Raw genomic sequence first — 230,686 nt, 5'->3', positions numbered from 1 at the left:
GTAAAACGACGGTGAACAATGGTGGAATTAAATTTATTTGCGTAGCGCGATTAGTTAATCAAAAAAATCATTTCACATTACTTAAGGCTTTTTCAGTAGTAAATAAAAAAATACCTACTAGTACATTACTTCTGGCAGGTGACGGCGAATTAATGGAAGAGTTGAAGAAAGCAGCTATTAAACTCAATATAAGTAAACATGTAGTTTTTTTGGGCAATGTAGAAGATATACCTATGCTGCTTCAAACATCAGATATCTTTGTACTATCTTCTATTTACGAAGGACTTCCAATGACAATACTTGAAGCAATGGGAGCAAAGCTTCCTGTAATTGCAACACGAGTGGGAGGGCTTCCTGACATTGTTAAAGGGAATGGAATATTAGTTGAACCAAATGATAGTGATGGATTGGCATCTGCTATGATCCAATTAGCCGAAGATAAGCATTTAAGACAAAAAATGGGATGCCTTGGTTTTGAAATGTCGAAAAAGTACGATATTTCAATCATTGCAAATCAATATGAAGCAATATATAAAAAATTTTCATTATGAAAAAACTCGAATGAGGTGATCAATTAATAATGAGTAAGACTAAAATAGCTTTAGTTGTACCTTCTTTAGTTATTGGAGGTGCGGAGAATGTTGTATTCCAACTTTCCAAAGCATTACACAGAGAAACAGATATTGACTTAATAGTCATATGCTTAAGTAGTAGAAAAAACACCATGTTTGAACATGAATTATCAAATCAAGGTATACAAGTAATTTATTTAAATAATAAAGGTAAGCTGAGTATTATCACACTATTTTTACTTTGGAAATATTTAAACAAATTTAAACCAAAGATTGTTCATACCCATTTGCATTCATCATTATATGTATTTCCTTGGATTTTTTTTCACAATTCTCTATTACTTCATACAATCCATAGTACACCAAGATTTGAATTTTCTTCAAGAATTATTCGATTGATGAAAATACTTTACAAAAGACGAGTAGCCATACCGATTGCTATCTCAGAAAAAATCAAGCTTGAAGCAGCTAAATTATATAAACTTCCATTAGATAATATAGAGTATGTGAAAAATCCTGTTAATCTGGAAAAATTCAAAAAGAAAGATATAGCAGTAAGTCATCAACCATTAGTAAAGTTTATTCACGTAGCCAGGCTTGATCCTCAAAAAAATCAAAGATTATTACTTGAAGCTTTTGCTATATTGTGTAAAAACGGTACTCATGCAACGTTAACAATAGTTGGTGATGGTGATTTAAGGGAGCAATTAGAGGCTCTTGCTTCTTCTTTAAAAATACAGGATCGTGTATATTTTATTGGTAGTATAAATGATGTAGAACACTACTTAAATTGTTCAGATATTTTTGTATTATCGTCGATTAATGAAGGATTACCTTTATCCATACTTGAAGCAATGGCAATGGGGTTACCAATTATATCGACGAATGTAGGAGGGATTGGAGATGTTGTACAAGAAAATGGAATATTAGTTGAAAGTGAAAATACAAAAGCGCTAAGTAACGCAATGATGAAACTTGCAAAAGATAAGGATTTAAGATTGAAAATGTCCGAAGCGTCTTTTAGATTGGTAAAACAGTTCGATATCTCAATAATAGCTCATGAATATAAGAAACTTTACCTCAAATATAGTTGAATATAATTAAGCAGTTTTCCAATGAGAGGCAGGTGAAATAGATAGTAATGAATGAGGGATTAACAGTTAATAGTATAAATGAATGCAAAACACACGTGAGAAAATTAGTATTATTTTGTTTACTAATTTGCTTAGGTGTTTTTTTTCGTGATTTGTATGGAATACCAATAAATAAATATATGTTTTTGATGATATCTGTTATTGCTTTCTTGTTATTAAATCAAGGGGCAATAGTTGCTTTTATTGCTTTTATTATTCCTTTTTTACCTGGTTTACCTGCTAATTATATTATAGGTTTAGCCATTCCATTTCTTTTGTTCAAACAAAAACATGTAAGAATAAATATATATATGTTTGCTGCATATGCATTCTTATTATTAGAAATGTTGCATTTATTCTTACCACTATCTTCATTAGGAGATTTTTTCAAATTCAGTAGTTATATTATCTTACTCTCTCTTATCTTATTAAAGAAAAATAATGACTATAATTATACAGTTATACTATTATCCTATTGTTTTGGTGTCATTTCTGCTTTTACCTCTATTCTTATTCATTCGCTACAATATATGCCACTTTATTTAGTATTTGAAAAAGGAATTAGAATAGGAAATATTGCTTCAGTCAATCAACAATTTGATCCAACTATTATTACTTTAACGATGGATCAGAATACATTAGGATATTTTTGCGCGATTGGAATTGCTGTTTTGTTAATTTTACAATATGCAAAAAGGTTAAAATTAACAATTGGTATTCCATTAACAATAATTACGTTTATCTACGGTAGTTTGACCTTATCAAGAACATTTATTTTGATATCATTTTTGGTATTTTTTTATTATTTCTTTATAAACCTTAGATTGAATAATACTTCAATAAAGGCTGTTTTCTCATTATTGTTTGCAGTAATTTTAATGATAGTCACAATTCAAGCTTATTTTCCGAGTACTTTAGAGCTACTCATTACACGTTTTCAAGAGAGTGATCTTACAAATGGACGAGGACAAATTTTTGAACAATATAATCATTTTATATTTTCAAGTTTAAAAAATTTCCTTTTTGGAATAGGAATTCAAAACATGAATATAAAGGCAAATCTTTTTAACGTGCCCCATAACGGATTACAACAAATCTTTGTAGCAGGGGGAGTAGTGGGGTTATTTTTATTGGCTTTATGGTTAATAGGAATGTATCGCCTTAACGCTCCTAATAGTAAAAGACAGCTTCCAGTTTTTTTATTGCCTTTAATTACGATGTTTGCATATATTCAGGGATTACAATTTTTATATCCCTACTTTATTATGTTGCCGTTAATTGTTGTATTTTCTGCATTACGACTTTCTGATTAAGTTACGTCATATTCTTTGCATGAATGAAGGGAGAATCGACTTGAGCATATTAGTGAGTATCCTATGTATGACTTATAACCATGAATTATATATAGAAGATGCCATAGAAGGGTTTTTACAACAACAAACTAACTATGATGTAGAAATCATTATCGGAGAGGATTGTAGTAGCGATAGCACAAGAAAAATAGTAAAAAAATATATGAACGAATATCCAGGGAAAATTAAAATGATAACGTCAGATCATAATGTAGGTATGAATAAAAATGCTCAAAGACTAATAGAAAGCTCTCGAGGAAAATATATTGCTATTTGTGAAGGTGATGATTATTGGACTGATCCTTTTAAATTACAAAAACAGATTGATTATATGGAGGAGCACCCTGACTGTAGTTTATGTTTTCATGCAGCTGAAATTGTTATTAATAAAGAAAAGCGAACAGGAAATTTAGTAAGGCCATTTAATAATAATAAAATTTGCCCGACAGAAGATATTATATTGGGCGGAGGCGGATTTTGTCCAACTGCATCCTTACTTTTTCCGCGAAGAATTATTGAATATTTACCAGCTTTTTTTCAAAAGGCGCATGTAGGCGATTATCCGTTGCAAATGTGGGCTGCATGTCAGGGGTATGCATATTATATGGATGAGATTATGGCAGCTTATAGAATTGGTAATCAAAGTTCATGGACTAATCAATTAATTCGAGAAGGGGATTTAAAGGAAAAGTTAATTAAGGTAAAAATGGGTGATATTCAACTATTAAAAGAGTTTAATCGAACGACAGATAATAAATATAATCCTGTTATTGAAGAAACGATCCTAAAAAGAGAGTTTGAAATATTACTGCTTCAAAATAATTTAAGAAAACTTAAAACTACTAAATATAAGATTTTGTATACTCAATTGACAACAATAGAAAAACTTAAACTCCTTACAAAATTTTATTTTCCAAGGTCATATAGAGCAATGGTTGGGATGAAGAAAATAATGTATAGAAATGATTGAAAAGGAAATGGGTAGATTTTCAATTAAAAATATAATTATAAAAGTAGGAATATACAATGGAAGTAGGAAAATCATTAAAAGAAAAAACAATTACAGGGTTATTTTGGAGCTTCACTGATCAATTTGCTAGTCAAGGAATTCAATTTTTGGTTCTTTTGATTCTTGCAAGATTCGTATCGCCTGAAGGTTTTGGATTAATTGGGATGGTGTCCATATTTATCGCAATCTCTAATACTTTAATTGATTGCGGATTAACTCAGGCACTGATACGGGAAAGAAAAGTTAGCCAAGAAGAATATTCAACTATTTTTTTCTTCAATTTCGTCATGGCTAGTTTATTATTTATAATCCTTTACTTGATTGCACCACTAGTAAGTACATTTTTTCATGATTTTCGCTTAGTTACTATATTACGAGTTTTATCAATAGGATTACTTATAAATTCATTAGGAATTATACAAAGAGTCATACTTATCAGGAATATAAATTTTAGAACACAAACCAAAATAAACTTTAGTGCTGCTCTATGTGCCGGAATAATCGCAATCATTTTTTCATTACTTGGATTTGGTGTATGGAGTATCATTATACAAAGTCTCATTTTTCAGTTGGCGCAAACAATTCTCTTATGGAAATGTAATAAATGGATACCAACATTGACATTTAGCTATCAATCCTTACAAAAATTCTTTTGGTTTGGAAATAAACTGTTGATTTCTAATCTAATTGATACTTTATACAATAATTGTTATTCGATCATTATCGGAAGATTATATCCAGCTGCACAATTAGGATATTATACAAATGCTTCAAAACTTGGAGATGTCATAATTAACTCTACAACTAGCTCTCTCCAACGCGTTACTTATCCTGTATTAAGTACTATTCAAGATGAAGAAAAGCTTTTATCAGAGGGGTTTCAAAAAATAATAAGAATTACTGCATATATCATGTTCCCGCTAATGTGTGGAATGATTGTTATATCAGAATCTTTGATTCCGTTATTATTAGGACCACAGTGGAATGATGCAATTATTTATTTTCAACTTATAGCATTTGCAGGAATGATCTACCCTTTACATGCAGTCAATCTTAATATTCTTCAGGTAAAAGGACGCTCTGACTTATTCCTAAAATTAGAAGTAATTAAGAAGATACTCCTAACAATACTGATTGCAATATCTCTATCGTTTTCACTTGGAATTCTTGGTTTACTTGGAGCTGCAATTTTATGCTCTTATATTTCATTATTTATCAATGCGTACTATTCTGCAAAAGAAATATCCTATTCAATTTGGAAACAACTTAAAGATATACTCCCTTTATTTTTGCTTTCAATATTTATGGGTAGTTTTGTTTTTTTTATCGGAGTAATTTTACCTGGAAATTTGATAATTAAATTGATTTTCCAAGTAATTAGTGGTTGCTTATTGTATGCATCCCTAGGTTGGATGTTTAAAATGAAGGAGTTTATAGTAATTTATAGCTTGCTTTTCCAACTATTCAATAAAGTAAGTCGTCAAAATTTCAAATCAAAAGGAGCTTAATTTCAGTGAGTAATAATGTTAATGTAATAGAAAAATATAAATATGTATTAGATAAAAAAGGAATCGATTTAATTTTACTTGAAAAAAGTGAAAAGGATATAGAAAGATTAGAACAACTATTTATTCAATTAGATTCCATTTTTTTAATACCACAACAACAAAATATGCCATTGAAAATTTATGTAGAAAAGTTAATAAATCAAGCATTTAATTTTGTTTTAGTCGAATCTAATTGTGATATCGGACTAATATCTATCTATGCTAATGACTTTGTTAGTAAAACATCCTTTGTTAATGCGATTGGTATATTGACATCTCATCAAGGAAAGCAATTAGCTTCTATTACTTCGGAATTTATTATTGAATATTCTAAGGGGGTAGGAATGGAATATATGAAGGCTCATATTAATAAAGCTAATTATAAATCTTTATCTTTAGTAAAGAAGTTTGGTTTTAAGGTACTATCAGAAGAAACAGATAAATTTATTGTCATTAAGGATTTAAAAGAAATAGATTTACATTCTTTTGTCCGGAGCGAATCTCATCATGTATGAAGTAATTTCTCATTGTAATAAATCAAAATGGCAAGACAAATTAAATCAATTTATAAAGAAGGATATATATTACAATCACTCTTTTTCTACTTTATACAAAAATATAGAAAATGGCGATCCATATTTATTTTATTTTGAAAATGAACATGGAAAAAAAATTTGTTATGTTTTTTTTAAAAGGAAACTAAATATTTTGCCTTTTAAAAATGATACTTCTACATGTAAGTTATATGATATTACGACTCCACCTTTCGGATATGGTGGTCCTTTATTCGATGGGGAAGATGCAAATTTGGTAAACCAATTTAGGATAGCATTTAATCAATATTGTTTAGATGAGAATATCATTTCTGAATTTATTAAATTTCACCCTTTACTCCAAAACCATCGATATATGGAAAATTTAATGGAAATTTCATATGACAGGGAAACCGTCTTTATTGATTTGACAATGCCTAAAAAGAGGATCTTTGAACAATATCATAAAAATCATAAAAGGAATATAAAAAAAGCAATAAAAAACCAACTTATATTTAAGGTCTTTAAGAATGAAAAAATGTATGACCAGTTACATGAATTTACTAAGTTATATAAAGAAACGATGGATAAGGTGAATGCATCACAAAAATCCTATTATTCTATGGACTATTTTAAGAAATTGATAAGAGGATTTACAAATAAAGCAATAATTGGAGCTGTGTTTCATAAAGAAAAGATGATTTCGGCTGCTATTTGTATGTATGAGGGTACCACATTACATTACCATTTAGGATGTTCGGATAAACAATTCTTAAACCTAGGAAGCAACACATTTCTCTTTCATAATCTTGCTTTATGGGGAAGAAGTAATGGTTTGGACGTATTTTATTTAGGTGGTGGGCATAGTGCATTACATAATGGGGGTACTATCGGAAGAGATTCGTTATTCCAATTCAAGTATCGATTTAATCAACACGGGGTACTCAAATTTTATATTGGGAGAAAAATACATAATCCGATACAATATGAATTATTGGTGAATCAATGGGAGAACTATTATTCTGATGAGCCAAACCCTAATTTTTTTCCATTGTATCGAAATAAATGTAATGTATATAATTCTTCGAATCATACAAAGTTAGGCTAAAGAATATATTTCGATAGAGTTACAAAGTGATCATTGAATCTATTAGTTAAAAGATTTTGAGCTTTAAAATAGGAGGTTTAATAGATGAAAGGGATTATTTTAGCAGGTGGAAGTGGAACTAGATTGTATCCAATTACTGAAGCAGTCTCCAAACAACTTTTACCAATCTATGATAAACCGATGATATATTATCCGTTATCGGTTTTAATGCTTGCGGGTATTCGCGAAATCTTAATCATATCCACTCCTAAAGATGTCCCACTATTTAAAAATCTTCTTGGAGATGGAACTAAATGGGGTATTAATCTAGAATATGAGGTTCAAAAGCATCCACGTGGTTTAGCGGATGCTTTTATTATTGGAGAAAAGTTCATTGGAGATGATCAAGTTTGTCTTGTGTTAGGAGATAATATTTTCTATGGTCAAGGGTTTACACCGTTATTAGAAATTGCTGCAAATTTAAAAGAAGGAGCGATAATTTTTGGATATCAAGTGAGAGATCCAGAAAGATTCGGTGTTGTAGAAATCGATCAATTTAATAACGCTCTATCCATTGAGGAAAAACCAGCGCATCCTAAGTCTAATTATGCAGTAACAGGTTTATATTTCTATGATAATGACGTTATTGAAATTGCTAAGAACGTAATTCCATCTGAAAGAGGTGAACTTGAAATTACAGATATTAATAAAGAGTATCTAAAAAGAAAAAAATTGAAAGTTGGGCTTCTTGGACGTGGGTTTACATGGCTTGATACAGGAACATTTGAAAGCTTAGTAGAAGCAAGTCAATTTGTTGAGACTATAGAAAAGCGACAGGGATTTAAAATTGCCTGTTTAGAGGAAATAAGCTATCGAAAAAAATGGATAACAGCGGATGATGTGTTACATTATGCCCTAAAGTATAAAAATGATTATGGTGCTTACTTAAATAATTTAATAGTTGGGAGGTTAATAGATGATCCCAGTATCACAACCGTTTCTTCCTCCGAAGGATGAGTATTTTAATCTGTTGACAGAGCTGTGGGAGAGTAAATGGTTAACGAATCATGGTAAATACGTTCAACTATTGGAAGAAAAGCTCCTGGAATATTTGAATGTTTCGTCAATACATTTTGTTACGAATGGAACTGTTGCTTTACAGCTCGCAATTAAATCATTAAATATAAAAAATGAAATTATTACAACTCCCTTTTCATTTGTAGCTACAACAACATCTATTTTGTGGGAAAACTGTAAACCAGTTTTTGTTGATATTGACCCGAAAACACTAAATATTAATCCGAATAAAATTGAAAAAGCTATTACTCCTAAAACTGAAGCTATATTAGCAACTCATGTTTATGGAATTCCTTGTGAAATCGAAAAAATAGGTAAAATAGCAAAAAAATATAATTTAAAAGTGATTTATGATGCTGCACACGCTTTTGGTGTCAGAATTAATGAAACTTCCTTGTTAAGTTATGGAGATATATCTACAATCAGTTTTCATGCGACAAAGCTTTTCCATACAGTGGAAGGAGGTGCTGTAATAAATAATTCCGAAAAGAAACTAGATTATCGGATAAAAGCTTTGAGGAATTTTGGCATTATAAACGAGGATTTTGATACAGCAGGAATGAATGGGAAGAATTCTGAGATGCATGCAGCTATGGGATTATGTAACTTAAAGTATATTAATCAAATAATTGAATGTAGAAAAACCATCACAGAAGTCTATGATTCAATTCTTATCAATCGTTTTGAGAGACCCTTTAAATCTAATAATATTGAGTATAATTATGCCTATTATCCAATTATTTTTGAGACAGAAAAAGACCTGTTAAAAGTTAATGAACGATTAAAGAAAAATAACATAGAATCAAGAAGATATTTTCATCCTTCTCTAAACAATTTACCATATCTAAAGCACGGATTTTCCTGTCCAATTTCTGAAAATATTTCAAAAAGGATTTTATGTATACCACTCTATAGTGAGTTACTTCTAAAGGACGTTCAAAAAATATCCAATATAGTGTTGGGAAAAATACAATAGGAACAAATGATCTTTTTTAATTATAAAGGAGAATAACTAATGAATTGGTTAATTACTGGTGGAGCTGGTTTTATCGGCTCTAATTTTGTGACTTATATACTTAAAAAACATGAAGATATTAATATCATTAACTTGGATAAATTGACTTATGCAGGAAATATTAAGCATCTTGAATCTGTTATGAATAATCCCCGACATACTTTTGTGGAGGGAGATATTTGTGATGCTGAGCTTGTTAATCGTTTATTTGATATCTATCAGTTTATAGCAGTCATTCACTTTGCTGCGGAGTCACATGTTGATAATTCGATTAATAATCCACAAACATTTATTCAGACAAATGTACTTGGTACATTTAACCTTCTTGAAGCTGCTCGCAAGAGTTGGATGAAGGGAATTGGTAGCTATAAGGAAGGTTATCAGAGTGCTAGGTTTATTCATATATCTACCGATGAGGTATATGGTTCACTTGGAGAGAAAGGGTTATTTAATGAAAATTCATCCTATGCACCAAATAGCCCATATTCAGCAAGTAAGGCATCAGCTGATTTAATCGTACGAAGTTATTTTCATACATATAAGTTGAACGTAATAACAACGAATTGTTCAAACAATTACGGACCGATGCAACATGAAGAAAAACTTATACCAACTATTATCAGAAAAGCTTTGGCAATAGAACCAATACCTATTTACGGTGATGGTAAAAATATTCGTGATTGGATCTATGTAATTGATCATTGTAGGGCAATTGAAATGGTATTTTTTAAAGGAAGAGTAGGTGAAACATATTTAATTGGTGGACATAATGAGAAAACAAATTTAGAAATTGCTCATGAGATATGTGATATTTTAAATTGTTATATGCCTGTACAAAAAAATGATAAAGAAATAACTAATTATAAGCAATTAATTACTTTTGTCAAAGATCGACCTGGTCATGATTTTAGATATGCAATTGATGATTCCAAGCTACGTACTGAGGTTGGATTTGCCATGAAAAATTCATTTTCAGAAGGATTGAAGAAGACTGTTTTACATTATTTAAAACAAAATAAGTCCTATATTTTGTTAAAGTAAATGAATATAAGGAGCAAATTATGAAAAAGGAATCTACTGAAACTTCACCCTCAACAAGGTTTGGAGCATTTTTTAGAAGTGTATTATTCATGTTTATTCTATTAATAGTGATTTCTATGACCGTATGGATTAGCTTTTTTCAGTTTCGCTTACCACAGGTTCTCCCTTTAAATATCAAATCAGACCAATTTTCAGCAATGAATGCTTTGAAGTATTTGGAAAATTTTGCAATAGCTCCTCATCCTCTTGGTTCAGAAGAACATGATCGTGTGAGGGATTATTTAATTTCGTCATTAACCAATTTAGGTGTTTCTCCACAAATTCAAAAGGTGGATAGCCCTGATTCTGCATGGGGAGTCAAATACAATGGGCAAATTGAAAATATTCTTGCACGAATTCCTGGGAAAGATTCATCAGGGGCAATAATGGTTTCTGCACATTATGATACAGTGGAGGGAAGTGCAGGGGCTGCAGATGACGGATCAAGTGTTGCATCTATTTTGGAGACAGTAAGGATAATAATGCAATCTTCAAAATTAAAAAATGATGTCATTATCTTAATCACTGATGGGGAAGAAAGTGGGCTATTAGGGGCTCAAGCATTTGTTAAATTCCATCCTTGGGCAGATGATGTGCGATTAGCATTAAATTTTGAAGCACGTGGAAGTGGTGGTCCCTCCATCTTATTTGAAACGAATAGTATGAATGGTACTTTAGTCACTGAATTTATAAAGAGTGTACCAAATCCAATTGCACATTCGTTTATTTATGATTTATATAAATTTATGCCTAATGATACCGATTTAACGGTTTTTAAAAACGCCGGTATGTACGGACTTAATTTTGCTTTTTTTGAAGGTCTCAATGCATATCATAATTCGAACGACAATATAGAGGCATTAAGTTTAAATAGTTTACAGCATCACGGTGAAAACATGACTAGTTTAGTACAACATTTTGGCAATATGAATTTAATAGATTCAAAACCTGAAAAGTTAGTATTTTTTAATCTATTGGGCAAAAATGTCATAACATACTCAGAAAAAATTGTTCTACCTATTATGGCAATCATTATCCTAGGTTATATAATAACGTTTTTTCATGGTTATTTCCGTGAAAAACTATCTTTAAGAGGGACTTTTATAGGTTTTTTAATTTTTTTATTTACGATTATTATCGCATACATTTTAGGCAGTATTCTATGGAAGGTATTATTAATTATTAATTCAGAAAATACATTAGCATTTGAAACAGATCTCAAAATAACGAATCCTCTTTTTGTACTTTTTATAGGGGTTATTTTAATAATTATTTCATTACTATATCGAATTTTTTCATTGAAAATTGGTGGAAGTAATTTGGTAATGGGAGCATATTTCAGTTGGCTATTGCTAGTTATTATCACGAGTGTATTTTTTAAAGGATCAAGTTATATATTCGTCTGGCCACTATTTTTCGCCTTAATAGGACTGAATATTCAATTAATAATAAAAGGATTTAATTTACTAATAAACTATATGACTACTATTGGGTTTATTTTTCTTACTATACTATTAACTGCCCCAATCTTGTATTTGATATATGTCTTACTATCTTTAAGTAATATGGGATTATTGCTCGGATTAGTATCTTTACTTAGTGCATTTATTATACCTGCTATAGACATAACTAACTTAAAAGTGACAAGGAAGACTAATCGCAAAAGAGAAATTAGTACTGTTGAATCGACCAGAGTTTAATAAGTTTGCAAAATTGTAGAAGAGGAGAATATTAATTTGAACACTTTAAGAACTGCATTCTTATTACAAGTTCATAAAAATCCAGAACAGGTTAATGCATTTATTGAACAATTAATTTCAGAAAATCATGCAGATGTATATGTCCATATAGATAAAAAAAACAATGACCAACTATGTGGAGAAATAGTACAAAATGATCGTATTCATATTTTACAGAACAATATTTCTTGTGATTGGGGAGACATAAGTCAAATAGACACAACCATTTTATTATTAAAAGAGGCACTTTCAACAAAGCGACCATACGACTTTATTATCTTAAGAAGTGGTCAGGATTTGTTAGTTAAAAATGGATTAAAAGAGTTTTTATCCGAACATAAAGGAACCATTTTTATGACCTTTTATGAAAAAACAAAAAAAAATTTAGCTTCTATGAAGGTGAATTGGCCAAAAATAACCCGTAGAAGATATACTACACCTCATCCATATAGACTTTACAGACGAAGTGTTCGTTTATTATATGAAATGGGGATCAATATGTATCCAAATATGAAACCATGGCCAGAGAAATTTACATTTTATCATGGATCACAATGGTTCTGTATCCCCTTTGAAGTAGCGAAATATATTATCGAGTTCTTGGAAAATAATGAATGGTACTATGAATATTTTAAAAACACACTGGTCCCAGATGAATGGTTTTTTCAAACATTAATAATGAATTCACATTTTAAACATCAGGTTGTCAATGATAATCTGATGTTTTTAAAATGGGGCGAAACATTTCGAACAGGAAATTCACCTTTGAATATAAGCTTCCAAGATATTAAGGAGATTCAGGAGTCTAATAGTTACTTTGCAAGGAAGTTTGATGAAACCTTTGATCAATCGGTCATTGAATATTTTACTAAGTCAGTTCAATTTGGTAGAGAAAACAATAGAGAGTACAAACAGATACAATGAATGTTATCGGTTAGAAATGTTCTATACGTGTTTAATTGTCATCAAAAAAATAGATGAAGGATGTTATACATGATTAAAGTAAATATAAATGATAATTGGAATGAATTAATTAAACGATTTCAATCATTAGACATTTATTATTCACAGGAATATGTAAGTTTATCTGCAGATATTGAAAAAGGGGAACCAGAAGCAATTTTTCTAGAGAATGAATGGGGAAGACTTTTTTACCCTTTTGTTAAACGAAAAATAGATGGAAATAAAAATTATTACGATATAATAACTCCTTATGGCTATGGCGGTCCAATGTATGAAGGTGATAAAAGAATATTAAACCAATTTTATTCAGAATTTAAAAAGTACTGTATCGATCAGGACATCATTACAGAAACGATTAGGTTACATCCATTACTAAATATTACAGATGAAGTAAGAAAGATCATTCCTGTTGGCTTTATTCGAAATACAACTGCAGTGGATTTAAGAGAACCATTAGAAAAAATTAAAAATAATTATTCTTCTAGTAATAAAAGAAATATTAACAAGGCAATAAGAGAAGGGGTACGTGCTGTTGTTTCAAATGATAAAAAAGATATTGAAGTATTTATAGCATTATATTATGAAACGATGGATCGAAACAAAGCTACTCCATTCTACTATTTTAATAAATCATATTTTTATCGCCTAATGGAAGAAACTGCCCTAAGTAAGCCATATCTTCTTTTTGCCGAAAAAGATGGAAAGAAAATTGCAGGTTTAATAGTAATTATGGGTAAAGAATTTGCTCATTACCATTTAGGCGCCTCTAAAACGGAGTTTCTTAATTATAGACCTAATAATCTATTATTTGATAAAATGATTGAATTATCTAAATCGATGAATTTAAAAGCTTTACACTTAGGAGGTGGATATACGGATAATGATAGCTTATTTAAATTTAAAACATCTTTTACGAATAACTTTAACTTTGAATATTATTTAGGAAAACATATTCTAAATAAGTCAGTATATAAGGATCTTTCAAAAGTGGTTAAAAATAGTCTAAAAACTAGCTCAGAAAACAGCTATTTTCCGCAATATCGAATGAATGGTTAACAATAATCTACCTTTATTAAGGGGGGATAATAATATGAGAAGACATTTGAATTTGATCCAATTTTCTAGAGCATTTGTACCTTTTCTTGTTATATTATTGCATGCAAAGGCATTTATGAATTATTATTTTCAATATAATTTTTTAAGTTTAACAAATGTATCGAAATCTGGGGGAGTTTATTATTTTTTTGCACTATCCGGGTTTATGATTTTTTACTTATACAAAGAGCAAATTGGAAATTATAAGATAATAAAACAATATTTATATAATCGATTTATTCGTATCTATCCTATTTATTGGATGATGACCTGTGGTATTTTAATTATCTTTATTATTTTTCCAGTTTTAGAACAGTCTCACACTGTAAATATGGCAAAAATCATTACATCCTTACTTCTTATCCCAAGTAAAACTGAACCAGTATTGGGAGTTGCTTGGTCACTAGTGCATACAGTCTATTTTTATCTAATCTTTACCCTATTTTTCATAAAATATAAACTATTTTCTCGCTACATCCCTTTGTTATGGATTTTCTTGTCAATCATATTCAGTATTCATTTACTACATAGTTCCAATTACATTATTAATTTTCTCTTTAATTTTAATAATTTAATCTTTGTTTTAGGAATTTTATGTGCTTTTCTAGTAACTAGAATAAAAATTAATATTAATGTATCTTGGTTCTTTGTTTCTTTAGGAATAGCCGGTTTTCCCTTATCTTGGATAAATTCTCAATTTACATTTATTCCAATAGATCTTCAGATCACCACTACAATTTCGTCTTTATTATTAATTTTAGGATTTTCTGCGATAGACTTGCAAAAGGAGATAAAGATACCGAAGTTTGCAAATTTCTTAGGAAAGGCTTCTTTTTCTATTTATCTTACTCATTTTTATTGTATGTCAGCAATTAGTGTACTTTTAAGGACTTATCTAAAACTACCTTTACCTAATTTTGTTATTGCTATCTTATTAATTACTTTATCAACTTTATGTGGATGTTTAGTGTATATATTCCTCGAAAAACCCATTTCTCAAAAACTAAAATCCTTTAGAAATAAAAGGTGGACTAACCATAAACCTAGTTCAATCAATGTTTAATTTTAAAAAATTTTTATAATTAAAGTAAGTATTTTTTAAATTACGTCCATACTGATATCAACACAGCAGTAGGGTGGTAGTGGTCACTCCTTTAAAAAGGGGGTGATTACTATTGATCACAGTTTACGAAGCGTTATCGCTCATGATCACTTTTGGATCATTAATCGTAGCCGTGATTACTATTGTTATTTCTCTTGAGAAAAGAAAATAACCCACCCTGGGTGAGTTACGGTTCGTCATGGACCACTGCAGCTCTTGCAGTCGCTGTGTAAAGGAGCATTGGCTCACAGCCAATGCTCCTTCTATATTATATTTACTTAACAGGAATATATACATATGTTAATCGGAATAGGTAGATATCCGCGAAAAATGAAATATATCCGCTAAATTTTACTTTTATCCGCGAAATACGAAATAAATACGCGAAACTAAAGCAACATCCACCCAACTAATCCACTAATTACTCCAATTACCACCACTGACCCCATAACAAAATACATAACCTTCTTCGGAAATGATCGAGCTACCATAATCAGCGATGGCACACTAATAGCTGGTAATGTGATTAGAAGTGCAGCAGCTGGTCCGCCACCAAGTCCAAGTGACATAAATGTTTGAATAATCGGGATTTCTGCTGCTGTTGGGATAACAAAAAGCATTCCTACAACTGCAAAAAGAATAATCGCCATTAAACTATTTGTAGTGGATTCACCAATATGTGGAAATAACCAAATGCGTGCAGCACCGATAACTAAAACAGATAGGACATATGCAGGTACAATATACACAATCATCGTACCGATACTTTTAAACCATCTAATCATAAAATTGCCTTTAGGCTCTTCAGTTGTAACTACTTGATCGAGATCAATCGGTTGTAGATCTTTTGCGAATCGATTGGCAAGATAACTTACCCCAAAAGTGATAATTAATCCAAATACTAATCGGATTAATGTAAATTTCCATGATAATACAAAGGTCATAAAGACAAGAGTTGCCGGATTAATAAGGGGATTACCCATCCAAAAAGCTAGTGCAGCTCCGACTGAAACATTCTTTTTACGTAAGCCTACTGCAATTGGTGCAGCACAGCATGTGCACATCATACCCGGAATAGCTGCAAGTCCAGCAACTGCCGTACTACCAAATGAGGTTTTACCTAATACTTTTAATAACCATTGAGTTGGCAATAATACTTGAAGAAGAGAACCAAGTAAAATCCCTAATACAGCTGCTTTCCAAACCGATTGGAAGTAGACTTTAGCATAATCCAAAGCTGATTGCCAGAAGGGAATTTGGTGATTGGATGAATCCCCCAAGATAGAAGAACCAATGGAATGAGTATCAGCTGCTAAAATAGCTTTATGATAATACGGCCACCATTTGACATATAGTAAACCAGCAACCGTAATCAATAAAAAGGCAACAATGAACCATAGAGTTTTTCTACTGTTCACTTGTTGCTGCTTTATTGAATGATCTAGTTGTGACATAGGGTGAAGCCTCCTGTGAAAAGTAGAATGATAAATTTTAAAGACATAATATTATATCATAATAATAGGGGAGATACCTAAATTAATGAATTTTCCTTGGATACATAGTAAATTTATCAATCCCTTCATTATGCAAGTATTGACATGTTGTTCTATAATATGAATAGATGAATCGTAAAAGAAAGGTTGTTGTCAAAATGACAAATTCAAGTCAAGTAAAACTAACATCATTAACGACGAAGGGAGGCTGTGGCTGTAAAATTGGCCCTGCTGATTTGGCACAAGTGATTCGGACCTTGCCGCAAAGTACGCCAAATCCAGATCTATTAGTTGGCTTAGATACTAGTGATGATGCAGGTGTCTATCGTTTAACAGATGACTTAGCAATCGTACAAACTGTCGACTTTTTCACCCCAATTGTAGATGATCCTTATTCTTTTGGCCAAGTTGCGGCTGCGAATGCGATTAGTGATATTTATGCGATGGGAGGAACACCTTTAACTGCATTAAATATTGTAGCATTTCCTATTCACACATTAGATAAACAAATTTTATCTGATATTTTACGTGGTGCGGGAGATAAATTAAAAGAAGCGGGAGTTACATTAGTGGGAGGGCATTCCATCGATGATCAAGAGCCAAAGTTTGGACTCGCTGTTACTGGAACCATTAATCCAAAGAAAGTACGTACAAATGCAGGAGCAAAATCAGGGGACAAGCTTGTTTTAACGAAACCTATCGGTGTTGGAATTATGACTACTTCTTTAAAAAGAGATTTATTATCTGATGATGAAATTGATCGTGTAACTAATGTGATGAGTACATTAAATAAAACGGCTGCGGAAACGATGCAAGCATATGATGTACATGCTTGTACAGATGTAACCGGTTTTGGTCTGCTTGGACACACAACTGAAATGGCCAAAGGAAGCAATACAGGTATTCGAATTTATAAAAATGATGTACCTACATTACCACGTGTAAGAGAATTAGCAGAAGCAGGTGCCGTACCTGGTGGAACTAAAAATAATTATGATCATGTCAAAGCGGATGTATCTTTCCCTGAAACAATGGATCAAATTGACCAATGGATTTTATGTGACGCTGTTACATCTGGAGGGTTATTGATCTCTCTATCTAGTGATGAAGCTGAACATTTACTATCTGATTTAAAAAATGCTGGAGTGGAAGCAGCAATAATCGGTGAAGTTACTGAAGAACATCCTGGAAAGATTACGGTATTATAATTTTAATTGAAATGTATTGGGGGTTGTTTAAAAAGTAAAAGGGTTCTTGATCCTTAATAGACAACTCCCTTTTTTCTCATAGCTAAACCCTAGAAAGGTGGAAACATTGTGTTCCATGATATAACAGTAAATGAATTATTAAAATTAAAAAAGAATAATGAAGTCACACTAGTTGATGTTCGATCCCCTTCTGAGTATAAGGAAGCAACTATACCAGGAAGTATAAATATACCTTTTTTTAATGATGAAGAAAGAGCAGAGATTGGGACTATTTATAAACAAGTCAGCCCCGAGGCTGCAAAAGAACGAGGACTTGAAATCGTCTCAGCTAAACTACCTAGCTTTGTGAAAGAATTTTCAGAATATGAAGGCAAGAAAGCTGTATTTTGTTGGCGTGGTGGCATGCGAAGCAAAACATCAGCTACAGTTCTGTCTCTAATGGGAATCAAAGTTTTTCGTTTAAGTGGTGGATACCGTGCTTACAGAAATTGGGTAGTAGAAATATTAAATACGCTTGAAATAAAGCCTGAAGCTTACGTACTAAATGGGTATACTGGGTCAGGGAAAACAAAGATTTTACGTCAATTACAAAAAGAAGGTTATCCAGTATTGGATTTAGAAGGAATGGCCAATCATCGCGGGTCCATATTTGGACAAATTGGTCTGCATGCAAATAATCAAAAATCATTTGACTCCCAGTTCATCCAAACCCTACTGCCTTTGCAGGAATCTCCATTTATTCTTTTCGAGGGTGAAAGTAAAAGAATTGGAAAAATTATGCTACCTGATGTATTAATGAAAAAAAAGGAAAATGGATTACAATTATTTATTGAAATGCCAATTGAAGAGAGAGTTCGTCACATTTTAGATGATTATGAGCCATGGATTCATCAAAAAGAATGCTTAGATGCATTTTCAAGGATTAAAAGGCGAATTCACACACCAATCGCTGCGCAAATTGAGTCAGATTTAATAAAAGGGGAGTTTGCTTCAGCAGTAGAATTACTTTTAATTTATTACTATGATCCATTATACAACCATACTGCAAATTTATATCCGGATGATCGAAAGATGACTATTAAAGTGAAGAATGTGGAACAAGCTATACAAGTGATTCGTGAACGATTAAGTGTAAAAATAAAATAACTGATAAAAAGAAAGCCGTTCAAAGCGACAATCGTTGTTTAATGGCTTTCTTTTTAGTTAAGTATAATAGTATTATGTCAAGTAATGATGGCTGTAGACCATTCATCATACATTAAAAAAAAGTGGTAGGTATATTGAATTAATTTTGTAAAAATTTTCAAAAGAGTTAAAAAGCTTGTGCTATAATAACGATAACACAGTATAGCAGGGTGGGCAGTGGTTACTCCTTAATCTTTTGAAAGGAGGGTCACTGATGATCACATTTTACGAGGCCTTATCGCTAATGATGATGTTTGGGTCATTAATCGTTACCGTGATTACAGTTGTTATTTCTCTTACAAAAAAGAAATAACCCACCCTGCCAGGCCATGGAAAGGGTAGGTTAAAAAGAGATTTCCTTAGTACTAAGTGCCACTGCACATCAGGCAGTCATACTGTGTAGGAGAACATTGGTATATTACCAGTGTTCTTTTTTATCTTTCTTTATTATATACAAAGACAACCCTTTCTACAATGGATAAGTCATTGTACGATAGAGGATAATTTTCGCCCCAATGTCTATTTTAATTAATTCAACTCCAGATGTACATCATGACAAAAGTAGGGTTTTCTGTATATGAAAAAAGGCTGTATCTACCACTAATAAACATATTTAATGAATATTTGCTTATACTACAGGATTGGAGGTGTGATAAATGAGTTCAAAGAATTTTGAGGAAATCTACGAGCAATATAAACAACAAGGTGCTGAAAATTCTATACTCGAAAACGAAAATCGATATGAAAACGAAGGAAAAGAAGAAATTATCGCAGTTAGAAAAAATGAAGATGGAGATATTATAGCTATTAAAACAAAGCAAGGTAGGGAATTAGATTATGTGACTGCTTTAGAAGAAGCAAAATCAGGCAAACTGGCTCATGTCGACGTGTTTCATAAATACGGACGAGACATTTTAAGAAGTGAACCTGATGGAATTAAAGAAAATAATTTGGATGAACTCCCACAATTTTAAAGAGGAAAAAGGCAAAGTATATAGCTTTGCCTTTTATTATTGATTGATAGGAGTTGTATCTGACATAATGGATAAATTTTTAAAAACAGTTCAAAAATTCGGATAAATTTGATAAAATTTTACGCATATCGTTATATTTCAGGAATTGAAGGTGACTCATTTGCTAAAAAGTGTTTTCCAAATCTTATTAATAGTAACAATCATTTTTATTATTGCTGCTGTACCATCGATGTTTGGATTAAAGGAATTAAATGGTAAACATTTTATTCAATTACATCCAGAGGCGATCATATATAATATTAAAAGCTTTTTTCATTCAATTAAAGAAGGGACATTAGGTACATATTATATTAATGGAGTTCCACATCCTGTACTAAAAGATATTCAATCATATACAAAAAACTCAAGTTTATTATTATTTTTAAGTATGTTGGTTTCACTTATCTTTTCAATTACATTTGGTGTTTTTTTACACCATTGGAAAATCACATATGTATTCAGATGGATAATCAATGCTTTATCTATCATTCCTGATTTTATTATCATCATTTTATCAATTACTCTAGCTATAAAGTTTTATCAAATAACAAATATTCGTTTAATCACATTATCACCATTGGCTGATACAGTAAATTTGACATTTCCACTTATCATTCTTTGTTTAATGCCTTCCTTTTATTTATTTAAAATGACTAATTCAAAATACGAGGAAATTATAAGTGCTGAATATATCCGAACAGCTGTAGCGAAGGGATTAAGTCGCCCATATATAAATAGTCGCCATGTATTAAAAAATTTAATTCCTTATCTTACTGGGGATATAAAAAAGGCTATTTCTCTCACAATTGGAAATTTGTTTATTATTGAGTATTTATTTAATATTAGAGGTTTGACGATTTTTATTTTTTCTGATTACGAATTTCAAAAAGTAGTTTTTTCACTTCTCATTTTGTTTGCGATTGCTGCAATTTGCTATCTTTCTATTAAAATCTTTTTCATTTTAATTGAGAAGGTGATTATACATGAGTGATAAAAGAAAATGGAATTTCTATCTAATCATTAGTAGCATTATGGTAGTTTTCCTGCTATTAATCGCTATTTTCGGTCCCGCATTGGCTCCACATCGTTTAACTGATTCCATTACTATCTATCAATATGGAAAAAAAGAAATGGCTTTTCCACCTTTACGTCCGTTTACATATAACGAGTTTCCATTAGGTACTGACAAATGGGGGTATGATATACTGACACTTTTATTATATGGAGCGAAATACACAGTGTTTACAGCAATGGGTATCGCTATTCTAAGATTATTGCTTGGTTTGTGTATTGGCTTATGGACTGGAATTTCGAAAAAGAAAATCAATACTTGGCAAGCTGTAGAAAATTCATTATCATATGTACCTTCATTTTTAATCATTTTTTTTATTTTATGGCCAATATCATTTTACTACAACATTAAGCCCCTCCTTTTAATTCTAATTTTTGTCATTGTAGCATCATTGATTGGTTTTCCAACGGTAGCTGGTACCATACGTGAAAAAACAAGACAAGTATATCAGGCTTCTTTTGTAGAATCTGCTATAACCACGGGTTCATCAAAGTGGAAAATAATAAAAAATCATATCATTCCACATATTAAAGAGGATATAGTTATCTTGTTTGTCCTTGAAATTGTTACTGCAATAACAATAATGGGGCAATTAGCTCTGTTTAATGTTTTTATAGGTGGTACACAAGTTGAGTTTGACCCTGTTCTCTATCATTCAATTACGAAAGAATGGGCTGGATTAGTAGGACAAGCAAGAGATTTTATCTGGAGAGATCAGTTTGTCCTGTTTATCCCATTACTCTTTTTATTATATGCCACAGTAAGTTTTCAACTTCTCGCTATCGGATTAAAAAAATTCTTCGATAAGCAGTATAAAAGAAGTAGATGGATCTAATAAGGACAATATCCTTAACTGTTTTTGTATAGTTTATTGCATTTGAAAAAGCCTTACTATCAGCTTTCACCTTAATAAAGGGGGAAGACGTTCTTACGAAGTTTGCAGCTATTTTCTTTAGTAAAATGTGGAGACTTGTCGTTCTTCAAATTATTTTTATTCGTTTTTACATTACCTAAATAGCATGATTGTTTGAGAAAATAGCCATATTATTTGAATAATGATAAATAATATGAAGTAAAAAAGAGGTGGATATACTTGGAAAAAAACAAAGATGAGCATCAAATCATTAAACTTGAACGAGTATCCGATCGACAAATTGTCAATCAATATTTGGATAAGGGATGGACACTTTTAGAAGTGATTATTCAAAATGATAGCGATGAACATTCATCGTACCTACTCGGTTGGGACAAGGCAAATGGGGAAATTAAGGAATATGAAAATGGAATTGATTATTTTTAGGAGGATCTTTCTTGGTTATTATATAATAAGTATTAACGAATATGAATAAAACAACCCTAGGCATTGGTACCTATTGATTTTTCCTCTTCAATATAGTAATATAATGATTACAAGCTGCATTGTTCGTATTGATAATAAAGTTTTAACCTTTAAGCTGTAAAAGGGAGTTTTATATTAGAACTGGAATGACATGCTTCCGCCTATATGGCATGGATGACAAGCAGGAATGTTCTTGCAAACACCCACTTTGAGGAGTGGTGGTTTAAAACTTTCTTACTACTCATACGGCAAAGGCGGCCTTTAATAATGAAACTACTAGATCGGTTCTGATGAGAACTGATTTTTTTATGCTTAAAATCCATAAAAGAAACAAATATCAGGAGTATATTTTCTATTCGATTCATATATTGATACAACTTAGTAGGTTGCCTCCAGTTGATCATAAATTTCATGTTTAAATCATGTGTCAAAATGTATAGCATACTTAACTGTTTATTTTTTTTGAATATTTTATAAGTCAGTTTCAGTGCTTTAGGAACGATTGAAAAAGCAAGAAGCCTTATCTATGAAGGCTTCAAGTTTATAAAATGCAACAATGAGTTTTTACAATTCATGTTTTCCTTTTTCAATTACTGGTGTCTTCCAGTAGAGCCAATTGCTTTATCTGTATTTGATTGATTATTATAGTTTGGATCTGGATTTAATTGTTCTTGGTCTGTTTTTTTTCCTAAATATGTGGTTTTATGTTGTTCCTGTAGTTTGTGGAATTTTTCAAAGTCTTGATTTACCAAGGGAAAAAACCTCCTTTTTTATAGCATCTGATTTAATTACTAAACTATGTAAGAGTTTTGTTACATATTTCTGGTTTAATTAGTCTCTTTTATTCAACATTGGTGCTATTTATGTAAAGTTTTAACGAATATATATTGTTTGTAGGCCGTCAACCGCCTTTAACCACATAAAAAAGAGCTGCAAACTTCATATGCTTTTATAGATGAAAAGTCGGCAGTCAGGCTTTTGCATAAGCAAGAATCAACACGATAAGCAGGATAAATATTTCAATGAAAAAGCGGAAGCATTCGCTCCCACTTAAAAAATAAAATATTAATAAGGCCAATTTAAATGGGCATCCCCCATAAAGAATACATTTTTAAGTAAACCTAGTTAAACATTTAATTTACCGACTAAAGCCATAATTGCTTTTACAATAAGGACGATTGCAAAAAGAATAACAGTGCCTGCTCCTATGAATTCAATTACTGTACCAAATGTTGAAGTGACTACATCTAAAAGACTTAATCCGAGTAAAGCAAAGCCAGCGACAATAGCAGCTAAAAATAATTGAATCATTTTTTACCACCTCCTTGTCAATAATATATGTACAACATAAATTATTGTGAATTTAAGGCTGATACTTAAATAAAAAGGAATAAATAATTTTATATTTTTGATGTGATTTTATGGTAATTAAAAAAATAAGTAAAATATAGAGAAAATTAGTCTATAATAGGACATATATCACGTTAAAGGATACAGTGTGCATAATTACTACGGGGGAAGAAGATGTTTCGATTTATTTATCAAAAACAGGTGAAGATTTGTTTGAAAATTGTATTTTGGTTTATTTTCTTTATTTACTTTTGCTACATGGTAAATATATTGTTCTTGAGTCAGTATCGGATGAATGATCCTCAAGGCACCTACAATATCATTCCTTTTAAAACCATCCACATGTATATTCATTACTATGACCATTTTAATTTTACAATTTGGTTTTCTAATTTATTTGGTAATATCCTTGCTTTTATGCCCCTAGGCTTTTTGGCTCCATTATTGATAAATAAATTGGATGGTTTTTTTAAAGTATTCCTACTTTCCTTCTTTTCAACAGTGGTAGTCGAAACGGTTCAATTGGTCTTTCATGTAGGAGGTTTTGATGTAGACGACATCATTTTAAATACAATTGGAGGCATACTCGGATATATTGTTCTTCTCCTTGTTAGAATTAATTTGAATCATTTAAGTAAAGGAAAAAACAACTTTACTGATATGTAAATGAATAATACGTATTCACTCATCTTAAACTATAGATGAGGTGAAACCAATGAGTAAAAATCATAATGAGACATACATCAAAAAGAAAGATGATACTCAGCGAAGTCGGAAGGCGAAAATGCCAAAAAAACCTTTGCCACAACCAAAGGACTTTGAAGAAATTGAATATTAGTACAAAAAAACTACATCTAATTTTAGAGGATGTAGTTTTTTTATGATTGCATATCCGTTAATAAAGATTGTTAGGAATAAATAAAGAAGGATGAATCAAAATAAGATTAGATTATGTAGGAAGGAAAGATTATCTCATGTCTAACCAAAAATTAATCAATTTTTTAAATCAACAACTATCCAATTTTGCTGTTATGTACATAAAATTACATCGTTATCACTGGTTCATCCAAGGGAAGCATTTTTTTCAATTACATCAAACATTTGAACAGCTGTATAATGAAATGTCCGAGGATTTAGATGTATTAGCAGAACGTATTTTAGCGATTGGCGGAAAACCTTTAGCCACTATGAGTAAATACTTAGAGGAAACAACCTTGTATGAAGCACAGGCAGATGATGAAGAGAATGAACTATATAGGCAATTAATCAAAGATTATGAACAAATGTGTATGGAAATGAATGACACAGGAAAGATGCTAGCAGAAGAACAAGAGGATCAACCGACAATTGACCTATTTAATCATCTATTAGGACGGTTTGAAAAACATATATGGATGTTTAAAGCGAGTGTCGCATTAGAATAAAAAGTAATAGTAAAAAACAAACCCTATCTTTTCTTGGATAGTGTTTGTTTTTTTTTTAGCTCTATCTGAAACATTGTTATATGTAGATTTTGTTTATCAGATAAAAAAGCTGAAAGTAACAACATGTTTTCTCATTTTACTAAAATAAAGAGCTATAAATTTCATAAGAACGCTTTATTTAATGTAAAAGAATGCATCTAGGCTTCTACAACAAGCAACTAACTATACGAAATCAGCCATTTTAAAGATTATATAATTTAATCATTATACCAAAAATGCATTTGTATTATTGTGACGACTTTTTATTCTTTCTTAGAAAACGGAAAAGAAATATCCCAATTACTACATAGATTATAATCATTATACTCAATATAGGTATCCAAATATTATTCAACACGATCACTCCTAAATATATCTAATGTTATTTTAAAGGGTTAGATTGTTTTTGGAAAGGAACAACTTTGTGACACACGATTGTTTCACCCTTTAAACTATATCGATATATTAAAATTTGCTTAATAATGCAACTTTGACAGAAAAGATGGTCAATATTTTTGTACTGTTTTTTCATATATATTAAACTAACGATTAAGGAATATTTTTAATATAGTTTTTCATTGAATGATAAAAGAGTGAGGGAGAGCAAAATGAGTATTTACCAATATGATGTTATAAATATTAAGGGAGTAAAACAATCATTAAGTGAGTATAAAGGAAAAGTTCTATTGATAGTAAATACTGCAAGTAAATGCGGCTTTACACCTCAATTTAAGGAACTACAGGATTTGTATGAAAAATACCGTGATAAGGGATTTGAAATTTTGGGATTCCCATGTAATCAATTTAATCATCAAGATCCCGGTAATGAAAGAGAGATAGAAGAGTTTTGTCAGCTAAATTATGGGGTTACTTTTCCGATGTTTAGTAAAATTGAAGTAAATGGTAAAAATGCGCATCCGTTATATCAATACTTAAAACAAAAATCTGCTGGGTTCCTTGGAACAAAAATGATCAAATGGAATTTTACTAAATTTATTATCAATCAGGAAGGAAAGGTTGTTTCAAGACATGCCCCAACGGTGAAACCCTCTATATTAGAAAATGAAATTACTACATTATTGGGATAATATTTTGTTTACCCTTCCTTGAATTTTTCTACTTTCATGTTATGATTGTAAGATTGAAAGGAAGAGGTTAGATGTTAAATAATCAAAAAATATTATTTATTGGTGCTGGCCCAATGTCAGAGGCCATCATTTCAGGGATAATCCAGTCCTCCGTGATTCCTGCGCAACAAATTTATGTTCAAAACCGATCTAATACTGCTCGCTTAAAAGAATTACAGAAAAAGTATCAGATACATGTATATAATGAGACAGAAGTTCATTTAACTGAATTCAGTATAATCGTCCTTGCAGTACAACCAAAAAATATCGAAGAAATTATTAACCGGTTAAAGAATACTATCCATACAAATCAATTAATTCTTTCCATCGTTACAAGCATGACCATTGAATATTTTGAAGAAAGTCTTATGAAACAACCAATTATTCGCGTTATGCCTAATACTTCAAGTATGGTATGTGAATCTGCTACTGCTATGGCAGTTGGAAAATTTACAAATAATGATCATATTGAAATGAGCAAAATGATCTTTAGAAGTATTGGTGAAGTATATACTATAGCTGAAAAACATATGGATATCTTTACTGGCATCGCCGGAAGTGGACCCGCTTATTTTTACGCTTTAATGGAACAAATGGAGAGCGTAGCCATTGAAGGTGGTCTACCAAAACAACAGGTTCGTTCAATAGTTGCCCAAACAATTTTAGGTGCTGCAAGGATGGTTCTCGGGAATAACGGTTCACCTGAAACCTTACGAAAGAATGTAGCAGCACCGAATGGACCGACCGAAGCGGGTCTAGTTGCTTTAGAATCATTTGGTGGTCTTAAAGCAATTAAGGAAGCAGTAAAAAATACAACGAAAAGATCAATTGAAATAAATAAAGAAATTGAAAAATCCTATATATAATTCCGATTCTTCTAGCTTTTAAAGAAAAACAAGGAGTCTGGCCGAACTTAAGATGCTATATCTCGTGAAAAGTTAACCTATTTGGAAACGAGAATAAGTAATAGGAGGTCAGACTCCTCTTCTTTTTTAGACATCCCCTTTTATCCAACTATTTTACTACACTCGAATAAAAATTCATTTAATATAACAAAAAAAGGTAAACAATTTCTAAAATTTTCCGATGTTAATAGTGTAATGACAAATATTGTATGTCGGAGGTATTCAGATGTTAACAATTGAATCTCTAAGTAATCAATATATTAATGGACAATGGAGAGAGGGGCAAAGTGATCATGTCCTTATTAATGTAAATCCATACAGTGGTGACATACTTTCTGAAGTAAAGATGGCAACTGTAACTGATGTTGATCTAGCATATAAAGCGGCTTTAAAAGCTAAAGACGATTGGGATAAGGTGAATCCATATAAAAAAAGAGATATTCTTGAAAAAGCAGTTCAGTATATTGAGGCACATGAGGAAGAAATTACAAATATTATTATTGAAGAATTAGGTGGGACACGCTTAAAAGCTGCCTTCGAAATTGGATTAGTAAAAAATATGATTAAAGAAGCAGCAACTTTCCCTTTAAGAATGGAAGGAAAAATTCTACCTTCTACTGAGGATGGGAAGGAAAATCGATTATATCGTATTCCCGTTGGAGTTGTAGGTGTTATTAGCCCGTTTAACTTCCCATTTTTCTTATCAATGAAATCAGTCGCCCCAGCATTAGGAGCTGGAAATGGCGTAGTTTTAAAACCTCATGAAGAAACTCCTATTACTGGCGGAACACTAATTGCAAAAATTTTCGAAGAAGCAGGACTACCAAAAGGATTATTAAATGTTGTTGTAACTGATATTAAAGAAATCGGTGATTCATTTGTTGAACACCCAATTCCAAGAATTATTTCATTTACTGGTTCAACAAAAGTAGGGAGTCATATTGGGCAATTAGCAGTCAAAAACTTTAAAAAGCCTCTTCTAGAATTAGGGGGAAATAGTGCGTTTATTATTTTAGAGGATGCAGATATTGATTATGCGGTACAAGCTGCTACATTTAGTCGTTTTACACATCAAGGTCAAATCTGTATGTCTGCAAATCGGATTATTGTTCAAGCATCTATTTATGACGAATTTATAAAAAAATATAAAGAGAAAGTATCTTCATTAAGTGTCGGTGATCCGAAAGATCCACAAACAATTATTGGACCTGTTGTGAATGAGAGACAAGCGAATAATTTACAAGCCATGATAGATAACGGAATTGAGGAAGGGGCTAAAGTAGTACTTCAAGGAAATATATCAGGTAATATGGTTGAACCAACTATATTAAAAGATGTAACTCCTAATATGACCATTGCTCAAGAGGAGCTTTTTGGCCCAGTTGTTTGTGTTATGCCATTTGAAACAGAAGCTGATGCTATTGCCATTGCAAACGATACAAAATTCGGATTAAGTGGTGCTGTCCATACTAGTAATCTTGAAAGAGGAGTGGAATTGGCTAAAAAAATTCATACAGGTATGATTCATGTAAATGATATTACAATTAATGATGAACCTATTGTAGCATTTGGCGGTGAGAAACAATCAGGTTTAGGAAGATTAAATGGTGAATGGAGTTTAGACGAATTTACGACTTTAAAATGGATTTCCGTTAATTACAGTCAAAGAAGCTTCCCATATTAATGAGGACAGGGGTAAAGAAAGATGAATGGCACAATAGAAAATACAGTAACAGAACCAACTATTTTAGATGCCTTTATCACCGTGGCACCTTATCTTAATAAGCTGGTGCATGATGATATAACAATTGGTATTTATAATACTGAGAAATTAATTTTGAATATTCCCGGTAATACCTTTTCACTTAATGTAAAGCCTGGTGATCCTCTTGCAGAGGGGGATATTATTACAGATGCAATTAGAGAAAATCGTGAAAAAACAGCCATCGTTCCTAAAGAGTTATTTGGCTTTCCGCTTCTGGCAAAAGCAATTCCTCTGCATGATAAAAACGGAAGAGTCATTGGTGGAGTAGGTCTTGGCACGAGTTTAGAAAAAGCGAATAAATTATATGAGGTAGCAGAAAGCCTATCTGCTATTGTTGAGGAAACAGCCGCTTCTATTGAGGAAATTACAGGATCTATAACAAATCTAGCCAATCAGGTTACTGATATTTCTGTTCATATGAAAGAAGTTAGTACAGGTGCTGATCAAATTGGACAAATTTCTTCAGTAGTTAAAGGGGTCTCAGATCAAAGTAATTTGTTAGGTTTAAATGCAGCTATAGAAGCAGCAAGAGCAGGAGAATCAGGAAGAGGTTTTTCAGTAGTTGCTGATGAAATAAGAAAACTAGCTACCAATTCAAAGGAAAATGCAACGCAAATCGATGAAATATCAAAAAATATTCAAAATCTCTTGAAAAACTTAAATACATCCTTTTCTGGGATTCACGAATTAACAGATTCTCAGTCCGCTGCTATTCAAGAAATAAGTGCAACAATCCAGGAAATAAGCAAAAATGCTCATCATTTAGCAATGATGGCTCAAACTAGTTTAGAATCCGGAAAATAAAATAGGCTATAAAGAGGAATCAATTATTGTGAAAAAAATATGGTTCCTCTTTTTTTATGTATAAATCTCTGTTTTCAAAAAGGGGAATTTTGCATAAATAAAGAATTACTTATATAAAGAAGATATATGAAGGGGGATTACAAATGAAAACAGCTTTAGTGCTTGGTGGAACAAGATTTTTTGGGGTTAAACTAGTTCATTCACTCATTCGTCAGGGGGTAGAGGTAACCGTAGCAACAAGAGGAAAAACAAATATCCATTTCTCTGATAAGGTGAAGCTTATTACATTTGATCGAAATAATCTCGATTCTTTCCAGACTGCATTTGAGGGTGGACAATGGGATGTCGTGTATGATCAAATTTGCTATTCAGGTGTAGATGCAAGAAATGCGATCGAGATTTTTCAAGATAAAACAAAAAAATATATCTTCACCTCTACATTGTCTGTGTATGATCTCCAAGATAAAGAGTTAGTTGAAACGGATTTTGACCCATATACATACCCAATTGATCTAAAAGAAAAGGATGAAGTGTCCTATCAAGAAGGAAAGCGTCAAGCGGAGGCTGTATTTTTCCAGAAAGCATCGCTACCAGTCACAGCAGTCAGATTTCCGATTGTACTTGGAGGTAATGATTATACTGAGAGAATGACATTTTATATAAATAAGGTTTTAAATGATGAAGTGATTTATTTAAGAAACTTAGATGCATCTATAAGTTTTGTAAATGAAGACGAAGCAGGGGATTTTTTGGCTTGGATTGCCCAGACTAATTTTGAGGGCCCTATCAATTGCTGTACGAATGGATCTGTTACTTTACGAGAATTTATTTCATTTATTGAACTAGCCGCTGGCAAAAAAGCGAAAGTTGAAATTACTCAGAGTGATAATAAACAAACTCCTTATTCAATTCCTAAATCATGGACGATGAGCAATCAAAAAGCAAGAGATTTAGGCTACCACTTTCAAGACATTCATCAATGGCTGCCTGAACTAATTAAAAAATCAATCTAATATCCTTATAAATAGAAATATTGCCAAGTGTAATATTTCTATTTTTTATAAAGGATCTTTACTCAAGCATTGTTGCTGCTTAAGTAAAGTTTTTAACGAATAACTATTGGCTGAAGATCGTTTACTGAGAAAAGAGCTGTAATCTCCATAGGAACCGCTGGATTCCATTATTGGTTGTAAAAGGAGGCATATGCAACAGCAATAAACGATAGGAAAACAGCCATTTAACAAATCCATTGTTAAAAGGGCAATTTATCAAATCACTAAAAGAAGAATGACAGGATAAACTATTGTATAGTTTCTTTTGATTTGGTATCTTACGAATTTAAAAAACTTACAGCCGACTTTTACACCTTATATAGACTTAAGCAGTTTTTATGAATGTTTCAGGTCTATTCTTAGTAAAATCAAGGAAGCTGATCTTCAAACTTTATTTTTAGTCAAAGATTGTAACAATAATATAGGGAAGAACCTTAGATACAGATTGGTTAACAAGATATTAAGGAAAAAATTCAACATAAATATATAGTTTTCTACTTCTAAGAGGAGGATCGACATGTTTGTTTGTTCGAATGAAATACAAGATCGACTTCTAAAGATTTTTCAACAGCTTCATCAAACTCCAGAGATTAGCTGGGAAGAAAGGGAAACAACTAAAATAGTTGCGGATATTGTAGAAAAAGAAGGGTGTAAAGTTTCTAGATTTGAAAATCATACTGGTCTTATTGCAGAAATCGGGAGCGGAAAACCGGTTATTGCTATTCGAGCTGACATGGATGCATTATGGCAGGAGGTAGATGGAATATTTCAAGCAAATCATTCTTGCGGGCATGATGCCCATATGACAATTGTATTAGGGGTATTATTCTTAATGAAAAATACTTCTTTTAAAGGTACTGTAAGATTTATTTTTCAACCTGCAGAGGAAAAAGGGCAAGGGGCATTATGTATGGTTGAAAAACAGATTGTAGATGATGTAGATTACCTTTTTGGAGTTCATTTGCGTCCATATCAAGAAGTTCCAAATGGCTATTGTTCACCAATGATTATCCATGGTGCCTGTCGATTTATTAATGGGAATATTATTGGAGATGATCTCCACGGTGCAAGACCTCATCTAGGAGCAAATGCTATTGAGATAGGTGCCACTCTTGACCAAATGCTTAAAACCATACACATTGATCCCCTTGTACCGTCATCTGTTAAACTAACTAAGTTTCAAGCTGGTGGAGAGAGCTCCAATATTATACCTGGTAATGCTGAATTCAGTATAGATATGCGGACTCAAACGAATGAAGCGATGGATAAAATGCAATCAAAAATTGATTTAATGATTGATGCATTAGAACGTTTTTATGAAGTCAAAATCCCTTATCAGATTAGTTCTAATGTCCCTGCAGCAGTAACCAATGAAGATGCTTCAGACATATTAAAAGAAGCAATTTTTCATGTTTTAGGAAGTGATCGATGTGTACCTCCAATCCAAACAACAGGTGGGGACGATTTCCATTATTATAAAATAAAACGACCGGAATTAAAGGCAACAATGCTTGGATTAGGTTGTGACTTAAAGCCTGGGTTGCATCATCCTAATATGACTTTTGATCAAAAAGCAATATTTACCGGTTCGACTATACTAGCAACTGCCATAAATATTGCATCTAATAAATAATTTATCCTTACTATAAGTAAGTACAAAAAAGGAGACATGTAAGTGTGAATTGTACTGCACCCCAAAAGTTAGATTTTAGGTCTAACTTTTGGGGTGCACATCAAATCTCACATTTATGTCTCCTTTTCAGTTTAATGTATATGATTTTTCAAATCTCTGTTATTAAAAAATGGTTTCGTATAGTAAAAATAAGTTTAGTAATATCACTAGTACTGCCACAACCCATGCAATCATAGTCGTAATTTTATGGTTGGTTAGACCACCCATAATTGTTTTATTGCTTGTGAACATGATCAGTGGTACTAATGCAAAAGCAATTCCGAATGAAAGAATCACTTGACTCATGACTAATGCATCGGTTGGATTAACTCCAGAAATGATAATAGCAAGAGCAGGTAGCATTGTAATCGCTCTTCTTAAATATAAATTTATTCTTACATTGATAAACCCTTGCATAACTACATCTCCAGCCATTGTTCCAACAGATGAGCTAGATAGACCGGCAATTAATAAACCAAGTCCAAAAGAAATTGCCGCAACTGGTCCGACATAGTGACTAAATTCATGAAATGCTACATCTAGGTCCTCTACAACTAAACCATTTTTAAAAAATAAGGCAGCAGAAACGATTAGCATACACATATTGATTGCACCGGCAATGATCATCGCAATAACAATATCAATAAATTCAAATTTAAAGATTCGTTTCTTTTCTGCATCATTTCTACCAACTATTCGATTCTGTGTAAGCGAAGAGTGGAGATAGATCGCATGTGGCATAACTGTTGCCCCTAAAATACCAGCAGCGAGTAAAATACTGTCAACGCCTTCAAATTTTGGTGTAAGCATTCCTCCAAAAACGGCTCCCATATCAGGTTTAGCTAAAAATGTTTGAAAAGCAAAGGCTAGAACCACTATAAGAACCATTGCTGCGATACCTGCTTCCAATGAACGAAATCCGCGTCGCTGTAATTCTAATATTGCAAATGAACCAACAGCAGTTATCAATGCTGCAGGTATCATAGGAATGTCAAATAGTAAATATAATCCTAGTGCTGCACCGATAAATTCAGCTAAATCTGTTGCAATAATGACTAACTCAGATTGAATCCATAAAAAGATAGAAACTCCTTTTGGAAATCGATCTCTAGCTACCTCTGGTAAGTTTTTTCCTGTCGCAATACCTAATTTTGCAGATAATGATTGAATAAGGACAGCCATCAGATTAGAAAAAGCAATCACCCATAATAAAAGATAACCATATTTGGAACCAGCCGTAATGTTTGTTGCAAAATTTCCTGGATCAATATAAGCCACTGCAGCAATAAATGCTGGTCCTAAAAAGGGAAGAATTTTTTTGATTCCTGTAACCTCACCTCTTAAGACTGCATGAGCAGATACACTTGTTTTACTTTTTTTTGTTATATATTTTTTTGTTAAAGTTTTCTCACTCATTGTTTGTTTCCTCCCCACCCAAATGTAAACCTTTAACAAAAAAGTTTGCTTAGGGAAAAATTAGGTTTGTGATTATTTTATTCAATAATTATAAAAATGTAAACAATTTTTATTCGTTATTTTGCCCAATAATCATTTTGTTTTCTCCATATGTTTACAACCTATTTTTGGAAGTGGCGATTTGTGTATTTTTTCAGTTGAATAAAGAAGGACTTTAGTAATTCATTGAGAATTATTGTATTATAGAAAAATTTTAGATGTAAAGTAGAAAGGAACTGATTATATGAATAAAACTGGCCTTACTTTTTCCATCGATTCATTTATTGTAGAGCGTGGAAAAATAAAGGAGTTTGTGCTAGCAATCGGGGATGAAAATCCAATATATAAAGATCTTTCATACGCTAAAGAAATGGGATATAAGGATATACCCATTCCACCTACGTTTCCAACGGTGATTGAAATGTGGGGTGGATTAGATTTCGAAACGATCATTCAGGAGCTCGAGCTAGATCCACTTATGGTTTTGCATGGTGAACAGGAATATGAATATTTAGATGAGATTTATGCTGGAGACACAATTTCCTGTTCTGCTAAAGTAACTGCACATGTTGAAAAACGAAGAATGGATATTATAACAATTGAAGTAGTCTATAAAAGAGATTGTGAAGTCGTGTTAATTAGTCGTTCCAATATTATTGAAAGAAAGGGATGAAAATAATGGATAATCTAGAAACCATACATAAGCCAACAATCACTCATACACAACTTGTAAGATATGCAGGAGCTTCGGGGGATTTTAATCCAATCCACACAGTTGTACCAATCGGTGAGAAGGCAGGATTAGGGGGAGTTATTGCCCATGGAATGCTAATCATGGGACTAGCTGGAGATGCAATAGGTAAATGGTTTCCGAGAAGAAATCTCCGCAAATTTAATGTTCGTTTCTCTGCGATGACGAGGCCAGGTGAAAGCCTGTGTATAGAAGGCTCTATCATTGATGAAATAGAAGTGGACGGCGAGATAAGATATGTAGGGAAAATTACTGTAAAAAATCGGGAGGGTGAAATAAAATTAAAGGGCCAATTTCAAGTAAAAAAAGAAATTTGAAAGGGATTGTCGAATAAGACAATCCCTTTATTTATATAATTAAGTAATCAATATTCATTTTGGTCGATATTTATTTCTACGGTTTCAGTAAATACTTCTAATGTTGCTTTTGTGCCTATCGGAATGGTTGTTATTGGGTCTGTATGTCCAAAATTCACATTAGCTACTATAGGAATGCCTCTTAATTCATATTTGGATTCAATGATTCTTTTCAAGGCTGATTCCGTCATATTCGAGCCTTTTTGAAATCTTCCGATCATTATTCCTCGAACTTTATCAAATTGAGGCAGGTGTAGTAAAGCCTGTAAATTTCGTTCAAAAGAAAGTGGGTGAGATTCTTCATCATCTTCTATAAAAAAGATACTGTCTTCTATAGAAGGTAGAAATTCTGTTCCTTGTAACAGATTGATAGTAGAAAGATTTCCACCAATTAGCTTTCCTTCAGCCGTTCCCTCTTGAATTATCATGTATTTATTAGAATGATATTGTCGCTCTTCTTCGTCTATATACCATTTGTCATCACTCCACATGTGTGAAGGAATAATTTCAAAAGGTGCGTCATTCGTAACTGCCTCTAAAAAGGATTGAAGTGTATATGCTGATGTTTTTTTCATACCAAAGGTGGAAAAATGTGGACCTGAGTATGTAATTAATCCAGTTTTTTTGTAAATGGCTAGTTGAAGTGCTGTAATGTCACCATGACCACATAAGATTTTTGGATTATTTTTAATAAGGTTATAATCAATATTTTTCAAGAGTTGGTTAACATTGTATCCACCAATTGCTGTTAAAATTCCTTTTACATTTGGATCCTGAAAAGCATCATGTAAATCTTTTAATCGATGTTTGATAGATGTTGAGAAAAATTCATCATGTTCATCTACATATTTTCCAAATGATATGTTAAATCCTAATGATTCTAAACACTGTACAGCATTTTCAATTTGTTTTCCTTTTATAACGGCCATACTTGTAGAAGGAGCTAACACTCTTATCTCATCACCTGGTGTTAATCTAGTGGGTAACATATATTCTTGTCCTTTCCTTTTTTCCTATTATAGCATTTGTTGTTTTTTTTCGTTCATTTCATTGTCGCTTGTCTGAACAATCCAATCATAATAAATAATTTTGAAATATTAACATAAAATTGTATAGTTATATTAGAAAATTAATCTAAATTAAATAAGGAGGAAAATTATATGGATGAACGTACTTTTCGAGACGCTATGGGGAAATTTGCAACAGGAATTACTGTGGTTTTAGCTGAAATTGATGGACAAATTCATGGTATGACAGTGAATGCCTTTATGTCCGTTTCAATAGATCCAATGCTTGTTATGGTTTCAATAGATGAAAAAGCTATGATGTATGAAAAAATTATAGATGCAAATCATTTTTCTATTTGTTTCTTTAGAGAAGATCAGCAAGATTATTCCATGATCTTTGCTAATCAAAAACAACCAGATCACCCCATTCAATTTGATCGTTTCGATGGTCAACCAATTTTAAAAAACCCCTTGGCAGCAATTACATGTAGTAAGTATGAATTAAAGCAAGCTGGAGACCACATGCTTGTACTTGGAGAAGTCAAGAATATTCTTATAAACGAAGGAAAGCCGCTTTTATATTATCAAGGGCAATATAAAAAGATTACTGAATAAAATTGGAAACGATTTAATTAGTGAGTAACGTTTTGGAAAAGAGGGATTTTGAGTTTTTTAATAGTACATGGATTGGGGGTCTGATTAATTGATCAAAATACTAATCGCAAATCCTGATGAATTTGAGGCAAAAGGGATTCAATGGCTCATTGAAACATCTATTTCAAACGTAAATGTCATACTAGGAAAAAATTCACTTGAAACTTTAACGATCCTAGAAAATGAGAAACCACATATACTGATTTATGAAATGAATATTGGAATCGATGATTCTTTACTAAAAGTAATTAAAATAACTAAGCCTGCTATCATCTCTCTCACAATGGAAGCGACATTTGAAGCGGCGAAAAAAGCAATTGACATAGGAACGAATTTTTTATTAATTAAACCATTTTCTCCGCAGGAACTTTTACATCATGTTCAAACTCAAATACGAGATGTTATACATAAACATTTAAGCTTAACTACCGAAGCTAAGTTATTAGGTTCCCCAGAGATTGAGTATGAGGATATATTTATTAATGGAACGAAATTAGCTTCACCCTATATATTCATAGCATTTCAGCTTGAAAAATCCGATCTTTTATCAAAATTGAATAGTTTTTTAAAAGAATATTCATTTCCGGTAAAACCTTTAATATTTCCGCTAAGTGATATGACATTATGTGTATTTCACTCCTCCACATCTATTAATTGGAGTGAAATATGTCAACGCTTATTGTTTGATTGGGAACAAAGAGAGAAAGAATCGATTTGTATTATTATTAATCGTGAAGATCATCCTGATTTAACTTTACATGATAAATATATACATACAAAAAAGATGACAGAAGTCACGTTTTTTGTAGGTTATAAGCAGGTGTTAGAATTTAGTAAAGAATTGCAATGGCAATTTATTGATCCATTTCTAACACCTAACGAACAAAAACAATGGATTCGATTTTTAAATGAAGGAAATAAAGAAGGGATATCGGATTTTTTAGTCACTAATTTTTTGGATATTTCAGACTCCTACCCGGATCCAGGTTTATTAAGGATCCGATTGACAAGTATTCTTGCTCAAATCCGAAGACATATGAAATCCGTGAATTTAAATGATCAATTTTTTGAACAGGAATATTTACATATTTTCGATAGTATCTTGTATGAATCTGTTATTTATCGTATTGTTCAAAAACTTCTAATCTTCATTTCGACGATTTTGGATGCGGCTGGGGAAATTAGTAAAAGTCAACATCTCAATATTATTGATCAATGTATCCATTATTTAGAGTTAAATTATTGGAAACCCGAATTGGATTTAGCGGATTTAGCGAATTTTGTAGGAAGAAATGCTTCCTACTTAAGTCATTTATTTGTTGAAAAAACAAAAAAAACATTCCGTGAAAAATTAAATGAATTACGGATAAAAGAAGCAAAAAGATTATTAGTGGAGACCGATATGTCTATTAAGGAAATTGCAATCCTATCAGGCTTTCAAAACCAGCATTACTTCTCTAAAGTATTTAAAAAAATGGTCAATCAAACACCAAAGCAATATCGTTTATTGGAAACGATTGAAAATTATTGAATCGATCTCCATCTGAAGACTGACAGTAAATCAACCGTAAATAGGATCAAAGTTTTAAGAGAAAAGAGTAGGATAAACATAAGGAAGGTATATATGGATATTTCGCAATCTTTCTATAATAAAGAAAGTTCAGGAGGCTACCATGTTAAATAAATTAATCATTGAAGATGTACTTAACGAAGCGTTATCAACAGGAGGAGATTTTTCAGAAATATTTATTGAAGATCGTTTCACCAACAATATGACACTACATAGTGGAAAATTGGAAACTAGTCTTTCTGGAAGAGATTTTGGAATTGGCATCCGAGTATTTAAAGGTTTACAAAGTGCTTATGCGTATACAACAGATTTTAGTCGAGACGGATTAATAAAAACAGCTAAAAATGCAGCACAAGCAATTAAAGGAAATAAAATTATACAATTATCCCCATTTGTACCAAGAACCTTTAATAATCAGCATCCCATTGAAATTATTCCTCAAGATGTTGAAAAAACAAGGAAATTATCAGTGATGAAAAATGCATATGATATAGCCAAAAGCTATCATTCTAGTATTTCGCAAGTAAATGTTCGCTATTTGGATGAGGAGCAAAATGTTTTAATCGCTAATTCTGAAGGAACTTTTGTTGAGGATACACGTATTCGCAGTAGGATGTTGATTCAAGCTATTGCTACACGTGATAACCAAATGGAAATGGGCTATTTTGGACCTGGTGCATTGCAAGGATTTGAATTTATTGAAAATCTAAATTTAGAACATTATGCAAGAGAAGCTGCTCGAATTGCAGTTACCATGTTAGATGCAAGTCCATGTCCTAGTGGGAAGTTTCCGGTAATCATTGATAATGAATTTGGCGGTGTTATTTTTCACGAAGCCTGTGGACATGGATTAGAAGCAACAGCTGTAGCAAAAAAGCATTCTGTATTCGCTGATCGTTTAGGTCAACAGGTTGCACCAGACATTGTTACGTATATTGATGATGGTACGCTAAAAAATGAATGGGGTTCTATCAATATTGACGATGAAGGAGAACTTTCAAGAAAAAATGTTCTTATTGAAAATGGTATTCTCAAAGGCTATTTGATTGATAAATTCAATTCAAGAAGAATGGGTATGGAATCAACTGGATCAGGAAGAAGGGAATCCTTCCGCTTTGCTCCAACCTCCCGAATGACCAATACGTATATTGCACCCGGAAAGTCATCACCAGAGGAAATTATCTCTAATACTGAGAACGGAATATATACTAAATATATGGGCGGAGGACAGGTTAATACTACGACAGGTGATTATAACTTTGCAGTAATGGAAGCCTATGAAGTGAAAAACGGAAAACTAGGTAAGCCTTTAAAAGGAGCTACATTAATTGGAAACGGTCCTAAAACATTACAGAAGGTAGATATGGTTGGGAATAATTTAGGGCATGGTGCAGGAATGTGCGGTTCGCAAAGTGGAAGTATACCTGTAAATGTAGGACAGCCAATGATTCGTGTAAGTGAAATAACAGTAGGGGGAAGTAATGAATGAATATAGGAGAATTTCAATTCCAACTATTTGAAACTGCTTTAAATGAAGGATTTACGGATGTTGAGATGTATTATGAAAAGAAAGAAGTATTTGGCTGCCAAGTATATAAAGGGGAAATAGACCATTATGAAATTGCAGAGGATGGTGGAATATCTTTTCGTGGGTTAATTGAAGGAAAAATGGGCTATGCCTATTCAGAGAAAATTGATGATGATTCCATTCGATTTTTAGTAAAGCATGCAAAGGAAAATGCAGTAATCCTTCAAGAGGACGGATTAGAAGAGATATTTGAGGGCAGTAATTCTTATGAAAAGGGTGACTTCTTTTCTAAATCTTTAAATGAAACGACCATTCCAGAAAAAATACAATTTATCAAAGAAGTAGAGAATAAAGTACTTTCATATGATTCAAGAATAAAAGCTACAGATTATTGTGGAATTCAATCTGAAACTATTACACGAAAGATTTTCAATAACAAAGGACTATCATTAAGTGACCAAATGAATTATTTATATGTTTATGTCAGTGTTGTTGCAAAGGAAGGCAATGAAACAAAAACCGGGGTAGGATTTGAAATAACGAAAGATTTCCATTCATTGCAGGCAGATAAAATAGCAGAAAAAGCTGCAAATGAAGCACTTTCTCAATTAGGAGCTAAAAATATTGAAAGTAAAAGTTATCCTGTATTATTAAAAAATGATGCAGCGGCAAATTTTTTGTCTGTTTTTGTACCAAATTTTTCTGCAGAAAACACACAAGCAGGACTATCCGTTTTAAAAGATAAGCTAGGAATGAAAATTGCAAGTGATAAAGTGTCTATTATTGATGATCCATTTTTGGAAAAGGGGCTAGCATCAAGAACATTTGATAGTGAAGGTGTAGCTTCGAAACCATTAAACTTAGTGGAATCAGGTGTTTTACGTTCATTTTTGCATAATTTAAAAACAGCAAAAAAGGATCAAGGTGTTACGACAGGCCATGCAAAGAAGGACTCATATAAAGGTTCGGTAAAAGTCGGTCCATCAAATCTGTATATTAAACCTTCTACTATCTCTTTCAAAGAATTAGTTAACGATATGAAAGAAGGAGTATTCATTACTGAACTATCTGGATTACACTCTGGTGTGAACACCGTATCAGGTGATTTTTCCGTTGCAGCAAATGGCTTCTATATTAAGGATGGAGCTATTCAATATCCCGTTAACTTAATGACCATTGCCGGCAATTTTTATGAATTATTGAATGATGTTGATGCAGTCGGCGCTGATTTGAATTTTCCTTTAAGCAATATTGGTTCTCCATCACTTTGTATCAAATCATTATCTGTTACTGTAGAATAAATTGATACGAAAGTAATATCCGTTCGTTTATTAGATTTTAAGGCAAAGTAAGAGGGGCACACTGATAAAATCAGCAAGCCCCTTCGTCATTGATTTTTATTCTTTGAAACCCGTATTTGCTTTAACAGCGACTTCTGCAAAGCGTTTAGCATCTTGCTTCTTAGAAACCACTGTTCCAATATACGCCCCGATAAAACCTAATGGAACCGAAATAATCGCTGGATTTGTTAGTGATATTAAAGGCTCCCCGACAAAAATGGCAGCACCTTCAACAGGAGAAAACACATTAGGACTAATAATTACGAGAATTAAAGATGATAACAATCCAGAGAGCATTCCTGTAATCGCACCAGAAGTGTTAAATTTTTTCCAATAGATTGTAAAAATTATTACGGGCAAATTTGCACTTGCTGCCACACAAAAGGCAAGTGAAACTAAAAAAGCAACATTCATTTTTTGTGTAAATAGAGCTAATAGAATTGATAAAATAGCTACGCCTACTGAAGCATATCGTGCTGCAAGCATTTGTTGTTTCTCTGTAATTTTTCCTTTTTTTATTATCTCACCATATATATCATGGGCAAATGCAGAGGCACCGGACAACACTAATCCCGCAACAACAGCCAAAATGGTTGCAAATGCTACAGCTGATACAAATGACATTAGGAAATCACCACCAAGTGCTCCAGCTAGTAAAGGAGCAGCCATATTACCTGCTGCATTTGCTTCAATTATCTTATCAAACCCAACAAAATAAGCGGCACCAAAACCTAGGAATATCGTTAATACATAAAAGATTCCAATAACCCAAGTTGCTGAAATAACCGAACTTCTAGCGGTTTTCGCATCTTTAACAGTAAAGAATCGCATTAAAATATGTGGTAATCCTGCAGTACCTAGAACAAGTGCAAGCATTAATGAAATTGTATCTAGCGGTACCTTATACTTCACTCCAGGTTTTAGATAATCTTCCCCAAGTGGTGTAGCTGTTTTCATTTCAGTAAACATTTCGAAAATATTAAAATGAAATTTGGCTAATACCATAATTGAAATGACAATAGTTCCCACCATTAACAATACAGCCTTTATAATCTGTACCCAACTTGTAGCTGTCATTCCACCAAAAAGGACATATATCGTCATCATAATTCCAACAATTAACACAGCAATCCAATAATCAATGCCAAATAATAATTTAATGAGTGCACCAGCACCAACTAACTGAGCAATCATATAAAAGATAACAATTGTTATTGTGTTTAATGCTGCAACTGCCCGGACTTTCTTCGCATCAAATCGTGAATTAATCATATCTGCTAAAGTATATTTTCCAAGATTTCGCAATGGTTCTGCAACGATAAATAACACAACTAAATAAGCAATAAGAAAGCCAATACTGTAGAAAAATCCATCAAATCCATTAAGAGCAATCATCCCTGCAATACCTAGGAAAGATGCTGCTGATAAATAGTCTCCTGCAATCGCTAAACCATTCTGCCACCCAGTTAAACCACCGCCGGCAGTATAAAATTCACTTGTTGTTTTCGTACGTTTTGCTGCAAAATACGTAACCACTAACGTAATTCCAACAATTAATAAAAATAAGATGATTACAGTAGGACTCATGCACCAATTTCTCCTTTTTTCTTGTTTTCTTCAATCACTTCATCGGCCAGCTTATCAAAATATGATGCCTTTTTGACATAAACGATACAAAGTACCCAAGTCATAATAAACTGAGCGAAAGCAAAAACCCAAGCCCATGAGATGTCTCCAAATGCAATTTTATTGAGAATATTTGAGTAAGAAGTTAAAAATGGTAATGTAAAGTAGAATACTAAGAAGAATATCGTTAATGGAACAATAAATTTTTTCTTAGAGGTCATTAACTGTTGAAATTTATTGCTTGAAGCAATCTTTTCGAAATCAATAGATGTTTGGTCATTATTATCCTTTTTTGGCATAAACACGTTCTCCTTTCGTTATTTTCCCTACATTGTAATCGTAAAGTAAAGGGATTCAGCTTGTCAATATAATATTAAGATAATTCTGAATATAGAAAAATCTATTTTCACCCCCAATAATTTCATAGTTAAATTATGTATTTCAAAGAAAATAAGTATTTTAATAAAATATAAGAAAATCAAGCTTCCAAACTATACTCCTCTAATCCTTCTAATTTAAGTATAAAAATATAAGAAAATTATAAAAAAAATAGCAAACCATTATAACAAAACCAAAATTATCATTGAATAATTATAAAAAAACTAGTCTTTTTTTAAAACTTCGCAGAATATTTAGTCTTTATAATTAGATTATGAAATGAGAAGGAATTTAGGAGGGAACATAAAATGAAAACGCATTCAAAGAGAGAAATTACTAATTATACTGGGTCTGAATTACATGCAAAGGGATGGATACAAGAAGCAGCACTAAGGATGTTAATGAATAATCTCAATAAGGATGTTGCAGAACGTCCTGAAGATTTAGTTGTTTACGGAGGAATAGGAAAAGCAGCAAGGAACTGGGAATGCTACGATGCCATTGTAAAAACATTGCATGAGCTTGAATCCTATGAAACTCTTCTTGTTCAATCAGGAAAACCAGTTGCCGTATTTAAAACACATTCAGATGCTCCAAGAGTATTAATTGCGAATTCTAATCTTGTTCCGGCTTGGGCAAATTGGGATACTTTCCATGAACTTGATAAAAAAGGACTGATGATGTACGGACAAATGACAGCTGGAAGCTGGATATATATTGGTAGTCAAGGGATTGTTCAAGGGACGTATGAAACATTTGCTGAATTAGGAAGGCAACATTTTGGTGGTTCACTTAAACAAACCATAACGGTTACAGCAGGACTAGGTGGCATGGGTGGTGCTCAACCTCTCGCAGTAACTATGGCAGAAGGAGTTTGTATAGCTATCGAAGTAGATGAATCAAGGATCGATCGGCGAATCGAAACTCGTTATTTAGATATAAAAACGACTTCATTAGAAGAGGCTATTCGCCTTGCTAAAGAAGCGAAGGTAGATGGAAAATCATTATCCATCGGATTATTAGGTAATGCAGCAGAACTATTACCCAAAATGATCGAACAAGGATTTATTCCTGATGTTTTAACAGACCAAACTTCTGCGCATGATCCACTAAATGGATACATTCCGATAGGATATACATTGGAGGCTGCTGACCAACTACGCAATACAAATCCAGAGGAATATGTAAGAAAGTCAAAGGCTAGTATGGCTACACATGTTAAGGCGATGCTTCTAATGCAAGAAAAAGGGGCCATTACATTCGATTACGGTAATAATATCCGTCAAGTGGCAAAAGATGAAGGGGTTGAGAATGCATTTAATTTCCCTGGCTTTGTACCTGCCTATATTCGACCACAATTTTGCGAAGGAAAGGGGCCATTTAGATGGGTAGCATTGTCTGGTGATCCTGAGGATATCTATAAAACAGATGAAGTAATACTTCGTGAGTTCAGTGATAATGAGCATTTATGTAAGTGGATTAAGATGGCTCAAGAGAAAATTCAATTTCAAGGTCTTCCTTCACGAATTTGTTGGCTCGGTTATGGGGAGAGAGCAAAATTTGGAAAGATCATTAATAACATGGTAGCAAGTGGAGAATTAAAGGCACCAATCGTAATTGGTCGTGATCATTTAGACTCTGGTTCAGTTGCCTCACCAAATCGTGAAACGGAAGGCATGAGGGATGGAAGTGATGCTGTTGCTGACTGGCCAATCTTGAATGCAATGATTAATGCTGTAGGTGGTGCAAGTTGGGTATCTGTCCATCATGGTGGTGGTGTTGGTATGGGTTATTCATTACATGCTGGCATGGTAATTGTTGCAGATGGTACGAAAGAAGCAGAAAAACGTTTAGAGCGTGTTCTAACATCTGATCCAGGAATGGGTGTTGTACGCCATGTGGATGCAGGCTATGATCTTGCAATAAAAACAGCGAAGGAAAAGGGAATCCATATTCCAATGTTAGGTAAATAATAAATGGATTTGCAATGGAGGGATGAAGCATGACAAATAAACCCATCTTAATTCAGCATGCAAATGAACTAATTACCGTAGCAGGAGGTTCAGAAAAACCTTTGACCAAAGATCAAATGAATGATCTTCATATTATTATAGATGGTGCTCTATGGTTAGAAGATGGAAAAATAGAAGCTGTTGGAAAAACTGAAGAAATTAGAAACAAATTTTCTCACCGTTTACATGAGGCTATTGTGGTTGATGCATCAGAAAAAATCGTTATGCCAGGACTAATTGATCCACATACACACATTGTTTATGCGGGTAGTCGAGAAAATGAATTTAATATGCGCCTAAATGGAGCTACGTATATGGAAATTATGAATAATGGGGGAGGAATTCATGCAACAACATCCAAAACACGAGAAGCGACACATGAAGAACTTTTTTCCGAAAGCAAAAAAAGATTAGATTCCTTCCTAAAACATGGGGTAACTACTATTGAAGCGAAAAGTGGCTACGGTTTAGATTGGCAGACAGAAAAGAAACAATTGGAAGTTGCCAAGCAATTAAATGAGGAACATGTAATTGATGTGATTCGTACATTCATGGGAGCCCATGCAGTACCTGCAATATATAAAGATAATCCAGATGAATTTGTAAAGATTGTAACCGAGGAAATGCTTCCTAATGTTGCAAATGAAAATCTTGCAGAATTTAATGATGTGTTTTGTGAGAGGGGTGTTTTCACCCCAGATCAAAGCCGTAAAATTCTATTAGCTGGAAAACAATTAGGGCTTATCCCGAAAATACATGCAGACGAAATTGAACCATATGAAGGAGCTGAGCTTGCTGCTGAAGTTGGAGCTATTTCAGCAGACCATCTTTTAAAAGCATCAGATAAGGGCATTCAACAAATGGCCGAAAAGGGAGTTATTGGTGTTTTATTACCCGGAACAGCTTTCTTTTTAATGGCTGAATCAGCTAGAGGAAGAAAAATGATCGATGAAGGTGTACCAGTGGCACTTTCTACGGATTGTAATCCTGGATCTTCACCTACTACTTCATTACCATTCATTATGAATTTAGCATGTATGAAAATGGGAATGACGCCTGCTGAGGCAATAACTGCTTGTACTATTAATGCTGCACATGCGATTAATCGAGGAAAAGATATTGGAAGCTTAGAAGTTGGAAAAAAAGCAGATATAGTTATGATGAATGTGCCAAATTATATGCAGCTTCCATATCATTATGGGATGAATCATACAGATATGGTCATAAAAAATGGAAAAATCGTTCTAGAGAATGGTCAATTATGTTGAAAGGAAAGTCAATCACCAAAATGACTGTTGATTGAATTTTCAGGGGATCATTTAGGCGATCTATTAAGGGGAACTTCCCTTTATGGATCGCCTTTCTTTAAACAAGGCTATTTTAGTATAGTTTGTTGCTTATATAAAAGATTCAGCGATTCTAATAAAGTTTGTAGCTCTTTTCTCAGTGAATTGAAAGGTGTAGCGGTCTTCAGCTGAAAGTTATTTGTTACAACTTTACTTTAATAACAACAAATATTAGAAAAGAGCCTTAAACAAAGGGGGAAATAGGGATGGCGAAAACAAATCCAGTAATACACACTCAATTGCAAACTAGACCATCGCATATTAAAGAAATTCTAAAATTTATTATTTTTAGTGCAATCGGCATTTTTATGTTTTTCATACCAATCAGTATTCAAGGAACTTCTTCTATTATGCTTGACCATATAGTAACATTCATCCAAAACAGAGTGCCTAATCTAATACCGTATTATGCTTTATTAGTAATATTACTAGGTGCTATTTATCCTTTTTATACGAAAACCTGGAATAAAGATGGAATATCGATCTTTTTTTCTATTTTTAAAGTAATAGGGTTGGTTGTGGCAGGCTTACTTGTTTTTAAGCTTGAACCTAAATGGTTAGCAGAGCCTGATATGGGACCATTTTTATTTAATAAACTGGTCATCTCTGTTGGATTACTTGTTCCAATAGGCTCTGTTTTTTTAGCTTTACTCGTTGGTTATGGTTTATTAGAATTTATTGGAGTATTAATGCAGCCAGTTATGAGACCTATATGGAAAACACCAGGAAGGTCAGCTGTAGATGCTGTTGCATCTTTCGTTGGTAGTTACTCAATTGGTCTATTAATCACTAATCGTGTATATAAAGAAGGAAAATACACGGCGAAAGAAGCTGCAATTATTGCAACTGGATTTTCTACTGTTTCCGCGACATTTATGATCGTGGTTGCAAAAACACTTGGATTAATGGATAAATGGAATCTATATTTCTGGGTAACATTAGTCATCACTTTTATCGTTACTGCGTTAACAGTAAGAATTTGGCCATTACGTTCAATGAGCGATGAATATTATGAAGGCGTTGGAAAACCAGAGGAGATCGTTAAAGGAAATCGTTTTAAGCATGCATGGAAGGAAGCAATGGATGCTGTCCAACAATCTCCGAGTTTAGGAAAAAATATATGGATGAATTTAAAGGACGGATTCATTATGACGATGTCGATATTGCCATCCATCCTTTCTGTAGGTTTATTAGGTCTCGTTTTGGCTGAATTTACTCCAATCTTTGATATTATCGGTTATATTTTTTATCCTATTACTGCATTATTTCATTTACCTGAACCATTATTAGCTGCAAAGGCAAGTGCAGTTTCTATTGCAGAAATGTTCTTACCGGCTTTATTTGTAACAGGAAGTGCACTCGTTACAAAATTTGTTATTGCCGTTGTTTCAGTTTCAGCCATTATTTTCTTTTCTGCCTTAATTCCATGTATTGTCTCTACAGACATTCCAATTTCATTGCCAAAATTACTTATCATATGGCTAGAACGAGTGATTTTAACACTAATTATTACGATACCTATCGCATACTTAATACTATAATAACTATCATCCCTTTATCTAACTTTATTGATCCGTTCCAGGTCAGTAAAGTTTTTTTAATAAAGGAATTTTCAACAATTTATAGAATACGAATAGTAAAAGGTTTTATTGTACAACAAAGAGGTGTTAAAAGGAATGAATGTTTGGTATGTAAGCTATGGGTCAAATATTAATTTAGAAAGATTTATGTGTTATATAAATGGAACAAAACCTGAAGGATCTAATAAAAAAGAAAAGGGATGTAGGGATAAAACTCCTCCAAAAGCTATTAAGAGCGTTGTCCTCCCTTATCAACTTTATTTTTCTAAGGAAAGAAGTAAATGGGGAGAAGGGGGCGTTGCGTTCATCAATTATATCGAGGATTTTCGATGCAGTACTTTAGGTAGAATGTATTTGATAACGGACCAACAATTTTGTGATGTTGTAGCACAAGAAAATAATACAAAGGAGATGCTGATAGATCTTCAAAAAGTGATTAATCATAAATATTCAATCATTAATGATGGCTGGTATGGAAGAATTTTATTTTTAGGCTATAAGGATGGAGCACCTATGTTTACTTTTACAAATAATCAACTATATAAGAACATCACTATTAATAAACCCCATTCATCCTATTTAAAAACAATTACAAAGGGCTTATTAGAAATTGGTTTAGGTCTAGATGAAATTATTGATTACTTTTTAAAACAGCCCGGAATAAGAGAATATTTCACAAAAGAAAAGCTTTTTAAATATATCACTTAACGTGTACAACTATTGATTGACATACTATTCTGTATCAAAATAAATGAGTCTGACCCCCACGAAATAGAAAAAATATCTCGTGGGGGTTTAATACTTTATTTACTTATTATTATTTTTTACTAAGCTGTTCCTGCGCCATTCGAATCATTTCCTTCACCATATTTCCTCCGATTGGACCACCAACTTTTCCAGCTTGTTCACTTGTTAAATGACCATTGTATCCTTTTTTTAAGGGAATTCCTTGTTCTTTAGCTACTTCGAATTTAACATTATTTGGTTCTCTTTGATCAACTTGATACCCTTTTTCTTTCATTACTTTACCTTTAAAATTATCCAAAGCATTTCTTGCTTCAGGGACTAAAGTTTTTCTCCTATTAGACATTTTTCACCCTCCTTTTATAGGTATTATGCCCAAATAAAATAAAGCGACGATTAACAAAAGTTCAGTTTTTTTAACTTTATATTTTGTTTATTTTAAATATTCATTATATACTCTTGACTATTTAAATTATTTTGACTATTCTAATAAAAGAGTATACTGTATACAGTCTACAAAAAATAGGGGTGATTTCAATCGTTCAAATTATAAAAAAAGGGATCACATTAAAAACGCAAGTCTATGATTACCTTAGAGATCAGATAATTATTGGAGGACTTAAACCGGGTGAAAGATTGATTGAAGAAAAAATTGCTGAGGAATTACAGGTAAGTCGTAGCCCGATAAGAGAAGCTATTAGAATGCTAGAAAAAGATGGATTATTGGTTCATTCCTCTGGTGGAGTGACTATCATTCAGCCTACAATTGAAGATTTTCGTTATTTATATGAGTGCAGAGTTGAGATTGAGCCTCTTGCTGCCTTTTATGCAGCAAAAAGACGTTCAAGCGAACAATTGGAAACGATTAGAGGATACTTACTACAAATGGGGAAAATTTCAGAAAAAAATACTTTAAAATGTGTACATGATGCAAATGTAAATTTTCATGAAGCAATCGTTCAATCGAGTCAAAATCCATTTCTTGTTTCAATGATTACTCAATTACGTGGAGTCAACAGTTTTTACCGAAAAACTTTTCTAGAAGAAAATCACATGTATGCCGAGGAAGCAAGGAGGGACCATCAAAAAATATTTCAAGCAATAGTTGATCAAGATTCAGAAGAAGCGAGGCGTTTAATGAAACATCATATCGAAAGCGATTACAATTCCTTTGTGAGGTTCAGTGATCAATCATTGGAGGGTGACAAATGGTAAAAACAAAACCACTTGAAGGAATCAAAATACTTGAACTAGGAAATATTGTTGCCGCACCATTTGCCGGAAAAATTTTTGCTGAATTCGGAGCAGAAGTAATTAAAGTAGAAGAACCGACAAAAGGTGATCCACTTAGAAATTGGCGAGTGATGTACAAGGATACATCTATTTGGTGGCATGTTCAGTCACGTAATAAAAAATCAATAACTGTGAATTTACGTGATGAACGTGGGCAAAAAATAATTAAAAAACTAGTTCAAAAAGTAGATGTTGTATTAGAAAATTTCAAACCTGGAACATTAGAAAAATGGGGATTAGGGTTAAAAGATTTACAAGCCATTAATCCAAGTATTATTTTGACAAGAATTTCAGGATATGGTCAAACCGGTCCATATCGTCACAAGCCTGGGTTTGGTAGTGTCGCAGAGGCTATTGGTGGATTAAGGTATTTAACAGGATACCCTGAATTACCTCCTGTGAGAGTGGGAATTGCTATAGGTGATCTTGTTGCAGGATTATATGCAGTAATTGGCACACTGATGGCTATACGTGCACGAGAAAAAAGAGTTGATAAAAAGGGACAATTAGTAGATGTAGCTCTTTATGAATCTGTTTTTAGTTTACTAGAAGGAATTCTACCAGAGTATGACTTAGCCGGAATAGTAAGAGAAAGAACCGGAACTACTCTGCCCGGTATTGCACCTTCTAATACCTATGAGTGTTCGGATGGAAATCATGTGGTTATTGGTGGAAATGGTGATAAGATCTTTCAGAGATTAATGAAAGCAATTGGTAGAGAAGATATTGCAAATGATTCAAAATATGCAACGAATCAAGGAAGGGCAGCAAATGTGAAATTTATTGATGATGCTATTGAGAATTGGACAAAGCAATATCCATTAAAAATGGTTCAAAAAATATTAGATGATGCATCTGTGCCAGTAGGTCCGATATACGGAATTAAGGAAATAGTCAATGATGAGCACTATAAAGCAAGAGAAATGATTAAGGAAGTTGAGCTCCATGATGGAAAGAAGCTTCTAGTTCCAGGTATTGTACCAAAGTTATCTGAAACCCCTGGCGAAATAAAATCGAATGGTCCCAAATTAGGTGAACATAATGAAGATGTTTTTAAGGAATATATGAATTTCACATTTGAAGATTTTAAAAATCTAAAAGAACAAGGAGTCATCTAATGGCAGATGTAAAAGTTATCGAAGTTAGTCCTAGGGATGGTTTACAGAATGATCCTAACTTTGTAGCTACTAGTAAAAAGAAGGAATTGGTTAATTTACTTATAAAAGCAGGGCTAAAACAAATTGAGGTAACTTCATTTGTTCATCCTAAAAAAGTACCACAAATGGCGGATGCACCTGAACTTTTAAATGAAGTTATGTCTTTTGATAATTTTGAAGCAATAGCCTTGATTCCTAATTTAAAGGGATATGATAGAGCAAAAGAACATGCACTCAGTGAAATAAACTGGGTCAGCTCTGCTACAGAAACCTTTAATAAAAAAAATATTGGAATGACTATTGATGATAATTTTAAACAATTTGAATCACTCGTAAAAAAAACCGAAAATATAAACATAAAAACATGCTTCTCTATTGCAGTAAGCTTTGGATGTCCATATGAAGGGAAAGTAAATGAAGAAAATGTATTAAAATTAGTCAAGCGTGCAAGAAATGCTGGGGCTGATCGTATAGGTATCGCTGATACAATAGGAATTGCTACACCTGATCAAGTTGAAAGTCTAATGAAAAAGGTATTGGAGGCAGCAGAGAATATACCTGTTGCAATTCATCTCCATGATACTAGAGGTCTAGGATTAGCAAATGCTTACTCAGCCTATCAATCAGGTATTCGTATATTTGAAACGTCTGTATCAGGGATAGGAGGTTGTCCATTTGCACCTGGAGCAGCAGGAAATTTAGCAACTGAAGATTTAGTTTATCTATTTCATAGAATGGGGATTGATACAGGAATTGATTTTGATAAACTGCTGGATGCAGCGGATTATGCAGCGAGTATTTCATCAATGAATCCTCTAGGACGAATAAGACATGTCGCAAGAAACGAAAGTGGGAGGGAATAGGATGAAAAATTTAACGAAGATTGTACCTTTGATGTTAATATGCATACTTATATTAGCTGCCTGTAGTTCAGCAAAACCTAAAACAAGCAGTAGTAGTAATGAGAATGGATATAAGAAAACTACCATTCGTTTGGCATATAATTTACCTCAAGACCATCATATTTCGAAAGGGATTGAACAGTTTGCTAAAGAAGTAACTGAAAAGTCTGGTGGTGCAATTAAAGTACAAGTATATCCTGCTGGTCAATTACTTAGTGATAAAGATATGAATCAATCTATTTTAACTGGTGGAGTCGAGATGGGAGTAAACTCATCTACTCTTTGGGCAAGTACAGTTCCTGCTATGGGAATCTTTGATGTTCCTTATATATTCAAAGATTATGGAGCAGCCGGAGATGCTTTAAGTGGGGAATTTGGTGATAAATTACGTAAGGCGATGGAGGACAAAGGTGCTAAGGTTTTAATGTTTGCAGATTATGGATACGCCCAATTTGCTAATAATAAACGTCCTTTAAAGTCACCTTCCGATTTTAAAGGATTAAAGATTCGTAGTATCGGAGACATTCCCTCAGAAATGATAAAGGCTTATGGTGCTTCACCAGTTTTTATGGGAGCGGGTGAAGTATATATGGGGCTTCAGCGGAATACAGTCGATGGTGCAACCTCTGGAACAACTGCAATGGTCCAACGTAAATATGACGAGGTTACTAAATATTTAACGATTAATAATTATGCATATTTAGAATTTATTTTAGCAGTTAATAAAGAATATTGGGATAATCTCCCTGAAAAGACTCAGCAACTAATAAGTAATACTGCAGCAGAAACCGAAAAATGGATTCGTTCACAAGCTGAAAAGGAAGATGAATCCACTGCAAAAGAATTAGCAGAAAAAGGGATGGAAGTATATATCGTTCCGAAAGAGGATTTACCTAAGTGGAAAGAAGCAGCAAAGCCTGCATGGGATTCTTTTTCAAAAAATGCTGGAAAGTTAGGCGATGAACTTTTAGATCTTGTTGATGAGAATTGAGGTGGAATTCAATTATGAAAGTACTATACAGATTAGCAGATTTGATCATTAAAATAGGGGCATATATAGCTGGATTCCTTATCATTCTAACAACATTTATGATTTTTTATGAAGTAATCTCTCGGTCATTTTTTAACCATCCAACCAGTTGGGCAACAGAGATGTCTATTTATTCAATCATAGGAAGTTGTTTTCTAGGAAGTGCTTATGCCGTAAGGACCTATTCTCATATTACTGTAGATTTACTTATAAACAATGTAAATGACAATATAAAAACGATTCTTGCCTATATTTCAAATGCTTTAGGGTTAATTTTTAGCTTAATTTTCACATTTTATGGATACGAGCATTCCATGAAGTCATTAGAATTAGGAGTTACATCAGCTTCATTATTAAGAATCCCTATGTATCTGCCGGAGATGCTTCTTCCGGTAGGTGGGGTGTTAATGTGCTTAGCCTTTATTTTACAAATTGTAGATGGTGGAGCCCATAAAGGAGGAAACCACTTATGAATCTATTTTTCTTAGGAGGGATGGGTACTCTATTACTAATTGGATTACCTGTGGCGTTTGCTTTAGCATTATTAGCTATAGCAGGAATGTACTTTTTTAATGGTGGGACTTTTGCTTTTATGCAAATTCCTATTATCTCATACAAATCGCTTGATGATTTTACATTAACTGCTCTACCTATGTATGTTTTAATGAGCCAGGTACTTTTAGTAAGTGGTGTTGGTAGGGATCTTTATGAGATGGGGAGTAGATGGTTTAGACATTTTCCTGGAGGACTTGCAATAGCAACGATATTTTGTTGTACTATTTTTTCAGCAATATCAGGCTCAAGTGTTGCGACAGCAGTCACTGTTGGATCAGTTGCGTTACCAGAAATGGTTCAACGAGGTTATAATAAGAGATATGTCCTTGGCTTACTAGCTGCTGGAGGTACTTTAGGAATATTAATACCACCCAGTGTTCCCATGATTATATATGGATCGGTAACAGGAGAGTCTATAGGAAAGTTATTTATTGCAGGTATTGTGCCTGGACTTATTTTAACTATACTATTTATGGTTTTTGCCTCTTATCAAACTAGACATATAAAAGATATACCTGCAACATGGAAAGAGCGAATGGAAGCTACTAAAAAAGCAATCTGGGGACTTCTATTACCTGTCATTGTTATTGGAGGTATTTACAGCGGTTTATTTACTCCTACAGAGGCTGCTGCAGTAGGAGTAGTAGTTAGTTTTGTTATTTCTGCATTTGTTTACCGTAACTTAAATTGGAAAAACTTCAAGAAAATGATAATATCAACAGTTAATACAAACGCTATGATTCTACTTATCATGGTAGGCGCAATGCTCCTAGGATATATTATGACTATACTACAGATTCCACAACTAATTACTAATTATGCAACAGAACAAAATATCTCACCTTGGGTGATATTTATACTTATTAATATTGCTTTATTAATTCTAGGAATGTTTTTAGAAACAATATCAATTATTGTTATTACAGTACCAATTTTATATCCAATAGTAACAACATTGGGATTTGACCCAATTTGGTTCGCTATTATTATGGTTATCAATATGGAATTAGCATTAATATCGCCACCAGTTGGATTAAACCTATTTGTTTTAAAGGGAATTGATAAATCAAATACAATTAGTGAGATCGTAAAAGGAGTAATTCCTTACGCGATAATAATGGTTTTCTTCATTGTATTACTATCATTATTCCCTGAGATTGCAACTTTTTTAATAAATAAGGTGGATTAATAGACTGATAAAATAAACCTAAAAATGGCCATTATCATAATGACAGCCATTTTTAGGTTTAGCCAAAAATTTTACTTATGTTCGTTCAATTTTTTTTACAATTATTTCAAATCTTCTATAGAATCTATATCCATATATTTAGGTACTGTTAAACCGATTTTTACTCCTGTCATACTTGTGCCAATATCTTCATATTTACCGTCAAATTTCTCTGCATATGTTTTATGTGTTAACGGTAACCATGCAGCAAGGGAGGCGTCAGCACTTCCATCGGCAATTGCAGTCCACATTGGACCTGCTTCAACCTGGGTGAGTGTTACTTTAAATCCGAGATCCTCTAAGACTTTTCCCATTACATTTGTGCTTGCAATTTCACTATCCCAAGCAACATATGTAAGTTTGATTTTTTCACCTTTTACTTTATCTACACCTTTTGTCCATTCTGCTACTTTATCTGGGTTATCCTTTACCCATTTGGCTGCCGCATCTTCTGGTTTAGAACCTTCTTGAATATCTAACATTACTTCACCCATATCATCTTCAGACCACTTGAATTGACTTAATACTTTATACGCATTTGGGTGATCTTCCTTTAAACCTTTTCGAGCAATCGTATGGATTTCTTCTGCTTCTCCATAAACACCTTTAGGATCATCCAGATATTTTAAATCATACTTGGCAAACATCCAGTGTGGATTCCAGCCAGTAAAAATGATTGGTTCTTTTTTATCATATGCCTTTTTTAAAGCAGCTGTCATAGCAGCACTTGAACCTGTAACCAATTCCCAATCATCAAGCTTATATTCCTTAAGAGCTTTCTCAGTTGCAGTCATGATTCCTGCTCCTGGATCAATTCCTGTAATTTTATACTTTACACTATCGCCAACTGTTTCATTTTTACTTGAACTTGCTTTATCATTTCCACATGCTGCAAGCCCAATAGATAACGCTGCAACCGCTCCGATTCCAACAATTTTTTTCCACATATTAGTTCCCCCTTTGTTTTTTCTTTCCTGCATTTTGTGTAATACGGTCTAAAACGATTGCTACGATCACAATAGTAAGACCTGCTTCAACACCTACTCCTGTTTTTAATTGCGTAACTGCACGATAGACTTCTTCTCCTAACCCCGGTGCGCCAACCATAGATGCAATGACGACCATTGATAGTGCGAGCATTATACTTTGATTTATTCCAGCCATAATAGTCGGTGTGGCAAGTGGAAGTTGAACTTTTAACAGCCTTTGACTGGTTGTTGAACCAAAGCTTTCTGTCGCTTCAATAATGTCCTCAGGCACCTGTTGGATCCCAAGTATTGTTAAACGTATAGTAGGTGGCATGGCGAATATCACTGATGCAACTACTCCTGGTACAACTCCAATATTAAAGAAGAAAATAGCAGGAAGTAAGTATACAAATGCAGGCATTGTTTGCATAAAATCGAGGATAGGGGTGACAATTTTGCGAACCGTATCCTTTTGTGATGCCCAAATTCCAATTGGTATACCAACTACTACGGAAATAATAACCGATGTTAAGACAAGAGCCAATGTACTGAGCATGGCATCCCAGTAACCTAAATAATCAATAATTAGAAATCCAATTAATGAAAATAAGGCAATGCTTTTTTTGGTTAACCACCATGCAATTCCAGCAATAATTAATGAAAGAAGAATAGGGGGGATAAAGCCGAGTCCAGAGACAATTCCATTTACGAGTCCTTCTAAGCCTGTAGCAACTCCGTCAAATATTCCTCCAAAATTTGATGTTAGCCAATCAACAAATCGATCAATCCAATCTGCTAATGGAATTCTTGGTATCCATTCATTCATTTAATTCACCTCCCTTAAAGAGGCTTCAGTTACTTCAATTGGCGCTGTATGAATATAAGAATCATTTCCTGCAAGAGCACCAATTAAAGCTCCACGGATCACGATTCCTTTCATTCGATCCCGCTCATCAACAACAGCAATCGGTATTTCTGCAGTAGATACGATATCGAATAAATCCATTAATAATGTGTCCTTTTGTACAGTGGTAATATTTTTTTGAATTACCTCATTAAGGGGAAGTCCTTTTTCGAAGGCATCCTTTGCTAATTGAGCTGTAACAGCACCTAAAAGCCGGTTTTGTTTATCGACCACATATATCGAAGAGATACCTAGATTTTTCATAAGTGTTAAGGCGACTCTTGGCCCCTTTTCAATTTGTACCGTTTCTGCACGCTTCATAATATGTCCGGCTGTTAACACTTTGGAAAAATCTACATCTTCAACGAAACGTTCCACATATTCATTGGAAGGATTCATTAAAATTTCCTCTGGAGTACCTATTTGAACGATGTTCCCATCCTTCATTAATGCGATGCGGTCTCCGATACGTAGGGCTTCATCTAAATCATGAGTAATAAATACAATTGTTTTCCCCACAGTATTGTGAAGCTCTAATAATTCATCTTGCATATCTTTTCTAATTAATGGATCCAAAGCACTAAACGCCTCATCCATTAATAAAATATCTGGATCGTTGGTTAGAGCTCTTGCAAGTCCAACACGCTGTTGCATTCCACCGCTTAATTGATCGGGATATTGATCCTCATATCCTTCTAATCCAACCAGCTTTAATGATTCAAGTGCCATTTCTTGTCTTTTTGATTTTTCAATACCTTGAATTTCTAAACCATATTCAGTGTTTTGGAGAATGGTCCGATGGGGAAGGAGTGCAAATTTTTGAAATACCATGCTGATTTTTTTTCTACGAATATTTCTTAATTGTTCCTTGTTCATTTTAGTTACATTCTCGTTATCAATTAATATTTCTCCTAATGTTGGTTCGATCAAACGATTCAACATCCGAACCAAGGTCGATTTTCCACTTCCTGATAAACCCATGATGACAAATATTTCACCATCATTTACATGAAAGTTAGCTTGATTTACACCGACTGTTGCTCCGGTAGACTTTAAGATTTCTTGCTTTGTTTTTCCTTCTGATAGAAGCTGTGACGCTTTTTTCGTATGTTTGCCGAAAATTTTAGTCACGTTTTTTACTTCTATTTTGATTTTTTTCTCGTCACTAGTCATTTTTTTCCCTCATTTCTTTGCACTTTATAAGTGTAACGAAAATGTAATACTTCCCACAAACTCGATATTCCTTTATATTCCGATTGTACAGTTCGTAAAGAAAAAACTGTACGTACTTAATATACTTTATTCTTACATTTCCTCCGTATTCCTCTTGATTCCGTTTTGAAGTCCCTCTTTACTTTATATCTACAAAAGGATAGATTATTTATTGTTAAGAATCTTTTCTGTAATCAATCGATGGATTTAAGTGAATGATGAGATTAAAGTTCAATTGGAAAATTTCAAAATTAAATACCACTAAATGGGGTGTGAAAATAAATTGGAAGGTAAGGATCAACTAGACAGAGCACGAGAAAGGGTAATCGAAGCTATTGCACAAAACATGAACTTATATGGAGTAACACCTTCAATTGGCAGATTATATGGAATGATGTTTTTTCATAATGAGCCGTTAACACTGGATGAAATGAAGGAAGAACTTGGTATGAGTAAAACAAGTATGAGTACTTCCGTAAGAACACTTTTAGATTTAAAAATGGTCGATAAAGTATGGAAAAAAGGGAGTAGAAAAGATTTATATGCAATAGAAGGAGATTGGTATCAAAATTTTATTGACTTATTCACAGTGAAGTGGCGACATGCTATCTCGATGAATAAACATGTAATTGAAAAGTCATTGAAAGAGCTTTCTGACATGTTGAATGATGGGCATGTTGACGAGGAGATAAAAGCTTTAGTCAATAGCGATATCATTAAGTTAAAGGAGACATTGGAATATTATAAATGGTTAAATCGTCTAATTGATACATTTGAAAGCGAAGAAATTTTTAATTTTGTGCCAAAAAACAATAAATAAACTTGTAGAGGATGACAATTTTTGTCGCCTCTTTTTTCTTTTAGTATGATTGTTCATTTCTCTACAAAAATGTACATATGTTATAAAGTCAAAGACTTATGGAAGGCAGGGTGGAAAATGACAAAATCAATGATAAAAGAGAATGGAACACCAAAGAGAAATTCCGAACGAAGCCTTGAATCGGAACAGTTTACTAACGAAACAGAAGACCTATTAAAAATAATTAAGTATTTAAAGGAATCAAATTTACTACCTGTCATTACGGATTTTTTAACAAATAGAACTTCTTCAGAAATGTCACAACTAGATACAATTAAAAAAGGGGTTAGAAAAGGGATAGAATCTGCTATGTCCACACTTGATTCTGGTAAAGAATTAAGTTCCTTTCAAGTAATGAAGCTATTGAAGGACCAAGATATTAATCGAGCCGTCTTATTTTTAATGGGATTTTTAAAAGGGATGGGGAAAAATATATAGATGATAACCTGCACTTCGTTTGCAGGTTTTTTCGTTCTGAAAAATCATATCTAGCCTAGAAAAGGAGGAAAATTTCTCTAAAAATCGAATAACTATTTATTCGGTATGAAAGGAAGTCTAACACAATATGAAAAAAGGGTTCGTATTAATCTGTCAAATTTTTTTGCTTTGGGTGATCAATGAATTAGGTACTTTTATTGTAAATATTTTACACATTCCTGTTCCTGGAAATATTATTGGAATGCTTTTATTATTGATATTTTTACTAACCGGAATCATTCAATTAAAATGGGTTGATATAGGTGCTTCTCTATTAAATAAACATTTATCTTTCTTTTTTATTCCTATATCTGTTGGGCTAATGACGCTGGGTTCTATTTTTATGTCATCAGGTATTCGTTTATTGTTTATCTTAGTATTGAGTGCAATTATTGGAATTATCGGCACTGGATTAACGAGTCAGTTATTAGCAAAAAAACGAGAGGTGTCTTCAAATGAGCAGCATTATCACAGTTTATAGTTTGATGATTACTATCTTTATTTATCTTTTTACTATAGTAATAGCCAAAAAATACCCCTCTCCATTTACGACACCTGTCTTTTTAAGTACAGTTTTAATCATTGGTGTCCTCTATCTTTCTCATATTACGTATTCACAATATTCTATAGCGAAAGAAATCATAACGAAATTATTGGGTCCAGCAACAGTGGCACTGGCTGTACCACTTTATAAGAACCGAAGAATTTTTTTTCAGCACTTAAAGCCAGCTTTACTAGGCATTATCTTGGGTACATCGTCGACTATTGCTTCTGCTGAAATAATTGGAAAAATGATGCATATTTCAAATGAATTTCTTATCTCATTAAGTGTAAAATCGATTACCATACCAGTAGCAAGTGAAGTCTCAACTATCATAGGAGGTAATGAATATTTAGTTGCTGCATTTGTCATGATTACTGGAATGTTTGGAGCAATGTTTGGTCCACTAATCCTAAATTTATGTAAAATTAATCACCCACTTTCAAGAGGACTTGCTATAGGAACGATTTCTCATGGAATTGGTACTGCTGAAGCTGTTAAGGAAGGCGAGATCCAAGGCGCTGTTTCAGGTGTTGCCATGGGAGTAGCTGCTATATTCACATCTATTTGCATCCCCAATATTTTACCCTTGATATTATAGGCAAAATTTTTTGTTGAAATGGATAAGGTTTATTCGTATGATTATTATAAACATAAAATTTATAAATTTGTTTATTAAATGATTAAATATATGGCATAACTAGTATTAAACTAGTTGTGCCTTTGTTTTTATAGAAAAGGGTTGAAGGGAAAACAATAGAATGAAGCAGGCGAAGAAAAAAAAATATCAAAAACATAAGCTTAAAAAGCAATCACCATTACTTATCTTATTGATTCCAATTGTAATAATTACAGCTTATATCATCTTACAAAACAAAGAACAAGTACAAGAGAAACCACCTAAAAAACAAGAACCAAAAGTTCAACTTGTACCGACTCAATACCTTCCAATCTATAAAGCAGCAGAAAAAAAATATGGTGTACCCTGGTATGTACTTGCGGCACACCATCGAGTAGAAACAAGATTTTCTACTATGGATCCAATGATTTCTCCAGTGGGAGCAGAAGGACCGATGCAATTTATGCCTTGTACATTTGTTGGGTGGAGTCATCCGACTTGCACAGGAAAAGGAGTAGGCAATATTCCTGAAAACGAAAAAGAAGATCCTGTGGTCATTCATAAATATGGGGGATATGGTGTTGATGCAAATGGTGATGGAAAAGCAGATATTTGGGATTTAGAGGATGCTGTCTTTAGTGCGGCAAATTATTTATCCCAAAATGGAGCAGCAGAAGGAAACCTTAAGCAAGCGATTTATTCTTATAATCATAGTGAAGATTATGTAAATGAAGTGTTGCATTATGCAAGACTTTACAAAAAAGATGAATAAACTCGAATTGAAAATTGATTCGGGTTTATTTTTTTATCATATATTTCAGCACCAGGAAAAACTAGAGTCATGGTCATTTATTTGATTGGTAAACTTCCCATATACATAAGGGATTAATACGTAGAAATAGGGGAATATAAACTTTGCAGCTAATTAAAGAAGAGTAAGAACAATAAAATTTTACTCAGTTTCATTGAAGCCTAGAAAGGAGAATTTGATGAAAAACATATCGAGTGTCTTTTGGGTTTCTGTCGCTATTTTGTTAATTGCCGTCGTATATGGGGTTGCAGCTCCAAACAATTTTGAAACAATCACCTCAAATATCCAAGCTTTTCTTACGTCCAGGTTTGGTTGGTATTATTTAATTTTGGTATCGTTAATCGTTATCTTTTGTATTTTTCTTATACTTAGTCCGATTGGTGCAATTACATTAGGAAAACCGAATGATAAGCCCGAATATTCTACTGTTTCCTGGTTTGCTATGTTATTTAGTGCTGGAATGGGAATTGGTCTTGTCTTTTGGGGAGCGGCAGAGCCATTGTCCCATTTTGCAACGAATCCACCCCTGTCTGAGCCTGGAAGTGATGATGCATTAAAAGAATCGATGCGCTTTACTTTTTTTCACTGGGGCTTACATGCTTGGGGCATCTATGCATTGATTGCATTAGCTTTAGCCTATTTTAATTTTAGAAAAGGTGAGCCAGGACTGATTAGTTCAACACTTACACCGATTCTTGGAAAATATGCAAGCGGCAAAATAGGAGGACTCATTGATATTCTAGCCGTTTTAGCAACAGTCATAGGGGTCGCAACGACACTTGGATTTGGTGCAGCACAAATTAATGGAGGACTATCATTTCTTTTTGATATCCCTAATAATTTCAAAGTTCAACTTATTATTATTGGTGTAGTCACGGTATTATTTATCATATCGGCATGGTCAGGATTAGGGAAAGGAATCAAATATTTAAGTAATACGAATTTAGTTTTAGCAATAATATTGTTAATTCTAATGTTTATCGCTGGACCCACCTTATTAATTTTAAATCTATTTACAGATACGTTAGGGAAATATTTGCAAAATATTATTCAAATGAGCTTTCGTATTGCCCCATTAAATTCAGAAAATCGTAATTGGATTAATTCGTGGACGATTTTCTACTGGGCCTGGTGGATCTCTTGGTCCCCATTTGTTGGTATTTTTATTGCCCGTGTATCAAAAGGGAGAACGATTCGCCAGTTTCTAATAGGTGTTTTGTTAGCACCATCCATTGTTAGTTTTATTTGGTTTGCTGTTTTTGGCACCGCTTCCATCCGTGTTCAACAACAAGGGAGAATCGATTTAACCGCATTGAAAACAGAGGAAGTATTATTTGGAGTTTTTGAAAATGTCCCGATGACAACCATACTTTCAATCATAGCTCTCATTCTAATTGCTATATTTTTTATTACATCTGCAGATTCAGCAACCTTTGTTCTTGGTATGCAAACAACATATGGTTCGTTACTTCCCCCAAATAGTGTGAAATTAACCTGGGGAATTTTACAGTCTTTAGTTGCAGTGATTTTATTATATAGTGGCGGATTGCAAGGCTTACAAAATGCCCTTATTATTGCAGCTTTTCCATTTTCAATTATTATTATCTTGATGATTATTTCGTTATATAAATCATTGATGAAGGAGCGAAGAGATTTAAGACTTTATGTACGGGCCAAACCAATAAAAAAGAAAACAGAGCCAGAACCAGAATAAAAGGGAGTTGATCATTCTCCCTTTTTTCTAGTTTATTTCGAAGGTTGTTTTAAGTATAGTTTGTTGCTCTTGTATAAGCCTAACTGTCGACATTACAAGATTTCAGCATTTTTGTTGGAAATTCCAGCTCCTTACCCAGTAAAATTTAAAGGTTAGCAATAGTAAGCAGATAGTTATTAGTTAATACTTACTTAAATACCAACTATGTTTGAGAAAAGAGCCATTTCGTGATTATTTGCTACATATCATGGCCTTGATTATGCTTTTGGCGTGTATGATTACGATTTTTTACTTTTTTAGACCCACTTAATGGTTCAGGTTGCCCAGATTGTTTTGGAGCATTTTTTCTCATATCTTTTCCATCATTTTTATTAGACATTTCTACATCCCTCCTTCGCATAGATTGTGCTTATTGAAGGGATTTATACCGTATATTTTGTGTAAATAAGCGCAATCTATTTTTGAAAAGAACTTTGAAAGGGAGAGACATGATGCCATATCATAAAAATAAACAACAAGCTTTTCAAGCTGCACAACAGGGCATGAAGCAATTAGACGACGTTTATAGTCAATTAGTTCGCGATAGTGATGACTATGGTCAGCAGTTAAAACATTTAAAAAATGAAGTCAATGAAACATATCAACAAATAGAAAATGCCATGGAAGTAGCAAGCGAAACCCAAAGACAGCAACTAGAGAAGTTCCGTTCAGATATTGAACAAATTGTAAATGACGTAAATAATGATTAAAAGGTCAAGAGACCGTTAAAACACAGGTTGACGTAATGCTGTGTTTTAACGGTCTCTATTTTAATATATGTGTGAACGATTAAAAGCTATTGGTTTTTCTTTCGCTTTTTATTATTTTGCTTCTGTTTCTCGGTTAGGGGTTCATTGGAAAACTCTTCATTATATCCTGTACCTTTTCCTTGTGCACTGGCTGCATTCATTCCTGGAATGATATGGTTCGCTTTTCTTTTAACCATTTATTTCACCTCCAATACTATTTTGTGCAAGAACGATAGAAATAATCAAATTTAGAAATAACTATCAATTTAGAATTGGCAATTGAATCTTATATTTTTGAAAAAACTTTTAGTTTTTTTATTGTTTCTTTCTTTAATATAATATTCTCTAGTGAAAGATTGTAAATAAAGGGGAGAAGGAATGAACAGAATCATAACTATTATCATCGGTTCCTTATTAGTGAGTGTTGCATATAATTTGTTTCTAATACCTCATGAAATCTTAAGTAGTGGTTTAAGTGGTATTGCAATTATGCTAGGTCTGATTACTCCATTTAATACAGGAATATTAAATTTTTTACTTAATCTTCCTTTACTGATTCTTGGAGTGTTTAAATTAGGTAAACGGTTTATTCTTTATACTATTTTATCCGTTGTGGTAATCTCAGTAGGACTATACATCATACCAATTAAACAGATTTCAACTGAACCGATATTATCCTCTTTATTTGGTGGAGTAATAACTGGATTAGGAATCGGATTAATTTTTCGAGTATCAGGTTCATCCGGTGGTTTCGATATTTTAGCCATGCTACTAAATAAGAAAAAAGATTTCCCATTAGGGACAATTTTATCTGCTATGAATGGAATTGTTGTTCTAATTTCAGGATTTATTTTTAGTTGGGATGCAGCTTTAAACACAATGGTAGCCATTTATGCAACTGGTAAAGTGGTTGATACAATTCATACGAAACATATAAAACTCACCGTGATGATTGTGACCGACAAAGGAAAAGAGATGAAAGAAAAATTACTTTCGAGTGTATATCGCGGAATCACTTTAATAGATGGTGAAGGTGCTTATTCAGGGGAAAATCGAAAAATCTTAATGACTGTTATTACTAGGTATCAATTGACAGATGTTAAATCTTTAATTAGAGATATTGACCCTAGTGCATTTGTTAATATTACCGAAACAACTGAAGTAATGGGTTCGTTTCATCGAAATTAGTAGTTGTCAACCGAAAATTAGCGTAGAAAATCTTTTAATTAATAGAGATTCTGCGCTTTTTTTATACACAAAAATACAGAGATAATCTTTTTATAGCACTTTCTTTTCTCAGTGGATGGTAGAGTTTGTCCTTTCTTAAAATTATTTTAATTCGTTAAAACAGTACCTAAATCAAAGTTTAAGAAAAGAATCTTTAAATGGATATTTTAATTTTAGTTATGTAAAAGCCTTAGTGCCGGCTTTTACGCTTAACAAAAGAGTTCAACGTTCTTACAATGTTTGCAACTCTTTTCTCAGTGGATGGTAGAGTTTGGTCTTTCTTAAAATTATATTAATTCTTTAAAATGTACGTAAATCAAAGTTTAAGAAAAGAATAGACAAAAATCTGCATTTTTTCATAAAAAACGAAATATGTAACTCATTAAATGATAATAAATATAACGAGAAACAAAAACTTGAGCTAATATTTAAAGGTTCCCCGATTATGATAATATTTTCTTATTAAAAACGATAACATTCTTGTTATTTACTTATGTAACTACTTATATTAAGATGGTAATTGTGAAAAGTAATTGAACATAATTCGAGCTTTTCGTGAAACTATCAGTGAATATGACATTTTTTGAAAAAGAGGGGGAATCTTGAGTGGCTAAAAACGACGTTTTTAACGCACGTACTTCTTTTGAACTAGAAGGCAAACGTTATCATTTTTATCGTCTTGCAGCTCTTGAAGAAGCAGGTTTAGCGAAAATCTCTCGCTTACCATACTCAGTAAAAGTATTATTAGAATCTGTACTTCGCCAACTGGATGGCCGTGTAATTACAAAAGAACATGTTGAAAATTTATCAAAATGGGGATCTGAAGAAGTAAAAGATGCAGAGGTACCTTTTAAGCCATCTCGTGTTATTCTCCAAGATTTCACAGGTGTACCTGCCGTTGTAGACCTTGCTTCTTTACGTAAAGCAATGGCTGATTTAGGTGGAGATCCTGATAAAATTAATCCTGAAATTCCTGTCGATCTTGTAATTGACCACTCAGTACAAGTTGACAAATATGGTACTGCAGACGCTTTAAAAGCGAATATGGATTTTGAATTTGAACGTAACGCAGAACGTTATCAATTCTTAAGCTGGGCTACGAAAGCATTTGATAATTATCGTGCCGTTCCACCAGCAACTGGTATTGTTCACCAAGTTAACTTAGAATATCTTGCTAGCGTAGTTCATGCAATTGAAACTGCAGATGGTGAATTTGAAGCATTCCCAGATACTCTAGTAGGTACTGACTCTCATACAACAATGATCAATGGTATCGGTGTTCTTGGATGGGGTGTTGGTGGAATTGAAGCGGAAGCAGGTATGCTTGGTCAACCTTCATACTTCCCAATTCCAGAAGTTATCGGTGTTAAATTAGTAGGGGAACTTCCAAATGGAGCGACTGCGACTGACTTAGCACTAAAAGTTACTCAAGTGTTACGCCAAAAAGGTGTTGTTGGTAAATTTGTTGAATTCTTTGGTCCTGGTGTATCTAAATTACCACTTGCTGACCGTGCAACAATTGCTAACATGGCCCCTGAATATGGCGCTACTTGTGGTTTCTTCCCTGTAGATGCTGAAAGCTTAGGATATCTTCGATTAACTGGTCGTCCGGAGGAGCATATTAAGCTTGTAGAGAAATATTTACAGGAAAACAATATGTTCTTCACTCCAGAAAATGAAGAACCTGTTTACACAGATGTTGTTGAAATTAACTTATCTGATATAGAAGCAAACTTATCAGGTCCAAAACGTCCACAGGACTTAATTCCGCTATCTAAAATGCAAACAGCTTTCCAAGATGCGGTAACTGCTCCTGTAGGTAACCAAGGATTTGGATTAAAAGATACAGAAATTAAGAAAGAAGCGGTAGTTAAATTCGATAATGGCGATGAAGCAACAATGAAAACCGGCGCCGTTGCTATTGCTGCTATTACAAGTTGTACAAACACTTCTAACCCTTATGTTATGTTAGGTGCAGGTTTAGTTGCCAAAAAAGCAGTTGAAAAAGGCTTAACGGTACCTAAATATGTAAAAACATCTTTGGCTCCAGGTTCAAAAGTTGTTACTGGATATTTAAGAGATTCTGGACTTCTAGGATATCTTGATCAATTAGGATTCAATCTTGTTGGTTATGGTTGTACAACATGTATCGGTAACTCTGGTCCACTTAAAGAAGAAATCGAAAAGACGATTGCAGAAAACGATTTACTTGTTACTTCAGTTCTTTCTGGTAACCGTAACTTTGAGGGCCGTATCCATCCGCTTGTAAAAGCAAACTACTTAGCATCACCACCATTAGTTGTTGCTTATGCTTTAGCAGGTACAGTAGACATCGATCTTATCAATGAGCCAATTGGAAAAGATAAAGACGGTAATGATGTTTACATGAAAGATATTTGGCCATCTACTGAAGAGGTAAATGAAGCGGTTAAACAAAGCGTAACACCTGAGTTATTCCGCAAAGAATACGAGCGTGTATTCGACGATAATGAACGTTGGAATGAAATCAAAACAGGTAATGATCCATTATATACTTGGGATGAAAAATCAACATATATTGCGAATCCGCCATTCTTTGAAAATCTTTCTCCAAATCCAGAGGAAGTTAAGCCATTATCTAGTCTTCGTATCGTAGCTAAATTTGGTGATTCTGTAACTACTGACCATATTTCACCAGCTGGTGCAATTGGTAAAGATACTCCTGCAGGTAAATACTTACGTGAAAACGGGGTAGAACCTCGCGAATTTAACTCTTATGGTTCTCGTCGTGGTAACCATGAAGTCATGATGCGTGGTACATTTGCGAATATCCGAATTCGTAACCAAATTGCTCCTGGAACAGAAGGTGGTTTTTCAACTTACTGGCCAACTAATGAAGTAACTTCAATGTATGATGCTTGCATGAAATACAAAGAAGACGGCACTGGATTAGTTGTTCTTGCTGGTAAAGATTACGGTATGGGATCTTCTCGTGACTGGGCAGCAAAAGGTACAAATCTTCTTGGTATTAAAACAGTTATTGCAGAAAGCTTTGAACGTATTCACCGTTCTAATCTTGCATTAATGGGTGTTTTACCACTTCAATTCAAGAAAGGTGAAAACGCTGAAACACTTGGTTTAACTGGAAAAGAAATCATTGATGTTCACATTGATGAAAATGTTAAGCCACGTGATATTTTGAAAGTAACTGCTACAGATGAAGCAGGCAACAAGAAAGAATTTGAAGTACTTGTACGTTTCGATTCTGATGTCGAAATTGATTACTATCGTCATGGTGGTATTCTTCAAATGGTACTTCGCGACAAATTACAAGCATAATCGACTGATCTCACACACTCTGTTTTACAGAGTGTGTTTTTTTATACTAATTTTTTAAAAAGTACATATACTTAAATAGAGTAAATAAATGATCATTCCATAGGAGGAAAAAATGTTTAAAAGAATCCTTCCATTTATGATAATCATGCTGTTAGTTTGTACGATGCTAGTACAAGCACTTGAACATAAAAAAGATAAACAAGTTAAAGCATCTACAGAAACGTCTTCATCAAAAGCCAGTGATGAGGATTTAAATGAGTTATATAATTCTATTATGTCATCTCAAATTGAGGAACCAGAAGAAGAGGAAGAAGAGGTTGCAGAAGGACTAGAAATCGGATCTAAAGCACCTGATTTTGAACTAACCACTCTAACAGGTAAAAAAATGCGACTAGCTGATTTTAAGGGGAAACGCGTAATACTCAATTTCTTTGCCACTTGGTGTTACCCATGTAAAATAGAAATGCCTGTACTCGAGAAATTCTATCAAGAGAATCACGATAATATTGAAATACTAGCGATTAATATTGATACAAAATCTAATGTAGAAGGCTATGTAAAAAAATTAAATTTATCATTTCCGATTCTTTTAGATGAGAAAGATGTAGTCGATACACAATACCAAGTATTAGCGATCCCAAGTACTTATATTGTGGATGAGAAGGGAATTATAATTAATAAACATTACGGAGCATTAAATGATCAGCAATTAGAAAAATTATTCAAATAACTACAGACACTTCTTCTTTTGAAGTGTTTATTTTTTTGAAATACTATTATTATAACAATTTTGTGACAGTTCTAAGATAAAGTTGTTAGAAAATTTTAATTTATGTTAAAATAAATATGTAGAAATAACTAGGTTATTTCAAAAGTATTGGAAAAATAATTATAAATTTTTAATTTTATGACCATACTATTAAAAAATATACAACTTAAGGAGATTATATAGATGAGAAAAACAAATAAGAAATCATTTTCAGATTTAGTGTTGGAAAATAAACAAGCTTTATTAAGAGATCAAGAAGCTATTGAAAGAATTGAAACAAAGCTTGAACAAAAGCATTCAATTAAATTGGCGGAATAAACCTATATTTACTACTCATATCCCCTTTATTTTAGGTGAAACTTAAAATCAAAGGGGGTTTTTTTATGAGTAATCCAAAAAAGAAAAGCAAATACTACGGGCCTACACATTTAGGTACACAGCCTCGTTCTTTTGGTGGGAACAAAGGAAAACAAATGCAAGATAAATCAGGAGAGCACGCCCAGGTAATTCAGACTAAAGGGGAATAACATGTAAGTGCTAAAAAAAACCACGCTTGAATAGATAGTAAAAACAACATACTATCATTGTCCACAAAAATTGTGGTCACTCTTACTGTAAGGAGGACTTTAATATGGCATGGAATAAACCTAAACCAGATGATCGCAGTGATAATGTAGAAAAATTACAAAATATGATTGATAACACACTTGAGAATATTGAAAAAGCGGAAGAAACGGCTAGTCTCTCAAGTAATGAAGAACGTGCCAAAATAGAAGCGAAAAATGAACGCCGCCGTGAAAGTATCGAGAGTATGCGCAGTGAAGTAAAAGATGAGGCACATGCTCAAAATAATCAATATCAATAATGATTAACAGCCGGTTTGATGCCGGCTGTTATTTTTGTTATTCACAACAATCAGTGCTAAAATAAATAATATTATTAATGAAAGGTGCTACTACATAAGAATGATTATTTCAGAAACAGATATTCAAGTTCGTTATGCAGAGACAGACCAAATGGGTGTTGTCTATCATGCAAATTATTTAGTATGGTTAGAACTCGGTAGAACGAAGCTTATAGAGAATTTAGGTTTTAAATATGCTGATATGGAAAATGAAGGAGTTTTATCTCCTGTAGTTGATATTGAAATTTCTTATAAAAAGCCTGTTCGATATGGGGAAGTTGCTAAAGTTAAAACTTGGATTGAAGAGTATGATGGTATACGTGTTGTTTATGGGTATGAGGTATTAACGGAAGGTGGAGAACTCTCTGTTATAGCCAAATCAAAGCATGTATGTGTAAAGAAAGAAACATTCCGTCCTATTTCAATTCGAAAACGATTCCCTGATTGGCATGAAGCATATGAAAAGGCAAAAAAATAAACTTTTTAATTATTAGAGGGGGAGACCTGTGGCTTTCGGAATATCAAAAAGTCAATTAAAAAAATGGAAAAATAAAATTGATTCAGGAGAAATTGCGATTATTACTCATTTCTGGATTGATGAGCGTTTCCCCAATTGTAACTCAGTTACGAAGGTAGGTTGTCGTAATATCGAAAAATTAGTCAACTGGGGTACTATATACGGTTTAAAAGAAGAATGGATTCATCACCGTAGGGATGGATATTCTCATTTTGATTTGTTAGGAGATAAACAGGCGGAAGTATTATTAAAAGAGGGACATATAGAAGAATTAAACAAGTTCTGTCACAAAAGAATACGAGAGTGAACGAAATGAAGCTCACTCTCGTATTCTTTATTTTAGCTATCAAAGACATTTAACACTACGTATATCCCTTTTTCTATTGCCTATCTTATACGAATAATAATGAGTAAACACTTTTAAAAGGCACCTTATTTTTTATACAAATAAATTGGTTCATCTAGTTCTTGATCATAATCAACATGTAAATTATGATTATCAAAATACCAAAGATCCTTTTCTTCTATATAAAAAAGTATTCCATTTTGTTCTTTTTTTACAGCTATATCACTTGGTGCTTCCTTTGACATCCCTAATGAAAATCCTTCTTGAACCGGTGAAGATCCACCATACTTTACGAAAAACCGAATATGATCACCATTTTCTAGAAACATTTCTTCCTTGAACCATTTTGTTGCTTCATCTGATATGTAAATTTCCATGCGGTTAGCTCCTCTCCAAAAAGAGTATTCATCATCTTCATTATAAGCTCTTTCTTATATATTCTACTACTAAATTGATTCGCTATTCTAATTAGACATCATATAATGAATTATTTCGTCGTAGGTATGATTAATTAATCCTTTTTCATAGGCTTCTTGGAGAGGATAAACACGGTATTGTCTTAAGTTTTGATTGGCAACATATGTCGGATGAAATTGAATATCCTCAATTTTTATCTGCTTTTCATTTTTTAAAATATTTTTAGATACTTTAAATTCAATCATTCCTCCAATATCCTTATAATCCCACATTTGCCCCGATAGAAAATTCCCTAATGAATAGATGACATATGCATCTCTGCCATCTTTAGTATGTAACGTTTCAACCGGCTGAAGGACGTGTGGATGGTGTCCTAGAATAATGTCTGCACCTCCATCTGTAAATAATTTAGCCAACATCTTTTGCTCTTCATTTGGCTGCCTATTATATTCTATACCCCAATGTAAGTTTAAAATAACTAAATCTGCCACTTGACGAGCTCTCTGTAATTCGGATAGTATCGTATCTTTATTAATGAGATTAACTAAATAATCTTTTCCGTCAGGGACAGGAATTCCATTCGTCCCGTATGTATAAGCAAGAACTGCAATTTTAATCCCGTTTACTGATTGAACTCTTAGCTTCTGGTGATCATTTACATCTTTAAATGTCCCTACATAGGGTAGCTTCTTATTTTCATAGTAAGAAATTGAACTTAAAATTCCTTTTTCACCTTTATCTAGAGCATGATTATTTGCAGTGGATACAAGATCAACACCTGCATCCATAATCGCGTCAACAATTTCATATGGACTATTAAAAGCAGGGTAGCTACTAATTCCTAATTTCTCTCCACCAGGAATAGATTCCTGATTGGCAATTAATAAATCTGGTTTCTGAAGCATTGCTTTAACTGGTTGAAACATCGGCTTAAAATCATAGCCACTTTGAGTTCTAGCATCATCATATACCCAATCATGGATTAAAATATCTCCAATTGCTCCAATCACAGCACTTGTATGGAAATCTTTCGGAGTAATACTTACTGTACGTGCAGAATGAGTTAAGGAGCTATGTGCTTGCTTAAAAAAGGATTGCTTCCATTGATAGTATTGTATAAAGCATAAAATGAAAATGGAAAGAAGCAAAATCAATATGATCATGCTTAAGTATAAGTTCCGTCGTTTTATCATGTTATAACCAGCCTTTTAATTCAGAATCCATTTTATTTTACAATAAATCATACAAATGTAGTGAAAGAATTTAAGAAAACAAAAAAATAACCCTAAATAGGGTCATTGGTTAAATCCATTTTACTTTTGGCTCTGTTTTATTTTTAATTCTAGATATATTTGTTCGGTGGCGATAAATGACAAAACCTGCTAATGCAAAAACAATCACGACCAATGGCCAATCCTTCGTAATAAAAAAATCTACAACGGAATAAATTATTGCAAAAATACCGGCTATAATGGATGAAAGAGATACATATTTACAGATTTTCAAACTTATTAGAAACACGATAACAAGTAATATAAATAATAGAGGAACATATGCAAGCAATACCCCTCCAGATGTTGCTACAGCCTTACCTCCACGGAAACCTGCAAAAATAGGAAACATATGTCCAATTACAGCAAATAATCCAATGAGTAGTGGGTGAAGTGAATCATCCACACCGAAAAATAGTGGCAATAAAGTGGCTAATGTTCCTTTTAATATATCCGCAGCTGTAACAGCAATTCCTGCTTTTACTCCTAAAGTTCGAAAAGAGTTGGTTCCGCCTAAATTCCCACTCCCATGTTGTCTAATATCAATTCCATAGAAAAGCTTGCCCACAATTAAACCAGATGGAATCGATCCTAATAAATAAGCTAAAATGATAATAAGTGCATACGTCATAACATTACCCCTTTAAATATGAAACTATAAGGCTTTCTTATTGTACCATGTACTTTAAGGAAAGAAAAATTTTATTAAAAATAGATTTTTCTCTTTTCTTGATTGTAGTACTCATGTAGGATGAAGAAGGGAGGAAATTAAATGGCAACATTAGAATTTAGAACCAAAAAGAAAAGAAAAAATAAGTTATTCTACGGGATATTAGTGCTGCTTCTTTTGGCGGCTGCTTGTCTATTATTCTATTTTTATCCTTTTGCATCTTCTGAAAAAGTACAGTATATAAGTAATAAAAATTCTATTTTACTTAACGGAAAAATACAAGGTACAGCTGTACAAGATGGAAACCAACTATATGTCCCAATAAAAATCGTTCAAAAGAATATTGATCAGTCTCTTTTTATTGAGAACAACGCTGTTATTCTAACAACCAATCAAAAGGTTATTCACATGCCTTTGAACAAAGAAGGTTATACAGCCAATCAAGTATCCAAAAAAACCGATTTTCCAATTGTTAAGTCTATAAATAACGATATTTATATCGATTTAAAGACATTAACTAAGATCTATCCTATTCATTTCCATATCACTAAGGAAAATAAAGTCATATGGATTGAAAAAAATAATGAGGCATATGAAAAAGGAAAGATTACTGTAAAGGATACACGAAAAGCCTTTTTAAGATTACGAACAAAACCGGATTTGCATTCTTCTTATGTAGAAGAGATCAAAAAAGGAGAAAACATTCGGATTGAAAAAGCAATCGGAGAATATTATTTCGTACGAACTCTTGAGGGTATTGGTGGGTATATTAAAAAAGAATATGTTACTAAAAACGAAAAGGTACAAATCTCAACTGTCACTAAGGATGAATCAATAACAAGTTTAAAATACAATGCGCCGATTCATTTAACATGGGAGGCCGTTTATACAAAAACTCCAAATCCAGATCAATTACCTAAAATGCCAGGCGTAAATATTGTCTCTCCAACATGGTTTAAATTGAAAAATAATCAAGGTGACGTGACAAATCTTGCTTCTGATTCGTATATGAAATGGGCAAGAAAAAATGGATTTCAAGTTTGGGCTTTATTCTCTAATTCATTCGATCCGACATTGACAAAGGAAGCCTTAACACATTATGAAACAAGAACAAAGATCATTAATCAATTACTAACTTATGTAAAAACCTATAAATTAGATGGATTAAACATCGATATAGAAAATGTTTCACCAGAGGACGGTCCACTAGTTACTCAATTTGTCAGGGAGCTTTCCGTCTATTTACACAATGAAGGCAAATACGTATCTATGGATATAACCTTTATCGCCAAAGGAAGCTGGTCTGAATTCTATGAGCGAGACAAGCTTGCTACTGTTGTCGATTATTTAATCGTAATGGCTTATGATGAGCATTGGGCAAGTTCCCCAACAGCAGGGAGTGTAGCAAGTCTTCCATGGGTGAAAAACAATTTGGAACAATTGCTAAAAGAAGTTCCAAATGAAAAATTAATACTAGGATTACCTTTCTTTACTCGTTTATGGTCGGAAGAAATGAAGGATGGGCAAATGTCTGTATCTTCCAAAGCGTTGTCAATGGATCAGGCAAATGCTTGGATGAAGGAAAGAAATTTAAAAGCCCAAGAAGACCCAGAAACAGGGCAAAATTATATCGAATATAAAGACGCAAAAACAAATATTGTCTATAAGATGTGGTTAGAAGATTCTCTTTCATTGAAAAAAAGGGCACAATTGGCTGCGCAATATGACTTAGCTGGTGTTGCCTCATGGGCACGTTATTTTGCAGATGATTCTGCATGGCTAGCGCTTCAAAGCTCATTATCTGCTTTTAAATAATATCTAAACAGTATCGGAGGATGGAGGTAGATGGTTTAATACCTCCTCCTCCTAACTAACAATATACAGTAAGGAGTTATTTATTTGAAAACAACAGTATCCGCCATCCAATGGATGGCTTTTATGATTGCGGGTTCTATTGCTGCACCTATAGCAATAGCAGACATTTACCATTTAAGTCCTGTTGAGACTTCTGCGTTTGTAGAACGTACGATTTTTGTATTAGGAATTGCCGGATTGCTCCAAGGCATCATTGGTCACCGCTTACCGATTAATGAAGGACCTGCAGGTTTATGGTGGGGAGTATTTACTATTTATGCTGGATTTGTAGGTACATTATATACCTCAAATATCGAAACTCTTAGAGAATTATCCGGCGGAATGCTGTTGAGTGGGGTATTTTTCTTTATTTTTTCAGCATTTGGTTTAATACAAAAACTGGCAAAGTTATTTACACCATCAATTACTTTTATTTATTTATTTTTACTTATTCTCCAATTAAGTGGTTCCTTTATAAAAGGGATGTTTGGTTTAACAAGTGGGGTACATCAAATTCAAATAACGACTGCCATATTATGTACGATTATTATTCTATTAACATTTTATTTAGGACAAGTTCGCATTCAATGGATCAAACAATTTTCTATTATGATAGGAATGATCGTAGGCTGGCTTTTATTTATAATCTTTGGAATTGCACCCGAAGTCCCTAAAAGTCATTCATGGATATCCTTCCCTGAAATCTTTTCCTTTGGCATTCCAAAGTTAGACTCAGGTATTATCGTCACCTCGTTCTTTATTACCATCTTACTCATTACTAATATGATTGCCTCTGTTCGAGTAATGGAAGAGGTAATAAATAAGAAGGAAACTAAAAAAAATACACGTTATAAGCAGGCGGGATTTATTTCAGGAATTAATCAGCTAGCTGGTGGTTTATTTTCTAGCATTGGACCTGTTCCTATTTCAGGAGCAGCAGGTTTTGTTAGTCAAACTGGCATAAAGTCCATCCGACCATTTATCCTTGGTAGTTTAATTGTAACCATTATTTCTTTGCTTCCACCTATTATGAACGTTATGAGTGCATTACCCGCACCAGTTGGTTATGCAGTCACCTTTGTAATTTTCACAAAAATGGTTGGCTTAGCACTTTCAGAAATCGATAAAACGACTGATCGCCAAATCACTTATTTTTCTGCTGGAATTGGCTTTTTAATTGGGGTTGGTGTCATGTTTCTTCCAGCTGAAGCGACAACTGGATTACCAGTCGTTGTTGCATCAATTATTAATAATGGGCTGATTTTAGGAACCTTATTTGCAGTGATCACTGAGCAATATTTACTTTGGAAAAAAAAGAGAGCAAAATGATATTCGTTTGCAGTTCTGCAAGTAATGCAGTACGATAAAGAATATAAGTTAGTAATTAATGGGGTGAACATTAATGACGATTGATAATCCAAGTAGAGAAGAAATTGGTATCATTTTAAAGAAAGCCAAGCGAGTCGCAGTCGTTGGATTGAGCAATAATCCAGAGCGAACTTCCTATATGATATCAGAAGCGATGCAAAAAGCAGGATATGAAATCATTCCTGTAAACCCTTCGGTTGATGAGGTTTTAGGTGTAAAAGCTGTCTCTTCCTTGAAGGATATTGATGGCCATGTAGATATTGTCAATATTTTTAGACGTTCTGAATTTTTGCCTGAGCTTGCTCAGCAATTTGTTGAAATAGATGCCGATGTATTCTGGTCCCAACTTGGTGTTGAGAATGAAGAGGCTTATCAATTTCTTAAAGATAAAGGAAAAACAGTCATAATGAACCGCTGTATTAAAGTAGAGCATGCATTAACCAAATAGTCTCATACTTGAAGCAAGCGTTGGTATTAGCGCTTGCTTTTTTATCTGTATCTTTTTCTTTACACTCTAATCATGTAAAAAAAATATACTTTGTTTTAACTTATATTGTCTTTTAAAAGACTGTTTTCGTTTAGTTTGTTGCTTTTGAAAGATGAATTGGTTTTTAGCCGATAGTTATTAGATAAAACCTTACATACAAGGTTAGAGAAAACAGCCAAATTAACAGATTAGTACTTAAACATTTAATGCTATTTGAAAAAAACCAAATTATAGTTAAAATAGTGAATAGACGTTTGTACGGAAGATGTTATAATTAATAGCGAACAGATGTTTGTTTTTTAAGCGGTGGACAGTTGAGTATAAATATATTCATTGTCTATATAAGGAGTTTGAGAAAGAGAGCAGTGTGTTTGAAAGGGGAATCTTTGTGGTAAAGAAGCAAAACTTAATTGAATACAACGATGACGCAATACAAGTATTAGAAGGTCTAGAAGCAGTAAGAAAACGTCCAGGTATGTACATAGGATCTACGGATGCTAGAGGCCTTCATCATTTAGTATATGAAATCGTTGATAACTCCGTGGATGAGGCATTAGCAGGTAACGGAGATCATATTATCGTTAAAATACATAAAGACAATAGTATAAGTGTTGAGGATAAAGGCCGAGGTATGCCAACAGGAATGCATAAATTAGGCAAGCCAACCACCGAAGTCATTTTTACGGTACTACATGCAGGGGGAAAATTTGGGCAAGGTGGTTATAAAACATCTGGAGGTTTACATGGTGTAGGTGCTTCAGTTGTTAACGCATTATCCGAGTGGCTAATAGTCACAATTAAGCGAGATGGTGCTGTATATCAACAAAAATTTATTAATGGTGGCAAGCCAGAAACCACTTTGGAGAAAATCGGAAAATCAAATCAAACTGGAACTCTCATTCATTTTAAACCAGATCCATCCATATTCAGCACAACCACTTATAATTACGATACCTTGTGCGAACGCTTACGTGAATCTGCCTTTTTATTAAAAGGATTAAAAATCGAAATCATTGATGAAAGATACGACCAAAAGGATGTATTTTTTTACGAAAATGGAATTGAAGCATTTGTCGAATATTTAAACGAAGGAAAAGATGTTCTACACCCAGTTGTTTTTATTGAAGGAGATTCAAGTGGAATCGAAGTTGAATATGCCTTCCAATTTAATGATGGTTTTTCTGAGAACATTCTTTCATTTGTTAATAATGTTCGAACAAAAGACGGCGGAACTCATGAAATCGGAGCAAAAACAGCAATGACACGAGTCATTAATGAATATGCTCGAAAAGTGAACTTATTGAAAGAAAAGGATAAAAACCTGGAAGGTACAGATATTCGTGAAGGGTTATCTGCTATCGTTTCTGTGCGAATTCCAGAAGAACTTCTTCAATTTGAAGGTCAAACTAAAGGTAAATTAGGAACAAGTGAAGCTAGATCTGCTGTAGATTCTGTTGTTTCGGAACATCTAGCCTATTTCTTAGAAGAGAATCCAGAATCAAGTAATCTCTTGATTAAAAAATCGATAAAAGCAGCTCAAGCAAGAGAAGCAGCACGAAAGGCTCGTGAAGAAGCACGAAGTGGAAAAAAGCGAAAAAAATCAGAAAGCTTGTTATCTGGTAAATTAACTCCTGCACAATCTCGCAATCCTGATAAAAACGAACTTTATTTAGTTGAGGGAGATTCCGCTGGTGGTTCTGCGAAGCAAGGACGCGACAGAAGATTTCAGGCTGTTCTTCCTTTACGAGGAAAAGTTATTAACACTGAAAAAGCAAAACTCCAAGATATTTTTAAAAATGAAGAAATTAATACAATCATTCATACAATCGGTGCCGGAGTGGGTCCAGATTTCAATGTAGATGATGCCAATTATGATAAGATCATTATTATGACCGATGCAGATACAGATGGAGCACATATTCAAGTATTATTACTTACATTCTTTTATCGCTATATGAAGCCTCTTATTGAAGCGGGAAAGGTTTATATTGCTCTCCCACCTTTATATAAAGTAAGTAAGGGTTCAGGAAAAAAAGAAATCATCGAATATGCATGGACCGAGGATGAATTAAATAGTGTAACTAAGAAGGTAGGAAAAGGCTATATGCTCCAACGCTATAAAGGACTTGGAGAGATGAACGCTGATCAACTATGGGATACAACAATGAATCCAGATTCAAGAACCTTAATACGTGTTCGAATTGATGATGCAGCAAGAGCCGAACGTAGAGTCACTACCTTGATGGGAGATAAGGTCGAACCAAGACGTAAATGGATTGAAAACAATGTAGCTTTTGGTCTTGAAGAGGACCAAAACATATTAGATAACGAAAATATATCAGTTGATGGAGGGGAAGAAGACTGATGTCAACAATAGAAAAATTTCAAGACCTACCCCTAGAAGAAGTTTTAGGTGATCGATTTGGTAGGTACAGTAAATATATTATTCAAGATCGTGCCCTTCCAGATGCTCGTGATGGATTAAAGCCTGTTCAACGACGAATCTTATATGCGATGCATGTAGAAGGAAACACAGCAGAAAAAGGATTTCGCAAATCCGCCAAAACGGTTGGGAATGTAATCGGTAATTACCACCCTCATGGAGATTCTTCTGTTTATGAGGCTATGGTACGTATGAGTCAAGATTGGAAGGTTAGAAATGTACTAATTGAAATGCACGGAAATAACGGTAGTATTGATGGAGATCCTGCTGCTGCTATGCGTTATACAGAAGCAAGATTATCAGCGATAGCATCTGAACTTTTACAAGACATTGATAAAAACACCGTGGATTTTATTCCAAACTTTGACGATACTTCAAAGGAACCAACCGTTCTCCCCGCAAGATTTCCTAATCTGCTAGTGAACGGGTCAACAGGGATTTCTGCCGGTTATGCAACAGACATCCCTCCTCATCATCTTGGTGAGGTAATTGATGGGACCATTAAAAGAATTGAAAATCCTGATTGTACAGTGGATGAATTAATGTCAATCATTAAAGGTCCTGATTTCCCTACTGGAGGGATTATTCAAGGGATTGAAGGAATTAAAAAAGCCTATGAAACAGGTAAAGGAAAAATGGTGGTTCGTGGAAAGACTGAAATCGAAGAAATTCGCGGAGGGCGTCAACAGATTGTAATAACTGAAATTCCATATGAAGTAAACAAGGCAAATATGGTAAAAAAAATTGATGAGCTTCGGTTAGATAGAAAAGTAGAAGGAATTTCAGAAATACGCGATGAAACCGATCGTACAGGCCTTCGAATTGTCATCGAATTAAAAAAAGAGGCGAACGCAGATGGTGTCTTAAACTTCTTGTTTAAAAATACCGATTTACAAATTTCCTACAATTTTAACATGGTGGCAATTCATAATCGTAGACCAAAGCTAATGGGATTAAAAGATCTATTAGATGCATATATAGAGCACCAAAAAGAAGTTGTTACAAATCGTACAACTTTCGATTTACATAAGGCACGTGAACGTCAGCATATTGTTGAAGGATTAATGAAAGCATTATCCATTCTTGACGAAGTGATTGCGACCATCCGAGCTTCGAAGGATAAACGAAATGCGAAGGATAACTTAATACAAAAATATCAATTCACAGAGGCACAGTCGGAAGCGATCGTTTCTTTACAACTATATCGATTAACAAATACGGATATTACCGCTCTTCAACAAGAGGCTGAAGAACTAAATAAAAAAATTGCAGAATACACGTCTATATTGGAAAGTGAAAAGAAACTTCTAGGAGTCATAAAAAAAGAATTAAAAGAGATTAAAAAGAAATATGTCAATGATCGCAGAACGGTTATCGAGGATGAAATCGAAGAGATTAAAATAAATCTAGAAGTAATGATTCCTAATGAAGAAGTTATGGTTACGGTAACTAAGGATGGATATGTAAAAAGAACGAGTATGCGTTCATTCGCTGCTTCAAATGGAATGGATTTAGCTATTAAAGAAACAGATCGAGTCTTATTCCAAGAGGAGATAAACACAACGAGCGTTGTCCTATTGTTTACGAATAAAGGCAATTACTTATATTGTCCTGTTCACGAGCTCCCTGATATTAGATGGAAAGACCTTGGACAACATATAGCTAATATTATTCCAATTGACCGGGATGAGCATATAATCAAGGTAATGGAAGTAAAAGATTTTCAGGAACCAAGCTACTTGTTATTTATTACGAAAAATGGCATGACGAAAAAATCAGAAATCAATCAATATAATGCCCAACGTTATTCTAAACCACTAGTTGCTATTAATTTAAAAGGCGATGATGAGGTCATCGATGTACACTTAACTGATGGTACATTTGATCTCTTTATTGCCACTCATTTAGGCTATGGGCTATGGTTTAATGAGGAAGAAGTAAATATTGTTGGTGCGCGAGCTGCAGGGGTAAAAGGAATTAACTTAAAAGAAAATGATTATGTTGTATCTGGAAAAATCTTGAGTAATGATTCAAATGAATCCATTTTCATAGCCACGCAACGTGGTGCAATTAAAAAAATGAAATTAAGTGAATTTGAAAAAACCTCACGTGCTAAACGTGGCGTGGTTATGCTACGTGAACTAAAAAACAACCCTCATCGAATCATTGGTTTAGACGTAGTTAAAGAAGAAGATACTATGTTTTTGCAGACAGAAAAAGAAGTAATTGAATCCGTTCAAATTCAAAATTTACGTTATAATGATCGGTATTCGAATGGATCATTCATAATTGATGAAACTGTAAATGGAAGTATAACTGAGATTTGGAAGGAACTTTCATCCAATAGTGAAGAGGATTTAAATAAGAAATAAAATATAGAAAAAAGAAGAAGCCGTATATCGAGCTTCTTCTTTTTTCTTGGTTGAAAATATTACATTACAGTTAAAATGAATCAATCAGTAATACGATGATTGCCAATAAACTAAAACATGTACTTAGTAAAAAGATAAATGCTGTAGATTGTTTTGGATTTAGTCCCTTTGAAATTAATCGATAATGTATTTGACTTCGATCAGCTATGTAAATTGGTTTACCTTGTAAAAACCTTTTAATAATCACATACAAATTATCGAAGATTGGTACACTTAGAACTAATATCGGTATTAAAATAGAAAGAAGAGTGGCTTGTTTAAATGCGCCATTTAAAGAAATGATTGCTAACATATAACCTAAAAAAGTAGCACCTGCATCACCCATATATATTTTCGCAGGCGGCTTATTATACTTTAAATAGCCTAAAGTTGTACCTAATAAAATGATGGATAAGATAGCAGACTCCTGTTGTCCTTTAAATAAGGCTACAATAAATAGCGTGATAGCTGAAATTGTCGTAATGCCTCCTGTAAGTCCGTCTAAACCATCCATAAAATTGATAACAGTAGTCACACCAAAAATCCACAGGACTGTTAAGGCAAATTGTAAAAAGGCAGGAAGAATAATGTATTCCCCACTTATTGGATTTGCAAAACCTGTAAAAACAATTCCCGAATAGTAAATTAAGACAGCAGCTAATAATTGTACTGCGGCTTTTGGCCATGCAGGAAATTCTTTTCCCTTTGTTTTAAACCAATCATCTACTAATCCAATGCCTATTATTAAAAGAGAGCCCATAAAGATTGGGATTGAGTGATCCCTTATTTGATCGTTAAATATCCAAAAGGTAATAAAAAATCCTAAAAAAATCGAAATACTTGCTAATTGTGGTACAGGTATTTTATGAATTTTTCGTTTTGAAGGCTTGTCTACAAAATCAATTTTAAATGCTAATTTTCTAATTGGAGGTATTGTAATTAGTACAATAACTAGTGATATAGTAAATGCTAAAAAATACAAAAATATCTCCCCTTTTTATTTCCACTAAATATAGACTAACATACTTTTCTGAATACTTATTTCATTTTATGACATTTTACAACAAAAATCTATTCTAACAATCAGATCAAGTTGATATTAAGGGAGATCTTCCATCAATTACACAATATCTATACTTTTATATAAATGGTATCTACTCATGAACAATTAGAAACAACTTGTCGAGATGTTGGATTAATTTACATATTCAAATACATACTGGAAATACTAGATTCAAAAGCAGGAAAGGGGTTAGTATACATGAAAAAAGAATATGTTTTTGGCCTTTTAGCCTTTTTCTTTATGTCTTTAAGTACAGTAGCTATAACCTATGCTGTCGAGTCGGAAACGGTTAAGGAAAAGGTGATTCATGAATATAATATGGATGTTACAGGTGATAAAAAAAATGACCATATTGTACTAAAAGGGATTCAAATTGATCCTAGCAGCGCATACATGAAAAAAGTATGGGCAGAAATTACAACATCAGCAAATACGAAGTACAGAATTGACTATGCTCCAGGATATGAACCTAAAATTGAATTTGCCGATCTAAATCATGATGGTGTCGTTGACCTATTTCAATCTAGTGCAACAGGTGGGAGTGGCGGGCTTAATAATTATCATCTTTCTACGCTTAAAGATGGAACAGCCTCCATCCTCCCTTTACCACAATCATTGAATATTCAAGGACATTTTGAAAATAATTTTAAAGCTTCTATTCAAATACCTGAAACTCAGTTTACAAAAACAGTAGATTTGAGCAATCGAAAAAAAGATTATATTCGTTTAGGATTGTATCAAAAGAATGGGGAATTAAATGAACCAACTGAATTAATGATTGATCCGGTAGCAATGTATAAAATCATTAACTTAAATGGGACAAAAGAGGTTGGATTAAAAGCCTATCGACAAATTAGTGGGGCCTATCATGCAGATGTATTAGGAACGGTCACTTCGATTTGGAATTTTGAAAACGGCTCTTGGAAACTTAAGAGTGCAAAATGGAAACAACATTAACCCTTTATAGGCAAGTATCATACTATATAATGAGCATAGATAAAGAGGGGATGCTATATGATTGATCGATTTGACAATTTGTCGGTAAATATACTTCCATTAGCAACAAAATTAACCCCATTACAAGGTAGAAGATATACTCTATCACATTCAGAAGCTACAGGTGAGTGGTTAGTTTCTATTGGATTAAAGGGTAGTAAGCAGATAACCTCCTTTAATTTGCAGAATGTTATTCAGGCAGAATGGACAACAAAAATGGGTGAATACGTTCTTCTAGGAAAAATTAATATTGATTCTGAAGCAAATGATAAAAAATTGGCGCAAATTCGTTATATGATTTATCAAAAAGAACTTCCATTTCTCATAAAGATGATAATCAATAGCGACAGACCCTTTTTTAACTATTACCCATTATTATTAGATGCACCCATTCATATAGAATTTCAATCTACTTCTTCACAACTTTATCAAACGCTATTCATGGGTACACCAAGAAAATATTTAATAGAAGAATCGGTTAATACATAGGGAAAGCACCTATGTATTTTTTTTTTGAAACTTATCCCATTATTACTCGTATATAATATAGAAATATTTGTACGACGGGGGAGTTTAAGGAAATGCGTTATTATTCTAAAAAGGGGCCAATCTTGTCATTAATTGTGTGGGCACTGGTTATTACACTTATTGGTACAATGATCTTTTTATTGTTCCATGGGCTAAATGATTCTGATACATTATTTGAGTTTATTGTTATTGCTATAGCTTGTGTCTTAATTATTTGGCTATGGATGAATACTTATTACGAAATTACAAATAAAGGGCTATTAAAAGTCGTAACCGGCCCATTTCATTATACAAGTATTGAAATAAAAGGGATAAAATCAATTACTAAAACAAGAAATTTTATTTCAAGTCCAGCATTGTCTATGGATCGAATTGAAATTCAGTATAATAAATGGCATAGTATCATCATTTCTCCAAAAGACAAAAATCAATTCATAAATCAATTGATGGAACTAAATCCAGATATAAATGTAGATGATGCTTATGACAAACAAGAAAAGATTAATATCATGTAAATGAAGGTAATAAAAAAATTATAATAACAAAAATATATCCAGCTTTTCTTAAATGGAAAGGCTGGATTAGTTTACGAGCAAAATATTATCTAAAAATTAGAAATTCCATACCCCCAAATGGATTTAAAAAAAATTTATCTTTGAATAAATAATCATTTTTCTTTAAGTAATTTTCTATTCATGATATAGTAAATACTACAAATGTAAAAGTTTTGGTTGATTATAATTTGATATCGTTTATATTAGAAAAGATAGAAGTTCAACTATGCTTTTTTAGGTATTTTTTATCATCAAATACTACATTTGTAGTATTTGATTGGAATGTAAATTCATTCATTATAATTACGGATGGCTAAGAAAATCAAAAGGAAAATGGAGGGTGTAAATTGAAGAAAAAGACATTCGTCTCCTTTCGTATGAATATTTTATTTTTTATTGTATTTTTGTTATTCTCACTGCTTATTTTTAAACTTGGCATTGTGCAGATTATTTACGGAGACGATTATAGGCGAGAAATCGATAGGAAAGAAAATGTAACGATAAATACATCTATGCCACGCGGAAATATAATGGATCGCAATGGGATGCTAATTGTCGGGAATAAGCCTTCAAATGCCATAACATATACGAGACCACAAAATATTAAAGCTGAAGAGGTTTTAAAAATTGCTGAGAAACTTGCAACTATTATTCATAAGGATTCTAAAGAGGATTTAAAGACAATACCCGAGATTGATAAAAAAGATTATTGGATTTTAAAATACCCAGTCGAAGCAGAAGCAAAAATTACTGATACAGATCGAGAAAAACTAAAAAATGATAAAGATTACGATACAAAAATGTATCATTTAACTCTTGATCGTATTACTAGTAAGGAAATTAATTCATTTTCTAAGAAAGAACTAGAGATATTAGCTATTTATCGAGAAATGATTACCGGCTACCCGTTATCACCACAAATCATTAAAAAAAATGTTTCTCCAAAAGAATTTGCGATGGTAAGTGAAAATCTAGATTCCCTTCCTGGTGTAGATACAACAATAGATTGGGATCGGTATAATCTTTATAAAGATAAAGAAGGGAAGGAAATATTAGCTTCTGTAATAGGTAAAGTATCTTCATCTAAAGAGGGATTGCCAAAAGATTCAGTTGATTATTATTTAGCAAGAGGATATAGCAGAAATGATCGTGTCGGAAAAAGCTATATTGAGTATCAATACGAGGAAGTATTACAAGGTCAAAAGGAAAAAGTAAAAAATGTAACAGATAAAAATGGAAAAGTGGTAGAATCACATGTCATCAGAGAGGGAAAAAGAGGCGATGATTTAGTCCTTTCTATTGATATTGATTTACAGCGTAAAGTTGAAACTATTATTAAAGAAAAATTAAGCAAAGCAAGACTAGGTCAGCCCTATTTAGATCGTGCATTTGTCACAGTGATGAATCCATATACTGGAGAAATTTTATCTATGGCAGGAAAACAGTTTGAACAAAATAGTACATCAGGCAAAACGAATGTGAATGATTTTGCTTTAGGTAATCTTACAACATCCTATGAGATGGGGTCTGTAGTCAAAGGAGCTACTGTATTAACTGGCTATCAATCAGGTGCTATCACTCCAGGAGAAATACTAAATGATAGACCAGTAAAATTTTTGGGCACGAAAGTAAAGAAATCATGGAATACAACGGGATTTGGACCGATCAATGATCTCTATGCACTAAAACGATCTTCAAATGTATATATGTTTTTAACGGCAATGAAATTGGGAGGACAGCAAACATATATTCCAAATGGACGATTAAACATTGATAAAGTAGCTGCTATTGAAACATTTAGAAAAAATTTCTCACAGTTTGGGTTAGGCGTAAAAACGGGGATAGATTTACCTGGAGAACAAATAGGATATGGGAGTGGTCAGATCCCACCTGAAGCGGGGAAAGTATTAGACTATGCGATTGGTCAGTATGATACATATACACCCCTACAAATTGTACAATATATCTCAACCATTGCTAATGGTGGCTATCGGATACAGCCGCATATTGCTAAAGAAGTTCGTGAACCTAGTAATCAAGCAAATGAGCTTGGACCTATTATACAGGATATTCAACCTAAAGTGCTTAATAAAATCGAAATGAAGAGTGAATGGCTTAAACGTGTTCAAGAGGGATTTAAACAAGTTGTAAATGATCCGCTTGGAACGGGATATGGAATAAAAAATAAGCAATATAAAATTGCAGGAAAAACAGGTACTGCCCAGGCATTATATAATGGTCCTATATCACATAGTCCTGGTCTAATGCTCTGGAATATTACATTTGGTGGATATGCGCCGTATGATCATCCAGAAATTGCTGTTTCTGTAGTTGTACCATGGCTCACTACAGACCAATCACATGTAAACTTAGAAATTGCTAATGAAGTGTTTGAAGCATACTTTGAATTAAAGGAAAAGCGGGCAAAAGAGAAGCTTACAATATCAACTCCCAAAATAAATAGTACAATATCAGAAAAAAATAAGGATGAGTAAAATGATAAAAACACTATAAATCTATAAGGCTTGTTCGTATAAAATACTACATTTGTAGTTTTTTAAAAAGAAATGAGGGGAAAGAATGAATAGTAGAGTAAAAAGGAAAAAGAAACGATTCAAGCCCTATTTAGTATTATTAATAATCACGATTATAGGGATTAGCGGTTTTAGTTTATTCATAGTAATAAATAGAACGAATACTAGCCAATCACAAAAAGTAGTAGATCATTTTATTCATATAATAGAGGAAAAACAGTATGCTAAATTAGGAGATGTGCTAAATTCAGAATCATATAGTTCATTAGGCTATACTTTAGAAGATGTGATTAATAAATATGATCGTATATTTAATGGAATCAATATTCAAAACATCCATGCTTCTAACATTACGGTAAAAAAATTAAGTAATGATGAACAAGAATTATCCTACCGGTTAAGCTTTACTACTCCTTTTGGGAAATTAAATAATATCAATTATCATACGAAGCTATTAAAAACAGACAATCAATATTTGGTAAAATGGGAGCCATCATTAATTTTCCCAGAGATGGAAGGAAAGGATAAGGTAGCATATCATGAATGGAAAGCGGAACGTGGAGAAATTAAAGACCATCTTGGTAATGGTTTAGCAGTAAATAAAGAATTTAAAGAGGCAGGGATTGTACCTAAAGATTTATCTCAAGGGAAAGAAAAAGAAAAGAAACTTCAAAACATTAGTCAGCAATTAGACATACCAATAAAAGAGATTCATCAAAAATTAAATCAAATCTGGGTAAAAGATGATTTATTTGTTCCACTTAAAATTATTGATTCGAACCAAGCGGCAATTATATCTGGGATTTCCTATCAAAATACACAACTTCGTTATTATCCATTAAAGGAAGCTGCAGCACATTTAATTGGCTATATAGGAAAAGTAACAAAAGAAGATCTTGAGAAAAATTCCAGTTTAAAAGAAGGGGATGTGACAGGCAAAACAGGCTTAGAAAGATCACTTGATAAGGAGCTACGGGGTAAAGATGGAGGAGAAATCGTTATTGTTGATGAGAATGGGAAAGAGAAGCAAATCATTCAAAAGATCGAAAAGAGAGACGGGAAAAATATTCAATTAACCATTGATGCTTATATCCAAATGGAGGCATACAATCATTTGAAAGAAAAACCTGGATCCACCGTTGTCATGAATCCAAAGGAAGGCGGTCTTTATGCAGTAGTTAGTTCCCCTTCATATGATCCGAATAAGTTAGTTCAAGGCATTTCAAAGCAAGATTATGATAAATATGCTAATGATGAAAACAAGCCATTTCTTTCAAGATTTGCTTTAGGCTACGCACCCGGATCTACATTTAAAGCTATAACCTCTAGTATTGGACTTGATGCTAAAGTGACATACCCTGAGAAGCTCAGAAAAATAAATGGTTTAAGTTGGAGAAAAGATGAAACATGGGGAGGGTATTCAGTCACTCGTGTTTCAAATGTTCAAAATGTAGATATGCGAAAAGCGCTAATTTATTCTGATAATATTTATTTTGCCCAAGAGGCATTGGAAATGGGAGAAAAAACATTTAGAAATGGCCTGAATCATTTTATCTTTGGGGAGGAACTTGACCTACCTATAGCAATGAACCCAGCACAAATTTCTAATCAGCCGACTTTTAAATCAGATATTTTATTAGCGGATACTGCATATGGACAAGGAGAATTATTAATATCACCTATCCAACAAGTAGCCATGTATTCAATCTTTCAAAATGAAGGCAAAATTGTATATCCAAGATTAGTATTAAATAAAGGAGATTTCAAAACAAAAACGGCAATTTCTGCTTCGACAGCAGAGGAAATGAAAAAATCACTAGAAGAGGTAGTAAGTGATCCAAAAGGAACAGCCCATATACTATTTAACCCACAATTTCAGTTAGCTGCAAAAACCGGTACAGCAGAATTAAAAATGAAGCAAGGAGAAAAGGGCGAAGAAAATAGTTTCTTACTTGCCTTTGATACAGGTCATGATAGCTTTCTCTTGCTATCATTAGTAGAACATTATACTGCAGGCAATTCTGCAACTCAGTTAAACAAATCTTTTATTAATGAATTATATGGTTATTTTCATTAAGAATCTTTAATTAAAATTGTTGATATTTAGTAAAGTTATGACTAATGACTAGCTGTTAACAATCGAAACTCTATTTCCATTTACAAAAGATTACAATACCTATTCAAGCTTTATGCATTTGACGGAACCTGCTATAATAACTACTACAGATGTAAAAGTAGGAGGGTCATGATGAAGGAATTACCACAAATTTCAGAAGCTGAATATGAAGTGATGAAAGTAATTTGGAAGTATGAGCCAATTTCTACTCCTGAGATAGTGGAGAAGGTTTCGGAAAAAATTGATTGGAAACCGAATACGATTCAAACCATGCTTGTTCGTTTAGTAAAGAAAAAAGCATTACAAACAAGAAAAAAAGGAAGATCATTTATCTACACCTCTCTTGTTCAAGAGAATGAGTATATTGAACAAAAAAGCAAATTATTTTTAAAACAGTTTTTCGGTGGCACAATAAACTCTATGGTATTGAATTTTATCGAAAATGATCAGCTGTCAGAGGAAGATATTACTGAATTAAAAACGATATTATCTGAGAGACAAAAGAAGGATGGGGAAAAATGATGGGCACCAGTATACTCAGATTTTTACTTAGTGTTCTAGTAGTGTCCCTTCTTATTTTAATCATCCTTTTAATAAAAAAGGTATTAAAAAAACACATGTCTCAACAAGTACATTATAAAATTTGGTATTTTCTTTTTATTCCACTGATAACTTTCATTTTTCCATGGAATTTTTTACAGGTTGGAGAAAAACTCGAGTATATTAAGAGTTTATTATCCTTTAACACCAATACAACACCAAAGCATAAACAGTTAAGTGCCGTACAGCCTTCAGAGACAGTGAATAATAATTTAATACATGATTTCACCTTATCTGTAAACAAAAAGACTCCAGATTTCTTCAATCATACATTTATTGTTTGTTGGGTCATTGGAATGATCTTTTTCCTAGGAGTAGCACTATATGCAAACTATCAAATTAGTAAAATGAAAAAAGTAGCTACTACGATACATGATCAAAAAACCAATGAATTATTAGAGGCATGCAAAAAAGTTGTAGGAGTAAAAAGAAATATAATTGTCCAAGAATCTTCACTTATTACTTCTCCTATTACACTTGGAATTTTGCAGCCATATATATTTCTGCCCCATAAAACATTAGAAGAATTCTCGTTAAAAAAATTAAAATATGTTTTTTTACATGAATTAAGTCATCATAAAAGAAAAGATGTATTTATAAATTATGTCATGTGGGCGTTTCAAATTATTTATTGGTTTAACCCATTAGTATGGATTGCCTTAAAAAGGATGCGAATCGATCGTGAGTTAGCCTGTGATGCTTCTGTCTTAAATCTCTTGGATGAAAGTGGATATATCGAATATGGATACACTATTATAGAGTATGCAGATAAAAAACATAACTATGCCTTTGGGCAGTTTTCCTCTGGAATTGGTGGAACAAAACAACAAATTAAACAAAGAATCCAAAACATCGCCAACTATACAGGTGATTCTAAATTAATGAAATGGAAAGACAAGTTAATCTATATTTGTTTGGGGATTATAGTAGTTTTGCCATCATCATTCATCTCAGCTACAGCTAGTTCGGATGATGTATATCATTTTAATGAAAAAAATGCTATATACGAAAATCTAAGTTCTTATTTTGATAACTACCAAGGTAGTTTTGTTCTATTTGACTCCGCTAACAAGCAATATCGTATTTATAATCGGGAAATGAGTAAACAGAGAGTTTCACCTGATAGTACCTATAAAATCTATTCAGCATTATTCGCTTTGGAATCGAATGTCATTTCTCCAAGGAGAAATAAACAAATTTGGGATGGTACTGTTTATCCTATTAAAGAATGGAATACAAATCAAAATTTATCAACTGCATTACAAAATTCAGTTAATTGGTATTTTCAACATCTCGATCAAAAAGTTGGAAAAAAGCAATTACAATCTAATTTCCACAAAATAAATTATGGTAATGAAGACCTTTCAGGAGGTTTAGATAATTATTGGATCGAATCTTCATTAAAAATATCGCCAATCGAACAAGTGCAATTACTATATGCTCTTGGAGAAAATAGGCTTGGCTTTAAAGAGGAGAATATTCACGCAGTAAAAAAAGCACTATTCATTGATAAGAAAAATCAAGGACAACTATATGGAAAAACTGGTACCGGAAAAGTAAACGGGAAGAATATAAACGGATGGTTTATTGGCTTTGTAAAGAAAAACAATCATTCTTATTATTTTGCCATTAATATTCAAAATAAGAATGGTCATGCCACAGGTAAGAAGGCTGCAGAAATTGCAAGACGAATTTTGAAAGATCAACATATTTTCTAAAATTAACTCCCAAAGAGAATATTTCTTTTTGGGGTGTTTTTCACACGAAATACTACAATTGTAATACTTTAAAATTCAACCTTAAATCATTAAATCTTTACTGAACGGAGGTGAACATAAAACACTAGGAAATTACTAAAATATAGGAGGATTAATCATGTTAAAAAGTTTCAAGATGTTAAAGTTAGGAATATGTGCAGGTTTAATAGGAATAAGTCTATTATCAAGTGAAGCAGTACAAGTAGATGCAAAGGAGCAACAGAATAAGACTGTTGATCATTCGACTAATCGAAAGTTTGCCCAACTCGAGAAAAAGTTCGATGCACGGTTAGGTGTCTACGCTATAGATACAGGTACTAACAAGACAATAACATATCGACCTGATGAACGTTTTGCTTACGCCTCCACCTATAAGGCTTTAGCAGTAGGTGCTGTGCTTCAGCAATATTCGATGGGTCAACTAGACGAAGTAATTAACTATAGCAAGGACGATCTTGTTTCCTATTCACCTATCACAGAGCAACATATTGATACAGGAATGTCATTAAAAGAAATCTGCGAGGCTGCTATTCGCTACAGTGATAACACTGCTGGGAATCTTTTATTCGAGAAGTTGGGTGGGCCAAGTGGATTTGAAGAATCATTGCGACAAATTGGTGATCATATTACCATGGCCAATCGTTTCGAAACCGAACTGAACGAAGCCATCCCTGGTGACTTACGTGATACAAGTACGCCAAGAGCACTTGCCACTAGCCTTAAGGCTTTTACATTAAGCGACTTGCTCCCAAGTAATAAGCGTGCTATGCTCACAGATTGGATGAAAGGAAACACTACCGGAGATAAGTTGATTCGAGCAGGAGCTCCAAAAGACTGGGAGGTAGGAGATAAATCTGGTGCAGGTAGCTACGGTACCCGTAATGACATCGCCATTGTATGGCCACCAAATAGGGAACCAATTATCATTGCCGTCCTCTCTAGTAGAGATACAAAAGATGCTACCTATAATGATGAACTTATTGCACGTGCTGCAAAAGTCGTGTTTAAAGCTCTTAAATAGTAACTAGCACACCAGAAATAACTTAAAACAACCGATTTCCACTAATAATTAAAGTGGAAATCGGTTGTTTTTATCTAGTTTATTAGAAACATGGGGGAGATGGAAATTGAAATTTATAAATATCTCCAATTTATTTTCCAAATTATTTGATTTATAGCATATAAAAAGCCTTATAGATGAATTTTTTTAATAAATTATAATTTCCATTTATACCCACATGGAAGAACTAATGAAAATAGAACATAAATTATAAGAAGTAAAAATTTAAATTGATGTAAATTTACACTATAAATTTTAAATGAGTTTATTTTTTGGTCAAACCGTGTTATTTGATAAAAAATCTATTGAGATATAAATAAATGTTAAAGATAATTAACTTTGTTACAAATACATGATAAAAATACATATTAAAAAATTTGTTTCTGTCTCAAAACACAAAGTATTCTTTTGATATGAGACATCATATAGTTTTAAAATTCAACTTCCTATAATATATATTATGGTCGGGGCGTTCTTTTAAATAGCAGGGCTAACCTACTCTATCCGATGTTTATAGCTGCTATTTTTAATTTTACTTATCTCTATAAAGTTAACACTATATTCAATCACATCATTTATAAACAATTGATGTTGTTTAGAAAAATCTTTAACTTTTGCTAATAAATCTTTATCATAGGTGGTTTTATACTGAACACGATCTTTTGGTCTTAAATCTTTATTAAAATGAATGATTCCTTGTGATAATACTGTTTTTAAACCATTTTCAAGTAAATAATTAATATGTGTGTCATATTCAATAGACATTGCTTGTAATTCATCTAATATAGCCTTGCTAATATTTGTTCTGAATTTAACTCTTGAATTATCTGTAACTTGTACTAATCGGCCATTAATATTTTTCCACATAATATCACCTCATAACGAATGTTTTAAATGTATACACATATATTCTTTTTTATATTTAACAAAATTGTCCCTTGAATTTTCGTAAATTATAGTTGCAAGTTTCGGTAAATCTTCTTTGCCTTTTACCCAAACACGATATATTTTATTATTTGTGTCACTTAATGTAATGGTAAGGTCAGTACGAAGTTGCCAAGAATCAAATACAAATAATAATCCCTTTGCAAATGATAAGCTTCCTGTTGTAATATTCATTACGTAACCCGTTGGTTGTACCCATCCATCTCCATCTATAACCCCTCGGATAAATGATGGTAGGAACTGTGTTGGAATTTTTGGAAATGGCAGAGTTAATGACTTATTTGCTGTTATTCCTAAGTTTTCTAGATCCTTTTTAATTTCTTTAGAATAAATGTTTAATATAGATGTTTTTCTTGTATTAGCAGGAGCTAATGGTTTATTCTCTGCTTCCATAAGGTTTGCTATCAAATAAAGAATTCTCTCATCTTTTTGGGAAAAAGATATAGTGTGAGTTCTTCTATGTATATGTCCATCTGTCACAAACAGTCCTAATACCCATGCCATTTCATGTGTCCACACTTTAAAGAAATCTTCATTTACTTTGTGTTTACGAGGCTGACCGGACGATTGTTCACGATTCATTTCAATTCCATGTTTATACATTACATTGCGAATTGCGCGATCTGATAGACCGATAATACTTTGCAGCTCTTTGAATGGCATTCCGCTTTTATACAACTTAATAATTTTATCATCTGTCATACCTGGTTTTCTAAACATTTTTATACCTCCTTTCTTCGAGCTTTATGCTTATATTTATATTTTACCATATTTCTAGAATGTATGTTCGCTTCCAGGGAATTTAATAACAAATTTATTTTTATAAACGAAAAAATATCCCACTTAAACAAAATGGGATTTTTTTCGTTACCAACTACTATTACACTTGTTTAACTTCTACCTTTTTAAATGCTTCACATAGTGCTTGAACATACTGATCCGTTGCTTTCTTTCCAATTTCGGTAAATGGTGCGTATCCGTCAAAACCATGATAGCATCCAGGGTATAAATGAAATTCCGTTGGTACCCCTGCTTTTGTTAAATTGGCAATATACTCAATGGTTTCATCTCTAAATGGATCAAGATCACCCACACAGGTGTATGTCGGAGGTAGATTGGAAAAATCGGTACATCTTGCTGGTGCAGCATAGATGGAGACTTCATCCTGCAAGTGGCCTAAATACATATTCCATGCCTTTCTATTGGATTCTTCATTCCATACTCTAGTATCATGGATCTCTTTGCTTGATGGTGTGACATGTCTGTCATCAATCATAGGGTAAAGTGGCATTTGAAAAATAATTTCTGGACCCTTTCGATCTCTAGCTAGTAAACTAGTAGCTGCAGTTAATCCTCCACCAGCACTCGCTCCAGCGACCGCAATTTGTGAAGGGTTAGCACCTAGCTCTTCAGCATGTTGGGAGAACCATGTTAATGCTGCATAGCAATCATCTAATGGTGCAGGAAACGGATGTTCGGGTGCTAAGCGATAATCAACCGATACAACGGTACAATTTGCCTCTAAAACAAAACGTTCACACAATCCGTCATCCATTTCTGGTGTCCCTAGAACATAGCCTCCCCCATGAATCCAGAGCAATCCTGCACTTGATTGGCTAGGTGCTACTGATCGATATATTCTTACTCTAATTTCTTGTTCTCTGCTTGGACCTGGAATCAGTTTATCTGTTATCGTAACAGCAGGATTGGGTACACGATTATTCATTTCTAACATTTCTTTAAAACTTTGTTGAATAAATGGCATTTGTTCTTTATTAATAATCAATTCCGGCATTTGATCTAAAACGCCCTTCAATTCTGGATTCACTCTTTCTTCCATTTTAACGCTCCCTCCACTTTATTTGTAAACGTTTACAATTTACGACGATCAATCTCAACTTGATAATCCACCATCAACTGGTAATAAGACCCCGTTAATATATGAAGCTTCTTCAGATAATAAATACGTAACGGCATCTGCTATTTCATTAGGAGATGCAGCCCTTTGCATTGGACCATAGCTGGACTTATCGTTTTCATCAAGCATTCCTACAGTCATATTTGTTTTTACGCCACCAGGACAAACAGCATTAACGCGAATACCTTGCGCACCGTATTCACATGCCGCAGTCACAGTAAGACCTGATAATGCATGTTTCGTAGCTGCATATACACCGAGATATGGTTCAGCTCTAATTCCAGCATGTGAAGAAGTATTAACAATAGTCCCTGATTGTTGTCTCACCATTTGCTGTAAAACATATTTTAATCCATAATAGGCGCCTTTCAGGTTTACATTGATGACTCGTTCAAATTCATCATTTTCAATTTCGTGTAGATTAGAAGGCTTTTGTAATACACCTGCATTATTGTGAAAAAAGTCAATTTTACCAAATAACTGTATCGCTTTCTCTACATAGCCCCTTACTTGAGAAACGTCGGCAATATTAGCTTGGAATCCATATAACTCTCTGTTTTTTGGCTTAATCAATTCCACAGTTTCCTGTAAAGCTTCTGCATTATAATCGACTAGTAAAAGCTTAGCTCCTAACTTAGCGAGTTTTTCAGCTGTCGATCTGCCAATTCCACTGCCTGCACCTGTTACAATTCCACATTTTCCTTCAAAGCTCATTTTCTTGTCCCCCTCCTAACTAGTGGATCGTTTTTTCTGACATGTTTAATAAATGAAAACCTTCATAGTCGTTATTAACTACATCATTACAAATTTTTCGGTAAGGTCCTATTCCAGGTAAATAGATAAGAAATCTTCGTGGTTTTCCCTCTATATTTGCACCTGTATACCAGGAATCGGTTTTAGTATATAAAGTAGACTCCGCTATTTCCCTACAATGCTGACTCCATCTATCCTCCGCTTCTCTCTTAGCTTCAATAACATCAAAGCTATTTTCCTCAAGATAATTGATGCAATCTATAATCCAATCAACATGCTGTTCAATACAAAGCGGCATATTACTAAGAACAGAAGGACTTTCAGGACCAGTTATCATAAAGAAGTTTGGAAATCCAGCGGTCATTAAACCTAAATAGGTTCTAGTAGATGCACCTTCGTCCCATTTATCCTTTAATGAAAGTCCATCTCTCCCTCTAATGTCTATTTTAAATAAAGGACCAGTCATACCGTCATACCCCGTTGCAAAAACTAATATATCCAAATCATACTCTTCTTTTATTGTTCGAACGCCTTGATCATAAATTTCTTTTATTGGTGTTTCTTTCAGATTCACTAATTCTACATTTGAGCGATTAAACGTTTCATAAAAATTAGTTCCTAATATAGGACGCTTCGTACCATAATAATAATTAGGCTGTAAAGCATTAGCCAACTCAGGATTATTAATAATCTCTTTTATTTTTCCTCTAAAAAATTGAGCGATTGTTTCATTTGACTTTTCATTGACGAGAAGATCATTATAAGAAGTTGCTAGGTAAAAACCACCTTTTTTCCATGCTTCTTCATAAATCTTTTGCCGTTCTTCATCAGAATCATCTAAAGCTGACTTATTCGGAGCATCATTTGGCATACCAAACATTGTGCTTTTCATTTGTTGCTTTAACAGTTGAAAATTTGTTTTCAATCGATTCATTTCTTCATTTGTATATGGATAATTATTTGCTGGAGCCACATATTGCGGTGTCCGCTGAAACACGAACAATCGTTCTGCCTCTTTCGCAATCTCTGGGATTGATTGTACACCGCTTGAACCAGTACCAATAATACCAACCTTTTTCCCTTTAAAATGAACCTTTTCATGTGGCCAATGGCCCGTATGATACCATTTTCCTTTAAAATCATCTAATCCTTTGATCTTTGGTAGATTTGATGCTGATAAACATCCTACACCCGAGATAAAATACTTAGCTGATATATGCTGTTTATTATCAGTTTGTATATTCCAACGATTCGTCCGTTCATTATAATGAGCGGATTGAATCGTTGTACTAAACTGAATATCCTTTCGCAAATGAAACTTGTTAGCTACATAATTTAAGTAAGCTAAAATTTCTGGTTGCTCTGGATATCGTGACGACCATGTCCACTCCTGAAATAGCTCCTCTGAAAAGGTGTAGTTATAAGAAAAACTTTCTGTATCACAACGTGCTCCTGGATACCGGTTCCAATACCAAACCCCACCAACACCTTCCCCTTTTTCAAACGCTTTGACAGAATATCCCGCTTCTCTTAAGGTTAATAGCATGTATAATCCGGAAAATCCTGCTCCCACAACAACAGCATCAAGCTCTATCTTTTTTGAAATTGATAGATTCATTGATGTCATTTTATCCCCCCTTACTAAATGATAATTTGAATTAATACTATAATCATAAACAATTTAGTATAATTAAAATATTCCTATTTTTTAACGTATTCATTCCCTAAAAAGGAGGATTAATGTTGGTACCATTTAATACTTTATATGAGCAAGTACAAAGAATTGAACAAGCCGAATCCCATGAGGACCAATTATTTCTTATTCTAAAAACGTACATGGAGCTTTATCCAGTGTTAAATGCTACCTTATCAAGATATTCTTCATTGGGTTTTTTAGGAGAAGGAATTATCTCTATTGACATGAAAGCACTTGAGTATATTAGTGAAATGAGAGATGATATACGATCCATCCCTATCGTTTATTCTGCCATTCAAGAGCGAAGATCAAAGATTTGCAAAGGGATAGAGTGCTTGAAAATGACTAGCAGCAAATATCAAATAGCTTCTAATGTACAAGCCATCTCTGTTACGCCAATAAGTTATGGCACTTTTGTATTTGGTTTTATTTGCTCAACTCTATTTGAACCCAAACAGCCATTAAATGATGGACTCCTAGATTCATTCACTCAATTTGGAAAATTAGTTGGGCAGATAATGGCGGGCACCGTATTTATTCATAATGGAATGAAGTTAAGTAAAAGAGAAATAGAAGTAATGCGAAGAGTATCCTGGGGAGAGAGTGCAAAAGAAATGGCAGCTACGATGAAGATTAGTGAGTTTACAATTAATCAGTATGTGAAGTCCTCTTTAAAAAAATTAGGAGCAAATAACCGTGCTCAAGCTGTAGGAATATTACTTCGCGAAGGGATAATAACATAATTTTTTTCTATTTATTACTTATTACTTTTAATCATCTCTATTGACCGAAATAGCTTAGTAAAATGACCAATAGAGATGATAGAAATTTTCTTCGTGCTTTTTTACTTTCCTGTCTTCACATTTTTTTATTACAATTATCTAAAAATTATATTAAAACTTGCATTAGTATCAAGATTATATTCCTATAAGCCTCTTTCTTTGTTAAATTGCGTAACTAACCATTTCTCCTAGTAAACATTCTTTCAATTAGTATAAAACCAATTATCAAATAGATGTAAGATATTCCAATATTTACCCAAAATTCTCCCCCTATCGGTACTGAATCACCCATATTTAAATAATTTAAGACCTGTGTAACTGGTGGAAACAGCCATAGAAGCCATTTTACGAAAGAGACTTTTTCAATAATACCCTCATAGGCTAATGAAATAACAATCACTAAGACAGCGGATAACCACGAGTACTTCTTTAATGAAAAAGAAAACAAAGAACCAATAAATATACCAAACAATGCTAATGTCCAATGACTATAGACTGCTAAACCAATATGTAAAAAGTGGATTGTTCCTCTAAAATTATTCATAATTATTGGGTAAATAATAGCAATGATGATCAAAATGAAAGAGAAAACAAAACAAGTGGCCCACTTCCCCCATAAATAGCGTTTTTTATTACCTAAATGAACAAATAATATATGTTTCTCGCTTTCTTCCTCTATCGAAAATACAGTCATCGTTAACCATGTCACTATTAAATACACAGTAATACTAGTAACTGCATAGCTACTTAATATTGGAACACCCTTATATATGTATAAAACAATTATCCAAACACAAAAGAAAGTTAATGGAGGGATCATTTTTAAGGAGCGGATATAATTCATTAACTGGTAGTGAATAAATCCTTTCAACGGTCATTCACTTCCTTCACTTCACGAATAGAAAAGTTATTTTGCAGCAGTTCTAACAATAATTGATCGCTTTTTTCACCATCCACCGTGAGTATTGTTTCTTGGCCTACAGACCTTATATGAAAAGCTACATCTACTTCTTTTAATCTCTCACTGTGATCACACTCTATTTTTATTTGCATCAGTTTCCTTCGTGACCTATTGAAGGTTATTAATTTTCCGGAATCTACATAAAATATCTGATCCGCTAATCTATAAATCATCATCTCTTCATGTGTTGTAAAAAGGATCGTCCGTTCTTGTTTTAATTTTTCCAATATAAGAATTAGTTCATCCTGTGATGTAGCATCTAGTCCAGTTAATGGTTCGTCTAGCAATAGAATGTCTGGATCATGTAGCAATGCTTGAATAATCCCTACCTTCTGTTTTGTCCCTTTAGAGCATAACTTCAATGATGTTTCAAGATATGATTCAATATTGAATAACTGAAAATACTTAATAAGTTTAGCATCTAACTGTTGTTTATCTATATTATGTATTGAACCTATCAACATTAAATACTCTTTTACTTTGAATCTTAATTTCTCCGGAAAATGTTCTGGTACATAACCTATCTTTCCAGTTCTTCTTATTATTTGTCCATTAGTCGGTTCATAAATACCTGCCAAGAGTTTGAGCAATGTACTTTTTCCTGATCCATTTTTCCCTTGAATGGCGATAATCGTATGCCGCTCACATCGGAGCGATATATTATCTAAAATTAGTTTTCTATTTAACTTTTTAGCAACTTGTATGGCTTCTAAAATTACCTTATTCATTCAACCACTTCCTGTTTTATTTATTCATAACTAAATATAATGGATATTACGTATATTTAAGCTAGTATATTTATTTGCTCTGTTCACCATAGATTTAAAACTAGCGATACACATAGAATAATCAGTTACAATACCGTAGTAAAAACCACTATATAAAATATTCAAGATAAATGGTATTTCTCCTTTATCATTAGAAATTAAAGGAAATATAACATGAAATTTCAAAATTCAGTACTCTTTATTTGAAAGTAGAAATAAATATTGGTATTCTAAATACTGAATTTGAAACTTTATTTTTTCAAAGGAGAATGCCAAATGAATTACGTAACATTAAACAATGGATTAAAAATGCCACAATTAGGTTTCGGAGTATGGCAGGTAGAAGATAATCAAGCTACAGATGCAGTTGCAAAGGCACTTGAAGTCGGCTATACATCAATCGACACAGCGATGATTTATAAAAATGAAAAAGGCGTAGGAAAAGCGCTACAACAATCCTCTGTTCCTCGTGAAGAATTGTTTATTACAACAAAAGTATGGAATACTGATCAAGGTTATGAAAACACTCTTCGTGCTTTTGATGAGAGTTTAGAACGTCTTGGACTTGACTACGTTGATTTATATCTTATTCACTGGCCTACTCCAGAATATGATCAATACGTGGATACATATAAAGCATTAGAAAAGCTCTATAAGGATGGTCGTGTAAAAGCGATTGGAGTTTGTAATTTTGACATAGAACATTTGGAACGTATTCTTAATGAATGTGAAATTAAACCGGTATTAAACCAAGTAGAATGTCATCCTTACCTTATTCAAAGTGAATTAAAAGAATTTTGTGCGAAGCATGATATATTTGTTGAAGCATGGAGTCCTTTACAACAAGGTGGCGAAGTTTTAAACAATGAATCTGTTAAGAAAATTGCTGAAACACATGGTAAAACCCCAGCACAAGTTGTCTTACGCTGGCACTTACAAAATAATACAATTGTGATTCCAAAATCAGTAACCCCATCAAGAATTGAAGAAAACTTTAATGTTTTTGATTTTGAACTTTCTACAAATGAAATGGAAGAAATCAACAAATTAAACCGTAATGAACGTAAAGGTCCGAAACCAAGTGAAATGAACGTTCGTTAATTTATCTTTTTAAGAAGCAGCCAATGTCTGCTTCTTTTTTTTAATTAATTTCATTTAATGAAAAAATGTGTTGGAAACCGTTTGATATACTAAAAATAATTTAATATTTCGACAAATTTCCGCACCGAAAATGAATTTTTTTCGTTATTCTAAAATAAACAATGACGAATGGTGCTGATGGATAATGTTAAAAAAATACTATGGTAGAATCATAGCAACTACATTTTTTATTATCGCATTTTTAGTTTGGGATTTTATTTACTATGGATTAAATGGCTATCATTTTAATTTTTTATTAGATGGTTCATACACAGTTATTTTGGCAATAATAGTTTGGTGGCTTGGTTCTTATTTCGACCGTTCCAAGCTCCTCTATGAAAATTTAAGAAAAAGTGAAGAAAATATAAAAAAATTATTAGATGAAACAGACTATATATTCGACAATCTTGATCAAGTTGTGTTTCAAACGGATAAAACCGGACATATTACAAAATTAAATCAAGCATGGGTCAATCTCACGGGATATAAGGTACGTGAATGTATTGGCAGTCAGCTAACCTTTTTTATCTATCATGAAGATAAATGGATTGGAAATAATATGTATAATGACTTAGCCGTTTCAAAAAAGTCGACAATGAGACAGGAACTTCGTTTACGAAAAAGTGAAGGTGGCTATGTTTTAGTAGAAATGAATTGTAAGGTTACCCATGATTCGTACGGCCAATTATTCTCTACAGTTGGAACATTTACAGATATAACCGAACGGAAACAATCAGAGCAAGAAATACTACAATTAAACGAAAACCTCGCAAAACGCTCTGAAAAATTAAGAGTTGTTTCGCAGTTATCTGCAGCTATTGCACATGAAGTAAGAAATCCATTAACCTCTATTTCAGGATTTATTCAATTATTAAATGAACAAAAACAGATTGATCATGAATATATCGAAATCATTTTTAAAGAAATTGCGAAAATAGAACTGGTCATTGCAGATTTATTGACCTTATCGAAGCCTCAAACCGTCTCTTTTAAAAAATATGATCTCATTCAAATCATTGATTATGTTTTAACATTGATAAAACCGATGGCACAGAAGCATCGAATTGATCTTAAGTTTAATAAAGCAGATACACCTATTTGGGTTTTAGCAGAAGAAAACCAGTTAAAATTAGTGTTTATTAATATCATCAAGAATGCAATCGAAGCCATTAGTTATGAAGGAGTAATTGAAATCGTTCCAAGCTTAGCTTGTCATGATTTTGTTTCGATTTATATTAAAGATAATGGACCTGGAATACCGGAAGAAATTATAAAACATATTGGACAACCCTTCTATTCCACTAAGGATAAAGGGACTGGTCTTGGTTTAACTACCTGTTTTAAAATTATTGAAATACACAAGGGAAAAATCCATATTACTAGTCAGGTAAAAAAAGGGACAACCATCGAGCTCATTCTTCCTCAATATTTACGAGATGAGTAGTTTTAAAACATCATAATCCAAAGGTACTTACTTATATCAAAATCCATTTATTTTATCTTTCACTTAACCTTTATTTTCTTTTTTGATTTCTTTGAGCAAGTGAACAATCGATTCACTTGTTTTATTTAAATTCCTTAACTGAGTCTCAACAGAAAGTAGAGTAACTACTATAATCACACCGATGATAATTCCGATCAAAACCAATCACCCCTTTTTACAAATAATCTAATTTTTATTTTGTTTTAGGATCCTGGAAGGCTAGGCATTACTTTGACAAGTCAAATACAAAAATAATACTAACTCCTATACATTCCCCCACTATAGACATCTTTTCTATAGAACTGTTCTGAAATCCTTTAAATTATCTTTCTACAAAATAATAAGGAGTGTCTGATACTTAAAAGATCAGACAACTCCTATTCATCTTCTTCCAATATTGCTAATTGTCACTTTCCATCCGCTCTGTGTGATTCTGATATTTATGTCGTAACTTACTCCAAATATATAAACCAAAGATAACGATAATCCCAATAAGAATAGTGATTTGGAAATGTTGAATTTGTTGAATAAGCTCTTGGATGTTACCAGGATAAAAATGGCCAATACTCAAATATAGAAAGGTTGTTGGGATGATTCCAATCATTGTTAGTAGTGTATACAACCCAATATTCATTCTAGATATCCCAGCTATAAAAGGAACAAAATTTCCTAACGGAAGTGGACTTGATATAGCGACACTCCAAACACCATACTTACTAAAATATTCTTTCGTTTTTTGATACTTTTCTCTTCTTTTTGAGGTTAATCTGTTTTCAGTAATTTTCCCTACCTTGTAGCCGAAATAATATGGGATATAACTTCCCACTACATATAAGAAACTTCCAAAAATCGAGGTGAAAATCATTTCAAACCATGTTAGATCCATAACAACGCCCATAGTTATGAGAAAGAACGTTCCAATAAAGGGGAAAGAACTTCCTTCAATAAACATTGAGAAAATAATTCCCCATATCCCCCACTCTTCAATAAAAGCATAAATTGAATGAAACATCTGAATCACTCCACATTTAAAAAGCTATTATCTAAAGAATAAATGTCCTTTCACTTTTGTTATAGAGACCATCGAATTAATTTTGCATCAGTCCTTAGATGGATGCAGTTTTATACAATATATAATAAAAAACCTCTCCTGACACATGGAGAGGTTCAATTTTTAATCATTCATTAATTTTAATATATCACCAGGTGTTTCGAAAATATATTGTGCTTCATCAAAACCCTCCGTTGATCTTGCTCCCCACAATGCTAAACCAAAATCAACCCCAGCAGCATGTGCACATCTCATATCATAAATGGAATCTCCTATATAGATGGCATGATTGGGCTCACAGTGAAGTAAACTTAACCCTAAATTTAGAGGGTCCGGGTATGGTTTATGCCTTGTAGTATCACTTGCACAAACAATTACCTCAAATTTTTGATGGATATTTAATAAATTAAAACTACTGTTCATTTCCTCAGCTGTTTTAGATGTAACAATCCCCATCTTTGGTAATTGATCAATGACTTCTATTATCCCCTCAAACAGAGGAACATGTTTTAATAACGGTTTTTCCCTTTCCATCCATGATTCAAGAGTTGTTGGAATGTCTGCAATATTTAATATTTCCAACGTTTTTAACCCTGGTATTCCTAATGAAAAACGTAAAGAATCTAAATCCTTATCAATTCCTTGTTCTTGTAGGGTTGCTTGTAAGGCTGTCAAGCCGATCATTTCCGAATCAATAATTGTCCCATCTAAATCAAATATAAAAGCGGTATACATCCTTCTATCCATCCTCCCTATCATCATTTAAATTAAAGGTAATAGATGAAATGGATTTCATGTCAATAGTGAAATTGAGACTCTTTCTATCAATCTTCATATCGACTGCATTTTTTGGTGTATCATTCATTTCTTGGATTGCCTGTTTAACCGCTGTTCTTTATTCTTCGGAAAGATAGTTCTCTTGATACAGTTGTAATATACTCCTGCTTTCTTTGCGTGTCTTTTAATATTAGTCCTATTCCATCCCCCACAAGCATTTTCAATATCAATTGACTTATATCTATACATTTAACCATCGGCTAATATCATGTATAATAAATGGAAAAGTTGATCTTAAGAAAAAAGGAGATAGGCTAATTTGACAACACCTAAACTTATGAATATCATTCCACCCAAAGGTGATTACATAACATTTACGGATGAATCCCATTACACTGAGAAAATAAAAGAATGGGGATTATCAGCAAAAAAACAATTTTTATATAAAGATGGAAGAAATCAAGAATCAGTTACCATTAAGGGCTATGAAATATATGGAAAAACAGAAGAATATAACACGATTATAATTGAGTTCAATGATGGACAATTAAGCTGTATACACCCAGCATATTTAAAAGAAATGCAGGCTTCTAGCTTTAAAAAGACAAATATCACATCCTATTCAAATACAAATGAATCAGTTACTGACAAACAACAACAAGAGGAAATCCTTGAGGATCAAACCGTGAATACGGAAAAAACAACAGCTCCACAAGTAGAGAAAAAGATAAAACAAGAAAAGAAGCCTAAAATAGATCTTCCAGAAGAAAAGGTACGTTTTTCTGCAAATGTTAAACAGTTTGCTTTAACCTGGAATAACTTTAATGAGGAAAATGATGAGGTAGTCGTTTTAGAAAATGTTGTGATTCATCAGGATACTCCGATTGAAATAGGCCATGCATGGTGCTCTCACTCAAAAACTCTAAAAAAACACGAACTCACTCAAGGTGACACTCTTGAATTTGACGGAAAAATTATCAAAAAGAAGCTTCCTAAAGGAAAAGATGTCGATGATGAATTTATTGTTGATGTTCCCGTTTATTATAAAGTCAATAATCCATCCAAAATCAAAAAAAGTTAAAGGTTCATCTTTTGTTCCTTTAGCTTTTTTTTTCGGTTATTTTCCTCTAATAATCATTAAACTACCTCATCCTAAATAAAATGAGTATAACTAGTACAAATGACTCCCAAAGGAGGGGATCATTCTTTGTGTTTTTGATCAAGCGGAAGAAAAAAATAGAATTAACAAATGCTTTATTAAAAATAAAAAAAGAGTTAAACAAAAATCATAACAATGCTTCACTAGTCCCTCTCCTCCCCAAAGAGGAGAGATTAATCCATGAAATAAAACAGAATACCATCCGTCATAATAAAAATAATCTTACGAGAACAAAGGCATATCTTGATTTTTACCAACGTCACCCTGAAATCCATTGGGCCTTTTTAGGTCATATGGTATCAAGGAATGGTGGTTGGAACATGACCGATTTAAAAGGGGAACTACTTTACAAATTAATAAGTAACAAAGAAGCGATTGCCTTCTTCACCTTTCTTGAGAGAGGGAATTGGCTTATATTCCAGGATGCTTATCCACAATTTTTAGTGTACGAAGAAAGCATGAAGCGTGGCCAAAATTTATTTCATCTTCTTCCTCACCTACATATTTCATCATTTATGTTCACCATTTGGAATCACTTTTGGAAAGATCGAAATCCTTATCTACTAACCATCGCTCTTATCATTAATGAACAAAATTATTTAGAAATAAGAATCATTAACAATCAAACATTTAAGAAGCAAGTCTTCGAAACATTTGAATTCAGAATACAAGAAATCCTTTCAATGAACCATATTATCTTTCCCTATCTAGAAAAAAATCAAATATTATTAGTTGGCCAAACATTAAATCATTTTCAAAGTTTGCATGAACGAATACTATTAGGGAAGCGATTATACAGTATCTTATTTGACCATCCAGATCGATTGAAGAAAACAGTGCAATGGGCAATAACCCAACCTCATACTGGTTCCCGAAAAGACTTCTGGCCGCATCTGTTTAATGATGTGAATGAAGGAGTTCCAGGTGTTGAATGGAAAACAAGGTTAAAGTCTTGTCAGATCGACCCTACCTGTCCTCGTTTCTATAGTCCTAGACTACCTTATGCTTGGAAAAATTCTATTCATGAAAAAGCAGAAAGCAAAGATTGGTACACAAATTGGCAAGTGATCAAATACCTTGTAGACTCAAAAGAAAAAGTAGATGGAGAGATTAAGCATGATTACTGTAAAACGCTTGAAAAGCTTGAACGAGCAGGAATTGCCAAAAAAACGATCACATTCCTCAATTAGAAAATTGATCCCTACCTTGCTTTTCGCTTCGCTTATGCTTCGCTTATTGGCACCTATCTAGATCTATTTTTTACAGGAGTTGGTTTATATACCTTCCCTAAAAGACCATTTCCTGAACTATTTTCGATTAATATTTTCTTTCCACTAGTCGGACTCCCTTGTTTAATTATTCTCTACCTCTATATAATCCGTTATTTATCTAAATGGAAGAAAGCAGGCTTGATCATGCTATTAAGCCTGCTCATGGCTGTTTTTGAAAGATACTCCGAAACGCTTGGCTTTCTGGATCATACGAATTCATGGAAACATATTTATTCAATTTTTGGCTATTCCCTTTATTTTATTGTTATTGATTATTTCTATCGCTGGTCAAACAAGTCCTATGAATGATTTTCTCGATTATTTTTTTCTTTTGTGATTTTATCTAAAGCGTCCATCACACTCATCTGGCCAAGGTTTCCCTCTCCTCGTTTCCTTAAAGATACCGCTCCATTTTCAATTTCTTGATCACCAATTATAAGCATGAACGGTATCTTTTCTGTTTCTGCATCTCTTATTTTTAAGCCCATTTTTTCAATTCTTTCGTCGACTTCAATTCGTATTCCAACTTGTTGAAATTGCTGTTTAATTTGCTCGGCATAAGGAAGGTGCTTATCTGAAATAGGCAAAATCTTCGCTTGTATAGGAGCTAACCATAAAGGGAAATCACCAGCATAATGTTCAATTAATATGGCCATAAAGCGCTCAAGCGATCCGTAAATAGCTCGGTGAATCATGATTGGAATATGATATTTATTATCCTCACCGATATATTGGCAATTAAATTTTTCCGGCATTTGAAAATCAAGTTGTACGGTACCGCATTGCCAGCTTCTACCTAATGAATCTAAAATATGATAATCAATCTTTGGCCCGTAAAACGCTCCATCTCCATGGTTAATTTGATAAGGAAGCTCTTTTTTCTTTAGTACTGATTCTAAAGCCGCCTCTGCTTTGTCCCATATTTCCTCAGAGCCCATATATTTCTCAGGTCGAGTGGAAAGTTCAATTTTATAGCTAAATCCAAATTCTGAATAAAATTCATCCACTAGTTCTAGTACCTTATCAATTTCAGATTCAATTTGATCCTCTCGTACAAAAATATGTGCATCATCCTGTGTAAACGAACGTACTCTTAGCAGACCATTTAAAGATCCAGAAAGTTCATGCCGATGAACTAATCCTAATTCTCCGTATCGGATCGGGAGCTCACGATAGCTTCGACGTTTATTATTAAAAATGAGAACAGCACCCGGACAATTCATTGGCTTAATAGCATAATTTTGATCGTCCACTTTCGAAAAATACATGTTTTCATGATAATGGTCCCAATGACCTGATTGCTCCCATAACTCTTGTTTCATCATGATCGGTGTCTTAATTTCCTGATAACCAGCTAAATGATGCTTTTGTTTCCAAAAATACTCGAGTTCATTTCGTATGACCATTCCTTTTGGTAAGAAGAAAGGCATACCCGGCGCTTCTTCTGATGACATAAATAACTCTAATTGTTGACCTAATTTACGATGATTTCGTTTTTCTGCTTCCATTTCAATTGACATGGTAATTCCTCCTAAAATTGAATATGCTGTTTGTGCTCTAACTATTAATTTTTAAAAGAGTATAAATAAAAAACGCACTCATCCCAAAGACAAGGGACGAGTGCGGTCGTGGTGCCACCCTAATTTCGCAAAGCATGCAGCTGCATTACGCTCAAATAGATAACGGTTTTTTTCCGATTATGGATACTAAGTAAATTCTTTTCCCCATAATAGCTCAAAGGTGGTAAATTTTCCTCTTTCTTCAGGGCTCGCAGCCAATGACCCTGTTCTCTGCAAAGAAAAATTAAAAAAATTCATATCCTTATCATCGCAATATATATATAATTTTCGAAAAAAAGTATACTCTTTAAAAATCAAATAAAAAACGCACCCATCCCAAAGACAAAGGGACGAGTGCGGTCGTGGTGCCACCCTAATTTCGTAAAGCAAAATCTACTTTACGCTCAAAAAGATAACGGTTTTCCCGTTTATGGATACTAAGCAAAACTTTTCCCCATAAAAGCTCAAAGGTGGTAAATCAAACATTTTTCTACAGGGTTTACAGCCAATGACCCTGTTCTCTGGAAGAAAATTAAGTATGATTCATGTCCTTATCAAAGCAATGTTCATTTCTTACAAATTGTAATGAATTGTTTTTTTTGAATTGTAAATGGATAAATTATAAAAGTCAAGAAATATTTTTTGATAAAGTTACTATAGATTATTTACAATGATAGTTATTTTAAACATGACGGAAAATAAAGTCAATAACGAATGTGAGATGTAATACCTACTATTTTTCAATAAATGATCAGCATTTGAAATACCTTAAAATTAATACTTTCAATACTTTCATGCTTTATATTTTCTAATCTCAGGTTTTGCACACCATTATTTGTTGATAAATAGCCTCAAATTTTAGACATCCAAGTGATAATATTAATTTGCTTGTACATTTGATATTGATGAATTTTAGTCAAAGGTGCAACTAATTGTTTACTAACATCTTCTTATAAAAACAATATCCTTTTTCATATGCTCATTATCATAAACTAACCCTTTGATATACTAAGCTTATAGAAATCCTCAATACTCACCAACATTGTAGATGAAATGATTATGTCTGCATTGGAATCGATTCATTATATAGATGTTTGTATATAATAAAAATTGGGATATTAGTAAATTTACCAATCAGAAACCAAATCACGGTCTTAAAACACTAAAATTTTTAGTAAACATTTTATTAATAGCTATACTTAGTAAAGCTTATTTTATAATCGTTAAATAAAAAGAACTATCTGATTTAAGACTGAACTTTAAGATGATTTATTTAACCAGTACCTTTTATTGGTGAATCACCTTTTTCTCCATTCAGTTTGACTCGCCAGCTTTTGGATTCAGCATTTATTATATCTGAGGTTATTGTGCAGATATAATAAAGTTGTTTAATTTACGATAAAGTCATTTAAAAAAATAATATAGTTGTTTAAAAATCCTTATTCAAACGAACGGAGCAGGTTAGTGGAAGCAATAATAATTAAGTTTGGGAAAATTGTCGATGATATAAAAAAGACACCAAAGTGTCTTATGTGTTTCAAATTAAGCATACCGATAAACTGAAATTTAATTACTTAACATTATGCTTATCTTGGAGCGAGGTATTTTATCGGTGAGTGTATACAAACCACGTAATGCTTGCTGTTAATAATGCTGACGAAATCAAAGCTGTAAGAACACTATATGTTTGCCAAATAAGTATCGTTGACCAATCGAAAGCACAGCACAGTATACCCAGGGCAATCGTAGCGATCAGAAAAATAACTGCTACAATTATTCTCTTTTTTGACATTGGCTGCCGCTCATTCGTTTTCCTTCTACGTAATCCTAAGAGAAATAGTAAAACAGCCAATAGGCAAAATATAATTGTGATAGACGACAAAATGATATCCAAAAGCTGTGTGTCGCTTTTTTCATATGACTGAGTTAAATTGCCGTCTAATATATCTTTAACTTTTAGTACCAGGTTTATATTGGTATTTGCGCCGTTGCTCAGCAAGCAGACAGCTGTTCCTTCATTTAGCAGTATGGCTACTTCGGTTCTGAAATTTGGATTGCCCCCAGTGTGTTCTATAATCGTTTGGTCGGCGTTTACCGACCAGCCTGCCGCATAATACATATCGTTGACAGCCGAAACAGACATATCACCCCTATGTGATTTTTCGATAACCGTGTGAAATATTTCGGGTATGTCCTGAACAATGCCCATATGTATGCCCATCCAACGCGCCATATCTATTGTATTAGAAATGATGTAGCCTGCGGGTTTATTCCCAGCATAATCCGGAGCATTAAATGGAGTTGTCATAAAAAAGGAAGAACGGTAGCCCTGTGCCAACTGTCCAGTGGCTTGAGCATCTTCTTTATAAACATACGTCTGGTGAAGACCTAATGGCTGAAATACCTGTTCCCTCATAAAATCTTCATAGCTTTGTCGCGACACAATCTCAATAACCAAACCCAATACGTCATAATTAACGGTTCCATAGTTATACTGTTCACCCGGAGGGAACGCCAATTCAGCATCCACGAGCATTTCCACAGTCTTTTGCAACATATCCGGTGTATTACCTTGTGGAATATTTAGAGGAGTATGCCTAATATTTGTTAGACCACTGGTATGGTGAAGAAAGTTATTTAGTGTAAGGCTTTGCATATCAACAGGTTTCCCTTGATACTTTAACTTAAACCAAGGTAAATATTTTTGGATAGGGTCAGTCATTGAGAGCAGCCCTTGCTCTTCCAACAGCATAATACCCATACCGGTAAAAGCTTTACTAACCGAGGCTAACTCATAGAGTGTATTTTCACTTGCAGACAACCCCTTTTCACGGTCTGCATACCCTGAAGAAAAGTAGAACACTTCATCATCAGCAAGTATTGCGATTGACATTCCCGGCACACCTGATATACGAATGGCATCATCTAGCAACGCTTGTATTGCCGCAGATTTCGAATCTGATAACGCATAACTTTGTGTTGAGAATCCTGAGAATAATATAAATATCATTAATACAAAAACAATAATCTTTTTCATAAACTCTCCTTTTTGAAAAATTATAAGAGAATCATATAAATAATCTACTTTTACAACTAATAAACTAAATATTAATTTATCTTTCAATTCATCTATATAATATCAAGTAATTGTGGAAGAGTTACACTTAAGCGAAAAGATGTGTAAGTTCAATAAGAAGTAAAACAACTTTATTATTCATTTTTTAAGTATTATATAAAACAGATGGAAGTAATTTGAAACTACTTTAAAGAGCCTGGCGACGTAGAATGTAGTAAGGCTCTTAGCTTTTATTAATCAAAATATAAAAACTTTATTATCATTATACAGTTATTATATTTTGCAGGAATTAATTCATATTGATTTATATTTCATCTTTCAATCTAATTTGCAGGAAATATTTAATAATGTATTCACACTAGTAATTATTTACTAATTATTCGATTTGTAATAGAGCAATTTACACTATCTCCATAAAAACATTAACAACTGTTCATAGTAATATCGAGTGTTTTCAGTTTTCACAAGTTGGTTCGTAAGAATTAAGTCTTCATAGGTGATATGTTATTCTGGAATGAATGCGTTTAACTGATTTCCTAATCGTTAAAATTCATCTATAAATAAAAACAATACCTCATTCAAATTTCCATTTATTATCAGTTATTGCCTTAATAAGAATGGTAAAAATAAGTTCAAGACACTTATTCTTATTTGGAGCTGGTAAAATTGGCTAAATATACATTAACTTTCAGTTTCTTTTTCCTCATGTTTAATTATTCACCGTCTATATCAGCTTCTACTATTCATTCGAACCATCAACCGATCAATTTTCAAATTGAATTGCTTCATTGGAAAGATGTAAACCAAATTATTCCAAAGAATTCAGTGTTTACGGTTATTGATGTTGAAACGGGAAAAAGCTTTGACGTACAAAGACGGGCAGGATCACATCATGCAGATGTTCAGCCTCTCACACGAAAAGATACAAAAGTGATGAAGGAGATATATCATGGTCATTGGAGCTGGCGAAGAAGAGCCATATTAATCTTAGCTGAAAACAGACTACTTGCGGCTTCTATGCACGGCATGCCTCATGGTGCAGGTGCATTAGAAAATGGTTTCCCAGGACATTTTTGTATACATTTTGCCGGAAGTACTACACATCGAACAGAAAGATCGGATTTATCCCATCAGCTTATGATCATGAAAGCAGCAGGAAAAATTGATGACTATTTAGCAGGAGCAAATCCTTTTCAAGTTGCAGATGCCCTACTCGTATTTATTAAAAACGGGGATAAAGCGTTAATCAAGAAAGTGGCATTGACTGAAAAGAAGTATTTGAAAAAGCAGATTAATAAAATAGATAAAATTGAAACTCTTCGTTGGAATAGAAAAGATAGTATAGAAGATGGCGCCAATGATTTAACCATCACTATACCAGTTGAACTCCAATTATACATTAAAGAGAGCGGAAGAGTAAACACGAAGATCTCCTTTCAATTGGTTAGAACTTCGCCATTAGCACCTTGGAAAATAAATATTGATGATTTAATTTCGATTATCAACGAAACACAGAAAGAAGAAAAGAAAAAATGATAGCAAGCAAATCGCCTGCTATCATTTTTTTACTCTAGATGTTGCTTGCAATATTCATTAACCAATTCTTCTTCTTCATCTTCTAATGCAAAATCAAGGACTTCATTCGTTGCTCTTTCAATAAATTGATACAGAGCAATTCTTGATCCATGATCTTCTACAGCATAAATGACCTTTAATAAAACTCCATTTTCAGAGTACAGCTCATCATCTTCAGGTACTTCAATATTGAGAAAGAACTCAAAACGATCCCCAACGATAATACCTGTAGGATCGTTTAATTTTTCAACGATATGACCAGTAATTTCCATCAACAACTTCTTCCTTTCAAAACTAACCTAAAATTACATACTTCTTGTATTATACACTCTATTTTTAAGAGCTCAAGAATTCATTTTAAAGCATGCATCATTTTTTCAGCTTCATCCCATGAAACGGAAAATCCTTGACCTTTTGAACAGAAGATAGAGGATGAACTATATTCAGGATCAGCATTTTTATTATATCCAATTTTTTCAATAACCTCTGCTTCATTATGACAATGCTCATAACCACCGAACACCAAAGAAATAGAGCCTTTTCCTTGTGTAAAGGATGCTAGGATTGTACTATAATCCATAAAAGTAGCTACCGGTGCTCTCCCCAATATCACTGCTTTGTTTCCATTCATTTCTGGAGGTTGAAAATGTCCATATGCCGCTTGAATATCGGATAAGACCCGTCCCATTTGTTCTATATCTACTTTAATTTTAAAATGATAAACCGGCTCTAATAAAATATTCTTAGCTTTTTCAAGCCCTTGTCTAAGGGCACGGAGTGTGGCTTCGCGGAAATCACCGCCACTAGTATGTTTATTATGTGCTCTTCCTGTAAGTAAAGTGATTTTTACATCTGTTAAAGCTGTTCCTGTTAGTATGCCACGATGCTCCTTTTCTAATAAATAATGCTTCACTAAATTTTGATAGCTAACCATTAAATCATCTGGATGACAATCGTTATCAAAAATAATGCCACTTCCCCTATGTCCCGGTTCCAATAATAAGTGTATTTCTGCATAATGTTTTAGCGGTTCAAAATGACCGTATCCGTTCACAATCGTCTGAATCGTTTCTTTATATAAAATTTCCGGCTTGCCAAAGCTAACCGAAAGATTAAAACGATCCTTTACAATTTGCTCGAGTACTTCAAGCTGAATTTTCCCCATAACATGAAGGTGGATCTCCTGTAAACCTTTATCCCAGATTACTTTTAACGATGGATCCTCATCATTTAGCATTCGAAAATATGATAATACTTCCTTATGATTTAAGGAGGAGTCATAGATGACCTTAGATTTTAATGTCGCTACGGTTTCATAAGTAGCCTTTGCTTGAATCTCTCCAAGTCCATCACCTACAGCCGCATTCGTTAATCCTGTTACTGCAAATAAATCACCTGCATTCATTTGATCAACGATTTCATAAGTTGCTCCATTATATAGCCTTATTTGTGTAATCTTCTCCCTTAATTTCTCCTCTTGATCCCCATATTCCAGCACATCACGTACATGAAGGGAACCACTTAATGATTTAATAAAAGTAACCCGAGCACCCGTGCTATCATGACGGATTTTATAAACTCTTCCTGAAAACGAATCGGTGGAGTTATAATCGGAAAAAGTTAATTCGTCCAGTTTTTCCAAAAATGAAAGGATTCCAATATCCTGCAGGGCAGAACCAGAAGCTATAGGATAGATGTTGTTATCTTTAATCATCCGTTTCATTTCCTGCTGCCAACGACCCTCGTCATATTCTCCATCTATATACAGATTCAATAATGTTTCATCTCTTTCTGCAATAAACTCGATTAACTCTTCACACATGGCACCTTTTTTATATGTCTCCGTTATGTCAATACCATCCTCTGTTAGCTGATTTCGAATATCTTTTTTTACTTTTTCAACATCTGCACCAACTCGATCAGTTTTATTAATAAAGAAAAAAGTAGGGATTTGATGCTTCCTTAATAATTGCCAAACGGTTTCCGTATGACCTTCTACACCTTCCACTGCGCTTAAAATAATGATGGCGTAATCCATTACTTGAATGGAACGCTCCATTTCTGGAGAAAAATCTACGTGTCCCGGAGTATCGATCAGATAATAGGTGGAATTCTTATATTCCATAATTGCTTGATCAGCAAATACTGTAATTCCTCTCGCTTTTTCAATTGCATGATTATCTAAAAATGCATCTTGATGATCGACTCTTCCTCTATGATGGATACTTTTCGTATGAAATAAAAGTTGTTCAGCAAAAGTTGTTTTACCCGCATCGACATGGGCTAATATTCCGATCGTTATTTGTTGCATAATTCGCCTCTTTGTTTGATTTAAAATTTTCTTGGTACCGAATAGAAAATGTGTTTTACCGATACCGCACCTTACTACTATTAAATAGCAATTTTCACATTTGATTACAACCATATTTATCATATCATTCCATGCCTGATGAGTATATATATGTACTTTATCTTTGAGGTCACCTATACGGAACAACCTTTATTCCAATTCAACTTTTGATGCCAAATTTATATTTCGTAACAGATTGGAATACCTCTCCTTTTTTTAAGATACTTGATGGGAAATGTGGGTTATGTATGGAATCTGGTAATCCCTGAGTTTCTAAACATAATCCAAGATAATTTCGTGAAGGAACACCTCTGATGGAATAGCTTTCTTCAGCCTCAAGTTGATTACCTGTATAAAGTACAACCGCAGGTTCATCTGTTTCTATGATGAGTTCCCGACCACTTTCTTCATCCAATAAAATAATTTCCTTATTTTGTTGTTCTGTTAATAAAAAGGGATGGTCATACCCATTTCCTGCAATCCAATTTTGCACATGTCCAGATTTCATTCCATCTTTAATTTTTCTGCCATTTTGAAAATCAAATGGAGTATTTTCAACTGATAATATCTTACCGGTTGGAATAAGTCTTTCATCTAATTCAACGAATTTTCGACTTTTAATCGTTAACTGATGGTTCAAAATATCTCGCTTTAAATTACCACTTAAATTAAAATAGGTGTGATTTGTGACATTCAGTAGAGTAGATTCATCCGATTCTCCCTTATAAGAAATGATAAGTTCATTCTTATTGTTTAGCGTATATGTAACCTTCATAAGCAGATTTCCAGGATAACCTTCTTCTCCTGATTTACTTAAATACGTAAATTCCAGTTTGGTTGAATCCGCCTCTAAAGCTGTTTTTGTCTCCCAAAAAACCTTATCAAACCCTTGGAGACCACCGTGAAGATGATTATCATTATTGTTCTTTGCCAATTGATAGGTTTTACCATTCAGATTGAATTCTGCATTTTTGATCCGTCCAGCAAACCTTCCAATGATTGCACCAAAATAAGGGGAATATTTTTGATATTCCTCTATGGAATCAAACCCAAGCACAATGTTTTCGAAATGCCCATTCCTATCAGATGCTACTATTTTTGTAATAATACAACCATAATCAAGGCATGTTATTTCCATGCCTTGATCATTCACCATCGTAAAAGCTGTAATTGTTCGACCATCGATTTCCCCATAATACTCCTGCAATATTACCAATGATACCACCTCCTATTTTTTAAAGCTCTTTTCACAAGCACAACTGCTATACCTATATTAGGTGGAAAAGCTGGCTGTATGGCTTTTTTTAAAGCAACAAAACTACGAATAATTTTTTTAAAGTGAGGAAATAAATTTTTGGAACGCCTTCTGCCCTTCTGTCCGTTTAAAAACACTCGCATCCTCAAGTACTCTTAAAAACTTGTATCCAACCTCCTGAATGATTATTTCCTTTACCGTAGTGGGAGTTATTTTATTTTGATATCGAATCTTTATATCATCTGCCCAAATACGATGATATGGTTGAATTTGATTTGGTTGATCCAACAAATATTTTTCTACCTCTAACAGTTCCGTCTTTAAACGAGCAGGCAAAACTGCCAGCCCCATCACTTCAATCAGCCCGATATTTTCCTTTTTAATATGATGTACATCAGCATGTGGGTGGAAAATTCCAAGTGGATGCTCCTTATTGGTTCGATTGTTTCGTAATACTAAGTCCATTTCAAACTCACCATTTCGCATTCTTGCAATTGGTGTTATCGTATTATGTCTTGTTTTACCAGTATATGCGACAATGTCTGCAGCAGGATCCGAATAATTTTTCCACTTTTCAAGAATATAATTGCAAGCATCAACCATTTGTTTCACGTCACTGCTTCTCAATCGGATAACGAACATTGGCCATTTGATTTTTGAAGTATGGATCCTTGGAAAGCTATCAAGGGTAAATGTCAATTCATCTTTTGCTTTTGCCATGGCAAACTCATAATTTCCACCTTGGTAATGATCATGTGAAAGAATAGATCCCCCTACAATTGGCAGATCAGCATTAGAGCCAATGAAATAATGAGGAAACTTCGCAACAAATTCAAAAAGCCTTTGAAATGTTGCTTGATTAATCACCATATTCCGATGTTCATGGGATAATATAATACAGTGCTCCTTATAATAAACATATGGTGAATATTGAAAATACCATCGCTCTTTATTCAGTTCCAATCGAATCATTCGATGATTTGATCGTGCCGGATGACCAATTCTTCCAGAATATCCTTCATTTTCTACGCAAAGCAAGCAAGTCGGATAATTAGATGCTATTTTTCTTTCATTTTCCCTTGCGATCTCCTCAGGATCCTTCTCAGGCTTTGCGAGATTAATAGTAATATCTAATTCACCATATTCTGTTGTAATTTTGTAATGACTATTTTCGGCGATTCTTTTTGTTTGAATATAGTTACTATTTTGGCTTAGTTCATAAAAGTAGGAAGTAGCTTTTTCTGGACTTTGCTCCCATTTTCGATGGAAGTTTTGATTAATTTCTGATGGCCGTTGCAAAAAAACATTCATAATATGACTACTCAAAGTTTCCTTTGCATCAAATAGGTCTTCTATTAAACCTTTTTGTACAGCGAACAATACCAATTCATCCAGAAGCTCAGGAACATCGAGGTTTCGCATTTCTTTCTGTTCATTTTCATTTGAGAAATCAGTCAATCCGAGAAGCGCCATAATCTGATTTCGTGCATAAATCTCATCTTCAGGCTGAATCATCCTTAATGAAATCGCTTTGGAGACAAGTTCGTTAATGGACAAATATGCATTCATAATAATCACTCCTTGCTATATCCATCTGGATGAGTACGATGCCAGTTCCAAGCATCCTGAATAATATTTTGAATTGATGTTCGTTTTGGATTCCATTCCAGAACTCGTTTTGCTTTTTCAGAAGAAGCAATTAATGTGCCTGGATCACCTGCTCTTCGTTCGACTATTTTTGTTGGAATCGGATGCCCCGTTATCTCTCTTGCGGCTTCCACAATTTCTTTTACGGAATAGCCTTTACTGCTGCCCAGGTTGAGCACAATGCTCTCGCCACCATTTTGCAAGTATTGTAAAGCTAAAATATGCGCATCAATTAAATCTTCCACATGAACATAATCACGGATACATGTCCCGTCATAAGTTTCATAGTCATCACCAAATATAGAAATAAACTCTCTTTGTCCTAAGGCAACCTGGAGAATTACCGGGATAAGATGTGTTTCAGGGTTATGGTCCTCGCCAATCTCTCCTGTTGCTCTTGCACCAGCAACATTAAAATAACGTAAAGAAACAAATTTAATTCCATATGCCACATCGCACCACTTCATCAACTTTTCCATTATTAGTTTTGTTTCACCATAGGTATTGGTTGGGTTGGTTAGCGCATCTTCTGTAATTGGCATGATCTTCTGTTCACCATAAGTGGCAGCTGTTGAAGAAAAAACAATTTGGTTGACACCATAGTCTCTCATTACATCTAAAAGGACTTGTGTTCCATAAACATTATTATCAAAATACTTAATAGGGTTAGACATTGATTCCCATACTAATGAACTAGCGGCAAAGTGAATCACACTTTCAATTTGTTCTTTTTCAAAAACTTGTTGTAAAAAGACCTTATCTTTAATATTCCCCTGATAAAACTTTGCTTTTGGATGGATAGCCTGCTGATGTCCAGTTAGTAAATTATCTACAACCACTACATCTACATTTTTATCGATTAACTGGTAAACGGCATGTGAACCTATATAACCTGCTCCACCGAGAACTAAGATACTCAAATTCATTTCCCTCCATATCGTAAACTTCAATATTCCTATTCTATCGCTTTTGTTCCATTGCCAATACTTGCTACATAAAATGTTGCTTGATAACCAATTTTTGCTTGATATTCCTTTCCTACTTCAAAAATAAATTTTTCCACCATCTCTTCTTTTACGATCGCAATGGCACAACCACCAAATCCTGCCCCAGTCATTCGAGCCCCAACTACACCTTCCTGTTTCCAAGCAGCTTCAACTAAAGAATCTAATTCAATCCCAGTAACCTCATAATCATCCCTTAAGGAAACATGGGAAGCATTCATCAATCGACCAAAATTTTTTAAATCATCATTTTTTAACGCCTGCAAAGCTTTTAATGTTCTTTGATTTTCATAGATTGCATGCCTTGCTCGTTTTTGTAGAACATCGTTATCTATCAAATATTTATATACCTCAAATTCTTCTTCTTTAATTTCTCCCAAAGACTGAACTTTTAATTCTTGCTGTATAAGCTTTAAAGCCTTTTCACATTCACTTCTTCTTGTATTATATTTTGAATCAGACAGAACCCTTCTTTTATTCGTGTTCATAATAATAATTTTATATTCAGATAATGGTAATGGGGCATATTCATAGTTTAATGTATTACAATTAAGAAGAATTCCACAATTGACCTTCCCCATCCCAATAGCGAATTGATCCATAATTCCACTTTTGACACCAATAAATTCATTTTCGACCCTTTTACCAGCTTTAACTAATTCCAGCATCTCGAGTTGAAAACCATACAGTTCATTCACCATTACACCTGTTAACATTTCAAGCGATGCGGAAGAAGAAAGTCCCGCCCCATTCGGTATATTTCCATAAATCAGCACCTCTAGACCACATGGCAATTCCTTACCCAGTTCTTGAATAAAACGGATCATTCCTTTAGAGTAATTGACCCAATGGTGATGCGTTTTATAGTTTAAGTCATCTAGTGTAAATTCGATGATACCTTTCTCTTCGAAGTTCATAGAAAACATTCTTACTAAACGATCCGATCTTTTTCTTGCAAGTCCGTATGTTCCATAAGTGATAGCAGCAGGAAAAACATGCCCCCCATTATAATCCGTATGTTCACCAATTAAGTTAATTCTTCCCGGAGAAAAGAATGCTTTTGGATCATCACCTTCTTTTTGCGGATAAATTTCTCGAAATGTATCAAATAAAAAATGTAAATTCATCTATTCTTTCACCCCCATAGTTTAGTGAGGGAAAATTCAGTCATATGAACACAAATTAAATTGTGCCTAAATTCTCCTTAAGAATATTTTATTTGAAAAGTAAAAACATTTCAATATTTTTACTAAAAATTTTACTAATAATTTCACTTGATTATTCTTCACATACTTTGCTGTTAATTACCTTTCTACAAGGACTAAGTTGGACTCCATCTCCCACACGAGTTGTGACTCTGCTGAGTCAACAAAATTAAATAAAAAAACCCTGATTTTCATCAACGTACGAGGAAATCAAGGTGTCATATTTATATCTTAATTATTTCTTCATTAAAATCATCCTACATACTGCTTCCACGAATAACGAGTTGAGTCGAGAGACTCACCTTTTTTGCGACTTGACGTTCAGTTATTCTTTCAATTAACAAATCCACAGCCGTTTCCCCCATCAATTCGGTATAAACTCTAACAGTACTTAATGGCGGAAATACATATTTCGTTACACTAATGTCGTTCACCCCGATAATACTAACCCTTTGAGGAACGGAAATACCTTCTTCAAGTAATGCTCTTAAACATCCAATAGCCATAGAATCATTACCGACAAAAAATGCAGACGGAAGATGATCATGATGCTCAGATATTGCTTGTTTCATAAGCCTGTAGCCATCATTTACAGAAAACGAACCAATATATATAAAATCTTCATTATAAAGATTTCTTTTTTTAGTAAAGTTTATGAATGTCTCTTGTCTATAATCAATTATCTCCGAAGTATCATCCTTATAAGTTTCTCGCCCCCCAATATAGCCGATTTTTTCATGCCCCTGCTGCACAAAATAATTGAGAACATCAATGGTTGCCTTTTCAAAATTACATACTACTGAATCAAAGCGGTCTTCATCAGGCGAACTATCAATGAAAACAATATTTTCAGTAATGTTCTGAATTTTCTCCGCTTGCTTTTTATTAAATTTTCCAATAGCGATAATGCCATGAAATTCCTGATTCTGAACGGAATCCAAATGATCAAGGGAAAGTTTTGTCATTTGAATATGAAGTGCTTCACACCGCTTCTCAACACCTAACCGAATAGATAAATAATATAAATCATTCAACTCTTCTTCTTCTGTATACCAATTTACAATGGCAATCCGAAAAGAAGCCATACGTTGTTCTATCTTTTTTTTACGATAAGATAAATCCTCCGCAGTTTGGAATATTTTCCTTTTGGTTTCATCGCTTACAGAAAGGGTGGGATCATAATTCAACACCCTTGATACCGTTGAAATTGATACACCCACTTTTTCCGCAATATCCTTGATCGTAGCCATATGTTACTCCTTTAAAAATATTTGCACTTTCCCTAAATCATAATATCATTGAAAATTCGAGTCAATATTTTACTAATTTTTTGCAAAAATTTTACCTATAGAGTGATTGATAGTTGTGATTCCCTATTTAACCTATATTTCTCCTGAAGGTTTGTCCATCGGAGTGTAAGCTGGCAGCGGCGTTCCAAAGTTAGGTGTACCATCCGGATTCCAAGTAAATTTTTGTACTCTTGGATTCCGAAGCCTTCCCAATCTATGATCCCCTTCAGTCTCAGAAAATGAAAATGCATGGTAGAGGATCCAATCCTCTGTCCCATCAGGGGATTGAGTAAAACTATTATGCCCAGGGGAAAATACTCGGTTTTTTACATTTTTCAAAAACACTGGTTCTGGATGCTTCAACCAAGAATCAGGATTGAGAAGATTAGCTGTTTCTAACGCCGTAAGCATCCCTAAACAATAATCATCTGACCATGTAGCACTAGCAGAAAAAACCAAGAAAATTTTCCCATTCCTTTTTAGAGTTATTGGTCCTTCATTAATTGCCATTCCACCTTGTTTCTCCCATTCATTCGTTGGAGGCGATATTAATACATTTTCTCCTTTTAAAGTCCATGGATTTTCCATTTTAGCAATATAAAGCGCTGATCCATAATCAGGAAAACACCCATATCCTGAATATATAAAGAATAATTGATTTTGATGCTGAAGAACAGTTCCATCTAATCCTGGTAGGTCGGTATTAACAGCACTCTTAAAATTCCATTCACCAAGCATTGGGTTAGCTGAAGAATTCTCAAGAACATAAATACGTCGAGTCTCATCTCCACCACCATCATTTGCAGTAAAGTAAATAAACCATTTCCCTTGAAGAAAATGTAATTCTGGTGCCCAAATATTGTGGCTATAAGGCCCTTCTTCCGGAGGTGTCCAAATAATTTTTTTCTCTGCTCTGGATAGTCCTGTTATTGACGAACTTTTCCAAATCGCAATATGATCAGCTAAAGTCGTTGTATAATAGTAAGTACCATCAATATGTTTATAAATATAAGGATCGGGACCACTTTCAAGTAGGGGATTCATAAATTTCTTATCTTTTCGACTTGTATCTCTTTTATCAGTTTGTTTTTCCATTATTACTACCTCCTAATATTGATAGTATATTCAGCTCATACAAACTACTAAGTTAAAAAGGTAGATATTAATTATCTACCTTTTTAACAATTTCCTTTACCATTTTTCTATGCTACTTTATTCTTCTTTCATTTATTTTTCGAATTTCCGCTAAATCTACTTTTGCCTTTCTATCAATGGTTAGCAAACCATTAATTTCTTGTTGAACATCAGTAACCTGTGTATAACAGAATCCACACACATACTCGAGATCCTGAATCGCTTGATGAATACTATCAAAGCGTTTAATAAATGCCACTTCATCTTTCACTTGATTGCCATATCCCCAACCACTTTCCGATGCAAACGCGATCCCACCGAATTCAGAAATTATAATAGGTTGCCCTTGATAGCCATAGCCTTTAGCAAAAGGATAACGATGCTTATTATGCTGAATTTGATTGGAAAGAAGTAATTCATCATTTTCATAACGTTTCTTAAATACTTCGCTATATTCTTCATAGTCATGCAGGGTAATGATATCGGAAATGGTATGCTCCCATCCGTCATTCGTTACAACCGGACGTATAGAATCATAGGTTTTAGTTAAATAATAAATCGCTTCAGTAAACTTCTGCTGTGCATCATTGACATAAACATCCTGTATTCCCCAAGATTCATTAAAGGGAACCCATGTAATAATACTAGGGTGATTGTAATTTTGTTTGACAATTTCTAACCACTCATTAGTAAAATTAGAAATAGCCTGATCATTGAATGCATAGGTTGCACCTACCTCTGACCACACAAGTAAACCTTTCTTATCACAAAGATACAAGAAACGATTATCCTCTATCTTTTGATGTTTTCGAACACCGTTGTACCCCATTTCAAGCACCTTTTCGATATCTGTTTCAAGTGCTTCAACTGAAGGTGGAGTTAAATCACTGTCTTCCCAATACCCTTGATCTAATATGAGCCTTTGATATAGTTCTTCATTATTCAGAAGGATTTTTCTTCCCTCAATAGATATTTTGCGCATTCCAAAATAAGAGTTAACTAGATCGATAGACTGTTTTTTATCAAATAATTCAAATTTAATATCATATAAATTCGGAGTATTTGGGCTCCATCTTTTCATGCTCCAAGGGTCTCCGTTTTCAATTACGCTAGGAGAAAACTTTGCAACCCCATCAATCACATTTACAGTTACTTTATTAATTATTTTTCCTTCAAATGAGATTTCAGCACTAGCCATAAAACCAGCACCTAACTGCCGTTTATTTGTGTACAGTTCAACTGAAATTTCTCCTTTATCAAATATCGGAGTCATTTTTACATAATCTATATGTACTGGTGAAACATATTCTAGCCAGACTGTTTTCCATATACCGGTTGTTTGTACATACCAACAACCAAAATTATCCTTCAACCATCGTTGCTTACCACGCGGTTGAGAACAATCGATCGAATCTTCTATTTTAACAATGATTTGATTTTCACCGTTATGTACATAGTTGGTAATATCAAACGCAAAAGCAGTATATGCCCCTTGATGATTCCCTACCTTTAATCCATTCACCCATAAAGTTGTATAATAATCAGCACCTTCAAAATGAAGCAGTACATTTTTGTCTTTCGTCACATTAATTGTACGTTCATACCAAACCACTGGATGGTGCGACCGATCCCCTATCCCGCTCAATTTTGTTTCATAGGTGAATGGCACTTGAATGGTTTGCCCCTTCGGAATTCCCTTTGTCCATTCATTCACTTCCCCATTGTTGTGATCATCAAAGGCAAATCGCCATTCTCCATCCAGTGATTCCCAATCATTGCGAATAAACTGTGGTCTTGGATGTAATTTGTTCATATTATTTCCTCCTTAGTTAGATAAATCATTAGATTTTACATACATTTTTAACGAACGATTTTTTGCTAAAATAATAATTCCTGCTCCCATGTAAAGTACTAAACTGATGATATCCATTGTAAAATATGAAATGATCCCACATAGAAGAAACCAAAAGGGTACTTTCTTAGGCACGATGTCATTTTTCATATAGGTTTTTGTCAAATAAATAGTAACTAGCCCTAATAAAATGAGTAATATCCCATAGATTGAAACAAAGCTATAGATACTCCCAAAGATCGATTCCAATCCCTTTTTTTCCTCAAAAGATAAGCCATTTATATTTGCTCCCTTATTTCTTATATATGGTCCATAAATAAAGATGGTTATGAATCCATCTAATATCTGCCAGCTAGCTGCAGTATAAACAATGATTCTTTCCATTTTATTCGACATCACAACAACCCCTTTTTACCTTCTACTTTTTCTAAAACACTAGGAGGAAATTTCCTCATTATAGCTTTTTAAAACAGAGTTAAAATCGGCAGATGGATTTAACGGTTATTACCATTTATATTGTGAGTATGTTGATGAAGAAAAAGAATCGGTAAGAAATTAATTGCATACCACCTTAACCTTTTATACCAGCTGAAAGTGACATTGACTGTAAAAAGTATTTTTGTGCGAATAAATAAATAATAAACGTTGGAACAATTGCCACTAACGCTCCTGCCATTAGTAAGGTTGGCTGTGCTATGTACATTCCTTGTAATAACTGAAGGCCGGATGTGATTGGCATTTTTTCGATATCATTGAAGATAATGGACGGCCATAGAAAATCATTCCACGAGCCTGTAAAACTAAATAATGCAACCACCATAAGAATGGGTCTTAATAGAGGGAGAACAACTCTCCAGTATATTTGAAAATCTCCTGCTCCATCTATTCTTGCAGCTTCATCAAATTCAATTGGAATATTCACCATAAATTGTCTTACAAGAAAAATGTTAAAAACTCCTGCAGCCCCTGGAACAATGGCTGCCCAATAACTATTAACCCATCCGAGGGTGTCAACAATTTTATATAAAGGTACTAAATTAACTACTCCCGGAAACATCATTGTTGCCATCAAAAACATGAAAATGATATTCCGCCCTTTAAAACGTAAACGACCATAAGCAAACCCTGCAAAAGAAACGACAATAAGAACCAATAAAGTATGTGCAACTGCTATAAATAAGGAATTAAAGAACCAATGTAATAGTGGTGTACTATAATTATCCACTAAGAGTGAAGTGTAATTTGTAGTTACCCATTCAACTGGTAGAAATTTAAAACCCATTGTTTGAAATTCCATTTCATCTTTAAAGGAAGTAACTATTCCCCAAATTAAAGGTAATACCCATATGATCGCCATCAATAATAGAAAGAAAAAAGCCACTAATTTTGGAAGAGATAGTAGTTTAGTCTTCACCTTTCCTCACCTCTCATCTAGTCCTTATTACGTAAAAAAAGAAATTGAATAAGCGATACTACCATAATACATAGACCAAGAATGAATGCCATAGCTGAGGCGATCCCAGCAATGGATTGACCTGACCCAAAAGCATTTTGTTGTATATCCATTAACAGAACCCGCGTAGATTCAGTTGGACCACCCCCTGTTAACATGAGTGGTTGACCGTAAACATTAAATTGAGCAATAGTTGTAATAACTACTGTATACAGCAATTGTCCACGAATACTTGGAAGTGTAATTTTAAAAAACTTTTGAATAGAGTTTGCACCATCAATATCTGAAGCTTCATAAAAATCTTTAGATATCCCATTCAAAGCCGCTTGGTAAATAATCATATTACCGCCAATACACCACCACACTGTGACAACTACTAACGCTATCCAAGCATATGGCTGAGTTCCCGTCCAAACGATTGATTCACCAAGGAGCTTGTTAATAGGTCCTTGATTCACGTTAAACATTAAGGTCCAAATAATCACGACAGCAGAAATAGAAAATAAGGATGGCATATAAAAAATAGATTGAAATAACTTATGGAATCTTGGTTTAGCATGTAAAGCACTTGCCAATAATAGCGGAACGATCACGCAAAACGGAACAGATAAAATAACAAAAATAAATGTATTTTTGAGGCCATTATGGAATTGCGTATAAAATGATGAATCCTTTTGAAATAAAATTTCCTTATAATTTGCTAATCCTACAAAATCAGCTTTTCCGACCAAATCCCAATTAGTAAAAGAAATATAGATTCCATAAAGAATCGGCACTAGAAAAAATAGACTAAAGATCACTAAATGTGGTGTAATAAAAAACCATGGAGTCCAATTTACCGATTTCCCTTTGGAGCGTTTTATTCTTTTCTTCAACTCCAAGGATTTCACAGGTACTTCCATACTTACCCCTCCAACATTATTAATCTATGAAAGCTGCAACTATATTTATAGAAACAGCTTCCATTTATTCGAGATGATTCATTCTTATTACTTAGAAGTATCCTTAGCTATTTTATCCTCAAGAGTTTTTTGGATATTAGCGAGTCCCTTTTCAATAGGAGTTTTACCTAATATCATTTCAAGGGCTTTAGCATCCAACTCTTCTGAAACATAACCATTATATTTGTAGTCGAAAATTTTTAGTGAGGCTTGTTCCTCAGGATCTTTCAGTAAAAACGATTGAGCCATTTTTTGATATTCTGGATCATCTAGAATTTTAAGCGAAGCCGGGTTTTGTCCTGCTTTTGCCCATTCTAAAGAATTGTCACGTAGCCAATCGATGAAAGCAATCGCTCCCTTTGCTTTGTCATCCGACCGCTCTTTACTGTTAAACATGACAAATTGATGCGATGAAGACCAGTTGACCATTTTACTCTTATCATTAGAAAGTTGTGGTGCATTAGTTAATCCATACTCAAATTTTGCCCCTTTTAAATTATTGTTCATCCAGATTCCTTCAGGATAAAAGATTAATTTCCCTTGAAGGAACATTTGTGCTGGGTCTTCCCCGTCTTTGTTTGTAATATGTTGCTTAAACATATCATTCCATAATTGGAAGGCATCCTTCGCTTGATCATTGTCTATAGTGGGATCTATACCATTTTCTGTTAAATTCCCGCCATTTTGGGCGTACAATGAAAGGAAATTCGGTTTTGTCCATGTAATACCAAGGGCGGTAATTTTATCTTGCTGCGATTTTTCACCAGCAGCTTTAATTTCATCAAATGTGACAATATTATCATCAAGTGCACCTGGGGCATATTTTTCCACCAGATCTTTGTTGTAATACATCACGAATGAATGGATATCAAGTGGAACACTGTATCTGGAACCATCTAAATCACCAATGTTCCAAGCTTCTTGCATATAATTTTCTCCCTTAATTTCTGGGTAGTCACTTAGGTACTGATCATAATTAATTAACATTTTATTATCTTTATACAACTTAATACGTTCCGCATGAACAATCATTAAGTCTGGTACATTTTTCCCTGAATTCACAACCGTTTGAATCTTTTTATACATATCCGTTTCTTTTAGAGAGATATTTTTTATCTTATACGCTGGATTAGTTTTGTTATATTCATCGACCATCTTTTTCATGTTTGTACCGTCTGGACCAGTGAATGGATTCCAAAAGACGATCTCTTTGCTTGAGCTAGTGCTTGAAGATTTACTACTACAAGCAGTTAAAGCAAATACAAGCATTATTGTCATAAATAATAGACCTAGTTTTCTCATGATTTCCTTCCCCCTAAAAATATTTTTTCAGTTTTCAAAAAACTTTCTGTAAAAAAATATCCCTCCCTTAACCTGTCAAAAATAATCTTTTAATTCTACTACACCTTAGTTAACTAAATAGTAACTTAAAAAATATATTGAATTTATAGAATATAATATACACATCAAATAAAGCGCTGTCAATATTAATAAATAGCCATTTTAGTTTAATTAACCTTTTGGTTAATCATGTAACATGATATAATAAAAATAATCTAAAAATTGTACATTTAAGTTAATAGAATGGAGGTTATTAAATTGCAATTAGATATTTCGAAAGACTCATTACATGTCTATGACGCTCTAAATAGTGAAGTAAGATTAAAAATACTTCAGCTATTATCTGAAAAAAGAATGAATATAAAAGAGCTTGCCCAAAAATTAGGTTTGAGTAGTGCAATTACCACAAGGCATATTCAGAAATTAGAGAAAGCACAATTGATAAAGACGGAAAAAATTCCGGGTAAATCAGGTATTCAAAAACTTTCTTATTTAGCTGTAGATACCATTGAAATTCAGTTCCCCCAGAAAATCTACCATTCATATAAATTACACACAACTCAGCTAAGCGTAGGCCATTATACAGACTTTTATGTAAAACCTACATGCGGAATCGCATCAACTGAGGATTTTATTGGCCAAGTGGATGACCCTAAGTTTTTTATGGATTCTGAGCGCATGAACGCTTCATTAGTATGGTTTTCAGAAGGGTATGTTGAATATAAGATTCCGAATTTACTAACAGCCAGAGATACTCCAGAACTTTTAGAAATTAGTTTGGAGCTTGCTTCTGAATTTCCAAATTCTAATAATGTTTGGCCGAGCGATATAACTTTCTATCTTAATGGAATTAATTTAGGGACATGGACGTGTCCGGGGAACTTTTCAGATACACGTGGAAGATATACACCATCGTGGTGGGAAGATAAAAATAGTCAATATGGGTTGCTCAAGCATATACGAATCAGTCAATATGATACTTGTATCGATGGGAAATTCCTTTCTGATGTTGTGTTAGCTGATCTAGGAATAGAAGAGAAAACATTACTAACTTTTAAAATTTGTGTTGAAAGTGATGCTCAAAATGTCGGGGGAGTAACGATTTTCGGCAAAGGCTTTGGTAACCATGATCAAGATATCCTTTTTAACTTTTATTATCTTTAATGAGGTAGAGGGAGAATATTCCTTATTCTATGCAAAATGAAAAGTAGGGACACGGGGTCAGACCCCCTGTCCCTTTTAAACTGGGACAATGGACCGGACCCTGTGTCCCACCGTGTCCCTTTACTTGATTTGAATGAATATTTCTTCCTCACCAAGAGAAATTTTTTCCATATCTTTTGTTTCCTTATAGTGTATTGTTTGTAAAACAATGCTATTGTGTAATAATGAGTCAAATTCTTTTAACCAGTTGGTTATTGTTTTTGATCCGTGGATAAATAATTCAATTCTTTTTTCGACCGGTAAATCACGTTTTTTCCGCATTTCTTGGACGATTCGTATAAAGTCTCTTACGATTCCTTCACGTTTCAATTCATCTGTTAAATTTGTATCTAAAAGAACGGTGAAATTTCGATTTGACGCTTCGGTAAATCCTTCGATATTTGTAATTTTCGTTACAATGACATCCTCTTGTTCTAAAAGCAAAGTTTCACGATTTTTCATGCACAGAGGTAATGTACCTAGGTTTAGAAAATGTTTTATGTCTTCTTTTGAAGCGTTCATTAACTGTTGCTGAACCTCATTTACCAACTTTCCTAATTTCGGTCCCGCGGATTTAAAATTCAATTTCAATCGATGTTCAATGAACTTATCCGAAGAATCTACCCATTCCACAAGTTTTACATTTAGCTCTTCTTTAATGATATTTTCAAAAGAAGAGAGTGTTTTTACATTGCCATTATGAGCGACCACAATCATTTTTGCTAAAGGTTGTTTCGTTTTTAATTGTTTGCTATGCCTAATACTTCTGCCTAACTCCACCAATTCAATTACAGCAATCATCTCATTTTCAAGCGTTTTATCTATACTGATGTTTTGGACGGTTGGGTAATCAGTTAAATGAACACTATCCCCATTAAGCGTGTAAAAAATTTCTTCAGCTATAAACGGTACAAACGGCGCTATAAGTTTCGAAAGTTCATTCAACACTTGATATAAGGTTTGAAATGCCGCAATTTTGTCGGGTGACATACCTTTACTCCAGAAACGTTCTCTGTTTCGACGAATATACCAATTACTCATTTCATCAATGAAGTTTCCTGCCAGTCTAGCTGCATTTGTCAGTTGATAGTTTTCCATCTCCTTTTTCATAGACGAGATGGTGGTGGCTAATCTTGATAATATCCACTTATCCATGATTGTAGCTTCTTCAGTGTGATGAATTTTAGGATCAAATGAGTCGATTTTTGCATACAACTGATAAAAATGAAATAGGCTTGCAAGTGTATCAATAATTTTTGATTTTGCCTCTTGCACATTGCGTTTGGAAAAGTTTTTTTGATTCCAAGGTGCGCTGTCAGCTATTAAAGACCAGCGAAGTGGATCCGCACCAAATTCTTTAATTAAATCCCTAGGATCTAAAGCATTCCCTTTACTCTTTGACATTTTTTGTCCATGTTCATCCAGAATATGACCTGTTACTAAGACATTTTTATATGGAGCTACCCCTTTAAAGAGTACAGATACTGCAAGCAATGAATAAAACCAGCCTCTCGTTTGATCGATTGCCTCAACTACCACATCCGCTGGAAACTGAGAATGAAATACATCTGTGTTTTCAAACGGATAATGGTACTGAGCGAATGGCATTGAACCACTATCAAACCACACGTCTATTACCTCTTCTGTTCGCTTCATTGTCCCATGGCAATTAGGACACTCAAAGGAAATTTGGTCAACATATGGTTTATGAAGCTCAATCGTTGATACGGATTCCTTTGCATGTTTTTTTAAATCTTCAATACTTTTCGGGGCAATTTCATGTTTACATGTATGACAAACCCAAACGTTTAAAGGAGTTCCCCAGTATCTTTTTCTGCTGATATTCCAATCCACTAATCCTTCTAAGAAATTGCCAAATCTCCCGTTTTTTATATGATCAGGGAACCAATTGACTTGTTGATTATTTGAAATCAATGCATTTTTAAGGGCAGTTGTTTTGATAAACCAGCTCTCTGTCGCATAATACAATAATGGAGTATCACACCTCCAGCAATGAGGATAAGAATGTTCATACTTTTCTTTATGATATAAAAGCCCCTTTTGATGTAATAGTTTTACGATATCCACATCACTTTCTTTTACTTTTTGACCAGCTAGTGGCGTAAAAATATCATTATATCTTCCTTGTTCATCAACTAAATTGATAAAAGATAATTGATTTTCTTGTACTAAACGATAATCATCTTCTCCATATGCAGGTGCGATATGAACAATTCCTGTTCCACTATCCTCAGTAACAAATGAAGCTTCAACAATACAATGTCCTTTTTCTAGCTCAACAAAATTAAATGGGGCTTCATAGGTTAATCCAACGAGATCTGTCCCCTTGACGACTTCAATTAGTGTATAAGGCTGATTGATAACTTGTTCTAACCTAGCAACAGCAATAATTACTATCTGATCCTCTATTTCTACTCTTGCATAATCAAGATCGCCATTTACTGCAAGTGCGACATTGGCAGGCAATGTCCATGGTGTAGTCGTCCATCCTAGTACATATTCGTTTTCCCTGTCCTTAAGTTTAAACTTTACCGTCGCACTTAAATCTTTTACATTTTTATATCCTTGTGCAACCTCATGTGAACTTAAAGAAGTCTGACAGCTAGGGCAATAGGGCGAGACGCGATGTCCTTTATATAGCAATCCTTTTTCATGAATCGTTCCGAGAATATGCCATACAGATTCAATGTATTCATTAGTCATAGTCATATATGGATGATCCATATCAACCCAATAACCTAAATCTGTTGTAAAATCCCTCCATTGCTTTTCATAAAAGAATACACTTTCCTTACATTTTTCGATAAATGGTTCAATACCGTAATGTTCAATTTCTTGTTTTCCTGATATTCCCAGCTGCTTTTCTACTCCTAATTCAACTGGTAAACCATGTGTATCCCATCCTGCTTTTCTAATTACTTGTTTACCATTCATCGTTTGATAACGGGCAATAATATCCTTAATTGTCCTCCCTAAAGCATGGCCAACATGTGGAAGTCCATTTGCAGTAGGTGGTCCCTCATAAAAAATGTAGCGATCTTTTCCGGTTCTATTATCTATTGAACGTTGAAAAATATTTTCCTTATCCCAATACTCCTGCCAACGCTTCTCACGTTCAAAACTTCTATGATTCTGACTATCCATTTTAGCATCCTCCTTAATTAATTTTGAAAAATAAAAAACACTCGTCCCTAAAAATAGGGACGAGTGTATTAACCCGCGTTACCACCCAAAATTCTGCTTATTACAAACAGCACTTGTCAACGTACTATCATACGCGTTCCTTGTAACGGCGGACTCCCGTCAAGACTTACTTAAAAATTTCAGCCTTGCATCTCAGAGATGATTTTTCCGTTCGGCTTCCTCACTGGCTTTCACCATACCCAGCTCGCTTCAAGAGTTCAATCCTTACGTACTTTTTCTCTTCATCGATTTATACATCAAATATTTCGATTATCATACCACTCACAATAATGAATATCAAGATATTTTTATTTATTGCGATCTCATTTTTATCTCTTTTCTAACATTCTCGATATTTAGATAATTCTCCAAGTGATAACATCAAGATGACACTTCCCTATATTCCACTGAGAAAAAGACCTGTGAACTCGAAACCTTTATTATTTGTAAAGACCGGCAGTTAGTTTTTTACACAAGCAACACTCTATACGAAAAAGGTCTTAAAAAAGTAACAAATTAATCAAAACAGCTTTTACTTTTTTTCATTACCTCTTTTGAAGTTTCCTGTAACCTTAGCTAAGAGTAGTTGGATTTCTTTTTCATTTACAGCTTGTGTAATTTTAGAAAGGAGCTTTTCTGCTTCTTTTCCTTTTAAAATCTTAACTTGTTTGCCATACCAATCAATAAATATCGTATTATTCTTTGAAATCCGATAAGTGAAAACCTCATCTTCTAATCGATTGCGTTTATCAATATTCCCCATCCAGTACCATTCCCCACCTCTGTTTATGAAAAAAAGCTCCTTTATTGGAGCTTAAATAATGGAGTGTCGCGTCTTTTTATGATTCGAAAACGCTTCTTTTAAGATGCGATTATTTTCATCGAATCGTTTTGCTTTTTCTTGAATATATTTTTTACTTCCATTCGCTTTACCGGAGGCGACATGAATAATACTATCGTTTTTTGTCCGTTTAGGTTCTGCAGCCACTATCGAATCCCTCCTAACAATTGAATAGCGAAATCACGATACAATGCTGATTCTGATTCCATTATATCACGCATCACATCATCCTTAAAGCCTTGAACCTTCTCAATAGACCAATATGACTCAACTGGATAATGAAAACTTATGACATAATTTCCTGTACGAATTGATAAATAAAATTGCTGCTTCTCTTCACTAAAAAATAACTCCTGGCCAGACTGACTATGAAAAGCTTGAACAGAATACGAACTCCTATCCACTAAAGGATATGTTTTATTTTCATCACTTGCCATACCAGATACACTTACAAGTGTTAATAAATCACCCTTTTTTTTGTATAAAGTTGTTCCTGAACAGGATTCATATGCACCAAGCTCTGTTTCGAACATGGTATGGGGCTGACTATAAATGATCCCATTTTTTAAAAAACGTTGAAGATATTCTAAAAACAATCGTGGATTGATTAATTCACCATTTTTAATATAACTTATGATTTTAGAGGTAAAATCAGCATGTTTTTTATAAATAGGACCTTCTTGAAGTTGTTCTTCGATGGTTCCTTCAAATGCGAGATATTTACTTCCTCTTCTAAACAAATCACTAAAATATCGTTTTATAGTAAGGCTAGGATCCATTCCGAAGGATATTTTCTCCAAATAATGACCTTTGATATAAATGTCATACATAAATCCCCAAATATACGATTCAATATTTTCATATTCTTTTTTCTTTGGATGCTTTTCCCATGCTTCTTTTGCGATTTCAAAGTAATTATCAGGATTAGTGCCAAAAGTTTCTTTATAGCTTTTTAACATTTCGCCAATAATTAAACGAATTTCATACCAAAAAAGATCATAAATATAATCTTCCACAAAAACAATAATATATTTATTACATTGATAAGCCTTCTGAAACTCACAATGAGTGATTGTCGCCTTATAATATTGGCTATAATTACCAGCTTTATCAGATATGAAAAGAAGAAAAATATCACTCATTTCCACATACTTTAAACAATTCTCTACAAGCTGTTCTGGCGGCCAAGGTCCAAAATCCTTTTCATACATTAAAGGTCTATGCTCCATCTCCATTAATAATCGATGGAGATTTCCCCTTAAGGGTCTAAGTCGATCTTGGGCAGCTGAACTAATAAATATTTTTGTAGGTTCGGGCAAAATACATCACTCCTTACTTAGTAAAAAATTCGATGTATTTGCCCTAAAATCCTTTAATTTATTTTATCTGTAATCCTCAAGATTAAGTACGTTTGTGCACCATTCTTCATAAAATTCAGGTTCATGAGATACAATCAGTAATGTTCCTTCATATTGCTTTAGTGCTAACGCCAATGCTTCTTTTGCTTGAACATCTAAGTGATTCGTTGGCTCGTCAAGAATAAGCCAGTTACTTTTTTCTAACATCAATTGACATAATCTTACTTTCGTCTGTTCACCCCCACTTAAAGTATGAAGTGGTTGTAATATATGTTCTTTATTGATACCAGCACGTGCAAGAGCTTGGCGAATTTCTTTTTGATTCATTTGTTCATGCATAGACCAAATATAATCCATCGGTGTTTGTTCAACTGGCGTATGCCATTCTTGTTCGAAATAAGATGGCCTTACATTATCACCTATTGAAATTGTTCCGCTTAAAGGATTAATTTCACCCATCATTGTTTTTAGTAAGGTAGATTTTCCAATCCCATTATGTCCAATAATAGCAACTTTTTCACCTCTTTTTAAAGTAAAGTTTAAAGACGGGAGTAAAGGATAGGTATACCCAACAATAATATCTTTCGTTTCAATGATCGTACTAACGGGTCGTTCAGAAACGTGAAATGAATATCTTGGATGTAGGTTTCCCACCGGCTTTTCAATTCGTTCAATTTTTGCTAATTTCTTTTCTCTTGATTTTGCTTGTTTAGAAGTGGAAGAACGGACTTTATTTTTTTGAATATAGGTTTCAAGCTTGTGAATTTCCTGTTGCTGCTTACTATACGCAATATGAATTTGGTGTTTTCTTAATTCATAAGCTTCTAAGAATGCTTGATAATTCCCTACATACCTAGTTAAATGTTTATGCTCTAAATGAAAAATAACATTTACGACCTCGTTCAAAAAATGCGTATCATGTGATATAAGAATAAATGATTTCTTATAATTAATTAAATAGTCTTTCAACCAAACTATATGTTCGTAATCAAGATAATTCGTTGGTTCATCCAATAATAATATATCCGGCTCGGTTAATAGAAGTTTTGCCAACAATAATTTTGTACGTTGTCCACCACTTAATTGTGCAACATCCCGATCTAAACCTAGTGCTAGGATACCTAATCCAGATGAGACATCTTCAATTTTTGAATCAATAAGGTAAAAATCTTGAGCTTCTAATATATCCTGAATTAACGAATATCGTTTCAAGAGCCCTTGTAACTCACCCTCATTACATATCGCCATTTTATTTGTAATTCCTAACATTTCTTCTTCTATAACATATAAATGTTGAAATGCGCTTTTTAAAAAATCTAAAATACTTGTTCCTTTTTTCAATTCGATGTGCTGTTCTAAATAGCCAATTTGCTTATTAGGAAGCCAAGAAATGCTTCCATAATCAGGTAACAGTTGACCTGATAAAATTTTTAAAAGTGTTGATTTACCCGCTCCATTTGGGCCCACTAAACCAACCTTTTCTTTGTTCAATAAACGAAATTCAATATCTTTAAAAACTAATTGATCACCATAGAAATGAGTTAAATTTTCAACATGTACGATACTCATATTTTTTCCCTCCAAAAGTTCTGTTTGTAAGAACCAATCGTAAAACATGGAGGTTATAAACGATTAATATTTAATTTGAATGGACAATTCATTAGAAATATCTTAATTAGTCTCATTTATACAAATAAAAAAGGCAGGGAAATAGACCCTGCCCTATTCGTGTTTACGATTACCTGTTATACACGAATATTAAATAAGAATAAAGGTCTAATTATCCGATGTTTTACGATTGGCTTTGCTAAAAATGGGCATACTTATCCCGTCTTAAGCTAAAACCATTTGAAAAACAACGGACATACTCATTTGACCTTCATCTCTCCTTTAAAATAAATTTAGATTCTTCATAATCTTACCAAAAACGAAATAGGCAGTAAAGGGATAAATTCATTAATAATTCTCACTTCCCAATAATTTTCATTTTTAAAATGGCTAAATACTCCCTTAAATATAGTTTTGTTTTGACAATTTTAGGGGTTTTACCTGCAAGTGGATAAGCTTCGATCCCTAGTGATTTTGCCAATTGAAGTGATCGATAAAGATGAAAATCATTGCTAACGATTACTGCCTTCTTTATTTCTAAAAATTCCTTGGCATTTTGAAGATTCTCGAACGTATTTACGGACTTATCCTCAATAATAATTCGCTCATTCGGGATACCATGTTCTAATAAATAGGAGCGAAGAGCTTCAGCCTCAGGTATTTCCTCATCAGGTCCTTGCCCACCGGTAACAATCACTTTTGTCCCCTTATTCTCCTTTAAATAATGCAAACCTGTGATTGCTCGTTCATATAAAGCTTTTGACATAACCTGCCCATTCACCTTTGCTCCTAAAATAATTAGATATGGAACGTTTTTAGGAGGTTTTTCTTTTGCCACATTTTTTATTTGTTTATAAGTGAAAAGCACCCAAGCCAAACTGAAAAACAAAAATATTGAGATACAAGAAATAAATAACTTTTTTTTCATACATTCTCCCTCATACCCATTTTCAATCTATCAACATGTAAGACGTCATTTAATGGGTAGAGGTTTCAGTTTTAATCTACATTCAATTTAGTAATTTCGTTAAAATTGACAATGAGGGCAATAAAAGGTTTTTCGAGATGATATCATTTTTTTGATAATTTCTGAGCCACATCTCTCACATAATTCACCTTCACGATCATACACTTTACATTTATTATCAAAACCTCCTGTAAGCCGATCATCACGATAAAATGCATGGTTCATATATCCACCATATTGTATAGCTTTCCTTAAGATTAATTGAATGGATTCATACAATTGTTTCTTATCAATATCAGTTAAATCTTCTAAAGTTCTTGTAGGTAATAGCTGTGCGTGATAACAAATTTCATCAGAATAACAATTACCAATCCCAGATAAAAATTTTTGATCAATTAATTTGTTCTTTAGACGCCCACGCTTTTTATGTAAGTAGTTGATAAAAAATGGTAGAGTAAAATTAATATCCAATGGTTCTGGTCCTAAATTAGGCAATGCTTCATCTACTTCATTTATTGGATAAAGGTGTAAATAGCCTAAACGAAGACCAATAAAGTATAAATTCTCTACTCCGAAAGAAAGCTGAATTTGAATCGTTCGGTTAGGCTTCTCCTCCTCTGTACCATAATACATCCATCCTCCAAGCATAAGATGAAGAATGAGGACTCGACCATTTACCAAATAGAAAAGTAAATGCTTGCCTCTTCGATCAATACGAATAACTTTTTGGAGTAATATATCTTTAATAAACATATCCGGCCGACAATTTATTGATTTTTCACGATTGATTATAATATTCGTAATCGTCTTCCCTACAATTTTTTCATACAGCAATTTTTTATATGTTTCCATTTCAGGTAGTTCGGGCATCCGTTTTCCCCCTTTTTCGTGGAGTTATATATCAATTCCTTTTGTAGTCATTACATTCTCTTTATTCTTATCATGACAAATCAGAGAAAAAGTATTAAAAAAAAGAGGCTGGGACAAAACCCACTTCTGAGATGAAAAAGCCGGTGAAATTTTACGACAAGTAAAATTTCACCGGCTTTGATTATTTTTTGAATAAAAATAAGGACCACTTCTGATAAAATTAAGTCACCACAACAAAATTATACAGAAAGAAGGATCCTTATGTTTAAAAATTATACCATGAATCAATTAGTTTTGCCTTTAGATTTAGAAGTAAAATTACAAAAAAATGATATTGCCTTTCATATCCATCATCTAGTTGAAAGTATTCCTCATGAAGTTTTCGAACCATTTCTGCGAAATGAGGGCTGTACTGCTTATCATCCACGCATGATGCTTAAAATTATTTTATGTGCCTACACCCAATCTGTTTTTTCAGGGCGAAAAATTGAAGCCTTATTAAAAGACAGTATCCGGATGATGTGGCTAGCTCAAGGGTATGAACCAAGCTACCGTACAATCAATCGATTCCGTGTTCATTCAGATGTGAAAGAATTAATTCGCCAATGTTTCGTCCAATTTCGTTGCCAATTAATCGAAGAAAAACTAATCGATCAAGAAGCAATTTTTATTGATGGTACAAAGATTGAAGCAAATGCGAATAAATTTACGTTTGTCTGGAAGAAATCGATTGAGAAATATCATCACAGTTTAATTGAAAGGTCAAACCAGCTATATAACGAGCTACTTGAGAACGAAATTATACCTGAAATTGAACGGGAAGGTGATGAACAATTATCATTGAAAGAGCTCGCTCAATTGGTAGGAAAAGTGGACAATGTCGTAGCTGAGTATGATAAACAAATTGAGGAATCATCAGACGTTCCAGAACGAAAAGCTTTAAGAAGTGAACGCAAATACCCGAAACAAGTGCGTAAACAGTTGATTGATTTTGTCTTACGAAAACAAAAATATCAACGAGACTTTGAAATCTTAGGCACACGTAATAGCTATTCCAAAACAGATCTGGACGCGACATTTATGCGAATGAAAGATGATTATATGCAAAACGGACAATTGAAAGCTGGTTACAATGTACAAATCGCAACAGAAGGGCAATACACGCTTGCCTATAGTTTATTTTCAAACCCAACAGATACACGTACGTTAATTCCATTTCTTGATGAAATCGAGAACCATTATTTCGTGTTACCGAAACATATTGTCGCAGATGCAGGTTATGGTAGTGAACAAAACTATAATGATATCCTTTCGAACAGAAAACGAGAAGCACTGATTACGTATAATCTGTATTTGAAGGAGCAAAAGAAAAAGTACAAACAAAACCCATTGAATCCCGACAACTGGCAGTATTGTGAAGAAACAGATACATATATATGCCCTAACCAGAAACGTCTTGAATTTCAATATCATTCTGTCCGTACTGATCGTACGGGATTCCAACGAAGGTTCAAGATCTACGAGTGTGAGGACTGTTCGGGATGTCCATTCCGTTCATCATGTACAAAAGCGAAAGAAGGCAACAATCGAAAACTAATGGTGAATGAACAATGGGAACAACAAAAGGAATATGTGAGAGCGAAGCTTTCAGAAGAGAAAACGAGCTCCATCTATCGAAAACGCAAAATCGATGTGGAACCAGTTTTTGGATTCTTGAAGGCTAATTTGCGTTTCACTCGATTTTCTGTACGAGGAAAATCGAAGGTAGAAAATGAAATGGGACTCGCATTAATGGCCGTGAATTTAAGAAAATTCACGGCCAAACAACTACGGTAATAGAAGAATTAACACACAAAAATAGGAAAAGTTGAATTTGAGTTCGCTCAAATTCAACTTTTTCACTATTTGAAGCTAGTTATGTCCCAGCCTCTAGTAATGAACGAATATTTTTATTTACATTTTCATTTCAAGCATAACAGGACAATGATCACTTCCTAAAATTTCAGAGTGGATTTGTGAGTCCTGCAATGAGTCTACTAATCTATTAGATACAATAAAATAATCAATTCTCCAGCCAATATTTCTTTCTCTTACCTTATTCATATATGACCACCAAGTATAGGAGTCCGTTTTATCTGGGTAAAAATAACGAAAGGAATCAGTAAATCCCGTGTTCAATAAAGTACTCATCTTTTCTCTTTCTTCATCAGTAAAACCAGAGTTCCCTTTATTCGATTTTGGGTTTTTTAAATCAATTTCTTGATGGGCAACATTTAAATCACCACAATAAACAACTGGCTTTTCCTGATCCAATGAGATCAAATGTTCTTTAATTCTTTCTTCCCATTCTAAACGAAATGGTAATCTGGCAAGATCCCTCTGAGAATTTGGAGTGTACACATTCACTAAATAAAATTGATCAAATTCTAGAGTTAATATTCTACCTTCAGATTCATCTGTTTCATCACCCACGCCATATTTTACTGATAATGGCTTTTGTTTTGTAAAAACCGCTGTTCCGGAATATCCCTTTTTCTCAGCATAATTCCAATATTGATAGTAATTATCTAATTCAAGAGTTACTTGTCCATCCTGACATTTTGTTTCTTGAATACAAAAAATATCTGCATCAACTTCATTAAAATATGATAAAAATCCTTTATTTATACATGCTCTTATACCATTTACATTCCAAGATACGAATTTCATTTATAGAAAGCTCCTTGCTTTTTATTTTTAATAATCATTATTTCTAAATATTTATTATAACATTTTACATGAGTCATCAAAAGAATTTACCGCTATTAGATTTGTTTATTTCAATGAATTTTTTATCATTTACAGTACAAAATATTACTGATACTCATTTCTTGAGTATTTTACGTTTCTAAGTATAGATCCTTCCAAAGAGGTGATATTCGATGAGTTACAGAAACTTTTTAGATCCACAATCTGAACGATTTCACTATAGTACCACAAGAAGAAAACATACGAAATCACAAGTAAATGGACAAACACAAGTTTCTCAAAATATCATAATTCTTAGAAGCAATGCGAAAGCACATTTTTGGTAAGGTGAATACAAAGAAATGGACAAGAAGGACGCCCTGTGCGTCTTTTTTGTTTATTCCTTTGTCTGACGTCAGTGAATAAAGAACTATAAAAAAATGATTTCAATTGAATAAACCATTTCTCTTTCCCTTTATCTACCGGCAACCCATTTTAAAATAGGCTTTTTCGCTTATGTCTTTTATCACCAACTGTGTGATATAAATAATAAGATGTGGGAAATTTTGTATTTAAGTACAGTAATCAGGGGGATAGGAGGAATAAAATGGATGTAAAAAAATTACTAACAATTGCTGCATTATCATTAGTTTTAACTTCTGCGTGCAGTAATGGAAGTAAAACCCAGATGTCTGATAAGAAGGAAACAATCCAAGTAAGCACTGAAAACACAGAGTTAGCTAAATATGATAAATTAGTCAAAGAGAAAAATAATGAGCTTAAATTAGAGCCTCTAGAGCTCACTAATTATAAAGATAAAATCGGTGCAACATTAACCAATCCAAAATATAAAAAATTCGCCGTAAACAAAGAACTCACCATCTCTGGAGTTATTGAAAAAGAAGCTCAATTAAAAGAAAGATATGCATGGGTTAAAGTAAGTTCACTTGATATCATCGATTCAAATTCAGTTCAAGATTATTATATTCCTATAGAAAATGGAACATTTAAAGAGGATATTCATTTTTATAATGGAAAAGGAAACTACTCTATTAGAGTCATGCTCCCTGCTACAGATCGCAATAATTATTATTATGATCTTGCTACCTTCGAAGTCATTAATGTTCATCCAGAGAAACAAAGAGATGTAACCTATACTCCCTATGCACAAGATGCAAGTCTCGTTTTAAAGAATGTAGATTCAGGGTTGATTGAAGCATCCGAACATTTAAATTTGCAAGGGAAAGTAAAAAACTTAGAAAAAACAACGACTATTATGATTGAAGTAAAAAAAGATATGGAAAATTGGAAACACGAAATTCCTGTAAAAAATGGTCAATTTTCTTACGATGTTCCCCTTTTCTATGGGAAAGGACTTCATCAAATCAATGTCCTCGTACCTGATAAAATGAAAGATAATCGTTATCAATATGGCACTACACTTTTTGTCAATAATCGTTCAAATAAAAAGATGACACCAATAGAATTTTATCGAACATATGACGAAAGAGGGATTCAATTAGAAACACCTAGATTTGGTAATGACGAAACAAAACTCACTTATCAAATAAAAGGGAAAATCGACCCTCATGCTAACTTAGCCAAAGAAACCACACATATTTATATAAAAACAAAAAAAGATCAAGATGAAGCCCTTGATATCATCCCAGTAAAGGATTTTACATTTGACGGCTCCATTTATTTACGGTTCGGACCAGGTGAATATGAGGTATCAGTAAATGTACCTGAAATCAGGGAAAAGAACACAAATTATTTTCGTTATTTTTCAGTTGCCTCTTTCTCAGTAACTAATCTTGATACAAATGATCAAAGAGATCTATTACCATCAAGAGGGATACCATCGAAGCACTCAAAAATTATTAAACTTGCAAAAGAAATTACTAAAGACAGTAAAAATGATCGAGAAAAAGCGAAAGCAATTTATGATTTCACTTCGAAAAATATTTCCTATGATGTTCAGAAATTTAAAAACAATGAATTTGAATGGGATGATAATGCATTAAAAACTCTGCGCTTAAAAACCGGTGTCTGTCAGGATTATGCTTATCTAGCGGGAGCTCTGTTACGTGCAAGTAATATTGAAGCAAGAGTAATTTCGGGGAAGGCGGGTACAGGTATATTGAAAAATAATCATGCATGGATTGAAGCAAAAGTTAATGGAAAATGGTTAACTATGGATCCTACATGGGGCGCGGGATATGTTCAAAACGATCAATTTGTAGCAAAATATAATGAACAATATTTTGATCCTAATGAACAGGAGTTTAGGAAAACTCATATTAGAGAAAATATCGAGTACTAAGTAGCTTTAAGGGGGTGTCTGAAATATCAGACACCCCCTTTTTAATTTGTTTATTTTAAAGCATCAGTTAATTGAGGTACAATTTGTTTCTTGCGTGAAACAACACCTTTTAATACAGCTGTATTGTTTTCTAAGCTTACATTAAATGCCTTCTCTACGGCACTTGCTGCATTTCCTAAAGCAATGGCAACCGAATCACTATTTAATATGTCTGTCACAACAAATAGGAACAAGTCTAAATTCTTTTCAGAAATTTTGTTCGTTAATGCTACTTCTAATTCTTCCTTACGAGCCAACACATCATTTGTATCTACTGCATTCACTTGTGCAACTTCTACCTTATGTGTACCCATTTGGAATTCCTTCGCATCCAAACTGATTAGTTGTTCAATAGATTTATCACTTAAATCAGCCCCAGCTTTTAACATAGCCAAACCATATGTATCTACATCAACTCCAGCAATTTCCGCTAATTCTTTAGCTGCAGCAATATCTTGATCCGTACAAGTTGGAGATTTAAATAATAGTGAATCGGAAATAATTGCAGAAAGCATTAAACCAGCTGTTTCTTTATCGATAGCTACCCCATTCTCCTTGTACATTTTGTTTAAAATAGTAGCTGTACAACCTACGGGCTCTGCACGATAATACAAAGGATCACTTGTTTCAAAATTAGCAATACGATGGTGATCAATTACCTCAAAAACTTTTACTTGATCAATATCATCCGCGCTTTGTTGACGTTCATTATGATCAACTAAAATTACACCATTACTTTCATTTGCAACTGTCTGAACGAAACGAGGAGCATCTACTTTAAAGTAATCTAACGCATACTTTGTTTCACCATTTATTTCTCCTAACCGTACTGGCTCTGCTTCTACACCTAATTTCTTCTTTAATTCTGCATAAGCAATTGCCGAACAAATTGTGTCTGTGTCAGGATTTTTATGTCCAAAAACTAGTATCTTTTCCATCTTTATTCTCCTTATTTCTCAAGTTAAATAGGCTTTCTATATACCAATATTATTTTAGCACAAACACCTTTAAATAAAAAAGCAGTTTTCATTATTAGAACGATCCTATCCAAATTTTCATAAGAAAAACGTCAATCCAATGAATTGACGTTTTTACGATTATTTAGTGAGTCATATTATTAGTGTTTGGCATTTGCCCTCCTGTAGGGGCATACGCATGGAGCATTTGCTGCATATCTTGTTGAGCAAATTGTGGCACCTGATAATAATGATGTTTATTTTGATAAATTGACAGTTCATAGGCCATTTCAATACAGTTTGGTATGGAATCTGCTAACACTCTACGTACTACAGGGTTAGTCGTTTCACATGCAGCCACTGTCTTCATAGAAGCAGAAGATTTTACACCACCAAGCATTAAACCAGAAATGCATTCATCAGTCAATTCTGACACAGATTGTAAAGGTTTTTTCGGTTGTGACGGCTGCAATCCATAGACAAAATTATTATCTTGCTGCATTTTATAGCTTTGAGTAGGAACCGCTGGATCCTTACCCGATTGAAAGCAATCCACCAATGTATTATATTCCTGTTGCATAAATTGGTATTGTCGGTCTAAAATGTTTAATAGCTCCTGGTCTTGAACATGACCTCTTAATAATGTATATTGATCCATTAAGCCAATAGATCCTGATAATACTTCCCCTACATCCAATACTTCATGACCACCATGATTCATTTGTTGTGGAATATTGCCTGTATGCATATTTTGATGCATTTGGTTTGAGTTTTGCTGGTTTTGCATGAATCCTACCTCCTAATTAATTCATTTTACCTTTGTTAGTATGAATTAATTTAAAGGAGTTATTCACGAAACACCAATTACAAACTTGCTAAGTGTTAAAATGTGTTATATACATTTTGACATGTTTCAGCTGTTGGTTCATAAAAGCAATGATTTTTATATCTTGCAACTAATGGCTGATTGTACCAAGTTGCTGGACAATCACCTGGTGGTTTAAAATACCAAAGACTATACTTTGCCGGCCAAAAACTTTCACCATTAATTGATCGACGAGCCAAGCGCTTCTCTTTTTCCCTTGCCCTCTGATAAAAATAACCATGTATAGTAGCTTCAAAGGCATGAGGTTGAAAAACCATTTGCGGTACAGTGCGGAGCCCCTTGAAATCGGAGCAATTCGCTCTTATCCGATTAATGCCGACATTCCCTACAAGAAGCATACCTTGTATACCTTCCCCCTCTGCCTCAGCTCTTAGCAGCCTTGCTAAAAGTGCAATATCTGAATCAGTAGCCTTGACAACTGCCATTACTTCACCTCCATCTGCTTTTCACCTCTATCATATTCTTTATGGCTAGATTGATGACCATTGTGACATAAAAAAAGGAGGGAATAATTTCCCTCCTAATCAAATCATTCACCAAACTTAATGGCTTCTGCTTTAAATAATTGATGATATTCCTCATATTTATCCCAAAGTTTTAAATGTTTAGCAAAAAATTGGGCATTATAAAATTTATGATATGAATTGATTTCTCTTTCGATTTTTTCAAAAGCTCGTTCAATATTCGAGTATTTTTTTAGCCACGGCAAGCCCGTTTTCAAAAACGAATATTTAATATTATTGATAACATCCTCGATATTTTTTCCATTCGACCAAAACCACCAGATCGTTTCCTTCTCTCGATCAGGTTTATTTCCATTATTTTCTCCTTCATTTACACAACACAATTCCATCTGTACTTGACAATCATAATGATTGGGAAATTTATTAAATTCAATGATGGGGGGAATAAAATCAAAATAAATACCGATAGTAACATTTAAGGATTGGGCAGGCCAACCTGATAATTCGGAATAATATTTGCCAATATGATTAATGCTTATGACCCATGTACAGTTATCATGAACAGCATAATATCTTCTATTATTGATACTTTCAAACCCATATTCTTTTAAAACAGGATATAGGATTCGTTTTAATTTCTTATCAATTTTATTCCGAACAATCAAATTGATCCCCCCTCTATTTATTATTTTTAGGCTCTATTATATAAGACGTTTGAACACGGGAAAAAGTTTCAGATAATTATCAAAAACAGGAAATTACTAACATAAATGTTTCTAATCAACCTTTTATTACCTATTAACTTGGATTTCATTAAAATGAATGAAGTCCTTCTTATCATTTCCTTTTTTATTGATTTTGCCCTCGTAAAGTGATTTACCTGTACTGATCTCGTTAACAAATAAATAACTTTCATTATTCGTGTTTATATATGAACCTAATAGAAAAACTTTATTTTGGTCAAAGCTAAGTGTCATTCCCTCGTTCCAATCTTGACCATTTGAAGGTAATTGTAAAGTACACTCATTTTCAATCTTTTTGTTTTCTAGATTGTACGTATATAATTTCACGCCTTTTTTATCTCTAATGGTTAAATAAATTACTTGATCTATATACGCTTCAATGTTTGCATTTTTTAATTTTTCAGGAAGCTCAATGACTTCCTTTTTATTTTTTTCTAAATTGTATGCAATTAACTGACTTTGCAAAAGTTGTTCATCGGTGGATCCATCACTTTGTTCAACCATCGTAAATTGATCATTTTTAAATAAGAAATATTTATTTGGAATGGTACGATCAGAATAAGAATAACTGTTATATTGATTGTAGGTATCTCCAACCGGATCTGAGGTTAGAACATCATCACTCAGTAGCTTTTGCTTCTCAAGGTCAATCGTATATACATGTATTTCATTATTTGGAGTATTTGAATAAAGGTTTTGCGTATTGTTTGCGATAAGCTTTAATTGATTATTTTTTACTAACTGAACATCCTGAACATAGAAACTACCATATTGCTTTTCATTAGGGATAGATATTGTAAACGATGTTTTCTTATTGTCCTTCTTTTTTAACACGGAGGTTTTAATTTTAATATCATCCTCGATGTTAGAATAATTTTCATTGAAAATATTCGAATAAATTAAGAAATTCTTATCTTCATAAAACGAAGCTTCATTCAATTTACCACGCATAAAATTCCTATACTTTTTTCTTAATTGGTTAATTTTATGAGACTGTTGAAAATTATCTTCTAAAAAAGGATTATTCTTTTTAAAATCTGCTCCATTAACGGTTAACTTAAATTGATTAGAATCAGTATTCCCGACGTAATCCCCAGTAATGATCATTGACTTGATTTCTTTTTCATCACCACTAATTTTTTGAATATTTATCGTTGGTAAAGAATCCGCTGATACATTTGAATAGACGTAATACGTTCCGATACATATAACAACTAAAGCTACGACAATTGATGAATATATATAGCGTTTCATTCCAAATACCTCCTTAAACCGTTACCTTATTTTTTATTAAATAGACACTCATACTAATCGATCCAATAAGGACAACGATTCCCATAATTAATTCGATAAAGAATCTTTCAATTGGATAGAGGAAGTTTGGCATAAAAAATGTCTCAATAAGTAGTGGTGCAAAAAAGACGATAACTGAAAGAATACAGTATAACCCACCTAAGATGATACCCTTCAAGCGAAAGCTTCTTTCGAATAGAATGCCTGTAAAAAGGATTGTTACTGCTAAGAATCCTAATCCATAAAAAACGAGAAATGTTAAAAATGAACCAGGAATCAAAATGCTGAAATAGTCGGATAATTGAATAGCATCAACTAACTTCAATTCTATTCTGAATTCATTTGGAATAATGGCCTTAAAGATGAAGTTTTCAATCGGAAATAGTATAAGTTGAATGGCAATTAATCCTAAAACTAATAAGAAAATCGTTAATGCTTTTGATAGAAAAATATTCACTCTTGAAGTAGGCAGCATCAATAATCGGTAAATAAACGTATTTTTTCCAAACCATTCACGATACCAAATGAAAAATAAATAGATTACTAACGCTGCTGCACAAAGTGCAACTGAAAAGAAGAACCATGATGTATTCAGCATTATTTTAAAGTCAATGGTTCCATTTTGGCTAACATATTCTGATGCATTTATGGAAGTTTCTCGTATCGTTTCATTCACATTATTCATATAATTTAAGGTTTTATAGATTACTCCAGTTATTTGAATGACGACTGTTAGTAAAATTAACACGATGTAGATTTTTTTAAATCGATTCAATTCAAAATTCAACAATTTTAAAAACTTATTCACCCTCTGTACACCTCTCTCATCACATCAACAACCGATTTCCCCTCTGTCAAACGAATTTCTTCTGTATTAAATTCTTTTAATACATTTCCGTTATCTATGAGAACAACCTTATCAATTAAGTGTTCAATATCATTTATTTCATGGGTTGTAATAATGACACCTCTGTCTTCGACTAGGTGACTCGTGAACACTTCTGCTATTTGCTCTCTGCTAAAAATATCAATACCTGAGAATGGTTCATCCATTAAAACATAGTCAACATCAATACAAAGTCCTAATAATAAATTTACTTTCGCCACATTTCCCTTAGAAAGCTCAGAAATTCGTGTTCCTTTATCTAGTTTAAAAAATGTAAGCAAGTCGTCCGCACGCTGTTGGTTCCAATTTTCATAAAAGTCATCCATAAATACCATTGATTGGTGGATTGTCATGTGGGGAAGCATGGTAATCGCATCTGGTATAAACGTGATTTTTTCATAGCTAGATTTAGTTAATTTTGCACCATCGATAAGTATTTTTCCGCTATTAATGGGAGTTAGACCTACGATGGCTTTCAATGTTGTTGTTTTCCCTACTCCATTGATCCCAATTAAACAGGTTATTTCTCCTTTATTAGCAGTAAATGAAACACCGTTTAGTACTTTTTTACGACCATACCTTTTCGTAATATTTTGGACCTCGATCATTCCAGTTCCTTCCTTTCGTTTTCTGATGAATTATATTTTTCCTTTATTAATTCAAGTAACTCGTCAACTGGGACATTAATAGACCGAATGGATTGAACAAAGGAATCCACTGCTTCAACAATTAACTCTGTTCTTACCTTACTTAAAACAACCTCGTCATTTGTAATTCTACTTGGGTAATTTTTTTCAGTGTGTATCAACCCTTGTTCCTCCATTTCCTTATAGGCTCTTTGTGCAGTATTCGGATTAATTTTCAGCATTGAGGCAAGCTCTCTTCGCGAAGGAATTTCTTGGCCCTTTTCTAACATACCTATTGCAATTTGTTCCTTGAAGTACCGTACAACCTGTACATAGACAGGATCACGATTATTAAAATTAATTTTCATTGAAACATCTCCTATGTGATGTGTGTATTAAGTGATTCATACATAGATGACAAAATTATATGTATTATGGCATTCATACACCTCTTGTGTGTATTATATGGTTCATACACATAGTGTGTCAAGTAAATTTTTCTAAGCTACACAAATAAGAATTGGTTATTTAAAACTATCAAATATCATTGATTACAAAACAAAATCGCAAAGTCTCGATATATGGTTATGAGACAATGGGAATGTTCACAAGGGAAAAACATCAATCCTTCTAAAAAATGTTATTTTCGAATAAATACCCAAACTCATTATTAATAATTTTAAACAATTGATTAATATTATTAATTTTATTTAACGAAATGTTTAAATATTATTATTTATATTTTCAATTTTATGTTGTATAATTGAATCAACTAATAGGAAGGGATTTTATTATGGCTTATAAAGTAATCACAAATTGTCCTGTCTGCAGTAAAACATTGAAAATTACAAAGTTGCAGTGCTCTCATTGTCATACTACGATTGAAAATGAGTTTGAATTATCAAAGCTGGCATCCTTATCTAAGGATCAGCTTCATTTTGTGGAAGTATTTTTAACTTGCAGAGGGAATATCAAAGAAGTTGAAAAGGAACTGGGGATTTCATATCCAACGGTTCGAGGTAAGCTAACAGATATCATTTCATCCCTTGGATATGTGCAGAAGAAGAAAAATGAAGTAGACGAGAAAAAAGTTGTCACTATGTTGGAAAATGGCGAGATCACACCAGAAGAAGCCATTAAGCTCTTAAAAGAGGAATAGGGAGGAATTTATCATGAAAGAGGAAATTACAAGAGTGTTAACAATGGTTCAAGAAGGTAAGATTGATGCAGATAAGGGATCAGAACTGATTCAAGTATTAAAAGAGAAAGAAGAAACAGGTAATAAGCCTTTTGATAAACCAAGTAAATATTTAGATAAAACATTGAAAATTCGTGTAGTATCAACCGAAAATGATAATGTCACTGTCAACTTACCTATCAAACTTGTCAAGGTAGTATTAATGGCAGGACATAGTATTGCTGCGAGTATTCCACAAGCGGAAAAATATGTGAAAGATATAGACATAGACCTTATTATTGATGCAATCGAAAACGAATTAGATGGACAAATTGTTGATATTCAATCGGCAAACGGGGATACCGTTTCGGTTATCATTGATTAGTGATTGCTTATGATGCATGTAAAAGTAAAAGCAAAAGACGTGCGGTTTACCATCCCTATCCCATACTCTATTTTAAACATTGTTATTTCAATTTTTTCTTCAAAAATTTTCCATCAAAATATAAACAGATGGACAAAAGAGCATTTCGAAAGAAAAAAATTGGACTTTACCTTACCACTAATAGAGAAAAATACATTAAAGCCTATCGTAAAGGAATTGAAAAAATATAAGGGAATCGTGCTAGTAGATGTCAAAGCTAAGGACGGTACTGAGGTTAAGGTTAGACTATAATGTATTCTAGAATACACCATCCACTGAACTGCTTTTCGATGAATGCTCTATTACAAATATTGTTACTAATTTAGTAATGTTTTAACCAAAAAAAAGTTAAGTCTAAATAGCCCCATCATCTCAATGAATAAAAGCTGCAACCTTTATAAGAACGCTAATTCCAATTTTTTTATGTGAAAGCCAGCAGAAAGTTTTGCTTATATAAGAGCAAAACAGCCTTTTAAATAATGTCTAATTACCCGCTACCAATACCGAGAAAATGATTAAATGCTTAAATGAGAATAACCCCGTTCTATATTTAGGACGGGGTAAAAATATAGATTTCATTTTTTGATGAAAGGTGCTTCACTATATTTAAAAATAAAATGCAGTTTAAAATCTATTCAATCGTTTTGATTTTTTTAATAAAATAATAATGTTTATATAGAGCCAAAACTACTAATACTATTTTTAGCAAAAGGAAATCGACGTATATGACAGAAATTAAAATAAAGATATCAGCTATTAAATTGATACGGATTTTCTCTTTTCGTGTCATTCCTTTTTTCTGAAGAAATGCTAAAACGTATTTTTTATAAATAGTCGTGCCTTTGAACCACTTTTCAAATCGTTTTGAACTTTTCGTAAAACAAAAAGTTGCAAATAAATAAAACGGACCGCCAGGCAAGCCTGGTAGTACAGTCCCAACAATACCAATCCCTAAAGAGATGAAACCTAAAAGCATAAACAGGAAACTTTTTATTTTTTTTACTGTCATCACCTTTTTATACATCCTTCGATACAATAAGATTCAATCATGTACGTTCCTTTTTCTTAACTTAATATGATCGTAACATAAATTGAATCGGAGTCAATAAACAAACAGATCTATCGTCATAAAAAAGCAAATATGGTTTTCAATAAGATTAAAAATACATATGAGTACTACAAAAAGACTTTTTTGCGTTTACAACTAATATATAACAATAATGTTTGACATGTCCCTACTAGTTTGATAGATTCACCTTTATTATTATTGATCTATTTTGGATAACAAAAGATCCAAAATTAAGTCCAAAACATAACATAAATAGTACTGGTAATTATTTATCCACAAAAGAACAGCACCTTCGCCATGAGGTGCTGCTGTATAGTTATATTTGTTTTATTCCTTACATTTATAGAAAAAACAATTGGCATCAACTATATATTTTGTTTACATAATAATATTATAGATAACTTTGTTTTTGTTCTAACTTCTTCTTAAACTCTTCATAATGAAGGTTAAAATTAATATGAGAACAATTGCTCCAATTAAAGCTGGAATAATATAGAATCCACCAGTTTCAGGTCCCCATTCCCCTAATATTAATGAACCTACCCAAGCTCCAATAAATCCTGCAATGATATTGCCGATAATCCCTCCTGGTACATCTCGACCTATGATCAAACCTGCTAGCCATCCTATAATTCCTCCGACAATTAAAGCCCAAATAATTCCCATAACTTTTTCACTCCTCATTTTTAATTAGTATTGTTTAATAATTAAAATACCCATTTTTACATTTCATAAACAAAAAACTAGATTCAAGCTAATAGAATTAACTGTTTTCAACTTCATCCCTATACCAATTTAAAATCCCATAGTTTTGTAGGTATCAAATATAATCAGCACGAAGGATCCTTTCACTATTTTGTAAATATGAAAATCTACGATAATTAATCTTCTGAAATTGGTGTGTGAGCTTGATTTTTCATTTTATCTTCCATTATATTAAGATCATTTTTAAATTTCTCTCTAATTACCTCTTTGCTACCGAATAGTAATATTTGATCACCTTCGTGGATTTTCGTCTGATAGATATTTTTTCTGATTTTCAATTCTCCTCTTTTAATAAACAATACAACCATATCTAACTGGTCGTATTGTTTGAGTACGTCCTTAATGGTGTTATGAAATAAATAAGATTCTTTATATATGTGAAGATTTACTAGATCATCTTTTTTATCGGTTAAAAATATATCTCGCATAGGTAAATCACCTAGTTCAATATTTTTCTTCATATTTTTATTAAATAATTGGGACAATCCCCTTTGGATGGAAGTCAATTTTAATACTCCTAGTACCATTAATAGCCCTGTTGCAACATATAGAGTTTCCTTTATTCCTAAATCATCTGAAAGAAAATTACTTATAGATGAAATAATTATTGCAAGTGAAAATGCTCCAAATAATATAAGAAATATCGCTAGCTTTCTACGAACTGGATGTCCTAATATAAGTTCTGATTCTCCAGTTGTAAACCCTGTACCTGTCATCATCGAGATGACTTGAAAACGCGAAACTTCCAATTTCAGACCAGTTAATCGAAATAGTATGACATGAATTTCTATGACAGCCGTGATGACAATAAAATAAATGAGTAAAAATAGTAAATTCATTTTATTCACCCCACAATAAAATTTGAGAAATAATGATACGTTTTTAGACAATGCTGCTTCGTAATATCGTATTTCATAAGCCGATATTTCGTTTCTCCTGAAATAATAGAATGGTGTCTATCTTTAATATTTTTTAATCTGTTATTCCCTCCTTCCTTTCACAAAAAAACATAGTTATCAGAGGTTTTATTTTTTCAGCAATCGGGAATGGGTAGGAAAACACTTTAAAAATAGGGGTGATAATATGACAACTAGTTGGAAATGGTATCAATTTAAGAAAAATGAAATAGATCAAATAAAACAAATTATTGAAGAAGATAGCTACTCCTTGAATAAGGAATGGCTCAATCAAGTGAAGGAAAATAGGAAAAATATATTAAGAATTGAAATACACGATGATAATAAAAGAATTGTGAAGGGATCACTTATTTACAAACAAAATTTCAAGGATGAACAGGATTACAAAATCTTTCATTTTTATTTAACTCATGATCAGTTCATTGCCGTAGATCTTGATTTATCAGTTCTTAAACGAAATAATAAATCCTTCCTTCTAGCACAAATTGATCGGGCAGACAATGCAATTGATGGATTTTTAATCATTATTGGTGAACTAATGAATGAGATGTTATATGGAATTGATCGATTTGAAGATGAACTAAAAAAAATGACTTGGCATTTTCATAAAAAAAATGAAACGAGCATTCTCGATAAAATTTATAAGCGTCGCCATGAGCTATTAGTTTGGAAAAGTCTTTTAATTCCAGTAAAAGAATTGAAAATCGGAATTGAGGAAGCCTTCCTTGAGGATGTAAATAAAGGAGAAATATTTAAACGTACATGTAAAAGAATTGAACGAGCTATCGAGCTAATCAACGAATACGAGCATGAAATTGATTCTATTATTAATCTAGAAGAAGTGATTTCCTCCCATCGGGGAAATGAAATAATGAAAACTTTAACTGTAATAACGACTATTTTCACTCCATTAATGGCTTTAGGGGCGTTATGGGGAATGAACTTCAAATCTATGCCGGAACTTGAATGGAAATATGGCTACTTACTATCATTATTACTTATCGTTGTCTCAACCATTGGATTTTATGGTTATTTAAAAATGAAAGGCTGGACTGGAGACCTTTTGAAAAGTAATAAAAAAGGGTCATTTTTTAAATAAAATACTTAGTAGATCTAGTAGTATATATGAAGACCAACGCATTTGCAGCGTTGGTCTCCTCTTTCTGTATTGCAAACTCCAGTACTTCCCTTTATTTAAATACAAGGAATAACTCATTCAGAATGAATCGGCAATTGTTTTAAAAAATATTCAAAGAATGATGGAGCATCAAGTCTTGCAGTAATATATGGTGGTTTGAGCCTTTTCATCCCTTCTAGTGGAAGTCCCAACCATATGATTTGTTCATCAATAGAAACAAATGGAAACGGTAAGGAATGATCTATTTTTTTATATTTATTAATAGATTTGATGTCCTTTGTTGCGATTATCGCTAGTTTTATTTTATTCGATCGATTATTTAATACTTCTACCCACTGTTTAGAAAGGACTGTGTGATCTGGTAAGGAAATTACAATAGATCGTGAAGCATGCTGAATATCCTTAAAAACTGGTTCTAACTTACGAGCATGAATCCATCGTAATCGTGGATGCTGATGTTTTATCCATTGGCCAATTTCACAAGGGGAAACACTTTGCTTATGTTTCTCTTGATAGTCAACAAGCTGCCTAATTGTTTTATTAGGATAAATCTGTTTACGAATAAACTCTTTATCGGTCACATTAATAAATTTACCTTTCGCTCTTGTCATAGCCACATTAATGAGCCTTTCACTTTCACGACCTGCTAACAGCATACTTGCGCGATTTTGTGGGTAGCCATCGACTGTATCAAAAATAATCATCTCACGTTCACTACCTTGAAAACGATGGACAGTAGCTGAAATAATATCCGCTTCCCCACATTCCTTTTCATATAGATCAGCCAATAAATGTTCCATTAAAACGGCTTGTGCCCGAAATGGAGTAACATATCCAATGGATGTCATTCCATCCATATATGCCTCATGGATTAATTGGAAAGACAGGAATAAATGTAATGGATTCATTCTTGAATGAGATGCCTGTTCATTAATGCAAAATTCTCCTGTAAAACTGGTGTCTAATAATACCGATGCACGTTTTGAAAATGGTTTTTTTAAAGCGATGGAACGTCTTTGTTCACCTACTTTTTCATGATCACCTACAAGAGATTGGTAAATATGTTGATTTGTAAACCCTGAAATTTCCGGATGCATCCTTCTTTGTTTTTTTAATAAAAAAAGATGTGGGTGAAATTCAGCTGTGTCAATTCCTTTAACAACGTTAGCCTTATGGAAAATGTCTTCCTTTAACCACTCATTGACTATAGAATCTCTTGCTGAAGCAATAGGTGGTAATTGTTTAAAATCACCACACACGATTACACGTTTAGCTAATGATGAGGCAAAAGCAATTTGTGGAACATATGCCATACTTGCTTCATCAATGATGACAATATCAAACTCCTGTTCGAAAATTGCGGCATCACCTGCCGCTTTCGCTAATGTTGTTCCTATAATCTTTGCTTCCTTCACAAATTCAATTTCTTTTCGACGAATTCGCTCAAGTACTCTTGCTAACTTTTCTTCAATCTCTAATAATTGATCTGTATCTCTATGGCTAAATGATTGACTTAAATCATTCTTTAATCCTCGTTTTAGTTCGGAAAATTGAAGTCTTTTATCCAAAAGACCGGGTTCACGTTTTTCAACTAATTGCATCGTTGTTAAAAAATCATTCGTCACAGAAGCTCCACTCATTCCGTAGCGTAATATTTCTCCTTCAACTTGTTTGTCCATTTTTTGTACAAAATGATTAATTTCACCCATTAATACATCTACGGCTTGATTACTATGGGATAAAACAAGAACTCGTTTCTCTTTAAAATACTTATTAGCGGCAACTCGTGCGAGAGTATAAGTTTTCCCAGTACCTGGTGGTCCCCACACATAAGTTACTGGATTATACTTTGATCGCAGGACTAGCTCATGGATATTACTTTTAATATGATTAGTTGGGTGTTTCGCTAGTAGGCTTGGAGTGATTACTTGAAGCATGCGATTTCTTTTTTTCTTACTTTTTTTAGCATCATCGAGACGTTGAATAAGCTGTTCGAGAAGTTCCCATGGATCATGAAATAATATGGCATTAGAAATTAAATCTCCGAAGCTTTTTTCAAAACTAATAATGATACTTTTCCCTTCCGATGAAAGGACTCTACCTGTCTGTTTCCATTCTTCCCATTCCAGTCGGATGGTTGAACCTACAGGTATTCGCAAAGATGTAGCTGTTTCAAAGTAATAGGTATATGATTGGTCACTTGATAGTAAATGACCATTAGAAACATGATATTTAGTACTACCGTATTTTTTCACATATGCTATTTCATGTTGAAGGGCTACCTGCCATTCTTTAATATATTGTTTTATGGTCGTCATAATTAGTATCCTTTTACTATATTAACTTGAAAAAGGTTATCTAATATGAGGCCTGACCTCTTATTAGACAACCCTATCTATTCTATATTACTATACTAAAAAAAGAAATGGATATCTTTTAATCCTCCTGTTTATCATTCACTTCAATCGTTAATCCATCGACATGTTTTCGCTCCATTAGATGTGCCTTCTTTCGATTTTCTTTTGATTCAAAGATAATATTAAAATCATAATCTTCTGGATACAATTCATTAGCGGCAATATATAGTTTTAACCTTTTATAATTAAACGTTTTTTTCTCGTTTTTCACTTGGACAAGATAGTTTCCAAATGAATCTGGCCCTTTATAAATAATGCCGTATTCACCTGTTGCCAGTATGTGAACATTATCCCCTTGTTGGAACATGACGACCGGCTGGTTTGAAACAGGTTTCTTTTGTTGCTTTGTTTTTATATAGCGATTCACAGCAATTTGTTTATCCATTTCTCTTTTTTCATAAGAATTATCACATTCCATTTCATATACCTTCTCTTCTTTATATGTGATTTGATAGGCATCAGATATAATCGTTGGATGCATCCCTAATCGCAGTGCAATAGCGAATGCTTGACTTTCACCGCCAGTACCAATATTTAAACGATAGGTTGGTTGTAGTGTATGGATATCAAATTCCATTGATCCATTCATAAATCCATCCGTCTTATCCGCGAAATCTTTAATTTCACTATAATGAGTTGTTGCTAATATCGTGGCACCCTTTTGATGGAATTGCTTTAATATCGCAGTCGCTAACCCCATTCCCTCTCCAGGATCTGTACCTGACCCAAGCTCATCTAATAAAACTAAACTATACTCATTTGCCTCCTTAAGAAGCTCGATAATATTTTTTATATGTGAACTAAAAGTACTCAAATTTTGCTCGATACTCTGAGCATCCCCGATATCTAGAAGGACTTTTTTAAAGATACTAATCTCACTCCCCTCATCAACAGGAATATGCAAACCAGATTGAACCATTATTGTTAATAATCCAACGGTTTTAATCGTTACTGTTTTTCCACCTGTGTTCGGTCCCGTTATAATTAAAGCATTGTATCGTTCGCCTAAATCAATGGTCAGTGGTACAGCTTGTTTTTCTAATAACGGATGGCGGGCACCCTTAAGACGGATATTAAAAGTTTCATTTACTTCAACACTTCGTCCATCAATGAGCCGACTATATTTTGCTTTTGCAAATAAAACATCATAGTGAATCATCGTTTCCATTGCCAACCTTATTTCATGCAAATGCTCATCGACTAAAACAGTTAATTCAGCTAAAATTTTATCTACTTCTGTTTCTTCATAGGCTTTCAGTATCGAAATTTGTTCTCGAAGGAATGCAGCTTCCTCAGGTTCAATATACAAAGTTGCTCCCGAAGCAGAAGTATCTAACACTACCCCTTTTATTTTTCCTTTGTACTCTTTCTTAATTGGAATTACATAATGACCATTTCGTTCACTTACAATAAATTCTTGAAGATAGGATTTGTATTTGGATGATTTAATGATTTGATTTAGTTTATCCTTAAGCCTATCCTCTTGAATGGACATTTGCTTTCGAATTTTCACAAGCTCTTTGCTTGCATAATCATCCACTCGTCCATTACGAATACATCTTTCAATTTCTTCAAGTAAACGAGAAAGATCTTCAATGCCATATACATACGAGGTTACACGTGGTGCAAGAAATTCTTTATCCTTCATATATTGCTTAAGTCTTTTACAGCTAATCAAAAATTCTGCGAGTTCTTTAAAATGAGCAGGCTTTAATGTCAGACCTTTGTCTAATTGACTAATGATTAGCTCCATGCCATTCAATGAAGAGATAGGAACACTAGCGCTTTTTTCCAAAATATTGACTGCCTCTGTTACTTCATCTAACCAAGCTCGAATTTGTTTTACATTTGTAGATGGAGCTAAATTTACGATCTTTACCTTTCCTGCTTCAGACATTGTAAATTGCGCAATCAGTTCTTTCACGTGATCAAATTCAAGGATTTTAAACGTATGGGAATTCACAATAATAGCCTCCTTATAATAAAAAAAACGTAATGAACAATTGTTCATTACGCTTAGAAGTGTTTTAACAAAATAAATTCTTTGTTATTGTTTCTACCTAGTTATATCCTCCCAAATTTCATGAGAGCATAAAAATGCTATGTCAATAGACATAGCTTTCGTAGAATGATCTTCTATCTGCCATGATTATCGTTCTTAACATTCACACTTTTTTATCATACTTAAATAAACGTTTGTTGTGGTAAATTTTTTCACAAGCAACGTCAATGAAAAGTGTGACCGTATGAAATTACGGATTAGTTAAGAACGACACCAAACATAAAATTATCTCCTTTATTAAGGGAATCAATAACTAGGCTAATATTGGTAAATTTATTACCATTATGCTTATTAAATTACTTGAAAATTATGTGATTGTCAATATGTGCATGTTGAAATTTAATTCATTGCTTTATTATGCAGAAAAATGATATTATCCGATTATACTGATTTTTACTACGGGGGAAAAAGAATGGATAAGCAATTAGAAAAAGCAACTTTTGCAGGTGGTTGTTTTTGGTGTATGGTCAAGCCTTTTGACCAATGGGATGGAATTGATCGTGTAATTTCGGGGTACTCTGGTGGTCATATTGAGAACCCAACATATAAAGATGTAAAGTCGGGTACTTCAGGACATTATGAAGTCGTTCAAATTACATTTGATCCTAGTATATTTTCGTATGAAAAATTACTTGAAATTTACTGGCAGCAAATTGATCCGACCGATGACGGTGGTCAATTTCATGATCGTGGAGATTCCTATAGGACGGCGATATTTTATCATTCCGAAGAGCAGAAGAAACTAGCAGAAACCTCTAAGAAAAACTTAAGTGACAGTGGAAAATTTAAAAAACCAATTGTCACAAAAATACTTCCTGCTGCTACATTCTATCCTGCTGAAGATTACCATCAGGATTTTTATAAAAAAAGTAAAGAAGAGTACATGGAAGATCGAAAAAAATCAGGTCGTGATGAATTTATTGCTTCACACTGGAATGATGAAAACTAAAATCAGAGGTGCTTACCTCTGATTTTGCTATTTTTATATAGTACAATAATTTATAGGTTAAAAAGTATTAGATGATTCATAAATAGAATTACCAATAGATCTCTTATCCGTTAACGTCATTCATGAAGAAAGAAAGGATGAACATAAAACATTAGATAAGCATGAAGATGAACCTAGTGACACAAAAACCACAAAAATTGTAATATAAATCAAGATAGTAATTAACAGGAGTGCATAAACACCCTGTTTATACCGTTTCTTATTTGATTATTGATTTCCGATTGGACTCCTGCAAATTCCGATAGGTATTCCCTTTTTATTAATACTTTCTTTAATATTTATTAAGGGTGAACCTTGATAAACCTTTAGTAAAATGTCTTCTATCCTTACCCGCTCTTGTTTAGTAATTTCTTGCCTAGAAACTAATTTTTTAAACCATTCGCTGATTTCAATTGGATATAAATTTCCAGCAATCGAGGAAAGACGATCAAACCCAAGAATCACTTTCTCATCCAATTCAGATTCTCCACCAGCATAATAATAGAAGTCATTTCTTTTCATTTCTTTTTTTAAAAGTTGAACTCTTTCTTTTCTTCCTGCTTCTTTTATTCCAACTACTAATTCCATATTACTTAACTGAATAATACTTTCTAGTGATAAATCAAATCCGGTTCGATTTGGATTATTATATAAAATAGTTGGCTTTTTACAATGATTAATAATGGTTTTTGTATATATTAATGCTTCTGCTTGTGTCGGTAGTATATAAGGCGGGTATCCAAGTAAAATACCTGATATATTTGTATCACGAATGTTTTTAGCTAATTCCTCTGCTTCTTTCTGCTTAATGGAAGAAACACCAAAGATAATTTCCATATTATTAATGAGTTCTTTTTCTGCTACTATCCGATCAAGTATTTCGATTTTTTCATTAATATTTAAGCTATGTTGTTCTCCAGTTGTACCGCAGACTAGAACAGATTTTACTCCTTTTTTATATAAATACCTTATATGATCTATAGTTCCTTGAATATTAATAGATTCATCTTCAAAAAATGCCGTTGGTACTGCAATGTGAAATGTTTCATTTAGCATACTTTTATCTCCTTTATAGGTTTTTCTCATTATTATACTTCCTAGATGTTCACCCAAGATAGGGAGCATCCCATTTTTATTAGATAATGGTTGTAATTCTTCAAATATCATAAATGATTTCTTTATCATATTACTTATCTTTTAACAATCTATTTTCCATTACATCTGCTACTTGTAGAGACATTGGATTTCCTTCTTTCTTTAGATGTTTTATTATACTTAAATAATCCTCCTCATTACGATTTTGACTAAGTTTATCAGCAGCCTGAATTTCATTTATCTTAATCTTAAATCCTACGATACCTTTGATCTCTTTTTCTAACAGCTGGGATGATAGATTATCCCATAATATTGGTGCTTTTCTATGTTTTTCATATTTCTTCAATAGCTGTGCCAAATCATCTTTTAATTCGTCTTCCTCTAATATGGTTGCCTTACCATATATATGGACAGCTTGATAATTCCAAGTTGGAACATTTTCATGACCATACCAAGAAGAAGAAATATATGCGTGGGATCCTTGGTAAATCACGAGAACCTCCTCGCATGTTTCAAAGGTTCTCCATTGACGGTTACCATATGAAACGTGACCAGTGATATAATATTCTTCCCCATTTTTGTTTAATTGTAATGGAATATGAGTAGCAATTGGTTTCGCTTTTTCTGTTGTTACAACTGTCCCAAATGAGTTCGCATTAATAAATTCTTTAATTTTTTCAAAATCTGTCACTTTATAATATTTAGGTATAAACATGTCCAAGTCCTCCTTTATTTTCTGATAACTCTCAGTGATATTGTATAATGTAATCTAACATCTAAATAGGTACAATTATAAGCAAATATACATGTCAATGGTGGTGAAAAAATGAAGAATAAAATATTTGCATTTAGAGAGGACTCCCCTAAATACATACAAATTTATGAGCAGTTTAGATTGGCATTACGACAAATAAACGGTAAAATACAAATTCTAAATTTACATAAAAAGGTAGAAAGGAGAATTGGAAAATGAAAAGAAATAGGGCATCTCGAAAAAAGCTACGTATTTTTACAATTCTACTTTTAATGTTAGCCTTAATTATTGGAGCTTATTATGTAATCAAAGATCATGATAGCGGACAGGCACCAGTTAAAGAAAGCCCAACTATAACTAAACCTTCCAGTAACAATATGGTGGGTTCAAAGAATGATCAAAATAAAAATCTTAAGAAATTAGTAGAAGAAATATTAGCCTTATCTAAGGATGGAAAGGTTCCGAACATTCCCTTTGTTTCCGGTAAAACAAAATGGAAGGAAGTAAACAGAGAATGGGGTAAATCAGACCATATTTCAGAATCTGCTAAAGGCAGATATGAGGAATACAAAAGTCATAATTCTACAATCGGCTTTGCCGATCAGATTGTAAATGATATACGGTCCTATGATTCTGAAATACAAAAAATTTCTTTAAATGAAATTAAGAAAACTGGTGGAGAACCCGATACCATTCGATACTATAAAGATTCAACGCATGATCAAATGATACTTGTATATCATGCAACCACCTCTACTGATTTATTATGGGTATTACCTGTAAAAACAAAACAGGAGCCAAATCCTAAAGTTGACCATATTTCACTCTATACACAGCTTGAAAAAAAGCCGAATCAACAAGAAAACAAAACCATTTCAGAAGTGATTTCTAAAATGAACTTAGAAGATAAGATAGGTCAGATGATACTTGCTGGGATTTCCGGTACCACAATGGATACAAACGCAAAAAAATTAATAAACCAATACCATGTCGGAGGAATTATTTTTTACAAAAATAATTTTGAAACCCCTGAACAAACCGTTCGACTTGTGAATCAACTGAAAGCTGAAAATAGTTCGTATCTACCGCTTCTTTTAAGCATTGACCAAGAAGGAGGTAGAGTAACAAGATTGCCGGGGGGGCTTGTTAACTTTCCTCCAAATAATCAGATTGGAAAGGTAAATGATCCTGAGTTTTCTTATAAAGTCGGAACACTTTTAGGTCACGAATTAAAAGAATTTGGTTTAAATCTCAATTTTGCACCTGTTCTTGATATTAACAGCAATCCAAATAACCCTGTTATCGGGGATCGATCATTTGGGAACAATTCAGAAATAGTAAGTGAACTTGGAATTCAAACAATGAAAGGGATTCAGTCGCAAAACGTCATCTCTACAATTAAGCATTTTCCTGGACATGGAGATACATCGGTTGATTCCCATCTGGAGCTCCCAATTGTAAATAAAAGCCTTAAGGAACTTAAAGAGCTAGAGTTAATTCCTTTTGAACGTGCGATCGATTCTGGAGCAGATGTGGTGATGGTTGCACATATCTTATTGCCTGAATTGGATAATACTAATCCAGCCTCCATGTCAAAAGCTGTCATGACGAATCTTCTTAGAAAACAACTTAGTTTTACGGGAGTAATCATAACAGACGATATGACTATGGGAGCAATTACAGAACATTTTGATATTGGTAAAGCAGCAGTAGAATCAGTAAAAGCAGGAAGCGATATTATATTAGTAGGACATGACTATAATAATGTTGTAAAGATCACCTCCTCTTTAAAAACAGCGGTTGAAAATGGGGAAATTTCCGAACAAAGATTAAATGAAAGTATTGAAAGAATTATTCAACTAAAAAGGAAATATAGCATTAACGATACGAAAATAGAAAATCCTAACATAACTGAAATAAATCACTCAATCAATAGTCTTATGAATAATTATATACATTAATTATTCATTCATATAGGATTGTGAGTACATGGATTACTTCTTTCCGGTATTATCAATACAAAGAGTGATTTGGTTATAAAGTTAACAGAGTAGGCTCTTGAAAATGTTTCAAATATAATTGCTATGATTAGATATAAATAAAAAAGTAGTTGTTCTGAAAATCGTTTTTTTAAACATTTTTTATAGACACCCTCTTTTTTAATAGGATACATTCAACTATTTTCTTATTGAACTATACACCATTTTACGCCAACAAATAATGAATATAGAATGCAAGCTTAGGCTGTCGAGAAAATATCGACAGCCTTAATCAAGAATAAATGCGAAGTAAAAAAATATGGGCCATTAATAGAATAGCTTGTTTTCCAGCTAATTAATTACCATTCATTTGTCAACACAACTTTACCAATGGCCATATTAGATTCCAGTAAGGTATGTGCTTCCATGACTTGATCAAAATTAAAAAGCCTTTCATCGATTAGAGGTTGTAGTTTTCCTTCTTCCACAAGTTTTGTTACTTCTCGTAATATCTCCCCATATTCCTGCCTTTTTTCCTTATCAATTATTTTTAAAAGCATAAAAGTGACATGTAAAGATAATGCCTTGGCATGGAGAGGAGACAAATCATGTGTCGAGCGAGCTCCGATTGCTAATACAGTTCCGTATGTGGCAGAAGCCTGGAACGACCGATCGAGGTTTTCACCGCCGACTGTATCAAACACAATGTCAAATCCTTTTCCATCTGTATGTTCCTTTACGTACTCCTCCACAGATTGTTCGCGATAATTAATGGACACATCTGCCCCTAAGCATTTTCCAATATTTAACTTTATCTCAGATGAAGCGGTTGTATATACTTTTGCGCCTGCGAGCTTGGCCAGTTGTATTCCCACATGACCTACTCCACCTGTGGCTGCGTGGATAAGTACCGTTTGTCCGCTTTGAACATTTGCCCGCTTATAAAGAGACTCCCACGCAGTAATTGTTACTAAAGGAAGTGCCGCTGCTTGTGCCATCGTTATATTTTTTGGTTTATGAGCTAGAAGTTGTACATCCGCTAGCATATATTCTGCAAGGGCACCACTTGTTCCTTTTACACCACCTGCGCAACCATAGACTTCGTCACCAGCCTTAAACTCTGTTACATCTTCTCCGACATCTACAACAACTCCTGCTACATCACTATGTAACACAGCGGGAAATTCTGGAGCAACTGCAGGTACGGCTCCACTGCGAATCTTTGTATCGATTGGATTTACACTCGTTGCCTTTACATGAATGACAACATGCCCAGGAATTGGGTCAGGTTTAGGAACCTCAGCAAGCTCAAAAACAGCTGGGTCTCCAAATCTTTTAATCACTTGTGCTTTCATTTGTATCACACTCCTTTAATATAATTTTACAGTAAGTTGGTAGATATCAAAATAATAAGAATATTTTAATTGCATTTTTCAATTAAATACTAATTTATATCGTTTATTTCCAAAGACAAATCCTTTTTATATAATAAAAACCTTTTTTCCGACAATGTACTTGTAACTGATGCTTGGAGAGCCTACAAAACTTATGTCAAAGAAAAAAAAAGGATTGGATCATTACCGAAATCAAGACAGATGATGGGAAGTACGTTTTAAAGGCTTATATTATATATAAAATGTGAACAACTTTCATTCTCGAATGACAAAATGGCTTGACCGTTTTAAAGGTCTTCTTGTTTATACATAGTCGTTGTAACGAAAACACAAAGCAACACATTAAAGTATTTCTGCTAACATCATTTGTATTTGAAAGGACAGTGATTAATGATAGTTTACGGGAGTCCAAATTTTGGGTCAGTTGAACCAATAAATAGTAACTATGAGGTGTTAAAATGCAGTTTAATGAGTTTATGCACAAAAATTACCCCAATTTAGAGCTTAGACCACCTTTATTTTATAGTTGGGATATTGGGATTCGTTTTGAACTTGGTGTAGAGTGGAAAAGGGATTATGATTATCCAAACAACCCCTATATATTGAGGTGTTATAATAGGGCGATTACTTTATTTGAATCCGTACATTCTCCAACAGAAGATATTTTTGTAGTGATGGATGTCAATGATTTTGATAAAGGGAAAAACCTAAAGCATCAGTTAAAGAATTTCTCCCCCTATGTTAACAAATCATTGTAATTAAATTTTATATAGGTAAACGCCTTAAATAAGAGTCTCCTATTTTCATAATTTAACAGAACCATTCGAATAACAGAAAGGCATCCCTGATTATATTTATCATGTTAAATAGTTTAATAATCCATCTAAAGAATGGACGAATGATCTGCTGATAGATTACTTGGCAAAATCTAGTTAACAATCGAAAAAACTATGAATCACATCCCAACTAATATGTAATCCATAGTTCATTCATTAAAGCAGTTTGGCTTCGTCATTTACTCTTATACTGTCAATTATTTGGGCTATATTTTCCTTCCGCGAAAGAGAACACCCCACTGTCTTCTACAGCATGACTGGCAAACCACACGTCGGGGTAATGATTCATCAGTTGATTATTGATCTAGCTCAACAAAATAGTGCAGTTTACCCTAACTGGCGTTTAAATTGCTTGCTAGCGAAGAAGTAGGCGATAACCATGATGCCAACGCACCAAGTAAGCGCGATCCAGATATCATTGCCAACATCCCCTTTATATAAGAGAGCTCGAATCGCATTCACGATTGAAGTCACTGGCTGATTCTCAGCGAATGCACGGACAATTTTAGGCATAGTTTCGGTAGGGACAAAGGCCGAACTGATAAACGGCAGAAAAATTAGCGGGTACGAATAGGCTGTCGCTCCTTCCATAGACTTCGCTTTCAATCCGGGAATGACAGCCAGCCAAGTTAGAGCTAGTGTAAATAGCCCAAGTATTCCAGCTACCGCGAGCCAATGCAGAATATCAGCGTTGGAACGGAAGCCCATCAAGAGTGCGACGAGGATAACCACCACGACTGTAAGTGCATTGGAAACAAGCGAAGTTAACACGTGACCCCATAATACCGACGAGCGCTTAATTGGCATAGTAATGAAACGTGCCATCAGCCCGCTCTTTACATCCGTAAACAACCGTAGGGACGTATATGCGACGCCGGAAGCGATAGCCATCAACAAAATTCCTGGCAATAGATAATTGACGTAGTTGTCCGTGCCTGACTTTATGGCGCCACCAAATACGTAGACAAACAGCAGCATCATCATAATCGGTGTAATCGCCACCGTGATAATTGTATCCGGGCTCCGCATGATATTGCGCATTAAACGTCCTAGTAATACCCCTGTTTTGCTTTTCATTTACATTTCCTCCTTTTTGCCGATGATTGCAAGGAAAATTTCCTCCAATGTCGGCTGCTTTTCAATGAACTCTACTTTAGCTGGCGGGAACATTTCTTTGAGTTCGGTAAGGGTACCGGTCGTGATAATTTTTCCATCATGCAGAATTGCGATACGATCCGCCAATTGTTCCGCTTCCTCCAGATACTGGGTCGTCAGCAAGATGGTTGTGCCTCCGTTGGCAAGTTTCTTGACTGTATCCCAGACTTCAATCCGTGCTTCGGGATCAAGCCCTGTCGTCGGTTCGTCGAGAAAAATGACTGCTGGCTTTCCGATCAGGCTCATGGCAATGTCAATACGACGCTTCATCCCACCGGAATATTGGTCCACCCTTCGATTGGCCGCATCCGTCATGCTGAATCTTTCGAGAAGATTGTCTGCAACTTGTGCGGCGTTGGCAACTCCTCGCAATTGGGCGATCATCATCAGGTTTTCCCGACCGGTAAGCATGCCATCTAAAGCTGCGAACTGCCCTGTTAAACTAATGCTCTGGCGAACCTGATCCGGTTGACGCTGAACGTTAAAGCCGCAAATACTTACTTCACCACAATCAGGCTTCAACAGTGTCGAGAGGATGTTGACCGTCGTCGTCTTGCCCGCTCCATTTGAGCCAAGCAGAGCGAAAATTTCGCCAGGCCGCACCTCAAAATCCACCCCCTTTAAAACTTCTTTATCTTTAAAGGATTTTTTTAACGCTTTTACAGAAATCGCTACATGACCCATACTTTTCTCCTCCTTTTAAAAAGATCCTTTTAAACGTAGATTACTTTAATCCCCTACTTAGTCTCACTAATATTCTGTAATACTTAGTACTAAATGAAAAATATAACTGAATAACGAAGGTGGCAATTTACATTTATAACCAGCTATTCAGTCGGTATTATTTATGAGTTTATTTTTTTCCCAAGTGCTTCAAGATACTTTCATTCAAATCTTCACGATACTTGGCAAAGTAGGTTTTTGCGTTTGCCACTAGCTCGTCAGCAAAGGACGCCACGTCATCTCCCGTGATTTCAAGCACTTGTCTGCCTTCTGCTGCACCTGCTTCGAACAAATCGATTAATTCATACTGTATGTGTAACATATCCATCCCGTTGCCCGCTGTGAATTTCCACATATAGTTTTGAATTTTCTTAAATACATACTGATAGTCCTCTGGCATGGCTTCAACACGTGCCATCATCATCTTGTATTCTTTTTTATCACCAATCATTTTTTTGAACATTTCCATCATGTTATTTTCCTCCTTTTTTATAAAGCTAAACAAGACACACCAAAAATATCGGATGGAATATCTTATGAAGCTAGGTCGACTTCAAGACATTAATTTTTGATGATACAAAATCCCATTTTTCCCAAAACAATTCAAGTTCCTTGCGTCCAGCCTCATTAAGCGTGTAAAACTTGCGGGGCGGCCCCATATCTGACGGTTTCTTTTCAATGTTTACAAGTTTTTTCTTTTCTAATCGTACGAGGATGGTGTAGACCGTCCCTTCCACGACTTCTGTAAACCCAAGATCGTTCAGGCGGCGGGTAATCTCGTAGCCATAGGTTTCATGGCGGCTTATGATTTCCAAGACGCAGCCTTCAAGCGAACCCTTCAGCATTTCAGTTAAATTTTCCATGCTCTATGCCACCTCTATTTAGTCTGACTTATATTCAGTATCACATAGTACTGAAGCAAAATTTTTTCTGAATAGCTTTGTAAAATTCCACTATTCAGTACTACTAATTACAAGTACATCGTATCACCGAGTAGAAAGGATGTCAACAATATTTCTTAAAAATAGTTTGATACCCATATTGATGGCTATGCAACACCTTTACAAATCAATATTGTATCTATGCAAATAATTCGTACAAAGGTTTTGAAAAACATTTATATAGCTTAAAATCACCTTTATTCCTTCGTCCAGTAATGGAATAATTTTCGAATTGGCGCTTTATCCTTTGCGGTTGAACCATGTCATCAAACAATGAAGATTCTTTCAATAGGCTTTAACCTGCCCAGTTTGGCCGATAAAAAAAGGAGGTGTTGCAACTTCGTCTGTTGTTACATATGTCCCCCCTCTAATTGAACAAGATAATGATTTATTTTTTTGATATGTGCAATAGAATTCAAGATTATTGCTGAATTTCTCGGATTGAACCTAATACGATATTGTATCCATCAGGGTCTTTTATACAGGTATTTTTATCCTCCCACGAGCCGTGTACACATATAAATGGCTCGACTGCAATCTCCCCCCCTTTTCCTCGAACTTCATCAACTAGAGAGTCCAAGTCATCCCAACTAACGTGAATATACGTGTCCCATCCAAATTCAGGACCTTCCCAATCCGTAGGATAATCTAAACGCTTTTTGGCTACAGCGTTTGGTCGTACATCTTCTGGGGAGATTGACTGTTGAAGAATGATAATCATTCCGTCTCGTTCTGCATGCCCCCAACCATCAATTTTACATCCTAATACATCACGGTAGTATTCCTGAGATTTTTTTAAATCAGAGACTAGTCGTACTTGAATGGTTTGCCCAAATTTCCCTTTCCTTTGTTGTTTATATTCCACCTTTCCTCACTCCTATCAATTTATCTTTTGACTATTCAGCTAATTAATAAATGATTCTATAAACTTCAATAACTTCCTCCTTTGCTTTTGAAATAATTATTCGAAAATCACTAGTCAATTTAAACTTAACCAACAATTAGTTAAGAAAAGCTGATAATCCTCTGTGGATCTAAACTCTTGCTAATGAGGTTAATAACAACTTTTATAAAAGTTATTAAAATTTATAGATGTTTCAGCAAACTTATTTGTTCTAGAATTCGCTTACTTCTAATAGGAACTGTAAATTTCTTAAATACAAATGGATGCTATTTAACTACTCCATTTTCCAGAAAAATAATAGACCGTATATTGAACACAACTTACACTTATTGTTAATACACATAAAAGCTATTAAGTATAGAATATAATGGTTTGTGTTCTCTATTCTGCCAAACTAGCAGTTACTTCAACGAGAAAAAAACTCCTTAGTAATAATCATAAGGCTATTTCCATACAGTAAATATTTATTTTAAATAAGAACTAAGACATTAACATTGAAAAAATCTTATATTTAGTCGAAAAAAAGGAGGTGTTGCAGCTTCGTCTGTTGTTACATATGTCCCCCCCCCTCTAATTGAACAAGATAATGATTTATTTTTTTGATATGTGCAATAGAATTCAAGATTATTGCTGAATTTCTCGCATTGAACCTAATACGATATTGTATCCATCGGGGTCTTTTATACAGGCATTTTTAAACTCCCAATTGCCGTGTGCACCTATAAATGGCTCGACTGCAATCTCTCCCCCTTTTCCTCGAACTTCTTCAACTAGAGTGTCCTGGTCATCCCAACTAACATGAATATACGTGTCCCATCCAAAATCAGGACCTTCCCAATCCGTAGGATAATCTAAACGCTTTTTGGCTACAGCGTTTGGTCGTACATCTTCTGGGGAGATTGACTGTTGAAGAATGATAATCATTCCGTCTCGTTCTGCGTGCCCCCAACCATCAATTTTACATCCTAATACATCACGGTAGTATTCCTGAGATTTTTTTAAATCGGAGACTAATCGTACTTGAATGGTTTTCCCTAATTTCCCTTTAATTTGTTGTTTATGTTCCACCTTTTCTCACCCCTATTATTTTTTTGACTATTTCGCCAATTAATCAATAATTTCTATATACTTCAATAATTTCCTCCTAGGTTTTGTAATTGTTATTCGACATTCACTAGCCAAAATTAGTTGAACTGCCATTTAATTCAATTAAAATCTGAAGAACCTCTGTGAATCTATAACTCTTCTTAGAAAGTAGAATTTATCTAGGGCATTACTATTAAGCAGTTTAATAAACACCTAATATTGATATTCATACCTACAAATAACATAGTTTGTGTTCTCTACTCTGCTAAACTACTTGTTACATCGTTGAGATAAAACTCCTCCGTAGTAGAAATAATAGACTAGATACAAGTAAAAACAAAGAAATTAAATATTCAAAAAATATAATTTTCAGTTACAATAAAACATAGATGATTGTAATTAGTTTGGAATAGAGGTGAATCATTATGTATTGGACTCCATTATTCGAAAATGATGTACCAGTAGTCTTCTTCTTCTCTTAATGGAGGGAAAATGACTACATCTCTCCGTTAAGGGTTTTTTTGACCTAAATAAATAACGGAGGGTATAAAAAATGAAAAACACCTTACTAGGTTCACTATATTTAATTTTAGCGTCCAGTATTTGGGGCGGTATGTACGTGGTTGTGAAGGTTGTAGTATCAGTGATACCACCACTTGAACTTGTGTGGCTACGGTATATAGTGGCTATTTTTGCATTAATCCTTATCGGTTTGATTACTAGACAAAAATGGAGGATAGAAAAACGTTATTTCTTACTAATTATAGCTATTGGGGTAATAGGGAATACAATATCAATTGTTGCTCAGGAAACTGGTACGATGCTTTCTACAGCACAAATGGGAGCTATAATAACTTCTTCTACACCAGCATTTATGGTGATTTTTGCTCGCTTGATCTTAAAAGAACGTTTGACTATTAAAAAGGGAATCTCTGTTTGCTTAGCTACAGTAGGAGTTATCCTCATAGTTGGAATTGGGGATATGAATATGTCCAGTACACTAGGTGGTGTTTCCCTTGTTATTGCAGCTTTAACATGGGCACTTATGTCTGTTTTAGTAAAACGTATTCCAAGTGATTATTCGCAAATAGTTGTAACAACTTATTCCATTTTAGTAGCATTAATTATCTTAACACCTTTTGTTTTACCAAGATTGCATCAAATAAATCCATCTCAATTGACCCACACAACTATTTGGGGAGGACTCATATATTTGGGAGTTATTTCAACAGCAGGGGGTTTTCTACTTTGGAATCGTGGATTACAAATGCTTAATGCCTCCAGTGGAGGAATTTACTTTTTCTTCCAACCAATGGTTGGAGCATTATTAGGATGGTTAATACTCGGTGAGACAATTAATATAACTTTTTGGATAGGTTCGTTTTTTATCCTCTTAGGGGTCTTAATAGTAATTAAAGATAGACCACAGTGATTCAAACTCACAACTTTAGGGGGAACCTTACCATGATGTTAGATTTGCCTTACTCTTACAAGTTTAGTGAGACTAACAGCAAGCTATTTTGCATTTTCTAATTGATATATAATAGTGTGAGGAAATTTTATACTAGCGGAGGGTAATGAAATGAAGATCTTGTTTGATGAAACATACACTTCAAATGACGGAAAATATACAAGCAGGAATATTTGGTATGGATATGCTGATATATCTGTTGATGGTCAGCATGGAAAAACCATTAAGCTTAATGAAGATTTTATGGTCCAATTATGCGAATTAATAAAAAATGACTTATCTAAAAATGCAGAAAATGTGCCTACTCAAACTAACTGGTATTTCTATGGAAGTACTGTAACTAAGGACGCTATTGGAGACAATATCCGCCCAACAATTATGGTTCGTGAGAAGTCTGGCGAGTTTATAACTAATTTTAATATCAGTGACCACGATTTTGCTGTAAATATTGATGCTATTCTGTTGTTTAAGGCGGATTTTGAAAAACGTTTAGCAAGTCATTGATGAATAATATCAGTATAAGCATATTCAAACTATTATAAGGAATGATTTCATAATGAAATCATTCTTCTTTTTCATGCGGTGGTAGTCTTTTTGTGTGGAGGAGAAGGTAATTTAATAATAAAGATTGTGAATACTAGCACTTAAATTAACCTACCCCTTTTGTCGAATAAGAAAAAAGAGCTGTGATCTAGTTTAAATACATTTCTTTACAATCTACTTCGTTAAAAATATCGATGCTATATTAAGCATCGCACTAATCAAGTACGGGTTTACTGAATACGTATTTACCTACTGTTACTTGAGTACAATAACTCAAGGTCTACAATTTATTTCAAAAAAAATTATTTCTTTAAAAACGTTTTAACCCCTTCATTGACAATTTCATGCTGTTCGATGGATAAGCCATGTCCCGCATTTGGTATCATTTGAGTCTTTAGATTTGGCATAAGTCTTTTAGCTCTTTCAAGCATTTTTGGTTGGGTTATAGATAGTTTCGTGTTCTGCAACTAGTAAGAATGTCTCGACGGTTAGATTTTGAAGTTCTTCATCTGCAAACACAGTAGGAACAATACGTATACATGGTACACATTTCATACCAGATACGATAAATTGGCGGAACAGAGTCTCCGCTCGTTCGTCCGGTTGAAAAAACGGACTGACAAACCATTCTATTTCTCTCATAATACGAGTTTCTGTTAAATTCAATATAGATTTAGTAATCCTATCCGCTATTACTGTATTACCTATGTGATCAATTCGTTTTTTCTGAATGGGTTTTAAAAATATTTCTTTTCTATCACCTAAATTACCTTCTTCAGCTAACCTAACCCTTTTGTGAAAGAACAACTAATTGCCATACAATGAAAATAACTTCATTATAAAGGAAGCATCGAGTTTGAAGTTGAGAAAGAAAACTAAGGCCCGACCATTATTAGGAGGTAGAGAATGTACAACGATTGTAAATGATTATCTCCCCTAAAAATAATAGATAGCCTAGAATCAACCTTCTCTTATGTTAAGCATAAAAATTTTTGTATTTTCTTTAATTTATGTCACAAATCCTAAAGCCCAGTTGTCTTATTATAGAGATCATATTTTTGTATTCAATATATTTAGGAGGTTTATTTATGAAGATATTGCTTGCTGGATCTACAGGTGTAATTGGAAAAATGGTAATTCCTTTTTTAATACAAGAAGGGCATGATATATTTGGGATGATTCGATCAGAAAAGCATGTTAAATCAATGGAAGAGTTAGGAGTTAAACCAGTAATTGCAGATGCATTTGATCGAGATAGTGTTTATGCAGCATTAATTGAAACCCAGCCTGATGTTGTTATGCATCAACTCACCGCACTAAATAGTGGCGATATAGACGATAATTCAAAAATAAGGAAAGAGGGAACACGAAACCTCGTAGATGCAGCTAATCACGTTGGAGTGAAAAAAATGGTGGCCCAAAGTATTTCATGGGCATATGAACCTGGAAATACACTAGCTACAGAAGAAACACCATTAGATATTAATGCCCCATTACCTCGTAAAAAAACGATTGATGGTGTCATTGCTTTAGAAGAAAAAGTAAAAGAAATGCCTGAGTTCATTATACTTCGCTATGGTACATTCTATGGTCCTGGAACGTGGTATTCAAGAAACGGTAAAATTGCTAAACAATTGCATAAACAGGAGTTATACGCAACAAATGGGATCACATCCTTTATCCACGTAAAAGACGCAGCGAAAGCAGCTGTATTAGCTTTAAATTGGCCATCAGGAACTGTCAACATTGTAGATGATGAACCTGTAAAAGGCACGATATGGCTTCCCTATTTTGCTAGAATGATTGGGGCTCCCCTTCCTTATATAAAAGACATACATAATTCCTGGGAACGTGGAGCATCAAATTGTAAAGCAAAAAAACAATATGGCTGGGAGCCTATGTATGCTTCATGGACTAAAGGATTCGACATGTTACATTAATATTGTATATAGAAAGTAAATAATACGTTGAACATAATAAGAAGGCAATATTAATAATAATAAATAAAAAATATGATTTTTATTTTTATATTCTAACCTGACTTTTTACTTCTTGTTTTATATCGTTTATTCTTGTTCTATTAACATAGGATATAACCGTACGTTTTTTTAATAAATTACTAAAAATGTAGGTGAAGCATTTCTTTGAGCTTTACCTTATGCTTACATTTTCCAAAGATGACCTACCGCTCATGCTAATCATTAATTTTGTAGAAAAATGAAAGAAAAAAATTCAAAACATATAAGATGTATATAGAAAATGACAATACCACGGTTATAACGTTTCAGATGGAAGGGATAGTCATGTTAATCAGTCAATTCAATATAGAAGAATTATATAAAGAATATAAAGATTATTGTCTTACGATAGCGTACTGTTTACTTGGTTCAATAACAGATGCTGAAGATATTGTTCAAGATACTTTTTTAAAAATTAAAGAACATGAAAACAAAGATAAAAAAATTACTAATATGAAGGCTTATATAAACAAAATGATTGTTAATCGCTGCAAAAACGAACTGAAATCAAGTAGAAAAAAGAAAGAAGCATATATCGGAACTTGGTTACCTGAGCCTTTACTACAAGAATTCAATGGTGAACCCGTAGAGAATCTAATTCAGTCGGATCAACTAAGCTATTCATATATGGTTCTTATGGAGAACCTTTCACCTCGAGAAAGGATAGCCTACGTACTACGAAATGCCCTAGGGCTTAGACATGGCGAAATTGCCGAAATTCTAAAAACTTCTACAGTTAATAGCCGTAAAATATTAAGTAGAGCGCAAATTAAAATAGGAATAAAAAGTGAAAAAGACTTGACTATCAATCTACAGAAATATTTTATAGATCAATTTATATTGGCATTAAATAAAGGGGATATTCAAAAATTAACCAATTTGTTATCTAATGATGTACTTTTCACTGCTGATGGAGGTGGAAAGGTAAGGACAGCAATCAATGTTATCAAAGGTAAAAAACGAGTATTAGCACTTATTACAGGGATTTCAAAGAAATTTTTCTCCGGAAAAAATGCTAATGTAGCTATAATAAATAATCAATTGGGTATCGTAGTCACTGAAAATAGAAAAATTATTGGCGCCTTTTGTTTTGACTGGGATTCACCAACCCAATCGATAAATAAAATATTCTACATAGTAAATCCAGATAAGTTAAAACGTAATCCTGTTTAAGTATGAGGTGATGTTACCCGACTATTCTTTTCAAAGAGTTGTCTGTATATATGGTATTAAACTGCATCTTTACTAGAATAAGAAAAAAAGCAACCCTTATTAAAGGAAAGCCCCTTTTGTTTAGATACATTTTTTTTCACTTACTTTTTTTATATGGAAAAAGCGTGTGCAGATTACACACGCTTTTCAAGGATTCAACATTTTAATAAAGCAAAAATACTTATGTGAGGAAGAATATTAAATATCAAGTTTACGAGTACGGATCCATTTCACTTTCTCAGTATCCTATAATAAAAGATCAAGCTTTCTTTCGTAACTAAGGTACCGATTTTCACAAAATATCTTCTTGGCTTAAATCAAAGTCAACAATATTTAAGTTCTAAATTTTAATTAAGGCTGTCTTCGTATAGTTTGTTGCATTTGTAATAGCCCAACTGCCAACTTTTAAGCGATAAGTTTGTAGCTCTTTTCTTAGTGAAATAAAAGGTGTAACAGTCTTCAGCCGAGAGTTATTTATTAAAAATTTACTTAAATAGCAACAATGTTTGAGAAAGGAACCTTATTTGAAAAGCCAACTAATTTTAAATACCTTATTTTTTCGGCCAAAAATGAGGAGGTACATAATGGACCATTGTATTACATATTATTGCCCAATGTTCTTCATTAAGACTTTTTACGGTGTTCTCTGGCGCAACTTTAATTGCAGCCCTAACTTTTTTCGCTTGCGGTGCTGTAAAAATACTTCTTAAGAAATCATTAACAGGCACAGTTGAATATTTTAATCCGTACGCTAATAGCGAGTGCAACGTTTTCACATATTTATAAGAAATTAACGATTCCTTCTTTCTCACAATCGAAACCATTGCTGTATCAACTCTTGGTGGTGGAGAAAAATGATCTTTAGAAATTCCCCTTTCGATTCTTATGTCAAACCACATTCTCCATGCCATCACATACCAATCTTTAACGGATTTAGATGTAAATCGTTTGGCTGCTCCTTTTTCCATAATAATTACCGCGCTTTGAATACTATTCTTAGGATCATTTAGAAGCATTTTCATAATATCAGTTGTAATGGCAAATGGAATATTAGAAACAACTACAAACGGCTCACGAGGTAACTTTATTTTCAATATGTCCTTTTGAATCACTATTGTATTTTGCAACCCTAATGATTCTAATTTTTTTATAAACCTTGAATCATACTCGATTGCCCATACTTTTCTGGCTTTCTCATTCAAAACAGTCGTTAATGCTCCTTTCCCTGCCCCTAGCTCTAAAACAAGATGTTTATTGGATATTTTAGCTGTCTTAACAATATCAGTTAATAATTTTTTATTGTGTATGAGATGTTGCCCATTAAAATTAGGCGGCTCCCCATTGTTGAAATTTCTATATTTATGTTTATTGGATTTTTTTGTCATTAAAAATCGTTCCCTTCACTTGTTAATAACGATCTTAATTACCAAAAAAAGACACAGACGTGGCGTCTGTGTCTAAAAAAGTAAACGGTAGGTACCCAAAAGATGAACCCTTTTTAAATTGAAGAGAATGTGTGAATGCTGAAATAAACCTTCCTATTAATATAAAAAGAAGGCAGACTAAGTCTGCCTAACTTCTGGAAAGATATATTCTAATCCGATGAAGGTTATAAAAATGGGCAGACTACTCCCGTTTACTCTGTATTTGGTAACAGAGCCTTTGAACATATTAAATTACTTGTTCAAAGCACGGAAACGTAGTCTTATTGAAGCTGGCATTTTTATAACCCTCCTTATATAGTAATTTAAATATAAAGTATTGCACTTAAAAAATCAATAATAATAAAATTCTGTTTAATTGCATTTTTTCACAACACCATCAGTCTAAAAAATTCAACTTAAAAAGCGTTAATCTTTCTGAACTCCACCCTAAATAGTAGAACGAATCTAACATTTTGGGGGGAGTCATCTCGATTAACGCAACCGTTTGTTTAAGTACAAAATTCACAAACTTATTTCTAAATAAGATATCGAAACAGTTTAATCTTATTTGATTTAAACAAGCGTTGTTATAGAACTCATCCTGTCTAACAATACCAACAACTCATTATAAGCAGATAAAGTTTCCTTATCCTCAACTTCATATCCAGATTTAAAAAATTTAATATCTCCTGTACCATCATTCATTTGATTGTTTGCCTCAAGAACTCGTTTTAAGTTCTTTGCAGTTCCAATACTTCCAGAAATAATGTCCACATCTTTAGGAAATATTTTCTTTATACTATTTTCAAAATATGGGAAATGGGTACAACCAAGAACAACCGTTCCAAATTGCTTTAAATCAAACGAGGATAGTTGTTCTTTTAAATATGGTACAACTTTTTCTTCCTTAAATTCAAAATTCTCAGCGAATTCTACAAGACCAGGAAGAGGTAGACTTTCAACAATATCATGATGGTCAATCCTTTTCACAAGGTTATGAAACTTTTCCTCTCTGAGAGTCAAACTAGTTGCCAACACTAGTACCTTTTTTCGTTTTCCCTCACAGTTTTCAACAGCTGGTTTTACAGCTGGTTCTATACCCAAAATTGGAAAATCATACTTTTGACGAAGGTCATCCACTGCAATACTAGTTGCAGTATTACAAGCAATGACTAATGCTTTGATACCTTGATTAGCCATAAAGTCAACGGCATTAAAAATATATTCTCTTACTTCTTCTTTTGGTTTTTCACCATATGGAACGTGTAAGGTATCTGCATAAAATATATAATCTTCATTCGGTAAAAACCTCAATGCTTGATGAAGGACAGTAATTCCACCTATTCCAGAATCAAAAAAACCTATTCTCACTATTTTCACTCTTCTCTTAATTAATGCTATAAATCACTTATTTATCATACCATTATATTGTTAGACATACCTTGATTCTTATGAACTAAATTTCATTCTGCCACTTACTATATAAGTTTTAACTCTTGAAGTAAAATTGGAATTATATTCGTTTTATTCATCATCTTGTCGTTTTGTTCGCAGATTATAGATATAAACTATTAGAATAAGACCGCAAATAAATAGTATTACACCCATAATTACACCATTGATTAAAGTAAAGCCATCAGTGAGTGAAACGAAGAATCTAATAGCAATTGAAATTAAAATAAGTACAACCAATGAAAAACGCAGACTTTTTTGTGGGCTAATTTTATTACTTTCATGATCTGCACTAATACTCATTGATAAATATGCGGAAATAACTGTGGTTATCAAAAAAACAAGCCATAAGGGATTCTCTCTCATTCCTTCTACGCCTTTTGTCACTAAGTCATTTCCTAAAATCCCAAGAATACCAATAGTTTGTATGAAATATGCAATACGGATGTTTTTTAGATTTTGTAATATTAAACGTTCATCTGTAATTTTTTCCATTTTTATTCCTCCTCCTTATCTACCCAAAATACTTCATCTATTGGATTTACAACGATAAGAGCGCACTCATTTTTAAAGCCAGATTTCTCTAAAAATATAAGGAAATCTGGCATTTTGGGCTATCACAACTATAAAAGAGTGAATTGTTCAATCCTCTCTTTTATATGGTGTTACCATAGATTAATAGTTTATTTTCGTTCCAAAATACAACGAATCATTGTTCATAGCCTCTGTTAAGTTTTCTCTCAAACTTACTAACCATTCTGGCTCATTGTTCCATTTTTCTTCTACTGATCTTAATACACGTACATACCCATATAAATTAGCAAACCGCCTACATGCTGGTATTATTAACATCATATCCTCTGAAATCTCAAATTCTGTCCGATAGCCGTTCAAAAAGCATTGTTTTTTCTGCTGAATCATCTCTGGTGGGATACAATCTTGCAAACTATCAAGTGATTGCTCGATATCCATCACAAACCAGTGATACATAGCATCGTCAAAATCAATAATATTACAAGATTTCGACTTTTCATTATAAAACACATTATCATACTCAAAATCATAATGAATCAGTCCAAAATTGTTATTTGTCATAGGAATTGAGTCAAAATAATCTTGTAATAACATAGTTTCCTGTATAGCCAATTTTTCATCTGGAAAATCAACTAGAATCGTATGAATCCAATTTAACACGTCTTTATATGACCACCGCTTGTTACTAGAGGGTTTATACACACTAGATAACTGATGGAGTTTTCCTAATGCTTTTCCATAACTGAAAATAACTTTATCACTTAAATCAGTTTTGTTGATCTGCACACCTGCAACACGTTTAAATACGGTAGCAAAGTAATCGCCCCATGGAGTTTGTATTTCGACAAGCTCCTCACCATTTTTTGATTCAACCGTTTCTAAAACTCCATATTGCTTGGAACGAAGGTAAGAAATAAAATCCAGTTCTGCTAAAATATTTTCTTCGTATTTTTCTGTTTTTGGAGCGAATCTTAAAAGTTGTGTCTTACCTTTGGCTTGAAATGGATAAATAGCATTTGAAGATATTCTGTAATATTTAAACATATCAAGAGACTGTTTATCATATTCCCAATTTCTCAACAACATTTCTGCTAAATCCACATTGTTAAAAAGATATTTTAATTTCAACATTAGCATACAACTCCTATTGTTCTTTTTATTGTATAGCATCATTTTTTGTTTAATTTTTTCTTGAAATCTCTTCTCCTAGTATTTAATCTTTGCAATTCTGCTAACTGTTTTTTATAACTATTTAATCTGCTTTGACTTAACCTTTTATCATTTATTGCTTTTTGTATGGCACAGCCCGGTTCTTCCCGGTGTTGACAATTGTTAAATTTACAATCGTAACTCAATTGTTTGATTTCCTCAAAACTTTGTTCAAGAACCTCTTCATCTCCCCAAAGTTGCAATTCTCTTACCCCGGGAGTATCAATAATTATGCCGCCTGTTTGAAGGAAAATAAGTTCACTATTAATTGTTGTATGTTTTCCTTTCCCCGTAGACTTACTAATGGACTGTGTTTTTCGTTTTCCATCACCTACTAAAAAGTTAGTTATTGTTGATTTTCCAACTCCTGAAGATCCAAGAAAAATAACTGTCTTTCCACATGTTAAGTATTTAAAGAAAACATCCATATTTACATTTTTTTCAGCACTTACAGAATAAACGGGAACCTTATCTGCTACTTCTTTAATTTGGTTTATATATTCTTCAACATTTGAACATAAGTCTACTTTGTTTAGTATAATTACTGGTTCTATTCCACTGTTATATACCAAAGTCAAAAATCTTTCTACTCGACGAATTTCAAAATTATTATCTAATCCAATAACAATAAATGCTGTATTAATGTTTGAAGCGATTACTTGTTCCTCTGTTTTTCCCCCTTCAATCATACCCTTTTTAAATTTTCTCCCTCCAGAGATAGGAAGCTTCCTTACATAAGCATTCTCTCTTGGCAAAATAGCATGAATGAGAGCTTGATTATCATTTTCTTTCATTTCATACACGACCCAATCTCCAACTGCCGGGAAATCTTTATTGAATTGAGCCTTAAACCTAAATTTACCTGTTATGTTAGCTGTAAGTGTATTCCCTTCAACTATAATTAAAAAATTGTCCTTGTTTTTGGATATAATCCTACCTGATTTAAGACCTTTTTGTTTAAAAGATTTAAAGCATTCCTCAAAAGTAGCATTCCAACCTTGTGAATGTAGTTCCATTAAAAATTGCCTCCAGTTATAAATTTTGCGAAAATAACTGGAAATTATATTTAAAGATCCTTTATTTACATACGAAAATAGATAATAAAAAAAGCCACAGGGTATATAAAATAACCCTGTGGCTGTATATTCCGTTCTTTTACAAAGCCAATTATTTCTACTATCATGCTCTTTTTAACAATCGTTCATAAACTCAATTTATTTAATCCGCATGAGTGAGAGGCAATAAATATAATTTCCAAGGTTATCTTCATTAAATTAGTCATTGCTTCATCTCACTCCCTTCAGTAATTGTAAGAAAATTTTACCATTTTATAATTGGTAAATCAATAGGTTTATATGTCCAATAGCAAATATTTTTAAAAGAAAGAAAACTTCATAATGTAAATTTTCATTTCGTTGACCATAATTAAAAATTTTTCTGTTCTGTTGACTTCCTATAGAATGCAGCTCTTAATAGAAGTTTCTCTATTATTACAGAATATTTTATGTACTATCTACTTGTATCCTCGTTTATAACAATACTATAAGAAATATTAAGATTATCCCATACCCAAGCATGCAAAATTTCATCTATACCTTTTTGCAATGCTTTATCGTCCATACCCTCATTAATACCTAATTTTTCAAAGGTGAATGTCTCTGTCGCCTCTGTACCTTCATACTTAGTACTATTAAATGAAAAAGTAACTGTTTTACCCATTTATTAATCTTCTCCTCTTTTAAGAACTTCCAATAATTGAAAGTATTGTTTTTCTTCTTTAAATGGATTGAATTGTATAGGTTATTCAGTTGATAAATATAAAAGTATTATAAATTTATTTTCTCCACCAGCAACAAATTGTAAGTCTATATAGTTACTAAATTCATCCTTAAAACCTAAATTATGTATTTGAGAAGAGATTTCTTTGTTTAGCTTTTTCTCTTCTCTATATGTTTTTAATCCTTGATTATAGGTATCTGTAATCTTATTTGAAGTATAATCTATATCCACAGTAAAGGTTAACTTTTTATTGTTCTTTGGCAAAACTGTGAACCTGTCATATCCAAGTTCGATTACTTACAGGCATTATCATATAAACAACCATTGAGATTAAGCTATTTTTACTCTTTTTGATCGGACATGATTTTGGAGGTATTCACTTATATCTTTCGAGCCATAATCAGTATGTTATGTAAGTCTTTCTGTATTTTTTTATAAAACTCGATTCTGATGAAACCAATGGTTAACCAAAATACATGAATATTGATAAATGTGAAAGAGCTGCAATTATTGATTCTCAGTTATTGCAGCTCTTTTGTTAAATAGTTTAAGAATCACTATACTTTCATAATATTAATGTAAATTTCTAAGCTGCAAACATATACTTACAACCTAAAATCCCTTGAATATTCATAAAGGTTAAAATATTGGATATTCGCGATATCCGCTTTGTACCCCTATCCATTTTACTGTTGTGAATTTCTCCATCGCCCATTCTCCGTTAAAACGACCTATTCCAGAATCTTTTTCTCCACCAAATGGAACGTGAGCTTCATCGTTTACAGATTGATCATTTATATGGATCATACCTGTTTCAATTTTCATAGCTAACTCAGCCCCGTGATGACGGTCTTCTGTGAAAATAGAACCACTTAAGCCGTATTGCGAATCATTGGCAAATTCTACGGCCTCCTTTTCATTTTCTGCTTTTATAATCGCAGCGACTGGACCAAAGATTTCATTTTGAGCAATTGGCATATCATTCGTTACATTTTTTAAAACAGTCGGTTGCATCAAGCATCCTTCGACTTTTCCTCCGTATATGAGCTCTGCACCTTGTTCTATGCTTTCATTCAAGTCTTTTTGAATTCTTAAGATTTGTTCTTTATTGATAACCGGACCTACAAATGTTGACTGATCAGACGGATCGCCATATTTTAATTGACTGACCAATTTTGTAAATTCGTTAACAAAGTCATCATGAATCTCCTGATCCACAATAATTCGATTTAATGCCATACAAATTTGACCTTGATGAAGAAACTTACCAAAGACAGCTGCTTTTGCGGCCCGTTCTATATTGGCATCCTTTAAAACAATCATCACGTTATTTCCGCCCAGTTCAAGTGCAACGTCTTTTAAATTCTTACCTGCATTTTCGCCAATACGTCTACCTACTTCTGTTGAACCAGTGAAAGAAATGAGTTTTGGAATTGGATGAATAACAAATTCATCTCCAATTTCACTCCCTTTTCCAACTACAACATTCACAAGACCTTTCGGGAAACCTGCCTTTTCAAATAGCATTCCAAAAATGAGTCCGGATGTTACAGGTGTATCTGAAGCTGGTTTAATCACAACACTGTTTCCTGTGGCTAATGCTGGTGCAACCGAACGCATCGTTAAATGGAAAGGAAAATTCCAAGGACCGATAACCCCGATAACCCCTTTAGGAATACGATATACTCGATTTTCTTTATTCGGGAAAATGGAAGGAAGGATGCTACCGGCCATTCTAGTTGGGAAAGACATTGATTCCTTCACAACCCCTAATGCGGAATCAAATTCAATTGTGGCCTTTAAGTGAGTACTTCCTGATTCTTTTATCAGCCAATCGACAATCCCATCTTTCTCTTCCATCATTACATCGACAAGTTTTTGAAAATGTCCTTGCTTTTCAGCTACTGTCATATCAGCCCATTTAGGTTGTGCTACTTTAGCTGCTTGAAAGGCTTCATCTAGGTCTTTTTTATTCGCTGATTGTATCGTTACAATTTTTTGTCCTGTGTAAGGATTGATGTTTTCAATGTTTTTTTCGCTTGAACCTAGTTTCCAATTGCCATTAATATATTGTTTTGTGAAATGGTCCATCGTTCGTTTCCTCCTAATGCTAATGGATTTTTAGATCATGTTTGTAATTCATTTTTTATTTTTTCCCCAAATCAGATACTTGATAGATTAACTAATTTTTACAATAAGAGTCCTGTTTCTATTTTGAATTTAACAAACAGCCAAGGCTCTTTTGAAAAAGCCTTGGCTGCTTAGGTATTTCTAGATTTGTTAAAATAAAAGTCTATTCGACTAATTTATGGAGGTCACTTCGAATCAGTTGACCTTTTTCGTTCTATACGGATTAATCTAGAAATGCTTGTTGCAATGCTTCCAGGCCATCTTTGTAGATTCCATGGAACAGATTAATGGCTTCTTCATCACTCACTCCTACAGGAGTGAAACTGCCAGACCACTCTACCAACGAAGATTTTCCGTCAGTATCTTCTTTAACGTGGATGGTAGATAAATAATCAGTTACCGGAAATGGTGCTTGCATTATTGAATAAGTGTAATTACGTTCCTTATGATTGAATACTTCCAAGCGCTCAATAATCGTATCCCCATCTGGGTTTGCCAATTGACGTACGCGTCCACCTTCGCTTACTTTACTGCTTGGGATATAGGGTAACCAGTCTGGAAGTGAGTCAAAGCCCCCGATTAATTGCCATACTTGTTCAGGTGAAGCAGAAATTTTTATCGATGTTGTTGTGTGTGCCATGTTTATTACTCTCCTTATCATTTATTTAACGTCGATTGGTAGTGGTGCATGAGGTGCTACTAGTTTTTGTTCGCGCATTTCTTCCCAGAATGCTGCTGGAATCTCTGTGTTTAATGCAGCTTTGTCTTCTACAATTCTCTCAGGTCGACTAGCACCAGGAATGACAGCAGCAACCGCCGGATTAGCCAATGAAAATTGTAAAGCCGCAGCCTTGATACTGATGTTGTGACGATCAGCAATACTTTTGATTTTTTGAACTTTTGCCATAATTTCTGGTGACGCTTTTTGATATTCGAAGTGAGTACCTCCTGCAAGAACACCTGAGCTATATGGACCACCAACGACAATATCCATACCCTGTTTTACTGCCGAAGGCATTACTCGTTGTAACGCACGCATATCAAGATAATCATAAAATAAGGCTGTTTTCGTATAGTTTGTTGCTATTGTAAAAGCCCAACTGCCGGCAATAAAGAATTTTAGCTGTTCTTATGGAGATTGCAGCTCTTTCTCAGTAAAATGATACGTGTAGCAATCCTTAGTCGAGATTTAATAGTTATAATTTACTTAAATGGCAACAGTCTTTGAGAAAAGAGCCTAAAATAAAAAGCACCTAGATGGTATTAGGTACTTTTAAGTACAGAATGTTCCCTTAGTGTTTTAGAGATTATGTGAAATAAACAATATTATTTGATATAAAAAACAGGATAGACCTTTTTAGGCTATCCAGCATATTTTCACACTAAATAATATTATAAAAAAACACTGTTATAATGGTATCCTACCTCTTAACTTAAGCTCTAAACTTGTGTTAATGCGATATTCAACTTCCCTTGATTTAATAGAATTCTTTCAAAACCAATTCAAGTGCAGACAAAATTAAAACCATACGATTGATTTTAGTTAAAAAATACTGAAAGAGATTATATTTAATGTAATCATTAAATTACTCCATCAACTAACTGTTTCATCGATTTTAATTTTGAAGAAAGCTCCATAAACCATTCTTCATCCCCTGTTAATAATGCTAATTCGATAAGATAAAGGACTTGTTCTTTGTTTATTATCTTTGAATCAGGGAGTTTTTTAACGTGTTTACTTAAAAGAGAAATTGTTTTACCTATAGTGTCTTTGTTATCAGATTTAACAACAACTACTTCAACTACTCTTTCAATTGCTTCAATGTAACCTAGTATTAATTCACCCTCTATTGATTTTCCTCGAACCCAATCTCCTACTTTTAAATGGGGATTACTATTTGACATCATACTTCTTCACCTTCTTAAAAATGATTTTTTTGTACTTAAACGCGTTAAATTATATGAATAAACATTTGAATAATTTCTCATTCCTTAATTACAGCGAACAAGATTTACTGAGTTGAATATACTGTAATATTTTTTATTACATTTAAGTGTTTAAGAACTTGACGGCTATATACAATCAAACCGCTTATCGTTCTTGATTGATAAGATCCACAACTTCCTTCATTGTGTAGTTCTTTAAATATTCACCCAGATGTTCTTCAGCACCTAAGAAAATCGTAAAAAGGACTTTTTGCATATTGGAACCTACAATACACTGATTATTTGATTCAGGACACTTAGGTTGTAAAGCGCCTTCTGAGGTTATCTTATAAATGTGCCATAAATTAACTTCACTTAATTCCAAAGGAAAAATAAACCCGCCACCAGTGCCCTCTTTTGATCGAATAAACCTGTGTTTTTTTAACAAACTTAACACTTTGCGAATGCGTACCGGGTGGACACCTGCACTTTCTGAAATAGCATTACTGGTTGACATCCGGTCTGGCTGTAAAGCTAGAAAAGTTAAACTATGAATGGCAAGTGTAAAATCACTGTTCATTTTTTTCCTCCTAAGATATAAATGGCTAATCATTTTTTACATTGAAAAATAATTTTTTATCACCACGAATATACTGTAATGATAAATATTACAGATTAGTTTGTCAAACGTTTTGATATATGAATAATTTTTAACGCTGAAGAAATAAGCTCCTTTATTTTCATTCAAAGTTTTAAAGATTCCATTGTTTCTTAACTTGTTCTTCTGCCAACTGTCTAATTTTTTCCCATATCGTATCTTTACTTACAATGACATTTGTTTGATAATTTCTATTTTTATAATTAACAGTTACACACACTTCAATCATCTGCTGCCTCCTCCTTTCAAAAAAATTACTTATAAATCAGCTAATTTTTGTAACTCTAAGTTTAAAAATGTTCGAATCGTACGTGGCAAGAATTTGCGAATTTCTTCCTCATTATAGCCAACCTGTAATCTTTTTTCGTCTAAAATAATGGGCCTACGTAACATTTGAGGGTGCTTGATTATTTGATTGTAAAGTTCATTAAGCGATAGCTCATCTATATTTATATTTAATTCCTGAAAAGTTTTGGATTTAGTTGAAATAATTTCAGTAACTCCATCTTCAGTTAAACGAAGGATTGATTTAAGCTCATCAACTGTAATGGACCTTGATATTATATTTCTTTCAATATAATCAATATGATGTTCCTCGAGCCACGCTTTTGCTTTCCGGCATGAACCACAGCTTGGTGTAGTATATAGCATCACCATATTTTTACACACTCCTTTAATATTTTTGTCGAATGTATGCCAGACAGAATCAAATTGGGATGTTGAAATGTATCAAAAAAAATTACAGTTTAAAAACAAAAACACATAATGTTATCTAATCGGCAATGTTTATTTAATCTTAGCTGACCTATTCATTTTTTATTAATATTACTGTATCTACATGATCAGATAAGTTTTATCTCTCACAATTTATTTCCATCGACCTACTGTAACTTTAAACTTTACAGTTAAATTAGTCAACTGTTAAATACTGTTTTCAATCTACCACCTAACCCAACTTCTTATCTTTTATGTGATTTATCCATAAAGTCACTGCCTAATTACTTTTATTTTTGTTTTTCATTTCAAAAAATATCGATTTGAATTTTTCATTCTAATGCGTGCGTTCTTAAAATGCACGACTTTTTGAAAGGGAGTCTTTATCGCCCTGTTTCCCGGAATCATTTCACGAATATAGTTAGGACTTTAACCAAAGGTGGATGAGTATAATTAGATGTTAATTTTCTAATCTAGTTTACCAACTTATCTTTGTATCTAGAGCAAATGTATTCCATATTTTAATCTTGATGATAGTCATAAATGGAAACTATCATTTCAGCAAATAATAAATTTTGAAAGAAAGTATAGTATGAATCGGCGGGCAAATGTTATTATGGGATATATCAATCCTAAAGAAAAGTACGCACTATAAAGTTATTTAGAAACTTAAGAGTAATATAGATGCTTTTTAGTACCTATAAGGAGGAAACAAACATGCAAAAAAAGAAATACAATATTTCTGTTGAAGCGACATTAGAAGTCATCGGTGGAAAGTGGAAATGTGTGATTCTCTGCCATCTAACTCATGGAAAAAAACGAACAAGTGAATTAAAGCGCCTCATGCCAAATATCACTCAAAAAATGCTTACCCAACAGCTACGTGAACTTGAAGAAGATGGAGTCATCAATCGAATTGTGTACAATCAAGTTCCACCCAAAGTAGAATACGAGCTTAGTGAGTATGGACGAAGCTTAGAAGGTATCCTGAATTCACTATGCACATGGGGTGAAAATCATTTAACGAAAGTTTATGGAGATAAATTTTCTGTTTTAGAAGATAGCGTGTTGAATGAACATCTTTAGTGAATGGATTCGGACCTTATGTCCTCTGAGGATTAATTAGTTTGATTAGTGACTCTTTTTATTTAGAGATAACGATTAAGTATGATTGGTTACCCCATTCATCCAGATAATTTTTTACAGGGGGAAATATCCAGATATTGATTGTAAGACAAATAAAGCAGCTGATTCCTTAACAATAGAGGAATCGGCTGTTTTATTTTATTTTCTAATTTCCATAACGTACAATGCAACCCGAAAATTGGAAGTGCATAAACACCAAAAAGTCTGGTAGAAAATGTCCGCAAGATGTATGATAAGGAGTGTGTTCCACTGTAGCAGGTACTTACTTTAAAGTTATATAGGAACTAAAAAGTAATATAGGTACTTTTTAGTTCCTATAAATATTAATTAGGAGGTAAAGTATGTCTACGAAAAAGTATAATATTTCAGTTGAAGCTACACTTGAGGTTATAGGTGGGAAATGGAAGTGTGTAATCCTTTGTCATTTAAAACATGGGAAGAAACGAACATGCGAATTAAAACGTCTTATGCCTGCTATCACACAGAAAATGTTAACTCAACAATTACGTGAATTAGAACAGGATGGAATTATTAACCGGATCATTTATAATGAAGTTCCCCCAAAAGTGGAATATGAGCTTAGTGAATATGGCAAGAGCTTAAATGATATTTTAGACTCTTTATGTTCTTGGGGAGAAACTCATATTGTCAAAAATTATGGTGATCCATCTTCTGTTTTGGAAGATAACATATTAACAACCAAACATTAAAATGGAACAGTCATCTACTTGCTTATCAACTACCTAAAAATAGGACTACAGAATTATCTTTTTTTCCCCATGTAAATCAGCCCTGATTTTTTCACATATCGTGAAAAGATTACTGTTTTAAATATTAAAGAATAGAATAAAATTATCGGTAATTTGTTATTGTGGACTGGTAAATCTTAAAAGGTTGTTTTCATATAGTTTGTTGCTTTGTAAATTTTGTCTAACTATGCAAAATCAAAGAGGTCAGAGCAAATACCATCAAGAATATCAGCATATATGCTGACACGTTGGGAAATTGACGAGTATCCGAACGAACAAGCTATAGATGGTTTTGAACGTCAATTTAATAAAGACACAGGATTTTGGGCATTTCAGTGTTGTTAAAAAAACAATGACAATGTAGTTAAACACTTTTTAACCGATGTAATTGCGAATATTATTGAGGCGTCAAAACATATCAAAACTAAACATGAGGAAGAAGATGAATGCAAACTGTTTGAATATGTAAATGAGGAAATCGTTAGAGTTGATTTTAAATGACTTTAATATTTTTAAACATCTTTATTATTCGGGCACATTTAGAGTATTTCCTTCATCCTTCGAAGTAATATGATAATATTTCCAAAATAAAGTTTTATTATTTTAAAAACAAGATATTAAGTTTTACCTCATTCGTTCTTGTTTAACTCCTGTATTAATAACCCCTATTACTCGATTGATTAAAACAAATAACTATGATCTTTAAATCTTTCTATGCATAAATACTCTTCTTAGAAAGATTATAGATTAGTTCTTTTTCTGCCCTTTCTTTGGAAAAAACATGTATATTCCAAATACAGATACTATTAATATAGGAACTATTGTACCTATTCCAACAAAATTATTCTGGATTCTTACAATTATCTGCCAAATAGAATAGCAAACCCCTGCTAACATAACTAGAAGTATAAATCCCCTTAATATCTTTTTTTTATATTCACCACAACTTTTCTTTTATTTACCACTTGTAATATCTTCCAGGTATTTTTATTTATTGCTGTTACAGCTGTATCATAATTATACATATATTTTACAAGTGCAATTGGTAGACCCTTTCCAAACCTTCTTAATTACATTTTTGGAATATTGCTAAAAAAACTTTTCCCATTTTAATAGCTGCTTCAATTAATCCTAAACCTATAACATCTCTTAAATTATTATTTTTCTATACTTTTCATATTGTCTACACTGTCAGTAAAATCATCAAAATACTTATTGTACTTGGATACTTTTTTTATTTGTTGAATGTCTTGCCTTGCCTCCACCAATGCTATATTTAAATTATCCCATACTTGCTTTGGCATTGACCCATTTATTCATAACCATTGGAGTTGGTTCAAGATCATTAAGATCTTACTTCATTTCATTAAGATTAATAGTTTGGACATTTTCAGTATTAGTAAGAAAATCCTTTTCTGATATTGTAAGAGTTTCATCTTGTATACTCATTTCTGTTTGGTAGTGCTCTATTAATTTTTTTCTGAACTTACCAAAAGATACTTTGCAGTTGTCACAACATCGCTTTTAGTTTGTTCTTCATATAAGAATAATTGACTATCATTACATTTAAAAGGTGTAATTTAAGGATCGTTAATGAGGGAGTTCTTCGATTAATCAACTCATATGAATGTCATTGCTATACTGAATCAATTGTAGTTTCCTAGCCAAGGTTTGAGAAGCGAAATTGTCCCAAGAAGTGCTATATAGAGCGGATCTTCCTTGTTTTTGTACCTCTGAAGCCCATGCATTTGTAACATCTAAACCATATGCTCTTCCTCGGTAATTTTCATGTGTAAATACACTTGCTTCAGCTGCTTTTGAGGTCTGCCTTGCACTACAACAAATTGAAACAGGTATGTTATTTTCGATTATTACAAAACAAGGTTGTTTATTCTCAAAATCCTCAAATGTATATGGGAAATGAGGCTTTAAAATTTCTTTGTTTTTATTAGTTACCTTAATCGCTTTTGTACAAGTCATGAACCTAACATCTGGAAACACATACGCTGGGCCAATCCATATATTATTTACTATACGGTCTATGCTTAAAATCTGTATTACTTCTCCTAGAAGTGTACTAGGACTTGATCCTATAACCTGTTCTAACTTATTTACAAGGCTAACATCCAACGACTTTGAAAACCTTACTAATTTTCCCAATCTGGTGGCACCAATAAAAATTCGTGGGGCAACATCGTATGGTAGTTCATTAACTACAGTCATTCTATTTTCAATATCGTGTCTAAATAGTACATTTACATGTTGTACCATCAATTCTAAATCAGATAACATTTACATTCCCCCAATACCTGCATCAATCCAATATTCAAGAAGTTACTTTTGTTTTCCTGCTTAATCCTATAGTTAAAGAAGAGCAATACTTCGCTATAAATACCAATTTAAATGGTATGATTACTGAAATAAACCAAATACCCAAACTAGTTATACATTGGAATAGCGACAATTATCATCTCTACAAGTAAATAGCTAATCGACCTTATAATATATTTAAAAATATCAAATATAGCACCCGCCATATCATCAACAAATCTCAATTATTAAAGTCCCTACCCAATTTGTCATTTAGTATTTCCATCTCAACAAAATTTCCTTTTTCGGGAACAAAATCCCGGATCCAATATTATCAGTTGGAGTGCCAAATCTTGTCCAAAATACGGCTACAGCATGATTGAACAATTGTTAGCTGCACCAAACATTGGATTAAATTTTTCGACAGTTTCTTTGATTTTTTCTAATTTTTTCTTTAACATCACAAGGACATGATATTAATAAATCAAACTGTGTTACATTCCTGGGCATTTTAGGGCACCTTCTTATTTCACTAAGGCGGTTTTCTTATGATCACAAACCAACATTAAAATTTAACATATCCTAAGGAAAAAGGCATCTATTTTAAATAGGTGCCTTGCTTATCTGAACAATAATCATCAAATTATATAAAAAAATTTGCATTCGGAATAAGACCGATACCCATATCTGCTTTACCAAGCACATAGTTTGATCAATATTTTTAATGATATATGTACTCAATCTAATTCCAAGCGATCTGGTATAATCAATTCTACTTCGGTTCCCACCCCTTCTTTACTTTTAATATTGATTTCACCTTTGTGCAACTTCATAATCCTTTTGGCAATATGCAGTCCTAAACCAGAACCTCCTGTTTCCCGACTCCTTGCTTTGTCCACTCGGTAAAATCGTTCAAAGATTTTCTTAATTTCTTCCTGCGGAATACCAATACCAACGTCTTTCACACGAACAATGACGTTTTCATCATTTTTTTCTAAAAAAACCTCAATTTTATTACTACTATATTTAATGGCATTATCAAGTAAAATAATGATGACTTGTTTGACCTTTAATTCATCCGCCGTAATAAGGATTGGTGATTCCTCAAAATGCAGTGTAATCTCTCTTTTATATGCATATTTAATTTCTTTAAAAATAGTTTGGCACAACGAAACAAGATTAACTACACTCATTTCTAATTCAATTTCTTTTTCTAATGAAGCTACATCTAGAAAGGTTTCCGTCATTTTTTGAATTCTTGTTGCCTCTAAGTGAATGGCTTGAATTGCTTCCTCTACCATTTTTTTATCTTTCAACCCATGCCGTCTTAACAAATTGGCATAACTCTTAATAACGGTCAAGGGAGTCTTCAACTCATGGGATGCATCTGAAACAAACTGGGATTGCTTTTCAAAATTTTCCTCCAATCTGTCAATCATCCGGTTAAACGTATTGGCTAAAGTTTGAAGTTCATCCTTTGTACCGTTGTGAATAACAATCTTTTTCGGAACACCGCTTCGTTCAATATCTTCCATCGTATTAATCATATTGGAAATTGGCCTCATAATAATATTCGATAACCATCTGCCGCTAAGTAATGATAAAATAACCGCTAATACCGTGCTGACCCCAAGAATCCACAGAAGGATATCTTTCCTTGATTCCAAGCCAACTAGTTCTTCACCAATCTCCAGACTTCCTATTATATGATGTCCTTCTTTCATTGGGACACGGACGATTAAAACCTGCTTCTCCTTTTTCTTTATCCTGATTAACCGTCTTTCAGATTTCTGTTTACTCACATATTTCCCTTTTATTTTTTTGACTAGTGGTTCTTCATTAGTTACTTCATATAGGATTCGATCCCTTGGCTGCAGAATTCGAATATATGAATGTTCGGTTAAATGATCCTTTAATTCATTCTCGATACGATCAGATGTAATGTCTGACTGGATATACTTTATAATGTCCGCTGCTTTTTGGAACATCATATCTTTTTCCATATTGACGGTCGATCTCATAAATAAAACAAACACGACAATATTTATCAACATAAGGATCAGGAGCATCCAAACAGTGGTTAAAAGATTAATTTTTAATGTGATCCTCATCTGAGTTCTCCTTTATGGTATAGCCAATGCCTCTAACAGTGGTGATGAAAGGAGTAGTGAAACCATCTTCTATTTTTTTCCTCAAGTGACGAATGTACACATCAATCACATTCGTTTCTCCCTCATAGTCGTAGCCCCATACATTGAGAAGAATGTTTTCTCTGGTAACCACTTTATTTTTGTTTGAAATTAAATATATCAGCAAGTCATATTCTTTTGGGGTTAAGATGATGGAAGTACCTGCCCTTGTCACTTCTCTTGTATCAGTGTCAATCACTAAATCCCCTACAGAAAGTATGGAGTCATCACCTTTGAGTCCATTTTTCGAATAATGACGAAGGCTGGAACGAATTCTTGCTAATAATTCTTCAATCTCAAATGGTTTTGTCACATAATCATTAGCTCCTTGATCCAGCCCGGCTACCTTATCAAAAGTAGTATTGCGGGCAGTTAGAAGAATAACAGGAATATCTTTGTTTTCTTTTCTTAATCTCCTTAACACCTCGATTCCACTTAATTTAGGTAGCATTATATCCAATAAGATTAAGTCCACTTCAGTATGTAAGGCCGTTTCCAGTCCACTCTTCCCGTTATGTTCGACCGTCACTATATATCCTTCATACTCAAGTTCCATTTTTAAAACACGAGCAATTTGAACTTCATCCTCTACTACTAAAATATGTGTTTTCACAAACTATTCCCCCTGTATTTACTGCTTTTATTTTAATGTAACATTACACACGGTTAATTTTTGCTTTTTAATCATTTATTAATGTTTTTTTCATAGCCTGTTCAGGTTTCTTTTATATAGTTAAGATACCCACTTAGGGCAAAAGTACTTTTAAAGGATCATCAACCTAAACAAGAAAGCAGGTGTGGGATTAGATTAGAATAAAATATTTGCTACATTGTTTGTAACTTAATAATAAATATAGCAAAGCATAAGGAGCCTGAAATGAATTACAATATATTTAAATCGATTAATCAATTTGCTGGTTATCATCCCTTTTTAGATGGATTGATGGCTGGAGTGTCTAAATATGCATTAATGGTCTATGCTATTGTTTTACTTCTCATTTGGTTTTTTGGAAAGGATCATTATAAAAAAACCGTTGTTTACGCAACGATTACTGGTGTACTTGGATTAATGATTAATTTTATAATTGGTCACATATACTCTGAGCCACGTCCGTTTGTCACACATAAAGTTCATTTATTATTAGACCATGCAGCCGACTCTTCATTTCCAAGTGACCATGCAACCGGCGCATTTTCATTAGCACTAGCGGTTCTTTTTGTTCATCGCAAAATTGGTGTTAGTATGCTCTTGTTTGCTATTTTAACAGGATTTTCGCGTATTTATGTGGGGCATCATTATCCATTTGATATCTTAGGGAGTTTCATCGTTTCGTTAGCTATTAGTTTAATTGTTTTTAAACTGAAACCATTTTTAGAACCCATTGCAAATGCCATTATTCACATTTATAACCAAATCCTCCTTCTTCCTAAAACTAGTGAAAATGAAAGTAGCACCAAATCTTTAAATAAGTAATCTTAGTAAACACACCGGTTATTCAATAAAGACGTATTTCTCTTTGGTTAAAAAAGGGTGCATAGGAATTTGTGGATATTTCGAGACAAAATACAGTCCTAAATATTTTTTTATTAAGACAGTCTGTAGGGCTGTCTTTTCATTTACAACCATTCATTAAAGAGATAAATATATATCACTTTAATGAAGTGTTTCTAATGAGGAAAACATTGACTAACAGGAGTTGGCTTATCGGGCTGTTAGGTCCTTCTAGATTTTCCAGAGCTAACAGTCCTCCACGCTATGTATCTTTTCTTTGCCTTTTTTAGAGGCTTACAATATTATCCACAGATTCCAACTTTACTTGTCCATATCCATTTTCGATCAAACCACTGATATATTCTGAGAAAGTTGAAGCTCAACTAAAACGAAATTCTACATTCTACTGCTCACTATTTGCATCTAAAGGTTGACATTGTAAACTGGCCATGCGCAAATCGCTGATACCATCTTGGATCGTATCGTGTATGATTCTTATCAAATCTAATTAGATGGTAACGCTTCAATGTAAGAACAACACGGATTAGCTAATCGAATATAGTAAAATGGACACTTCGATTTTGAAGTGTCCATTTTTATGTTGGCAAATTGCCCATACTTAGTAGTAACAAACTATGCAAAAATAGTTTTAAATGTACGCAGTATCCAATTAACGGTCAAACCAAACCCTTTCTGTTGGAGCAGATCAGTGTTGTAAAAAGCTTCTAAAGTTTTTTTGCCACCACTTTATTTTTAATAAATGCACATGCAACAGGGAATAGGGAAACCACTAAGATTCCAATAATCATTATTCTAAAGTTGTCTTTGAACACATGAATATTACTAAAGAAATATCCGTCAAACAGGGCTATAATAACCCAAAGAATCCCGCCTATTGCATTGAATGAAATAAACTTCGAGTACGACATCTTGCCCACTCCAGCCACGAAAGGCACAAAAGGCAGAATAATTGGTATAAACCTAGCAAAAATGATAGTGGCTGAACCATGCTTAGCAAAAAATTCACTGGTTTGATTCAAATATTTTTTTTAATAAAACGAATATTTTCACGTGCAACAATCTTATCACTTAAAAACTGCCCAATGGAGTAATTCAATATGTCACCAGCTATGGCCGCAATTCAAAAGATGGTTTAAATGTTTATCAAGATGCAAAAAATATCAATCAGACTACCCACATAAATATCTCCTTACATCAAATAATATATTAATGTCTCTATTATTACACACTTTGGATAATGTAAATCTTTATGTCAAGCTATATAGGTGAATTTTCCAAGAAGTATCTTTTGACGTTAATAAACACCGGTCATAAAGCCGGTGTTTTTGATGGCCTACATTTCTGGCAATTTAAAACCCTTCACACATTGGACCTTTCCATCATCTCATCAATTAAGGTCTATGACCGGTATTTACTGCCATCAACTACCAACTGGATTTTACTTTCCATTTATACAAGTAAATCGATTAACTCGTTTATATAGCCGATAATTGTTTCAAAGTTTCTATTAAACTCCTTCATAGTATTAACAAGGAAAGACGATTGTTATGACAGGTCCATACATTAAAATAACCTACCTAATTATTTCAATTTGAATATGATTACCATCCAATAATAATTTCACTTCTGGTTTCAAGAATAATAATTACCCTAATAATTCATCTAAACGAACACAAATCAATTCCTTTGCCCGCAATTGTATTAATATGTCCTTTAATGCATTAATTGTATTCATTGGTGCATCTAACTCTGCTCCTAGCGTATCCCCACTATCATGAAGCAGAATGACATCTCCCCCTTTTATGTTTGCAAGTAGATGCTTAATCTTTTCACTTCCTCCAGAAGTCCGCCAATCTTTCGCCATCACTGACCAAAGAATGATCTTGTATTTACCTAATTGGAAAAGATCAAAAAGATTGAGCATTCCCCATGGAGGACGATAATAGACAGGTCTTACTCCGGTAATATTTTCGATAATTTTGGCTGTATCCTCCAGCCCCTTGCGAACCTTCCAAGGAGACATGAACCAGTTTGAATGGTGAATATAGTTATGGATCCCAATTAAATGGCCTTCTTGATGCATACGACCGATCAACTCAGGATGTTTTTCAGCTTTTGAGCCAACCACAAAAAAGGTGGCTCTTACCTCATTTTTCTTTAATAAATCAAGAAGGATTGGAGTATATATTGGGCCTGGCCCGTCATCGAACGTAAATGCAATTTTGTTTGACTTTTTCCCTCTTTTAAATACCTTCATCCCTAATCCACTTGTTAGAAAATATGGGATAACAGTATATAATAAAATGAAAAAAAAGATAACAAAAATAATGAACCTCATACTAAAAACGCACCTCAATTTACTCACGATTTTAAATGAATTGGTTATCCAATTTTTTGTGTTTGCTCACGATTAGCAGCCTTGACAATCACACGGAGGGCATCTGATGTGGATGTTTTGGTCCGATGCTTTTTAATCCTTTGTTTCATCAATTTTAACGGTGTTGAATCTTGGACAAGATTTTCTATTTGTCCACCCAAATCCTTCTCCGACTTCGCAAGGAATGCTAATCCTGAACGATATAAATATTTCGCATTATCTTCTTCCTGACCCGGCAACGAATGATAGATTAATAATGGCAATTCCATTGCCATTGCCTCAGAGGTTGTGACTCCCCCAGGCTTACTAATCATTAAGTCTGATATGGCCATTAATTCATGAACGTTTTCGCAGTAACCCATTATTCTCAAATCATGCTTAGAGTCTCTTAATTCATACTCTAATTGTTTTTTTAACTTCTTATTTTTACCGCATACGATAAAAAGTTGTATCGGTGTGGACATGGATTCCAACGCACGGAAGGTCGAAAATCCTTTTCCAAAGAAACCGTCTCCCCCTCCCATAATGAGGATGGTAAATCTATTTGGTTTGATCCGATATTTATTTATGAGAAGTTCCCTTGGGTGGACCTCCATAAATCTTTTTCGTATGGGGATTCCGGTGTGCTTTATTTTATATTCCTCTACCCCTAAAGAAATTAAACGGTTGCATACCTGAGTAGAACCCACCACATATTGGTCAGTATAAGGATAAATCCAATAGGAGTGATCCGTATAATCCGTTATGATGGTTACTGTCGGAATGTCGATCAAGCCTTGTTCTTTAAATTTCGATATAATCCCCGCAGCAAATGGGTAAGTACTAACCACTACTTTTGGCTTTATTTCTTGTATGATTTTAAGCATAGACTGCATTCCCAATAAAAATAGTGAATTCAACTTGACGGAAAAGTGACTTCTTACCCGAGTTTTCCTGTAGAAAAAGCTATACACTTGCGGAAACTTATTAATTCCTTTATTGTACAGGTAATGACTAATCGGATAAAGATAGGGATGAATCCACTCCATTACATCTATAGTGATAGGCTCAGCATCAGCAAGCATATACTCCACTGTCTCGCTTATCGCATTTGCAACTTGTTTATGTCCCTCACCAAAAGTGGCTGAAAGTATAAGGTATTTATCCTTTTTACAATTATTCACGCCTTTTCCCCCTCATCATCTATGCCCTTGCCAAATTGTAAACCTTCAATTGTTTCACTATGCTTGAGGAGAAGGTGCTCGATTTCTGTTTAAGGATCTCGTTCATGATTTCCACCATGCTTCTTGTACCCTCAATCTCAATACCATTTTGATAAGCATGAATTGAACTCTCCCATTGATTGATTTTACTAGGGTCCTTCAAAATGCTCAGTAATTCTTGTTCAAAGTTATTCTTCTGTTTAATCCTAAAAACCAGTCCTTTTTTTGTTAAATACTGCAGATTGAGTTCTTCCTGACCAGGAAGAACTGATTGGACAAAAACGGGTAACCCTTTTTGTAGTACCTCACTAATCGTAACGCCCCCAGGTTTTGTGACAATCGCATCCATTTCCTCATACAATTTGTTCATTTCCACCCTTGATGAAATATATGGCAACGGTTTTATATGTTTTACATTCCATGAAAGGAGTTCATCATACATTTTTTTATTATTTCCACAAAGCACAAAGAAATCAGATTGTGAGGATTCCTTTGAATTGTCCAATAGTTTTACAATCCCGCCCAAGCCATTATTTCCTCCAGAAATTAATATTTTAGGTCTATTTCCTTGTTTTTGTTGTTTTATATATTTGGTCATTTCCTCATGTACAGGAATACCGGTGACGATCAACCTTTGTTCCGATATATGATACTTTTTATGGAGCTCTGTTTTGACGTCTTTGCTGGGAAGAAAATGATAATCAATTTCTTTTTTTCCCCAAAAATTATTAATAAAGAAATCAGTATATACATTTATAACCGGCACCTGGAATTTTCTCTTCCTTTTTAGCTGACTCAAAAGATAAGATGGGAAGCCATGAGTACAAACAATTAAATCTGGATTTTCTTCCATTAACAGCTGCTCCATTTTTTTCAAAAAGAAATAATAATACCATTTAAATGAATGTTCATTTGGAGTCGCAGTGTAGAAAAATTTCTTATAAACAAGATCATAAGTTTCTGGTGCATAACGTATCCATTTTAAATAGCCACTCGTAATCATTTTCTCTAAAGGTTGATTAATATAGCTTAACAGGTCAATTTTCTTCACAATCGTATCATTTGTTTGTTTTTCAGCTAAATCCATCAATACCTCGGCAACCTGATGATGCCCTGACCGCATTTGTAAAAAGGGTAAAAACAAAATCTTTTTCATATCTGTGCATCTCCTGTTCAGTACGAATCATTCATAAATCTTTGACTCCATCAATGTATCATCAATTTTTTTAAATTCTTTTATTTTCATTGATTTTTAATGAAAATATAAGGAGATTTTTAGTTTGCATTGGATGATTTTATCGGTAAGCTGAACATACTTATAGAAGATACCCAAATTTTTACTTTGGCATGAATGTGATTTATTTGATAAAACACAATAAAGAATTTTCAAATGCGATGGAGTGCGCCAAAAATGCCGAAAGGTTAATGACTCCTACCAGATACCCTCTTGCTAGGAGATACTGGAAAGACGAAGATTATTATATGGCGGTTGAAACTCCATTGGCATGGCACAAGCTGATTGAGTTATTCAAAATTAAATAATAACCATTAAATCTTTACGAACCTATCATTAAAATAGAAAAAGCAATGGAACGAATTCCATTGCACTTTCTATTGCTAAATTATTGTTCAAAACTAGTGTAAACATGCTTACTAATTCGCGGTTGTAAATTGATGTTTCCTACCTCTCAACCGAACCTGATACTAATTTTGAGTCACTCTTTGTAACTTTTCCATTCAACAAACGAAGGTATGTGGAGGAGACCTTTTTTGGTCAGGTTCCTATAATTCACCTTTGCTTTAAGATCAAAATGTTTCTTCCATTAAACTGCCCTTTTAGCCGAATAAAAAAAAGCCCCCAAATTGGCAGCTGGATCTTATGCTCTTGCACTACTTTGTTAAAGTACAATATTTCACACTCTGTTTCGTTTATTAAAACTCCAAAAAACGATACCTATTAAAGCATCGTGCTCCGTTAGTTGAATCATAATAAAAAATAATTATGAAATATGAGCTATTGCATCAATTTGTACCATGAATCCCATATTGGCAGGTGCTATCGTTCTTGCGGGGTATGGATATGAAAAATATTCTTTATATATTTCATTGAAGGGGTCGAACTCTGCACCTTCACCCAGAAATACTGTTACTTTGACAACATCTGATAACTTTGCACCAGATGCCTCTAAAATAGCTTTAAGATTATCAAGTGCCCTTCTTGCTTGCATCTCAAGAGTAAGTCCAACACTCATTCCTGTTTCTGGTTCGAATGGACCTTGCCCTGCGACATAAACTATATCTCCAACTTTTATCGCTTGAGAATAAGGCATTTCTCCTGGCTTTTGAGCACCACTTGTGATTATTACTTCTTTCATGATATCCCACCTATAATTTTATTTACCCTCTATATTCAACAAAATGAGTATATTTCCTCTTTTATTAATCCAAGCTGCCCCTTTACCTCTATAAGCATTAACAATTTTTCCCCTAAGTTAAAAAATGAGCACAATCCTTGTTGCGGAAATGCGCCCTATAACGTAATAAACACTATACTTTTAGATTTCATGAATTGAGGGTAAGAATAAACTCTTCCTTTGTCGTTTACTTTACATGAACAAACATGCGTTTATATTATGGTGAATTTCCGGTATATTAAATCTATTTTACGAACAAAAATATTCTCTGATTAAACCGCTTTGTTTTACCACTAATAATACTTTTCCTTAATCCGTTAAATGACCCGATTGTTGAAAAAAGCTAATGACAATTGTTCAAATAAACTGCTACTTTAATAAAATCATTCGCAATCTTTCTTTTTATTTAAAGGAGCTGCACATAAATCTATTTCAACATTTATTACCTCATAAAATATATAAGCAGTCTAACAGCTTATCATTACCCTAAATTACCCTTCTCAGTGAAAATTAAATAATTCATTCTAATGCTTCCTGTATATACTTGTATAATTCGGCATTCATCCCATACTGCAAACTAGTATATACATTGGAACAGCAACTATTATCATCCCTCCAAGTAAATAGCTAATCGACCTTATAATAAATTTAAGAATATCAAATATAGCACCCGCTAAAACATCAATAATCTCAATTATTAAAGTCCCTCCCAATTGGTTAATTTAATTATTCAATCTTAACGAAATTTCCCTTTTCAGGAACTAAATACACAAAGCATAATCAACGATTTTCTTACTCAACTATTCTGCCTCTCTAGTCGAATAAAAAAAGAGCTGTTGATCTTCACTGGATCTTCAACTCTTGCCCCGGTTTGTTTATAATAATTAGTAAATGTTAATCTAAAATTCAAATGGGAACTTCAATTATAGCCCCTTTATGTTCGGCTGTTTAGACATTGCCTAGATAGCTTCGCGTTATGTTTTGGAGAACAATTTTTCCATTCTTACTGTACTTTTCAAATAGCTCTGATAGGAGAAAAACAAAACTTTTATACTCTTCGTCATTTTTTTTCGGAGCATAGGATGCTGATAAATTCCTGCCCAAAAACTTTCATAATCAAAAAGTAAATCATTTTGATATTTTTTAAACTCATATTTTCCATCCTTAAAAAAACTATTAATTACTTCTGGAGTTTCCTCTATTCCACCGCTAAATCCTTTGAAATTTGAACAGGTCTTTTGGCAAATTTCTGCATTCTCTTTAATAATTGGACTAGTTAAATCTCTGCTATTCCAAACAAGAGCAACATTTGCCTTTTGTTTCAAAAGCCGTTGACATTCCATTTTGAATGCTTTTTTATCAAACCAATGAAATGCCTGAGCTACAGTTATTAAATCCACACTATTCCCTTTTAAAGTGGTATTTTCAGCAGTTGCTTTTATTGATTTAAAACGAGAGTATTGTTTTAACGATTGCTCAGCCATCCTTCTCATGTCATCATTTGGCTCAACTCCAATAACATTTAACCCTCTTTCAAGCAGTTGGCTGCTAAATATCCCCGTTCCTGAACCAATATCGGCCACAATCTGATTATCTTTCAGTTGGTTAGCTGAAATCAAATAATCAATATATTCATCAGGGTAACTAGGGCGATATTTCGCATATATATCAGCCTTGTCGGTAAAATTTCCTGTTGTTTTCACAGTACTACCTTCTTTCATACGATATATGTATAGAAATAGAACCAAATAATAAATCCTGCTACAAGCTTTTTGTCTACAACTTAAGAGTTCAGCCATATGGATCTGCCTCTGCCCAATATGATTTCCCATTAAGATACCGCAAATTTTTTTGCTAACTGACCAGTTTCTCAATATTAAGATAAAGAAATTGGGCTTTTTTCGGTACACTACTAACGCACCATTTAGCTGAAAAGTCTTAAATTAAGGATTTTATTTACTACGCCTAACTCACATTAACTTTTCATACATTAAAGCACATTTTTTCGTATAGCTTAAAGCTTTGTCCCAACAAAGGAACTTAGACAGACTTCTTGGATTAATACTCACTAAAAGCTTGAGGGTAACCCTTCACAATCTTTCACAGTCCCCCTTCTTATTAAAAAAACTCTCTTTCTGGAATAAATTAAATACCCATGTGAGTGTAAAGTTTCTTTATTAAATTAATTAAAGAATTTATTAGATTCAATTCTATATGAAACTACTTGATTTCAAATTTTTACGTCGATATACACTTAACACGATACCCATTAAAAACGCATTAAACAGAGTTGGCATCAGCCCATAGCTAATAAAAGGCAAGGATATAGATGTGATCGGTAATAAGCCTAAGATCATTCCAACATTATAAATGAACTGAACTACAAAAAGAGTCATTCCACCAACAAGAAGCAATTTACCATAATGACCATTTATTTTATAAGTTATGGCGATCATCCTTGCTACAAAAAGGGAAAGAATGAAGACAAGGATAAGTGCAAGCAAATACCCATAATAGTAAGTCAAACTCGCAAACACAAAATCAGTATGTGCAGCCTGAATAAACTCTTTATTTCCAGATGTACCAAACCACCTTGCTGACGACATTAACTCTTTTAAACGTAAATACATATAACCCGAACCATTTGCGTAACTTTCTGGGTTTAAAAACCCTAAAATTCTAGCTATCTGGTATTCCTTTGCTGAAGACCAGAAAAATAACCCACCGATGATAAATAAACAAATTGGTACAACCGTAATTATCAGTGTCTTTTTCTTACCTAACAAACTCCACCAAAGCATAACGAATACCATAATTATATAGATAAAGGTTGTTGAGACATTTGGTATAGATAAGAATAGATACAAAGAAAATAGGTATATTATCCCAAGATGCCAAATCTTTAATCTACTATTATTAAAGAAGGAAGCCCAAGCTAGAAAAAAGAATGGTACAGCCATTAAGCTTTCAATTTTAATGGAACCAATTTTAATATAAGGAACCCCATTTATTGCAGTGGTTGAAAAATAGCTTAACATTATCAGGATGAGTACTCCTATTGTGTAAAACAACCATCCAAGTCTCTCTAATTTCCGATAATCAATCATCATCATCCCAAAAGCTGCCGCTACACCGAGAATAACAAATATCACCTTATTGATTAGAAAATGATTCGTATATCCAAGTGCTACTATTGGCAAGAAACCTATTCCCATAGCAGTCACTAACAATATAATAATCAACCAATCAACCTTTGGCTTATGTAGTTTGTTAAGTTCTTGACCAAGTTTGATTGGATTTCCCATTTCTTCAACTGCCTTGTCCTCAGCAACTGCCTCGCATAAGCCTTTCTCTATCCACATTTTCTTAGCCTTCTTCAAGTGAAATTCTAATTCAGTTGCCACAAGATTCCTTGCTTCCTTTGATTTAATATGTTTAGTGACTTCTTTTAAAAAGTGATCCCCTTTTTTATTCAATTTTGTCTCACCCCTGTATCAATTCTTTTAAAATCAATCGTTTCTTTGTAGAAGTTTTTTCTGCCTTCCGTAATGTCTTTCTTCCCTTGTCATTTAATTGATAATATTTCGCTCCTGAATTATCCCAACTTGACTGTAAAAGATGATTCTGTTCTAGACGATGTAATATGGTGTATAAAAAGCCTTCATTTCCTTCGAATTTTCGAATCCCTCTCCCACGTAATAGCTTAGCTAATTCGTATCCTGTTTTTTCAGAAATGAGAAGTTGTAAAACGGCTAAAAAAACATCTTCTTCATTTTCGTATGTTTTATTGATTTTTTCATAAACCTTCTTACGTTGTTGCTCAGAAAAATTCAAATGTTTAAAAGTTGTTTGCTCCATTGATTTTCGTAGCCCTATTAATCGATTTTCCATTTGATTATTCCTCCAATCCTTTCTTCAAGAGTTCCTTGGCTCTTTTAAGTCTTGTTTTAATAGTGTTTTCCTTCACTTCTATTACCATTGCAATATCTTTGATTGGCATTTCTTCAAAATAATAAAGATAAATCACTTCTCGATATTTTATTGGTAAGTTCATTACTGCTGAAGCCAGCATTTGATCCTCATCATTTTTAATAAATGTCTGTTCAGCACTTTCTTTTTGAACACCCATATACGTAGATTCATTATCTGTAAGAATTACCTTTTTGCGATACCAACTTTTTATATAGTCCTTACAATGATTAATAGCAATTCTCCACAACCATGTTCTTAACTTCGATTTTCCCTTATATGTATGAAGAGATTTGTAACATTTAACAAATATATCTTGGGCTAAGTCCTCGGCGACCTCTTTACTATTTACATATGAATAAACGAGCTGTAGGATCTCCTGTCCATACTTATTCATTATCTCGTCTATTAGGGCTTCCATATCTTCTATTTCAAACACCTCTACTGTTAATTCATCCATATCCGTTCCTCCTTCCAATTTATTAGACGACGCCCTCCATTGAAAAGTTTTTTAAATTCCTAAAAAAATTAGGTGGTAATGTCCATACCGTAATAATCCTCTACTTTAATGTCTCTATTGCTTTAAAGACTAATCTCTTATATTACAGGAATGCGGTCCCTTTTATGAAAGAACAACTAATGACCATAGAATGAAAATAACTTAATTATAAAAAAAACATTGAGTCACTTATAAACTAAGTACTTCATAATAATGGATGAATGCATACGCCGTTCCAAATTTCTATGTAGTACATATTTTACAATTAGGTGTTCTGTACATGAGATCGTGTTTGTGAATATAAGATAGATAAAAGGAGTAAAGTACATGATTAGTGTTTTATTTGTATGCTTGGGGAATATATGCCGTTCACCGATGGCAGAAGCTTTGTTTCGTGACATGGTCAATAAAGAAAATTTAAATGAGAAATTTTTAGTTGATTCGGCTGCTACAAGTTCATGGCAAATCGGATTACCTCCTCATAAGGGAACTCTTGATATACTAAAGAAATATAATATTTCTTCAAAAGGGCTAATTGGACGCTCATTAATAAAAGAAGACTTTTGGAAGTTCGACTATATTATAGGTATGGACAAGAGTAACATAAAAAATATTTATAGTATTACCGGCAAACCTAATCATCCAAAGATAATAAGGTTGTTAGACCTCACCAAAGACAGAAAAGATATACCCGATCCATTTTTCACAGGCAATTTTGAAGAAACCTATAGTCTTGTTTCATCTGGCTGTCGGGCATTACTCAAAAAAATATGTAGGAATGAAAACATATAGCATTGAATTAATCTACCTCTCCAGCATAAAAAGCTGATTAACTCGAGTTAGTCAGCTCTAGACTGTATAAGAAAATATTTATTTTACTACTTTCCAATCTTGGTATATCTCAGCATCTATCCCTAAATCCTTTGTTCTTAACCACTCAAATGCTTTTAAAACTAATGGTGAAGCATTATCCAAGGAAACATCTTTTTCAGTTACCCAAACGGCTCCCAATGAGTCTTGTCCTTCAAATTGTTCAGGTGTTTGTATGTTCCCACCAATAATACGAACAGAATAATAGACCGCAATATGATGAACATCCGTAAACTCTTTCCATAACCATGGCAGTTTAAAATCCACAACCCCAATGTTTTCCTGGATTTCAATTTCAAGTCCCGTTTCTTCAAGGAATTCTCTTTTCATTGCTTCCGATAAAGTTTCATCTTCTTTTAAACTTCCTCCAGGTAAGTCAAAACGATTCGTATATGGACCACCATTTTTATTTATAACTAAGAGTTCTCCTTCTTCTACATAAATGCCGTAAACTCCAAATGCTCTGTGATATTTATTCCTAAACATATTCAGTTTTCCCCCTAATGACGTTTACCTTGTTTCATTGAACTCCCTACAAAAAAAAAACCTTTAATCCTTTTTGAACTATATCCCGTTAATAGCATATGAAAAAGCCTTCTAAATAACAGATCTGTTCTTCTGTTCATGCACTTTTTAGCTCGATTAATAATCAATGGTCTTATCTTTTAGTTTGGTAATCATTAAGGATGACTTTTATTCTTTCAAATGATTCATCTAAAATGATGGAATAAGCAATTTATCTATAATCTTGAATTCCACTTTCAAAAGCTTGTCTATCACCATTTTCAATTCCGTGTAGTGCTTCTTGTAAAGCAAATGTACTTTTATAAAATTTTACTCGTTCCGATATTTCATCACCGTTAGGATACAGGTTCATACACATATCAAAAAATTCTCTTCCGTAGCTGGAGAGTATTCCAGCAAAATCATATGCTGGGTCTCCTAAACCTGAACCACCAAAATCTATAATCCCAGAAATCCTACTATGTTTCAGGATTCCACAAGATGTTAGATGCACCGAAATCTCCATGTATAAGGGTTATATCTAAATTAGAGAACGATTTCCCTTCTAGGAAAGTTTCAAAAGATTGTGATACCTCTTTTTGAGCATCCTCTCTAATATAAGGAAATAATTTAGTTTGAATCTTGTCATACAGGTTATACATTTCTTCACGGGGATTACGAACTTTTAGGTTCAAATCATGACGTACTTTTTCTCCTGAAATTGAGTGGAGTTCTACAAGAAAAGAAACAAGTTGTTCTGCCAATCCTTTCATCATTTCAACACTCTTAATACCTATTAAACTTTCCTTCCATAATGGAACACCATCTATTAATTTATAGCCAGTGAAAGCCTTACCTGGTTCTAACTCTCCAAAGGACTCATAAATTGGATTTGGAATAGGAGTTGAGACGATATCTTTAATGTATTTCAAAATTTCCGTTTCTCTTTTTAATTTTATGATTCCATTTTTATATTTCGGAAATCTAAAAACCAGTGAATGGTTTACAATTAGCACGTCATTATTCTGTCCAATCTCATTCGTATAAAAGTCTTCAATGGATAGGTCAGAATAAACCAATTGAATATTTTTAATTAAGTTATTATTCATATAGTAATACTCCCCCTTTTTTTGTCTTTTTCTATTGTTTATTTTAATGATCTCACCTGTTAGTAGTAGAATGAATACTAAAATATAGTGCGAATATCTTTCCAACCATACACAAGTTCGGATAGTATTTTTCCTCCAATTTCAACTTCAACACGATCTATATTTTGACCACCTAATGCTTCGTAGAAGTGACGTGAAGTATTATCTTTCAATACAAGAACAAGCATAGTGTTCAATCCCATGCCTTTAATTTCATCTATAACTGGCTTAATAAGTGCTGAGCCAATTCCTTGACCTTGATATTCTTTTAAAATATAAATGGCATATAGTTCTCCTTCGTACCCTTTATATTTACCACTTCTTTCTTTTCCGCCCTTGGAAAAACCAACTATTTTTCCTTCATTGTTTTCTGCTACAAATACACCTCCATAAGGAATGGCATCAGTCCACATTTGTTCTCGACTTTCATATGAAAGATTATCTAAATATTCATCTGGTACAATATTGGCATAAGTTGTTTTCCAACTGTCAACGTGTACTTTAGCTATTCCTTCTGCATCAGTTAAAACAGCTTTTCTAATCGTTATAAATTCATTAATCATTCCATTGCCACCTCTTCTTTTTATAACCATACTATTTACTTCATCATTCTTCATGAAATAACCTGCCTTTTATTCGAATAAAAAAGCTGCTGAACTCTTAGATCTTCAACTCCTTCCCTCTTAATTCACAATCCTATTTTTCTACTTCCAATAATATCAACTTTGAGGTATCAATAGATCATATAGTAATTCAAAGCTTTCAATATATTTACTTTTCCAATATCAATAGGATTCTTTTTCATTATTTTATTGCATATGCAAGAGCATGGTAATACACCCTTGATCCCTCTGTTATCATCATTCTTCATTACGCCTTTGATAGTGACCGACTTCATATTTGAGTCATTTGCAACTTTTTTATTCTCTCAACCATCTGTTGTATAGATTCTTCTATTATTAGGAAAAAACTAACCTTGAAATATTCAAAAACATAAGAAGATGATTCTTCTAAGAGTAATTAGGGTAAATTAACAAATAATAATAATTATCTATTCCACAGAAAAAATGGAGCTGGATCAAATGGAAAAAATTAAAAAGATACCCAAAGAAGATGGATTAGACCATAGCTTAAGTATGCTTAGAGAAGGTTATATGTTTATACCAAATAGATGTCAAAGCTTTCAGTCCAATATTTTCGAGACACGATTGCTTGGTAAAAAAGCAATCTGTATGACGGGGAATGAAGCGGCAGAAGTTTTTTATGATACGGATAAGTTTGCAAGGAAAGACGCAGCGCCTAACCGTTTAATTCAAACCTTATTTGGAAAAAATGGGGTTCAAGGATTAGATGGTGAAAAACATAAACATCGTAAGGAAATGTTTATGTCCCAAATGTCTCCCTATGAACTAAATAAACTTAAAGTTATAGCTGAAAAACAGTGGAAAAATGCGTTAGATAAATGGGGAAATATGAAAAAAGTGATATTATTTGATGAGGTGAAAGAAATTTTATGTAAATCCGCCTGCCAATGGGTAGGTATTTCTGTTCAAGATGAGGAAACGACAAATCTAACAAAAGATCTAGCAGCAATGTTTGAATCACCTGCTAAAATCGGTCCAACTCATTGGCGTGGGAGGAAAGCAAGAAATCAAGTAGAAACCAACATGAGTGAGCTGATTAGCAACATTCGGGATGGAAAGCTTAAAATCTCAGAAAATACACTATTGCATCAATTTACCTGGCATAAGGATCTTAACGGGGAGCTTCTTAATACTGAAACTGTTGCTGTAGAAGTCATTAATATATTGCGTCCCATTGTGGCAATTTCAATTTATATTAATTTTCTTGTGGTTGCACTACATCATTATCCTCATGAAAGGGATAAACTAGTGAAAAATGATGAAGATTATTCTTGGATGTTTGTACAAGAGGTACGGCGCTTTTATCCATTTTTCCCAATGGTAGCAGCATTAGTTAAAAAGGATTTTATCTGGAACGGCTATTTATTCAAAAAAGGAACATTAACCCTATTAGATCTTTACGGAACGAATCATGACCCAAAAATATGGGATCAACCTGATGAGTTTAATCCAAATCGATTTGCTCAATGGGAGGAAAATCGATTCAATTTTATACCCCAAGGTGGTGGTGATTATCTTCTTGGACACCGTTGTGCAGGAGAATGGGTCACTATAGAAATCATGAAGATAAGTCTAAATTTCCTTGTGAATCATATGGAATACGATATACAAGACCAAGATCTTAGCTATAGCATGGTGAATATTCCAAGCATTCCTCACAGTAAAATTATTCTAAGTAATGTTCAATCAAAATAGGCTAATTAACTTTCAAAGACTCTGTTGTGTGAAATAGAGAATTTGAGTACAGTCTTTCCCTTTTAAAATCATCTTTATGTCATTTTTTAGAGAAACACAAAAAAATAGTTTCGAAATGAAAAAATCACCAAGGGAATTCCTTATCATTCAGAAGTGAACATCAACAGTAACGAATATTCAATTCATAGAAAGGCAGATTGTCTTGCCTTTCTTTTTTTATTGTATATAGCCCTCATATGTAAAAACAAAGAAGTATTATGTATTGTTTACTAACTGATCCCATTATCCCTACCCAAATAATAATCGGGATTTTTCCCTTTCCTTCGAATCACATACAGATTATCTGTGATTTTATAAAAAAGAAGATATGAGCAAAAAAATTTTCATTTTAAAATTATTTACTCACTAAATAACAAGAAAGATTAAATGAAGTTTGAAGGTTTGAAGGAATTTGACGATGACTATCGAAGTAAAGAAGGAGAGTTCATTTTAATACTCTTAATAACTCTAATTTACACTTATTAAAAGCTGTTTTCGTATAGTTTGTGAGTAATAAAAATTAGAAGGGTATATCAAGTAATACGCTGTATTCTTGCAATCTATATAATGCAAAGGAGTGATTTTTATATGCAATATGGACCCGATCCTAATGCCATCTACCCAAATAAAGCAATTAAAAGTATATGCTTTATTAAAAACGTTATAACACGTCCAAATATTATTGTCAGTGACTACACATATTATGATGATATGAATGGTGCTGAAAAATTTGAAGAGCATGTCACACATCACTATGAATTTATTGGTGATAAACTGTTTATCGGAAAATTTTGCGCTATTGCAAAGGGTATTGAATTTATAATGAATGGTGCAAATCATCGAATGTGCAGTGTCACTACCTATCCATTTAACATTATGGGCAATGGCTGGGAGAAATCAACTCCTTCACTATCAGACTTACCACTAAAAGGTGACACTGTAATCGGAAATGATGTGTGGATTGGTCAAAATGTCACCGTAATGCCCGGTGTGCATATTGGTGATGGAGCAATTATTGCTGCCAATTCTGTCGTTTCAAAAGATATTCCCCCTTACCATATTGCAGGCGGGAATCCCTGCATATTTATAAAAAAAAGATTTGATGATGAGCTCATCGATTATCTTCTTACTATTAAATGGTGGGATTGGCCAGCCTGTAAAATTTTTGATAATCTTGATACACTATGCAGTGGGGATTTGTCTAAAATTAAGAAAATTTAATGCTCACTTGGAGCAATAAGGGGGAAGTCGAGAATACAGGTTCTTTGCTTCCCGCTTTGCTAGTTTAATGACTGTTCCAGCCACTACTCATTTCATGATCCAATTCACTGCATCTCGCAAATCTTCTGCTATATAATTAGGTGAAACTTCTGCCCATCTTCCAAAAAACTCAGCATTTTTATATTTTTGATATTCGTTCATTCCTGCACCAGTTTTTACGAGGATTTTCATACATCCAGCCAAATCCGCAGCAAGCATATCTGTCCATCGATCTCCGATAACCATACATTTTCTTAAATCCAAGTCATTTTCTTTGGCAGCAGCCATTAACATACCTGGTGAAGGCTTTCTACATCTACACCCTTCAAGTTGTTCATGAGGACAAAGATAGATTTTATCAAAACCGAACTTTTTTAATTCTATTTCGAAATCCTCTTTATTAACTTCTCCCCTACTAACCCCTGGCTGATTAGTTAATGCATAAATCTTTAAACCACTGCTTCGTAATTGTTCAAGTGCTTTTTCTACATATGGATACATTTCGAATTCTCCAGGAAAAATCGCTTGATCGTTCCCTCCAATGGTTCCATCACGATCAATAAATACAGCTTGAATTGAGTTCATCATCATTTATTTACTCCCTCCGCTCTATTAACCATCTATTTACCTAAACCATCTGTATGTATCACTTGATTACTAGTTAATTTTTTATACAAAAATATGCTACACCATGCGAGCATTAATAAGAGTAAAACAATGGAACTTCCCCAATATAAATAATAATATCCGTTTACTTTTTCAATAAAATAATAACCAGTGAATGGACCGATTGCGGCTCCTAAATCTTGGACAATCGAGTAAATCGTCAAAAAGGAAATAGCATTCGTTGCCCTCGCTACATCACTCGCAATAGCGTCTGTTAAAGTAGTTATAGCTGTAGAAGCAGCCATTACGAGCAGGATGATGAATAACCATACTAAAATGGGTAGGTGTAAGGAAAGCATGCCGAATAATATCGACGAAAGAGCTAAGAAACCGATATAAAGTGGAATCCTTCCTCTTTTTCCATCAGACCATATGCCAACCTTCGTACCTAGAAATGGTTCCCATACCCACCGTGCTGATTGAATGATACCAGATAAAGCCGTTACACTAATCACAATTCCTAATAAAGAAGGTTTTTCACCGAAATGGTACTCGATTAAGCTACTTAATGTAGCTGTTAAAATCCCCTGTATTAGCATGGCAATAAAAAAACCGCTAAACATAATGGTTATAGTGGATCCGATGTCATTTTTAAAGAAACCTTTATTTGTAGATTTTTTAGGCACAGTTTCAGATGAAATCGGTTGTTCTTTTAATCTAAAAAGTATGATAGGTAAACCTACAACTGATACAATGCCAAATAAAATGGAAATAATATTAAAGCCAAATAATGGAACAAGAATTCCGCCTAATAACATACCAAATAAACTACCTAAGCGATGAAGCCCATTATATAATCCCATCGCCTTGCCCCTACTATTATCTTCAGCAAACAAAACAACTGCTGATAAACCACCAATTCGAAAGAATGACCATGCGATCCCCCATAACCCTCGTAAAATAACCCATCCGATAAAGCCTTCTACTACTCCATATCCAACGGTCGTTATAGATCCAATAATAACAGCAATTAAAAGACCGGTTCTTAAGGTGATTTTTTTATAAATCCATCCTATGATCGGATTCGCAGGTAATCGTACAAAGCGATTAATTGATAACAAAAAACCTACTTGCCATATAGATGTTAATCCTGCGTCTTTCCAATAAATTGGCAACGTGATATACAGCATTGAATCGCCGATTAAGCAAAGCGCTGTAGCAATAGAAATAATAATTATATGATTATTTTCCAACTTTTTCATTTTCCTATTACTAACCACTTCACTCACCCCTTTATCCTACTACTATACAATAACGCTTAAATTTATCAAACATTAAAATTATTCAAATACTTATTAAATCCGTTTTTAACTCCCTCGCATAATTTGAATAGATAGATGGTAACACTATGCAAAAAGGAGATATTTTGATAAATGAAAAACGTAAAATTATCCCACTTCTTTTTATTCATTATTATCATCATTTTTCTTCTATGGTCTGTCATTCAGGCTAATGACTATTTTACATGGATGCTTGAAGTTTCACCTGCGATCATCGGTCTATTGGTTCTCCTTTTTACCTATACCCGATTCCGATTAACAACGCTTTCCTATTTAATTATCACTATTTTAGTTGTTCTTATGTTTATTGGTGGGCATTACACATATGCCGATGTACCACTATTCAGTTGGTTAAAAGAGGAATTTCATTTACAGCGAAATAATTATGATCGTTTTGGCCACTTTGCAAAAGGAAGTTTTATTATTGTGATCCGCGAGCTTCTTCTTAGGAGTACATGTATAAAGCCTTCAAAATGGCTGATTTGTATTACTTTATCCATCATTCTTGCTATTTCAGCGATGTATGAAATAATAGAATGGCTTGTTGCTAAGATAGTTGGAAGATCGGCAAAAAGTTTCCTTGCAACTCAAGGGGATGTTTGGGATTCACAGTGGGATATGTCATTAACTTTTATTGGTGCGATCCTTTCTCTATTATTACTCTCAAAATTACATAACCGTATTATGAACAAGGAGCTTAAATAGATATTTGTATGCCTTTATTAGCTGATTTTTTTAAAGAATGATATTCGACAACCGAGAACATATATCTTAACCATTCTTTAATGACGAATGGTTGGAGTACGTTTAAATTGTAATTTCAGTTTTACATACTTTAAATAATTAGAAAAAAGCTGATTTAAGTTAACATAATATGTTTATTTTTATACATCATTCTTCCATTTATCTGCAATAAGCATTAAAATGTTTTTATTAATAGCTCTTAATTACATATTGTAAATAAGTATTAGGCAGTAAAAGGATGATTGATTATGGTGAAAAATTCTAAGTATTTAGCGAGAACATCGCTTGCAGTTATGGGAATTGGTTTTATAGCCACCCTCCCCTTTGAGCATTCCAACCCATTTTTAGGATTGCTACAAGGTGGTTTTGAAGCTGGAATCGTCGGTGGTTTAGCAGACTGGTTTGCGGTCACAGCTCTTTTTAGGCATCCATTAGGAATACCTATACCACATACCTCTTTATTATCAAAAAACCGAAAACGTATAACGAAAGCTCTCGTTTCTACAATTGAAAATGACTGGCTTTCGAAAGAAAGTATAGTAAATAAACTTAAAAACATACAGTTGACAGTAAAGCTATTAGCCGTAGCAAAAAAAGAGATGTATTCTGAAAGATTTAAAAAAGGAATTCTCTCTTTAATTGAAAAAATAATTAAACATATAGATCTAACAAAATTTATTCCAGTCATTATTGAACAGATAAAAAATTATATTCATTCCTATAAGGTAAAAACCTTGCTTCCAAACATAGTTAAACTAATTGAAGATCGACAATATGATCATAAAGCATTGGACTACCTATTGGAGCAAGCAGAAAGCTGGGTAGCAAAAGAAGAGAGTAAAATCCAACTTGGGAGTGCAGCAATCAAAGCTCTGAATAAAATTGAGTTGGATGGATTTTTACAATTTGCTTTAAAGTCTTTCCAAAGCTTAGTAAATGAAGAAAAACTCGGGAAAATTATTCAAACCCTGTTGAAGAATATTATGAATGACCTAAAACATCAGGATAGTGAAAACCGTGAAAAACTTCTACAATCCATTCACTCCGGGTTAGATAATCTAAAAAATAACGAGCAATTGATTAATGAAATAGAGGGATTAAAGGATGCTATTCTTTCTAAATGGAACCCACATGACCAATTAGAAGGAATGATCGAAAGTTTTAGACATAGAGCAATTGCTTATATTCATGAAGATAAGTTTTGGGATGAATCCCTCTTTCCCTTGTTATATGGAATATTGGATAATTATAGTAATGATGAACGAAAAATTGCATCTATCGAAACCTGGTTACATACACAAATTACAAACTTAATTGAAGTCAACCATTCAAAAATAGGGAAGCTTGTCCAGGAAAACCTGGATAAACTGGATGATGAAATGTTAATTAACATGATTGAGAATAATGTGGGCAAAGATCTTCAATGGATTAGGGTGAATGGAGCTATTTGTGGTTTTATTATTGGTCTCTGTATTACTGCAATCAAGCTTATTCTCTAATTTTAGAAAGGATGATTATTTTTGTGGCTAGTCCCTCAATAATCATCCTTTTTTAACAAGACTCTTTTACCAAATCTTGTTGCTATTTAAGTAGGGATTAAAAGAATAAAAATCATAAGAACACAGAACCTGTTTATATGAGCAAAAGCCGGAAGCTAGGCTTTTACAAATGCTACAAACTATACGAAAACAGCCTGTAAATAAAAATATTACTGCAAACAATTAATATTATTTATATAAATCGTGATTGATACAATATTCATAACATTTTCCTGGTAATAAATATCTTGGTTCTCCACCTAATTTAAATTCCTCTCTAATATAAGTTGAACTAATTTCCATGGCCAATCCCTTATCAATTAAATGAAATGTATTTTCATCATCATTATTTCGTAGAATGGGAGATTTGCTAATTGCCTTTACCATATCAATGCCATCACGTGCCATTACAATAAATTTATTTTCTTTCACAAGTAATTCAGAATTTCCCCAACGGCCGTCTCCTATATCAATAAGAAGATCGGCCCCCATTATAAAATATATTTCATCATTTTTATATTTTTGTTTAAAGTATTTTAATGTTTCATACGTTGAGATTTTCCAAGCCTCTTGTAGCATTTCATAATTATCTGCAATAAATCGTTCATTATCTTTAATAGCTAATTGAACCATGTTCCAGCGGTGTTCATCCTCTGTATTCATTTGTTTGTCCTTCCGCTTATTTGAGCATGGCAGAAAAATTACCTTATCTAATTTACATCGGTGTGCAACAGTACTTGCTGTCCATAAATGAACATTTGTGATTGGATCAAATGAAGATCCATATATTCCAATTTTCCCCACAATTATTCCCCCTGAATATTTAAACGTTTATTCATTTCTTCTTTCACTTCATGAATTTTATTCATTTTATGATTCCAGCATTCTTGACTTAAGTCCACTGGGTATTCCTCTGGATTTAATGGACGCTTATATTCATCCCATAATAGTTTTAAATTTTCTTTAACCATTTTCTGAACTTGTTGAAGTGAAGGTGCTTCATAAACCAATTGTCCATCTTGAATAATCAAATGATGAAGTTCTCTTGCCTCGAAATTTGTTACGAACTTACTAATAAATGTGTGAACAGGATGAAACATTTTAAGTCTCTTTTCTTCCTGTGGATTCTCATGATCTAATGCAATATAGTCACCTTCGGATTTCCTATTTGTTTTATTGATAATTCTATAAACCCTCTTAAGCCCAGGTGTAGAGACTTTCTCTGGATTTCCACTAATTTTAATCGTATCAACCATATTTTTATGCTCATCCTCTATGGAGACTAGTTTATATACAGCGCCTAATGCAGGCTGATCATAGGCGGTAATAAGCTTCGTTCCAATTCCCCAAATATCAATTTTTGCTCCTTGTGCCTTTAGATTCATAATGGTATTCTCATCAAGGTCATTGGAGGCAATAATTTTCGCTTGCTTAAATCCAGCTTGATCTAACATTTCTCTCGCTTTTTTAGATAGAAATGCTAAATCTCCACTGTCTAAGCGAATCCCTTTAAAATTGATTTTATCACCTAGTTCTTTAGCTACTCTAATTGCATTTGGAACTCCTGATTTTAACGTATCGTATGTGTCTACTAAAAATACACAATCTTTATGCGTCATTGCGTATTTATGAAACGCCACATATTCATCTTGGTATGCTTGAATCATAGAATGGGCATGGGTTCCTGAAATAGGAATATCAAATAATTTACCTGCTCGTACATTTGAGGTTGCCTCAAATCCTCCGATATAAGCTGCTCGTGTTCCCCAAATAGCAGCATCCATTTCCTGCGCCCTTCTTGTACCAAATTCCATTGCTACTTGTTCACCAATTACTTGTTTGATTCTTGAGGCTTTAGTTGCTATAAGCGTTTGATAGTTCACAATATTTAAAATGACCGTTTCTATTAATTGAGCTTCGATAAGCGGTGCCTCGATACGAATTAATGGTTCATTTGCAAATATAATCTCTCCTTCAGTCATTGCTCGCATCGTTCCAGTGAATCGCAAGGTTTTTAAATAACTGAGAAAATCTTCCTGATAACCTTCTTCTCTTAAATATTGAATATCTGTTTCTGAAAAATGGAAGTGATTCAAGTAATCAATGACCTTCTCCAAGCCAGCAAATACAGCATAGCCATTTCCAAAAGGCATTTTACGAAAATATACCTCAAAGACAGACTTTTTCAAATGGATTCCATCTCTCCAATATGTTTCTGCCATATTAATTTGATACAAATCAGTGTGTAATGCATAGCTATCATCCTTATATTTATACATATTTATTCCTCCTATTAAATCACATTAGCTCCTAATGTATGTTTGAAATGTTCTAACGCCCAATGATGACCTAATTGGTTGAAGCTGGCCACACAATCCTCATGGACGGTAAGTTGAAAGCCTTTATTATAAGCATCGATAGCAGTGTGAAGGACACATATATCTGTACATACTCCTACTAAATGTAGATCTGTTATACATCGTTCCCTTAATTTTATTTCTAAATCAGTACCTGCAAATGCCGAATACCTTGTTTTGTTCATCCAGTATACATGGTTCTTTTGTTTATTATGTTGATAAATTTCATTTACTTTCCCATATAATTCTCTTCCCTTTGTACCTTTAAGATTATGAAGTGGAAAAAGCTTATTCTCTGGATGATATTTATCATTTCTCTCATGAATATCAATTGCAAAGACCACAAAATCATTATTTGCAATAAATGTACTCGTTATGTCAGCAACTGCCTGTTCTATTAATTGACCTGGTCGACCACAGGTTAATGCCCCATCCTCAGAAACAAAATCGTTTGTATAATCAATTTGAATTAACGCTTTTTTCATGATAAAAGCCTCCTTTTATTTAACAAGTTGTTAATTATAAATATTAAAAAAAATCAATATGTGGGTTAAGCTGTATTAACCCACCTGTAAAAATTAATATCTTGCTGTATAAATAGGTTTGACTATATCCATCTCAATAAATTCATATAATTGAGTAGGGATTTTTGACGTTCTTTGTGTTTTCTGACCTACAACTGGCTTTATAAACGGAAGGGATTTTATTTTTCTTGCAAAGCTTTGATCACTTGCAATTGCAGGATCGTCCGTTACTGTTAATAATAAAGCTTGAAGCTCAGAATAAGTAAAATACTTCGGTAAAAAATTTTTGGCAACTGTTGTTTGAAGTAAATCGCCTGTTATTTGTTTTATGGCATCCTGAATTATTTGTTTATGATCGAAAGCTAATTCAATTCGAAATATTTCTTCTAAGGAGAATAGTTCTACTTCTGCTGCATCATCATTTGCTTGACGTGTAGATAAGTATTGCTCAGGGACAATTGCATAATGAGCATTCGAAATAATCCAGCCCCGCGGGTCTCTTCCAGGTTGATCGTACACGCCAAAATGCTTTATGTGAATACCTTTTACCCCTGTTTCTTCCTCCAGTTCACGCGCCGCTGCCTCCAATGCAGATTCATTCTCTTGTACAAACCCACCCGGTAAAGCCCATTTCTCAGCTTCAATATTTAATTGTCCTTCCGCATTAAGCTTTGATCGTTTTATTAGCATAAGCTTTAATTGCATAAGGGGTGGTTTGTATTCAGCTACTTGTTTGGAAACAATTGTAAATACAGCGATATCTGAAGTATAACCATCAGGTGTGCGAAATTTTTTGATATCATATTGTCTTAATGCTTCTTCATTTGACATTTGGTAACCCTTCTCTTTAATTAACGATTTGTTAATTAAAATTATATCCATAAAAAAGGAATTGTCAATAGTAAATCAAATTTTTTTAATTACATTACTCAGGCTGACAACACAATTCGCCTTCACCTTTTTCGATAGCTGCCTTTAAACTATTGAGTACCTGTACCCAAGCCATTTGATGCCATTGAAATGCCTCTGACCATTCATTTGTATCTTTGAAACCATCATGAATAACCTTAACAGAAGTTTTATCTTCCTCAATCGTTTGAAAGCTTACTTTAACAACAGTCAATTCATTATTATTCATCACTTCATTAAATTGGTCAGGACCCTTCCAGGAAAAATGCAATTCCTTCTGATGAGCAAGATGAAGAACTTTACATCCCTTTGTATTCATACCCTCTTTATTACCAGGCACGAAATATAACTCATATGCACCACCAATTTCAGGTTCAATCACAGTCTCAGGGGCAAACCATTCTGAAACTCTACTCGAAATTGTCCATGCATGCCACACTAGATCCAGAGGCGCATCAATAGATACTTCATGTGTTAATTGTCTATCTTTCGTAATATTGTTCACTTACAACTTCCCCTTTCTGAATAATTTAATATTCTATTAATTCACTCTATTATACTTTTAAAAATCTCCATTCACAAACTATTTCTATATGACAAGTTTGTGGACATGAATAATTCTAACTAATTGTTTAATGTTGTTTAATAAATAACCGTAATGAACATCTATTAAAATAAAAAAACTGACTCAGGAATTTTTCCTCGAATCAACTTTCATAAACCTTATGCTTTTGAAATATCAATAAATCCTTCACCAAATACATCTCGGACATCATGAATTGCTATAAACGCATTTAAATCCACTTTTTTTACGATTCTTTTTAGCTTCACTACCTCTTGCTTACTAATGACAATATAAAGTATATCTTTTTGATTTTTCGTATAATACCCATGTCCTGAAAATACTGTCACACCTCTGTCCATAAGAGTAATTACTTGCTGGGCAATTAAATCAGGTTGGTTTGAAATGATGGTAACCGCCTTTTTCGGGTTTACACCTTCAATGACAAATTCCATCACTTTTGTACCAATATATAGCATGATAATTGTCAACATCAGTTTTTCAACACCAATGATAAAATAGGAAGAGAAAGCAACAATTAAATCAAAAAAGAGCAAGCCATAACTAATGCTCCACCCAAGATATTTATGTGTAATTCGAGCTAAAATAGTTGATCCAGCTGTCGTTCCACCTACTCGGATAATCATTCCAATACCAACTCCAGCAAATATCCCTCCGAAAATGGCATTAACAAATAGTTCATTGGAATCAATTCTCCAATGTTCAGTTAAGTGAAGGAATAAGGAGTTAAATACAACCGCAATAATTGTATAAATCGTTGTCGTTTTGTTCAAAAACTTATATCCAACAAGCAATAATAATAAATTAAGAACAAAGTTTATCAGTCCTGGACTCCATTGAAAAAGATAATAAAGTATAATCGTTGTCCCTGTAACTCCACCTTCACCTAAATCATTGGGAATTACAAAAAGATTGACAGCTAATGCAAATATAAATGCACCAACAATTAGAAACAAAATATCTATTAACCTTTTTTTCATACGTACCACCTTAGTCTATCCTTGATGAATCATTTCATTATACGTTTTAATAGATTTAGTTTCAATACTTATTAAAAAACGGGTTTATTTCCTTTACTTTAAGGGAAATTTACAACAAAATTGTTTGGATTTTTTCCTATGATTAATTATTAAAAACGTATTTAAAATGCCATTCAATGATTCTTAATCAAAGAAGATCCCACTGGAAGTAATTTCTAGTGGGATGATAGAATCAAAATTTAATTGTTACTTCATATCATTTTAAACATACGTTACATGCATTATTTTATACCAATCTTCCTCGATCTTTTCTATACAGTTAAACTACCATCTACTGATACGATAGAGCCTGACATAAAGCTAGCTTTATCAGAAGCTAGGAATAAAACAGCTTCTGCTACCTCCTCAGGTTCACCATGACGTCCCATGCGCATAGGCGACATTTCTTCGGGAACATATCCTGTTTTTTCTAATGTTTCTCCTACGCTTTTAAATAATGGAGTTACGATCCCACCTGGACATACTGCATTAATTCGAATTCCCTTATTTGCATATTCAATTGCTGCTCCCTTTGTTAATCCAATAACCGCATGCTTACTTGCAGAATAAACTGCAATACTGTGCTCTGGACGAATTCCAGCAGATGATGCCGTATTAATAATTGAGCCTCTCCCTTGTTCAAGCATTATAGGGATCACATATTTCATACCAAGAAATACACCCTTTACATTAATATCCATAATCCGCTCATATTCCTCTAATTCAACCGTTGTAAACGGTGCAAATTTTTGAATGATACCAGCATTATTGAAAAATACATCAATACGTCCATATATATCAACAGTTTTTTTAACATAGGCTTGTACATCATCTTGATTTGAAACATCCGCTTTGACGAAAATACACTCTCCTCCTTCATTACGAATTAGGTTAAGTGTTTCTTCTCCCGTCACTTGATTAAAATCTACAAGAACAACTTTATACCCATTTACTGCTAATTTAATGCTTGTAGCTCTACCAATACCACTACCTGCTCCTGTAACGACGGCAACTTGATTATCCTTTGACATATTCAGATTCCTCTTTCCTGTAATTAAATAAATTGTTTGGATTATTATTCACTAAACATTTTCTATTTGCTAATCTCACATTAATCATAGTCAAATAGATTCCTAATGATATAGAATCACTGGAGGACCTCTCCAATCCACTTGAATTCTCTCCATCTTACTTTCTATTTGATTAATCGATTGATTCGACTTTTTTAGAATGAGATTTACTTCGTATATAATCATCATAATTACCATTGTAATTAGTGACTCCTGTTGGATGAAGTTCTAAGATTCTAGTTGCTAGCTTATTAATAAAATATCGATCATGTGAAATAAAAAATATGGTACCCTCATAATTCAATAATGCTGTTTCCAATATCTCTTTAGTAAACAAATCTAAATGATTCGTCGGTTCATCTAGTAATAGTACATTTGCCTTTTCCAGCATTAGTTTAGTAAGTGCAACCCGAGCTTTCTCACCACCACTTAGCGCGGAAATTTTCTTAAAAACATCTTCGCCGTTAAATAAGAAATTCCCAAGTATTGTACGAATTTTCGCTTCTTCTTCGTGAGGAAAGTTAGTCCAAACCTCTTGAAGTATGCTCTCCCTGGAGTTCAAAGTAGCTTGTTCTTGATCATAATAGCCAATCTTAACTTCATTCCCCCATTTAATTTCCTCACTTGTGTGTGTATCATTGACTAATTTTTTAATCAATGTTGATTTTCCAATACCATTGGGTCCAATTAATGCAACTTTATCCCCGCTTTGCATTTGAAAAGTAATATTCTTTATTAAAGAATAGCTATTTTCTTTATCAGCAAAAAGAGATAGGTCCTTTACATCTATTACTTCTTTATGTGACTTTTTTTCGATTGGAAAAGATAGTTTTGTTTTCTTTAAATCTCCAAGAGGTTTATCTACTCGTTTAATTCTTTCAAGCTGCTTCCGTTTATTTTTTGCACTTTTGGATGATGTGGCCCGAACGATGTTTCGTTGAATATAATTTTCCATTTTTTCTATATCTTCCTGTTGTTTAACATATTTCTTCGATAGAATTTCTTGATCCTTCTCTTTACTTTCAACATATTTTGAATAATTACCCACATATCTGCGAGCTTCTGTGCGCTCAATTTCATAGATTGAGGTTACAAGGGAATCTAAAAAGTATCGATCATGAGAAACGATCAGGATCGTTCCTACATATGAATGTAAATAATTCTCTAACCATGTTAAGGTTTGTAAATCTAGATGGTTGGTTGGCTCATCTAATATAAGTAAGTCAGGCTGTTGAAGTAATATTTTGGCTAATGCTAATCTTGTTTTTTGCCCTCCACTTAACGTATTTATTTGTGTACTAGTTGAAATATCACTAAAACCCATTCCGTTTAAGATTCTATGAATTTTTGCTTCTTTTTCATACCCATCATTCTGCATAAACCAATCTGATTTGTTGGCATAACGATTCATCGTTTTTTCGTACTCGTTTGAATCTGTCATAATTGCTGGATTTGCCATCATGCCCTCAAGCTCACGAAGTTCTTTTTCAACTTGAAGTAAATGATCAAAAACGCTCATCATTTCATTCCAAATGGTCAGCTTATCTCGCAGACCGCTATCTTGACGAAGATAGCCGATTTTTGTTTCCTTTTTTATGTGGATTTCTCCTTTATCATAAGGAATTTCTCCAGCGATGATTTTTAATAAGGTTGATTTTCCTGCACCATTGACTCCAACTAACCCTATCTTTTCTCCAGCTTCAATTTTCATCGATATATTAGAAAGTATCTGCTCCCCTGAGTAATACTTATCAATCCCATTTAGTTGTAGTAACATTTTTTCACACTCATTCTTGTAATATTGTTCTTCCAAAGAGCTTTATCCAAAAACATTAAAGACTCTTTAAATAAGCCCATAAAAAAAAGACGCCGAATATATCGGCGTCTATCACATAATTTAATAAGCTTTGTATCCAGAAAGAAATAATCGTCAAAAACACAAAAGGACGCCTAAACAGCTGGCGTCCAAAATATTATGATCATGTCAACTCATTAAATCTATTGATATTTTCAATTAAGGAGCAAAAAGCATCCGACAGCTGTTTTCGATATGAAGTTTGCTTAAAAAAGGGCAGACTAATCCCTTTACTAGCAAATCCCCTAACAATCTTGGTGCTTTTACCATTTCTCCAAATTGTGACATAACGAAAACAGAATCCATTGCTTATTGCCTCCTTTCTCATTTTAGTAGTTAATGATGATTATAGCTTCTTTACGCACCCATTTTACTCTATTGTTACAAGGAAAACAAGCATAAGAATCTAACATGACCAACAAATCTTCATAGTCATAAATATTTACTATCCAGTCTGCCCTTCTTTACAAAGGGAACTGGGCATTATACAGGCAATCAAACTATATGAAAATTGCCGTTCATATAATAGTGACTTATTAAAAATGATCTCTTTTTTGTCTCGCTTGATTTAACCAATAATCAGATTTTTCCTTATTCATTTCCACACCTGCGCCCAATTCATATTTTTTGCCAACATTGAACATAGCACTCGGATCACCTTTTTTTGCTGCCAATAAGTTCCACTCAAAAGCCTTTTTGTGATCTTTTTTGACACCAATTCCATTGCCATACATATAACCTAAATTAACCATCGCTGTTGTATTGCCATTATTCGCACTTTTTATGTTCCACTTCAGGCTTTCATTTATGTTCTTCTTCACTTTAATCCCCTGTTCAAAATAAGCTCCTAATAGTGCTTGAGCCTCTGCATCCTCTTTTTGTGCTAATTTCATTAATTCATCGACTGAAAGCTTACTATAATCTAGATCTTGATTCACAAATGAATAGAAGGTGTATAAACCAATCGAAACGACTATTGTTAATAATAAAAATATTCCTCTTTTTTTCATCAGATTTATCCTTTCATACATACTTTCTAATTTTTAGAATTCAGCAGTTAATGGCATCATAAAAGATTCACCATGCAAAAGGAGCTGACCTCTAATCATTAAATGATTTTCAGTATTGTATTCGATTTCCTCTACATGCGGAAGCATGAATACATCAGGAGAAAAGTAGAATTCAATCGTGTGAAACGGAAATGGTATGAAAGCACATAATTCTTCTATTGCAGGAATCGTTTCACTTACTATATCGAATACTCGACATACCCCGTTGCTTACTTCAAATACGATGATTGTATTTAATTCCTTAATATAATAAAATTTTTGATTTAAATTTGGACTGTAAAAGTTAAAATAAAGTGCATGTTCATATGTAAGAGGAGCAAATTTCTTTGATAGAGCCTCTTTATGTGGAAAGATATTCATTAAAATATTTACATCCTCCTGATTGAAAAGATTCAAATTTTTCATTTTAGGTGGAGGATTAAAAGGTACATGATTATACTCTATTTTAAAATAATATTGCTTGACAACATGGAAACCAAATGGAGTATAAAGTGATGGGCTTTCGGTGAACAAAAGAGCAAATTCATACTGTTTATCAATATCTACTAATATTTTCTTGAATAGATCTTTCATCAGCCCTCTTCCTCGATAAACTGGGTCCGTCATAACCGATTGAATACCCACACATTTTTTACGTACTCCATTTATTTGCATATCCAGTGGGAATATAGAAGCATTCGCGACCGCTTGCTCACCATCGAAGTATGTATAGGGTACATATTGATCATTCCATAAACCTCTATTGTAAAAATCTTCAAGCAAGCTTGTTTTAATGCCAAATATCTTCTCAAAAAGTGGATATAATTTTTCCCGTTTATTTGGATCATTTGTGAAATTAGTATGAAAGTTTAGTTGATCATTCATTCATTAACCTCATTAATAGTATTTTAGTTTCATAATCTCGTCGAATACTAAAGTTGTTTTCTTATAGTTTGTTCATTTTGAAATACCTACTTCGGCTTTTCAATTTAACCACTTATTTTTACTAATTCTCTATTAAAAACCATTTCCCCACATTGCATTTATAAACACCATATAAAAAGTAAAGATTCCTGTGATGAAGATGAAAATGATAGGTACCATTCTCATTTTATTACTTTTTATCAATGTAATCACATAAACAATAAACGAAATGATTGCAGCAAGATAGTAAACAATAATCATTGCAAAGTTTGAGAGTGGCCCTAAAAATAATGCGAACACCGCAAATTGAATTAAAAAAACGAATATGGAAATAGCCACCCATATTAAGCTATTTCTGATCATTAGAACATTTTTAATAGAATACAACATTAATGTGATGACAAAAACTGTAAGCATCCATTCATATACAAAAAATAAATTTTCTTTCTCGACAGCAAAATAATATCCCACGATAGAGATCGGTATAATTAGAAGCAGTAAATATGCATTTAATTTAAGATTAAACGTTTCATTCATCATTCTACTCCTTTATTTAATGGAATAACTAATCACCTAAACCTTACATTCTACAATCCTTCTTAATTTCCCTTTTATACAAGGCTTTTTTTTTCGTATAATTTATTGCAATTGTAAAAGTGAAAATTATTATTTATTTTCTTCCATTTTCGATCGATAAAAATCGCTACACAAAAAATTGCAACAATGAAAAAGAGTAACCCAGTCAAAATAAACACCAGCCCTTAATTGTTTTATAAACTGTAACACTCGGTCAGCATAATAAAATTTCTAAAGTTAATTAATTTTAATTTTTATCATAATTATTAAATAATATGCATTGATTAACCATAGAGGTCATGATAACCTTTTATTTTTGACGCGAATATTTAAATTTATGGAGGTTGATGATTATGTCAAATGTATTATTAAGTTCTGCAGTAACAATACGTCATTCGCTCATTCAACAGGTGCAATCGATTCCTGAAGAACTTTTCGATATTATACCGGAACCTTTCACCAATTCGATAAGATGGAATATTGGACATATTATCTTATCTCATAATTATTTTCTCTCTTTGGGCCAACTGAACATATCTAGCCTTCCAGAAAACTATACACAACTTTTCAAACCAGGCAGTAAGCCATCTGATTGGACTGAGATCCCGCCAACAAAAGATGAACTAGTCAATTACCTATCAAACCAACTCTCTAATCTTTCAGATATAGCTTCTAGCACATTCGCTAAACATTTGGATACACCGGTAGAAATCGGACCATTAAAATTAAATACATTTGATGAGGTTTTCAATTTTTCAACAATACATGAAACGAGTCACCTCACAACTATTTCATGTCTATTAAAAATTCTTCAGTATCAAAAGTCTAAATAAGGCTACATATACAGATAAATTAGTATTCGCAAACCGTATCCTAAAGAAGCCTACATTGAAGGACTATCAATGCAGGCTTTTGGCACGTTCCAATTTATTCATATTACTTATAACTAAATAACGATCATTCATCATTTTTCACAGGACTATCTTTTAACCCTATGATAAACGCGCTAATAATTGAGAGAGCAACGATGATAAATGGCGCATAGAAAATTAATATTTTTTCCATTTAGACTCCTCCCCTATACATGACCATTTTCTTTTCCTCTTATATAATCCTTATCAAATAGAAATAATTTAAGAACTAGATATAATGAAGGAATTAACAAACAAAAACCTGCAATAAAAGCAATGACCAGTGCAATCGCCATCGCCTTGTTCGTAAACGAATCATACAAGGTTAAGTGTGGGTAAAGCAAAAAAGGGTAATGGGATACGCCATAAGCGAAAAAAGCAAATGCAAATTGCCCCACTAATAACGTTAATGCCATCCCATAATTTTTACGTTGCCAAATGAGCCATACTGTAATGACAAACATAATTGCAGATATTACGAATAAGTACCATACTTCAACCATTCGTGCATAGT

225 protein-coding genes, 1 other RNA gene, 3 pseudogenes, 1 riboswitch and 3 other annotated features (2 of these 233 only partly in view) are annotated in these 230,686 nt (G+C 33.3%); of the genes and pseudogenes, 109 read left to right on the top strand and 120 right to left on the bottom strand.

Annotated features, from left to right (window positions below; genetic code table 11):
- From NST63_RS13060 to NST63_RS12990, 15 genes are all read left to right on the top strand, one after another.
- Window positions 1-551, top strand: partial view of a glycosyltransferase gene (locus NST63_RS13060; RefSeq protein ID WP_341042429.1) — the 3' portion only. Its footprint begins 532 nt before the window's first position; only the last 551 of its 1,083 coding nucleotides appear in the window; the start codon falls outside the window, past its left edge; it ends in the stop codon at window positions 549-551.
- A gap of 29 nt (window positions 552-580) precedes the next feature.
- Window positions 581-1,666, top strand: a complete 1,086-nt coding sequence (locus NST63_RS13055) for a glycosyltransferase (protein WP_341042427.1) — start codon at window positions 581-583, stop codon at window positions 1,664-1,666.
- A gap of 47 nt (window positions 1,667-1,713) precedes the next feature.
- Window positions 1,714-3,018: an O-antigen ligase family protein gene (locus tag NST63_RS13050; RefSeq protein ID WP_341042425.1), complete on the top strand. Its 1,305-nt coding sequence runs from the start codon at window positions 1,714-1,716 to the stop codon at window positions 3,016-3,018.
- A 40-nt stretch (window positions 3,019-3,058) separates the two neighbouring features.
- Window positions 3,059-4,027 carry a glycosyltransferase family 2 protein gene (locus tag NST63_RS13045; RefSeq protein WP_341042422.1) on the top strand — a complete coding sequence of 323 codons (969 nt, stop codon included), beginning with the start codon at window positions 3,059-3,061 and terminating at the stop codon, window positions 4,025-4,027.
- Window positions 4,028-4,083: 56 nt separating this feature from the next.
- Window positions 4,084-5,574 carry a lipopolysaccharide biosynthesis protein gene (locus tag NST63_RS13040; RefSeq protein ID WP_341042420.1) on the top strand — a complete coding sequence of 497 codons (1,491 nt, stop codon included), beginning with the start codon at window positions 4,084-4,086 and terminating at the stop codon, window positions 5,572-5,574.
- A gap of 5 nt (window positions 5,575-5,579) precedes the next feature.
- Window positions 5,580-6,128 (top strand): GNAT family N-acetyltransferase, encoded by a 549-nt coding sequence (locus NST63_RS13035; RefSeq protein ID WP_341042419.1) that lies wholly within the window; start codon window positions 5,580-5,582, stop codon window positions 6,126-6,128.
- Window positions 6,121-7,254 (top strand): GNAT family N-acetyltransferase, encoded by a 1,134-nt coding sequence (locus tag NST63_RS13030; protein ID WP_212945659.1) that lies wholly within the window; start codon window positions 6,121-6,123, stop codon window positions 7,252-7,254. The genes NST63_RS13035 and NST63_RS13030 overlap by 8 nt, the downstream gene beginning before the upstream one ends.
- Window positions 7,255-7,338: 84 nt before the next feature.
- Complete coding sequence (rfbA, locus tag NST63_RS13025) at window positions 7,339-8,250, top strand: glucose-1-phosphate thymidylyltransferase RfbA (RefSeq protein ID WP_212945658.1); 912 nt, start codon at window positions 7,339-7,341, stop codon at window positions 8,248-8,250.
- The gene (locus tag NST63_RS13020; protein WP_341042417.1) at window positions 8,210-9,286 is read left to right on the top strand and encodes a DegT/DnrJ/EryC1/StrS family aminotransferase; all 1,077 of its coding nucleotides are present in this window, start codon (window positions 8,210-8,212) and stop codon (window positions 9,284-9,286) included. The genes rfbA and NST63_RS13020 overlap by 41 nt, the downstream gene beginning before the upstream one ends.
- 39 nt (window positions 9,287-9,325) lie before the next feature.
- Window positions 9,326-10,366, top strand: a complete 1,041-nt coding sequence (rfbB, locus tag NST63_RS13015) for a dTDP-glucose 4,6-dehydratase (protein WP_341042415.1) — start codon at window positions 9,326-9,328, stop codon at window positions 10,364-10,366.
- A gap of 20 nt (window positions 10,367-10,386) precedes the next feature.
- Window positions 10,387-12,105, top strand: coding sequence for a M28 family peptidase (locus NST63_RS13010; protein ID WP_341042413.1), 1,719 nt, complete (start codon window positions 10,387-10,389; stop codon window positions 12,103-12,105).
- A gap of 36 nt (window positions 12,106-12,141) precedes the next feature.
- Entirely contained in the window at window positions 12,142-13,068 is a 927-nt protein-coding gene (locus NST63_RS13005; RefSeq protein WP_212945654.1) for a beta-1,6-N-acetylglucosaminyltransferase, read from the top strand.
- A gap of 69 nt (window positions 13,069-13,137) precedes the next feature.
- Entirely contained in the window at window positions 13,138-14,163 is a 1,026-nt protein-coding gene (locus NST63_RS13000; RefSeq protein WP_341042411.1) for a lipid II:glycine glycyltransferase FemX, read from the top strand.
- 34 nt (window positions 14,164-14,197) lie between these two features.
- On the top strand, window positions 14,198-15,265 hold the full coding sequence (locus tag NST63_RS12995) for an acyltransferase family protein (protein ID WP_341042409.1): 1,068 nt from the start codon (window positions 14,198-14,200) through the stop codon (window positions 15,263-15,265).
- 112 nt (window positions 15,266-15,377) lie between these two features.
- Window positions 15,378-15,476: a putative holin-like toxin gene (locus tag NST63_RS12990; protein ID WP_139254858.1), complete on the top strand. Its 99-nt coding sequence runs from the start codon at window positions 15,378-15,380 to the stop codon at window positions 15,474-15,476.
- A gap of 217 nt (window positions 15,477-15,693) precedes the next feature.
- Here NST63_RS12990 and NST63_RS12985 read toward each other — a convergent pair whose 3' ends face one another.
- Window positions 15,694-16,758 carry a permease gene (locus NST63_RS12985; RefSeq protein ID WP_212945651.1) on the bottom strand — a complete coding sequence of 355 codons (1,065 nt, stop codon included), beginning with the start codon at window positions 16,756-16,758 and terminating at the stop codon, window positions 15,694-15,696.
- A 197-nt stretch (window positions 16,759-16,955) separates the two neighbouring features.
- On the opposite strand from NST63_RS12985, the gene selD reads away from it, so the two are divergent.
- From selD to ssrS, 8 genes are all read left to right on the top strand, one after another.
- On the top strand, window positions 16,956-18,005 hold the full coding sequence (gene selD, locus NST63_RS12980) for a selenide, water dikinase SelD (protein WP_212945762.1): 1,050 nt from the start codon (window positions 16,956-16,958) through the stop codon (window positions 18,003-18,005).
- A 108-nt stretch (window positions 18,006-18,113) separates the two neighbouring features.
- The gene (gene mnmH / locus NST63_RS12975; protein WP_212945650.1) at window positions 18,114-19,151 is read left to right on the top strand and encodes a tRNA 2-selenouridine(34) synthase MnmH; all 1,038 of its coding nucleotides are present in this window, start codon (window positions 18,114-18,116) and stop codon (window positions 19,149-19,151) included.
- A 253-nt stretch (window positions 19,152-19,404) separates the two neighbouring features.
- Window positions 19,405-19,503, top strand: coding sequence for a putative holin-like toxin (locus tag NST63_RS12970; RefSeq protein ID WP_235813293.1), 99 nt, complete (start codon window positions 19,405-19,407; stop codon window positions 19,501-19,503).
- A gap of 343 nt (window positions 19,504-19,846) precedes the next feature.
- Complete coding sequence (locus NST63_RS12965) at window positions 19,847-20,164, top strand: DUF3892 domain-containing protein (RefSeq protein WP_212945649.1); 318 nt, start codon at window positions 19,847-19,849, stop codon at window positions 20,162-20,164.
- Window positions 20,165-20,324: 160 nt separating this feature from the next.
- Window positions 20,325-21,194 carry an ABC transporter permease subunit gene (locus tag NST63_RS12960; protein WP_212945648.1) on the top strand — a complete coding sequence of 290 codons (870 nt, stop codon included), beginning with the start codon at window positions 20,325-20,327 and terminating at the stop codon, window positions 21,192-21,194.
- Complete coding sequence (locus tag NST63_RS12955) at window positions 21,187-22,110, top strand: ABC transporter permease (RefSeq protein WP_212945647.1); 924 nt, start codon at window positions 21,187-21,189, stop codon at window positions 22,108-22,110. The genes NST63_RS12960 and NST63_RS12955 overlap by 8 nt, the downstream gene beginning before the upstream one ends.
- 258 nt (window positions 22,111-22,368) lie before the next feature.
- Window positions 22,369-22,575 carry a hypothetical protein gene (locus NST63_RS12950; RefSeq protein ID WP_212945646.1) on the top strand — a complete coding sequence of 69 codons (207 nt, stop codon included), beginning with the start codon at window positions 22,369-22,371 and terminating at the stop codon, window positions 22,573-22,575.
- A 108-nt stretch (window positions 22,576-22,683) separates the two neighbouring features.
- Window positions 22,684-22,879: non-coding RNA, 6S RNA (gene ssrS / locus NST63_RS12945), on the top strand.
- A gap of 325 nt (window positions 22,880-23,204) precedes the next feature.
- Here the strand turns inward: ssrS and NST63_RS12940 are convergent.
- The gene (locus NST63_RS12940) at window positions 23,205-23,366 is read right to left on the bottom strand and encodes a hypothetical protein (protein ID WP_341042402.1); all 162 of its coding nucleotides are present in this window, start codon (window positions 23,364-23,366) and stop codon (window positions 23,205-23,207) included.
- Between the two features lie 373 nt (window positions 23,367-23,739).
- On the bottom strand, window positions 23,740-23,925 hold the full coding sequence (locus NST63_RS12935) for a hypothetical protein (protein WP_212945645.1): 186 nt from the start codon (window positions 23,923-23,925) through the stop codon (window positions 23,740-23,742).
- A 213-nt stretch (window positions 23,926-24,138) separates the two neighbouring features.
- Here NST63_RS12935 and NST63_RS12930 point away from each other — a divergent pair, with 213 nt between their 5' ends.
- The 9 genes from NST63_RS12930 (at window position 24,139) to NST63_RS12890 (ending at window position 32,713) form a co-directional block, all read left to right on the top strand.
- Window positions 24,139-24,630, top strand: coding sequence for a VanZ family protein (locus NST63_RS12930; protein WP_212945644.1), 492 nt, complete (start codon window positions 24,139-24,141; stop codon window positions 24,628-24,630).
- A 49-nt stretch (window positions 24,631-24,679) separates the two neighbouring features.
- Window positions 24,680-24,802, top strand: a complete 123-nt coding sequence (locus NST63_RS12925) for a hypothetical protein (protein WP_276514001.1) — start codon at window positions 24,680-24,682, stop codon at window positions 24,800-24,802.
- 136 nt (window positions 24,803-24,938) lie between these two features.
- The gene (locus NST63_RS12920; protein WP_341042400.1) at window positions 24,939-25,388 is read left to right on the top strand and encodes a Dps family protein; all 450 of its coding nucleotides are present in this window, start codon (window positions 24,939-24,941) and stop codon (window positions 25,386-25,388) included.
- A 647-nt stretch (window positions 25,389-26,035) separates the two neighbouring features.
- Window positions 26,036-26,515 carry a glutathione peroxidase gene (locus tag NST63_RS12915; RefSeq protein WP_212945642.1) on the top strand — a complete coding sequence of 160 codons (480 nt, stop codon included), beginning with the start codon at window positions 26,036-26,038 and terminating at the stop codon, window positions 26,513-26,515.
- Window positions 26,516-26,586: 71 nt separating this feature from the next.
- Window positions 26,587-27,420, top strand: coding sequence for a pyrroline-5-carboxylate reductase (gene proC / locus NST63_RS12910; RefSeq protein WP_341042399.1), 834 nt, complete (start codon window positions 26,587-26,589; stop codon window positions 27,418-27,420).
- A 265-nt stretch (window positions 27,421-27,685) separates the two neighbouring features.
- Entirely contained in the window at window positions 27,686-29,143 is a 1,458-nt protein-coding gene (locus NST63_RS12905) for an aldehyde dehydrogenase family protein (RefSeq protein ID WP_212945640.1), read from the top strand.
- Window positions 29,144-29,164: 21 nt separating this feature from the next.
- The gene (locus NST63_RS12900) at window positions 29,165-30,028 is read left to right on the top strand and encodes a methyl-accepting chemotaxis protein (RefSeq protein ID WP_212945639.1); all 864 of its coding nucleotides are present in this window, start codon (window positions 29,165-29,167) and stop codon (window positions 30,026-30,028) included.
- Between the two features lie 143 nt (window positions 30,029-30,171).
- The gene (locus NST63_RS12895; RefSeq protein WP_341042394.1) at window positions 30,172-31,041 is read left to right on the top strand and encodes an NAD-dependent epimerase/dehydratase family protein; all 870 of its coding nucleotides are present in this window, start codon (window positions 30,172-30,174) and stop codon (window positions 31,039-31,041) included.
- A 556-nt stretch (window positions 31,042-31,597) separates the two neighbouring features.
- A complete protein-coding gene (locus tag NST63_RS12890; RefSeq protein WP_212945637.1) occupies window positions 31,598-32,713 on the top strand; it encodes a M20 peptidase aminoacylase family protein in 1,116 nt (371 codons plus the stop codon).
- A gap of 162 nt (window positions 32,714-32,875) precedes the next feature.
- Here NST63_RS12890 and NST63_RS12885 read toward each other — a convergent pair whose 3' ends face one another.
- Window positions 32,876-34,168 carry an Nramp family divalent metal transporter gene (locus NST63_RS12885; RefSeq protein WP_212945636.1) on the bottom strand — a complete coding sequence of 431 codons (1,293 nt, stop codon included), beginning with the start codon at window positions 34,166-34,168 and terminating at the stop codon, window positions 32,876-32,878.
- Between the two features lie 283 nt (window positions 34,169-34,451).
- Here NST63_RS12885 and NST63_RS12880 point away from each other — a divergent pair, with 283 nt between their 5' ends.
- A complete protein-coding gene (locus tag NST63_RS12880; protein ID WP_212945635.1) occupies window positions 34,452-34,880 on the top strand; it encodes an FAS1-like dehydratase domain-containing protein in 429 nt (142 codons plus the stop codon).
- Between the two features lie 5 nt (window positions 34,881-34,885).
- A complete protein-coding gene (locus NST63_RS12875) occupies window positions 34,886-35,275 on the top strand; it encodes a MaoC/PaaZ C-terminal domain-containing protein (protein WP_436580336.1) in 390 nt (129 codons plus the stop codon).
- A gap of 47 nt (window positions 35,276-35,322) precedes the next feature.
- On the opposite strand, the gene NST63_RS12870 is transcribed toward NST63_RS12875, so the two are convergent.
- Window positions 35,323-36,303: a S66 family peptidase gene (locus NST63_RS12870; RefSeq protein ID WP_341042389.1), complete on the bottom strand. Its 981-nt coding sequence runs from the start codon at window positions 36,301-36,303 to the stop codon at window positions 35,323-35,325.
- Between the two features lie 171 nt (window positions 36,304-36,474).
- Between NST63_RS12870 and NST63_RS12865 the strand changes: the two genes are divergently transcribed.
- The 4 genes from NST63_RS12865 (at window position 36,475) to NST63_RS12850 (ending at window position 41,374) form a co-directional block, all read left to right on the top strand.
- Window positions 36,475-36,936 carry a flavin reductase family protein gene (locus tag NST63_RS12865; protein WP_341042386.1) on the top strand — a complete coding sequence of 154 codons (462 nt, stop codon included), beginning with the start codon at window positions 36,475-36,477 and terminating at the stop codon, window positions 36,934-36,936.
- 88 nt (window positions 36,937-37,024) lie between these two features.
- Window positions 37,025-38,506, top strand: coding sequence for a helix-turn-helix domain-containing protein (locus tag NST63_RS12860; protein WP_212945632.1), 1,482 nt, complete (start codon window positions 37,025-37,027; stop codon window positions 38,504-38,506).
- Between the two features lie 142 nt (window positions 38,507-38,648).
- Entirely contained in the window at window positions 38,649-40,034 is a 1,386-nt protein-coding gene (locus NST63_RS12855) for a TldD/PmbA family protein (protein ID WP_341042384.1), read from the top strand.
- Window positions 40,031-41,374 (top strand): TldD/PmbA family protein, encoded by a 1,344-nt coding sequence (locus NST63_RS12850; RefSeq protein ID WP_341042382.1) that lies wholly within the window; start codon window positions 40,031-40,033, stop codon window positions 41,372-41,374. The genes NST63_RS12855 and NST63_RS12850 overlap by 4 nt, the downstream gene beginning before the upstream one ends.
- 96 nt (window positions 41,375-41,470) lie before the next feature.
- Here NST63_RS12850 and NST63_RS12845 read toward each other — a convergent pair whose 3' ends face one another.
- Together NST63_RS12845 and NST63_RS12840 are read right to left on the bottom strand one after the other, a co-directional pair.
- The gene (locus NST63_RS12845) at window positions 41,471-43,000 is read right to left on the bottom strand and encodes a solute symporter family protein (RefSeq protein WP_058003684.1); all 1,530 of its coding nucleotides are present in this window, start codon (window positions 42,998-43,000) and stop codon (window positions 41,471-41,473) included.
- Window positions 42,997-43,338 (bottom strand): DUF485 domain-containing protein, encoded by a 342-nt coding sequence (locus NST63_RS12840; protein WP_212945629.1) that lies wholly within the window; start codon window positions 43,336-43,338, stop codon window positions 42,997-42,999. Before NST63_RS12840 ends, NST63_RS12845 begins: the two co-directional genes overlap by 4 nt.
- A 387-nt stretch (window positions 43,339-43,725) precedes the next feature.
- On the opposite strand from NST63_RS12840, the gene hutU reads away from it, so the two are divergent.
- From hutU to NST63_RS12820, 4 genes are all read left to right on the top strand, one after another.
- The gene (hutU, locus tag NST63_RS12835) at window positions 43,726-45,390 is read left to right on the top strand and encodes a urocanate hydratase (protein WP_341042380.1); all 1,665 of its coding nucleotides are present in this window, start codon (window positions 43,726-43,728) and stop codon (window positions 45,388-45,390) included.
- Between the two features lie 29 nt (window positions 45,391-45,419).
- Window positions 45,420-46,697 (top strand): imidazolonepropionase, encoded by a 1,278-nt coding sequence (hutI, locus tag NST63_RS12830; RefSeq protein ID WP_058003681.1) that lies wholly within the window; start codon window positions 45,420-45,422, stop codon window positions 46,695-46,697.
- A gap of 284 nt (window positions 46,698-46,981) precedes the next feature.
- Window positions 46,982-48,316, top strand: coding sequence for a YjiH family protein (locus tag NST63_RS12825; RefSeq protein ID WP_341042377.1), 1,335 nt, complete (start codon window positions 46,982-46,984; stop codon window positions 48,314-48,316).
- A gap of 135 nt (window positions 48,317-48,451) precedes the next feature.
- Window positions 48,452-49,063 carry a hypothetical protein gene (locus NST63_RS12820; protein ID WP_071975939.1) on the top strand — a complete coding sequence of 204 codons (612 nt, stop codon included), beginning with the start codon at window positions 48,452-48,454 and terminating at the stop codon, window positions 49,061-49,063.
- A gap of 109 nt (window positions 49,064-49,172) precedes the next feature.
- Here NST63_RS12820 and NST63_RS12815 read toward each other — a convergent pair whose 3' ends face one another.
- Window positions 49,173-49,445: an alpha/beta-type small acid-soluble spore protein gene (locus NST63_RS12815; RefSeq protein WP_058003678.1), complete on the bottom strand. Its 273-nt coding sequence runs from the start codon at window positions 49,443-49,445 to the stop codon at window positions 49,173-49,175.
- 182 nt (window positions 49,446-49,627) lie between these two features.
- On the opposite strand from NST63_RS12815, the gene NST63_RS12810 reads away from it, so the two are divergent.
- Genes NST63_RS12810 through NST63_RS12785 form a run of 6 tightly spaced genes read left to right on the top strand, consistent with a single transcriptional unit; the run spans window position 49,628 to window position 55,225 of the window.
- Window positions 49,628-50,314 carry a GntR family transcriptional regulator gene (locus NST63_RS12810; protein ID WP_235813291.1) on the top strand — a complete coding sequence of 229 codons (687 nt, stop codon included), beginning with the start codon at window positions 49,628-49,630 and terminating at the stop codon, window positions 50,312-50,314.
- Window positions 50,308-51,510: a CaiB/BaiF CoA transferase family protein gene (locus tag NST63_RS12805; protein ID WP_341042372.1), complete on the top strand. Its 1,203-nt coding sequence runs from the start codon at window positions 50,308-50,310 to the stop codon at window positions 51,508-51,510. Before NST63_RS12810 ends, NST63_RS12805 begins: the two co-directional genes overlap by 7 nt.
- On the top strand, window positions 51,510-52,412 hold the full coding sequence (locus tag NST63_RS12800) for a hydroxymethylglutaryl-CoA lyase (RefSeq protein ID WP_212945623.1): 903 nt from the start codon (window positions 51,510-51,512) through the stop codon (window positions 52,410-52,412). The genes NST63_RS12805 and NST63_RS12800 overlap by 1 nt, the downstream gene beginning before the upstream one ends.
- A gap of 1 nt (window position 52,413) precedes the next feature.
- On the top strand, window positions 52,414-53,442 hold the full coding sequence (locus NST63_RS12795) for a TRAP transporter substrate-binding protein (RefSeq protein WP_341042369.1): 1,029 nt from the start codon (window positions 52,414-52,416) through the stop codon (window positions 53,440-53,442).
- Between the two features lie 14 nt (window positions 53,443-53,456).
- The gene (locus NST63_RS12790) at window positions 53,457-53,954 is read left to right on the top strand and encodes a TRAP transporter small permease (RefSeq protein ID WP_212945621.1); all 498 of its coding nucleotides are present in this window, start codon (window positions 53,457-53,459) and stop codon (window positions 53,952-53,954) included.
- A complete protein-coding gene (locus NST63_RS12785; protein ID WP_212945620.1) occupies window positions 53,951-55,225 on the top strand; it encodes a TRAP transporter large permease in 1,275 nt (424 codons plus the stop codon). Before NST63_RS12790 ends, NST63_RS12785 begins: the two co-directional genes overlap by 4 nt.
- A 101-nt stretch (window positions 55,226-55,326) precedes the next feature.
- On the opposite strand, the gene NST63_RS12780 is transcribed toward NST63_RS12785, so the two are convergent.
- Genes NST63_RS12780 through NST63_RS12770 form a run of 3 tightly spaced genes read right to left on the bottom strand, consistent with a single transcriptional unit; the run spans window position 55,327 to window position 58,309 of the window.
- A complete protein-coding gene (locus NST63_RS12780) occupies window positions 55,327-56,211 on the bottom strand; it encodes a glycine betaine ABC transporter substrate-binding protein (protein WP_058003672.1) in 885 nt (294 codons plus the stop codon).
- Between the two features lies 1 nt (window position 56,212).
- Window positions 56,213-57,058 carry a glycine/proline betaine ABC transporter permease subunit OpuAB gene (gene opuAB / locus NST63_RS12775; protein WP_058003671.1) on the bottom strand — a complete coding sequence of 282 codons (846 nt, stop codon included), beginning with the start codon at window positions 57,056-57,058 and terminating at the stop codon, window positions 56,213-56,215.
- Complete coding sequence (locus tag NST63_RS12770) at window positions 57,059-58,309, bottom strand: quaternary amine ABC transporter ATP-binding protein (RefSeq protein WP_341042366.1); 1,251 nt, start codon at window positions 58,307-58,309, stop codon at window positions 57,059-57,061.
- A gap of 322 nt (window positions 58,310-58,631) precedes the next feature.
- On the opposite strand from NST63_RS12770, the gene NST63_RS12765 reads away from it, so the two are divergent.
- The 6 genes from NST63_RS12765 to NST63_RS12740 all read left to right on the top strand — a co-directional run bounded on the left by NST63_RS12765 (window position 58,632) and on the right by NST63_RS12740 (window position 63,369).
- Window positions 58,632-59,168, top strand: a complete 537-nt coding sequence (locus NST63_RS12765; RefSeq protein ID WP_242598308.1) for a GbsR/MarR family transcriptional regulator — start codon at window positions 58,632-58,634, stop codon at window positions 59,166-59,168.
- Window positions 59,169-59,285: 117 nt separating this feature from the next.
- Window positions 59,286-59,645, top strand: a complete 360-nt coding sequence (locus tag NST63_RS12760) for a DUF1641 domain-containing protein (protein ID WP_212945616.1) — start codon at window positions 59,286-59,288, stop codon at window positions 59,643-59,645.
- A gap of 127 nt (window positions 59,646-59,772) precedes the next feature.
- Window positions 59,773-60,165, top strand: coding sequence for a CidA/LrgA family protein (locus tag NST63_RS12755; protein ID WP_212945615.1), 393 nt, complete (start codon window positions 59,773-59,775; stop codon window positions 60,163-60,165).
- Complete coding sequence (locus NST63_RS12750) at window positions 60,140-60,826, top strand: LrgB family protein (RefSeq protein WP_212945614.1); 687 nt, start codon at window positions 60,140-60,142, stop codon at window positions 60,824-60,826. Before NST63_RS12755 ends, NST63_RS12750 begins: the two co-directional genes overlap by 26 nt.
- A gap of 160 nt (window positions 60,827-60,986) precedes the next feature.
- Complete coding sequence (locus tag NST63_RS12745; RefSeq protein ID WP_212945613.1) at window positions 60,987-61,616, top strand: lytic transglycosylase domain-containing protein; 630 nt, start codon at window positions 60,987-60,989, stop codon at window positions 61,614-61,616.
- A 217-nt stretch (window positions 61,617-61,833) separates the two neighbouring features.
- Window positions 61,834-63,369, top strand: a complete 1,536-nt coding sequence (locus NST63_RS12740; RefSeq protein ID WP_212945612.1) for a glycine betaine uptake BCCT transporter — start codon at window positions 61,834-61,836, stop codon at window positions 63,367-63,369.
- A 238-nt stretch (window positions 63,370-63,607) separates the two neighbouring features.
- Here NST63_RS12740 and NST63_RS12735 read toward each other — a convergent pair whose 3' ends face one another.
- Window positions 63,608-63,748 carry a small acid-soluble spore protein P gene (locus NST63_RS12735; RefSeq protein ID WP_212945611.1) on the bottom strand — a complete coding sequence of 47 codons (141 nt, stop codon included), beginning with the start codon at window positions 63,746-63,748 and terminating at the stop codon, window positions 63,608-63,610.
- Between the two features lie 112 nt (window positions 63,749-63,860).
- On the opposite strand from NST63_RS12735, the gene NST63_RS12730 reads away from it, so the two are divergent.
- On the top strand, window positions 63,861-64,118 hold the full coding sequence (locus NST63_RS12730) for a hypothetical protein (protein WP_212945610.1): 258 nt from the start codon (window positions 63,861-63,863) through the stop codon (window positions 64,116-64,118).
- Between the two features lie 86 nt (window positions 64,119-64,204).
- Here NST63_RS12730 and sspO read toward each other — a convergent pair whose 3' ends face one another.
- Entirely contained in the window at window positions 64,205-64,354 is a 150-nt protein-coding gene (gene sspO / locus NST63_RS12725) for a small acid-soluble spore protein O (protein WP_058003662.1), read from the bottom strand.
- Between the two features lie 181 nt (window positions 64,355-64,535).
- Here sspO and NST63_RS12720 point away from each other — a divergent pair, with 181 nt between their 5' ends.
- From NST63_RS12720 to NST63_RS12685, 8 genes are all read left to right on the top strand, one after another.
- Window positions 64,536-65,345, top strand: coding sequence for a YitT family protein (locus NST63_RS12720; protein ID WP_058003661.1), 810 nt, complete (start codon window positions 64,536-64,538; stop codon window positions 65,343-65,345).
- Window positions 65,346-65,990: 645 nt separating this feature from the next.
- The gene (gene acnA, locus NST63_RS12715) at window positions 65,991-68,702 is read left to right on the top strand and encodes an aconitate hydratase AcnA (protein WP_058003660.1); all 2,712 of its coding nucleotides are present in this window, start codon (window positions 65,991-65,993) and stop codon (window positions 68,700-68,702) included.
- A 112-nt stretch (window positions 68,703-68,814) separates the two neighbouring features.
- Complete coding sequence (locus tag NST63_RS12710; RefSeq protein ID WP_341042355.1) at window positions 68,815-69,432, top strand: TlpA family protein disulfide reductase; 618 nt, start codon at window positions 68,815-68,817, stop codon at window positions 69,430-69,432.
- 222 nt (window positions 69,433-69,654) lie between these two features.
- Window positions 69,655-69,789 (top strand): FbpB family small basic protein, encoded by a 135-nt coding sequence (locus NST63_RS12705; protein ID WP_071975949.1) that lies wholly within the window; start codon window positions 69,655-69,657, stop codon window positions 69,787-69,789.
- Window positions 69,790-69,854: 65 nt separating this feature from the next.
- On the top strand, window positions 69,855-69,998 hold the full coding sequence (locus NST63_RS12700; RefSeq protein ID WP_058003659.1) for an acid-soluble spore protein N: 144 nt from the start codon (window positions 69,855-69,857) through the stop codon (window positions 69,996-69,998).
- A gap of 104 nt (window positions 69,999-70,102) precedes the next feature.
- Window positions 70,103-70,336 carry a small acid-soluble spore protein Tlp gene (gene tlp, locus NST63_RS12695; protein ID WP_058003658.1) on the top strand — a complete coding sequence of 78 codons (234 nt, stop codon included), beginning with the start codon at window positions 70,103-70,105 and terminating at the stop codon, window positions 70,334-70,336.
- Window positions 70,337-70,436: 100 nt separating this feature from the next.
- Window positions 70,437-70,853, top strand: coding sequence for an acyl-CoA thioesterase (locus NST63_RS12690; RefSeq protein WP_212945606.1), 417 nt, complete (start codon window positions 70,437-70,439; stop codon window positions 70,851-70,853).
- 28 nt (window positions 70,854-70,881) lie between these two features.
- Window positions 70,882-71,199 carry a hypothetical protein gene (locus tag NST63_RS12685; protein ID WP_212945605.1) on the top strand — a complete coding sequence of 106 codons (318 nt, stop codon included), beginning with the start codon at window positions 70,882-70,884 and terminating at the stop codon, window positions 71,197-71,199.
- Window positions 71,200-71,324: 125 nt separating this feature from the next.
- Here NST63_RS12685 and NST63_RS12680 read toward each other — a convergent pair whose 3' ends face one another.
- The 3 genes from NST63_RS12680 to plsY form a co-directional block, all read right to left on the bottom strand.
- The gene (locus NST63_RS12680; RefSeq protein ID WP_212945604.1) at window positions 71,325-71,615 is read right to left on the bottom strand and encodes a HesB/YadR/YfhF family protein; all 291 of its coding nucleotides are present in this window, start codon (window positions 71,613-71,615) and stop codon (window positions 71,325-71,327) included.
- 87 nt (window positions 71,616-71,702) lie between these two features.
- Complete coding sequence (locus NST63_RS12675) at window positions 71,703-72,848, bottom strand: CapA family protein (protein ID WP_212945603.1); 1,146 nt, start codon at window positions 72,846-72,848, stop codon at window positions 71,703-71,705.
- Window positions 72,849-72,957: 109 nt separating this feature from the next.
- On the bottom strand, window positions 72,958-73,557 hold the full coding sequence (gene plsY, locus NST63_RS12670) for a glycerol-3-phosphate 1-O-acyltransferase PlsY (protein ID WP_212945602.1): 600 nt from the start codon (window positions 73,555-73,557) through the stop codon (window positions 72,958-72,960).
- A 141-nt stretch (window positions 73,558-73,698) separates the two neighbouring features.
- Between plsY and NST63_RS12665 the strand changes: the two genes are divergently transcribed.
- From NST63_RS12665 to parC, 5 genes are all read left to right on the top strand, one after another.
- Entirely contained in the window at window positions 73,699-75,411 is a 1,713-nt protein-coding gene (locus tag NST63_RS12665; protein WP_341042348.1) for a glycosyl hydrolase family 18 protein, read from the top strand.
- 84 nt (window positions 75,412-75,495) lie between these two features.
- A complete protein-coding gene (locus NST63_RS12660) occupies window positions 75,496-76,779 on the top strand; it encodes a purine/pyrimidine permease (RefSeq protein ID WP_212945600.1) in 1,284 nt (427 codons plus the stop codon).
- Window positions 76,780-76,852: 73 nt separating this feature from the next.
- Window positions 76,853-77,266, top strand: coding sequence for a CoA-binding protein (locus tag NST63_RS12655; RefSeq protein ID WP_212945599.1), 414 nt, complete (start codon window positions 76,853-76,855; stop codon window positions 77,264-77,266).
- A gap of 427 nt (window positions 77,267-77,693) precedes the next feature.
- A complete protein-coding gene (parE, locus tag NST63_RS12650; RefSeq protein WP_212945598.1) occupies window positions 77,694-79,670 on the top strand; it encodes a DNA topoisomerase IV subunit B in 1,977 nt (658 codons plus the stop codon).
- Window positions 79,670-82,120, top strand: coding sequence for a DNA topoisomerase IV subunit A (parC, locus tag NST63_RS12645; protein WP_341042344.1), 2,451 nt, complete (start codon window positions 79,670-79,672; stop codon window positions 82,118-82,120). The genes parE and parC overlap by 1 nt, the downstream gene beginning before the upstream one ends.
- Window positions 82,121-82,190: 70 nt before the next feature.
- On the opposite strand, the gene NST63_RS12640 is transcribed toward parC, so the two are convergent.
- A complete protein-coding gene (locus NST63_RS12640) occupies window positions 82,191-83,147 on the bottom strand; it encodes an MraY family glycosyltransferase (protein ID WP_341044194.1) in 957 nt (318 codons plus the stop codon).
- Window positions 83,148-83,420: 273 nt separating this feature from the next.
- On the opposite strand from NST63_RS12640, the gene NST63_RS12635 reads away from it, so the two are divergent.
- The 8 genes from NST63_RS12635 to bla all read left to right on the top strand — a co-directional run bounded on the left by NST63_RS12635 (window position 83,421) and on the right by bla (window position 93,328).
- The gene (locus NST63_RS12635) at window positions 83,421-84,179 is read left to right on the top strand and encodes a hypothetical protein (protein WP_341042342.1); all 759 of its coding nucleotides are present in this window, start codon (window positions 83,421-83,423) and stop codon (window positions 84,177-84,179) included.
- A 57-nt stretch (window positions 84,180-84,236) separates the two neighbouring features.
- Window positions 84,237-84,707 (top strand): staygreen family protein, encoded by a 471-nt coding sequence (locus tag NST63_RS12630; protein WP_212945595.1) that lies wholly within the window; start codon window positions 84,237-84,239, stop codon window positions 84,705-84,707.
- A 92-nt stretch (window positions 84,708-84,799) separates the two neighbouring features.
- Window positions 84,800-85,261 carry a PH domain-containing protein gene (locus NST63_RS12625; protein ID WP_212945594.1) on the top strand — a complete coding sequence of 154 codons (462 nt, stop codon included), beginning with the start codon at window positions 84,800-84,802 and terminating at the stop codon, window positions 85,259-85,261.
- Between the two features lie 416 nt (window positions 85,262-85,677).
- Window positions 85,678-87,795, top strand: a complete 2,118-nt coding sequence (locus NST63_RS12620; protein WP_212945760.1) for a peptidoglycan D,D-transpeptidase FtsI family protein — start codon at window positions 85,678-85,680, stop codon at window positions 87,793-87,795.
- Between the two features lie 85 nt (window positions 87,796-87,880).
- Window positions 87,881-89,911 (top strand): penicillin-binding protein PBP4(5), encoded by a 2,031-nt coding sequence (pbp4, locus tag NST63_RS12615; RefSeq protein ID WP_341042339.1) that lies wholly within the window; start codon window positions 87,881-87,883, stop codon window positions 89,909-89,911.
- A 171-nt stretch (window positions 89,912-90,082) separates the two neighbouring features.
- Complete coding sequence (locus NST63_RS12610) at window positions 90,083-90,472, top strand: BlaI/MecI/CopY family transcriptional regulator (protein WP_212945592.1); 390 nt, start codon at window positions 90,083-90,085, stop codon at window positions 90,470-90,472.
- Window positions 90,472-92,268: a BlaR1 family beta-lactam sensor/signal transducer gene (locus tag NST63_RS12605; protein WP_341042336.1), complete on the top strand. Its 1,797-nt coding sequence runs from the start codon at window positions 90,472-90,474 to the stop codon at window positions 92,266-92,268. Before NST63_RS12610 ends, NST63_RS12605 begins: the two co-directional genes overlap by 1 nt.
- 157 nt (window positions 92,269-92,425) lie before the next feature.
- Window positions 92,426-93,328, top strand: a complete 903-nt coding sequence (bla, locus tag NST63_RS12600) for a class A beta-lactamase (RefSeq protein WP_436580339.1) — start codon at window positions 92,426-92,428, stop codon at window positions 93,326-93,328.
- Between the two features lie 534 nt (window positions 93,329-93,862).
- On the opposite strand, the gene NST63_RS12595 is transcribed toward bla, so the two are convergent.
- The 5 genes from NST63_RS12595 to NST63_RS12575 form a co-directional block, all read right to left on the bottom strand.
- Complete coding sequence (locus NST63_RS12595; RefSeq protein WP_212945590.1) at window positions 93,863-94,234, bottom strand: rRNA methyltransferase; 372 nt, start codon at window positions 94,232-94,234, stop codon at window positions 93,863-93,865.
- A gap of 9 nt (window positions 94,235-94,243) precedes the next feature.
- Window positions 94,244-95,032: an LAGLIDADG family homing endonuclease gene (locus NST63_RS12590; protein ID WP_341042332.1), complete on the bottom strand. Its 789-nt coding sequence runs from the start codon at window positions 95,030-95,032 to the stop codon at window positions 94,244-94,246.
- A 160-nt stretch (window positions 95,033-95,192) separates the two neighbouring features.
- Window positions 95,193-96,152, bottom strand: coding sequence for an alpha/beta hydrolase (locus NST63_RS12585; protein WP_341042331.1), 960 nt, complete (start codon window positions 96,150-96,152; stop codon window positions 95,193-95,195).
- A 54-nt stretch (window positions 96,153-96,206) separates the two neighbouring features.
- Complete coding sequence (locus NST63_RS12580) at window positions 96,207-96,944, bottom strand: SDR family NAD(P)-dependent oxidoreductase (protein WP_341042329.1); 738 nt, start codon at window positions 96,942-96,944, stop codon at window positions 96,207-96,209.
- A 19-nt stretch (window positions 96,945-96,963) separates the two neighbouring features.
- The gene (locus tag NST63_RS12575; RefSeq protein WP_341042328.1) at window positions 96,964-98,610 is read right to left on the bottom strand and encodes a flavin-containing monooxygenase; all 1,647 of its coding nucleotides are present in this window, start codon (window positions 98,608-98,610) and stop codon (window positions 96,964-96,966) included.
- 116 nt (window positions 98,611-98,726) lie between these two features.
- On the opposite strand from NST63_RS12575, the gene NST63_RS12570 reads away from it, so the two are divergent.
- Complete coding sequence (locus NST63_RS12570) at window positions 98,727-99,422, top strand: response regulator transcription factor (RefSeq protein ID WP_242598306.1); 696 nt, start codon at window positions 98,727-98,729, stop codon at window positions 99,420-99,422.
- A gap of 214 nt (window positions 99,423-99,636) precedes the next feature.
- On the opposite strand, the gene NST63_RS12565 is transcribed toward NST63_RS12570, so the two are convergent.
- Complete coding sequence (locus NST63_RS12565) at window positions 99,637-100,332, bottom strand: hypothetical protein (RefSeq protein WP_341042327.1); 696 nt, start codon at window positions 100,330-100,332, stop codon at window positions 99,637-99,639.
- A complete protein-coding gene (locus tag NST63_RS12560; RefSeq protein WP_341042326.1) occupies window positions 100,329-101,150 on the bottom strand; it encodes an ABC transporter ATP-binding protein in 822 nt (273 codons plus the stop codon). Before NST63_RS12560 ends, NST63_RS12565 begins: the two co-directional genes overlap by 4 nt.
- Before the next feature lie 315 nt (window positions 101,151-101,465).
- On the opposite strand from NST63_RS12560, the gene NST63_RS12555 reads away from it, so the two are divergent.
- Window positions 101,466-102,290: an aldo/keto reductase gene (locus NST63_RS12555; protein ID WP_212945583.1), complete on the top strand. Its 825-nt coding sequence runs from the start codon at window positions 101,466-101,468 to the stop codon at window positions 102,288-102,290.
- A 184-nt stretch (window positions 102,291-102,474) separates the two neighbouring features.
- Complete coding sequence (locus NST63_RS12550; protein WP_341042323.1) at window positions 102,475-103,773, top strand: ATP-binding protein; 1,299 nt, start codon at window positions 102,475-102,477, stop codon at window positions 103,771-103,773.
- Between the two features lie 63 nt (window positions 103,774-103,836).
- On the opposite strand, the gene NST63_RS12545 is transcribed toward NST63_RS12550, so the two are convergent.
- The 3 genes from NST63_RS12545 to NST63_RS12535 all read right to left on the bottom strand — a co-directional run bounded on the left by NST63_RS12545 (window position 103,837) and on the right by NST63_RS12535 (window position 105,598).
- A complete protein-coding gene (locus NST63_RS12545; protein WP_257234000.1) occupies window positions 103,837-103,971 on the bottom strand; it encodes a hypothetical protein in 135 nt (44 codons plus the stop codon).
- Between the two features lie 241 nt (window positions 103,972-104,212).
- Window positions 104,213-104,824 (bottom strand): DedA family protein, encoded by a 612-nt coding sequence (locus tag NST63_RS12540; protein WP_341042320.1) that lies wholly within the window; start codon window positions 104,822-104,824, stop codon window positions 104,213-104,215.
- 162 nt (window positions 104,825-104,986) lie between these two features.
- Window positions 104,987-105,598 carry an HAD family hydrolase gene (locus NST63_RS12535; protein WP_341044192.1) on the bottom strand — a complete coding sequence of 204 codons (612 nt, stop codon included), beginning with the start codon at window positions 105,596-105,598 and terminating at the stop codon, window positions 104,987-104,989.
- 361 nt (window positions 105,599-105,959) lie between these two features.
- Here NST63_RS12535 and NST63_RS12530 point away from each other — a divergent pair, with 361 nt between their 5' ends.
- The 3 genes from NST63_RS12530 (at window position 105,960) to NST63_RS12520 (ending at window position 108,379) form a co-directional block, all read left to right on the top strand.
- On the top strand, window positions 105,960-106,721 hold the full coding sequence (locus NST63_RS12530; protein WP_341042317.1) for a hypothetical protein: 762 nt from the start codon (window positions 105,960-105,962) through the stop codon (window positions 106,719-106,721).
- Between the two features lie 128 nt (window positions 106,722-106,849).
- Window positions 106,850-107,989, top strand: a complete 1,140-nt coding sequence (locus tag NST63_RS12525) for a DUF2515 domain-containing protein (protein ID WP_341042316.1) — start codon at window positions 106,850-106,852, stop codon at window positions 107,987-107,989.
- 3 nt (window positions 107,990-107,992) lie between these two features.
- Window positions 107,993-108,379: a CBO0543 family protein gene (locus NST63_RS12520; RefSeq protein ID WP_341044191.1), complete on the top strand. Its 387-nt coding sequence runs from the start codon at window positions 107,993-107,995 to the stop codon at window positions 108,377-108,379.
- On the opposite strand, the gene thrS is transcribed toward NST63_RS12520, so the two are convergent.
- Together thrS and NST63_RS12510 are read right to left on the bottom strand one after the other, a co-directional pair.
- Window positions 108,370-109,590 (bottom strand): threonine--tRNA ligase, encoded by a 1,221-nt coding sequence (gene thrS / locus NST63_RS12515; protein WP_341042315.1) that lies wholly within the window; start codon window positions 109,588-109,590, stop codon window positions 108,370-108,372. The genes NST63_RS12520 and thrS overlap by 10 nt on opposite strands.
- A gap of 89 nt (window positions 109,591-109,679) precedes the next feature.
- Window positions 109,680-109,907 (bottom strand) — a binding site (T-box leader).
- 65 nt (window positions 109,908-109,972) lie between these two features.
- Window positions 109,973-110,196: a binding site (T-box leader), on the bottom strand.
- Window positions 110,197-111,235: 1,039 nt separating this feature from the next.
- Window positions 111,236-112,666: a serine hydrolase domain-containing protein gene (locus tag NST63_RS12510; protein WP_341042314.1), complete on the bottom strand. Its 1,431-nt coding sequence runs from the start codon at window positions 112,664-112,666 to the stop codon at window positions 111,236-111,238.
- Window positions 112,667-113,371: 705 nt separating this feature from the next.
- On the opposite strand from NST63_RS12510, the gene NST63_RS12505 reads away from it, so the two are divergent.
- A complete protein-coding gene (locus NST63_RS12505) occupies window positions 113,372-114,241 on the top strand; it encodes a hypothetical protein (protein ID WP_341042313.1) in 870 nt (289 codons plus the stop codon).
- 29 nt (window positions 114,242-114,270) lie between these two features.
- Here NST63_RS12505 and NST63_RS12500 read toward each other — a convergent pair whose 3' ends face one another.
- The 13 genes from NST63_RS12500 to NST63_RS12440 form a co-directional block, all read right to left on the bottom strand.
- Window positions 114,271-114,552: a DUF6509 family protein gene (locus NST63_RS12500; protein WP_341042310.1), complete on the bottom strand. Its 282-nt coding sequence runs from the start codon at window positions 114,550-114,552 to the stop codon at window positions 114,271-114,273.
- Between the two features lie 80 nt (window positions 114,553-114,632).
- Window positions 114,633-116,591 carry a translation factor GTPase family protein gene (locus NST63_RS12495; protein ID WP_341042308.1) on the bottom strand — a complete coding sequence of 653 codons (1,959 nt, stop codon included), beginning with the start codon at window positions 116,589-116,591 and terminating at the stop codon, window positions 114,633-114,635.
- 199 nt (window positions 116,592-116,790) lie between these two features.
- The gene (locus tag NST63_RS12490) at window positions 116,791-117,846 is read right to left on the bottom strand and encodes an aldose epimerase family protein (RefSeq protein WP_341042306.1); all 1,056 of its coding nucleotides are present in this window, start codon (window positions 117,844-117,846) and stop codon (window positions 116,791-116,793) included.
- Window positions 117,847-117,963: 117 nt separating this feature from the next.
- The gene (gene galT, locus NST63_RS12485) at window positions 117,964-119,454 is read right to left on the bottom strand and encodes a UDP-glucose--hexose-1-phosphate uridylyltransferase (protein WP_212945572.1); all 1,491 of its coding nucleotides are present in this window, start codon (window positions 119,452-119,454) and stop codon (window positions 117,964-117,966) included.
- Window positions 119,455-119,459: 5 nt separating this feature from the next.
- Window positions 119,460-120,452, bottom strand: coding sequence for a UDP-glucose 4-epimerase GalE (galE, locus tag NST63_RS12480; protein WP_341042303.1), 993 nt, complete (start codon window positions 120,450-120,452; stop codon window positions 119,460-119,462).
- A 35-nt stretch (window positions 120,453-120,487) separates the two neighbouring features.
- Window positions 120,488-121,663 carry a galactokinase gene (locus NST63_RS12475; RefSeq protein ID WP_341042302.1) on the bottom strand — a complete coding sequence of 392 codons (1,176 nt, stop codon included), beginning with the start codon at window positions 121,661-121,663 and terminating at the stop codon, window positions 120,488-120,490.
- Between the two features lie 335 nt (window positions 121,664-121,998).
- Window positions 121,999-122,991 carry a LacI family DNA-binding transcriptional regulator gene (locus NST63_RS12470; RefSeq protein WP_341042300.1) on the bottom strand — a complete coding sequence of 331 codons (993 nt, stop codon included), beginning with the start codon at window positions 122,989-122,991 and terminating at the stop codon, window positions 121,999-122,001.
- A 132-nt stretch (window positions 122,992-123,123) separates the two neighbouring features.
- Window positions 123,124-124,125, bottom strand: a complete 1,002-nt coding sequence (locus NST63_RS12465; protein WP_341042299.1) for a glycoside hydrolase family 43 protein — start codon at window positions 124,123-124,125, stop codon at window positions 123,124-123,126.
- A 112-nt stretch (window positions 124,126-124,237) separates the two neighbouring features.
- A complete protein-coding gene (locus NST63_RS12460) occupies window positions 124,238-125,977 on the bottom strand; it encodes a glycoside hydrolase family 2 protein (RefSeq protein ID WP_341042298.1) in 1,740 nt (579 codons plus the stop codon).
- Window positions 125,978-125,989: 12 nt separating this feature from the next.
- Window positions 125,990-126,412 carry a hypothetical protein gene (locus NST63_RS12455; RefSeq protein ID WP_212945567.1) on the bottom strand — a complete coding sequence of 141 codons (423 nt, stop codon included), beginning with the start codon at window positions 126,410-126,412 and terminating at the stop codon, window positions 125,990-125,992.
- Between the two features lie 175 nt (window positions 126,413-126,587).
- Window positions 126,588-127,430, bottom strand: coding sequence for a carbohydrate ABC transporter permease (locus tag NST63_RS12450; RefSeq protein WP_306420390.1), 843 nt, complete (start codon window positions 127,428-127,430; stop codon window positions 126,588-126,590).
- 17 nt (window positions 127,431-127,447) lie between these two features.
- Entirely contained in the window at window positions 127,448-128,371 is a 924-nt protein-coding gene (locus NST63_RS12445) for a carbohydrate ABC transporter permease (RefSeq protein ID WP_212945566.1), read from the bottom strand.
- Between the two features lie 87 nt (window positions 128,372-128,458).
- On the bottom strand, window positions 128,459-129,712 hold the full coding sequence (locus NST63_RS12440; protein WP_341042295.1) for an extracellular solute-binding protein: 1,254 nt from the start codon (window positions 129,710-129,712) through the stop codon (window positions 128,459-128,461).
- A 297-nt stretch (window positions 129,713-130,009) separates the two neighbouring features.
- Between NST63_RS12440 and NST63_RS12435 the strand changes: the two genes are divergently transcribed.
- Entirely contained in the window at window positions 130,010-130,915 is a 906-nt protein-coding gene (locus NST63_RS12435) for an ArsR/SmtB family transcription factor (protein WP_212945564.1), read from the top strand.
- 120 nt (window positions 130,916-131,035) lie between these two features.
- Here the strand turns inward: NST63_RS12435 and ileS are convergent, their stop codons facing one another.
- The 7 genes from ileS to NST63_RS12400 form a co-directional block, all read right to left on the bottom strand.
- Complete coding sequence (gene ileS / locus NST63_RS12430) at window positions 131,036-134,119, bottom strand: isoleucine--tRNA ligase (RefSeq protein WP_341042293.1); 3,084 nt, start codon at window positions 134,117-134,119, stop codon at window positions 131,036-131,038.
- A gap of 52 nt (window positions 134,120-134,171) precedes the next feature.
- Window positions 134,172-134,413, bottom strand: a binding site (T-box leader).
- 277 nt (window positions 134,414-134,690) lie between these two features.
- Window positions 134,691-134,921 (bottom strand): hypothetical protein, encoded by a 231-nt coding sequence (locus NST63_RS12425; protein WP_212945562.1) that lies wholly within the window; start codon window positions 134,919-134,921, stop codon window positions 134,691-134,693.
- Between the two features lie 51 nt (window positions 134,922-134,972).
- A complete protein-coding gene (locus tag NST63_RS12420; RefSeq protein WP_158022201.1) occupies window positions 134,973-135,146 on the bottom strand; it encodes a hypothetical protein in 174 nt (57 codons plus the stop codon).
- Window positions 135,146-136,318, bottom strand: a complete 1,173-nt coding sequence (locus tag NST63_RS12415; RefSeq protein ID WP_212945561.1) for a DUF4062 domain-containing protein — start codon at window positions 136,316-136,318, stop codon at window positions 135,146-135,148. The genes NST63_RS12420 and NST63_RS12415 overlap by 1 nt, the downstream gene beginning before the upstream one ends.
- 63 nt (window positions 136,319-136,381) lie before the next feature.
- Entirely contained in the window at window positions 136,382-137,926 is a 1,545-nt protein-coding gene (locus tag NST63_RS12410; RefSeq protein ID WP_341042291.1) for an ABC-F family ATP-binding cassette domain-containing protein, read from the bottom strand.
- A 397-nt stretch (window positions 137,927-138,323) separates the two neighbouring features.
- Window positions 138,324-138,893, bottom strand: coding sequence for a YdcF family protein (locus NST63_RS12405; RefSeq protein ID WP_242598303.1), 570 nt, complete (start codon window positions 138,891-138,893; stop codon window positions 138,324-138,326).
- A gap of 99 nt (window positions 138,894-138,992) precedes the next feature.
- On the bottom strand, window positions 138,993-139,802 hold the full coding sequence (locus tag NST63_RS12400) for an Fpg/Nei family DNA glycosylase (protein WP_058005481.1): 810 nt from the start codon (window positions 139,800-139,802) through the stop codon (window positions 138,993-138,995).
- Between the two features lie 261 nt (window positions 139,803-140,063).
- Between NST63_RS12400 and NST63_RS12395 the strand changes: the two genes are divergently transcribed.
- Window positions 140,064-141,638 carry an IS1182 family transposase gene (locus NST63_RS12395; RefSeq protein WP_341042288.1) on the top strand — a complete coding sequence of 525 codons (1,575 nt, stop codon included), beginning with the start codon at window positions 140,064-140,066 and terminating at the stop codon, window positions 141,636-141,638.
- Window positions 141,639-141,755: 117 nt separating this feature from the next.
- Here NST63_RS12395 and NST63_RS12390 read toward each other — a convergent pair whose 3' ends face one another.
- Entirely contained in the window at window positions 141,756-142,511 is a 756-nt protein-coding gene (locus tag NST63_RS12390; RefSeq protein ID WP_058005480.1) for an exodeoxyribonuclease III, read from the bottom strand.
- 212 nt (window positions 142,512-142,723) lie between these two features.
- Between NST63_RS12390 and NST63_RS12385 the strand changes: the two genes are divergently transcribed.
- Complete coding sequence (locus tag NST63_RS12385; protein ID WP_065107310.1) at window positions 142,724-142,876, top strand: YpzG family protein; 153 nt, start codon at window positions 142,724-142,726, stop codon at window positions 142,874-142,876.
- 260 nt (window positions 142,877-143,136) lie between these two features.
- Complete coding sequence (locus NST63_RS12380) at window positions 143,137-144,852, top strand: transglutaminase domain-containing protein (protein ID WP_212945351.1); 1,716 nt, start codon at window positions 143,137-143,139, stop codon at window positions 144,850-144,852.
- 50 nt (window positions 144,853-144,902) lie between these two features.
- Here the strand turns inward: NST63_RS12380 and NST63_RS12375 are convergent, their stop codons facing one another.
- From NST63_RS12375 to NST63_RS12340, 8 genes are all read right to left on the bottom strand, one after another.
- Window positions 144,903-145,829 (bottom strand): manganese-dependent inorganic pyrophosphatase, encoded by a 927-nt coding sequence (locus NST63_RS12375; protein WP_341042285.1) that lies wholly within the window; start codon window positions 145,827-145,829, stop codon window positions 144,903-144,905.
- Window positions 145,830-145,992: 163 nt separating this feature from the next.
- On the bottom strand, window positions 145,993-146,634 hold the full coding sequence (locus NST63_RS12370; RefSeq protein WP_058005477.1) for a spore coat protein: 642 nt from the start codon (window positions 146,632-146,634) through the stop codon (window positions 145,993-145,995).
- A gap of 95 nt (window positions 146,635-146,729) precedes the next feature.
- Window positions 146,730-147,158 carry a cell wall hydrolase gene (locus tag NST63_RS12365; RefSeq protein ID WP_071975990.1) on the bottom strand — a complete coding sequence of 143 codons (429 nt, stop codon included), beginning with the start codon at window positions 147,156-147,158 and terminating at the stop codon, window positions 146,730-146,732.
- Window positions 147,159-147,262: 104 nt separating this feature from the next.
- A complete protein-coding gene (locus NST63_RS12360; RefSeq protein ID WP_212945350.1) occupies window positions 147,263-147,862 on the bottom strand; it encodes a DUF4304 domain-containing protein in 600 nt (199 codons plus the stop codon).
- Between the two features lie 126 nt (window positions 147,863-147,988).
- Complete coding sequence (locus NST63_RS12355) at window positions 147,989-149,194, bottom strand: hypothetical protein (protein WP_341042282.1); 1,206 nt, start codon at window positions 149,192-149,194, stop codon at window positions 147,989-147,991.
- Between the two features lie 13 nt (window positions 149,195-149,207).
- Entirely contained in the window at window positions 149,208-150,041 is an 834-nt protein-coding gene (locus NST63_RS12350) for a hypothetical protein (protein WP_341042281.1), read from the bottom strand.
- Window positions 150,038-150,727 carry an ABC transporter ATP-binding protein gene (locus NST63_RS12345; RefSeq protein ID WP_058005472.1) on the bottom strand — a complete coding sequence of 230 codons (690 nt, stop codon included), beginning with the start codon at window positions 150,725-150,727 and terminating at the stop codon, window positions 150,038-150,040. The genes NST63_RS12350 and NST63_RS12345 overlap by 4 nt, the downstream gene beginning before the upstream one ends.
- Window positions 150,724-151,113 carry a GntR family transcriptional regulator gene (locus NST63_RS12340; protein ID WP_071975995.1) on the bottom strand — a complete coding sequence of 130 codons (390 nt, stop codon included), beginning with the start codon at window positions 151,111-151,113 and terminating at the stop codon, window positions 150,724-150,726. Before NST63_RS12340 ends, NST63_RS12345 begins: the two co-directional genes overlap by 4 nt.
- Before the next feature lie 425 nt (window positions 151,114-151,538).
- Here NST63_RS12340 and NST63_RS12335 point away from each other — a divergent pair, with 425 nt between their 5' ends.
- From NST63_RS12335 to NST63_RS12325, 3 genes are read left to right on the top strand one after another with little or no spacing between them, the layout of a single operon-like run.
- Complete coding sequence (locus tag NST63_RS12335; RefSeq protein ID WP_018393054.1) at window positions 151,539-151,904, top strand: DUF2089 domain-containing protein; 366 nt, start codon at window positions 151,539-151,541, stop codon at window positions 151,902-151,904.
- Window positions 151,905-151,917: 13 nt separating this feature from the next.
- On the top strand, window positions 151,918-152,307 hold the full coding sequence (locus tag NST63_RS12330) for an SHOCT-like domain-containing protein (RefSeq protein WP_212945347.1): 390 nt from the start codon (window positions 151,918-151,920) through the stop codon (window positions 152,305-152,307).
- A 9-nt stretch (window positions 152,308-152,316) separates the two neighbouring features.
- On the top strand, window positions 152,317-152,598 hold the full coding sequence (locus tag NST63_RS12325; protein WP_058005469.1) for a hypothetical protein: 282 nt from the start codon (window positions 152,317-152,319) through the stop codon (window positions 152,596-152,598).
- Window positions 152,599-152,977: 379 nt separating this feature from the next.
- Here the strand turns inward: NST63_RS12325 and NST63_RS12320 are convergent, their stop codons facing one another.
- The 3 genes from NST63_RS12320 to NST63_RS12310 form a co-directional block, all read right to left on the bottom strand.
- On the bottom strand, window positions 152,978-153,355 hold the full coding sequence (locus tag NST63_RS12320; RefSeq protein WP_212945373.1) for a YbaN family protein: 378 nt from the start codon (window positions 153,353-153,355) through the stop codon (window positions 152,978-152,980).
- Between the two features lie 474 nt (window positions 153,356-153,829).
- Entirely contained in the window at window positions 153,830-154,081 is a 252-nt protein-coding gene (locus tag NST63_RS12315; protein ID WP_212945346.1) for a GlsB/YeaQ/YmgE family stress response membrane protein, read from the bottom strand.
- A 215-nt stretch (window positions 154,082-154,296) separates the two neighbouring features.
- Window positions 154,297-155,019: a hypothetical protein gene (locus NST63_RS12310; RefSeq protein ID WP_212945345.1), complete on the bottom strand. Its 723-nt coding sequence runs from the start codon at window positions 155,017-155,019 to the stop codon at window positions 154,297-154,299.
- A gap of 244 nt (window positions 155,020-155,263) precedes the next feature.
- Between NST63_RS12310 and NST63_RS12305 the strand changes: the two genes are divergently transcribed.
- Complete coding sequence (locus NST63_RS12305) at window positions 155,264-156,196, top strand: magnesium transporter CorA family protein (protein WP_212945344.1); 933 nt, start codon at window positions 155,264-155,266, stop codon at window positions 156,194-156,196.
- Window positions 156,197-156,309: 113 nt separating this feature from the next.
- On the opposite strand, the gene NST63_RS12300 is transcribed toward NST63_RS12305, so the two are convergent.
- Window positions 156,310-158,553 (bottom strand): AAA domain-containing protein, encoded by a 2,244-nt coding sequence (locus NST63_RS12300; RefSeq protein ID WP_212945343.1) that lies wholly within the window; start codon window positions 158,551-158,553, stop codon window positions 156,310-156,312.
- Window positions 158,554-158,671: 118 nt separating this feature from the next.
- Window positions 158,672-160,615 carry an endonuclease MutS2 gene (locus NST63_RS12295; protein WP_341042276.1) on the bottom strand — a complete coding sequence of 648 codons (1,944 nt, stop codon included), beginning with the start codon at window positions 160,613-160,615 and terminating at the stop codon, window positions 158,672-158,674.
- Window positions 160,616-161,126: 511 nt separating this feature from the next.
- Here NST63_RS12295 and msrA point away from each other — a divergent pair.
- Window positions 161,127-161,663: a peptide-methionine (S)-S-oxide reductase MsrA gene (gene msrA / locus NST63_RS12290; RefSeq protein WP_212945341.1), complete on the top strand. Its 537-nt coding sequence runs from the start codon at window positions 161,127-161,129 to the stop codon at window positions 161,661-161,663.
- 267 nt (window positions 161,664-161,930) lie between these two features.
- Here msrA and NST63_RS12285 read toward each other — a convergent pair whose 3' ends face one another.
- Both NST63_RS12285 and NST63_RS12280 read right to left on the bottom strand, forming a co-directional pair.
- Window positions 161,931-162,788, bottom strand: coding sequence for a dihydrodipicolinate synthase family protein (locus NST63_RS12285; RefSeq protein WP_341042275.1), 858 nt, complete (start codon window positions 162,786-162,788; stop codon window positions 161,931-161,933).
- 100 nt (window positions 162,789-162,888) lie between these two features.
- Entirely contained in the window at window positions 162,889-163,512 is a 624-nt protein-coding gene (locus NST63_RS12280) for an FMN-binding negative transcriptional regulator (RefSeq protein WP_212945340.1), read from the bottom strand.
- 111 nt (window positions 163,513-163,623) lie between these two features.
- Here NST63_RS12280 and NST63_RS12275 point away from each other — a divergent pair, with 111 nt between their 5' ends.
- Both NST63_RS12275 and nagZ read left to right on the top strand, forming a co-directional pair.
- Window positions 163,624-163,770, top strand: coding sequence for a hypothetical protein (locus NST63_RS12275; RefSeq protein ID WP_341042273.1), 147 nt, complete (start codon window positions 163,624-163,626; stop codon window positions 163,768-163,770).
- A complete protein-coding gene (nagZ, locus tag NST63_RS12270) occupies window positions 163,767-165,512 on the top strand; it encodes a beta-N-acetylhexosaminidase (protein WP_212945338.1) in 1,746 nt (581 codons plus the stop codon). The genes NST63_RS12275 and nagZ overlap by 4 nt, the downstream gene beginning before the upstream one ends.
- Before the next feature lie 377 nt (window positions 165,513-165,889).
- Here the strand turns inward: nagZ and NST63_RS12265 are convergent, their stop codons facing one another.
- Complete coding sequence (locus tag NST63_RS12265) at window positions 165,890-166,885, bottom strand: zinc-dependent alcohol dehydrogenase family protein (protein WP_341042272.1); 996 nt, start codon at window positions 166,883-166,885, stop codon at window positions 165,890-165,892.
- A gap of 141 nt (window positions 166,886-167,026) precedes the next feature.
- On the opposite strand from NST63_RS12265, the pseudogene NST63_RS12260 reads away from it, so the two are divergent.
- Window positions 167,027-167,352 (top strand): annotated as a pseudogene (locus tag NST63_RS12260) (IS1595 family transposase); the annotation flags it as partial.
- 30 nt (window positions 167,353-167,382) lie between these two features.
- Window positions 167,383-167,682: a DUF3885 domain-containing protein gene (locus NST63_RS12255; RefSeq protein WP_212945336.1), complete on the top strand. Its 300-nt coding sequence runs from the start codon at window positions 167,383-167,385 to the stop codon at window positions 167,680-167,682.
- 405 nt (window positions 167,683-168,087) lie between these two features.
- Here NST63_RS12255 and NST63_RS12250 read toward each other — a convergent pair whose 3' ends face one another.
- From NST63_RS12250 to NST63_RS12225, 6 genes are all read right to left on the bottom strand, one after another.
- Window positions 168,088-168,837 (bottom strand): ABC transporter permease, encoded by a 750-nt coding sequence (locus NST63_RS12250; RefSeq protein ID WP_341042271.1) that lies wholly within the window; start codon window positions 168,835-168,837, stop codon window positions 168,088-168,090.
- Complete coding sequence (locus tag NST63_RS12245) at window positions 168,838-169,599, bottom strand: ABC transporter ATP-binding protein (RefSeq protein WP_341042270.1); 762 nt, start codon at window positions 169,597-169,599, stop codon at window positions 168,838-168,840. It lies immediately after the preceding gene.
- A 169-nt stretch (window positions 169,600-169,768) separates the two neighbouring features.
- Complete coding sequence (locus NST63_RS12240) at window positions 169,769-170,110, bottom strand: DUF1048 domain-containing protein (protein ID WP_212945333.1); 342 nt, start codon at window positions 170,108-170,110, stop codon at window positions 169,769-169,771.
- A 70-nt stretch (window positions 170,111-170,180) separates the two neighbouring features.
- A complete protein-coding gene (locus NST63_RS12235) occupies window positions 170,181-170,501 on the bottom strand; it encodes a PadR family transcriptional regulator (protein ID WP_058005438.1) in 321 nt (106 codons plus the stop codon).
- A 499-nt stretch (window positions 170,502-171,000) separates the two neighbouring features.
- Window positions 171,001-171,444: a VOC family protein gene (locus NST63_RS12230; RefSeq protein WP_341042269.1), complete on the bottom strand. Its 444-nt coding sequence runs from the start codon at window positions 171,442-171,444 to the stop codon at window positions 171,001-171,003.
- 663 nt (window positions 171,445-172,107) lie between these two features.
- The gene (locus NST63_RS12225; protein WP_212945332.1) at window positions 172,108-172,551 is read right to left on the bottom strand and encodes a VOC family protein; all 444 of its coding nucleotides are present in this window, start codon (window positions 172,549-172,551) and stop codon (window positions 172,108-172,110) included.
- A 571-nt stretch (window positions 172,552-173,122) separates the two neighbouring features.
- On the opposite strand from NST63_RS12225, the gene NST63_RS12220 reads away from it, so the two are divergent.
- Both NST63_RS12220 and NST63_RS12215 read left to right on the top strand, forming a co-directional pair.
- A complete protein-coding gene (locus NST63_RS12220; RefSeq protein ID WP_341042268.1) occupies window positions 173,123-174,001 on the top strand; it encodes a DMT family transporter in 879 nt (292 codons plus the stop codon).
- A 150-nt stretch (window positions 174,002-174,151) separates the two neighbouring features.
- Window positions 174,152-174,544 (top strand): hypothetical protein, encoded by a 393-nt coding sequence (locus NST63_RS12215; RefSeq protein ID WP_212945330.1) that lies wholly within the window; start codon window positions 174,152-174,154, stop codon window positions 174,542-174,544.
- Between the two features lie 341 nt (window positions 174,545-174,885).
- Here the strand turns inward: NST63_RS12215 and NST63_RS27780 are convergent, their stop codons facing one another.
- A complete protein-coding gene (locus NST63_RS27780) occupies window positions 174,886-174,990 on the bottom strand; it encodes an alpha/beta fold hydrolase (RefSeq protein ID WP_373312675.1) in 105 nt (34 codons plus the stop codon).
- A 16-nt stretch (window positions 174,991-175,006) separates the two neighbouring features.
- A complete protein-coding gene (locus NST63_RS12210; protein ID WP_341042267.1) occupies window positions 175,007-175,249 on the bottom strand; it encodes a hypothetical protein in 243 nt (80 codons plus the stop codon).
- A gap of 422 nt (window positions 175,250-175,671) precedes the next feature.
- Between NST63_RS12210 and NST63_RS12205 the strand changes: the two genes are divergently transcribed.
- Window positions 175,672-176,523 (top strand): NAD-dependent epimerase/dehydratase family protein, encoded by an 852-nt coding sequence (locus NST63_RS12205; protein WP_212945328.1) that lies wholly within the window; start codon window positions 175,672-175,674, stop codon window positions 176,521-176,523.
- Between the two features lie 363 nt (window positions 176,524-176,886).
- Window positions 176,887-177,774 (top strand): sigma-70 family RNA polymerase sigma factor, encoded by an 888-nt coding sequence (locus NST63_RS12200; protein ID WP_341042262.1) that lies wholly within the window; start codon window positions 176,887-176,889, stop codon window positions 177,772-177,774.
- A 590-nt stretch (window positions 177,775-178,364) separates the two neighbouring features.
- On the opposite strand, the gene erm is transcribed toward NST63_RS12200, so the two are convergent.
- The 14 genes and pseudogenes from erm to spxA all read right to left on the bottom strand — a co-directional run bounded on the left by erm (window position 178,365) and on the right by spxA (window position 189,582).
- A complete protein-coding gene (gene erm / locus NST63_RS12195; protein ID WP_341042261.1) occupies window positions 178,365-179,198 on the bottom strand; it encodes a 23S ribosomal RNA methyltransferase Erm in 834 nt (277 codons plus the stop codon).
- A 612-nt stretch (window positions 179,199-179,810) separates the two neighbouring features.
- On the bottom strand, window positions 179,811-180,608 hold the full coding sequence (gene murI / locus NST63_RS12190; protein ID WP_341042260.1) for a glutamate racemase: 798 nt from the start codon (window positions 180,606-180,608) through the stop codon (window positions 179,811-179,813).
- 153 nt (window positions 180,609-180,761) lie between these two features.
- On the bottom strand, window positions 180,762-181,184 hold the full coding sequence (locus NST63_RS12185; RefSeq protein ID WP_341042258.1) for a hypothetical protein: 423 nt from the start codon (window positions 181,182-181,184) through the stop codon (window positions 180,762-180,764).
- 180 nt (window positions 181,185-181,364) lie between these two features.
- Window positions 181,365-182,354 carry a phosphotransferase enzyme family protein gene (locus NST63_RS12180; protein ID WP_212945323.1) on the bottom strand — a complete coding sequence of 330 codons (990 nt, stop codon included), beginning with the start codon at window positions 182,352-182,354 and terminating at the stop codon, window positions 181,365-181,367.
- Window positions 182,355-182,392: 38 nt separating this feature from the next.
- The gene (gene rsgA, locus NST63_RS12175; RefSeq protein WP_341042256.1) at window positions 182,393-183,448 is read right to left on the bottom strand and encodes a ribosome small subunit-dependent GTPase A; all 1,056 of its coding nucleotides are present in this window, start codon (window positions 183,446-183,448) and stop codon (window positions 182,393-182,395) included.
- 493 nt (window positions 183,449-183,941) lie between these two features.
- Window positions 183,942-184,151, bottom strand: a complete 210-nt coding sequence (locus NST63_RS12170; protein WP_212945321.1) for a hypothetical protein — start codon at window positions 184,149-184,151, stop codon at window positions 183,942-183,944.
- A gap of 81 nt (window positions 184,152-184,232) precedes the next feature.
- Window positions 184,233-184,475: a hypothetical protein gene (locus NST63_RS12165; RefSeq protein ID WP_212945320.1), complete on the bottom strand. Its 243-nt coding sequence runs from the start codon at window positions 184,473-184,475 to the stop codon at window positions 184,233-184,235.
- A 375-nt stretch (window positions 184,476-184,850) separates the two neighbouring features.
- Complete coding sequence (locus NST63_RS12160) at window positions 184,851-186,302, bottom strand: aldehyde dehydrogenase family protein (protein WP_212945319.1); 1,452 nt, start codon at window positions 186,300-186,302, stop codon at window positions 184,851-184,853.
- 262 nt (window positions 186,303-186,564) lie between these two features.
- Window positions 186,565-186,981 (bottom strand): SRPBCC family protein, encoded by a 417-nt coding sequence (locus NST63_RS12155; protein WP_212945318.1) that lies wholly within the window; start codon window positions 186,979-186,981, stop codon window positions 186,565-186,567.
- A 21-nt stretch (window positions 186,982-187,002) separates the two neighbouring features.
- Window positions 187,003-187,395: pseudogene (locus tag NST63_RS12150) on the bottom strand (aldo/keto reductase); the annotation flags it as partial.
- A 527-nt stretch (window positions 187,396-187,922) separates the two neighbouring features.
- The gene (locus NST63_RS12145) at window positions 187,923-188,249 is read right to left on the bottom strand and encodes an IDEAL domain-containing protein (RefSeq protein ID WP_341042253.1); all 327 of its coding nucleotides are present in this window, start codon (window positions 188,247-188,249) and stop codon (window positions 187,923-187,925) included.
- A gap of 184 nt (window positions 188,250-188,433) precedes the next feature.
- Complete coding sequence (locus NST63_RS12140; protein WP_058005431.1) at window positions 188,434-188,847, bottom strand: RrF2 family transcriptional regulator; 414 nt, start codon at window positions 188,845-188,847, stop codon at window positions 188,434-188,436.
- Between the two features lie 172 nt (window positions 188,848-189,019).
- Entirely contained in the window at window positions 189,020-189,154 is a 135-nt protein-coding gene (locus NST63_RS12135) for a BA3454 family stress response protein (RefSeq protein WP_280615444.1), read from the bottom strand.
- 29 nt (window positions 189,155-189,183) lie between these two features.
- Window positions 189,184-189,582: a transcriptional regulator SpxA gene (gene spxA, locus NST63_RS12130; protein WP_341042250.1), complete on the bottom strand. Its 399-nt coding sequence runs from the start codon at window positions 189,580-189,582 to the stop codon at window positions 189,184-189,186.
- 774 nt (window positions 189,583-190,356) lie between these two features.
- Here spxA and NST63_RS12125 point away from each other — a divergent pair.
- Together NST63_RS12125 and NST63_RS12120 are read left to right on the top strand one after the other, a co-directional pair.
- Complete coding sequence (locus NST63_RS12125; protein WP_212945314.1) at window positions 190,357-190,725, top strand: winged helix-turn-helix transcriptional regulator; 369 nt, start codon at window positions 190,357-190,359, stop codon at window positions 190,723-190,725.
- Between the two features lie 401 nt (window positions 190,726-191,126).
- Window positions 191,127-191,495, top strand: coding sequence for a winged helix-turn-helix transcriptional regulator (locus NST63_RS12120; protein ID WP_341042249.1), 369 nt, complete (start codon window positions 191,127-191,129; stop codon window positions 191,493-191,495).
- 1,653 nt (window positions 191,496-193,148) lie between these two features.
- Here the strand turns inward: NST63_RS12120 and NST63_RS12115 are convergent.
- From NST63_RS12115 to NST63_RS12105, 3 genes are all read right to left on the bottom strand, one after another.
- Entirely contained in the window at window positions 193,149-193,826 is a 678-nt protein-coding gene (locus tag NST63_RS12115) for a GNAT family N-acetyltransferase (protein ID WP_341042247.1), read from the bottom strand.
- Between the two features lie 755 nt (window positions 193,827-194,581).
- The gene (locus NST63_RS12110) at window positions 194,582-195,955 is read right to left on the bottom strand and encodes a sensor histidine kinase (RefSeq protein ID WP_341042245.1); all 1,374 of its coding nucleotides are present in this window, start codon (window positions 195,953-195,955) and stop codon (window positions 194,582-194,584) included.
- Window positions 195,933-196,646: a response regulator transcription factor gene (locus NST63_RS12105; RefSeq protein WP_341042244.1), complete on the bottom strand. Its 714-nt coding sequence runs from the start codon at window positions 196,644-196,646 to the stop codon at window positions 195,933-195,935. The genes NST63_RS12110 and NST63_RS12105 overlap by 23 nt, the downstream gene beginning before the upstream one ends.
- A gap of 264 nt (window positions 196,647-196,910) precedes the next feature.
- On the opposite strand from NST63_RS12105, the gene NST63_RS12100 reads away from it, so the two are divergent.
- Window positions 196,911-197,507 (top strand): undecaprenyl-diphosphatase, encoded by a 597-nt coding sequence (locus NST63_RS12100; RefSeq protein ID WP_341042243.1) that lies wholly within the window; start codon window positions 196,911-196,913, stop codon window positions 197,505-197,507.
- Between the two features lie 743 nt (window positions 197,508-198,250).
- Here the strand turns inward: NST63_RS12100 and NST63_RS12095 are convergent.
- The 9 genes and pseudogenes from NST63_RS12095 to NST63_RS12055 form a co-directional block, all read right to left on the bottom strand.
- On the bottom strand, window positions 198,251-198,565 hold the full coding sequence (locus tag NST63_RS12095) for a VTT domain-containing protein (protein ID WP_341042242.1): 315 nt from the start codon (window positions 198,563-198,565) through the stop codon (window positions 198,251-198,253).
- A gap of 626 nt (window positions 198,566-199,191) precedes the next feature.
- Window positions 199,192-199,884: a polysaccharide deacetylase family protein gene (locus NST63_RS12090; RefSeq protein WP_341042241.1), complete on the bottom strand. Its 693-nt coding sequence runs from the start codon at window positions 199,882-199,884 to the stop codon at window positions 199,192-199,194.
- Between the two features lie 44 nt (window positions 199,885-199,928).
- On the bottom strand, window positions 199,929-201,086 hold the full coding sequence (locus NST63_RS12085) for an MGDG synthase family glycosyltransferase (RefSeq protein ID WP_341042239.1): 1,158 nt from the start codon (window positions 201,084-201,086) through the stop codon (window positions 199,929-199,931).
- Window positions 201,087-201,105: 19 nt separating this feature from the next.
- Window positions 201,106-202,281, bottom strand: coding sequence for an MGDG synthase family glycosyltransferase (locus NST63_RS12080; protein WP_341042237.1), 1,176 nt, complete (start codon window positions 202,279-202,281; stop codon window positions 201,106-201,108).
- Between the two features lie 226 nt (window positions 202,282-202,507).
- Window positions 202,508-202,567, top strand: a riboswitch (Fluoride riboswitch).
- A gap of 558 nt (window positions 202,568-203,125) precedes the next feature.
- A complete protein-coding gene (locus NST63_RS12075; RefSeq protein ID WP_341042236.1) occupies window positions 203,126-203,500 on the bottom strand; it encodes a RidA family protein in 375 nt (124 codons plus the stop codon).
- Window positions 203,501-204,487: 987 nt separating this feature from the next.
- A pseudogene (locus NST63_RS12070) lies at window positions 204,488-205,242 on the bottom strand (class I SAM-dependent methyltransferase).
- A gap of 507 nt (window positions 205,243-205,749) precedes the next feature.
- Window positions 205,750-207,015 carry an FtsW/RodA/SpoVE family cell cycle protein gene (locus NST63_RS12065; protein WP_212945310.1) on the bottom strand — a complete coding sequence of 422 codons (1,266 nt, stop codon included), beginning with the start codon at window positions 207,013-207,015 and terminating at the stop codon, window positions 205,750-205,752.
- Between the two features lie 7 nt (window positions 207,016-207,022).
- Complete coding sequence (locus tag NST63_RS12060; RefSeq protein ID WP_341042234.1) at window positions 207,023-207,430, bottom strand: PadR family transcriptional regulator; 408 nt, start codon at window positions 207,428-207,430, stop codon at window positions 207,023-207,025.
- Window positions 207,431-207,434: 4 nt separating this feature from the next.
- The gene (locus NST63_RS12055; protein WP_341042233.1) at window positions 207,435-207,968 is read right to left on the bottom strand and encodes a sigma-70 family RNA polymerase sigma factor; all 534 of its coding nucleotides are present in this window, start codon (window positions 207,966-207,968) and stop codon (window positions 207,435-207,437) included.
- Window positions 207,969-208,334: 366 nt separating this feature from the next.
- Between NST63_RS12055 and NST63_RS12050 the strand changes: the two genes are divergently transcribed.
- On the top strand, window positions 208,335-208,799 hold the full coding sequence (locus NST63_RS12050) for a low molecular weight protein-tyrosine-phosphatase (RefSeq protein ID WP_212945307.1): 465 nt from the start codon (window positions 208,335-208,337) through the stop codon (window positions 208,797-208,799).
- A gap of 78 nt (window positions 208,800-208,877) precedes the next feature.
- Here the strand turns inward: NST63_RS12050 and NST63_RS12045 are convergent, their stop codons facing one another.
- The 4 genes from NST63_RS12045 to NST63_RS12030 all read right to left on the bottom strand — a co-directional run bounded on the left by NST63_RS12045 (window position 208,878) and on the right by NST63_RS12030 (window position 211,092).
- The gene (locus tag NST63_RS12045; protein WP_373312674.1) at window positions 208,878-209,363 is read right to left on the bottom strand and encodes an NUDIX hydrolase; all 486 of its coding nucleotides are present in this window, start codon (window positions 209,361-209,363) and stop codon (window positions 208,878-208,880) included.
- 250 nt (window positions 209,364-209,613) lie between these two features.
- Window positions 209,614-209,895 carry a phosphotransferase gene (locus tag NST63_RS12040; protein WP_341042232.1) on the bottom strand — a complete coding sequence of 94 codons (282 nt, stop codon included), beginning with the start codon at window positions 209,893-209,895 and terminating at the stop codon, window positions 209,614-209,616.
- A complete protein-coding gene (locus tag NST63_RS12035; RefSeq protein ID WP_341042231.1) occupies window positions 209,861-210,490 on the bottom strand; it encodes a phosphotransferase family protein in 630 nt (209 codons plus the stop codon). The genes NST63_RS12040 and NST63_RS12035 overlap by 35 nt, the downstream gene beginning before the upstream one ends.
- A 77-nt stretch (window positions 210,491-210,567) precedes the next feature.
- Entirely contained in the window at window positions 210,568-211,092 is a 525-nt protein-coding gene (locus tag NST63_RS12030) for a GNAT family N-acetyltransferase (RefSeq protein ID WP_341044188.1), read from the bottom strand.
- A 519-nt stretch (window positions 211,093-211,611) separates the two neighbouring features.
- Here NST63_RS12030 and NST63_RS12025 point away from each other — a divergent pair.
- Together NST63_RS12025 and NST63_RS12020 are read left to right on the top strand one after the other, a co-directional pair.
- Window positions 211,612-212,868: a cytochrome P450 gene (locus NST63_RS12025; protein ID WP_341042230.1), complete on the top strand. Its 1,257-nt coding sequence runs from the start codon at window positions 211,612-211,614 to the stop codon at window positions 212,866-212,868.
- A 627-nt stretch (window positions 212,869-213,495) separates the two neighbouring features.
- Window positions 213,496-214,128, top strand: a complete 633-nt coding sequence (locus NST63_RS12020; RefSeq protein ID WP_341042229.1) for a Vat family streptogramin A O-acetyltransferase — start codon at window positions 213,496-213,498, stop codon at window positions 214,126-214,128.
- A gap of 87 nt (window positions 214,129-214,215) precedes the next feature.
- Here NST63_RS12020 and NST63_RS12015 read toward each other — a convergent pair whose 3' ends face one another.
- Both NST63_RS12015 and NST63_RS12010 read right to left on the bottom strand, forming a co-directional pair.
- Window positions 214,216-214,752 carry an HAD-IIIA family hydrolase gene (locus tag NST63_RS12015; RefSeq protein WP_212945369.1) on the bottom strand — a complete coding sequence of 179 codons (537 nt, stop codon included), beginning with the start codon at window positions 214,750-214,752 and terminating at the stop codon, window positions 214,216-214,218.
- A 35-nt stretch (window positions 214,753-214,787) separates the two neighbouring features.
- The gene (locus tag NST63_RS12010) at window positions 214,788-216,053 is read right to left on the bottom strand and encodes an MFS transporter (protein ID WP_341042227.1); all 1,266 of its coding nucleotides are present in this window, start codon (window positions 216,051-216,053) and stop codon (window positions 214,788-214,790) included.
- Window positions 216,054-216,206: 153 nt separating this feature from the next.
- On the opposite strand from NST63_RS12010, the gene NST63_RS12005 reads away from it, so the two are divergent.
- Window positions 216,207-216,818: a DUF2238 domain-containing protein gene (locus NST63_RS12005; RefSeq protein WP_212945302.1), complete on the top strand. Its 612-nt coding sequence runs from the start codon at window positions 216,207-216,209 to the stop codon at window positions 216,816-216,818.
- Window positions 216,819-217,105: 287 nt separating this feature from the next.
- A complete protein-coding gene (locus tag NST63_RS12000; RefSeq protein ID WP_341042225.1) occupies window positions 217,106-218,356 on the top strand; it encodes a DUF445 domain-containing protein in 1,251 nt (416 codons plus the stop codon).
- A 228-nt stretch (window positions 218,357-218,584) separates the two neighbouring features.
- Here NST63_RS12000 and nadD read toward each other — a convergent pair whose 3' ends face one another.
- The 12 genes from nadD to NST63_RS11940 all read right to left on the bottom strand — a co-directional run bounded on the left by nadD (window position 218,585) and on the right by NST63_RS11940 (window position 229,222).
- The gene (nadD, locus tag NST63_RS11995; protein ID WP_341042224.1) at window positions 218,585-219,199 is read right to left on the bottom strand and encodes a nicotinate (nicotinamide) nucleotide adenylyltransferase; all 615 of its coding nucleotides are present in this window, start codon (window positions 219,197-219,199) and stop codon (window positions 218,585-218,587) included.
- A gap of 2 nt (window positions 219,200-219,201) precedes the next feature.
- Complete coding sequence (locus tag NST63_RS11990) at window positions 219,202-220,674, bottom strand: nicotinate phosphoribosyltransferase (protein WP_341042223.1); 1,473 nt, start codon at window positions 220,672-220,674, stop codon at window positions 219,202-219,204.
- 14 nt (window positions 220,675-220,688) lie between these two features.
- Window positions 220,689-221,237, bottom strand: coding sequence for a cysteine hydrolase family protein (locus NST63_RS11985; protein WP_341042222.1), 549 nt, complete (start codon window positions 221,235-221,237; stop codon window positions 220,689-220,691).
- A gap of 93 nt (window positions 221,238-221,330) precedes the next feature.
- On the bottom strand, window positions 221,331-222,107 hold the full coding sequence (locus tag NST63_RS11980) for an NUDIX hydrolase (protein ID WP_341042221.1): 777 nt from the start codon (window positions 222,105-222,107) through the stop codon (window positions 221,331-221,333).
- A gap of 94 nt (window positions 222,108-222,201) precedes the next feature.
- Window positions 222,202-222,690, bottom strand: a complete 489-nt coding sequence (locus NST63_RS11975) for an SRPBCC family protein (protein ID WP_212945296.1) — start codon at window positions 222,688-222,690, stop codon at window positions 222,202-222,204.
- A gap of 218 nt (window positions 222,691-222,908) precedes the next feature.
- Window positions 222,909-223,748, bottom strand: a complete 840-nt coding sequence (locus NST63_RS11970) for a YitT family protein (RefSeq protein ID WP_212945295.1) — start codon at window positions 223,746-223,748, stop codon at window positions 222,909-222,911.
- Between the two features lie 311 nt (window positions 223,749-224,059).
- Window positions 224,060-224,818 (bottom strand): SDR family NAD(P)-dependent oxidoreductase, encoded by a 759-nt coding sequence (locus NST63_RS11965; protein WP_212945294.1) that lies wholly within the window; start codon window positions 224,816-224,818, stop codon window positions 224,060-224,062.
- A gap of 172 nt (window positions 224,819-224,990) precedes the next feature.
- A complete protein-coding gene (locus NST63_RS11960; protein ID WP_341042219.1) occupies window positions 224,991-226,634 on the bottom strand; it encodes an ABC-F family ATP-binding cassette domain-containing protein in 1,644 nt (547 codons plus the stop codon).
- 237 nt (window positions 226,635-226,871) lie between these two features.
- Window positions 226,872-227,018 carry a hypothetical protein gene (locus NST63_RS11955; protein WP_212945292.1) on the bottom strand — a complete coding sequence of 49 codons (147 nt, stop codon included), beginning with the start codon at window positions 227,016-227,018 and terminating at the stop codon, window positions 226,872-226,874.
- Window positions 227,019-227,248: 230 nt separating this feature from the next.
- Window positions 227,249-227,722 carry a tetratricopeptide repeat protein gene (locus tag NST63_RS11950; RefSeq protein WP_071974868.1) on the bottom strand — a complete coding sequence of 158 codons (474 nt, stop codon included), beginning with the start codon at window positions 227,720-227,722 and terminating at the stop codon, window positions 227,249-227,251.
- A gap of 33 nt (window positions 227,723-227,755) precedes the next feature.
- Window positions 227,756-228,646, bottom strand: a complete 891-nt coding sequence (locus tag NST63_RS11945) for a GNAT family N-acetyltransferase (RefSeq protein WP_341042216.1) — start codon at window positions 228,644-228,646, stop codon at window positions 227,756-227,758.
- Between the two features lie 132 nt (window positions 228,647-228,778).
- Window positions 228,779-229,222 (bottom strand): hypothetical protein, encoded by a 444-nt coding sequence (locus NST63_RS11940; protein ID WP_071974870.1) that lies wholly within the window; start codon window positions 229,220-229,222, stop codon window positions 228,779-228,781.
- 392 nt (window positions 229,223-229,614) lie between these two features.
- Here NST63_RS11940 and NST63_RS11935 point away from each other — a divergent pair, with 392 nt between their 5' ends.
- A complete protein-coding gene (locus tag NST63_RS11935) occupies window positions 229,615-230,094 on the top strand; it encodes a DinB family protein (protein WP_341042215.1) in 480 nt (159 codons plus the stop codon).
- 124 nt (window positions 230,095-230,218) lie between these two features.
- On the opposite strand, the gene cydS is transcribed toward NST63_RS11935, so the two are convergent.
- Window positions 230,219-230,326, bottom strand: coding sequence for a cytochrome bd oxidase small subunit CydS (gene cydS, locus NST63_RS27775; RefSeq protein ID WP_390883542.1), 108 nt, complete (start codon window positions 230,324-230,326; stop codon window positions 230,219-230,221).
- Between the two features lie 13 nt (window positions 230,327-230,339).
- Window positions 230,340-230,686, bottom strand: partial view of a cytochrome d ubiquinol oxidase subunit II gene (locus NST63_RS11930; protein WP_071974872.1) — the 3' portion only. It continues 679 nt past the right edge of the window; only the last 347 of its 1,026 coding nucleotides appear in the window; its start codon lies off the right edge, out of view; it ends in the stop codon at window positions 230,340-230,342.

The organism is Heyndrickxia sp. FSL W8-0496 (assembly GCF_038007825.1).
GTDB lineage: Bacteria > Bacillota > Bacilli > Bacillales > Bacillaceae_C > Heyndrickxia > Heyndrickxia oleronia.
Note: the sequence above shows the minus strand (reverse complement) of the source record. Positions and strands in the feature narration are given on the sequence as shown.

Excerpts from the sequence above, each read along its gene's own strand:
- NST63_RS13055 (WP_341042427.1), top strand. The coding sequence starts at position 581 with ATGAGTAAGACTAAAATAGCTTTAGTTGTACCTTCTTTAGTTATTGGA.
- NST63_RS13050 (WP_341042425.1), top strand. The coding sequence starts at position 1,714 with ATGAATGAGGGATTAACAGTTAATAGTATAAATGAATGCAAAACACAC.
- NST63_RS13040 (WP_341042420.1), top strand. The coding sequence starts at position 4,084 with ATGGAAGTAGGAAAATCATTAAAAGAAAAAACAATTACAGGGTTATTT.
- NST63_RS13030 (WP_212945659.1), top strand. The coding sequence starts at position 6,121 with ATGTATGAAGTAATTTCTCATTGTAATAAATCAAAATGGCAAGACAAA.
- rfbA (WP_212945658.1), top strand. The coding sequence starts at position 7,339 with ATGAAAGGGATTATTTTAGCAGGTGGAAGTGGAACTAGATTGTATCCA.
- NST63_RS13020 (WP_341042417.1), top strand. The coding sequence starts at position 8,210 with ATGATCCCAGTATCACAACCGTTTCTTCCTCCGAAGGATGAGTATTTT.
- rfbB (WP_341042415.1), top strand. The coding sequence starts at position 9,326 with ATGAATTGGTTAATTACTGGTGGAGCTGGTTTTATCGGCTCTAATTTT.
- NST63_RS13010 (WP_341042413.1), top strand. The coding sequence starts at position 10,387 with ATGAAAAAGGAATCTACTGAAACTTCACCCTCAACAAGGTTTGGAGCA.
- NST63_RS13000 (WP_341042411.1), top strand. The coding sequence starts at position 13,138 with ATGATTAAAGTAAATATAAATGATAATTGGAATGAATTAATTAAACGA.
- NST63_RS12995 (WP_341042409.1), top strand. The coding sequence starts at position 14,198 with ATGAGAAGACATTTGAATTTGATCCAATTTTCTAGAGCATTTGTACCT.
- NST63_RS12985 (WP_212945651.1), bottom strand. The coding sequence starts at position 16,758 with ATGTCACAACTAGATCATTCAATAAAGCAGCAACAAGTGAACAGTAGA.
- selD (WP_212945762.1), top strand. The coding sequence starts at position 16,956 with ATGACAAATTCAAGTCAAGTAAAACTAACATCATTAACGACGAAGGGA.
- NST63_RS12970 (WP_235813293.1), top strand. The coding sequence starts at position 19,405 with ATGATCACATTTTACGAGGCCTTATCGCTAATGATGATGTTTGGGTCA.
- NST63_RS12965 (WP_212945649.1), top strand. The coding sequence starts at position 19,847 with ATGAGTTCAAAGAATTTTGAGGAAATCTACGAGCAATATAAACAACAA.
- NST63_RS12955 (WP_212945647.1), top strand. The coding sequence starts at position 21,187 with ATGAGTGATAAAAGAAAATGGAATTTCTATCTAATCATTAGTAGCATT.
- NST63_RS12935 (WP_212945645.1), bottom strand. The coding sequence starts at position 23,925 with ATGATTCAATTATTTTTAGCTGCTATTGTCGCTGGCTTTGCTTTACTC.
- NST63_RS12930 (WP_212945644.1), top strand. The coding sequence starts at position 24,139 with ATGTTTCGATTTATTTATCAAAAACAGGTGAAGATTTGTTTGAAAATT.
- NST63_RS12925 (WP_276514001.1), top strand. The coding sequence starts at position 24,680 with ATGAGTAAAAATCATAATGAGACATACATCAAAAAGAAAGATGATACT.
- NST63_RS12920 (WP_341042400.1), top strand. The coding sequence starts at position 24,939 with ATGTCTAACCAAAAATTAATCAATTTTTTAAATCAACAACTATCCAAT.
- NST63_RS12915 (WP_212945642.1), top strand. The coding sequence starts at position 26,036 with ATGAGTATTTACCAATATGATGTTATAAATATTAAGGGAGTAAAACAA.
- proC (WP_341042399.1), top strand. The coding sequence starts at position 26,587 with ATGTTAAATAATCAAAAAATATTATTTATTGGTGCTGGCCCAATGTCA.
- NST63_RS12905 (WP_212945640.1), top strand. The coding sequence starts at position 27,686 with ATGTTAACAATTGAATCTCTAAGTAATCAATATATTAATGGACAATGG.
- NST63_RS12900 (WP_212945639.1), top strand. The coding sequence starts at position 29,165 with ATGAATGGCACAATAGAAAATACAGTAACAGAACCAACTATTTTAGAT.
- NST63_RS12895 (WP_341042394.1), top strand. The coding sequence starts at position 30,172 with ATGAAAACAGCTTTAGTGCTTGGTGGAACAAGATTTTTTGGGGTTAAA.
- NST63_RS12890 (WP_212945637.1), top strand. The coding sequence starts at position 31,598 with ATGTTTGTTTGTTCGAATGAAATACAAGATCGACTTCTAAAGATTTTT.
- NST63_RS12885 (WP_212945636.1), bottom strand. The coding sequence starts at position 34,168 with ATGAGTGAGAAAACTTTAACAAAAAAATATATAACAAAAAAAAGTAAA.
- NST63_RS12880 (WP_212945635.1), top strand. The coding sequence starts at position 34,452 with ATGAATAAAACTGGCCTTACTTTTTCCATCGATTCATTTATTGTAGAG.
- NST63_RS12875 (WP_436580336.1), top strand. The coding sequence starts at position 34,886 with ATGGATAATCTAGAAACCATACATAAGCCAACAATCACTCATACACAA.
- NST63_RS12870 (WP_341042389.1), bottom strand. The coding sequence starts at position 36,303 with ATGTTACCCACTAGATTAACACCAGGTGATGAGATAAGAGTGTTAGCT.
- NST63_RS12865 (WP_341042386.1), top strand. The coding sequence starts at position 36,475 with ATGGATGAACGTACTTTTCGAGACGCTATGGGGAAATTTGCAACAGGA.
- NST63_RS12855 (WP_341042384.1), top strand. The coding sequence starts at position 38,649 with ATGTTAAATAAATTAATCATTGAAGATGTACTTAACGAAGCGTTATCA.
- NST63_RS12850 (WP_341042382.1), top strand. The coding sequence starts at position 40,031 with ATGAATATAGGAGAATTTCAATTCCAACTATTTGAAACTGCTTTAAAT.
- NST63_RS12845 (WP_058003684.1), bottom strand. The coding sequence starts at position 43,000 with ATGAGTCCTACTGTAATCATCTTATTTTTATTAATTGTTGGAATTACG.
- NST63_RS12840 (WP_212945629.1), bottom strand. The coding sequence starts at position 43,338 with ATGCCAAAAAAGGATAATAATGACCAAACATCTATTGATTTCGAAAAG.
- hutU (WP_341042380.1), top strand. The coding sequence starts at position 43,726 with ATGAAAACGCATTCAAAGAGAGAAATTACTAATTATACTGGGTCTGAA.
- hutI (WP_058003681.1), top strand. The coding sequence starts at position 45,420 with ATGACAAATAAACCCATCTTAATTCAGCATGCAAATGAACTAATTACC.
- NST63_RS12825 (WP_341042377.1), top strand. The coding sequence starts at position 46,982 with ATGGCGAAAACAAATCCAGTAATACACACTCAATTGCAAACTAGACCA.
- NST63_RS12820 (WP_071975939.1), top strand. The coding sequence starts at position 48,452 with ATGAATGTTTGGTATGTAAGCTATGGGTCAAATATTAATTTAGAAAGA.
- NST63_RS12815 (WP_058003678.1), bottom strand. The coding sequence starts at position 49,445 with ATGTCTAATAGGAGAAAAACTTTAGTCCCTGAAGCAAGAAATGCTTTG.
- NST63_RS12805 (WP_341042372.1), top strand. The coding sequence starts at position 50,308 with ATGGTAAAAACAAAACCACTTGAAGGAATCAAAATACTTGAACTAGGA.
- NST63_RS12800 (WP_212945623.1), top strand. The coding sequence starts at position 51,510 with ATGGCAGATGTAAAAGTTATCGAAGTTAGTCCTAGGGATGGTTTACAG.
- NST63_RS12795 (WP_341042369.1), top strand. The coding sequence starts at position 52,414 with ATGAAAAATTTAACGAAGATTGTACCTTTGATGTTAATATGCATACTT.
- NST63_RS12790 (WP_212945621.1), top strand. The coding sequence starts at position 53,457 with ATGAAAGTACTATACAGATTAGCAGATTTGATCATTAAAATAGGGGCA.
- NST63_RS12785 (WP_212945620.1), top strand. The coding sequence starts at position 53,951 with ATGAATCTATTTTTCTTAGGAGGGATGGGTACTCTATTACTAATTGGA.
- NST63_RS12780 (WP_058003672.1), bottom strand. The coding sequence starts at position 56,211 with ATGTGGAAAAAAATTGTTGGAATCGGAGCGGTTGCAGCGTTATCTATT.
- opuAB (WP_058003671.1), bottom strand. The coding sequence starts at position 57,058 with ATGAATGAATGGATACCAAGAATTCCATTAGCAGATTGGATTGATCGA.
- NST63_RS12770 (WP_341042366.1), bottom strand. The coding sequence starts at position 58,309 with ATGACTAGTGACGAGAAAAAAATCAAAATAGAAGTAAAAAACGTGACT.
- NST63_RS12760 (WP_212945616.1), top strand. The coding sequence starts at position 59,286 with ATGACAAAATCAATGATAAAAGAGAATGGAACACCAAAGAGAAATTCC.
- NST63_RS12755 (WP_212945615.1), top strand. The coding sequence starts at position 59,773 with ATGAAAAAAGGGTTCGTATTAATCTGTCAAATTTTTTTGCTTTGGGTG.
- NST63_RS12750 (WP_212945614.1), top strand. The coding sequence starts at position 60,140 with ATGAGCAGCATTATCACAGTTTATAGTTTGATGATTACTATCTTTATT.
- NST63_RS12745 (WP_212945613.1), top strand. The coding sequence starts at position 60,987 with ATGAAGCAGGCGAAGAAAAAAAAATATCAAAAACATAAGCTTAAAAAG.
- NST63_RS12740 (WP_212945612.1), top strand. The coding sequence starts at position 61,834 with ATGAAAAACATATCGAGTGTCTTTTGGGTTTCTGTCGCTATTTTGTTA.
- NST63_RS12735 (WP_212945611.1), bottom strand. The coding sequence starts at position 63,748 with ATGTCTAATAAAAATGATGGAAAAGATATGAGAAAAAATGCTCCAAAA.
- NST63_RS12730 (WP_212945610.1), top strand. The coding sequence starts at position 63,861 with ATGCCATATCATAAAAATAAACAACAAGCTTTTCAAGCTGCACAACAG.
- sspO (WP_058003662.1), bottom strand. The coding sequence starts at position 64,354 with ATGGTTAAAAGAAAAGCGAACCATATCATTCCAGGAATGAATGCAGCC.
- NST63_RS12720 (WP_058003661.1), top strand. The coding sequence starts at position 64,536 with ATGAACAGAATCATAACTATTATCATCGGTTCCTTATTAGTGAGTGTT.
- NST63_RS12710 (WP_341042355.1), top strand. The coding sequence starts at position 68,815 with ATGTTTAAAAGAATCCTTCCATTTATGATAATCATGCTGTTAGTTTGT.
- NST63_RS12705 (WP_071975949.1), top strand. The coding sequence starts at position 69,655 with ATGAGAAAAACAAATAAGAAATCATTTTCAGATTTAGTGTTGGAAAAT.
- NST63_RS12700 (WP_058003659.1), top strand. The coding sequence starts at position 69,855 with ATGAGTAATCCAAAAAAGAAAAGCAAATACTACGGGCCTACACATTTA.
- tlp (WP_058003658.1), top strand. The coding sequence starts at position 70,103 with ATGGCATGGAATAAACCTAAACCAGATGATCGCAGTGATAATGTAGAA.
- NST63_RS12690 (WP_212945606.1), top strand. The coding sequence starts at position 70,437 with ATGATTATTTCAGAAACAGATATTCAAGTTCGTTATGCAGAGACAGAC.
- NST63_RS12680 (WP_212945604.1), bottom strand. The coding sequence starts at position 71,615 with ATGGAAATTTACATATCAGATGAAGCAACAAAATGGTTCAAGGAAGAA.
- NST63_RS12675 (WP_212945603.1), bottom strand. The coding sequence starts at position 72,848 with ATGATAAAACGACGGAACTTATACTTAAGCATGATCATATTGATTTTG.
- plsY (WP_212945602.1), bottom strand. The coding sequence starts at position 73,557 with ATGACGTATGCACTTATTATCATTTTAGCTTATTTATTAGGATCGATT.
- NST63_RS12665 (WP_341042348.1), top strand. The coding sequence starts at position 73,699 with ATGGCAACATTAGAATTTAGAACCAAAAAGAAAAGAAAAAATAAGTTA.
- NST63_RS12655 (WP_212945599.1), top strand. The coding sequence starts at position 76,853 with ATGACGATTGATAATCCAAGTAGAGAAGAAATTGGTATCATTTTAAAG.
- parC (WP_341042344.1), top strand. The coding sequence starts at position 79,670 with ATGTCAACAATAGAAAAATTTCAAGACCTACCCCTAGAAGAAGTTTTA.
- NST63_RS12635 (WP_341042342.1), top strand. The coding sequence starts at position 83,421 with ATGAAAAAAGAATATGTTTTTGGCCTTTTAGCCTTTTTCTTTATGTCT.
- NST63_RS12630 (WP_212945595.1), top strand. The coding sequence starts at position 84,237 with ATGATTGATCGATTTGACAATTTGTCGGTAAATATACTTCCATTAGCA.
- NST63_RS12625 (WP_212945594.1), top strand. The coding sequence starts at position 84,800 with ATGCGTTATTATTCTAAAAAGGGGCCAATCTTGTCATTAATTGTGTGG.
- NST63_RS12620 (WP_212945760.1), top strand. The coding sequence starts at position 85,678 with ATGAATATTTTATTTTTTATTGTATTTTTGTTATTCTCACTGCTTATT.
- pbp4 (WP_341042339.1), top strand. The coding sequence starts at position 87,881 with ATGAATAGTAGAGTAAAAAGGAAAAAGAAACGATTCAAGCCCTATTTA.
- NST63_RS12610 (WP_212945592.1), top strand. The coding sequence starts at position 90,083 with ATGAAGGAATTACCACAAATTTCAGAAGCTGAATATGAAGTGATGAAA.
- NST63_RS12605 (WP_341042336.1), top strand. The coding sequence starts at position 90,472 with ATGGGCACCAGTATACTCAGATTTTTACTTAGTGTTCTAGTAGTGTCC.
- bla (WP_436580339.1), top strand. The coding sequence starts at position 92,426 with ATGTTAAAAAGTTTCAAGATGTTAAAGTTAGGAATATGTGCAGGTTTA.
- NST63_RS12595 (WP_212945590.1), bottom strand. The coding sequence starts at position 94,234 with ATGTGGAAAAATATTAATGGCCGATTAGTACAAGTTACAGATAATTCA.
- NST63_RS12590 (WP_341042332.1), bottom strand. The coding sequence starts at position 95,032 with ATGTTTAGAAAACCAGGTATGACAGATGATAAAATTATTAAGTTGTAT.
- NST63_RS12585 (WP_341042331.1), bottom strand. The coding sequence starts at position 96,152 with ATGGAAGAAAGAGTGAATCCAGAATTGAAGGGCGTTTTAGATCAAATG.
- NST63_RS12580 (WP_341042329.1), bottom strand. The coding sequence starts at position 96,944 with ATGAGCTTTGAAGGAAAATGTGGAATTGTAACAGGTGCAGGCAGTGGA.
- NST63_RS12575 (WP_341042328.1), bottom strand. The coding sequence starts at position 98,610 with ATGACATCAATGAATCTATCAATTTCAAAAAAGATAGAGCTTGATGCT.
- NST63_RS12560 (WP_341042326.1), bottom strand. The coding sequence starts at position 101,150 with ATGAATAAGGTAATTTTAGAAGCCATACAAGTTGCTAAAAAGTTAAAT.
- NST63_RS12555 (WP_212945583.1), top strand. The coding sequence starts at position 101,466 with ATGAATTACGTAACATTAAACAATGGATTAAAAATGCCACAATTAGGT.
- NST63_RS12550 (WP_341042323.1), top strand. The coding sequence starts at position 102,475 with ATGTTAAAAAAATACTATGGTAGAATCATAGCAACTACATTTTTTATT.
- NST63_RS12540 (WP_341042320.1), bottom strand. The coding sequence starts at position 104,824 with ATGTTTCATTCAATTTATGCTTTTATTGAAGAGTGGGGGATATGGGGA.
- NST63_RS12535 (WP_341044192.1), bottom strand. The coding sequence starts at position 105,598 with ATGTATACCGCTTTTATATTTGATTTAGATGGGACAATTATTGATTCG.
- thrS (WP_341042315.1), bottom strand. The coding sequence starts at position 109,590 with ATGTCAATTGAAATGGAAGCAGAAAAACGAAATCATCGTAAATTAGGT.
- NST63_RS12510 (WP_341042314.1), bottom strand. The coding sequence starts at position 112,666 with ATGAAAAAGATTATTGTTTTTGTATTAATGATATTTATATTATTCTCA.
- NST63_RS12500 (WP_341042310.1), bottom strand. The coding sequence starts at position 114,552 with ATGGAAATTACTGGTCATATCGTTGAAAAATTAAACGATCCTACAGGT.
- NST63_RS12495 (WP_341042308.1), bottom strand. The coding sequence starts at position 116,591 with ATGCAACAAATAACGATCGGAATATTAGCCCATGTCGATGCGGGTAAA.
- galT (WP_212945572.1), bottom strand. The coding sequence starts at position 119,454 with ATGAATGCATATTTGTCCATTAACGAACTTGTCTCCAAAGCGATTTCA.
- NST63_RS12475 (WP_341042302.1), bottom strand. The coding sequence starts at position 121,663 with ATGAATTTACATTTTTTATTTGATACATTTCGAGAAATTTATCCGCAA.
- NST63_RS12470 (WP_341042300.1), bottom strand. The coding sequence starts at position 122,991 with ATGGCTACGATCAAGGATATTGCGGAAAAAGTGGGTGTATCAATTTCA.
- NST63_RS12465 (WP_341042299.1), bottom strand. The coding sequence starts at position 124,125 with ATGGAAAAACAAACTGATAAAAGAGATACAAGTCGAAAAGATAAGAAA.
- NST63_RS12460 (WP_341042298.1), bottom strand. The coding sequence starts at position 125,977 with ATGAACAAATTACATCCAAGACCACAGTTTATTCGCAATGATTGGGAA.
- NST63_RS12455 (WP_212945567.1), bottom strand. The coding sequence starts at position 126,412 with ATGTCGAATAAAATGGAAAGAATCATTGTTTATACTGCAGCTAGCTGG.
- NST63_RS12445 (WP_212945566.1), bottom strand. The coding sequence starts at position 128,371 with ATGGAAGTACCTGTGAAATCCTTGGAGTTGAAGAAAAGAATAAAACGC.
- NST63_RS12440 (WP_341042295.1), bottom strand. The coding sequence starts at position 129,712 with ATGAGAAAACTAGGTCTATTATTTATGACAATAATGCTTGTATTTGCT.
- ileS (WP_341042293.1), bottom strand. The coding sequence starts at position 134,119 with ATGGATAGTCAGAATCATAGAAGTTTTGAACGTGAGAAGCGTTGGCAG.
- NST63_RS12425 (WP_212945562.1), bottom strand. The coding sequence starts at position 134,921 with ATGGGGAATATTGATAAACGCAATCGATTAGAAGATGAGGTTTTCACT.
- NST63_RS12410 (WP_341042291.1), bottom strand. The coding sequence starts at position 137,926 with ATGAGTATCGTACATGTTGAAAATTTAACTCATTTCTATGGTGATCAA.
- NST63_RS12405 (WP_242598303.1), bottom strand. The coding sequence starts at position 138,893 with ATGAAAAAAAAGTTATTTATTTCTTGTATCTCAATATTTTTGTTTTTC.
- NST63_RS12400 (WP_058005481.1), bottom strand. The coding sequence starts at position 139,802 with ATGCCCGAACTACCTGAAATGGAAACATATAAAAAATTGCTGTATGAA.
- NST63_RS12395 (WP_341042288.1), top strand. The coding sequence starts at position 140,064 with ATGTTTAAAAATTATACCATGAATCAATTAGTTTTGCCTTTAGATTTA.
- NST63_RS12390 (WP_058005480.1), bottom strand. The coding sequence starts at position 142,511 with ATGAAATTCGTATCTTGGAATGTAAATGGTATAAGAGCATGTATAAAT.
- NST63_RS12385 (WP_065107310.1), top strand. The coding sequence starts at position 142,724 with ATGAGTTACAGAAACTTTTTAGATCCACAATCTGAACGATTTCACTAT.
- NST63_RS12380 (WP_212945351.1), top strand. The coding sequence starts at position 143,137 with ATGGATGTAAAAAAATTACTAACAATTGCTGCATTATCATTAGTTTTA.
- NST63_RS12375 (WP_341042285.1), bottom strand. The coding sequence starts at position 145,829 with ATGGAAAAGATACTAGTTTTTGGACATAAAAATCCTGACACAGACACA.
- NST63_RS12370 (WP_058005477.1), bottom strand. The coding sequence starts at position 146,634 with ATGCAAAACCAGCAAAACTCAAACCAAATGCATCAAAATATGCATACA.
- NST63_RS12365 (WP_071975990.1), bottom strand. The coding sequence starts at position 147,158 with ATGGCAGTTGTCAAGGCTACTGATTCAGATATTGCACTTTTAGCAAGG.
- NST63_RS12355 (WP_341042282.1), bottom strand. The coding sequence starts at position 149,194 with ATGAAACGCTATATATATTCATCAATTGTCGTAGCTTTAGTTGTTATA.
- NST63_RS12345 (WP_058005472.1), bottom strand. The coding sequence starts at position 150,727 with ATGATCGAGGTCCAAAATATTACGAAAAGGTATGGTCGTAAAAAAGTA.
- NST63_RS12340 (WP_071975995.1), bottom strand. The coding sequence starts at position 151,113 with ATGAAAATTAATTTTAATAATCGTGATCCTGTCTATGTACAGGTTGTA.
- NST63_RS12335 (WP_018393054.1), top strand. The coding sequence starts at position 151,539 with ATGGCTTATAAAGTAATCACAAATTGTCCTGTCTGCAGTAAAACATTG.
- NST63_RS12330 (WP_212945347.1), top strand. The coding sequence starts at position 151,918 with ATGAAAGAGGAAATTACAAGAGTGTTAACAATGGTTCAAGAAGGTAAG.
- NST63_RS12325 (WP_058005469.1), top strand. The coding sequence starts at position 152,317 with ATGATGCATGTAAAAGTAAAAGCAAAAGACGTGCGGTTTACCATCCCT.
- NST63_RS12320 (WP_212945373.1), bottom strand. The coding sequence starts at position 153,355 with ATGACAGTAAAAAAAATAAAAAGTTTCCTGTTTATGCTTTTAGGTTTC.
- NST63_RS12315 (WP_212945346.1), bottom strand. The coding sequence starts at position 154,081 with ATGGGAATTATTTGGGCTTTAATTGTCGGAGGAATTATAGGATGGCTA.
- NST63_RS12310 (WP_212945345.1), bottom strand. The coding sequence starts at position 155,019 with ATGAATTTACTATTTTTACTCATTTATTTTATTGTCATCACGGCTGTC.
- NST63_RS12305 (WP_212945344.1), top strand. The coding sequence starts at position 155,264 with ATGACAACTAGTTGGAAATGGTATCAATTTAAGAAAAATGAAATAGAT.
- NST63_RS12300 (WP_212945343.1), bottom strand. The coding sequence starts at position 158,553 with ATGACGACCATAAAACAATATATTAAAGAATGGCAGGTAGCCCTTCAA.
- msrA (WP_212945341.1), top strand. The coding sequence starts at position 161,127 with ATGGATAAGCAATTAGAAAAAGCAACTTTTGCAGGTGGTTGTTTTTGG.
- NST63_RS12285 (WP_341042275.1), bottom strand. The coding sequence starts at position 162,788 with ATGAGAAAAACCTATAAAGGAGATAAAAGTATGCTAAATGAAACATTT.
- NST63_RS12280 (WP_212945340.1), bottom strand. The coding sequence starts at position 163,512 with ATGTTTATACCTAAATATTATAAAGTGACAGATTTTGAAAAAATTAAA.
- NST63_RS12275 (WP_341042273.1), top strand. The coding sequence starts at position 163,624 with ATGAAGAATAAAATATTTGCATTTAGAGAGGACTCCCCTAAATACATA.
- nagZ (WP_212945338.1), top strand. The coding sequence starts at position 163,767 with ATGAAAAGAAATAGGGCATCTCGAAAAAAGCTACGTATTTTTACAATT.
- NST63_RS12265 (WP_341042272.1), bottom strand. The coding sequence starts at position 166,885 with ATGAAAGCACAAGTGATTAAAAGATTTGGAGACCCAGCTGTTTTTGAG.
- NST63_RS12255 (WP_212945336.1), top strand. The coding sequence starts at position 167,383 with ATGCAGTTTAATGAGTTTATGCACAAAAATTACCCCAATTTAGAGCTT.
- NST63_RS12250 (WP_341042271.1), bottom strand. The coding sequence starts at position 168,837 with ATGAAAAGCAAAACAGGGGTATTACTAGGACGTTTAATGCGCAATATC.
- NST63_RS12245 (WP_341042270.1), bottom strand. The coding sequence starts at position 169,599 with ATGGGTCATGTAGCGATTTCTGTAAAAGCGTTAAAAAAATCCTTTAAA.
- NST63_RS12240 (WP_212945333.1), bottom strand. The coding sequence starts at position 170,110 with ATGATGGAAATGTTCAAAAAAATGATTGGTGATAAAAAAGAATACAAG.
- NST63_RS12235 (WP_058005438.1), bottom strand. The coding sequence starts at position 170,501 with ATGGAAAATTTAACTGAAATGCTGAAGGGTTCGCTTGAAGGCTGCGTC.
- NST63_RS12220 (WP_341042268.1), top strand. The coding sequence starts at position 173,123 with ATGAAAAACACCTTACTAGGTTCACTATATTTAATTTTAGCGTCCAGT.
- NST63_RS12215 (WP_212945330.1), top strand. The coding sequence starts at position 174,152 with ATGAAGATCTTGTTTGATGAAACATACACTTCAAATGACGGAAAATAT.
- NST63_RS27780 (WP_373312675.1), bottom strand. The coding sequence starts at position 174,990 with ATGCCAAATCTAAAGACTCAAATGATACCAAATGCGGGACATGGCTTA.
- NST63_RS12205 (WP_212945328.1), top strand. The coding sequence starts at position 175,672 with ATGAAGATATTGCTTGCTGGATCTACAGGTGTAATTGGAAAAATGGTA.
- NST63_RS12200 (WP_341042262.1), top strand. The coding sequence starts at position 176,887 with ATGTTAATCAGTCAATTCAATATAGAAGAATTATATAAAGAATATAAA.
- erm (WP_341042261.1), bottom strand. The coding sequence starts at position 179,198 with ATGACAAAAAAATCCAATAAACATAAATATAGAAATTTCAACAATGGG.
- NST63_RS12185 (WP_341042258.1), bottom strand. The coding sequence starts at position 181,184 with ATGGAAAAAATTACAGATGAACGTTTAATATTACAAAATCTAAAAAAC.
- NST63_RS12180 (WP_212945323.1), bottom strand. The coding sequence starts at position 182,354 with ATGTTGAAATTAAAATATCTTTTTAACAATGTGGATTTAGCAGAAATG.
- rsgA (WP_341042256.1), bottom strand. The coding sequence starts at position 183,448 with ATGGAACTACATTCACAAGGTTGGAATGCTACTTTTGAGGAATGCTTT.
- NST63_RS12170 (WP_212945321.1), bottom strand. The coding sequence starts at position 184,151 with ATGGGTAAAACAGTTACTTTTTCATTTAATAGTACTAAGTATGAAGGT.
- NST63_RS12160 (WP_212945319.1), bottom strand. The coding sequence starts at position 186,302 with ATGGACCATTTCACAAAACAATATATTAATGGCAATTGGAAACTAGGT.
- NST63_RS12155 (WP_212945318.1), bottom strand. The coding sequence starts at position 186,981 with ATGGCACACACAACAACATCGATAAAAATTTCTGCTTCACCTGAACAA.
- NST63_RS12145 (WP_341042253.1), bottom strand. The coding sequence starts at position 188,249 with ATGATGTCAAATAGTAATCCCCATTTAAAAGTAGGAGATTGGGTTCGA.
- NST63_RS12140 (WP_058005431.1), bottom strand. The coding sequence starts at position 188,847 with ATGAACAGTGATTTTACACTTGCCATTCATAGTTTAACTTTTCTAGCT.
- NST63_RS12135 (WP_280615444.1), bottom strand. The coding sequence starts at position 189,154 with ATGATTGAAGTGTGTGTAACTGTTAATTATAAAAATAGAAATTATCAA.
- spxA (WP_341042250.1), bottom strand. The coding sequence starts at position 189,582 with ATGGTGATGCTATATACTACACCAAGCTGTGGTTCATGCCGGAAAGCA.
- NST63_RS12125 (WP_212945314.1), top strand. The coding sequence starts at position 190,357 with ATGCAAAAAAAGAAATACAATATTTCTGTTGAAGCGACATTAGAAGTC.
- NST63_RS12120 (WP_341042249.1), top strand. The coding sequence starts at position 191,127 with ATGTCTACGAAAAAGTATAATATTTCAGTTGAAGCTACACTTGAGGTT.
- NST63_RS12115 (WP_341042247.1), bottom strand. The coding sequence starts at position 193,826 with ATGTTATCTGATTTAGAATTGATGGTACAACATGTAAATGTACTATTT.
- NST63_RS12110 (WP_341042245.1), bottom strand. The coding sequence starts at position 195,955 with ATGAGGATCACATTAAAAATTAATCTTTTAACCACTGTTTGGATGCTC.
- NST63_RS12100 (WP_341042243.1), top strand. The coding sequence starts at position 196,911 with ATGAATTACAATATATTTAAATCGATTAATCAATTTGCTGGTTATCAT.
- NST63_RS12090 (WP_341042241.1), bottom strand. The coding sequence starts at position 199,884 with ATGAGGTTCATTATTTTTGTTATCTTTTTTTTCATTTTATTATATACT.
- NST63_RS12080 (WP_341042237.1), bottom strand. The coding sequence starts at position 202,281 with ATGAAAAAGATTTTGTTTTTACCCTTTTTACAAATGCGGTCAGGGCAT.
- NST63_RS12075 (WP_341042236.1), bottom strand. The coding sequence starts at position 203,500 with ATGAAAGAAGTAATAATCACAAGTGGTGCTCAAAAGCCAGGAGAAATG.
- NST63_RS12060 (WP_341042234.1), bottom strand. The coding sequence starts at position 207,430 with ATGGAAAATCGATTAATAGGGCTACGAAAATCAATGGAGCAAACAACT.
- NST63_RS12055 (WP_341042233.1), bottom strand. The coding sequence starts at position 207,968 with ATGGATGAATTAACAGTAGAGGTGTTTGAAATAGAAGATATGGAAGCC.
- NST63_RS12050 (WP_212945307.1), top strand. The coding sequence starts at position 208,335 with ATGATTAGTGTTTTATTTGTATGCTTGGGGAATATATGCCGTTCACCG.
- NST63_RS12045 (WP_373312674.1), bottom strand. The coding sequence starts at position 209,363 with ATGTTTAGGAATAAATATCACAGAGCATTTGGAGTTTACGGCATTTAT.
- NST63_RS12035 (WP_341042231.1), bottom strand. The coding sequence starts at position 210,490 with ATGAATAATAACTTAATTAAAAATATTCAATTGGTTTATTCTGACCTA.
- NST63_RS12030 (WP_341044188.1), bottom strand. The coding sequence starts at position 211,092 with ATGATTAATGAATTTATAACGATTAGAAAAGCTGTTTTAACTGATGCA.
- NST63_RS12025 (WP_341042230.1), top strand. The coding sequence starts at position 211,612 with ATGGAAAAAATTAAAAAGATACCCAAAGAAGATGGATTAGACCATAGC.
- NST63_RS12020 (WP_341042229.1), top strand. The coding sequence starts at position 213,496 with ATGCAATATGGACCCGATCCTAATGCCATCTACCCAAATAAAGCAATT.
- NST63_RS12015 (WP_212945369.1), bottom strand. The coding sequence starts at position 214,752 with ATGAACTCAATTCAAGCTGTATTTATTGATCGTGATGGAACCATTGGA.
- NST63_RS12005 (WP_212945302.1), top strand. The coding sequence starts at position 216,207 with ATGAAAAACGTAAAATTATCCCACTTCTTTTTATTCATTATTATCATC.
- NST63_RS12000 (WP_341042225.1), top strand. The coding sequence starts at position 217,106 with ATGGTGAAAAATTCTAAGTATTTAGCGAGAACATCGCTTGCAGTTATG.
- NST63_RS11990 (WP_341042223.1), bottom strand. The coding sequence starts at position 220,674 with ATGTATAAATATAAGGATGATAGCTATGCATTACACACTGATTTGTAT.
- NST63_RS11985 (WP_341042222.1), bottom strand. The coding sequence starts at position 221,237 with ATGAAAAAAGCGTTAATTCAAATTGATTATACAAACGATTTTGTTTCT.
- NST63_RS11980 (WP_341042221.1), bottom strand. The coding sequence starts at position 222,107 with ATGTCAAATGAAGAAGCATTAAGACAATATGATATCAAAAAATTTCGC.
- NST63_RS11970 (WP_212945295.1), bottom strand. The coding sequence starts at position 223,748 with ATGAAAAAAAGGTTAATAGATATTTTGTTTCTAATTGTTGGTGCATTT.
- NST63_RS11965 (WP_212945294.1), bottom strand. The coding sequence starts at position 224,818 with ATGTCAAAGGATAATCAAGTTGCCGTCGTTACAGGAGCAGGTAGTGGT.
- NST63_RS11960 (WP_341042219.1), bottom strand. The coding sequence starts at position 226,634 with ATGTTACTACAACTAAATGGGATTGATAAGTATTACTCAGGGGAGCAG.
- NST63_RS11955 (WP_212945292.1), bottom strand. The coding sequence starts at position 227,018 with ATGGATTCTGTTTTCGTTATGTCACAATTTGGAGAAATGGTAAAAGCA.
- NST63_RS11950 (WP_071974868.1), bottom strand. The coding sequence starts at position 227,722 with ATGAAAAAAAGAGGAATATTTTTATTATTAACAATAGTCGTTTCGATT.
- NST63_RS11945 (WP_341042216.1), bottom strand. The coding sequence starts at position 228,646 with ATGAATGATCAACTAAACTTTCATACTAATTTCACAAATGATCCAAAT.
- NST63_RS11940 (WP_071974870.1), bottom strand. The coding sequence starts at position 229,222 with ATGAATGAAACGTTTAATCTTAAATTAAATGCATATTTACTGCTTCTA.
- NST63_RS11935 (WP_341042215.1), top strand. The coding sequence starts at position 229,615 with ATGTCAAATGTATTATTAAGTTCTGCAGTAACAATACGTCATTCGCTC.
- cydS (WP_390883542.1), bottom strand. The coding sequence starts at position 230,326 with ATGGAAAAAATATTAATTTTCTATGCGCCATTTATCATCGTTGCTCTC.